This is a genomic window from Chromobacterium sp. FG22 (assembly GCF_057809415.1).
Map to the genome: position 1 here is coordinate 1 of NZ_JBMDJX010000010.1, position 183,350 is coordinate 183,350.

Consider the following 183,350-nt stretch of genomic DNA (forward strand, 5'->3'; position numbering starts at 1 on the left):
AACGGCAACGACCTGCTGGAAGGCGGGGCGGGCGACGACGGTCTGTTCGGCGAAGAAGGCAACGACACCTTGCGCGGCGGTGCAGGCAACGACACGCTGAATGGCGGCAACGGTGCTGACCTGCTGGAAGGCGGCGACGGCGACGACGTGATCTACGGCAATAATGATGGCGGTGGCTGGCGCGTAGAGGGTGACACCCTGCGTGGCGGCGCCGGCAACGACCAGTTGTTTGCCGGATGGAGAGGTTACGACAACGTGTTTGAAGGCGGCACCGGCAACGACACGCTGACCGGCAGCTATGCGCGCGACACCTATCTGTTCAATCTGGGCGATGGCCAGGACGTCATCATCGACAAGGCGGATGCACCGACGGTGAACGACGCCTACCGTGATGAGTTGGTGTTCGGTGTGGGCATCAAGGAAACCGACATCCAGGTGCTGCGCAGCGGCAACGATATGGTGTTCCGCCACATCAACGGCCAGGACAGCGTGACGGTGAAGGACTGGTTTGCCGATCGGGTGTACTGGATCGAGCAGATCACCTTCGCTTCCGGCGTGAAGTGGACGGCCGATCAGTTGATGAAGCAGGGCGTGCCGCTGGTCGGTTCCGAGTTGGGCGACACGCTGCGCGGCGGCAATGTCGATGACTGGATGCTGGGCAACGGCGGCAACGACTCGCTGTACGGCGGTAACGGCAACGACCTGCTGGAAGGCGGCGATGGTGACGACGGTTTGTTCGGCGAAGGGGGTAACGACACCCTGCGCGGCGGCGCCGGTAAGGACTCGCTGTACGGTGGTGATGGCGCCGACCTGCTGGAAGGAGGAGACGGTGATGATGTGATCATCGGTGGCAGCGGCGGCGGCTGGCGCGTTGAGGGTGACACCTTGCGCGGCGGCGCGGGCAACGATCAATTGACCGCGGCGTGGAACGGCTGGAACAACACGCTGGAAGGCGGCACCGGCAACGACACGCTGACCGGCAGCTATGCGCGCGACACCTATCTGTTCAATCTGGGCGATGGCCAGGACGTCATCATCGACAAGGCGGATGCACCGACGGTGAACGACGCCTACCGTGATGAGTTGGTGTTCGGTGTGGGCATCAAGGAAAGCGACATCCAGGTGCTGCGCAGCGGCAACGATATGGTGTTCCGCCACGTCAACGGCCAGGACAGCGTGACGGTGAAGGACTGGTTTGCCGATCGGGTGTACTGGATCGAACAGATCACCTTCGCTTCCGGCACGAAGTGGACCGCCGATCAGTTGATGAAGCAGGGGGTGCCCTTGTTGGGCACCGAGCTGGGCGATACCCTGCGCGGCGGCGCGCTTGACGATTGGCTGGTTGGCAACGGCGGCCATGACGCCTTGTACGGCGGCGAGGGCAACGATCTGTTGGTCGGCGGCCGCGGCAACGACGTGCTTGAGGGCGGCAACGGCAACGACACCTATCAGTTCGAGCGCGGCGATGGCCAGGACGGCATCACCGACACCGGCGGCCAGGATGTGTTGAAGTTCGGCCAGGGCGTCAATGCCGACCAGCTGTGGTTCAAGCGTCAGGGCGCCAGCCTGGAGGTCAGCGTGATCGGTACTGAGGACAAGGTGTCGATTAACAACTGGTTCGGCAATGCCGCGAACCAGATCGAGACCCTCCAGTCCGGCGACGGCAAGGCCCTGGCGGCCAGTCAGGTGCAGGCGCTGGTCAATGCGATGGCGGCCTTCAATCCGCCGGCCGCTGGCCAGGTCAACCTGCCGGACAACTATCAGGCGGCTTTGCAGCCGGTGTTGGCGTCCAGCTGGAAGTAAATCGCTGAGTGGTTCTCTGTAGACGGCCGGCCCCTAGGGGCCGGCTTTTTTCATACCTTCAGAATGGGCAGGGGGGCGAAGCGGCCGCCCAGCACATTGTGGGCGTCCTTGCCCCACCAGCTCTGGATGGCGGTGGCGTAGACCTGGCGGAAGTCGATGGCGCAAGGCAGGTTGCCGTCGTCGACGCCGGCCAATTGCGGGCTTTGCCCATACAGGCCGCCGCGCACGCGCCCGCCGGCGGCGAAATGGACGTTGGCGGTGCCGTGGTCGGTGCCGCGGTTGCCGTTTTCGCGCGGGCGGCGGCCGAATTCGGCGTAGCTGAGCACCAGGGTGTCGTCCCAGCGCCCCTGCTGTTGCAATTGCGTACGCAGCAGGGCGATGCCGTCGGCCAGCTCTCCCAGCAGCCGCGCCTGGGTGGGCGGCTGGTTGCCGTGGGTGTCGAAGCCGGTGAGCGTGATGCGGGCCACGGCGATGGATACGCCGCGGGACAGGGTGTCTGTCAGAGTCGCGACGGCCTGGGCGAAGGCTCCGGCCGGCCGGGGCGCGGCCATCGGCGAATCCGCCGCGGCCACGGGTTTGGCGGCTTGGCTCAGTTCGGCGGCGGCCTGGCGGATGTCGCCCTCCACCTTGAGAATGTGGCCCAGCGCGCCGCTGCCGGCATGGCCTTGGTCCGCGGCCAGTTTGGCCTGGCGCGCGAAGTCTTGCGGATTGCTCAGCACCACCGCGCGGGCGCCGCCGTCCAGCGGGCCCAGCGCCTGGCTGGACAACACCACGCCGTCGGCGGCGAATCCGCGCGGCGTCGGCTGCTCGCGGAACAATCGGGTCAACCAGCCCTCGCTCAGGTATTGCTGGCTATTGGATGCGGTTTCCCAAATCTCGATGGAACGGAAGTGGGACAGATTGGGATCGGGATAACCCACCCCTTGCAAGACCGCCAGCTCCTGCTGCTGCCATAGCGGGCGCAGGCCGGTCATGGCCGGATGCAGGCCCAGGCGTTCGTCCAGCGGCAGCACTTGGTCGCGGGGAATCGCGATGCCGGGGCGCAGCCGGTAATAGTCGGCGCTGGCGTAGGGCACCACGGTGTTGAGGCCGTCGTTGCCGCCCTTGAGTTCGATCAGCACCAACAGGCGTTGATAGCCGGCCGGCGCCAGCGCCCAGCTCAGATTGGGCAGCACGGACACCATCAGGCCGCCGGCCATGGCTTTGAGAAATTGTCGTCGCTGGAACATGGCTGGGTTTCCGTCAGTGAACTTGATAAACCGGGTCCAGCAGCAGCGGGGCGATGGCTTGCGCGCCGCTGTCGGATTCGGGCAGGGGATTGGCCGGCGGCAAGGCCAGCAAGAGCTTGGCGGCGTCCTGAGCGCTGCGGATTTGGTAGATGGCGCTCCATTCATCCGGCTGCAGCCTGATGGAACGCAGGCCGGCGGCCGCCAGCCGGTTGATGCGCGCCTCGCGTCCCTTCATTTCGTCCATGCCGCCGTCCGGCAGCGCAAAGGCGTTGCGCGCGGGCGCGGCGTCGCGGGCGATGCGGTCCAGGAACTGTTTGCGGCTGAGCAAGGTGGCGCTGTTGATCCAGGCCTCGCCGCCCGGCCAGCCTTTGACGTTGGGCGGCGCGAACACGTCCTGGCCCAACTGACGGTTGAGCCCGGCCAGCGCGCGCCAGTCCGGCGGGTTCAGGTCGAAGGTGACCAGGGTGCCTATGGTCAGCTCCAGCGGCGATTTCACCAACTGGCCCTGGCTGCTCCAGAACTGCGGGCTTAACAGCAGCGCGCGCAGCAAGGGCTTGATTTCGTAGCGGCTGTTGCGGAAGCCGGCGGCCAGCCGCTTGACGGCGGCCGGATCCGGCTTGGGCGAGACGAAGGCCTTCCACAGCTTGGCGGCGATGAACTCGGCGGTGGCCGGCTGTCGCAGCAGCAGGTCCAAGACATCGTCGCCGTTGAAGTCGCCCCGCTGGCCGAAGACGAGCTTGTCGCCGTCGTCGTGCAAGCGCGGACGGTTGACGAAGCGCTCGTCGCGATCCAGCCCCCAGCCGGTGAAGGCGCGCGCGGCTTCACGGATGTCCTGTTCGCTGTAATGGCCTTCGCCCAGGGTGAACAGCTCCATCACCTCGCGCGCGAAGTTCTCGTTCGGCTGGCCCTTGCGGTTATTGGCGGTGTCCAGATAGCGCATCATCGCCGGATCGCGGGCGACGGCGTGCAGCATGGCGCCGAAGTTGCCCAGCGCGTACTGGCGCAGCAAGACGTTTTGCCGATACATCAGTTGGGGCGAGCGCACCTTGTCCAGCGCGGAGACGAAGTGGTTGTGCCAGAACAGGGTCATTTTTTCGCTGAGCGGCGACGAGGTGTAGCGCATCTCGTTCAGCCACCAGCCGCGCAATTCCACCGCGTGCTCGGCGCGCAGCTTTTGCAGCGCCTTTTTCGCCTCTTCGTCTAAATTGGGCTGCCCCGGCCGCTCGAAGGCTTCGTCGACCCAGGACGGCGGCGGCGTGGCGGCGTTGGCCTGGCTATTGGCCAGCAGCCGATCCACCGCGGCTTCGCGGCTCAGCGGCGCGTACACGGCGATTTGCGCCGGGTTGGCGCCGAAGCCGGTGCGGGACAGCAAATGACGCGCGCCGGCGACGCCGATGCCGGCCTGGGCCAGCGCGGGCAGGCTGAGCGCGGCCAGCAGGAGCCCCAGCGCGGTTTTTGCGGTGAAGCGGATGGCCTCGGCCGCTCTAGTCGGCGGCTGGCCAAGGGTGGGCATGGGGTTCAAGCATGGTCTCCAAACGCGCCCGGAGCGGGCGTAAGCATGCATTCAGCTTAGAAGGCGCTTGTCATCGGCGTGTTAAGGCGCGGGCCCACTCTGTTAAGGATTGTTGGCTGCCAGCCGGCGGCCGCTGCGGTATACTGGCGCGCTGTCACCAGGGGTGCCCGCGGCGCGGGCTGAGAAAATACCCTGCAACCTGATCTGGGTCATGCCAGCGGAGGGAGCGTGATGCGCGGGCCAGGGCCCGCATTCCGCTTGCTCCGGACTATCGTGTACGGAGATATCCATGAAGCGCTTTTCCTCTTTGATAGCCGTTGCGCTGGCGGCGTCCAGCCTGGCCGCGTCGGCGGCCGAGCTGCGGGTGCTGTCGCACAGTTCTTTCACCGTGTCCAAGCCCTTGCTGGCCGAGTTCGAAAAGCAGAACGGCGCCAAGGTCTCCATCATCAAGGCCGGGGACGCCGGCGAGATGCTGAACAAGCTGATTCTGACCAAGGCCAATCCCATCGCCGACGTGGTGTTCGGCATCGACAACAGCCTGATCGGCAAGGCGCAGCAGGCCGGCGTGCTGGCTCCGGTGCCGGCGGCGCTGGCCCAGGGCGGCAAGGCCGCCTTGCCGGGCGCGGTGAGCATAGACTACGGCTACGTCACCCTCAATTACGACAAGGCCTGGTTCGCCCAGCGCCAGCTGGCGCTGCCCAAGACGCTGGAGGATTTGAGCAAGCCGGCCTACAAGAACCTGCTGGTGGTGCAAAATCCGGCCACGTCCAGCCCGGGCCTGGCTTTCATGTTGTCCACCATCGCCGCCATGGGCGAGGACAAGGCCTTCGCCTTCTGGGGCCGCTTGCGCGACAACGGGCTGAAGGTCAGCAAGGGTTGGAGCGAATCCTACTACACCGATTTCTCCAAGAACGGCGGCAGCCGTCCGCTGGTGGTCAGCTACGCGACCAGTCCGGCCGCCGAGGTGTTCTACAGCAAACAGAAACTGAACGACGCGCCCACCGGCAATCTGCCCTTGAAAGGCGGCGTGTTCCGCCAGGTGGAGGGCGCGGCCCTGGTCAAGGGCGGCAAGGAGGCGGCGCTGGGCGAGAAATTCATCGCCTTCCTGCGCTCCGAAGCGGTGCAGAAGGACGTGACCACCACCATGTGGATGTATCCGGTGATGGACAAGGTGAGCTTGGACCCGGTCTATCGTTTCGCGGAGCAGCCGGCCGCGCACGACACGCCGGACAGCAAGGCGATCGCCGAGCGCTCCCGCCAATGGGTGGCGCGCTGGACCCGAGTAGTGTTGAAGGGCGGGCAATGATTCCGGACATCGAAACGCCGCGGCTGTTGCTGCGCCATCTGGACCCGCAGACGCTGTGGCTGTGTCTGGCCGGTCAGCCGGAAACGGCGGCCGAGCTGCTGGGCGCGCCGCTGGCGGCGGAATGGTTGGACGAGCAGGACTTGATGAGCATGCGGCTGGACGACATCGAGCGCCAGCCCGACTACGCGCCCTGGTCGGTGCGCGCCTTGCTGCGCCGCGACGATCTGACGATGGTCGGCCACGTCAACTTCCACTCCTTGCCCGGCCATCCTTATCTGGGCGACTACGGCGACGTGGAATTGGGTTACACGATTTACCCGGCTTATCGCCGCCAGGGCTATGCCCGCGAAGCGGTGCTGGCGATGGGGGCCTGGGCGGCCCTGGCCGGCGCGCCGCGGCTGGTGCTGTCCATCGCGCCGGACAATCTGCCTTCGCAATGTTTGGCCGCGGATCTGGGCTTCGCCAAGGCGGGGCAAAGCGAGGATGAAGACGGGGTGGAGGATGTGTTGACCGCCCGCTGGCCGTTGAAGGGAACGCCGTTTTGATGTTGAGCCGTCGGAGCCGCCTGTTGCTGGCGGCGCCTCCTTTGCTGTTTTTGCTGGCGATGTCTATTTCGCCGTTGGCGCGGCTGTTGAAGGAGGGCGGCGAGCCGCTGTCCTTCGGTTTGCTGAGCGATTCCTATCTGCGCTGGCGCATGATGTGGTCGCTGCTGCAGGGTGCGGCGACCTGCGCGCTGGCCTTGCTGCTCGGCGTGCCGGCGGCGTGGGCGCTGGCTCGCTTCCGCTTCGCCGGGCGCGGCCTGGCGCTGCGCCTGCTGATGCTGCCCTTCGTGATGCCCACCCTGGTCGCCGGCGTCGGCGTGTTGGCGCTGTTCGGCCCTCAGGGTTTGAGCGGGCTGAACTTGCAGGATTCGCCCTGGCTGCTGCTGTACGGCAATCTGTTCTTCAATCTGCCGCTGGTGATCCGCGCGGCCGCCGATGGCTTCGCCCAGGTGCCGGCCAGCCGGCTGGCCGCGGCCCGCAGCCTGGGCGCCGGGCGTTGGCGCGCGTTCTGGCGCGTGGAATGGCCGGCGGCGCTGCCCTGGCTGTTGCCCAATCTATGCTTGGTCTTCCTCTACTGTTTCTCCGGCTTCGGCCTGGCGCTGTTGCTGGGCGGCCAGCGTTACGCCACGGTGGAAGTCGAGATTTACACGCTGGTGGCGTATGAGCTGAATCTGGCCGACGCCGGCGCGCTGGCCTTGCTGAGCCTGCTGGTGGCCGGCGGCGTCGCCGCGGTCTACGCCTGGCTGGAGGCGCGTTTGGGCGTGCCGGCGCGCTGTGAGCCGCTGCTCCCCGCGCCCGCGCGGACCTGGACGGACCGCGCCTGGCTGACGGCGGCCCTCGCCATTCTGTTGATCTTCGCCGGCTTGCCCTTGCTGGCGGTGCTGTGGAAAGCGCTGTCCGCGCTCGACGGCCTGGCCGGACTGTGGGACGAGGAATTGCGGCTGGCCTTGTTCAACTCGGCGCGTTTCACCTTGCTGACCGTATTGCTGTCCGGCCTGCTGGGCCTGTGCCACGCGCTGGCCGCCGGGCGCTGGCTGTGGTTGCGGGCCCTGGCCTTTCTGCCTTTCGTGGTGTCGCCGGTCTGCGTGGCGTTTGGCTTGCTGCTGCTCTATCCGAGCTGGAGCGCGGATTTGGCCATGCTGTTGGCAGCCTACGTCTTGCTGGCCTATCCCTTCGTCGCCAAAGCCGCCGGCGCGGCGCTGGACGGCATGCCGGAACATCTGGCGCAGGCGGCGCGCTCCCTGGGGGCCTCGCCCTGGCGGCTGTTCCGACGGGTGATCTGGCCCTTGTTGCAGCCGGCGCTGCGGCGCGGGCTGGCCTTCGCCGCCGCCACCGCGGTGGGGGAGTTCGCGGTGACCTTATTCCTGTCACGGCCGGAGTGGTTGACCCTGACCACCTTGATTTATCAGAAGCTGGGCCGGCCGGGCCAGGCCAACGCGGATGCGGCGATGCTGTTGTCCGGCCTGCTGATGGTGTTGGCGATGCTGGCTTTCGCCGTGATTGAAAGCGGCGCGGCCAGACCGGGGGAACCGGGAAAAGGAGACGGGCGTGCTTGAGCTCATAGGAATTGAAAAGCGCTTCGGCGCGCGGGTGGCGGTGGACGGCGTGTCGCTGGAGGTGGCCGCCGGGGAGACCCTGGCTCTGCTGGGACCGTCCGGCTGCGGCAAGAGCAGCTTGCTCAAAATCATCGCCGGCCTGCTGCCGCTGGACGGCGGCGCGGTTCGTTTCAACGGCGAGGACATCAGCCGGCTGCCGCCGGAGCGGCGCGGCTTCGCGCTGATGTTCCAGGATTTCGCCTTGTTTCCGCATCTGGACGTGCTTGGCAATGTGATGTTCGGTCTGATCGAACGGGGATCGTCCCGCGCCCAGGCCGCCGCCGCCGCCGCGGCGATGCTGGAGCGTTTGGGTCTGGGCGGTTATCAAGGGCGCAAGGTCTGGACCTTGTCCGGCGGCGAGCAACAGCGGGTGGCGCTGGCGCGTGCGATGGTGACCCGTCCGCGGCTCTTGCTGCTGGACGAGCCGTTCTCCAGCCTGGACGCGCATTTGCGCGGTCAGTTGCAAGGGGAGTTCGCGCAGTTGCTGGCGGAGTCCGGCATACCGGCCATTCTGGTCACGCACGACAGAGAGGAAGCGTTTGCGATGGCGAGCCGCGCCGCGGTGCTGCGCCAGGGGCGCATCGTGCAATGCGAGACGCCGCCGCAGCTGTTGGCCAGGCCGGCGAATGCGTGGCTGGCGCGCTTCATCGGCTATGAAAACGTGCTGGAGCACGCGGTGGTGCCGGGCCACGCGCTGCGGCTGGGGCCGCAGTACCCGCCGGCGCGCATCGAGTCGCTGACCTGGCTGGCGGACGGCGCCCGGGTGGAAGTGGCGGCGCAGGCGGGGCGGCTGAGCCTGAGCCTGTCCGCGCGGGAGGCGGCGAGCCTGGGCGCGGAACTGCGGCTTGGCGGCCAGTTTGGGTTGGGGGTGGACGCGTCCGCCCTGATTCCGTTCAGCGCAGGCTCTTGATGCGCTGTTCCATTTCCTCGAATTCCGGGCGTTCGCTGGAAAACAGCACTTTGCGGCCGAACTCGATGGCGCTGGGCGGCGGATAGCCCTGCATGCCGGCCAAGAGCACGGTCTTGATGCATTGCAATTCCTTGCTGTCCTCGTCCAGCTTCTGTTCCAGCAGCGCGCCCAGCGGCGACACCATGCCGTAGGACAGCAGGATGCCGAGGAAGGTGCCCACCAGCGCCGAGCCTATCATGCCGCCCAGCACCGCCGGCGGCGCGCCGACCGAGGCCATGGTGTTGACCACGCCCAGCACGGCGGCGACGATGCCGAAGGCCGGCAAGGCGTCGCCCAGGCGCTGGATGGCGGCGATAGGCGCCATGCCTTCCTGGTGGTGGGTTTCCAGTTCCACGTCCATCAGGCTCTCGATTTCGAAGGCGTTCAGATTGCCGCTGACCATGATGCGCAGATAGTCGCGGATGAAATTAAGCGCATGGTGGTCTTGAGCGATGGCCGGATACTTGCTGAAGACCGGGCTTTGTCCGGGGGCGTCGACATCGGCTTCCAGCGCCATCAGCCCTTCTTTGCGCGCCTTGGCCTGCAGTTCGTACAACAGGCACAGCAAGTCCAGCGCGCGGGCCTTGTTGTGGCGCGAGCCCTTGAGCGCGGCGGGCAGCGCGCGCGCCACCGCTTTCAGATTCTTGGTCTGGTTGGCGACGATGAAGGCGCCCAGCGCGCCGCCCAGAATCGCCATCATCTCGGTGGGCATCGCGGAGAGAATGGCGCCGATGGCGCCGCCGTGGATCAGAAAGGCGCCGAAGATCATGCCGATCACGACGAGGTAGCCGATGATTACATTCATATGTGGTAGTCCCAAGCAAAGTCAGACCGATGCCGGTCTGGCGCGTCGCCGCGGCGAACGCGGCGGGTCTGCGAGATAAAGAAGGCGGAAGGCCTGGGGCCGGCTCGAAGTCCGGCCGGTCGGTGTGGCGATGGCTGAGCGCGCAAGCGGCGCATGAGCATTTCGACGCGGCGTCAGCCGTGCAAGGCGCCGCGGCGCGCGGCCGGCTTTGAACCGGCTCTCAGACGCGAGGCGGCCGACGCGGCGGATTGGGCGGCGGCGGCGAGGGAAGGGCGGCGATGAAGTCGGGCCAGCCAGGCCTCGCCGCATGCGTCGCCATGGCCGGGCTCATGCCGGGCAGGGTCTGGCATTCTCCGCATCCGCCCAACTCGGCGGCGCAGTGGGCGTGGCCGCCGCTGGCCGCTTGCGCCGCGGCCGTGCCGTGGCCGAGGGCATAGGATGGACCGGCGCGGCCAAGGGCGCCGTCGGCGTGAACCGCGGCGTTGGCCAAGGGCAAGGCCTGCCAGAGCATGAACAGCAGCAGGGCCAGCCGGGTGATGGATTTGAATGCAGAAAGTCTCAATGCCCGTTTCCCATGAATCGCAGCGCAATCTAAATCAGGATCGGAGGGCTGGCAAGCCTAGATTCAGGCTTGAGCGCCAAGCGACGATATTTCCATGTTAATTAAATGGCATTTATCATGCCAATATCTTAATTGGAACTATTTATTAGTTTAAAAACTCTACCTTTGCTGCGTGCGCCGGGAAAAGGTCCGCGCGCATGCTTGACTCTAAGGTTGAATGGAAAATGATCAGTAGAAGACGAATTTTGGCTTGGAGCGGGGCCTTGCCCCTGCTGGCGCCGTTGGCGGCCAGCGTATTGAGTTCCGCTTGCGCCAGCGCTGCCGGGACGGCCAAAAGCTATCGGGTGGACGCCAGTCTGCAGTCCGAAAACCAGGATTCCAGAGTACGCAATCTGGTCTTCCATTACACTGCCGTGCCCAACGGCCTGGCGCTGGAAATGCTCACCCAGGGCCAGCACGGCGCCAGCGCGCACTACCTGGTGCCGGATGCCGCATTGCTGGGCATGTCCAACAAAGTGTACCAATTGGTGCCGGAGGAGCGCAGAGCCTGGCATGCCGGGCGCAGTTACTGGCAAGGGGACCGGCTGATCAACTCCAGCTCCATCGGCATCGAGATCGTGAACCTGGGCTATCCGTCTCCGGAAGAGGACGAACTGCCCTTGATGCGGCGGCAGTGGTTCGACTTCGATGAGGCGCAGGTCTCGGTGGTGGCGCAACTGGCGGCGGACATCATCGCGCGGCATCAGATTCCGCCGCACAAGGTGGTGGGGCATTCCGACGTGTCGCCGGGACGCAAGGTGGACCCGGGGCCGAAGTTCCCCTGGGAGCGTTTGTACCGCGACTACAATATCGGCGCCTGGCCGGAACGCGAGGCGGTCGAGTTCTACCTGCGCCGGGCGCCTTATCGCGGCGACGTGCGGGATCTGCAGAAACGCTTGCTGGATTACGGCTACGAGGCGCCGCAAACCGGCGTGCTGGACAAAGAGAGCCAGGACGTGGTGGCGGCCTTTCAGATGCATTTCCGGCCTGCGCGCTACGACGGCGCGCCGGATGCCGAGACTTCCGCGATCCTGGACGCCTTGCTGGAAAAATACTTCGACCGGCCGCGTCCGGGACGGACGCCGGGCTCGAAACCGGCCGCTGCGCCGAAGAAGGACAATGGAAAGGGCAGCGATACCTGGCCGCTGACGCCTTAGAACCTGTTCAAAGTCTGCTGCGCTTCAGCGATACGGCGTTAAAAACAAGCTCAAAATGCTCATGTACCACTTGTACATTCCGCTTTTTCGCTCGTTTTCGCCTTGTCTCGCCCTTGCTCGCGAGACATTGAACAGGCTCTTAGAACCTGTTCAATGTCTGCTGCGCTTCGTGAGGCGTGGCGCAGTGAGTACCGCTTCGGCCTGCTCATACGCCACGCCAACATTCCTCTTTCTCAGCCGTTTTCGTCTTGATCTCGCCCTTGTTCGCGGGGCATTGAACAGATGCTTATCAGGTTTCATCCTCGCCGGCGCTCAGGCCGGCGGAACCAAGGGACGGCTAGCCGTCCCTTTTTTGTCGCCGTCCGTCCGTCCGTCGGGCGGCCGGCCATGCCGGCCAAGGAGGGTGGGCGGCCGCGCTTAGTTTGTGCCATAACGATAATCAGACGGCGTCATTTAGAGTTATTAAGCACTTTCTGCATAAACAAGCATTTATTAGTAAGAAACACTTATTTCTAAAACAAAATAATTTGTAATAAAAACTATCAAATAGCCCTTTCAATTTAAATGCCACTTGTACTAGAATGCAATTGAACTGGTTGAGCTTATAAAAAAAGCCGAAACCTAAAAGTGATTGCTTACTAATTGCGGGATTTGGAAAGGAAGGTCGAAAATGAAACGTCTGCACGCACTTGGACTGGCAGCCCTGCTTTCCGCTCTTTCTACCGCAGCAATGGCCCAAGGCGGCCAAGTCCATTTCTACGGCGCCATCGTTGAAGGCGGCTGCAGCGCCCAAACTCACGAAGTGGCCAGCGCCGACGCGGCCCGCGCCAAGCCGGCTCTCGAACTCAATCAATGCGCCAGCCCGGCCAAGCTGACGCTGGATAGCGAAGCCGCCGCCCAGCAAGGCAAGATCGCCAGCCTGAACGTGCGCAAAGGCGAGAACCAGTTCAGCAGCCGCGATTTGCTGCGGAGCGCCACCGCCCGGGCCGGCGCGGTGAACCTAGTGGTCAATTACTTCTGATTGCAGTCCAAACCTGCTCAATAAATCAGCAAAAAACCCATTCAGCATTGACTGAGTGGGTTTTCTTTATTTGAAGTGTTGTTTTATTGCAAATATCGCTCAATCCTTAACAAACCCCTGAAATAAAACAAATATTCAAGATTGATTCATCAAATCGTTTAAAGTCGACGAGGCGTGTTTTTGCATAGATTTTAAAGAAAAAATTTAATATGAAACAAAAAAATCTACGCAATGGTTCCGCTTGATACTATGCGTCTGCGTTCCAGTACTGCAGGTCAGCACTGGCGGATGGTCCGCGACGCGGCATGCGAGGCTGCTGTGCGGTTTGAGAATGATTACCCTAGTCGGAGTCAAGAATGAAAAAATTTGTATTTGCTGGTTCCCTGATGGCTGTTGCCGCTTCTTCCATTTTCGCCGCCGCCGGCACCCTGGATGTTAAGGGCGAAATCGTTACCGCAGCTTGCGGCCTGGATTCCAAGAGCGTGAACCTGGAAGTGGGTCTGGGCAAAGTGCCGACCCATGTATTCAAGAAAGTGGGCGACCGTTCGGCTCCGACCCCGTTCCAAATGACCCTGACCGACTGCACCACCACCACGCTGAAGACCGTGGCTGTGATGTTCTCCGGCACCGCTGGCTCCAACAACGAACTGATGGCTCTGAAGAGCGGCGGCGCCAAAGGCGTGGGCGTTCGTCTGGTGAACACCAACAACGGCGACCAGATCAAGCTGAACCAGTACGGCACCGCCCTGAACCTGGTTGACGGCAACAACACCCTGAACTTCAGCGCTGCATACGAAGCCGACGGCGCCAAAGCCGGCGACGCCGTAACCGTGACCCCGGGTCAAGCGGATGCCTTCGCCGTATTCGATCTGCAGTACAAGTAATCCGCAGTTCGATTCAATAACGGAACCAAGCAAGGTTCCGGCTCCTGTTTCCTTGTGCCCTGAAGGTCTCATCGCTTAGGCGATGGTCTGGCCTGGTTTGTCCGCTGTCAGCAATGAGTAGTCTGCAAACCAGGGCATGAGGATAGTCATCTGCAAGCATTCCCCCAAGGCATACCCCTGCGCCTGACAAGCGGCGCGGCTTCGTCATTGCCTGACGGGACAGATTCAAGGCCGGCGCGCTTCGACGCGACGGTGTGTTTTGGGCCAGGCTGCCGCAGGCGGCGCGCACTTAAATCGGGATATCGGCAGGCATGAACAAGCATCGCATTTACATTGTGGCAGTGGCGCTGACGCTGGGCCCTTGCATTGCGCATGCGGTGGAGTTCAACGACGCCTTTTTGCAGCTGGACCCGAGCAGCAGCGTGAGCCTGGAGCAGTTCGAGCAGGCCGGTTATATCGTGCCGGGCCGCTATATCGCCGATGTGTATCTGAACCAGCGCTTTTTGCAGCAGCTGGAGCTGGATTTCCGCCCGGAAGGCGCGGATCAGACCGTGCGCCCGTGTTTGCCGCCGGATTTGATTCGCCAGCTGGGCCTGCGCTCCGGCATTGTCTGGCCGCAGAACGAGCAGTGCGTCGATTTGTCGGCGGTCAGCGCCGCAAAAGTACGCTACAGCAAGAGCAACGCGCGCCTGGACATCTCGGTGCCGCAGGCGGAACTGGCGTATCGCGATGAAGACTACGCGCCGCCGGAGACCTGGAACGACGGCGTGCCGGCCGCGATGCTGGATTACCGCGTATTCTATCAGCGCACCGACAACGGTCTTGGCGCCAGCAGCAGCAAGACCACCAGTTACGGCGTGGCCGGCGCCAACGCCGGCCCCTGGAGGCTGCGCTCCAATTACCAGTACGACGACAGCGCGACTAACCGCAGCCGTCTGAGCTGGAACAATACCCAGGTGTATCGCGATCTGCGCGGCATGCAGGCGCGTCTGACCCTGGGCGAAGTCTTCAAGACTTCCGAGATTTTCGACGCCTTCTCCATGCGCGGCGCCACGCTGAACAGCGACGACCGCATGATCCCGCAAAGCCTGCGCGGCTACGCGCCGCAGGTCAACGGCGTGGCCAAGACCAACGCCAAGGTGACCATCCGCAATCAAGGGCGGGTGCTGTACACCACCAATGTGCCGCCGGGCCCGTTTTCCATCCGCGATCTGAACAGCAGCACGCAAGGGCAGCTGGATGTGACCGTGGAGGAGGCGGACGGCAGCCAGCAGACCTTCACCGTCAATACCGCCTCGGTGCCCTTCCTGACGCGCAACGGTATGTGGCGTTACAAGGCGGCCATCGGCCAGGCGGATCAGAACGGCAGCGCGTCGCACCCGAACGTGGCCAGCGCCGAGGCGTCCTACGGCCTGACGCAGACCTTGTCGCTGTACAGCGGCTTCATCGCGTCCGCCGACTACCGTTCGCTGGCGATGGGCTTCGCCAAGGATCTCGGCAACTGGGGCGCTTTGTCCGCCGACGTGACCCAGGCCAACGCCCAATTGCGCGGCGGCCTGAATATGGCCGGCCGTTCTTACCGTTTCAACTACGCCAAGAAGTTTGAAAGCCTGGACGCGGACATCCGTCTGTTCGGCTACCGCTTCTCGGACCGCAACTTCCGTTCCTTCGGCCAATTCCTCAGCGATCTGGACGGCCAGAACTATATCAGCGACAAACAGCGGGTGGGCATGACCGCCAGCAAGACCTTTGGCCAGACCAATGTGTTTCTGTCGGCTGAAAAGTCCACTTATTGGAACGCCACCGCCACCCAGCGCGTGGATCTGTCGCTGAGCCGCGACGTCAATATCGGTTCCTTGCGCAACGTCAGCCTCAATCTGTCGGTGCAGAACCTGCGCGACCAGACCGGCAGCAGCAACCGCGTCTACCTGGGTTTGAGCATGCCGCTGGAGAACAACCGCCGCATCGGCTATGACGTGCAGGGCAGCGCCGGCAACACCAATCACACCGTCCGTTACTCGGACAGCAGCAACCCCAACCACAGCTACAACGTGGCGATGAGCGCGGACACCCGTTCCGGCAAGCCCTTGGTGTCCGGCGACTATCATTACACCGGCCGCGTCATGCAGGCCGACGTCTCGGCCAGCAAGCAGCAGGGCGGTTACAGCAGCCTGTCCGCGGGCTTGGGCAGCTCGCTGGTGCTGCACGCCGGGGGCCTGACCATGGGCAATAGCTACGGCGGCGAAACCCGCATGCTGGTGGACACCGACGGCGTGGCCGGCGTGCCGGTCTACGGCGTGTCGGCGCAGACCGACCGCAACGGCTACGCGATGCTGAGCAGCGTGGCGCCGTATTACAGCCAGGACGTGCGCCTGGACGACGACAATATGCCGGATTCGGTGGAGGCCAGTTCCGCGGTGCGCCGCGTGGTGTTGACCGAAGGCGCGGTGGGGCGCACCGAGTTCCCGGTCAAGGTCGGACGCAAGGCCTTGCTGACGGTGCGGCTGCCGGATGGCAAAATGCCGCCTTTGGGCGCCACCGTCAGCGACGTGGCCGGCAAGCGCGACGTCGGCATGGTGGGCGACGGCGGTCTGACCTTCGTCACCGGCTTGAGCCCGACGCCCAAGCTGGAAATCTCCTGGGGCAAGACGCGTTGCCGCGTGGACCCGCTGCCGGCCGATTACGAGCTGAGCCAGGGCAGTCGCGACATGGTGTGCGCGCCTCTCGCAGAATAAAGAATAAGGAATCGATATGAAAACGTTTCATCGCGCACTGGGGCTGGCGGGCGTGCTGGCCGCGCTGACCGCGCCGCTGGCGGCGCAGGCCAACATCCTGCTGGACCGCACCCGGATGATTTATCTGGAGCAGGACAAGAACGTCAGCATGGTGCTGAGCAACAAGAACCCGGAGCAACCTTATCTGGTTCAATCCTGGCTCAGCGACGGCGAGGGCAAGCGCCTGGCTTCCCCCTTCCTGGTGCTGCCGCCGCTGCAACGCATCGAGGCCGGCGAGAAGGGCGTGGTGCGCTTGAGCCGCATTCCCGACCCCAGCCTGCCGTCCGATCGGGAGTCGCTGTTTTATCTGAACGTGCAGGAAGTCCCGCCCAAGAGCGATAAGGACAATGTGCTGCAACTGGCGATCAAGTCGCGCATCAAGGTGTTCTACCGTCCCAAGGAAGCGCAATTGCCGCGCGGCGAAAACCCGGCCAACAAGCTGCAGCTGAGCTTTGACGCCGCCGCCGGCAAGCTGGTGTTCAAGAACCCCAGCCCCTATCACCTGACCCTGGTGGGCTTGGAACTGCCGGGCGACAAGAAGCCGCGCGATATGGACGGCCTGATGGTGCCGCCCAAGGGCGAGGCCCGTTTTGCGCTGAAGGCGCTGCCGGCCAGTCTGAAGCTGAGCAATATCAATGATTTCGGCGCTCAGGACACCTTTACCTTCGTTTGCGCGGACGGCCAGTGCCAGTACCGCGAAGACAAGAAATAATTCCGCAGGCGCACAGCGCAGGGAGAGCCCATGTTGAATCGTCGTTTGCCGCGTTTGCTATTGATGGCCGCGCTGGCCATGCTGCCGGCCTTGAGCCACGCTTTGGCGTGCAAGGAAGGGGGGCGCAATGGCAGCGTGATGATTACCGAGGACATAGGCTCCACGGTGGCGGTGCCCATCACCCTGCCAAGTGGCGAGATCATCTGGCACTCCTCGGTGCGCACGGTCAATGTCTCTTGCTACAAAGACCATAATGGCTTGCGGGAGGCGGAGGAGGTGTTCTTCTATCCTAACCCGCGCAAGGACAGTTCTCCGCAGGGGGTGCAGTTTGGCGTGATGTATAACGGGCGCCCCAATTTCGACCCCAATCTGCGGATTGCGACGGGTCAGGTCATTCCGAAGTGCCCGTCCAATATCGCATTGAATCAGTGCCCGACAACGGATTTTTCCTTGAGCTTCCAGGTGGTGATCGCCACCAAGACGCCGTATCCCGGCAATGGGAGCGTCGGCAAGTCGCAGTTTGAAGTCTTGCAGTTCGACGGGGTCGGCGGGATCAACGACATCAAGGGCAGCAATCTGGTTTACAAGGTGACCGGGCTGGACAAGATCCGTTTCATCCAGTGCGCGGTGAAGGTCAGCCTGAATCCGGCCAGCAATGCTTTGGACTTCGGCAAAATCGCCAAAACCGTCAAGGGGCTCAACCCGGCGGTGCCGCGCAGGGACTTTGCCCTGAAGCTTGAGAAAACCTGCGACGATCCGGTCAAGGTCAACGGCTATTTCCGCGGAATCAACGGCAAGGCGGATACCTATACCGCCACTTTGGTGAAAAAGAAGGACAACTCGGATAGCGGGCTTGGCTTGCAACTGTTTTACGGCGACGGACGTCAGCTGCGGCTGGAGCAGTCGGAGTTCCTGGCGGAGTTTTTCAAGGGCGACCGTCAGAAAACCGTGCCGATGTTCGCCACCATCGTCCCCACCAATATGGGCAAGGTGGAAGAAGGCCCGTTCCAGGGCACGGTCAATATCGATCTGGATTATATCTGAGCGGCTCGAGCCCTTTGGTATGAGGGCGGCGAGACGGCGAACTGAATTGGCGTAAGGAGTGGAGCAATGAAATTCAAGGCGATGGTGCTGGCTTTGGCGCTGGCGGCGCCGTTGGCGCAGGCGGCGGACGGCACCTTGAACGTTTTTGGCGAACTGGTGTTGAGCGCCTGCGGTCTGGATCCCAACTCGCAGAGCCTGGAAGTGGGCATGGGTCTGGTGTCCTCGCAGATGTTCCGCAAGATCGGCGACCGTTCCCGCCCGGTGTCCTTCGATATCCGGCTGACCGAGTGCTCCATCGACACCATGACCACGGTGGCGGTGCGTTTCAACGGAGAGGCCGACCGCGACAACGGCGAACTGATGGCGATCAACGGCAGCGCCGCCGGCGTGGGCATCCGCCTGATGGGACCGGGCGGCGGCGACATCGTGCTGGGCCAGTATTCGCCGCTGGTGGGCTTGACCAACGGCAGCAACACCCTGCGTTTCAACGCGATGTACGAATCCACCCGCGCGCCGGTGCCACAAGGGCAGGAGGGCGGCATCAAGCCGGGCTCGGCCAACGGCCTGGCTCAGTTCGACTTGCGCTATATGTAAGCGCATGCATGAAAACGGCCCTTCCGCCATATGGCGGAAGGGCCGTTTTCGTTTGGAGGCGGCGGACTCAGCCGGCCAGCCAGCTGCCGGGATGCGCCTCCAGCCAGGTTTTGATGCTCCTGGCGTCGTTGACGCGGGCGGCGCTGCCGCCGGCGGCCAGCAACACGATGATCAAGGGCTGGGAGCCCACGGTGGCCTGCAACACCATGCAGCGGCCGGCTTCCTGAATGTAGCCGGTTTTTTGCAGGGAAATCTCCCAGTCGCCTTCGCGCACCAGCGCGTTGCTGTTCTTGTATTGCAGCACGCGGCGGCTCACCGATTGAATCTGGTGCTTCTCCGTGGTGGTGAAGGCGCGGATCAGCGGATAGCCGTGCGCGGCGCGGACCATGCGGGCCAGGTCGGCGGCGGTGGAGGTGTTGCGCATGTCCAGACCGGTGGCGTCGTAAAAGATGGTCTCGCTCATGCCCAGGCTGCGGGCCTTGCGGTTCATGCGTTCCACGAAGGTGGCGCTGCCGCCCGGCAAGGCGGTGCGGGCCAGCGTGGCGGCGGCGCGGTTTTCCGACGACATCAGCGCCAGCAGCAGCATTTCCTTGCGGCTGAGGGTGGTGCCCACCGCCAGGCGCGAGGAGGTGTTTTTCACCCGGTCTATTTCGGCGTCGGATACCGTCACCTCCTGATCCAGCGAGGCGCCGGAATCCAGCAGCACCATGGCCGTCATCAATTTGGTGATGGAGGCGATGGGCATGCGTTGGTGGATGTTCTTTTGGTACAAGGGTTCGCCGGTGATGCCGTTGAGCACCAATACCGAATGCGAATTCAGCCGCGGAACGGATAGGTCGGCCATCTGCGAGGCCACCATCACGCTGGACGGCGCACCTGCCAGCACCGGCATGGCTAACGCCGCGGATACCAGCAGGCTTGCAATTTTCTTGATCATGCTTCACTCCAGGGAGAGCGGATATTAACGAATCGCGGACCGAAAAATAGGCTCGCGGCGTTTGCGCCGCAAGCCGTGTTTTATGCTCGGTCTAACTGTATTTTAAACAATGTTTTGACTGTGTATAGCCTGAATCGCAGCTTTTTTATATGCAGGCGCATCGGGGGTGTGAAGCGGGGGCGAACCGCGTAGAATCAGGCTATCTCCTCCGATGTCTCGACCCATGCTGCGCACCTATCCCAACAGTCCGTTCAAACTGCATCAACCATTCGAACCGGCCGGCGATCAGCCCGGCGCCATCGTCCAATTACTGGAAGGGCTGGGCGACGGCCTGTCCTACCAGACCTTGCTGGGGGTCACGGGTTCCGGCAAAACCTACACCATGGCCAACGTCATCGCCCAAAGCGGACGCCCGGCCATCATCATGGCGCACAACAAAACGCTGGCGGCGCAGCTCTACAGCGAGATGCGCGAGTTCTTTCCGGAAAACGCCGTCGAGTATTTCGTGTCCTACTACGACTACTATCAGCCGGAAGCCTATGTGCCCAGCCGCGATCTTTTCATCGAGAAAGATTCCAGCATCAACGAGCACATCGAGCAGATGCGCTTGTCGGCGACCAAGTCCATTCTGGAACGGCCGGACTGCATCATCGTCGCCACCGTCTCCGCCATTTACGGCATTGGCGACCCCTCCGACTACCATCAGATGATTCTGCATCTGAAGGAAGGGGAGACGCTGGCGCAGCGCGACATCATCAGCCGGCTGGCCACCATGCAGTACGATCGCAACGATATGGATTTCGGCCGCGGCACCTTCCGCGTGCGCGGCGATGTGATCGACATCTATCCGGCGGAAAGCAGCGACACCGCGCTGCGCGTCAGCATGTTCGACGACGAAGTGGAAACGCTGACCCTGTTCGATCCCCTGACCGGCACGACCAAGCAGCGGGTGGGGCGCTTCACGGTGTTTCCCTCCAGCCACTACGTGACGCCGCGCGACACCGTGCTGCGCGCCTGCGAGCACATCAAGGAAGAACTGCGCGCGCGCCTGGAGTGGTATCAGAAAGAGGGCAAGCTGGTGGAGGCTCAGCGCCTGGAGCAGCGCACCCGTTTTGACCTGGAAATGCTGTACGAGATGGGCTTTTGCAAAGGCATCGAAAACTATTCCCGACACTTCTCCGGCCGGGGCCCCGGCGATCCGCCGCCGACGCTGATCGATTACCTGCCCAAGAACGCCTTGATGTTCATCGACGAATCCCATGTCACCGTGCCCCAGGTGGGCGCCATGTACAAGGGCGACGCCGCGCGCAAGGCCAATCTGGTGGAGTACGGCTTCCGCCTGCCGTCTGCCACCGACAACCGGCCGTTGAAATTCCACGAATTCGAATTGCTGATGCCGCAAACCGTGTTCGTGTCCGCCACCCCGGCCAACTACGAGAAAGAACACGCCGGCCAGGTGGTGGAACAGGTGGTGCGTCCCACCGGCCTGGTGGACCCGGAGATGGAGGTACGGCCGGTAGCCACCCAGGTGGACGATCTCTTGTCCGAAATCCGTCTGCGCATGGAACGCGGCGAACGGGTGCTGGTGACCACGCTGACCAAGCGCATGGCCGAGCAACTGGCCGACTACTACACCGAGCACGGCATCAAGGTGCGCTATCTGCACAGCGACATCGATACTGTGGAACGGGTGGAAATCCTCCGAGATCTGCGCTTGGGCGTGTTCGACGTGCTGATCGGCATCAATCTGCTGCGCGAAGGCCTGGATATTCCGGAAGTCAGCCTGGTGGCCATCCTGGACGCGGACAAGGAAGGCTTCCTGCGTTCGGACCGTTCTCTGATCCAGACCATAGGCCGCGCCGCGCGCAACCTCAACGGCAGGGCCTTGCTTTACGCGGACCGCATCACCGATTCCATGAAGCGGGCGATGGACGAAACCGAGCGCCGCCGCGCCAAGCAGATGGCTTTCAACGCCGAGCACGGCATCGTGCCCAAGGGCGTGCAGAAGAAGATCAAGGACATCATCGACGGCGTTTACAGCGTGGAGGACGAACGCAAGAAGCTGGTGGACAAGGCCCGCGTGGCGATGTTGGACGAAAAGTCCCTGGCCAAGGAAATCAAGCGTCTGGAGAAGGAAATGATGGAGGCCGCGCGCAATCTGGAGTTCGAAAAGGCGGCCGGCCTGCGCGACCAGCTCAAGCATCTAAAAGAACAGGCCTGGATCAACGAGCTGTAAGAGCCTGTTCATAATCTGCTGCGCTGTGTGAAGCCTTGCACGACGAGTCGCGGGGTTTCCTGCCGACAGGCCCTGCCTTGTCCGATCTTGTCCGCGAGACGCCCCGCTCGATTCCGAGCGGGGCGTTGTCTTTTCAGCGCGCGTCCTCCGCGAGCCGGCGGCGGTAGCGCTGCGCCAAGGCCGCGCAGGCCATCAGCTGGATCTGATGGAACAGCATCAGCGGCAGCACGATGGAACCCAGCGCCGGCGCGGCGAACAACACCTTGGCCATGGGCACGCCGCTGGCCAGGCTTTTCTTGGAGCCGCAGAACACGATGGTGATCTGGTCCGCGCGAGAGAAGCCCAGCTTGCGGCTCAGCAAGAGGGTGATGGCCAGCAGCAGGCCCAGCAAGACCAGGTTGACCAGCAGCAGCGCGGCCAGCGCCTGCGGCGGCGTTTGTCGCCACAGACCGCTGATCACCGCGGCGCTGAAGGCGGTATAGACCACCAGCAGAATGGAGCCCTGATCGACATAGCGCAGCAAGCCCTTGTTGCGGTCCACCCAGCCGCCTATCCAGCGACGGGCGATCTGGCCGGCGATGAAGGGCAGCAGCAACTGCATCACGATGTCCAGAACCGGCCCCCAACCCTGGCCGACGCCGTGGTGCTTGACCACCAGCAGGCTGACCAGGAGCGGCGTGATGAAGATGCCCAGGATGTTGGAAGCGGTGGCGCTGCAAATGGCGGCCGGCACATTGCCTTGCGCCATGGAGGTGAAGGCGATGGACGATTGCACGGTGGAAGGCAGCATGCACAGATAGAGAACGCCGAGATAGAGTTCCGGCGTCAGCAGGGGCTGCAAGACGGGCCGCAAGGCCAGGCCGAGCGCGGGGAAGAGCAGGAAGGTGCAGCTCAGCACCACCAGGTGCAGCCGCCAATGCGCGGCGCCGGCCAGCACCGCCTCGCGCGACAATTTGGCGCCGTGCAGAAAGAACAACAACGCAATCGCCAGATTGGTGACGAGGTTGAAGACGGCGGCGACATCGCCGGAGCAGGGCAGCGCGGTGGCCAGCGCGACGGTGGCGAGCAGGGACAGCGTGAAGGCGTCGAGTAGTTTGGGCATGGGGCGATGCGGCGATGGCAAGGGATGCCGCTATTGAACCGCAGCTCAATTGAGAATACAAATGCATTTATCTGATCAATTGATGAGTAATTGATATGAATGTGACTTTGCGCCAACTGCGAGTGTTCCAGGCCGTGATCGAGCTGGGCGGCTTCAGCCGCGCCGGCGACGCGTTGGGCCTGACCCAGCCGGCGGTCAGCCGCGCGGTGCGGGAGCTGGAACAGGCTCTGGATCTGCGCTTGTTCGACCGCACCACGCGCGAGGTGGAGCCCACCGCCGCGGCTCGTCGTTTGCAGGGAAAGCTGACGCGGGTGCTGGAGGCGCTGCAGGACGCGCTGGGCGAAGCCCGGATGGAGGGCGCGCAGGCGCACGGCGTGGTGCGGGTGGCCAGCAGCCCCACCTTGTCGGCCAGCCTGATGCCTTTGTTGATCGCGCGGTGCCGGCAGCGCTATCCGCAGCTGAAGCTGGTGTTGCACGACCAGGTGCAGCGCCTGAACATAGACGCGGTCACGGGCGGACAGGTGGATTTCGGCCTGGTGGTGGAGCCCGACGCGGCAGCGGCGCTGGACAGCGAGCCCCTGCTGGAAGACGACTTCTGGCTGGTGTGCCGCAGCGACCACGCCTTGGCCGGCCAGGACGCGGCGCATTGGTCGCAACTGGACGGCCAGCCGCTGGTCTTGCTGGACCACAGCTCGGGCAGCCGCCGGCTGATAGACGACTTGCTGGCCCGGCACGGCCTGGCCTGCGAAGTGGCGCAGCAATTGGGGCACTCGCAGTCGGTGTTCCGCATGGTGGCGGCCGGCCTGGGCCTCAGCGTCGCGCCGGGACTGGCCATGCCGCCGCCCGCCGGCGGCGGCTTGAGCGTATTGCCCTTGCTGCCGGTGGAGAGGCGCCGCATCGTCTTGATCAAACGGCCCAACCGTTCCTTGTCGCCGCTGGCGCGGAAAGTGTGGCAGCTGGCGCTGGAAATGCGCGAGGAACTGGCCGCCGCGGCACGGCCGGCCGCCTGGGGTGGCTGAGCTCGCCGAGCCGCGCCGGCTGGAAAAGACGAAGGCGGCGGGCTATTTAGATACTACAGGGGCAAAAACGAGATCCGGACCGCCGCGCGGCCAAGCACAGCGCGGCGGGGCGCGGTCGCGGAAGCTCGCAGCCGGCGTCGATAGTGAAAACAGCCAGCACGAGATGGGCTAGATGGGGGAGACGATGCCGCAAATCTTGGTGGTTGACGACGAAGCCGTGTCCCGGCAATTCCTGACCGCGGTATTGCGGCAGCTGGGCATGGGCAAGATTTCCGAGGCGGTCGACGGCCTGGACGCGCTGATGCAGCTGGATGCCGGCGACCGGGCCTTTGATCTGATTTTTTGCGATCTGGACATGCCGCGCATGGACGGCGTCGAGTTCGTGCGTCATTTGGGCGAGAGGGCTTATTGCGGCAAATTGCTGATCACCAGCGGTTTCGACGAAAGAGTGCTGGACAGCGTGGCGGATCTGGCGCGAATGTACGCGCTGCGTTTGTGCGGCGTCTTGCCCAAGCCGGTGGATCCGGAGCAATTGCTGGCGATGCTGGCCGCGCCCGTCGCGCCCGGGGAGGCGGTGTGCCTGCCTTTGGAACGGATCAACAGCGAGGAACTGCGCCTGGGCATAGAGCGCGGCGAGGTGGTGCCGTTTTTTCAGCCGCAGGTGGATGTGGCCAGCGGCCGGGTGTTGAGCGTGGAAGTGCTGGCGCGCTGGCTGCATCCGCAGCTGGGCTTGCTCGGGCCGTTGCAGTTCATCGAACTGGCGGAACAAAGCGGCCTGATCACGCAGATGACCAAGCGTTTGTTCGCGGACGCGTCGCAAGCGCTCAAACGCCTGGACGGGCGGCAGCGTCTGGACATGTCGGTCAATCTTTCCATGCAATCCCTGAAGGACTCCAGTCTGGTGGCTGCTTTGGTTGCGATTGCGAACGAAGCCGATCTTGAGATGTCCCGGGTGACGTTCGAGGTCACGGAAAGCGGCGTGATGGCGGACCCGGCCTCGGCGCTGGAAATCATGACGCGCTTGCGTCTGAAAGGCGCCGGCCTGGCAATTGACGATTTCGGCACCGGCTTCGCCAGCATGGACCGGCTGGCGCGCATCCCGTTCACCGAATTGAAAATCGACAAGGGCTTCGTCATCGACGCCGCGAGCAACGCCACCAACCGCTCCATTTTCCTGGCCAGCGTGGAATTGGGCCGCCGGTTGGGCTTGAAAGTGGTGGCCGAGGGCGTGGCTTCCGAGGCCGAGTGGGGCTTGTGCCAGGCATTCGGCGTATCGGCGGCCCAAGGTTCCCTGATCTCCCCGCCGGTGGACGAGGCCTCCTTCGCCGAGTGGCTGGCGAATTGCGGCGGAGGCGTGCCGCAGTCGGCGCGGGATTGGGTATTCATTGCAGCGCACACCTAAGCGAGAAAACCATGAAACGACTTGGAATCCTGTTGTTGCTGCTCGGCCTGGCCGCCGCGGCGCCCTTAGCCGCGGCGGCCGACGCTTTGGCCAAGCCCGCCGGCAAGGCGGTGCTGGTGATCAGCGGCAACGTCGGCCAAAAAAACCAGGGCGACGTCGCCGCCTTCGACATGGCCATGCTGGCCAAACTGCCTCAGCGCAGTTTCAGCACCCACACGCCGTGGTATCCGGGCTTGACCCGCTTTTCGGGGCCCTTGCTGCGCGACGTGCTGGCCGCCGCCGGCGCCCACGGCAAACTGTTGAAAGCGGTGGCGCTGAACGACTACAAGACCGATATCCCCTTTGACGACGCCAGCCGCTTCGACGTGATCCTGGCGACCCAGATGAACGGCAAACCGATGCCGGTGCGGGAAAAAGGGCCCTTGTTCATCGTCTACCCCTACGATTCGCAAGAAGAGCTGCGTTCGGAGCTGTATTACAACCGTTCCGCCTGGCAACTCAAATCCCTGCAGGTGCATTGAGCGCGATGAAGACGCCGCAGCGAAGCTATTCCGCCTGGCGCAGCCTGATCTTGATCGGGGCGACGCTGGCCTGCGTGTTCGCCGGAGTGGCCTATATCCAGGTGCGGCAGGCGGACATGCTGAACACCGCGGCGCGCTACGAAGGCGACAATATCGTATGGGCCTACTTTCAGCTCGAAACCGAATCGATGCGGCTGCAGACGACGATAGAACATGTGCTGAACCATGAGCAGGACCGGGCCGAACTGCAGGAGCGCTACGACATCTTCGTCAGCCGCGTGGGCGTGGTCGACCACGGCCTGTATTCCAGCCTGCTGGACGGCACCCAGGAATACCAGCAGGCCCGGCCCAAACTGGACGCCTTCATCCGCAAGGCCGACGCCTATTTCGGCCGCCAATCCGGCGCGGAGCTGGAACTGGACGGCCTGCGGCGGCTGGACACCGAACTGGACTTGCTGAGCGGTCCGCTGCACGACCTGTCGCTGGTGGCCAACCAGCGCATGGCGGAACAGGTAGACGCGCGCAATAAAAGCATGCAGCAGCACATCGTGGTCAGCAATTGGCTGATGGCCTTCGAATGGGCGCTGATCCTGGGCTTCGCCACCATCGTGGTGCGGCAGCTGCGGCAACTGGAACGCCGGCGCCACGAACTGGAGGAACTGACCGACGTGCTGGAGCAGGCCCGGGTTCAGGCCGAGGCCGGCAGCATGGCGAAAAGCGTGTTTCTCGCCAATATGAGCCATGAAATCCGCACCCCGCTCAACGGCGTGCTGGGCATGCTCTCCTTGCTGGGGGATTGCAATCCCACGCCGGTGCAGGCCGATTACATCAAGACCGCCGAAGAATCCGCCCGCCACCTGATGGCCCTGTTGAACGACGTGCTGGACGCCAGCAAGCTGGAATCGGGCAAGCTCGATCTGCTGCCCACGGTGTGCAATCTGCGGCAACTGCTGCTGCAATGCGAAAGCCTGATGCGCGGACAAGCGGTGTCCAAAGGGCTGGCCATGCGCATGGCGCTGGATTTGAACGTGCCCGAATGGGTGTTGTGCGATCCCACCCGCTTGCGGCAGATCCTGCTCAATCTGCTTAGCAACGCGATCAAGTTCACCGAGATCGGCGCGGTGACCATACAGGCGGAGGCCGCGGAATCGGGCGCGGAAGCCGGCGCCGTGCTGCGGATCACGGTCCGGGACACAGGCATCGGCATGGACGACGCCACGCTGGCGCGCTTGTTCAAGCGTTTCTCCCAGGGCGACAGCTCCACCGTGCGTCAGTACGGCGGCAGCGGCCTGGGGCTGGAGATTTCCCAGAACCTGGCGCAGCTGATGGGTGGCGACATCACCGTGCACAGCGCGCTGGGCGCCGGCAGCGTCTTCGTGCTGTCGCTGCCTTTGCAGGCGATGAACGCGCCGGAGGGCCGGGCCAAGACGGGCTCGGAAGCGGACCCGGCGGGGCTGGAGCGTCAGCTGCGCGTCCTGGTGGTGGACGACAATCCGATCAACCGCAAATACATGCAGGCGATGCTGCAAAAGCAAGGGCATCTGGTCACCGTGATCCAGGACGGCGCGGAAGCCGTGGAGGCGGCCGCCCGGCAGCCCTTCGACTTGGTCTTGATGGACTTGCACATGCCTGCGATGGACGGCATCGAGGCGACCGGGCATTTGCGCGAGCGCGCGATGACGCCGGGGATGAAGATCGTCGCGCTGACGGCGGACGTCCTCGCGGAAACGCGGGACAAGGCTCTGGCCGGCGGCCTGGACGATTTCCTGGCCAAACCGCTGCATGTGACGGAGTTTCACGCCATGCTGGAGCGTCAGTTCGGCAATGGGCCGGCGCGGGAGCCGAACGCCGAGCCCACCTTGCTGCCGGCCTTGCTGGACGTGGCGATGATCGAAAAAATGACCGAAATGCTGACCCTGGAAAAATACCGGGAGCTGGTGGCGCAATTCTTCGCCGGCAAGGTGGGCCGGGTCGACGAGCTGCTGGCCGCCGCGCTGGCTGGTCAGAGAGATCAGGTGCGACGCCATTCGCACAATCTGAAGGGGGCCGCGCTGACCCTGGGCTTCAGCGCGCTGGGCGGATCCTGCGCCGGGCTGGAGCGCTTGGCGCTGGCGGCGGAGGAGGGCTTGGCCGACGAGGCGGAAAGAGTGGGCCTGCTATTCGACTCGACGCGCAGCGCCTGCATCGCGGCCGGCTATCTGGCCGGCATGGATTTGCCGGCGCTGCGTTAGCGGCGGGGGCGGAGGGAAAATAGCCGGCGCCTTTCTCGCGGGCGCGTAGCCGGCGGCGGAAGTGATAAGATCGGGGCGAGTGGGTGCCTGAATCCCATACTGAATAAAAATAGAGAGCCGAAGCCGTCCATGAGCCAAAACGATTGCTTGTCCATTTTATTTGTTTGCATGGGAAACATCTGCCGGTCGCCAACGGCGGAAGGGGTGATGCGCGCCAAGCTGAAGCGCGAGGGCCTGGAGGCGCGGATTGAAGTGGAGTCGGCGGGCACGCACGGCTACCATGTCGGCGAAGCGCCGGACCGGCGCACCTGTCAGGCGGCGCTGCGTCGCGGCTACGACCTGTCCGATTTGCGGGCAAGACAGGTGGAGGCGCGCGATTTCGAGCGTTTCGACTGGATTTTGGCCGCCGACCGGCAAAATTTGGCTTTGTTAAATACCCAATGTCCGCCATCCTATCGGGGCAAGCTGCATTTGCTGCTGGAGCCGCTGTCCGGCGCCGCCCGCGACGTGCCCGATCCCTATTACGGCGGCGCAGGCGGTTTCGACACCGTGCTGGATCTGGTGGAGGCGGCTTGCGACGCCTGGCTGGCCCGCATCGCGGACGCTGAAACGGAGCCGGCGCCATGAAGCCGTTTGACGCGGCGGCGCCGCGCGCGCGGGCTGTTTTTACAATAACCAGAGAAAGCCAAGGACGCGTATGGGGCAGCTGACGAGGGGAAACGCGGCCAAGAAGCCGCTGGACGTAGTGCCCAGCCACAACGCCGACATTATCTTGCCCAAGCAGGCCGGCAAAGTGCCCTTGGCCAGCCAGGCGGTGATCGTCATCGGCTCTTCCACCGGCGGTACGGAGGCGCTGCGCACCTTGCTGACCGCGCTGCCGGTCTCGATGCCGCCCATCCTGATTACCCAGCATATGCCGGAGATGTTCACCCATTCCTTCGCCACGCGGCTGAACACCTTGTGCAAGCTGACGGTGAAGGAAGCCGAGGACAATGAACGGCTGCAAAACGGCACCGTCTACATTGCGCCCGGCCACTCCCATCTGCTGATCAAGCCGGCGCCCACCATAGGCTACGCCATCGGCCTGCACGCCGGGCCGCCGGTCAACCGGCATCGCCCGTCCGTGGACGTGCTGTTCCGCTCCGCCGCCAATCTGGTGGGCAAGAACTGCATCGGCGTGATCCTGACCGGCATGGGGCGGGACGGTGCCAGTGGCATGCTGGAGCTCAAGCAGGCCGGCGCCTGGAACATCGCCCAGGACGAAGCCAGCTGCGTGGTGTTCGGCATGCCCAAGGAGGCCATTGCCATGGGCGGCGCGCACGAAGTGCTGGCCTTGGAAAGCATCGCCACGCGTTTGTCGGTGCTGGCCACGCAAAAGCAACAACAAGCCGGCGGCTCGGCTTAACCCTCTGATAGAACAAGAAGACATGAAGTATCTCCCTATTCTGGTGGTGGAAGACGACGCGGACCTGCGCGAAGCCATCGTCGACACCCTAAGCCTGGCCGGTTATCCCACCTTGGAGGCCGGCGACGGCGCCGCGGCCCTGGCCAAATTGAAAGAAGCCCCGGTGGGGCTGATCGTATCCGACGCCCAGATGGCGCCGATGGACGGCTACGCGTTGTTCGAGGAAGCGAAAAAACGCTATCCCGGCGTGCCCTTCATCCTGATGACCGCCTACGGCGTCATCGAAAGGGCGATTGAACTGCTGCGCGCGGGCGCCGCGCATTACCTGCTCAAGCCTTTCGAGCCGGCCAGCCTGATCGCCGAAGTGGAAAAGCATTTGCTGCGCATGCCCAGCGAGACGAGCGGCGAGGTGGTGGCCGAGTCAGCCGCGATGCGGCAGCTGTTCGCGCTGGCCGGCCGCGTGGCCGGCAGCGACGTCAGCGTGATGATCTCCGGCCCCAGCGGCGTGGGCAAGGAAGTGCTGGCGCGCTACATCCATCGGCACTCCAAGCGCTGCGAAGGGCCTTTCGTCGCGGTCAACTGCGCGGCGATCCCGGAAAACCTGCTGGAGTCCACCTTGTTCGGCCATGAGCGCGGCGCGTTCACCGGCGCGGCCCAGGCCTTGCCGGGCAAGTTCGAACAGGCGCAGGGCGGCACCATCCTGCTGGACGAAGTCACCGAGATGCCGTTGTCGCTGCAGGCCAAGCTGCTGCGCGTGCTGCAGGAGCGGGAAGTGGAGCGCGTCGGCGGCACGCGCACCCTGAAGCTGGACATCCGCGTGCTGGCCACGTCCAACCGCGATTTGCAGGCCGCGGTGGACGCGGGGCAATTTCGCGAGGACCTGTATTTCCGTTTGAACGTGTTCCCGATGCGCATTCCCGCGCTGGCCGAACGACGCGACGATATTCTGCCGCTGGCACGAATCATGCTTAAAAAGTACGCAGAGGCCGCCGGAAGAGGCAATCTGATCCTGTCCGAGGATGCGGAACGTCATTTGACGGCCTATAGTTGGGAGGGTAACATCCGCGAACTGGAGAATGTGGTGCAGCGGGCGGTGATTCTTGCCGCCGGGGCGGAAATTTTTGCCGCCGACCTGCTGCTGGATCACGACTCCGGCGCGGCTCAGGTTACCCGGACAGCGTCTGAAAAAGACTATTCCGTGTCGGATGAAACCGACATGAAAACGCTAGAGAAACGCCATATTCTGGAAACCTTGACCGCAGTGGGCGGCGTCAAGAAGCTGGCCGCGGAAAAACTGGGCATCAGCGAGCGCACCTTGCGCTATAAATTGCAGCGTTACCGTGATGAAGACGCAGCCGACGGATGTCAGGAGGTTCCAGATGGAAATGGCTTGGAGTAACCATGTCAGTGCCAAATATCGATCAACTGTTGGGCGAGCTGCGCACCGCCTCGGCCCTGGCCGCGGGCAAGCCCGCCGCTACGGCCCCGGAAGCGTCCCAGGTGGACTTCTCCGCTGTGCTAAAGTCCACCTTGGAGCAGGTGAATTCGGCGCAGCAGACTTCGCAGGAGATGCAGAAGCAATTTGAATTGGGTGACGAGGGGGTCAACCTGCAGGACGTGATGGTGTCGCTGCAGAAAGCCAGCCTGTCGTTCCAGACCATGGTTCAGGCGCGCAACAAGCTGGTCACCGCCTATCAGGAAATCATGAATACCCAAGTCTAGCGCTGCCGGACCCGACCAGCCGGCGGCGGTGGGCTCGAACCTAAAACCACTGTATGGCTGACCTGGCAGAAGAAAACGCTACGCCCGTTTGGCGAAGCCGCATGAATGAAGCGTCCGATCGCTTCAAAGCGCTTCCCAACAATAAAAAAGTCCTGTTCCTCGCGGCGGTAGCCGCCATTTTCGCTGTTATCGTGGGCGCGGTGGTGTTGAACCGCACGCCCAGCTATAAAGTCCTGTTCTCCAATATCTCCGACCGCGACGGCGGGCAGGTGGCCGCTTCGCTGCAGCAGATGAACGTGCCGTATCAGTTGGGCGAGGGCGGCACCATCTCCGTGCCCTCGGACAAGGTCTACGACGCGCGCCTGAAACTGGCGGCGCAAGGCCTGCCCAAGGCCGGCGGCGTCGGTTTCGAACTGATGGACAATCAGAAGTTCGGCATCAGCCAGTTCGCCGAGCAAGTCAATTACCAGCGCGCCATTGAGGGCGAGCTGGCGCGCACCATTGAAGCGGTGGGCTCGGTGGAGACCGCCCGCGTCCATATCGCCATTCCCAAGCAAAGCGTCTTCGTGCGAGAACAGCAGCAGCCCACCGCCTCGGTGATGCTGAGCCTGTTCCGCGGCCGCATGCTGGACGCCGGGCAGATCGCCGGCATTTTGCACTTGGTGTCCAGCTCGGTGCCCAATCTGCCGGTCAAGAACGTCACCATCGTCGATCAGGACGGCAATCTGCTGTCCAAACAGAACGGGCCGGACGAGAACTCGGGCCTGGATCAGCGCCAGCTGGGCTATGTGCGCCAGGTGGAAGAGGGCTACGTCAAGCGCATCGAAGATATCCTGGAGCCGATCTTCGGCAAGGGCAATTCTCGCGCCCAGGTCACCGCCAGCGTCGATTTCGCCGAGGTGGAGCAGACCTCGGAAACCTTCAAGCCCAATTCCAGCCCCAATCCGTCCTCCACCCGCAGCCAGCAGATCAGCGAAAAACTGAACAACGGCGCGGCGTTGCCGTCCGGCGTGCCGGGGGCTTTGTCCAATCAGCCGCCGTCGGCCGCCTCCGCTCCGATCACCTTGCCGCCGGGCGCCGCGCCGGGCACCGCCACGCTGTCCGGCCAGACCATGGGCGCGTCCGGCACGCTGCAACGCGACATCACCACCAATTACGAAGTCGACAAGACCATCCAGCACACCAAGATGCCGCAGGGCGGCGTCAAGCGCCTATCGGCCGCCGTGGTGGTCAATTACCGGCGCATGCCGGACAAGAACGGCGAAATGAAGCCGACGCCGCTGACCCCGCAGGAGGTTCAGCAGATCAATAATCTGGTCAAGGAGGCGATGGGCTTCAACACCCAGCGCGGCGACACCCTAAACGTGGTCAACGCCGCCTTCGCCGACGCCGAAGTGCCGGCGACGCTGCAGGAAAAAGTCACCGACTACGTGGCCAGCAACGGCTCCAGCCTGATCAAGTACGGCCTGCTGACCATCGCGGTGCTCTACCTGCTGTTCGGCGTGGTGCGGCCCATCATGCGCGATCTGGTCAAGCCGCCGGCGCCGGCCAAGGGCAGCGAAGAAGAGGCCGCGGCGCAGGCCGCCGCCGCGGGCGGCCGCCTGCTGGGCGTGGCCGGAGAAGAAGGCGAGGAGGGCGCGGCCGGTCACGCCGGCGGCGCCGCGGGCGGCGGCGATCCGCGCGAAGCGCAGATGCGGCAATACACCACCAATCTGGAAGCGGTGCGTGAAATGGTGAAATCCGATCCGCGCATGGCGGCCCAGATCATCAAGGAATGGATAAGCGCCGATGAGTGAGAACGGAGTGCGCAAAAGCGCGGTGTTGCTGTTTAGCCTGGGGCAGGCCGAGGCGGTGGAGGTGTTCAAATACCTCGGTCCCAAGGAGGTGCAGAAAATTTCGCTGGCGATGGCGGCGATCAATAATCTGAGCTACGAACAGATCGACGAGGTGGTCAGCGAGTTCAAGGGCGAGTGCGCGGCGCGCGCCAGCATCGGCGCGTCCGACGAATACCTGCGCAATGTGCTGATCGAGGCGCTGGGCCCGGACAAGGCGGCCAACCTGCTGGACAAGATCATGCAGGGCAACGACCACAGCGGCATCGAAAGCCTGAAGTGGATGGACCCTTCTTCCGCCGCGGACCTGATCCGCAACGAACACCCGCAGATCATCGCCACCATTCTGGTGCATCTGGAGCCGGATCTGTCCAGCTCCATTCTGTCCTTCTTCCCGGAGCGGATGCGCAACGAAGTGCTGATCCGGACCGCCACGCTGGAGGGCGTGCAGCCGCAGGCGCTGCGCGAACTGAACGACGTGCTGACCCAGCTCTTGTCCGGTTCCGACCGCATCAAGAAGAGCGCGGCCGGCGGCATTGGCCTGACCGCGGAAATCCTCAACTTCATGGGCTCCAACGTCGAGGCCGCCGCGCTAAACTACATCCGCGAGTACGACCCGGAACTGGCTCAGCGCATTCAGGACAAGATGTTCGTGTTCGAGAACATCCTGGAAATCGACGACCGTTCGATCCAGACCATTCTGCGCGAAGTGCAGTCCGATTCTCTGGTCATCGCGCTCAAAGGCACCAGCGCCGAGCTCAAGGACAAAATCTTCCGCAATATGTCGCAGCGGGCCGCGGAAATGCTGCGCGACGACCTGGAGTCCAAGGGGCCGGTCAAGCTGTCCGAAGTGGAGGCCGAGCAGAAGGAAATCCTCAAGGTGGTGCGCAAGCTCGCCGACGACGGCCAGATCGTGCTAGGCAGCAAGGGCGGTGATGAAGGTCTCGTCGAGTAATCCCATCATCCCCGGCGAGGAGCTGGAGGGCTGGAGCAGTTGGAGTCCCAACGCGCTGGACGGCCTGACCCAGAGACTGACGCCGGTGCAACTGATGGAGCTGGCGCAGCAGCGCCGCCGCCAGCAGGAGCAGGCGCAGGCGGAGTCCGCCGCCGAGCCGGCCCCGGCCGAGCCCGAAGCGGAAACCGGCGGGGCCGAAAACGAGCGCGCGGTCAGCGGTTATCCCACCGCGGCGGAGCTGGAAGCCATCCATCAGGAAGCCTGGCAATCCGGTCATGAGGCCGGGGAGGAAGCCGGCCGCGCCGCCGGTTATCAAGAAGGTTTGACCGCCGGGCGCGAGCAGGGTCTGGCCGAGGTGCGCGCCGAGCAGGAGGCCCGCTTCGCTGCGGCCTGGCAGCCGCTGCAAGCGCTGGCGGCAGGGCTGGCGCAAGATATTTCCCGTTTTGAAACCGAATTGTCGGCGGACTGGCTGGCGCTGGCGCTGGAGCTCGCCGGCCAGCTGAGCCATGGGCTGGCGCGGCAGAATCCTTTGTTGATTCAGGAGTTGCTGCGCGAGGCGCTGGAGGACTTGCCGGCCACGCTGGCTCAGGCGCGGCTGCGCTTGAACCCGGCGGATCTGGCCGTGGCGCGGGAGTTTCTGGCCCAGGAGACGCCGGAAACCCAGTGGCAATGGATAGAGGATCCGGAAGTGGAGCGCGGCGGCTGCGTGATAGACACCGCGGCGTTGCGGCTGGATCTGACCATGAACACCCGCATCGCCGCCATGCGCAAAGCCTTGGGAATGGACGATGAGCCCGCCGCTGATTGAGCGCCAGCGCGCCTGGCTGCGCGATTGCGCGGACAGCGCGCGCGCCGCCAAGCTGTGGCAGCCCTGCGGCAAGCTGGTCCGCGTCACCGGCATGGTGATGGAGGCGGTGGGCCTCAAGCTGCCGGTGGGCAGCGCCTGCCAGGTGGCCCTGGCGGATAAGCGCTTGGTGGAAGCCGAGGTGGTGGGCTTCTCCGGCGACAAAGTCTTTCTGATGCCGCTGAGCAATGTGCATGGCTTGCTGCCGGGCACGCCGGTGATGCCGCTGACGCCGCAGCACCCGCCGCAATTCGGCAAGACCCGGGCCCAGGCCGCCGGCGACGGCGCGTCCGGCCGCATGGTGCCGGTGGGGCTCAGTCTGTTGGGCCGGGTGCTGGACTCGCTGGGCCGGCCGCTGGACGGCAAGGGCGACATTCACCCCGACGCCTGGTTTCCCTTGCACAGCCAGCCGATGAACCCGCTGGACCGATCGCCGGTGCGCGATGTGCTGGATGTCGGCGTGCGCGCCATCAACGGTCTGTTGACGGTGGGGCGCGGCCAGCGTCTGGGCCTGTTCGCCGGCTCCGGCGTGGGCAAATCGGTGTTGCTGGGCATGATGGCGCGCTTCACCAAGGCCGACGTGGTGGTGGTGGGCCTGATCGGCGAACGCGGCCGCGAGGTCAAGGACTTCATCGAAAACATTCTCGGCGACGAGGGTATCGCCCGCTCGGTGGTGGTGGCCGCGCCGGCGGACATGCCGCCGCTGATGCGGCTGCACGGCGCTGCCTACGCCACCGCGCTGGCCGAGTATTTCCGCGCCCAGGGCCTGGACGTATTGCTGCTGATGGACTCGGTGACCCGTTACGCGATGGCGCAACGCGAGATCGCGCTGGCCATCGGCGAGCCGCCGGTGACCAAGGGCTATCCGCCGTCGGTGTTCGCGCGCCTGCCGCAATTGATCGAGCGCGCCGGCAACGCCGCCGAGGGCGGCGGCTCCATCACCGGCTTCTACACGGTGCTGTCCGAGGGCGACGATCAGCAGGATCCGATCGCGGACTCGGCGCGCGCCATTCTGGACGGCCACTTCGTGCTGTCGCGCGAACTGGCCGAATCCGGCCACTATCCGTCCATCGACATCGAGCAGTCCATCAGCCGGGTGATGGTGGACGTGGTGCCGCAGTCGCAGATGGCTTTGGCCCGGCAATTCAAGCAGCTGTATTCGCGCTATCAGCGCAACCGCGATCTGATCAGCGTCGGCGCCTATGTGCCCGGCTCGGATCCGGTGTTGGACGAGGCGATGCGGCGTCAGCTGCCCATGGTCGGTTTTCTGACCCAGCCTATGCATGAGTCGCAGGATTTTCCGTCCAGCTGCGAACAATTGCAGGGCGTGTTGTCCTGAGGCTGAGCCGTGGCGGAGAGCAAATACCTGTTGTTGATTCGCTTGGCCGAGGACAAGCAGAAGGCCGCCGCCGAACGCATGCGGCTGGCGCAAGGCCGTCTGGCGGACGCCCGTTCGCGTCAGGAGCAGCTGGACGCGTTTCGCGGCGAGTACCGGCAACGGCTGACCAGCCGCGGCGCTCAGGGCATCAGCGCTTTGCAGTATCAGGATTTCCAGCGTTTTCTCGCCCGTCTGGACGAGGCCATGGTGCAACAGCAGGGCGAGGTGGAGCGCTGCACCCAGCGTTTCTTGCTGGAGCGTCAGGCCTGGCAGCATGAATACAAAAAGCTCAAGGCCTATGAAAAACTGCTGCAGCGGGAGCAGGAGCGCGCCGCTGTGCGCGAGGCGCGGCTGCAGCAAAAGGCCAGCGACGAATTCGCCACCCGGCGTTTCTGGGACAGCACCCACGGTGAGGAGTAAGGTCTTGCTCAACGGCCGGCGCTTGGCACGCTAGTTGCTTTATTGTCTGCGTCTTACTTGTAGAGAGTCGGCCATGACGACACCTGTGAACGCAGCCGCGGCCAATCCGGTCGGCGGCAAAGCCAATATGCCGGGCGGCAATCTGGCCACTGCCGGCGATACCGGCGCCGGCGATCTGTTCGCCAGCCTGCTGGGTCTGCAGATGAGCGCCCTGGGTAGCTCCTTCCTGCCGGGCGCCAACGCCGATCCGCTGGCGGACGCAGGCCTGGACAAGGATAAGCCGGCCAAGGGCGAGGACGGCCAGGCGCAGGCGACGCCCTTGCCGGGCATGCCGCTGATGGCCGCCGCGCAGCAGCCCGCCCAGCAGCAGGCGATGACCGCGCCGCGGGCCAGCGGCGATTTGCCGACCGGCGCCAAGCCGGTGGATCTCAAGCCGGACGTCGCCGCGACCCTGCCTGCCGCTCTTGGCAAGACCCGCAACCTGCCCCTGCAGGCGCAGCAAAATTTGCCGGAAGACGGCAAGGTCCTGCCGCAGTTTTTGCCGCTCCAGGGGCATGAACAGCTGGCGGTCAAGCAAACGGCGCCCACGCCGGTGTTCACCGTGCAGCAGCCGGTGACCGATCCCAATTGGGCCAAGGCGATGAGCGAGCAGGTGATGGGCATGGTCAGCCTCAAGGCCGACAAGGCGCAGATCCAGCTGAATCCGCCGCAATTGGGGCCGATCGAGGTGACGCTGAAGATGAACGGCAACGACCAGGCCCAGGTATTGTTCGCCGCGGCGGTGCCAGCCACGCGCGAAGCGCTGGAAAACAATATGCACCGTCTGTCTTCCATGCTGGCCGCCGGCGGCATTCAGCTGACCGACGCGCAAGTGTCCAGCGGACAATCCGGACAGCAACAGCAGGCGTTTCAGCGCGGACAATCGCAGCGCGAGAACGAGAGCGCTGAGCCCGAGCCGATGGATGCATTGAGCAGCATCAAGGCCGCTCGAGGCATTCTCAGCATTTTCGCCTGATCATTTGTGATAATCTCCCCTGTTCAATTGGCATCTAAAATTAGAAAATATAGTGAAGAAATCGTTTAAGATTTCACTATGAACACCCAGTGAACAGGGCAGGTATATGGCAGAAGATAAAAAAGCGGAAAAAGCAGAGAAAAAAGCAGGGGGCGGCGGCAAATTGATGCTGATCGTCATTGTGTTGCTGGTTCTGGTGTTGGCCGCGGTGGGGGGCTTGGCCGCTTACATGTTCACTAATATGAATAAACCGGCGGCGGCCGGCGAACATGCCGAGCAGACCAAGGAAAAACCCAAGAAGAAAAAAGAAGGTCCGCCGATCTTTGAAAAGCTGGACACTTTCGTGGTGAATCTGGCCGGCAACGACGGCTCTTTGCTGCAAGTGGACATGCAGGCGGAGCTGGCCGACGAGGAAGCCAAAAAGAAATTCACCGATTACGCGCCCAAGATTCGCAGCGCGCTGATCCTGCTGCTGTCGTCCAAGTCCGCGGTCGAGCTGGCGACGCCGGACGGCAAGGTGCGGCTGAAAGCCCAGGTCAAGCAGATCATCAATGAGTCGATGGACGCCGGCGAGGAGCAGCCGGTGGAAAGCGTGCTCTTCACCTCCTTCATCATCCAGAAGCAGTAAGCGGCATGGGCGACGATATTCTTTCCCAGGAAGAGGTAGATGCCCTACTCAGGGGCGTCTCCGGGGAGGATGAGGATGACAGCGGCGGTGGGGACGCGCAGGGCGTCCGCGGCTACGATATCGGCCGGCAAGAGCGCATTGTGCGCGGCCGGATGCCGACGCTGGAAATCATCAACGAGCGTTTCGCGCGCAATCTGCGCATCGGGCTGTTCAACTTCATCCGCCGCAACGCGGAAATCTCGGTTGGGCCGGTGCGGGTGCAGAAGTACAGCGAGTTCATCCGCAACCTGGTGGTGCCCACCAACCTGAACCTGGTGCACGTCAAGCCTTTGCGCGGCACCGGCCTGCTGATTTTCGACCCGGATCTGGTCTTTCTGATCGTCGATAATCTGTTCGGCAGCGACGGGCGCTACCATGTGCGGGTGGAAGGCCGCGACTTCACCCCCACCGAGCAGCGCATCATCCGCCGTTTGCTGGACGTGGTGTTCGTCGAATGCCAGAAGGCCTGGGAGCCGGTGCACCCGATCGAGTTCGTCTACCTGCGCTCTGAAATGAACACCCAGTTCGCCAACATCGCCACGCCCACCGAGGTGGTGGTGGCGATGACCTTCCATATCGAACTGGGCGCCGGAGGCGGCGATTTCCATATCTGTCTGCCGTATTCGATGGTGGAGCCTATCCGCGACATGCTGTCCAGCACCATGCAGGCGGACCGCACCGAGGTGGACAACCGCTGGGTCAACCTGATGACGCATCAGGTGCAGGCGGCGGAAGTGGAGCTGGTGGCGACCTTGGGCCAGACCAAGGTGACCTTGGGTCAGATTCTGAATTTGAAGAACGGCGACGTGGTGATGTTGGAGATTCCGGAACGGGTGGAGGCCGATGTGTCGGGCATTCCGGTGTTCGAAGCCAGCTACGGCACCGTGCAGGGGCGCTATGCGCTGAAGGTGGAGCAAGTGTTGGCCGGCGCGAATGATTTTCACGAGCCTCTGGGGGATAAAGAGTAATGAGCGAAGAAGAATTGCAAGCCGCGCAGATGGAGGCCGAAGCCGCCGCCGCCGCGGCAGCCGCCGGCGGGGCCGGCGGCGAGGAAGAGATATCGATGGACGACTGGGCGGCCGCGATGGCCGAGCAGGAAGTGGTGGACGCGGCTCCCGAGGCGGTGCCGGCGCAGAACCTGTTCCAGGAGCTGGGCGCGAGCACGTCCGGCGCCGGCGTGCCGCAGAATCTGGACATGATTCTGGACATCCCGGTGCAATTGACCGTGGAACTGGGCCGCACCAAGATCGCCATCCGCAACCTGCTGCAATTGGCGCAGGGCTCGGTGGTGGAACTGGACGGCATGGCGGGCGAGCCGATGGACGTGCTGGTCAACGGCTGCCTGATCGCCCAGGGCGAGGTGGTGGTGGTCAACGACAAGTTCGGCATCCGGCTGACCGATATCATCACGCCCGCGGAGCGCATTCGCCGCCTGCAAAAATGACGAGGTCAGCCATGTTTGCGATGACGCGCCGTGCAGTGCAGGGCGCTTTTTATTTGGCGGCGTCCGGTCTGGCCGCCGCGGCCACCGCCGCGCCGCCGGCGGCCGCGCCGTCGCCGTTCATGAGTTTGCTGCAGGTCTTGTTCGGCCTGGCGGTGGTGCTGGGCGCCATTGTCGGCATGGCCTGGCTGTTCAAACGGCTGTCCGGCGGCATGCTGGGCGCGTCCAACCGCCTGAAGGTGGTGAGCGGCACCATGGTGGGGCCCAAGGAGCGCGTGGTGATCGTGGAGCTGGAGGGCGAGTGGCTGGTGTTGGGCGTGACGCCGCAGCAAGTCAATCTGCTGAGCAAGCTGCCGCGGCCGGAAGGCGCGGAAACCGAGGTCGCGCCGGCGGCGGAGCCGTTTGCGCGCTGGTTGAAGGCGGCGATGGACAAGAACCGCAAGGACAAGGCGGGGCCGCGATGAAGCGCTGTCTCCGATACGGCGTCTTGGCCTTGCTGGCGACGCCCTTGATCGCGGACGCGGCCGGCGGCCTGCCGATGATGAGCAGCACGCCGGCGGCCGGCGGCGGGCAGAATTACTCCCTCAGCCTGCAGATGTTGCTGTTCATGACCGGGCTGACCTTCATCCCGGCGATGATGCTGATGATGACGGCCTTTACCCGCATCATCATCGTGATGTCCTTGCTGCGCCAGGCGATGGGCACCATGCAGTCGCCGCCCAACCAGGTGATCGTCGGCTTGTCGCTGTTTCTGACCCTGTTCGTGATGGGACCGACCTTCGATCAGGTCTACGCCAAGGCCTGGGTGCCGTTCTCCGACGACAAGATCACGCTGCAACAGGCGGTGGACGAGGCCAGCAAGCCGATGAAGGCCTTCATGCTGCGCCAGACCCGGGAGAAGGATCTGGCCTTCTTCATCGAGATTTCCCAATCGGAAAAGCCGCAAACCAAGGCCGACGTGTCGATGAAGACCCTGGTGCCGGCCTATGTGATCAGCGAGCTGAAAACCGCGTTTCAGATCGGCTTCATGGTGTTCATTCCCTTCCTGATCATCGATCTGGTGGTGGCCAGCATCCTGATGGCCATGGGCATGATGATGGTGTCGCCGGTGACCATCTCGCTGCCGTTCAAGCTGATGCTGTTCGTGCTGGTGGACGGCTGGACCTTGCTGATGGGCTCGCTGGTGCAGAGCTTCTATACTGGCTGAGGCGGCATGATGGCTTGTGACTGGAAACGTCGCCGGGTTGGGCCCGGCGTTTTAGGCGAGGAGCGGGCGGCATGAGTCCGGAGCTGATCATCAATATCGTGCAGAACGCGCTGTACATCCTGATCATCGTCGCGGCGCCGGTGTTGCTGGTGTCGCTGCTGGTGGGCCTGCTGGTCAGCGTGCTGCAGGCGGCGACTCAGATCAACGAGATGACGCTGACCTTCATTCCCAAGCTGCTGGCGATGTTCCTGGTGCTGGTGCTGGCCGGGCCGTGGATGTTGAACACGCTGATCGAGTACACCACGCGGCTGTTCCAGAGCATTCCGCACGTGATCGGCTGATGCTGAGTATTTCCGACGCGCAGATCAACGCGCTGGTGGCCATGTTTGTCTGGCCGTTCGCGCGCATCGTCGGCCTGCTGCTGGTGGAGCCGGTGTTCGCCTATCGCGGCGTGCCGCGCCGTTTCAAGGCCGGCTTCGCGCTGATCCTCACCGTGATGCTGGCGCCCTTGCTGCCGCCGCTGCCCGCGGTGCCGCTGGTGTCGGCCGAGGGCATCGCCATCCTGTTGCAGCAGTTGTTGATCGGCCTGGCGATGGGCTTCGTCATGCGCATCGTGATTTCCGCGGTGGAAGTGGCCGGCTTCATCATGGGTTCGCAAACCGGCCTGGGTTTCGCCATGTTCTTCGACCCGATGCACTCGGCCCAGGTGCCGGTGGTGTCGCAGCTGCTGACCCTGTTCACCTTTCTATTGTTTCTGGCCTTCGACGGCCACCAGGTGGTGTTGTCCACCCTGGTGGAAAGCTACCGGGTGCTGCCGATAGGCATGAGCATGCCGGACCAGGGCATCAAGGCGCTGGCCCTGTGGGGCGGCCATCTGATCGAGTGGGGCGTCTGGCTGGCCATGCCGGTGATCGCGGCGCTGCTGATCACCAACCTGGCGATCGGGGTGATGACCCGCGCCGCGCCGCAGTTCAACATCTTCACTTTCGGTTTTCCGCTGACCCTGATGATAGGTTTCATCAGCATCTATCTGACTTTGCCGATGATGGTGCCGGTGCTGGAGCAGATGTACCAGGCCGGTTTCGAGATGATGCTGGCCATGCTCAAGGCCAAGTAGGCGGCCGCCATTCCTGTCCAGATTCAAGTTCTGCTAAAATAAGCGCCAATTTTGACTGAAAGGTCCGCAGTGGACCGGACAACAGACAGAGGCAACTATGGCAGGTCACAGTAAATGGGCTAACATCCAGCACCGCAAAGGTCGTCAGGATGCCAAACGTGGCAAGATCTTTACCCGCTTGATCAAGGAAATCACCGTTGCGGCCAAGATGGGCGGCGGGGACACCAATATGAACCCGCGCCTGCGCCTGGCGGTGGACAAGGCCAAGGCCGAGTCCATGCCCAAGGACAATATCGAGAACGCGATCAAGCGCGGCACCGGCCAGCTGGACGGCGTCGATTACGTGGAATGCCGCTACGAGGGCTACGGCATCGGTGGCGCGGCGGTGATGGTGGACTGTCTGACCGACAACAAGACCCGCACCGTGGCCGACGTGCGCCACGCTTTCTCCAAGTACGGCGGCAATATGGGCACCGACGGCTGCGTGTCCTTCCAGTTCAGCCATTGCGGCTATCTGGTGTTCGCGCCGGGCGTGGACGAGGACGCCTTGATGGAGGCCGCGCTGGAAAGCGGGGCGGAGGACGTGGTCGCCAATGACGACGGCTCCATCGAAGTGATCACCGGTCCGTACGAGTTCTCCGACGTTAAGGACGCGCTGGAAGCCAAGGGCTTCAAGGCGGAGATGGGCGAAGTGACGATGAAGCCGCAGAACGAGACCGAACTGTCCGGCGACGACGCCGCGCGCATGCAGAAGCTGCTGGACGCGCTGGAAGACCTGGACGATGTCCAGGACGTCTACACCTCCGCGGTGCTGGACGAGTAAGACGCGGACGCGGGGAGGCCACAGGCCCCGCGGCGGCAGGAAAAAGAAAGCTCCCCCAGGGGAGCTTTTTTTGCGTCCGGGCGGCGCGGCCCGTCTGTAGTTTTGCCGCTACATTGAAGCTCGCCCGGCGTCAAGCGCCGCCGAAGGGCTTGGCGCGGACTGTTGCATTTGCTGAACAGATTGAGTTTATCGCTTCCGGCGCGTGGGCGGCTCTGCTATAAAGCGTCAGCTGATTACGTTTTAGCAATTGGCGCCGCCGGGCTAGCCGCGGCGTCGTTTGATCACGATGAGGAAACTATGACCCGGGTCCTGGTGGTGGGCAGTGTCAATATGGATCTGGTGGTGGAAGCGGAGCGCTATCCACGGCTGGGTGAAACCTTGTTTGGCAAGCGCTTTGCGTCCTATCCGGGCGGCAAGGGCGCCAATCAGGCGGTGGCCGCCGCGCGGCTGGGCGCGCAGGTGAGCTTGTTGGGCTGCGTGGGCCGCGATATGTTCGGCTCCCAGCTCAAGGAGACCTTGCGGGCCGAGGGCGTGGACATCGGCCGCTTGCGCGAGGCGGACGTGGCCACCGGGCTGGCGACGATTACCCTGGCCGAAGGCGACAACGCCATCGTGGTGGTGCCCGGCGCCAACCATCAGTTGCTGCCGGAGCATCTGGATCAGGACGAACAAGCCTTCCGCGACGCCGACGTGGTGCTGGCGCAGATGGAGGTGCCGCTGGCCACGGTGGAGCGCGCGGCCGAGCTGGCGCAACGCCACGGCAAGCCCTTTTTGCTGAATCCGGCGCCGGCCCGGCCCTTGCCGTCCAGCCTGCTGGAACGGACCGCCTTGTTGACGCCGAACGAACACGAGCTGGCGCAGGCGCTGGACGAGCAGGGCGATTGGCAAACGCTGATGCGCAAACTGCCGGGACGGGTGGCGATGACGCGCGGCAAGGACGGCGCTTATTTCTGCCGCGCCGACGGCAGCCTGCATCATCAAGCCGGCTTCGTGGTGTCCGCGGTGGACACCACCGGCGCCGGCGACACCTTCAACGGCGCCTTGGCCGCGTTCTGGCCGCAGGGCCTCGAGGCGGCGATGGCCTTGGCCTGCGCCGCGGCCGCGCTGTCGGTGACGCGATCCGGCGCGCAGAGCGGCATGCCGACGCTGGCCGCGCTGCAACAGATGCTGAAGGAACAGGCATGAAGCGGCTGGGACATCTGAACCGCGACATCGCGCGGGTATTGGCCGGCATGGGCCACACCGATAGTCTGGTGATCGCCGATTGCGGCCTGCCGATTCCGCCCGGCGTCGAATGCATAGACCTGAGCCTGCGCCTGGGCGTGCCGGAGTTTCCCAGCGTGCTGGACTCCATCCTGGCGGACTTCAAGGCGGAGCGGGCCTTGTTCGCCTCCGAATGCCTGCAGCACAGCCCGGCGGTGGAAGTGCTGGCCAACGATATGGCCGCGCACGGCGTGGCGGTGGAATACGCGCCGCACGAGGAGTTCAAGCGCCGCTGCCGCGAGGCCAAGGCGGTGATCCGCACCGGCGAATGCACGCCGTACGCCAATGTGATCCTGTATTCCGGCGTGATCTTTTGAAGGGACGGGCGATGAAGGTAAGCATGCGCGGCATCAGCAAGGCCTTTGGCCCGGTCAAGGTGCTGGAGGCGGTGGATTTCACTGTGACGGGCGGCGAAGTGCATGCCTTGATGGGCGAGAACGGCGCCGGCAAATCCACCTTGATGAAGATTCTGTCCGGCGTCCATCAGGCCGACGCCGGAGAGATTCTGCTCAACGACCGGCCGGCGACGATACGCTCCACCACCGAGGCCGAAGCCCAGGGCATCGCCATCATCCATCAGGAACTGAATTTGATTCCGCAGCTGTCGGTGATGGAAAACCTGTTTCTGGGACGCGAGCGCGAGCATAGCCGCTTCGGCGTGATCCGGCGCGCCGGCATGCGGCGCGAGGCCCGCCAGATTTTGCAGCAGCTGGGCGCCGGCCAGATCGACCCGGAGGCGGAGGCCGGCAAGCTGTCCATCGGCCAGCAGCAGATGGTGGAAATCGCCAAGGCCATGTCCTTGAACGCCAAGGTGCTGATTATGGACGAGCCGACCGCGGCCTTGACCGAGCGCGAGATCGAAGCCTTGTTCGTCTTCATGGAGCAGCTCAAGCGGCGCGGCGTGGCGATTGTCTACGTGTCGCACCGGATGGAGGAAATCTTCCGCGTCTGCGACAAGATCAGCGTGCTGCGCGACGGCTGCTTCGTCGGCGAGCGTCAGATCGCCGCCACTGATTTCGACGAGGTGGTGAGGCTGATGGTGGGCCGCGAGATCGGCGACCGTTTTCCCAAGCGCGCGTCCGCGCCCGGCGCGGTGCGCCTGGAAGTGGAAGGACTGGCCGACGACGGCCGCATCCGGGACATCGGCTTCGAGGTCCGCGCCGGCGAGGTGCTGGGCGTGGCCGGTTTGATGGGGGCGGGCCGCAGCGAGATTCTCAATGTCTTGTTCGGCGTCCGGCCGCGTCGGCAGGGGCGGGTGAGGCTGGACGGCGCGGAGCTGGACATCCGCCGGCCCGGCGACGCCATCGCCGCCGGCATCGCCTACGTGACCGAAGACCGCAAGAGCCAGGGCCTGGTGCTGGGCATGTCGGTGCGGGAGAACGCCACCCTGGTGCATCTGCGCCGCCACGCGCGGCTGGGGGTGGTGAACCGCCGTTCCGAGAACGAGGAGGCGCGACGGCTGATCGAGCAATTGCGCATCCGCACCCGCGACGCGGAACTGGACGTCAAATCCTTGTCCGGCGGCAATCAGCAAAAAGTGGTGTTCGCCAAGTGGCTGGCGGAGCCGCCCAAGCTGTTGTTGCTGGACGAGCCGACGCGCGGCGTCGACGTGGGCGGCAAGGCCGAGATTTACCACATCATCAATCAACTGGCCGCCGCCGGCGCGGCCATCGTCATGGTGTCGTCCGAATTGCCGGAAGTGATGGCGATGAGCGACCGCATCCTGGTGATACACGAGGGGCGCCGGGCCGGGCTGTTCGAGGCCGGCGCGGCGACGCAGGAAGACATCATGGCCGCGGCGGCCGGCGCGACGGCGGACTGAGCGTCGCCGCGCATTGAATATTCAGGTCGCGCCCATCGGGCGCAAGCAAGGGAAACGGTAAGCAAGATGACCCCGCAACAAAAAGCAACGCTGCAAAAACTCGGGCCTTTCATCGCCCTGCTGGCGATCTGCGCCGGCTTGTCGGTGATGAGCGCCGACTTCCTGACCATGGGCAATCTGCTCAATGTGATGCGCCAGGTCTCCATCAACGCCTTGATCGCCTTCGGCATGACCCTGGTCATCCTGCTGGGCGGCATCGATCTGTCCGTGGGTTCCATCCTGGCCTTGTCGTCGGTGCTGACCGCGATGCTGCTGCAAGCCGGCGTCGATCCGCTGCTGGCCACGCTGTTGGGCATCCTGTCCGGCGCGCTGATGGGCTGCTGCAACGGTCTGGTGATCAGCAAGGGCAAGGTGGCGCCCTTCATCGCCACGCTGGCGTCGATGACCATTCTGCGCGGCCTGTCGCTGGTGGCGTCCAACGGCAGCCCGATCACCGGCTTCGGCAGCGATATGTTCTCCATGCTGGGCGGCGGCTATGTGGCCGGCGTGGTGCCGGTGCCGGTGGTGTGGATGTTGCTGATGTTCGCCGGCTTCTGGTTCATGCTGAAGAAAACCGTTTTCGGCCGCCATGTCTACGCCACCGGCGGCAACGAGGAGTCCGCGCGGCTGTCCGGCGTCAAGGTGGACCGGGTCAAGATCTGGGTCTACACCTTGTCCGGCGCGCTGTCGGCGATGGCCGGCGCGGTGCTGACCTCGCGGCTGAATTCGGCGCAGCCCACCGCCGGCGCCGGCTACGAGCTGGACGCCATCGCCGCGGTGGTGCTGGGCGGCACCAGCCTGACCGGCGGCCGCGGCTGGATCGTGGGCACGCTGATCGGCGCCTTGCTGATCGGGGTATTGAACAACGGCCTTAATCTGCTGGGCGTATCGTCCTTCTATCAGCAGGTGATCAAGGGCGTGGTGATTCTGCTGGCGGTGCTGTTGGACCGCAGCGGCAAGAAGTAAGCACGTTTTCACGATCTCGCGAGCGAGACGAGACGAAAAAGGCTGAGGGTGCGGCGCGCGCATCATGTCGCACCAGCATTCTGAAGCCGTTTTAAGGCCGTGTCGTCGATGCGTGACAGATCGTGAACAGGTTCAGAGCGCGGCCCGCCAGCGGCGGGACAACAGCGCAAGCGACCATAACACTAGGGGAGTTTCAATATGCAGCGCTTTCATCACACTAGGGGGAGTTCCGATATGCAACGCTTAATCAAGCCTTTGGTTTTCAGTGTCATCGCGGCCAGTCTGATCGCCTGCACCAAGCAGGGTCCGGCCGACGGCGCCTCGTCCGGCGCCAGCGCGCCGGCCGCGGCCGCCGGCCAGCCGGTGGTGGGCCTGGCGGTGTCCACGCTGAACAATCCGTTCTTCGTCTCGCTGCGCAAGGGCGCGGAAGACGAGGCGGCCAAGGAGGGTGTGCGCCTGATCACCGTGGACGCGCAGGACGATTCCGCCAAGCAGCAGGCCAGCGTGGAGGATCTGATCCAGAAGAAGGTGAGCGTGATCCTGATCAATCCCACCGACTCCTCCGCCGTCGCCAATGTGGTGAAGGAAGCGGTGAGCAAGGGCATCAAGGTGGTGTCGCTGGATCGCAGCGTCAACGGCGCCGAAGTCAGCGCCCACATCGCCTCCGACAATGTGGCCGGCGGCAAGATGGCGGCCGACTTCCTGCTGCAGAAGCTGGGCGGCAAGGGCCGGCTGGTGGAACTGGAAGGCATCCCCGGCTCCTCCGCCGCCCGCGAGCGCGGTCAGGGCTTCCACGCGGTGGCGGACGGCAAGGCCGACGTCAAGATCGTGGCCAAGCAGCCGGCCGATTTCGACCGCGCCAAGGGCTTGTCGGTGATGGAAAACATCCTGCAGGGCAATAAGGACGTGCAGGGCGTGTTCGCCCACAACGATGAAATGGCGCTGGGCGCCTTGAAGGCGATCCAGGCCGCCGGCCTGAAGAACGTCGTGGTGGTGGGCTTCGACGCCACCGCCGACGCGGTGGCCTCGGTCAAGGCCGGCGGCCTGGCCGCCACCGTGCAGCAACAGCCGGAACTGATCGGCCAGTACGGCGTGCAGACCGCCAAGAAGCTGATCGACGGCCAGCAGGTGGAGAAATTCATCCCGGTGCCCTTGAACCTGGTCAAGCAGTAAGCCTGAAGACCGGTCTCGCTCTGGCGATGAGGGCCGGCTTGAGGTAAGGTGGCCGGCAATCGGCGGCCCCGTCCCGCGCTTGCGCAGGCCGGGGCTGTTTTGCAATCGAGTCCGCGGCGGCATGGCGCCGCCGCATGAGGAATAGGCTGTCGATGAGCGGCTACAAGCGTTTGACCATAGACGACATCGCCGAACTGGCCGGCGTGTCGCGCACCACCGCCAGCATGGTGCTCAACGGCCATGCCGAGCGCTACCGCATTTCCCGGGCCACGGTGGAGCGGGTGGAGAAGGTGGCGCGCGAGCAGCATTTCAACCCGTCGCAGTCGGCGCGCTCCTTGCGCTCGCGGCGCAGCAACTCGGTGGGGCTGGTGATTCCCGACCTGACCAACTCCGCCCACGCGGCCTTGGCCCAGGCGATGGAGGAACTGTGCCGCCAGCGCGATTACCAGATGCTGCTGGTGACCAGCGACGAAGATCCGCGACGCGAGGCCGAGGTGATGGCGCATCTGGCGGCGCGGCAGGTGGACGCGATGATCGTGGTGCCGTGCACGCACGAGGCCAAGTCCTACCAGAAATGGGTGCGGCGGTTGCCGCTGGTCTTCGTCGACCGCCGGGTGGACGGCAGCGGCATCCCGTCGGTGGTGACCGACGGCTGCGCTAGCGTGGAGCGCCTGGTGGGCGACGCGCTGGAGCAGGGCGTGTCCGAAGTGGTGTTCTTCGGCGGCCAGCCCGAGCTGTCGCCCAGCCGCGACCGTCTGCAAGGGTATCGTCAGGCCTTGGCGCTTCACGGCGTTGAGGAAGGGCCGGGCTGGGTGTGCCATCGCGATTACCTGCGCCGTTCCGGTTTCGAACTGATGCAGCAATGGCGGCAACAGCATCAACGCCTGCCTCAGGCTTTGTTCACCGCCTCGGTGTCGCTGCTGGAGGGCGCGCTGGCCTTTCTCAATCAGCATTGCGGCCTGGCCAACGCGCCGTTGCGCCTGCTGACCTTCGACGATCACTCCTTGCTGGACTGCCTGCCGCTGCGCGTCGACGCCATCGTGCAGGACAGCCGCGAAATGGCGGCGCGCAGCCTGGACCTGGCCCTGGCTCTGCTGGAAGGGCGGACGCTGACCGAGCCGGAGGCCCTGGTGCCGGCCAGCCTGCACCGGCGCTGGCCGGATTAGGCTCTGTTGAACTCTGTTTTTCCCCGGCGGAAAAACAAAGCTCAACAGACCCTGGGGTTTGCTGCCGCTTCGCCAGCCGGCGTACAATAGCCGTTTCACGATTTTCGAGCCTGAGTCACCATGATCCGTACCCGTTTCGCTCCCAGTCCCACCGGTTATCTGCATATCGGCGGCGTGCGCACCGCGCTGTTTTCCTGGGCCTACGCCCGCAAGAACGACGGCGTGTTCGTACTGCGCATCGAGGACACCGATCTGGAGCGCTCGACGCCGGAGTCGGTGAAGGCGATTCTGGACGGCATGCACTGGGTGGGCCTGGATTACGACGAAGGTCCGTTCTACCAGACCCATCGCTTCGACCGTTACAAGGACGTGATCCGGCAATTGCTGGACTCCGGCCACGCCTACCTGTGCTATTGCAGCAAGGAAGAGCTGGAAGCGATGCGGACGGAGCAGGAAGCGCGCGGCGAGAAGCCGCGTTACGACCGCCGCTGGCGTCCGGAAGCCGGCAAAACCTTGCCGGCCGTCCCCGCGGACGTGACCCCGGTGGTGCGCTTCAAGACCCCGCTGGACGGCGTGGTGGCCTGGGACGACGCGGTCAAGGGCCGCATCGAGATCGCCAACCAGGAACTGGACGATCTGATCATCGCCCGTCCGGACGGCAGCCCGACCTATAACTTCTGCGTGGTGGTGGACGATTGGGACATGCAGATCACCCATGTGATCCGCGGCGACGACCACGTCAACAACACCCCGCGCCAGATCAATATCCTGAAGGCCTTGAACGCGCCGCTGCCGGTGTACGGCCATCTGCCCATGATCCTCAACGAGGACGGCCAGAAAATGTCCAAGCGCCGCGACGCGGTCAGCGTGGTGGACTACGCCGACAAGGGCATTCTGCCGGAAGCGCTGCTCAACTACCTGGCGCGCCTGGGCTGGGGCCACGGCGACGACGAGTTCTTCTCCATGGAGCAGTTCGTCGAGTGGTTCAGCCTGGAAGCGGTGAGCGCGTCCGCCAGCCGCTTCAACCATGAAAAATTCATGTGGCTGAACGCCCAGCACATCAAGAACGCGGACAACGGCCGCCTGGCCGGACTGATCGCGCCGCGCCTGGCCGCCGCCGGCGTCGAGCTGGCCGGCGGGCCCGCCATCGAGGAGGTGATCGCCCTGGTCAAGGAGCGGGTGCAGGACCTGAACGCGCTGGCGCTGGAAGTGGATTATTTCTATCGCAAGCGCGAGGCCGCCGCGGCCGACGTGGACAAGCATCTGTCCGGCGACAGCGTGGCGCGCATGGGCCGTTTCGCCGACAAGCTGGCGGCGCTGGACGCCTGGTCCGCGGAAGGCATCCACGAGCTGTTCAAGCCTTTCTGCGCGGAAGAGGGCATCAAGATGGGCCAGTTGGGCATGCCGCTGCGCGTGCTGGTGTGCGGCACCACGCAGACGCCGTCGGTGGACGCGGTGCTGGCCTTGATCGGCAAGGACGAAGTGCTGCGTCGCCTGCGCGGCTGAGCCGGCCGTCGCCGCTAAAAAACTGCCCCGCAAGCGTTGGCTTGCGGGGCGGTTTGTTTTAGGCGGCACGCCCATGCGGCGCAGGCGCGCGCCTCTTGCCAGGCCTTGAACAGATCCTCAGGCCAGCGCCGGCTCGGCGCAGACGCGCGCGCAAGTCTCAGGCGCGGGCTGGCTCATATAATGATCCAGCAACAGGCGCATGTAGCGGTGGCTTTGGCAGATGGCGTGGCGCAACTCGGCCACTTGCTGCGCGCTTGGATTTTCGCCCACCAGGGTGACGATGATTTCCAGCGCCTCCCAGGGGTGTTCGTCGTCGTAATGCGCGTGCAGCGCCAGCCATTTCATCGCTTTGGCGCGCTTTTCCTTGGGGAACTGCCGGGCGTAGTCCTCCTTGGAGCAGACGGCGGCGCACCATTCTCCGGTGGCGCCTTCGATGGCGTAATTGGTGGCCGCCATCGCCACCTCCAGCGATTCGCGCTCGCAGACCTGATGGCACCAGTGGCTGAGGCTCAGCGTTTCCAGCGCCTGGGGGTTGCGCAGCAGGCTGTCCGTGTCCACGCCGGACGCCGCGGCCCATTGCACCCAGTGGTCGGCGTGGTTCTGCTCCACCCGGATGTTGCGGATCAGGTAGCGGCGCGCCATATCATGGCCGCGATGCTGGCCGTAGCGCACTTTCAGCAGGTTTTTGGCCATGTATTGCGGAAACTGTTCGATTACCGGCCAGCCGCCGCGCAGAAAGGCCTGGTGGATGGCGGCGGGCAGCACGCCGTCGCGCATTTGCCGGAACAACTCGTGTTCCACCACCTGGCGTTTGAAGGCGTCGCAATGGCGTACCAGCTCCCGCGTCCATTCCGGATAGCTGTGGAGGTCCATCAGCGGGCCGCTCCTGACAAAACCGATCTCTTTACTCATGGTGTCCCCTTTCCTTAGAAGCAAAGCCGGGCCAAGCCGGCCAGACGCGGCGGCCTCCCGGCCGCCCAGATCCGGCCTGACAACCAGGCCGGTAGCCTATTGCTGTCGCATTCGGCGGTCTCCATGCGCGTGGCGGAAGCCGAAGGGCTCCGGCCGGCTCAGGTGGAAGCCCTGGGCGTAGTCCACGCCCAGCTTGCGCAGTTCGGCCACGATCTCGGGCGTGTCGACGAATTCGGCGATGGTGCGCTTGCCGGTGACGTGGCCGATGTGGTTGATCATTTCCACCATGGCGTGGTCTATCGGGTCCGTCGCCATCTCGCGGACGAAGCTGCCGTCGATTTTCAGGAAGTCCACCGGCAAATGCTTCAGGTAGGCGAAGGAGGACATGCCGGTGCCGAAATCGTCCAAGGAGAACAGACAGCCGATCCGGCGCAGCTCGTGGATCAGCCGTTGCGCGGCTTCCAGATTGGCGATGGCGTTGGTTTCGGTGATCTCGAAACAGATCAGCTCCGGCGGCACGCCGCTGCGCTGGAACTGCTGCTGCACGAAGGCGAGGAAGCCGTCGTCGCACAAGGTGGAGCCGGACAGATTGATCGCGCAATGCCGGATGTCCTGATTGCCGGCGCGGCGCAGCAAGGCCAGCTCCTGAAACACTTTTTCCACCACGATGCGGTCGATTTCGGTCATCAGGCCGTAGCGCTCCGCGATCGGCACGAACAAGCCGGGGGGCACCTGGCTGCCGTCGTCGGCGTTGAGGCGCAGCAGCACTTCGACATAGCGGCCGCGTTCCGGATGGGCGGCCAGCGGGACGATGTCCTGGGCGTAGAGGGTGAAGCTGTCGTCGCGCAGCGCCTGGCGCAGCCTTTGCACCCAGTCCATTTCGTGAAAGCGCGCCGACACTTCGGAATTGTGCGGGATGTGGAGCTGGATGCGGTTGCGGCCTTTTTCCTTGGCCATATAGCAGGCGATGTCGGCCGAACGCATCACCTCGGCCAGCGAGGTGTCGGCGTCGGACACGCAGACCAGGCCGATGCTGGCGCTGATGGAAAATTGGTTGCCTTCCCACTGGAAGCTGCATTCCATGATGGCCTGGCGCAGATTATTGGCCTTGGCGATGGCGGATTCCACCGAGCTGTTGCCGAGCAAGACGCCGAACTCGTCGCCGCCCAGCCGCGCCAGCGTGTCCGAGGCGCGCAGCCGCCGTGCCACCGAACGGCTGATCTGGCACAGCAGTTCATCGCCGGCGGCGTGGCCGTAGGTGTCGTTGATCAGCTTGAACTGGTCCAGATCGATGAACATCAGCGCCAGCGACGCCTCGGCCTGGCCCAGCTGCTTGATCGCCTTGATGGCGCGGGTTTCGAACTCCCGGCGGTTGAGCAGGCCGGTCAGCGCGTCGTGGCTGGCCTGCCAGGACAACTCGTTGATGTATTGCTGTTCCGCGGTATTGTCGTGCAGCACCAGCACGATGCCGTATTGCTCGCCGCGGCGGTCGCGTATCGGCGCGGCCACCAGGCTGACCTGCAGCGGAATCGCGTTGTGGCGCAGCATGTTCAGCTTGGGATAGGTGCGGCTGCTTTCGTCCAGCCGGCAGAGCTCGGCGAAGCTCAGCGTGCTGTCCTTGTCCTGCCCCTGTTTGATCAGGCTGAGCAATTCGTCGAAATGCAGGCCCAGGCTTTCCGTCTCCAGGTGGCTGAGCATGCGCTTGGCGCTGTGGTTCAGATAGATCACCGCGCCTTGCATATTGAGGGTGATCACCGCGTCGCCTATCGATTGCAGGGTGATCTCGGCGCGTTGCTGCTCAGCCTGCAAGGCGGCCTTGTAATTGTCCGAGGCCTGGATCAGCCGGCGGATCTGCAAAATGGTCAGCAGCACCAGCAGCAGGCCCACCAGCAGATTGACGCGCCAGACCGCCTGGCTCACCTCGCGCGAGGCGTTGCCCAGCACGCGGGAAAAGCCCTGGGCCGGCGCCTTGACCGCTTCGTTGATCTCGGCGATCTGCGAGGTGAGGGCGGCCTTGTCGTCCTGGCTCAAGGAGCCGTCGGCGTAACCTTGGCGCAATTGCTCGCCTATGGTCTGAATTTCCTGCAGGTAGTAATCGCCGATTTTCCAATAGCGGATGGCCTCGGCCAGATAGCTGACGTGGTGAAACCACAGATAGGCGCGGATGATGTTTTCGATGTCGTCGGGGTGGTTGCCGCCGTCCAGAAAGCCTTGGCGCGCGGTGTCCAGATCCGGTGGCTTGCGGTCCAGCGCCAGCCGCGCCCGGTGGTCGCCCAATTGGATGGAGATGGCCAGCCGATAACGTTGGAAGTCGTGGTCGGAGCCGGTTTGAGCGTAGCGGGTCAGGTGGTAGATGGAGTCCTTCTGCGCTTTAGACCACAGGCCTTCCCCCGCCACGTAGGCGCGGGCGGTGGACACCACGTAGAGGCTGAACGCGCTTAGCGCCACCTGCATGACGACAATGAGCAGGAAGGGCAGCACGACAAAGAGCAACTGTCGGTTGGCGGTATTCGACCTCATGGCGGTTCCGGCTGATGAATATGGTAACTATGCGGCTAATGGTCCCCATCAAGCGCCGCCGCCGACATCTCCGGCCCGAGCGGCGAGCCGGCGCCGCGCTTGAGTCCGGAGCCTGCCCGTCGCGGCGCGCCCGCCGACGGGCGGAAGTTCACCGGTCTATGTGCCGGTGTATGGCGTTTTTATCATCCCATTCGAAATTATTCAATGTTTTTGACAACTATATCGAATGTTTATTTTAGATGAGAAAGTTTGATAATAAATGAATAGCCTAATTTCCATGGGCTTGCTATTGGCTTGACCATGGCGGCGGCCGGCGCGCGCAAGGCGGGGCGGGGAGCGGTCGGCGCGCGTGCGCGCGCCGGTGGGAGGCGGCGGCGCGAGAGGGGGAAGAGGGCTGGTCCGCGGCCGCCGCGCCGGCTCTCTTATGAACGGGTTTTCAACGCCGTATCGCTGAAGCGCCGCGGACTTTGAAGCGCTTCTTACATGGAGGCGGCGTCGCGAGAGGCCTGGTCGTACAAGCTGGCCAGCATGCGCAGCAACTGGGCGTTGTCGCCGATATCGGCCTGTTGGCCGCCGTTGTCTATCAGCGCGTTGATCAGGCATTGCTCGCGGACGTCGCGGTAGCGCTGGCACAGTTCCACGCCGGCCTGGGTGGTGGCGAACAAAGCCTCCTTGCCCACCTTTTCGCTGCCGACATAGCCCATCTTCACCAGCTTCTTCAGCGCATAGGACACCACGTGCGTGTCTTCGATGTTCAATACGAAGCAGATGTCCGCCAGTTTCTTGCTGCGGCCGCGGTGGTTGACGTGATGCAGCAGCGACACCTCCATCGCGGTCATATCGGTTTCTCCCGCGGCCGCCATGCAGCGGATCATCCAGCGGTTGAAGGCGTTGTTGGCCACGATCAGCCCGAATTCGAACTCGGACAGTTCGGCGCAACGCTCCGAAACCAGATGCGATGAGGAGACGATATTGCGTTGAGCGTTCATGGACGGGCCTGGCGACGAGGTGGCTGGCCGGCCAGTATAGCAAAACGTCATTTGTGCTGGACATCGCCAATAAATACAAATAATTTATAGATGTTTTGTCTGCAAAATAATAAATTCGAGCGCCGCGAGGCGGACGGTTGCATATGGAGAATGGTTTGGCATCGAACCCAATGCGCTATTACTTGCTGGGCGAACGCGCCGCCGTGCTGGAGAGCGCGAAGCCGGCCGATCTGGCGTGTCAGCGCCGCATCTGGTGGCTGGCGCAGACGCTGACGGGCGCGGCCGGGCTGATCGACGTGGTGCCCGGCATGAATAATCTCACCTTGATTTTCGATCCGGACGCCGACGACGGCGAGGCCTGGCTGGAGCGCTTGCGCCGCGGCTGGGCGGCGGCGCAAGAGGCCGAGCCTCGCTTGCGGCGGGTGGACGTGCCGGTGCGCTACGGCGGCCGCCACGGTCCGGACCTGGCCGCGGTGGCGGCGCATGCGGGCTTGAGCGAGGAGGATGTCGCCGCCGCTCATGCCGCGGCCGACTACGTGGTGTACTTCCTCGGCTTTCAGCCCGGCTTCGCCTATATGGGCGGCTTGCCCGAGCGCCTGGCCACGCCGCGGCGCGCCGAGCCCCGGTTGGCGGTGCCGGCCGGCTCGGTGGGCATAGGCGGCGGCCAGACCGGCATCTATCCGGCGACCAGCCCCGGCGGCTGGCAGATCATCGGCCGCACTTCATTGAAATTATTCGATCCGCGGCGCGCGGAACCGTCCCTGCTGCTGCCGGGCGACAGCGTGCGCTTTGTGCCGCAGGAGGGCGGAGATGATTGAAATCACGCAGGCCGGCATTCAAAGCACGGTGCAGGACCTGGGCCGGCGCGGCTTGCGCCACCTCGGCGTGGCGCAAAGCGGCGCGCTGGACGCGCCGGCCTTGATCATGGCCAACCGCCTGCTGGGCAATGCCGCGGATGCGGCCGGCATCGAGGTGGCCCTGGGGCCGTTTGGCGTCCGCTTTCTGCGCGACGGCTGGTTCGCCTTGATGGGCGCGGATTTTGACGCGGAACTGGACGGCGAGCCGGTGTGGAGCGGCTGGCGTTATCCGGCGCGCGCGGGCCAGCGCCTGCTGCTGCGCGGCTGCCGCCACGGCATGCGCGCCTATCTCGCCCTGGCCGGCGGCATCGACGCGCCCCTGGCTTTGGGCGCGCGCGCCACCGATCTGCAGGCCGGTCTGGGCGGCTGGATGGGGCGGGCGCTGGAGGCGGGCGACCGCTTGCCGCTGGGGCCGGCGGCGGCGCTGTCTGGCCGGCTGGGACGGCGCAATCTTGCTTGGTCGCCGACGCTGCGCGCGCTGCCGGGCCCGGAGTGGCGGCAATTCGCCCGGGAGGCGCGGCAGGCCTTCAGCGAAGGCGAGTGGACGGTGAGCTCGCAGAGCAATCGCATGGGCTACCGCCTGCAGGGCGACGCGCTGGCGCGCGAGGCCGACGGGGACTTGCCGTCCCACGGCGTGCTGCCCGGCGTGGTGCAGGCGCCGCCGGGCGGCCAGCCCATCGTGTTGCTGGCGGACGCGCAGGCGACGGGCGGCTATCCGCGCATCGCCTGCGTGATCGAGGCGGATTTGTGGAAGCTGGCGCAGGCGCGGCCGGGTGCCAAGCTGCGTTTCGAGATGGTGGACGCGCAGCAGGCGGCGACGGCGCGCGCGCGTCTGCGCCGGTACTTGCAGGGACAGGACTGGAGTCAGGCATGCAGATCGATTTGAACGCCGATATCGGCGAGGGCTGCGGCGACGACGCGGCGATTATGGATCAGGTCAGTTCGGTGAACATCGCCTGCGGCTGGCACGCGGGCGACGCCGAACAGATGTGGCTGGCGGTGGAGGCGGCGGCGCGGCGAGGCGTGGCGCTGGGCGCCCATCCCGGCTTTCCCGACCGGGAACATTTCGGCCGCCGGACTATGCAGCGCGCGCCGGAGCGGGTGTACCAGGACGTGTTGTACCAGGTGGGCGCGCTGGCGGCCATGGCCAAGGCCGCCGGAACGCGGCTGCGTCACGTCAAGCCGCACGGCGCGCTGTACAACCAGGCGGCGCGCGATCCGGCGCTGGCCGACGCCGTCGCCCGCGCGGTGAGGGATTGGGATCCTGAGCTGAGGCTGGTCGGCCTGGCCGGCGGCGAGTCCGGCCGCGCGGCGCGGCGCCACGGTCTGCAGGCGGTGGAAGAGGTGTTCGCCGACCGCGCCTATCTGGCCGACGGCAGCTTGGCGCCGCGCGGAACGCCGGGCGCGGTGATCGAAGACGCGGAGCAGGCTTTGCGTCAGACGCTGGATCTGGTGCTGCGCGGTCGCGTGGCCTGCCTGGACGGCGGCGAGCTGGCGCTTCGCGCCGACAGCGTTTGCCTGCACGGAGACGGCGCGCACGCGCTGCACTTCGCGCGGCTGCTGCGCCAACGCTTGGAACAGGAGGGGGTAAACATCGTCGCCTTGTGAGCGTTAGCCGGAAACTAGAGCCGTCCGCAGGCGGCCATTTCCATCATACAAAGGAGAAACTGCATGGATCTTGCATCCTATCTGCCCCTGGTGGGCATTCCCGTCGTGGTGGCGGGCTTCGCTTTGCGCTTCAATCCGCTGCTGGTGGTCACCGCCGCCGGTCTGAGCACCGGCCTGGCGGTCGGCATGGACCTGGGGACGCTGCTGGAAACCTTCGGCGAGAAATTCCTCAATAGCCGTCAATTGGCCACCTTTATCCTGATCCTGCCGGTGATCGGCCTGCTGGAGCGCTACGGTTTGAAAGAGCGCGCGCAGCAATGGATAGCCGGCATCAAGAGCGCCACCACCGCGCGCATCCTGATGCTGTATTTCGTGGTGCGCGAGCTGACCGCGGCGCTGGGCCTGATCAATCTGGGCGGCCACGCCCAAACCGTGCGCCCCCTGCTGGCGCCGATGGCGGAAGGCGCCGCGGCCAATCAACTGGGGGAGCTGCCTCAGGCGCTGCGCGACCGCATCCGCGCCCATGCCGCCGCCTGCGACAATATCGCCGTATTTTTCGGCGAGGACATCTTCATCGCCTTTGGCGCGGTCTTGCTGATGGACGCCTTCCTCAAGGAAAACGGCATCGCCAATATCGAGCCGCTGCACATCGGCCTGTGGGCGATTCCCACCGCCATCAGCGCGCTGATCATCCATATGGCGCGCTTGGCGCGGCTTGACGCCAGTCTGCAAGGCGATATCGCCGCCTGGCGCGCGAAACAGGAGGCCGCGGCATGAATGCATGGTTCAGCATCAATGACGTTTATTATCTGATCGGCATCGTGGTGATGCTCCTGGTGGGCATGACGCTGCGCGACCGCGGCAACCCCAAGCGTTACACCACCGCGCTGTTCTGGTTCTTGTTCGGCGCCACCTTTTTGTTCGGGGACTTGATGACGGCCGTTTTGGGCAAGGCGATGACCTACCGCCTGGTGGGACTCGTTGTTGTCGCGCTGGCCCTATTGGCCGGCGCCGGCCTGCTGGCTCCGGGCAGTTATGGCCAAAGAAGCGATGGGCAGCGGCAGGACGCCGCCCAGCGCCTGGGCAACAAGATCTTCCTGCCCGCCTTGCTGATTCCCCTGCTGACCGTGACCTGCACCTTGGCGCTGAAGGGCGTGGGGGTAGGCGGTCTCGCCTTGCTGGATCAGAAGCATCTGACCCTGGCCGCCTTGGCGGTGGCCTGCGTTTGCGCGGTGCTGCTGGGCTGGAGGCTGACCGGCGGAACGCCGCTGCAGGCGGTGCGGGAATCGCGCCGTCTGGTGGACGCCATCGGCTGGGCCGCCATCCTGCCGCAGATGCTGGCGATGCTGGGCGGGGTGTTCGTCGCCGCCAAGACCGGCCAGGCGGTGCAGGAAGCGGTGAGCTTGTTCGTGGATCCGGGCAATCGTTTTCTGCTGGTGGCGATCTACTGTATCGGCATGGCCCTGTTCACCATGATCATGGGCAACGCCTTCGCGGCTTTCCCGGTGATGACCGCCGGCATCGCGCTGCCTTTTCTGATCGTCGGCCATCACGCCGACGCGGCGCCGCTGGTGGCGATAGGCATGTATTCCGGCTATTGCGGCACGCTGATGACGCCGATGGCGGCCAATTTCAATATCGTGCCGGCGGCCTTGCTGGAGCTGAAGGACCGATATCTGGTGATCAAGACCCAGATTCCCACCGCGCTGGCTTTGCTGGGCGTGAATATCCTATTGATGTATTTCATCGTGTTCCGTTGAGGAGACCGCATGAATCCGCAACAAGCATCCAAGCTGGCGGCGCTGCCGCTGGCCGGCCTGGTTCGGGAATATCCGAATCTGCTGAGCCATCTGCTGAATGGGCCGGAGGACGCGCGCGCGCCGCGCGATTTGCACCCGGTGTTCTACGGCTGCTACGACTGGCACTCCGCCGTGCACGGCTTCTGGCTGCTGGCGCGGCTGGCTCGCCGTTTCCCGGCCTTGCCGGAGCAGGCCGAGATCGCCGCCCTGTTCGCCGGCCATTTTACGCCGCAGGCTTTCCAGGCGGAGGCGGACTATTTCGCCGCGCCGGGCCGCGCCAGTTTCGAGCGGCCCTATGGCTGGGCCTGGCTGCTGGCCCTGGCGCAGGAGCTGGAGGCCTGGGATTTGCCGCAAGCCGGGTCATGGCGGGCGGCGATGCAGCCGTTATTGGCCTTGATCCGCCAGCGCTGGTTGAGGTTTCTGCCTTTGCAGGATTACCCGATCCGCGGCGGCGGGCACGCCAACACCGCCTTCGCCTTGCTGCTGAGCCTGGACTACGCCCGCGCCGCCGACGATGCCGAGCTGGCGCAGGCGCTGGAGGCGGCCGCCCGGCGTTACTTCCTGGCCGATGCGGACTATCCGACGCGGCTGGAACCGAGCGGCGACGACTTTCTGTCGCCCAGCCTGTGTCAGGCCTTGCTGCTTGGCCGGCTATTGTCGGCCGAGGCGTTCCGCGACTGGCTGCGCGCCTTCTCGCCGGATTTGCCGCGCAGCGCTGCCTTGCTGAGCCCGGTCCGGGTCAGCGACGGCTCGGACCCCAAGATCGGTCACCTCATCGGTCTGAATTTGAGCCGCGCCTGGTGTTTGCGCCAGTTGACGGCCGCCTTGCCGCCGGATGACGCTTGGAGGCCTCTGCTGAATCAAAGCGTGCGGGCGCATCTGGACGCCGGCCTGCCGCACGTGGTCAGCGGCCATTACACCGGCGAGCATTGGCTGGGGACTTTCGCCCTGCTGGCCTTGGAAGAGGGGGAGTGCGAATGAGCAAGACCATTTTGTTGACGGGCTTCGAACCGTTTGGCGGCGAGAGCGTGAACCCGTCGTGGGAGGCCGTGCGCCGGCTGGACGGCGAGACGCTGGCGGGCGCGGCGGTGGCGGCGCGGCGGCTGCCCTGCGTGTTCGGCGAGGCCTTGGCCGTGTTGCGCGAGGAGTTGGCCGCGCTGCGGCCGGCGCTGATCGTGGCGGTGGGGCAGGCGGGCGGGCGGCCCGAGCTTTCGCTCGAGCGGGTGGCGATCAATGTCGACGACGCCCGCATCGCGGACAACGCCGGGCGGCGGCCGATAGATAGGCCGGTGGTGCCGGGCGGGCCGGCCGCCTATTTCAGCACCTTGCCGATCAAGGCCCAGGCGGCGGCACTGCGCGCGGCGGGCATTCCGGCGGCGGTGTCGCAGAGCGCCGGCACCTTTGTCTGCAACCATGTGTTCTACGGCCTGATGCACGCCTTGGCCGGAACGCCCGCGCGCGGCGGCTTCATTCACATCCCGTATCTGCCGGAGCAGGCCGCCGCGCATCCCGGCGCGGCCAGCATGAGCTTGGAGACGATAGTCGCCGGCCTGAGGCTGGCCCTGGAAACGGCGTTGACGGCGACGACGGACATCGTGGAAACCGGCGGGGCGACGCATTAGCGCGGTGTAGGATCCACGGCGCGGCACGGCGGGTACGGTCTGCAAGCGTTCCCGCGCCGCCGCATGCCGCGCTCCCCGCCGCGAAGCCTGGCGGTGTGAACGGCTAAGCGCGTTCTTGGACGGCGTTCAGCTCTTGAGCGCGCGCAGCCACTGCCAGCTGGCGATGCCGGCGAGGGTGGCCAGCAGCGAACCGCAGACATGGACGGCGATGGCGGTCAGCGCCGGCAGCAGCCGCTGTTGCTGCAGCAGGGAGACGACTTCGGCGGAGAAGGTGGAGAAGGTGGTCAGGCCACCGCAGAAGCCGGTGATCACCAGCAGCCGCCATAGCGGCGACACGCCCGGCGCGCTGGCGAAGAAGGCGACGGCGAGGCCGATGATGTAGCCGCCGACCAGATTGGCGGCCAGGGTGCCCGGCGGCAGACTGGGCCACAGGCTGTTGAGCTTGACGCCCAGCGCCCAGCGCAGCAGCGCCCCCAGCGCGGCGCCGACGGAGATGGCGAGTATGGTTTTCCACATGGAGCGGGTCTGGCATAAAAGCAAAACCCTATTGTGCCGGCCAGACGCCGCCAAGTATAGGCCGGTTTGCCGGAGCGAGTTCAAAGCTTCGCGCGCCGGGGCGAGACAAGGCGAAACCGCCGAGAAGGCGGAACGCGCAAGGGGGAATGGACATTTCCGAAGCGGCTTTCAAGGCCTTTGCCCGGCTAGCCCGGTTACGCGCAGCAGACATTGAGCCGTTGATTTAAAGGATTTCGGCAATGCTGCGCGCCGCGCGCTTGGCGTCCAGAAAAATCAGGCCCAGCTTGGCCTCGCGCCGCGCGATCACGGTCAGCACCGCGTCAGGGCTGGCGTGGCTCATCAGGATGTAGCCGTGTTCTCCCTTGACCATCACCTGTTCCAGGCCGCCGCGCGCCAGTTCGCGCGCGGTGCGCTCGCCCAGGGACAGCATCGCCGCCGCCATCGCGCCGACCCGGTCCTCGTCCACCTCTTGCGGCAGCAGCGCCGCCATGGTCAGACCGTCGGCGGAAATGATGGCGGACGCTTCGATGTCGGCGGACGCGCCGTTGAGGTCGCTCAGAATGGATTTGAGCATTTGTTCACGCATGGGTTTCTCCTGGATTGTTCAATGCGCCGGCCGCCGCGCGGCCGGGGTTCAGGCGTAGCGGCGCACCAGCAGCTCCACCAGACCGACGAAGGCTTCGCTTTGCAGCCGCGGTTCGCCGCCTATGATCAGCGCGAAGGCCTGCTGCGCCACGTGCAAGGGGTAAAAGGCCAGCTGGCTGCGGCCGGCCGGATCCACCGAGGCCCAGGCGGCGCTGCCCAGGTTGAGGTGGTTCTTGAGCAGCAGGTGATGCCGGCGGCTCAAGGACATAAGGTCGCCGGCCAGCGCGGCGATTTCCTCGGCGGTTTCGTGGCGGAAGCCCGCGGTGGCGTAATAGAGGCCGTTGTCGTCGGCCAGCAGCGCCTGGCCGCTGCCGGACAGCGCCGCCAGCAGCTCCGGCAACTGGCTTTCCAGGTTGCCGGCGGCGGCCGGCCGCGGCTCGGCGGTGCCGTGGACGAATTCCAGCCGTTGCAAGCGGTAAAGGGTGGCCAGCGCTTGTTCCAGTTCGTCGTCGCACCATTCGCTGAGCAAGGGTTCGCTTAACGGCACCGCATGGCCCAGCCTCAGGATGTTGAGCAGCAGACGGCGGGTCAGGTCGGCCTCCGCGCCGGCGACGGCGTAAAAGGCGCCGGCCGGCGTGGCCATTGGATAAAGCGGCCCGCTCAGACGCAGTTCTTCGTTCATTGCGGTTCTCCCAGGCCAGGGTCTATCGAGTACAGCAGCGCCAGCAGCAGCTGTTTGATGTCTTCGCGGCGGCGGCAGTCCACTTCGAACACCGGCGCGCTCAGCCCGCGGGCGGCCAGGGCGTCGGCGTAGACGGCGGTGGCGGACAGCGGCGCGAGGTCGGTCTTGCTGACGCCCAGCGCCAGCGGCGCGCGACGCAGCAGCGGCTCGAAGGCGCGCAGGAAGAAGCCGAGGTCTTGCAGCGGATTGGCGCGGCTGTGGTCCAGCAGCAGGATCAGGCCGATGCTGCCGCGGCTGACGATGTCCCACATGAAGTCGAAACGCTCCTGGCCGGGAGTGCCGTAGAGGTGGATCTTGGTGTCGGCGTCCAGGCGCAACATGCCGTAGTCCAGCGCCACCGTGGTGTGGTCCTTGCGATGCAAGGTCATGTCGCTGGCCTTGGCGTCGGTGCGGATCGGGGCGATGTCGCTGATGGCGGCGATGGCGGTGGTTTTGCCCGCGCCCACCGGGCCCGCGAAGAGGATTTTGTTATCTGGGCTGCGCATGATGGAAGGTCGTGAGGCTCACAAACGGGTCACTTTTTGCAAGAGTCGGGACAGGAGGCCGGCGCGTTCGGGCGCGACGGCGTCGGGGCGCACCGGCGCGCTGGAGATCACTTTCAGGGGCGGCGCGTCGCTGTTCCAGTCCAGCAGGCCCAGCGCGTGGGCCGCGGAGAGGAAGGTGCAGGCGTGTTCGGGATCGACGCGCAGCAGCCGGATGATGATGCGCAGCGTGGCCGGTGTCTTGGTCAGCAGCGCGCTCAGTCGCGTCGCGTCCGGCAGCGCCGCCAGCCGGGTCAGGTTGGGCCACTGCCTCAGCCGCAGCGGAGTGTCCGCGCCGATGCCGGCCGGCAGCCGGCCCTGGCTGCTCCAGATCGCCAACTGCCACAGCAGCGCCGGCAGCGGCTGGGTGATGACGCCGGCGCTGGCGCCGGCGGCTTGAGCGTGCAGCGCGGGCGCGTCTTGCCGGCACAGCTCGCGCAATTGCTCCGCCGGCTGCAGGCATTGCGCTTGCGCGCGGTCCGGCCGCAGCCACAGCAGCGGCCGGCCCTCGGCCAGCAAGAGCGCCGGCCTAGGCTGGCGCGCCAGCCGCGTCGTCGCGCCGAGCAGGCCGCGCCGGGGGTCGAAGCGGGCGATGGAGATCGACGGCATGGACGGCGGCGGAGCCGGAGCGGCGACCGGTTCGGGCCGGGGCGCGGGCGCCGGGAGCGCTTCCGCTGCCCTTGCCGCGTCGGGCGCGCGCCGCAGCGCCGCTTGCAGTTGAGGAAACAGGGTCTCCACCCGCAGCGGCTTGGCCAGCGTCGGGACGGGCGCGCGCTCCGGCGGCGTCGCGGCGACGATCAGGGCCGGCAGCGCCGGATGACGCCGGCGGAATGTTTCCCAGGCCTGCCAGCCGACGGGGCTGTCGACATCGACGATGGCCAGGTCCGGCGCGCGTTCGTCGGACGGGGATTCGAGCAAGCGGTAGCGCAAGCTGTGGTGCAGGCGGAAGGCCATGCGCAGCAGGGCCAGCTTGCGATCGTCCATGCCGACGGCGAGCACGGCGATATCGGGGGCGGGAGGGGCGGCGCGCGGCATGGGCGTGCTCAGGCGGCCAGCATGCGCCGGCGGGCGGGGCCGGCGTCGGCGTCGAAACCGGCCAGCTGCGCGCTGACTTCCAGCGGCAGTTGGGCCACATGGCCGCGCAGTTGCCGCAATAGCCACTGGAAGCGCGCCCGGTCGTCCTGGCGGCGGTATAGCTGCAACAGGGGAGGATAGTTGGCGGCGTCCTCCGGCCGGCTCAGCACCGCTTGCTCCAAGGTCTGGATCGCCATGTCGACCTGGCCTTCGTTGAGGTAGGCGTCGGCCTCGCCGCGCGCGTCCAGATTCTCGGCCGCCTCCGTCTCGGTCCGCCGCGTCACCAGCGGCCGGCGCTGAGGCGCGGCGGCCGGAGGCGCGCCGCTGAAGCCGAAGCTGCGGCCGATGCGTTCCAGTTCCGGCCTGTCCGGGCGTCGCGCCAGCAGGTCCAGCGCCGGATGGGCGCCCAGCAGCCAGCCGGCGTGGATCAATTGTTCCTTGAGGCCGGCGCCGTGTTCGCCCAGCGCCAGATGGAAGCGCCATAGCGTCCGCGCATAGCGCGGCAGCTGGCGTTGCCGGTAATGCGCGTGCAGCAGGTCCAGCAAATGCGTCAGCGAGTGGGGGCGCAAGGTCAGCGTCTGTTCCAGCGCCGCCGTCGCCGCCGCGTATTCCTGCCAGCGCAGCCAGACTTTGGCCTGACGCTCGGCCGGCAGCAGCGCGGCGATGGCGTCCTTCTCCCGCTCATTCAGCGGAAACAGCGGGGCGCAGCCGTGCAGCAAGACTTGCGGCCGTCCGGCTACGGGAGGCGAGGGTTGAGACGGATGGGCGGTGAGGACGGCTGCCGTGGTTTCCTCGGCGTCTTCCGCCGCCAGTTCCGGCGCGTCGTCGCCCAGGCGCAGGCCGATGGCCTCCGGCCCCCAGCCCAGCCTTTGTTCCGCCAGCACGCGCAGGGCCAGCTGATTGCGCTCGACGCGCAGACCGGCTTCCACCGCTTGTTCCAGCGCTTCCCGTCCGATCAGCGCCAGATCGTGCTGTCGTTCCAGCATCGCGGCGTAGTCGTCCAGCGCGCCGGTCTTGAGGTAGAGGCCGGCCAGCCGCAGCAACTGCTTGGAGGAGTGCGGCGCCTGTCGGTCCACATAGTGGCGCAGGGCCTGCGCCGCCTGTTCCAGATAGCCGAACTCGATGAAGATGTCGACTTCGGCGAGCGAATCCAGCTCGTCCACCTGATAGGGCTGCTCGGCGTCGCCGGCGTCCGTTGGGTCCGGCTCGGCCAAGGAGATGTCCTCGTCCCGCGCTTGCGCGGCGCGGTCGCGGCGAGCCTGCCAGCGTAGCGCGGCCAGCAAGGCGAGCAGGCCCATGGCCAGCGCCAGGCCGACGACCAGATCGACGGGGTTCTGCGGCAGCCAGTCAGTCATGGCGCGGCGCCTCGCGCGACGGCGGCGTGAAATCGGCGGGGCCGATCAGATCGGTGCCGCATTCCAGGGTTTCGAACCAATCCAGAAAACGCTTCACCATGGGCTTGCCCTGGAAGGAGCCGCCGTGTTGCGGCACGATCCATTCGATGTCCAGCCGGCGGACCATGTCCACCCACAGCCGGCAGGCTTTGTTGTTGGACATATAGCGGCGATGGAAGGCGAGCATGTGGCTGTCGTGCAGGTGGGCGTCGAAGTCGCTGACCGGCAGGCCGGCCGCGTGGCCGTCCATCAAGGAGGCGCCGATGTCGCCGGAGAACAGGATCTTGCTGATCGGGTCGTAGATCTGAAAAAAGCCGACCGTGTGCAAGTAATGGGCCGGCACGATTTGCAGGTCCGCGCCGCCCAGCCGCATCCACATCCCGCGCGGCGGAATCGCCACCAGCCGCCCGGCGGTGGCGCCGCGCATGCAGAAGTGGGGCAGGAAGCGGGTCCATTCTTCGGCGATGATCACCTGGGCGTCGGTGATCAGCAGCCAGCCGCCCACCGAGGCGATGATGTCCGGGTCCTGATGCGAGGCGAAGATGTAGCGGGTGTGGGAGGGCAGGAAGTAATCGGCCAGTTCCGCGATCAGGTGCTTGTAAGTGAGGTTGCCGCCGGGGTCCAGCAGAATGCCCTCGCCTTGGTCGATGATGGCGAACTGATTGGATTGTATGCCTTCGCCCTGCACCAGTTCGGTGAAGGCGACGCATTTGTGATTGCCGTCGTCGTAAAGCACCAATGCCATGAACCGCCTCGTCTGCTTGGCCCGCCCGCGAATGGACGTGTTATGCCGTAAGAATGCGCAGATATTATGCAAGCGGTATGGTTGGGGTCTTGACCTGGGTCAAGCTCACCCGGAAGGAATATTTTTACGCGGCGGTGACAGCGTCGCCATAAAGATGTATTATTTTTACATCTTTAAGCCGACCGGCGCCGAGTCGGCGTTTTTTACCCACAATAAAATGTATTAAGCACACATCTTTAGGAGCCCGCCATGTTGAGTCCCGAAACCCGCGCCCTGGTCAAAGCCACCGTTCCTGTGTTGCAGCAACACGGGCTGAGCCTGACCAGTCATTTTTATCGCCGCATGTTCAGCCATAACCCGGAGCTGAAGAACATCTTCAACCAGGGGCATCAGCACTCCGGCCAGCAGCAACAGGCGCTGGCCATGGCGGTGCTGGCCTACGCCCAGCACATAGACGACCCGTCGCCGTTGGCGCCGGTGCTGACCCGGGTGGCGCACAAGCATGTCAGCCTGGGCATCCGCGCCGAGCATTACCCCATCGTCGGCAAGCATTTGCTGGCGTCCATCCAGGAAGTGCTGGGCGAGGCGGCGACGCCGGCGCTGATAGCGGCCTGGGCCGCCGCCTACGGCCAATTGGCGGACATCTTGATCGCGGAGGAGCGAGAACTGTACCGCGCCAGCGCCAACGCCGAAGGCGGCTGGGCCGGCTGGCGGCCGTTTCGCATCGCGCGCAAGGTGGCGGAGAGCGAGGAAATCACTTCCTTCTATCTGGCGCCGGCCGACGGCGGCGCGGTGCCTGGCTTCCGGCCCGGCCAGTATGTGTCGGTCAAATGCTTCGTCGAGGAATGGGGGCTGGTCCAGCCGCGTCAGTACAGCCTGTCCGACGCGCCCAACGACGAATATCTGCGCATTTCGGTCAAGCGCGAGGACGGCGGCGAGGGCAAGCCGGCGGGGCGAGTATCCAATCTGCTGCACGCGGAAAAACGGGAGGGCGACATTCTGGAGCTGAGCGCGCCGCAGGGTGATTTCTTCCTGCATGAAGAGCGCGACGGCCCGGTGGTGCTGATCAGCGCCGGCGTCGGTCAGACGCCGATGCTGTCCATGCTGCGGCATTTGCTGAGAACCGGCAGCCGTCGCGAAATCCGCTACCTGCACGCGGCTCGCCACGGCGGCGCGCACGCGATGCGCGATGGTTTGCGCCAGATGCAGGAACGCCACGCGCAGCTGCGCGCCCATGTCTGCTACGAGGCGCCGCGCGCGGAGGACGTGTTGGACCGGGACTATCAGCAGCAGGGACGCCTGCAACTGAGCCAGCTGCGCGAGATGACGCTGCTGCCGGACGCCGACTATTATCTGTGCGGCCCGGTGGGCTTCATGCTGGCGCAGCGCGCCAGCCTGCTGGACTTGGGCGTGGCGGCGGAACGAGTGCATTTCGAGGTGTTCGGCTCCAACGCCGTCGGCGGCTGAGCCGCGGCAAGGCCCGCGCTCTATTGAGCGGCGGGCTTTAGAACCTGTTCAATGTCCGCCGCGCGTCCGCGATAGGGTCGGAAAGGGCCTTGAAAACAGTTTTAGAATGCTGGTGTACCATGTGTACACTTCGCTTCTTCAGCCATTTTTGCCTTGTCTCGCGCTGACTCGCGAGGCTTTGAACAGGTTTTTAAGATCATGCAATTGACCCGTTTTACCGATCTCGGCCTGCGCGTGCTGATGTATCTGACCTGGCAGGAAGAGGGGCCGTTGGCCACCATTCCCGAAATCGCCGCCCGTTTCGAAGTGTCGCGCAACCATCTGGTCAAGGTCGTCCACTTCATGGCGCAGCAGGGCTGGCTGCAGACCAGCCGCGGCAAGGGCGGCGGCTTGGCGCTGGCGCGGGCGCCGGAGCGCTACCGCGTCGGCGAGGTGGTGCGCACGCTGGAAGGACTGTCGCAGTTGATAGATTGCGCGGACCCGCCGTGCGCGCTGCGGCCGGGCTGTAGGCTCAAGGGCGCGCTGGACGAGGCGCTGGCGGCGTTTTTCCGTACGCTGGACCAATACACCTTGCGCGATATGATGGCCGCGCCCACCGGCGAGGCCATCGTCCGGCTGCATCGGCAGCCCTTGCCCATCTCAAAATGATGTTGGCGTATTTTGTTGAGATTCACATGGATTATCATTTGTAATATTTTTTGTATCTTATTGTCGTGAACGCGGCGGGTACTTACACTGCCCGCCATGCGTTATCCCATCCTTCTCCCCGTCGTTTTATTGTTGGCCGGCTGCGACGCGGCCGAATTTTCAAAAATCAGCCAATCCGCGGAAGTCAAAACCCTGGCCAAGGCCGGAGCGGCCGTGGTGCGCCAACTGGAGCAGGCGACGCGGCCCGCGGCCGAGGCCGGCGCGCCGGGCCGGGTCCAGGCGGCGCAGCTGGTCAGCGGCGTCAAGCAAGTGGGGCACCGCGATTTTTCCAACGCCAAGAAAGTGCTGCCGCGGGTGTTCTCCGGCATGGAGCAGGACTTCTATTGCGGCTGCGATTACCGCGGCAAGGCGGTGGATTGGGCGTCCTGCGGCTATGTGCCGCGCAAGTCCGAAACCCGCGCCAGCCGCATTGAGTGGGAACACGTGGTGCCGGCCTGGAATCTGGGCCATCAGCGCCAATGCTGGCAGCAGGGCGGCCGCAAGAACTGCGCGTCCAGCGATCCGGTGTTCCGCATGGCGGAAGGCGATCTGAACAATCTGGTGCCGGCGGTGGGCGAGGTCAACGGCGACCGCGCCAACTTCGCCTACGGCGCGTGGAGCCGCAAGCCGGCGACCATGTACGGCCAATGCCAATCGGTGACGGATTTCGGCAACAAGCGTTTCCAGCCGCGCGAGGAAGTACGCGGCGCGGCGGCGCGCATCACCTTGTACATGCACGCGCGCTACCAGCTGCGCATGAGCCGTCAGGACCAGCAACTGATGTGCGCCTGGGCGCGCCAGTATCCGGTTAACGCCTGGGAGCGCCGCCGCGACGCGCGCATCGTTCAACTGCAGGGCGAGGGCAATTTCCTGGTGGCGGAGCCGCAGCGGCTGGCCGAGCTGTGCGGCGCTTGAGCGCGGCGGCCGGGCGGCCTTATTTGACCGCGCCGTCCATGCCGCGCATGAAATAGCGCTGGCAAAACAGGAAGACCAGCAGCACCGGCGCGATGGTCAGCACCGCGCCGGCGGCCACCATGCGCGTGGAGGTGGCGAAAGCGCCCTTCAGGTATTGCACCCCGACGGACAGCGGGTAGAGGTCCGGGTTCTTCAGCACCACGCTGGGCCAGACATAGCTGTTCCACGACCAGACCAGGGTGAAGATGGCCAGGGTGGCCAGATAAGGCCGGCTCAGCGGCAGGCAGACGCGCCAGAACAGCTGCCAGTCGTCGGCGCCGTCCATGCGCGCGGCGGCGATGATTTCTTCGGGAATCTCCTCGAAGGCGTGCTTCATCAGAAAAATGCCGAAGGCCCCGGCCAAGGCCGGCAGCGCCACGCCGACGCGGCTGTCGTCCAGGCCCAGCCAGGACAGCGTCACGTAATTGCTGAGCACATTGGTTTCGCTGGGCAGCAGCAGGGTGGCGATGATGGCGTAAAACACCCACTGCCGGCCGCGGAAGCGCAGCTGCGCCAGCGCGAAGCCGGCGCAGCTGGAAACCAGCAGGGTGCCGGCGGTGGTCAAGGCGGAAATCAGCGCCGAGTTCCATAAAAACCGCCCCATCGGAATCTGGGTCCAGACTTCGCGAAAGTGGGCCAGCGACAAGGGCTCGGGCAAGCGCGGCGGGAAGTCGAACACCTGCTCGCCGTCGCCCAGCGCGATCATCAAGGTCCACCAAAACGGATAGCAGGCGGCGCAGGCCAGCGCCAACAACAGCAGATAGTCCGGCAGGCGCCGCAGCGCGCGCGAACGGGTTTGCCGGGCGGGGCGGGCAAGCGGGCTTGAGACGGCGGTCATGGCGGGCGTCCTGAAACTAGCGGTGGGCCGGGCGCAGCAGGCGGAAGTTGAGGCCGGCCAGCAATAGGCAGATCACGGTCAAGAGCAGGCCGGCGGCGGCGCCGCGGCCGAAGTCCAGCTGATCGAAGCCTTGGTGGAACATGTAATACAGCACGGTATAGGTGGAGTTCAGCGGGCCGCCGCGGGTCATCACCAACACCTCCTCAAAGGCCTTCAGCGCGTCCAGCGTGGAAATCAGGCTGCAAAACAGAATGGTGGGCTTCAGCATGGGCAGGGTGATGCGCCAGAAACGCTGCCAGGCGTTGGCGCCGTCCAGCAAGGCCGCTTCCTGCATTTCCGCCGGGATCGCCTGCAGGCCGGCGAGGTAGAGCACCATGTAATAGCCGACGCCGCGCCAGAAGGTGACGAACATCACGGAAAACAGCGCGATGTCCTCGTCGCTGAGAAAGCCGATTTCCTGCTGCGCCGCCAGCAGACGCAGCCAGCGCAGCGCGCTGTTGAGCACGCCGTAATCGGCGTACATCCAGTTCCACATGATGCCGACCACGGCGACGGTGGTGATCACCGGCAGATAGACGGCGGCGCGAAACAGCTTGACGCCGCGCAGCGGCCGGTTGGCCAGCAGCGCCAGCGCGATGGCGGCCAATTGGATGACCGGCACCACCAGCAGATAGAGCAGGGAATTGCGCAGCGCGCGCCAGAACACCTCGTCCTGCAGCAAATAGTCGAAGTTCTCCAGCCCCGCCCACTGCGGCGGCGACAGCAGATCGTAGCGGGTGAAGGCCAGATAGCTGCCGAACAGCAGCGGCCAAAAGGTGAACGCCGCCATCAGCAGCAGGGCCGGTGCCAGGAACAGCCAGGCGTTGCGGGCGCTGGATTTCATCGCGGCGCGCTTACTTCAGCTGCCGGTTCCAGAAGGCGGCCGCCTCGTCCAGCGCCAGCTGGGCGTCCTTGCGGCCGGTGACCGCCGCTTCCACGCTGTCCACCAGTTTTTTCTTCAGATCCGCCAGCCGCGGCACGCCGCTCAGGCTGAAGGTGCGGATGTCCGGCGCGGCCTTGGCGCCCTGGGCGCGGGCGACGTCGACCAGGCTGCCGCCGGCCTGGGTGAAGTAAGGATCGCGCAGCGCGGCGCGGGTGGAGGGGAAGGTGGCGCCGGTGACTTTGGAAAACGCCAGTTGCTGCGCGTCGCTGGTCAGGAAGCGGGCGAACTTGATCGCTTCGGCCTGGGTGGGCGCCGGCAAGCCCTTGGACACCGCCCAGCCGAACTGATAGCCGCCCTGGACCACGCCGGTGGGTCCCAGCGGCGCCGGCTGCACCCGGCTGACCGCGAAAATGGCGCGGGCGTCGGTCTGAGTGCGCCGCACCGCCGTGGGCGCGGTCTCCATCATCGCCAGCCGGCCGCTGTTGTAGAGCTTGACGCTGGCCTGGTAGTTGTCGTCAGCGAACAGGTTCTCCTTGGCCAGCGCGCCGGCTTTGTAGGCGTCGGCGTACTGGCGCAGCAAGGTCGCGTGCGCCGGGCTGTTGAAGACCGCCTTGCCGTTTTGCAGCAAGGGCAGGCCGCGGCCCAGCATGATGCCGTCGATCTGGCCCAGTTGCGGCAGCAGGCCGGGCACGCCGGTCTTGGCGCGGATGGCCTTGGCCGCGGCCAGCTGCTGTTCCAGGCTGAGCAGCTGGCGCGCCGGGTCCAGGCCGGCTTTGCGGAACAATTCGCCGTTGAGCACCAGCACGTTGACGTTGTTGTACCAGGGATAGGCGTAGAGCTTGCCGGCCACGCTGAGGTCGGCCAGCGCATTGGGCAGATAGCCGGCCTTGTCCGCGGCCAGCGCGCCGTCCAGCGGCAAGAGCGCGCCTTTCTGCGCGTATTTGTACAGCCGCGGCACGTCGTGGTTGATCAGCGCCGGCGGCTTGCCGGCGGCGATGGCGGCGTTGAGCTTGGTTTCGAAGCCCTCGTTGAACACGTCCACCCAGCGCAATTCGACATTGGGATGCTGCGCCTCGTACTGCTGCTTCGCCGCGGCGAAGTAGGCGTCGAACTGAGGCTTGAGCGAGTCGGTCCAGTACTCGACCACGATCTTGTCGGCGCGGGCCGGGCCGGCCAGGGCCAGCAGGCCGGCGAGCAGCAGCGGGGAGAGGCGCATGGGATGTCCTTATGGAGTGAGGAGGGGGTCAGTCGGCCAGCAGGAGCAGCGCGCCGGCGCAGGCGTCGCCTTGCGGCGAACTGAGGCGGCCGGCGAATTCCGGCGGCAGCCAATCGCGCAGCGCCTGGCCCAGGCCGCCGCACAAGGCCGTCGGCAAACTCTCGTCCGGATCCAGCGCCTTGGCGATGGACCAGGCGTCGCGGCCGGCCTGGCGCAGCAATTCGGCGGCCAGAGAGTCGCGGCGGCCATTGGCCACCACCAGCGGCGCCAACTGCGCGAACAGCGTGGGCGTGGCGCGGCCGTTCCAGGCCATCATCGCCTGCCAGTCGCCGCCTACATGTTTCAGCACCGCCCGGGTCAGCGGCGTGGCGGCCAGGCGGCCGTCCAGCGCCATCTGCGCGTATTGCGCGGCGCGTTGGCCCAGCCAGGCGCCGCTGGCTTCGTCGCCGCTGGGATAACCCCAGCCGCCCGCCTCGCGATGACTGCCGTCCGGATACAGCGCTTCGCCTATGCTGCCGGTGCCCAGCGCCACGATCACGCCGGGCCGGCCACCGTGGGCGCCCAGCAAGGTGGTGTAGCCGTCGGTGGCCAGGCGCAGACGGGCGTAGCCGGGATCGGCGGCGCGGAAGGCGGCCGCCCAATCGGCGTTGTGCACGCCGGACAGGCCCAGGCCGATCGCGCATCGCGCCGGCGGCGCAGGCGGCAGGTCGGCTTGGGCGAAGGCGTGGGCGACGACTTCGTTCACGGCGTCCCAGGCTTGCGGCACGCCGCGCGACAGCGCGGAGGGGCCGCCTTCGGCGCGGGCGAGCAGGCGGCCGGCGGCGTCGCTCAGGCAGACGCGGGTGCCGCTGCCGCCGCCGTCAACGCCCAGGCGGTATTCAAAAGCTTCAGTCACGGTGCTGTCCTTGGTCAAATGCGGGCGCCCGGCGCAAATCCCCGCAACATCATGGGTTTGCATGGCCGGCGTCCGATGCCATTAGAATTTTTGAAAATTCAATCATTACGATGGCATTTCGTCAAGTTGATTTATTTAATTGCGGCGACTGGGGCGCCTGGCTGTCGCCGCCGCCGCAACAAGGCCGGCGGACGCGCTTGTCCGCCCGGGGCCGGCTCGCCATACTGCCGGCATGAAATCCATTCCTGCAGGCCAGGACCCGCGCACGGTGGCGGGGACCAATCTGGAGCACGCCCGCGCGCACAACCGTCGCGCGGTGATCGAGACCATACGCCTGAACGGGCAGCTGACCCGCGCCGAAATCGCCCGCCTGACCGCCTTGACGCCGCAGACGGTGTCCAATATCGCGGCGGAATTGCTGGACGGCGGCATGCTGTTGGCCGGAGAGCCGATGCGTGAGGGCGCGCGCGGCCAGCCGGCGATACCCTTGAGCATCAACCCGGACGGGGCCTACTCGCTGGGCATTCAGCTGGACACCCAGTCGCTGATCGCGGTGGCGGTGGACTTGGCCGGTCAATGCCGCGCTCGAGTGGAGGCGCCGGTGAGGCGGCCGGATCCGCAACTGGCCCTGCCCTTGATCGAAGAGGTGGTGGGCCGGCTGCGCGCCGAGTCGGGCATAGACTGGGGGCGGGTGCTGGGCCTGGGTCTGGTGATGCCGGGCCCTTTCGGCGTCGAGGGCATGAGTTCGGTCGGCCCCACCACCTTGCCGGGCTGGGAGGAGGTGGACGCGGCGGCGCAGCTGGAGCGCAGGCTGGATCTGCCTGTCCTGCTGGAAAAAGACGCCACCGCGGCCGCCATCGGCGAGCGGCTGTACGGCCGCGCCGCCGCGCTGCGCAACTTCGTTTATCTGTTCATCGGCGCCGGGCTGGGAGCGGGCTTGTTCCTGGACGGGCGCTTGTACGCGGGCGTTCGCCACAACGCCGGCGAGATCGGTCACATGATCGTGATGCCGGACGGACGGCCCTGCGATTGCGGCAACCATGGCTGCCTGGAGCGCTATGTGTCGCTGCGCGCGCTGTATGAAACGCTGGGCCTGGCCGACGACGCGGAGCTGGCGGCCCGCAGTCTGCAGCGGCCGACGCCGGAGATCTGCTACGGCATCGAGCGCTGGCTGGCCACCGCCGCGCCGCCGCTGCGCCAGGCGATCAATATCCTGGAAAGCCTGCTGGACATCGAGGCGGTGGTGATCGGCGGTTTTCTGCCGCCGGCCTTGCTGGAGCAGCTGGAGCAGCGGCTGCATCCGCTGCCGGTGTCTATCCGGCAAAGCTGCGGCCCGCGGGTGCTGCTGGGCGGAGCCGGCCGCGACACGGTGGCGCTGGGCGCGGCGGCCTTGCCGATCTTCGACGAGTTCAATCCGCAGTACGAGGTCTTGCTCAAAGCTTGAGAAGCGGTTGGCGATCCAGCGCGCCGGCGTCACGGCGGATCTTTTTATGTCATTGGCTTGACCTGGCCATCGCGGCGCGTAAATATTGCCCATCATTAAAGCAAAACGCTTTATTTAATTGAACGGGGGCCGCGCCATGAAGATTCTGCTGAACCACATCGGTTTCGAACCGCAAGCGTCCAAGCTGGCCTTGTTGCAGGCGCCGGCTCAGGCCGCGCCGACGGCGCTGGTCTTGCTGGATGCCGAGGGGCGCGCCGCGACCGAAATTCCTTTGCAGCCGCAGGGCATGGCGGAGGGATGGCCGGAGTGGCATTACTGGCAGGCGGATTTCAGCGGCTGGACGCGGCCGGGCCGTTATCGGCTGTGGCTGCGGGACAGCGCGCCGCCGGTGATCAGCCATGAGTTCGAGGTGGGGCCGGGCTGCTTGGGCGGGCAGATGTTGTCCGACCTATTGCATTATTTCAAGTCGCAGCGCTGCAGCGGCCTTTACGACCAGGCGGATCGCGCGGCGCCGGAGTGGGGCGGCGAAGCGAGGCGGGACGTGCGCGGCGGCTGGTTCGACGCCTCCGGCGACTGTTCCAAATACCTGTCGCACCTGTCTTACGCCAACTTCATGAATCCGCAGCAGACGCCCTTGCTGGCTTGGGCGCTGATGGCCGGCCGCGAGGCGCTGCCGCCGCAGCCGCGCTGGTTCGACGAGCGCATGGTGGACGAGGCGCTGCACGGCGCGGACTTTCTGTTGCGGATGCAGCATTCGTCGGGGTTTTTCTATATGACGGTGTTCGACGGCTGGAGCAAGGCGCCGGAACAGCGCGAACTGTGCGCCTATTCCACTCAGCGCGGGCTCAAGTCGGGGCGTTTTCAAGCCGGCTTCCGCCAGGGCGGCGGCCTGGCGATCGCCGCGCTGGCGCGCGCGGCGGAATTGCCGCGCGACGGCGAGTTCGGTCGCGGCGATTATCTGGCCGCGGCGCGGCGCGGCTTCGCCCATCTGCAGCAATACAATGCGCGCTATCTGGACGACGGCTGCGAAAACCTCATCGACGACTATTGCGCCCTGCTGGCCGCTTGCGAGCTGTACGCGGCCAGCGGCGAGCCGGTGTTCGCCGACGCCGCCGACCGCCGCGCGCGGCGGATGTTGGCGCGGCAGGACGAGGCGGGCCGCTTCTGGATGGACGCGGAGCGCCGGCGCAGTTTTTTCCACGGCGCCGACGCCGGTTTGCCCTATCTCGCCTTGTTGCGCTTCGTCGCGGTGTTGCCGGCTTCGCCGTTGGCGAGCGCCGCGCGGCAGGCGGTTCGGCGGGGGCTGGAGGCCGAAATGGCGCTGACGGCGGCGGCGGGCAATCCTTTCGCCTATCCGCGGCAATGGGTGGCCCGCGACGGCGAGGAGGGCGCGGCGCGCTTTTTCATGCCGCAAACCAATGAAAGCGCTTATTGGTGGCAGGGAGAGAACGCGCGGCTGGCGTCGGTGGCCGCCGCGAGCTGCGCCTTGGCGGAGAGGGAGGAGGGGGACGCTCGCGCGGCGATGCTGAAGTACGCGCAGGGCGCGCTGGACTGGATTCTGGGGCGCAATCCCTTCGACGTTTGCATGCTGCAGGGCTGGGGTCGTAATAATCCGCGCTATGAGCCGGGCTATTACAACGCCTGCGGCGGGGTGTGCAATGGGATCACCGCCGCGCCGGGCGCGGACGAGGGCATCGCCTTCCTGAGCCCGGAACAGACCGATATCAGCCAGTCCTGGCGCTGGACCGAGCAATGGCTGCCGCACGGGGCCTGGCTGTTTCTGGCCCTGGCCTTGCGTGGGAGGGCGGACGGCGCTTGAAATGCGAAACGCCATCGGCAAGCCGATGGCGTTCTGTTTCAGCGGCCCCCGCTGCCGGGGGCGTCTGAGATTTACTGCTGCTGGGTGCTGCGCGGACCGCGATTGCCCTGATAGCCGCCTTCGCGGCGTTGGCCTTGGTAGCCGCCTTCGCGACGATTGCCGTAGCCGCCGCGACCGCCGCCGCTGCCCGGACGGCGATCACCGTAGCCGCCTTTGCCGCTGGTGTTGCGACGCGGGCCTTTCGGCGGGCGACGGGTGGGTTCCATGCCTTCGATCACGCCTTCGGTGATCTGACGCTTCAGGTACTGCTCGATGCGGCGCACTTTGTGGAATTCCTTGGACTCCGCCAGGGTGATGGCGGTGCCGTCGCGACCGGCGCGGCCGGTGCGGCCGATGCGGTGCACGTAGTCTTCAGCCTGTTTCGGCAGGTCGAAGTTCACCACGTGGGTGATGGTGGGCACGTCGATGCCGCGTGCCGCCACGTCAGTGGCCACCAGAATCTTGATGCGGCCGCGACGCAGATCGTTCAGCGTACGGTTACGCCAGCTTTGCGGCATGTCGCCGTGCAGGCAGGCGGCGGAATAGCCCTGGTCGGACAGCTTGTCGGCCAGTTCTTCGGAGTAGGCTTTGGTGGCGGAGAAAATCACGCACTGGTCGAAGCCGGACTCTTTCAGGATGTGATCCAGCAGACGGTGTTTGTGGTTCAGGTCGTCAGCGTACAGCAGGTGCTCTTCGATGGTGCCGCCCGAGGTCTCGGTGCGGGCGATCTCGATGCGTTGCGGATCGCGGGTCATCTTCTCGGCCATGCGGCCCACGGTGCCGTCCAGCGTGGCGGAGAACAGCACGGTCTGGCGGGTTTCCGGAGTGGCTTTGACGATGGTCTCGATGTCTTCGATGAAGCCCATGTCCAGCATGCGGTCGGCTTCGTCCAGCACCAGCATTTCCAGGCGGGAGAAGTCGATGCGGCCGGAGCGCATGTGGTCCATCAGACGGCCGGGAGTGGCCACGATCAGGTCAACCGGACGCGATAGCGCGCGGGTCTGATAGCCGAAGGAGGAGCCGCCCACCAGACAGACGGTTTTCATCCAGCGCAGGTCCTTGCCGTATTCCAGCGCGTTCTTTTCCACTTGCTGGGCCAGTTCGCGGGTCGGGCACAACACCAGTACGCGCGGGCCCTGGCCTTTGCCGGTGGAGCGCTCGGACAGCTTGGTCAGCGCCGGCAGCAGGAAGGCTGCGGTCTTGCCGCTACCGGTTTGGGCGGAAACCAGCAGGTCGCGGCCGGCGATGGCTGCGGGCACGGCTTGAGCCTGTACTTCGGTAGGGGAAGAGTAACCAGCGGCTTCCAGCGCGCGCAGGATGGTCGGGGCAATGCCCAGGTCGGAAAAATGCATGATGTCCTTTCAAGCCGGAAACTGCCGGCGTCACTTGTAGCCAGGTTGGTGGCGGTCGGTTATACGGCGCCTTTAAGCCGTAAATCATCGGCACTAACCTGACAAGCGGCGAACAGCGGTCCAGTCTGATGCGACATTATAAGCGTGGACGAAGCCTGGAAATGGTCAGGGACGATGAAGCAATCTCACTCGGGCTGAGGCGTGGTTTGGAATGCCCGGTGGAAACACAAGAGGCCGGACTATACGGTAAATCAGGCGGGTTTACAACTGTTTTTTCAAAACATGCCGGCTAAGTATTTGATTGTTTGCCGCTTGCCGCGGCGATTTTGCAAAAAAACTGTCGGAATCCGCAAAGACGACCGACAGCCAGGCTTGGACCAAGCGACGTCCGCTTATGGAGATTTGCTGGCTTCTAACTACACTTCAACGATGACGGGCCACGCGTGAAACCTTCGTTGAGGGCTGACAATGAGTGGAAAAAACAGATTCGCAAGCACGGACCGGGCTCACTCCTGGTTGATGTCCTGCTCCCCTGGCGCGGCCTATGCCGTTTGCGTCGCCTTGGCCCTGGCCTTGACTCTGGGCCTGGCGCTGGCGCTGACGGCGTGGCGCTTGCAGTCGCTGGCCGGGGAAAAGGCCGAACTGGTCGCCGGCCAGCTCACTTGGCAATTGTCGCCGGCGTTCGCCGCCTTGACGCGATTGGACACGCTGCCGCCGCCGGAGCCGGATTGCCGCGCCCAGACCCAGGCCTTGGCGGAATTGGTCCAGCGCACTTCGCTGGTGCGCTTCGCCCAGGCGCGCGGCGCCGGAGGCCTGCTATGTGCATCGCGGCGCGGCGCGGTTGCGGAGGCGGACGGCGTGGAAGGCGGGGCGAGCCTGTTGCCGGCCGGCAGCGGGCAGTTGTTGCCTGGTTTGCGGCTGGCGCATACGGCCGGAGTGCTGGAGCTGGACGCCGGCCCGCTGGTCGCGCAATTGGCCCTGGCCGAGCGCGAAGGCGTGAAAGTGAGCCTGCTGGCCGGAGGGCGGGCCTTGGCCGCCAACGGCGAGGTCAGAGAGCAGGGCCCGGACGCGGGCGGCGAGGTGGTCTGGGTGCCGTCCGCGCCGGCGCGCATCGGCGTGTTGGCGGCGCCGCAATGGGGAGCGGCGCCCTTGCTGGTGCTGAAAACCCAGTGGCTGGCCTTGTTGCTGGCCGCGGCGCTGGGCTGCGGCATCGCCTGGGGCGCGCGCCGCGGTTCGGGCGGGCGCAAGGCGACGGGGTGGGAGATCTCCGAGGGCATTCGGCAAAAAGAGTTCTTCGCTCATTACCAGCCCATCGTCACCGCGGCCAGCGGCGAATGCGTCGGCGTGGAAGTGCTGGCGCGCTGGCGGCACCCGGTGCAGGGCAATGTGCGCTCCGAGCTATTCATCCAGACGGCGATCGAGGCCGGCTTGATCGTGTCGCTGACGCGCTACATGTTGCGGCGGGTGGCCGAGGAGTTGAAGCAGATCGTGCTGTCGCCCGGCTTTATGGTGGGGCTCAATATTTCCACCGAGCATCTGGCCTTGCCCGAATTGCTGGAGGATTGCCGGCCGCTGGTCAATCTATTGCGCGAGAAGCAGGCGCAACTGGTGCTGGAGGTGTCGGAGCGGGCGCCGCTGCAAGAGGCGTCCGGCGCGCAGAAGGTGATCAACGGTTTGCGGCAGATGGGGGTGAGGCTGGCGCTGGACGACTTTGGCGCCGGCTACGCCGACAAGACATATTTGAGCCGCTGGGGCTTTGATTATCTAAAGGTTGAAAAAGGCTATGTGTCCGCCTTGGGGCAGGATAGCCTGAAGGGCAATATTCTGGACGGCCTGCTCTTGTCCTCCAATGAAATGGGGGTGCAGGTGATTGTGAAAGGGGTGGAGACCCAGGGGCAGCAAAGCTATTTGAACGTGAAGGGCTTCGAGTATTTGCAGGGTTTTTACTTCGGCAAGCCGATGACCTTGAATCATTTCCGGCAGTGGCTGTATTCCGGCATCGCCGAAAGCCGTACCCGCCCCTCCGGCAAAAGGGAGGGCGGCGGCTGAAACCGGATCGCGGCTTGGGGCGACGGGGGCGCTTTGTTACAATGCGCCCTTTTTTGTTTCAGGAAAGGGGTAGGGAATGATGTATGCCGTGCAGCGTTATGCGGCCTCCCGTCCTTGGGCCAAGCGCGTCAGCCAGCTGTATGTTCAGGCTTTGCAGCCGTCCGCGGCGCGCAAGGACATGAAGGAAGTGATCAAGCGCGAACTGGAGCGCGCCGCCCAGGTGTTCGAAGTGGGGCAGCAGACCATTGTCGCCGAACTGGCTTTGGCAGAGTCCTGGGGCTGCTTCGCCCGCCATGGCCGCGTGATTTCCCATCTGGACGACGGCCTGGTGCAGGCCTTGGCCCACACCCGGCTGCCCTCGCAATTGCCGGATACGCTGAGCTTGCCGGCCGATGCCTTCTTTTTACATGTGCCGGGCGGCGGCGGGGCTTTCGTCTCGCATCAAGCGGAGCGCAGGGCCTTGCTGCTGACGCTGGTGGGCGAGGGCTTTTCTCGCGACGCCGCGCAATGGCTGCACGAGTCCGATGGGGTGGAGGCCTTGTTGGTCAGCTACCCGGGCGAACTGGCGCCGCAGATCGCGGCGGTGGCCGAGCGTTGGCAGGCCTTGTTGGCCGCGGTGCTCAACGGCCTGGCGATGATGACCCAGCCCAAACTGGAACGGGAGCAGGCCTGGCAGCCGGGCGCGCCGCAGCCATGGGTGGAGCAGGCCGGCGCGCCGGCTTGCGTCAAGACCCGGCAGCGCGGCCGCAGCCAATTGCTGAAAGCGGGTTTCAGCGAGGTGAGTTTCTGCCGTATTCCCGAGCTGGACGCCGCGCAGGCTTACGCGACCCAGGGTTACTGGCGGCGGCAGGCGTTTGGCGAAGCCAAGGCGAATTCGCGCCTGGTGTGGGTGGCGCCGAAATAAGAGCGGCGGCTTGGAGTCGGCTCTCAGTATTCCTGCAGCAGTTCGCGTATGGTGTCTCTGAGCTTGTTGGTGGAGAAGGGCTTGTCGCAGCAGGCCGAGACGCCGGCCGCCTCCACCTCGGCCAGCCGGTCGTGGTCGGTCTCGCTGGTGATCATCAGGATGGGCGTTCGCCCCTGAGCGCTGTTCTGACGGATGTGGCGCGCCAGCTCGCAGCCGTCCATGCCGGGCATGTGGTAGTCGACGATGATCAGCTGGAAGCTTTCGTTTTCCAGCAAGGGCAGCGCGTCGGCGCCGCTGGCGGCTTCGGTGAAGTGTTCGAAGCCCAGGCGCTCCAGCACGGCGCGCACATGGCGGCGCGAGGTCTGGCTGTCGTCGACGATCAACACCTGGACGTTGGCCAGATCCGTGTCCACCTCCATGGCCAGGCTCTCGGTATTGATGAAGTCCAGCGCGTTGGCCAGCACCTCGTCCAGTTGGCCGCTGGTGAAGGGCTTGGGCAGAATGCCCAGGCTGCCGGCCTGGCGGATGGGCTCCAGCCGTTCCGGATTGGTTTCGCTTGAGACCAGAATGAAGGGCATGCCGCTGAGATCGGCGCTTTCGCGCATCTGCTGCAGCAACTGCTGGCCGGTCATGTCGGGCAGATAGTAGGCGCTGATCACCAAGTCGGGGCGCGACTCGCGCGCGCGGTTGAGCAGCGCTTCGCCGTTGGGATGGATCTCCACTTTGGAGATGCCCATCTCGCCCAGCGCCTTGCTGATGATCTGCGCTTGCACATGCGACGGTTCCGCCAGCGAGATGATTAAATGTTGTACTTCCAGCATGCCTCTTCCCCCGCCTGTCTTCTCTATTTTCTCAAAGCCGCCCGCCAGCGCCGGCCAATGTCTGAGTGTCGGCGATTCCGGACGCGTCTTCAATGGTTCTTATGTTGGTTTGGCACGAATTGCGCGGTGCGGCAAGCAAAATCTGTCGCTTGGGCCGGAGGCGGCAAATCTTGCCGCTCATTGTTGCCGTTTGGGCCGTTGCGGCCGAGGGTTTGACGGATTGCCTAGAAAAATCAATGCGCTGGCGTGCCTGCATGGCTTGGCACGCTTCCTGCTTTAAGGTCGCCTCAAGGAGGCTGACATGCTAGACAAAATCGCCAAACATTTCGACTTTCAGCAGCGAGCGCTGAATTTGCGGGCCTATCGCACCGAGGTGCTGGCCAGCAATATCGCCAACGACGAAACCCCCAACTACAAAGCGGTGGATTTCGACTTCGGCAAGGCCTTGCAGGCGCAGACCGATGCGCAGGGTCGCTTGGCGATGAATCTGACCGATGCCCGCCACCTTGCCGGGGCCGGCGGCGCGGGCAACGGCGCCGCGCTGCAATACCGCGCGGCGGTGCAGCCCAGCGTGGACGGCAACACCGTGGACATGGATGTGGAGCGGGCGGCTTTCGCCGACAACGCGGTCCGCTTCCAGTCGACGCTGACTTTTCTGAACAAGCGGATCAGCGGCCTGAGTTCGGCGATCCAGGGCCAGGGAGGCAATAGCTGATGTCTTTGTCCAATGTGTTTTCCATTTCCGGTTCGGCGATGTCGGCGCAATCGATGCGCCTCAGCCTGGTGGCCAGCAATATCGCCAACGCGGAAAGCTCGACCAGCTCCACCGGCGAGCCCTACAAAGGGCGTCACGCGGTGTTCACCGCGATTCCGGTGACGGCGGCGCAGCCGCAGGTGGCCGGCGTGCGCGTGACCGCGGTGGTCGAAGACCAGACCCCGCCACGGCTCAAGTACGATCCGGGCAATCCGCTGGCCGACCAGCGCGGCTATGTGACGATGCCGAACGTGAATCCGGTGGAGGAGATGGCCGACATGATCGCCGCCTCCCGCGCCTATCAGAATAATGTCGAAATCATGAATACCGCCAAGACGCTGCAGCAAAAAGTGCTGCAGCTTGGCCAGTGAGGAGTTAGGCGATGGCTAGCGCAAATCCTTATGACGTGTTGAACAGTCAGACTCAGACCAATCCGAACAGCAGCGTCAACGGCAGCAAGAGCAATTCCGGCGTGGTGGGCTCCAGCGCCAGCGACATTCAGAACACCTTTCTGAAGCTGTTCGTGGCCCAGATGCGTTCCCAGGACCCGATGAATCCGATGGACAACAGCCAGATGACGGCCCAGATGGCGCAGATCAGCCAGGTGGGCGGCATTCAGCAGCTGAACCAGTCCATGCAGGCCTTGATCGGCGCGCAGGCGGCCTCCCAGTCGCTGATGGCGTCCAGCATGATAGGCAAAAAAGTGTTGGTGGCCGGCAGCAGCCTGCCCAAGCCGCCGGATGGCGGCGCCACCCCGGCCGGCGTCTTGCTGAACGGGCCGGCGCAAACGGTGAAAGTCAACGTCAAGGACGCCAACGGCAATGTGGTTCGCACCATGACCATCGACAAGCCGGTGGCCGGCGTCAATACCTTCAGCTGGGACGGCAAGAACGACAAGGGCGAAGTGGTTCCGGCCGGCAAGTACAGCTTTAGCGCCGACGTGACCCAGGCCAGCGCCAACGGCAGCACCACGGCTGTGGCCTACAACACGCAAACGGTGACCGCGGTGGCGTGGGATCAAGGCGTTCCCGAACTGGTGCTGCCGGACGGCAGCCGCGCCCAATTGGGCGATGTGGCGCAGATGACCGCCTGATTCCACTGACCTCATTCGACTTCAAGGACTGACATCATGGGCTTTCAACAAGGTTTGAGCGGCTTGAACGCCGCCTCCACCCAGCTGGACACCATCGGCAACAACGTGGCCAACGCCAACACCGTGGGTTTCAAGAGTTCGCGCACCGAGTTCGCCGACATGTACGGCAACACCTTGTACGGCATCGCCACCACCACGCCGGGCATCGGCGTCAAGGTGGCCGCGGTGACGCAGAACATGAGCAACGGCAACGTGACCACCACGGGCCGCAGCCTGGACCTGGCGATCAACAACGGCGGCTTCTTCACCGTGGCCCAGCCGGACGGCACCTTGTCCTACACCCGCAACGGCCAGTTCCAGATCAACAATCAGGGTTACGTGGTCAACAACGGCAATTTCCTGCAGGGCTGGCAGGCGGACGCGGCAGGCAACATCACCCAGGGGCCGGTCAGCAAAATACAGCTGAACTCCAACCTGGTGTCGCCGCAGGCCACCACCAAGGCTACCCTCGGCATCAATCTGGATTCTCGCAGCACGGTGCCGACCGTTGCGCCGCTGGATCCGACCAATTCGGCCTCCTACAACTGGTCCAACACCAATACGGTTTACGACTCGCTGGGCAACCCGCACCAGGTGACCATGTACTATGTCGCCGGCGCGCCCACCGCCGCCGGCCGGACCTGGACCGCAACCGCCTATGTGGACGGCAACCCGGCCAATAACACGCCGCCCAACAGCAATAATTTTTCGCTGACCTTCAACACCTCCGGCGTGCTGACCACGCCCGGACCGTTCAACATCAACTTCACCCCCAGCCCGCTCAACGGCTCGGCGGTGCCGCAGACCGTGGCCTTCAGCTTCACCGGCTCCACCCAGGTGGGGCAGAACTTCGGCGTGACCACGCCGCCGACCATAGACGGGTCCGCGCCCGGCAATCTGAAGGGCATCAATATTTCGTCCTCCGGCATCATCCAGGCGACGTTCACCAACGGCCAGACCAAGACTATAGGCCAGGTCGCTTTGGCCAACTTCATCAACCCGCAAGGCTTGCAGTCCAAGGGCAACAATCTGTGGGCGCAGACCTACGATTCCGGCATCGCCTCCTACAATGCGCCCGGCACCGGCAATACCGGCACCATCCAGGCCGGCGCGGTGGAGGATTCCAACGTCGACCTGACCGCGGAACTGGTCAATATGATCACCGCGCAGCGCTATTACCAGGCCAATGCGCAGACCATCAAGACCCAGGACACCCTGGTGCAGACCTTGCTGAACATCTGATGAGCTGAGCGCGCGCGATGGATAGAATGCTTTACCTGGCGATGAACGGCGCCAAGCACGTGATGTGGCAGCAGGCCACCACCGCCAACAATCTGGCCAATGTGCACACCAACGGCTTCAAGGCCGACGTGGTGGCCTTCCGCGCCTTGCCGGTGGTGGGCGAGGGCGCGCCGACGCGGACCTATGTGGTGGACAACACCGTGGGCCACGATCTGAGCCAGGGCAGCTTGATGCACACTGGCAACGTCAGCGACTTCGCCATCGGCTCCAAGGGTTTCTTCGCGGTGCAGGCGCCGGACGGCGCCGAGGCCTATACCCGCGACGGCGGCTATGTGCTGGACGCCACCGGCATGATGCGCACCCGCTCCGGCCTGCCCATCATGGGCGACGGCGGTCCCATCGTGGTGCCGACCGGCTCCCGCGTGCAATTGGGTCAGGACGGCTCCGTGGTGGCGATCCCGCTGTCCGGCGCGGTGCGCACGCCGCAACTGGTCGGGCAGATCAAGATGGTCAACCCGGGCCCCAAAGAAGTGTACAAGGGCGAGGACGGCCTGTTCCGCATTAACGGCGGCGGCAACGCGGCCGCCGACGCCAACGTCAAGCTGGTGCCGGAAATGCTGGAGGCCAGCAATGTCAACTCGGTGGAAAGCCTGGTGCAGATGATTTCCCACGCCCGCCAGTACGACCTCAACGTCCGCCTGATGCAAACCGCGCAACAAGGCGATCAGCAGGCGGCTCAACTGTTGTCCACCAACGGTTAAACCATAATATGAGATTGCGAGCCGCGGCGGCCCTGTAAGGGAACGCGGCTCTGGAGACGAGGTAAACAAGCCATGATGCGCGCACTGTATATCGCCAAGACCGGCATGGATTCCAGCCAGTTCCAACTGGACGTGGTGTCCAACAACCTGGCCAACGTCAATACCGTCGGCTTCAAGCGCAGCCGGGGCATTTTCGAGGACTTGTATTACCAGACCCTGCGCCAGCCCGGCGCGCAGCTGGCCAACGGCAACACCACGCCCACCGGCTTGCAGGTGGGCACCGGCTCGGCGGCGGTGGCCACCGCCCGCATCCACTCCCAGGGCAATACGACCCAGACCGGGCAGCCGCTGGACATGGCAATCTCCGGCGAGGGCTTCTTCCGCATTCAATTGCCGGACGGGACCACCTCCTATACCCGCAACGGCGAGTTCAAGCGCAACTCCAACGGCGACGTGGTGAATCCGGACGGTTATCCGCTGAACCCCAATATCAATATTCCCGGCACCGCCAACCAGATCACGGTGTCCTCCGCCGGCGTGGTGCAGTACTTCTTGCCCAATAATCCGGCGGCGCAAACCGCGGGCACCATACAGCTGACCACCTTCATCAACCCGCAGGGTCTGGAGAGCGTGGGCAATAACCTGTATCTGCAATCCGCGTCCTCCGGCGATCCGCAGGACGGCGATCCGCAGACCGATACCCGCGGCGCGGTGCGTTCCGGCTTCGTGGAAGCGTCCAACGTCAACGTCACCGAGGAACTGGTCAATATGATCACCGCGCAGCGCGCTTTCGAGATGAACTCGCGCGCGATCACCACCGCGGACCAGATGCTGCAGAAACTGAGCCAGCTGTAAGCAAGAACGGGCCGCCGGCTGAGGCGGCCGATTCGGATTTGAATTGACGAGGTGTTTGATGAAGGCGATGGCGATGGCGGCGATGTTGGCCGCACTATTGAGCGCTTGCGTGACCCAGGAGCCGCCGCTGGTGCAGCAGCCGACCAGCGCGCGTCCGCAACCGCAGCCGGTCAGCATGCCCAGCAACGGCTCGATTTTCCAGGCGGCCAGCTACCGGCCGCTGTTTCAGGACCGGATGCCCGCTTATGTCGGCGACACCCTGACTGTGAACATCCAGGAAAACTCGTCGACCTCGGCTTCCGAGCAGACCACCAATACCCGAACCTCGGGCCTGAACAGCAGCATCAACGCCGGCATCAAGATTCCCTTCCTGCCCAGCGGCGCCGCCGGCGGTTTGGCCGGCGCCAATTTCGGCGGCTCGGGTTCGGCCAACAATACCGGCAAGGGCGACAACAAGGTGGCCACCTCCTTCGTCAGCTCCATCACCGTCACGGTGCTGGAGGTGTTGCCCAACGGCAATCTATCGGTCAGCGGCGAGAAAGTCGTGAGGGTGAACAGCGACACCGAATCGATCCGCCTGTCCGGCGTGATCAATCCGCGCGATATCGGCGCGGACCGCAGCGTGTCTTCGCTCAAGGTGGCGGACGCCCGCATCGAGCAGCAGACCAAGGGGACGCACCGGCTGTACAATGAGCCGGGTTGGCTGGCCAAGTTTTTCATGAGTATATTGCCGATTTAACGGATTACCGGCCCGGGCGCGGCCATCTGGCGGGCGCGGCGGGCTGAAAGCGGGCGAAAATGAAGCGATTGATGTTAGCGATGCTGCTGGCGCTGGCCGTGTTTCCGGCCATGGCGGCGCAGCGTTTGAAGGATCTGACCAATGTCGGCGGGGTGCGTCCCAACCAGTTGATAGGCTACGGCCTGGTGGTGGGCCTGGACGGCAGCGGCGACAAGGTTACCTCCTCGCCCTTCACCGGCCAGGCGATGTCCAATATGCTGAATCAGCTGGGCGTGCAAGTGCCTCCGGGCACCAAGCTCGATCCCAAGAACATCGCCGCGGTCACGCTGACCGCGACCTTGCCGCCGTTCGCGCGGCAGGGGCAGGCGATAGACGTGACGGCCTCGTCTATCGGCGATGCCAAAAGCCTGCGCGGCGGCACCTTGCTGCTGTCTCCGCTGAAAGGCGCGGACGGGCAGATTTACGCGATGGCGCAGGGCAATGTGGTCGTCGGCGGCGCCGGCGCCTCGGCGGGCGGCAGCTCCGCCCAGATCAATCAGCTCAGCGTGGGCCGCATTCCGGCCGGCGCCACGGTGGAGCGCGAAGTGCCCACCGCGCTGGGGTCCGGCGAATTCGTCAATCTGGAACTGCGCGAGTCCGATTTCACCACCGCCAACCGCGTGGTGCAGGCGATCAACAAATCGTTCGGCCAGGGCACCGCGCGCGCGGTGGACGGCAGGCTGATCGAAGTGCGTGCGCCGTTCGATCCGGACCAGCGCGTGCAGTTTCTGTCCAAGATGGAAAATATTGCCGTCGACCCGGCAGATGTTTCCCCCACCGTCATCATCAACGCCCGCACCGGCTCCATCGTGATGAATCAGGCGGTGACCCTGGCGCCGTGCGCGGTGTCGCACGGCAACTTGACGGTGACCGTCAGCAACACGCCGCAAGTGAGCCAGCCCAACCCGCTGTCCGGCGGCAAGACCACGGTGACCAACCAGGCCGACATCAGCATCAACACCCCGGGCAGCAAGCTGATCAGCCTGCCCAACGGCGCCAATCTGTCGCGGGTGGTAGCGGCGTTGAACGCGCTGGGCGCCAACGCTCAGGATCTGATTTCCATCTTGCAGGCGATGAAATCCGCCGGCGCGTTGAAAGCGGATCTGCAGATTATCTGAGCGCCGCCAGGACGGCGAACAAAAAGACGGCCGCGCGGCCGTCTTTTTATTCCTGGCCCGAATCTTGCTATTAGCTGGATTCCAGGAGCGAGAAATGACGATTCAGTCCATCAATGCAGGCGCCGTGAGCGCCAACGATTTGCTAAACCGGCAGCTGGCCGTGGATCCGAACCAGCTGAACGAGCTGCGGGCGCAGGCGATCAAGGACCCCAAGGGCGCGGCGAGACAGGCTGCGTCGCAGTTCGAGGCCTTGTTGATGAGCACCTTGCTCAAGAGCATGCGCGAGACCAAGTTCGACCCGGAAGGCGAATCCAACGATTTGAGCACCTACCAAGGCCTGTACGATCAGCAACTGACCCAGGCTTTGAGCTCCAACGGCGGCCTGGGGCTGGGCGATATGTTGTATCGCCAGATCGCCAAGCAGTCGAACTTCGATCCGGACGACAAGAGCGCGCGCACGATTTACGCCGCTCCCGGCCCGCAATTGGCCGCGCGTCCGGCCGGCGGCGCCAAGGCCCTGCAGGCCTACCAGGAAGCGCAGCAGACCGCTGGCGCGGTGTTGAGCTTGACGGCTCCGGCGGCTCAGACCAAGGCCGAGGCGGCCGGCAAGGGCGGCAGCCGCGACTTCGCCGCCGAAATGCTGCCGCATGCCCGCACGGCCGCGGCCCAGCTGGGCGTGGCGCCGGAAGCCGTGGTCGCGCACGCGGCGCTGGAAAGCGGCTGGGGCAAGCGGGCGATCCGCCATCCGGACGGCAGCAACAGCCATAATCTGTTCGGCATCAAGGCCAGCGGCGATTGGCAGGGACGCACGGTCAGCGTGATGACCACCGAATACGAGGGCGGCGTCGCGCAGAAGCGGGTGGAGAAATTCCGCGCCTACGGTTCTTATTCCGAGGCCTTCAGCGACTACGCCCGTTTGTTGAAGGATTCGCCGCGCTACAAGAGCGCGCTGAACCAGGGGCAGAATATGTACGGCTTCGCGCATGCGCTGCAATCCGGCGGCTACGCCACCGATCCGCGCTACGCGCGCAAGCTGGTGGACGTGGCGGCGACTTTGGCGCAGCAAACCACGCGCAGTTAAGGACAAGGCAGCGGCGGCCGAGCTTGCACTTCAGGGTCAAGTTTTGGCGCGCCGGGCCGATAAGGCAAAGAGAGGTAAATCATGAGCTCCAATATTTTCTCGATCGGCGTGAGCGGACTGAATGCGGCTCAAACGGCTTTGTCGGTAACCGGCAACAACATCGCCAACGTCTCCACGCCGGGGTACAACGTTCAATACATCACCCAGGCCGGCCGCACGCCGCAATATCAGGGCTTCGGCTTCCTGGGGCAGGGCGTGGACGTCACCAATGTGCTGCGCACCTATGACAAATTCCTGTCCGGCCAGGTGCAGACCGCGCAGACCAACAGCAGCTATTACAGCACCCAGGTCAAGCAGCTGAATCAGATCAACAATCTGATGGCGTCGACCGACGTGTCCATTCTGCCCGCCTTGCAGGATTTCTTCGGCGCGATGCAGACGCTGTCGCAGCAGCCGGACGCCATTCCCAGCCGGCAGACCGTGCTCAATATGGCCCAGGCGCTGAGCACCAAGTTCGCTACCGTCGACGGCCAACTGCAGCAACTGCAGTCCGGCGCCAACGGCCAGATCAAGAGCACGGTGGACAGCATCAACTCGCTGGCCTCGCAGATCGCCAGCCTCAACACCGAAATCGCCGCCTTGACCGGCGGCAATCAGCTGAGCGCGCAGCCCAATACGCTGATGGACCAGCGCGATCAGGCCATGCTGGAATTGAACAAGCTGGTCAGCGCCAAGGCCGTGCCGCAGGCGGACGGCACTTACTCGGTATACGTCGGCAACGGCCAGACCCTGGTGACCGGCGGTCAGACCAATACCCTGGCCACCCAGCCGCTGCCCAGCGATCCCACCACCTTGCAATTGGTGTTCAACAATCCCAACGGTACGGTGACGGCGATTCCGAACAATCTGATGTCCGGCGGCCAACTGGGCGGTTTGCTGAACTTCCGCGACGGCCCTTTGTTGCAGGCCCGGCAACAGCTGGGCACGATGGCGATCAACTTTTCCGCTTCGATCAATTATCAGAACCAACTGGGCGTGGACAATACCGGCGCCGCCGGCCTGCCCATCTTCAACGATCTGAGCAGCTACGCCTCCAATCCGCAGAATGCGGCCAGCAATCTGCAAGTGCTGATGGGCGATCCCAATAAACTGGCCACCGCGTCCAATATGGTGTCCACCGGCGGCGCCGGCGGCAACGGCGTCACCATGAGCGGCGTGTGGGCCACCTTGCCGGGCGGTTACGCGGGCAGCATCAACAGTGTGCCGCCGGTCTTTCCGAGCACCGGCACGCATCCGTCCATCGGCATGACCGGGATGACCATCACCGCCGCGGGCACCCCGGCGACGATGACGGCCACCATCGCCGGCCCCAACGGCGGCGGACCTTACAATGTGGTGCCGGTGGGCGGCGGCGCCAGCAATAGTTTCAAACTGCAGACCACGGCGGTGCCGCCGGTGGACGTGGGCGTCAGCTTTCAGCTGTCCGGCGCGCCGATCAATGGCCAGACCTTTACCGTGGGGCCGGCCCCGGCAGGGACCAAGCCGCCGCCGGGCGACAACACCAATTTGCGCGAGTTGCTGGCGCAGCAGAACCTCAAGCTGATGGGCAATCAGTCTTACGGTTCGTATTATTCGACGTTGGTGGCCTCGGTGGGCAACCAGACCAATACCGCGCAATTGCAGTCCGCGGCCATGCAGAATACTTTGAAGCAGACCACGGAAAGCCTGTCCAATGTTTCCGGGGTGAGCCTGGATCAGGAGGCGGCCAATCTGATCAAGTATCAACAGTCCTATCAGGCGTGCAGCAAGGTGATACAGGTGGCGCAAACCACCTTCTCCAGCATTCTGAACCTGATGGGCTAAGGAGAGACCGATGCGTATCAGCTCCAACAACATCTATCAGTCCGGCCTGAACAATATGCAGAGCTTGCAGGCCAGCATCTACAAGCTCACCATGCAGATCGACAATCAGCAAAGGGTGGTGACGCCGGCCGACGATCCGGTGGCCGCGGCGCGCATTCTGCTGATCAGCCAGTCGCAGGGCCAGAACAGCCAGTACATCAACAACACTCAGGCAGTCAGTTCCTGGCTGTCGCTGTCGGAAACCGCGATCAAGAGTTCGTCGGACCTGATGGCCAGCATGAAGGGTTTGGCCATTTCCGCCGGCAGCGGCGCGCTGAGCCCAACCGAGCTGCAGGCGATCCAGAAGCAGTTGCAGGAAGGCATCACCGAGTTGACGACTTACGCCAACTCCACCGACGGCCGCGGCAATTATCTGTTCAGCGGCAACAAGACCGATACGCTGCCCTTCGCGGTCAGCTTGTCGGCGGTGCCGCCGGCTTCGTATCTGGGCGATACCGGCCAGCGCAGCGTGCAGATCAGCGCTTCGCAGCAGATGACGATTTCCGATCCGGGCAGCACGGTGTTCGGCACGCCCGGCGGCAGCGCCACCGCGGCCTTCGACGCTCTGATCCAACTGAATACTCTGTTGGGCCAGAATCCCAAGCCCGCCAACTTCGGTACCCAGCTGAACAGTGCGATCAATGCCATTGATGGGGCTCAGCAGCAGATGTCGCTGTCTTTGGCGTCCATCGGCGCCCGCGGCCAGCAGAACGATAATATGCAGAATGTCGGGGGCAGCCTGAAACTGCAATACGCCAGCAGCATCGGCGATTTGCAGGATCTGGACATGCCGCAGGCGATATCGGACTTCACCTTGGCGCAGACTTCGTTGAAGTACAGCCAGCTGACCTATAACAAGGTGACTCAGCTTTCGCTGTTCAACTATATCTCCTAATCCGGCGTGCGCCGGACAAGACAAAGGCCGCGTAAGCGGCCTTTGTCGTTGGCGCGGGCCGGGTTCAGCTGTAGACGTCCACCTGGCTGATGCGGCCGGCGCGGCCGTCTTCGGTCAGATAGACGCCGGAGCGACGAATATCGGCCTGGGACTGGTTGTCGGCGTTCTTGATGCTGAACGGGCTGTCCACGCTGGGCAGCAGGATGGCGCCGATGCCCAATTCCTTCAAGCCCATCAACTGGTCCTTGTCGCCGTCGCGGCCGGACCAGAGCTTCAATTGCGCGAACGCGGCGTCGCCGTCGTCCAGCACGCCGTCGCCGTTGCCGTCCAGCTTGGCCAGATCGGCGAAGCCGTTGCCCGATTGAGTGCCGAACAATTCCTTGCCGTCGTTGATCTTGCCGTCGCCGTTGCGGTCCAGGGCCAGCCAGCCGCCGTTGTTGATGAAGGGCAGCTGGCTTTGCTGGCCCTTGCTCTGCAGATCGAAGCTGACGCTGGCGCCGCTGAAGCTGCCGGCGTCGTTGCCCAGGCTGAGCATCAGCGGGTCGGTGGCCTTGCCGTTGCCAAACTGTATCGTGCTGCTGCTGTGGTATTCGAAGCTGCGGCTCATTTGCACGTCCAGCGCGAAATTGAACTCGCGTCCGTCCTGGGTCTTGATCGAACCCTTGGCCGAAAACGCCAGGCTTTCGCTTTCCTGGTAGTCGACGGTCTGTTTGAACTCGCCGCCGGCACGCGCTTGCTGCGACTGCGGGGCAGAGGACTGGCCGGATCGCGCGGGGCGCGAGTCGGCGGATGGCTCATCTTGGCCGTCGTCTCTTTGCAAAGTGCCGTCAACAACCTTGAACTTGACGCCCAGCACCTTTTCCAGAATGTCCTTGATCAGCCCCAGCATCGGCGTCATGCCATCGGCGAAGGCCTTGTCCTTGGCGCTGGCGTTGACGCCGTCGGAGCTTAGGCTGACGTCGGAGGAGGGTTTGGCCGGAGGGGAGGACGGGGGCAGCTGCACCCAGGTGCGGCTTTGTTGTTGAACGCTGAGACTTTGGCTGAAACTGTATTGGCTGCTCATCGACAGCGCCATGGACGCGACTCGCATTGCAGACTCCGGAACAGGAAGTGTAGGTGAACTGATATCGTCAATCCGGAGGGAAACTTGATGGCGTGGAAACACCTAGCCGGCGGGCCGGCCGGGCGATAGGCGCTTAATTGCGCGCGGGCTGGATGCTGAGGGTTTCGATATGGTCGATCTGCATGATTTCGCGCGACAGATCCACGACATTGATCAGGTCGCGGCGGTTTTGCGCGGAGACCAGAAAGCTCCACTCAGTGGCGTCCGGGCCGGCGTTCAGCGCGATGCTGTCCTCGTGCAGGCGCACGCCGAAGCGGAGCAGGCCGGCGCTGAGCGTCTGCACCGTCCATTGGTATTCCGGCTTGAAGCGGATGACGATGAACAGGCTGAAGCGGCGCGGCAAGCAGTTCTCCATCTGATTGATGGAGAGCATGCACAGCACGCACAGCAAGGTGATGGCGATGGCCGCGGCGTAGAAGCCTACGCCGACGAGGATGCCGATCACCGAGGACATCCAGATCGAGGCGGCCGAGGTCAGACCGCTGATGCTCAGCCCTTCCTTCATGATCATGCCGGCGCCGAGGAAACCGACGCCGGTCAGCACGCCCTGGGCCACACGGGTCATGTCGCCGTGGGTCATGTCGGGATAGAGGCCGCCGTACCAGTAGCCGGAGTAACCGACGATGCTGATGGCCGCGGCGGAGGCCATGGACACCAGGCCGTAGGTGCGCATGCCGGCGGCGCGGCCGTTGAACCAGCGCTCGTAACCCACCAGACAACCCAGCAACAGGCCGCCCAATAGGTTCAGCGTGATCAGCAGATTGACTTCCCACTTGGGGGTGGACCAGTACTGGCCGATCAGTTCGGAAAAGGATAGTGCCATGCGGGCTCCTGCGGCGCTTTGAAACGGCGAACGGACCGACGATAGCAAGTTGCGAGGCCGGCGGCTACTGGCTTGAGGGCGCGGCATGCTCAGGGGCGAGGAGGCGAGGCAAGGCGGCGATGTGATTTTTCACGTTCCGAGCGGACTTAAGTTTGTCAGTAGACGGCCGCCTTGTGATGGTGACGGCAGCAATGCCGGACCAACCAACCTGACTTCTGGAGCAAAAGCTATGCTGAGCCTGCACACCAATATCGCCGCACTGAACACCAAGTCCAACCTGACCGGCACCCAAACCGCGCTGTCCACCTCGATGACCCGTCTGGGCACCGGCTTCCGCATCAACTCCGCAATGGACGACGCCGCCGGCCTGCAGATCGCTACCCGTCTGGACGCGCAAAGCCGCGGTATGCAAGTGGCGATGAAAAACGCGCAGAACGGCATCTCCATGCTGCAAACCGCCGAAGGCGCGCTGAACGAAGTGTCCAACATCCTGCAGCGCATGAAGGACCTGTCCACCGAAGGCGCCAACGCCACCTCCACCAAAGCCGACAAGAGCGCGATGCAGTCCGAATTCGCCGAACTGGGCAAGGAACTGACCAACATCATGAAGAACACCTCCTTCGGCGGCGAGAAACTGCTGCAAGGCGGCAAGCTGACCGATGAGATGAAGTTCCAGATCGGCGCGTCGGCCGACGAATCCATGACGGTGAACATGAAGGATGGCATGACCGCGCTGAACAATGCGCTGGGCAGCGTTTCCAAGACCTTCTTCAAAGATGACACCGCTAGCACTGACTACGCCACCGCCGTCAAGACCGCTACCGATGCGATGCCGGCTCTGGTGACCGCGACCGACGCCGCCAAAGCCGCTTACGACGCCGCTCCGACCGATGGCACCAAGAAAACCGCTTACGAAACCGCGCTGAAGGCTCAGCAAGACGGCCAAGCCGCGCTGGACAAAGCCGCCAAGGGCGACGAAATCGGCAAAACCGACACCATCAACACCATCCAGGCCGCTCTGGATTCGGTAGGTTCGGTTCGCTCCTCCCTGGGCGCCAACGCCAACCGTCTGGACCACGTGAACAACAACCTGGCCAACGTGAACAACAACACCCTGGCCGCCAAAGGCCGCATCATGGACACCGACTACGCCAACGAAAGCGCCAGCATGACTTCCAAGCAAATGCTGATGCAAGCCGGCACTTCCATGCTGAAGCAAAGCGGCAGCATGAGCAGCCTGGCGATGTCCCTGCTGCAGTAATCGCGATTCAGCGTCGATCCGGCGCGAATCTGGAGCCAGCTGCGTACGCGGCTGGCTTTTTTGCGTCATGCGAGCGGGCTTTTGTGAAGGGGCAAGGCGATTTCAATCAGAGCGATCACGGCGGCGATCCCGGTTACGCCGAGCGCGCCGATCTCGAACGGCGCGCAGCCGGGCGCGGAACTGACGCCGGGCCGGCAGTGGGAAGCGGTGCTGAGCCGCACCGCGGACGGCCGTCCGTTGTTGAGCGGCGACGGCGTCCAGCTGGCCCTGCCGACATGGCCGCAAGGCCTGGCGGAGCTGACGCCGGGAACGGTGTTGAAAGTACTGGTGCTGGCCACGCAGCCGCGGCTGGAACTGTCGCTGTTGATGGAAAAGCCGGATGGCGACAGCGGCGGCGAAGCGCCGGCGCGGGCCTGGCAGCTGGAGCAGGCCGCGATGCCGAAGTTGGCGAGGCCTCAGCCGGCCGCCGCCGAATTGGCGCAGTCCTGGCGGCAGGCTTTGCTGGGACGCTTGACCCAGGCCGCGACCCAGTTCCAGCAGGCGGGCGGCAGCCATCTGCCGGGCGCCTTGTTGCAGCAGTTGCCGGAGCTGGCTCTGGCCGGCCTCAGGCAGGCCGCCGGCGAGCCGCCCTTGCCGCTGACTCTGCCGTTTTGGCTGTGGGGCGGTCCGGCGCTGACCTTGAGCGTAGAGGACGCGCTGGAGCGCGAGTCCGAGCCGGAACGGGACGAACTGGACCTGCTGCTGTGGCTGACGGCGCCGGGAATCGGCGCATTCTGCCTGCGCATCCGCCGCGTGGCGGCCGGGGTGGCGCTGGCCTTTGTGGCCGAGGCCGAGGTGTGCCGGGCTCTGCGTCGGCGCCTGCCGGAGATTGAGGCCGCGGCGGAGCGAGGCGGCGGCAGGCTCGCCGCTTGCTTGATCGGCGAACACATGCCGTGGAGCGGCTTGGCGATCAGCCGGCACGGCGCAACGGGTTTACAGGCGCAGCGTCTGTCGCCGCTGCTGTTTGCGGTGGCGGCGGAAGTGGCCGGCCAGTTGCTGGCGGGAGATGGCGCGCCGCTTTGAGCCGGCCGTGGTCTATAGTGGGTCCATGTTGCGCCTTCTCATACTGCTTCTGTGTCTGCTGAGCGTGGAGCCGGTCGCCGCCGATCCGGCGGCCAAGGGCGCCGGCGCGCCGCCAGCCCGGGATAATCCGGCGCGAGAGTGGACCGAGTGGGACGGCCCCGTCAGCGGGCCCGCGGCGCAGCCTGGCCGCAGCGTCTGGTTTTTGGCGTCGGACTTGCGCAACGGCGGCGTGGTCGGGGTCTACCGGGGCCTGGCCGAGGCGGGGCGTTTGCTGGGCTGGCGCGTGACGCTGCTGGATGGGCAGGGGCAGCGGAATTCCTTGCTCCAGTTTCTGGAGCGCGCGCAGCGGGAGCGGCCGGGCGCCGTGGCTTTGGGCGGTTTCGACGCCCAGGAATTCCTGCCGCAGATTCAAGGCCTGCACGCGCTGGGCGTGCCCGTGCTCGGCTGGCATGCCGGAGACAAGCCCGGCCCGGTGCCCGGACTGCTGTTCACCAATATTTCCACCAGCCCCTTGGCCGCGGCGCAAGCCGCCGCCGACTACATCGCGGCCAGCAGCCGCGGCCCGGTCGGCGTGGTGCTGTTCACCGACAGCCGTTTCGCTATCGCCACCGCCAAAACCCGGCAGGCGGTGCGGCAGCTGCAGACGTGCCGGCGCTGCAAGGTGCTGGCGGTGGAAGACATCTCGCTGGCTCAGGTCCAGCAGCTGTTGCCGGCGCGGGTGGCGGAACTGTATCGGCGCCACGGCAAGGCCTGGACCCACAGCATAGGCATCAACGATCTGTATTACGACTCCATCGGTTATCCGCTGGGCAAGCTGAACGCCTCCGTCGTCAATATTTCGCTGGGCGACGGCTCGCTGAGCGCGATGAGGCGGATTCGGGCGGGCCTGATGCAGGAGGCGACCATCGCCGAGCCTTTGCACTTGCATGGCTGGCAGATGGCCGATGAGCTGAACCGCACCTTTGCCCGCCAGCCGCCCAGCCTGTACGTTACCCAGCCGCATCTCTTGGTCAAACAGACGATACGCGACAGTTATCTGAGCATCGGCTACGATCCGGCCAACGGCTACCGCCGCGCCTACGCGGCCATCTGGTTCCCGCGGCATTGATTTGCCGCGCGACGCGTGCTTAACTGGCGCTCAATCCACGCATCGTCATCCCCATGATCTCCACGATTTCCACGCAGGCGCTGGTCCATTTGGTGTTGGGCGCCTTCTTGCTGCCGCCGCTGAACATGTTGTTGCTGATCTTGCTGGGACTGGGGCTGCGTCGCCGCTGGCGGCGCCTGGGCGCCGGCTTGCTGATCTTGGGCATGGCGGGCCTGTACGCCTTGAGCACGCCGATGATGGCGATGTGGCTGAACCGGGGCCTGGAACGCTATCCGGTGATAGGCGCGGAGCCGTTGAGCCGGGCGGAGGCCATCGTGGTCTTGTCCGGCGGCAAGAAGCCCGCGCCGGAATACGGCGGCATGGAACCGGGCGCGGACTCGCTGGCGCGGCTGCGTTACGCCGCGCGGCTGGCGCATCAAAGCGGCAAGCCGATACTGCTGACCGGCGGCGCGCCGATGGGCGGGGAAGCCGAAGGCGCGGTGATGGCGCGGGTCCTGCGCGAGGAATACGGCATCGTCCCCCGTTGGGTGGAGACGCGTTCCAACACCACGCTGGAAAACGCCCGCTACTCCGCCGAATTGCTGCGTGCGGCCGGAATCAAGCGGATTGCGCTGGTCAGCCAGGGCTGGCATTTGCGTCGAGCCTTGCCGTTTTTCCAGCGTCAGGGTTTGGAAGTCACCGCCGCGCCAACCGCCTTTATCCGCTACGACGGCGGCGGCGTCGCCTGGTATCTGCCTAGCGGCCGAGCGATGCAGGAGTGCCACGCCGCGTTGAGGGAATGGCTGGGCATGCTGTTTTACCGGATGAAGGGAGAGTAACCCATGCCGACGCAATCCGCCGCGCCCGCACGGCCAAGAGTCGATCATCGCTTCTGGCGCGACGCGGCCTTGCCGCAGTTCGAGGCGCGCTCAGTGGCGGACGGACGCCGCGTCTGTTACGCCAGGCACGCGCATGAGACGTTTTCCCTGGGCGTCATCACCGCCGGCGCCTGCGACTACTTCAACGGCAAGGTGCGCCGCAGCGAGCGGGGCGCCTTGGTGTTGATGAATCCGGGCGACATCCATGCCTGCAATCCGGTGGCGGGGCAGGCCTGGTCCTATCGCATGCTGTATGTGGATGTGGGCTGGCTGGGCGGCTTGCAGCAAAGGCTGGGTCAGGGCCAGGCCGGCGGCTTTCGTCCCTTTGGCGAGGCGGCGAGCCGGGACCCGCGGCTGTTCTCCGGCTTCAACGCCTTGTTCGATGTGCTGTGCGCGGAGGGGCGGGAGCTCTTGGAGAAAGACGCGGCGGCCACCGCCTTCTTCGACGGCGCGCACCGGGTATTGGGCTTGGCCGTCGAGCCGGCGGCGGAATCGAATCAGCGTTTGGCGCGCGCGGCGGAATATATCGCCGCGCATTGCGATCAAGCCTTGCGCTTGGAGGAGATCTGCGCGGCGGCGGACTTGTCGGCCTCCTATCTGATCCGCGCGTTCAAGCGGCGTTATGGCGTCACGCCTCATGGCTTTCTGCTGAATCAGCGGGTGCAGCTGGCGCGGCGGCTGATGCGCGGCGGCCTGCCCTTGGCGGAGGTGGCGCAGGCCGTCGGCTTCTCCGATCAAGCTCATCTGCATAAAATCTTCAAGCAGTACGTGGCCGCCACGCCGGGACAGTACCGCGCGGGCTCAGGTCAACAAGCCCAGCGCGCTTAGTCCCAGCAAGACCGCCATCGCTTGGTTGAAGCGGCGCAGCCGCCCAGCCGAGGCCAGTTTCTGTCCGAGCCAGGCGCCGGCCAGAACCCAGCAAGCTACCGAGGCGTAGCAAATCAGAAAGTAAAGCGCGGCGAAGCGCCATAAGGCCATTGCGTCTTGGCCCGAGGTGAACGCGGCGCAGCCCGCCAGCGCCGCGACCCAGGCCTTGGGGTTCAGCCATTGAATCGCCGCGCCCCGCCACCAGCCGGGTTGGACGCCGCTTTTGTCCCAGTCCAGCGTGCCGTCGCTGCGAGCCAATTGATACGCCATATAGAGCAAGAACGCCACGCCGGCCCATTGCAGCGCCTGCGTCAGCGCCGGCCATTGCCGCAGGGTCTGTTCCAGGCCCAGGCCGGTCAGCAACAGAAGCAGGGTGAAGCCGACGGTGGCGCCGCCGACATGGCGCATGCCGGCGCGCGCGCCATGCTGAGCGCCGCAACTGAGCGCGACGATATTGACCGGGCCGGGCGTGATGGAGGCGGCCAGCGCGAAGCCGGCCATGGCGAGAGTCTGATTCATGATGTGTCCTGAAGGGTGGGCGATGCGGACAAAGTAGCCGGGCGAGGGCGGGGCGTATTGTAGAAAATTGACCTGTCGGAGAGGTTTATCAAAAAATGCCTTTGACATGAATGGTTTAATGTAATACCAATTAAATACCAGCAAGGTCTGGGCTGACGTCCCGTTTGGCTCCCGTCTCCTGCGCGCGCCGACGCGGACGCTGCAATCCAAGGAGGAAGACGCATGTCGTTGAACTGGATAACCGTGATGCGGGCGTCCGCGTGCGCGCTGGCGGCGGGGCAGGCGTGGGCGATCTGCCCGGCATGGCAGGAGGGCGCCAGCTATCGGACCGGCGACACGGTCGCGTATGCCGCGGCCAACTACACCGCGCGGGTGGAGCATACCGCCCATGTCGGCGCCAACTGGAATCCTCCGGCGTCGCCGACTCTGTGGCTGGCGGGAGGCAGTTGCGCGGGGGCGCCGGAGCCAACGCCGGAGCCGACGCCGTCTCCCGCTCCTGGGCCATCCGCGCCGTTCGCCAAACATGCTTTGGTGGGCTATTGGCACAATTTCGCCAACCCCAGCGGCGACGCTTATCCGCTGAGCCAGGTCAGCGACGATTGGGACGTGATCGCGGTGGCCTTCGCCGACGACGCGGGCAACGGCAAGCTCAGCTTCGCGCTGGATCCCAAGGCAGGCTCCGAAGCTCAGTTCATCCAGGATGTTCGCGCCAAGCAGGCCAAGGGCAAGAAGGTGGTGCTGTCGCTGGGCGGGCAGAATGGCTCGGTCACGCTGAACACTCCGGCGCAAGCCCAGAATTTCGTCAATAGCCTCTACGCCATCATCGTCAAATTCGGTTTCGACGGCATCGATCTGGATCTGGAAAGCGGGGTGTCGCAAGGCGCGCCCATCATCGGCAATCTGATTGGCGCGGTGAAGCAGTTGAAGGCCAAGGTGGGGGCGGGTTTCTACCTGTCCATGGCGCCGGAGCACCCCTATGTCCAGGGCGGCTATGTCGCCTACGGCAGCATCTGGGGCGCTTATCTGCCCATCATCGACGCGTTGCGCGACGATTTGAGCGTGATCCATGTCCAGTACTACAACAACGGCGGGCTGAACACGCCTTATTCCAACGCCGCATTGGCTGAGGGCAGCGTGGACATGTTGGTGGGCGGCAGCAAGATGTTGATCGAGGGCTTCCCGCTGGCTTACGGCGCTTCGGGCAGCTTCAAGGGTTTGCGGCCGGATCAGGTGGCTTTCGGCGTGCCTTCCGGCCGCAGTTCCGCCAATTCCGGCTTTGTCAGCGCGGATACCGTGATCAAGTCGCTGGATTGCCTGATGGCCTTGAAAAATTGCGGCAGCGTCAAGCCGAGTCAGGCCTACCCGTCGTTTCGCGGCGTCATGAGCTGGTCGATCAACTGGGACCGCAAGGACGGCTTCCCGTTCTCGCGGCCGGTGGGGGCCTCGCTGCGCGGCCGCAACTGATGGACGTAAAAAAACCGGGGCGCGATTGCGCCTCGGTTTTGTACGGGTTCGAGCCGTGGCTTACAGCGCCGGCATCGCATAGCCTTCGATCTGAGCGGCGGTGACTAGCTGGCCCAGATAGGCCTGCATCGCCTTGTTGCCGGCCATGTCGTTCAGGTATTGCTGCAGGCGGTCCTTGATTTCCTCAAAGCTCACCTTGCCGCCCTCGTGGCGCTCTTGAACCTGGATGATGTGGTAGCCGAACTGGGTCTGCACCAGATCCGGCGCGAGCTGGCCGGCGGCGGTGTTGAATACCGCTTGTTCGAATTCCGGCACCATCTGGCCGCGGCCGAACTGGCCCAGGCTGCCGCCTTGCTGGCCGGACGGGCAGGTGGAGTGTTCGCGGGCCAGGTCGGCGAAGCGGGCCGGATTGGCCTTGATTTCTTCCAGCACGCCTTCCGCCTTGGCTTTGGCCAGGCTGCCGGCCAGGCCTTCGCCCAGCGGGAACAGAATGTGGCTGGCCACGGCGGACTCGCCGCTGCTGAAGCGCTCGGGGTATTGATTGTAGAAGGCCAGGCATGCGGCCTCGTCCACGGCGTCAACGTGCAGTTCCTGTTCCAGCAAGGCGCCGATGGCGGCGCCTTGGTCGGCGGTGTCGATGCCGAGGGACTTAGCTTTCTGCAACAGCAGTTCGCGCAGGACCAACTCCTGAACGGCGGCGTCGCGCGGGTTCGGCGCGTCAGCGTAGTGGGCTTGTTCCGCTTGCACCGTGTCTTCGGTGATTTCGATGCCGTTGACTCGAATGGTCATGGAGATTTCCTGTGATGGTAGATGAGGGATGCGCCCAAGGGCGGGAAATGTGCGATTTAAAAAGCGTTCGCCGCGCTTGTCAAGAAAGGCGGCGAGTCTTATCGAGGGGCGTTGGAATAAAGCGCGAAAATTTTAAGAATAATCTTATATTTGCCCGGTCGCTTAATCGCTAGTATACGAGCCATGCAGCTTCAGGGCTTGCATGAAAACCCGGTTGGCTGCTCATGCTTGTACGCCGCTTGCCGAGTCTTGATGTTCATGTGTACGTAGACGTCGTCCGTCTGTACTTCGTTCTGGTGAGCCAAGCTTTGGCTTGGACACTTGGTGAATTGAGATCCCCGTTTGGGCCGCCTCCGTGCGGCCTCTTTTTTTGCCCAGCCCTCAGAGCATAACACGAAAGCATGCCGGCTTGGCTCGCGCCGCCGGGAACGGAGCATAAAAAAAGAGCCCCGATCAGGGGGCTCTGAATTGCACCTTCGCTCAGGTGATCGTTGCGGTTGCCGGTGGGCGTGTATCCACAGCCGGCAGCGCTTCGATCGTATCGAACCGCCCTCGGGGGAGAGCCGATTCGATGGACGCAGTATGCGCCTGCCGGCACGGGCCAAATAGAGTGATTATTGGGGGCTTGTGTGACGGGCTGTGATGAAATCGGGGCGGGCTTAACATTTGCGCAATGAATTGGCGCACAGGTCTGGCTGAGGGAGGGCGAAGCATAAAAAAAGAGCCCCAGATGGGGCCCCAATTTGCACCTTCGCTCAGGAGACCAACGCGCCGGCCAGAAGGGGTAGGTAATTTCCAACAGAACCCGCGCGCTGATCATGCCAGATCAGGACTCTTGCGAGCCCTGGCTGCTGACGGAAACCAGTATGCCGATTTGTTTCGAGGCCGGATATTTGGATTTGTTGTGTTTTATGTGACGCTATGTGACCCGGACGGGATTGGCCGCTATCATGACGCAGTGCAAACAATCATGGCGCGCCGGCCGTGAACGGCGCGCCTATGGACGCCGCGCCGGCTCGTCTTTCAAGGGGAACAGCGTGGACAAGCATTACCCGGTTATCGATACCCGCAGCATCGTGATGCGTTGGGGCGATATGGACGCCGTCGGGCATCTGAACAATACGTACTATTTCCGTTATCTGGAGCAGATCCGCCTGGATTGGCTGGAAAGCCTGGGGCACGGCATCGACCCCTCAGGCTGCGGTCCGGTGCTGGCGGGCACCGCCTGCGTGTTCCGCAAGGAGATCACCTATCCGGCCACGCTCGACATTAGCATCGAACTGGAAAAACTGGGACGCAGCAGCTTGAAGCTGCGCCATCATTTTTATCGGCGCGACGATCCCGGCGTGGTGTACGCCAGCGGCGAGGTGACGCTGGTGTGGGTGGATTATCAGGCGGGCAAGTCGGTCGCCATCCCGGAGGACATTCGCGCGGCGGTGGAGACGGCGGCCAAGTCCGCCGCCTGAGACAACCAGGTTTTCCCGGCCCCCGTCGCCTTGGCGCGGCGGGGGCTTTTTCGCGCCCGGCTGCAGCCGGGTCAGCTTTGCCGCGGCACTTTGTTGCGCATCAGATCGCGCATCAGGAAACGGCTGGGGTGGGTGGCCTGCATCAGGCTGCGGGCAACCGGGGCCGGTTCGTCCTCCAGCAGGGCGGCGAGTATTTCGCCCGACAGCGGCGCGGTGATCATGCCGCGCGAACCATGGGCGGTGTTGACGTAGAGGCCGTCTATCCAGGGCGCGGCGGCGGTCAGCTTCAAGGAAGCGTCCTTGCTCAGCGGCAGATAGGCGTCGATCAGGCCTTGCGCGTGGGCGACCGGTCCGACGATGGGCAGATAGTCCGGGCTGGTGCAACGCAGCGCGGCGCGTCCGGCCAGGGCTTTGTCCAGTAGGCTTTCGCCGCCCAGGGCCTGGTACAGGCTGGGCGCGAGTCCCGCCAGCATCTGCAGGTTTTCCTGATGCTCGAACAGGTTGACGCCGAGATCTTCGGTGTTGAATTTGAAGGTGGCGCCCAGGCAGTGTTCGCCGAAGCGGGCCGGGGAGATATAGCCTTCGCCGCACAGCACGGTGCGCAGCGCCTCGCTGTGTTCGGTGGCGCGCGTCACGGTGACCTGGCCGCGAATCTTTTTCAAGGGCAGGTGCTGGGTGGCGTCGAAGGCGCCGGTTTCCGCCGCGCCGGCCAGAATGACCACGGAACCGATGGCCACCGAGCCTTCATCGCCGATGGCGACCCAGCTCTTGTCCAGCGGGTTGTAGTCCAGCTCCACGATAGTGCGGCTGGTGCGGACCTGGATATTGGGATGCTCCACCAGCTTGCGCACCAGGGCGGGCGGGTTGACCCAGCCGCCCTGTGGAAAGAACAGGCCGCCGTGCTGCAGCTCGACGCCGGCCAGCTCGCTGGCTTCCCGCGCGTCGACCGGGCGCAGGAAGTCTTCGCCGAAGCCGGCCGCGGCCAGCCCTTGCTGGCGTTCCGCCTCGGCCGCGTCGTAGGCCAGTTGCAAGACGCCGCAGCCGCGCCAGTGCGCGTCGTCTTCCGGCAGCTGGGTTTTCAGCGTGCGCAGGCTATAGCCGTAGCCGGACAGGATCAGGCGGGTCAGCGGGGTGAAGTGCGGGGATAGCTTGGTGTACAGCACGCCTTGCGGGTTGCCGGAGGCGCCGCGCGCGAGTTCGGGCAGGCGTTCCACCACGGTGACCTGCCAGCCGCGGCAGGCCAGGCTGTAGGCGCTGGCGGCGCCGGCGATGCCGCCGCCGATGACGATGGCGCTGCGTTCCCCGTGGCGCCGCGCCGGGCGGGCGAACCACGGAGGCGACCATTCGCCGTCGGGCAGGGTTTGCAGATGGCCGTGGCTCATTTCCCGCTTATGGCCGAAGCCGGCGGTCTTGCTGACGGCGAAGCCGGCCTCGCTCAAGCCGCGACGCACGAAACCGGCGCTGGTGAAGGTGGCGAAGGTGGCGCCGGGCGCGGAGAGCCGCGCCATGGTCTGGAACAGCTCCGCTTGCCACATGTCCGGGTTCTTGGACGGGGCGAAGCCGTCGAGGAACCAGGCGTCCACGCGAGCGTCCACCTCCGGCAGCACTTCCAGGACATCGCCGATCAGCAAGGTCAGCGTGACGCGCCCCTGGCTGAGCAGCAGGCGGTGCCAGCCCGGAGGCAGGGACTGGTATTGGGCCAGCAGCTGCTGCGCCAGGCCGGCGAGCTGGGGCCAGAGCGCCAGCGCCCGGGCCAGATCGCGCGGGGTCAGCGGAAACTTCTCCGCGCTGATGAAGTGCAGGCGCGTATCGGCCGGCGCGTATTGCAAAAAGCATTCCCACGCGCATAAAAAGTTCAGGCCGGTGCCGAAGCCGGTTTCGGCAATGGCGAAGTGGCCGCCGGCGGGCAGTTCGGCGAAGCGCTCGGCCAAACGGTTGTGCCGCAGGAAGACATGGCGGGTCTCGTCCAGGCCGGAAGCGCGGGAGAAGTAGACGTCGCCGAAGGCGAGGGAAACCGGTTGACCGTCGTGCCAGTCAAGTTGAGCGTGTGGGGTCATGCGCGCGGAGTCGGGGCGCGGCGCGGCGCCGCGGGTGAATTAGGATGTTCTGATGATACCGCAGTTTTGCGCCGCTGATGAGCGGCGCCGCGGCCCCTGTTCAGACTATCCGCGCCGCGGCCAGGTCCAGTTGCTCCGGAGCCAGGCTGTCCAGCCGCAAAGGCGCGGTCTTGGCCAGCTGCGGGTAATGCTTGCCCAGCGAGCGGTAGTAGAGCGGGTCGTAGTGCTTGGCCAGCAGCTCCGCCACCAGAGCGTCGAAGCGCCCGGCCCGGATCAACTGGTTCCAGGCGTCCAGCTGTTCGCCCGAGTGCAGCCCTTTCAAGAAGCCCAGTTGGCGGATCAAGGTTTCGGGGTCTCGCAGGTAGAAGTCGTAATCCTCCAGCAAAAAGCGCACGCGCTCCGCCAAAGGCACGTCGATCAGCAGGCAGTCGCCTTGGTGCATCTGGCGGTACAGCGCGTCGGGCAGGGTGACGAAGCCGACCTTTTTGCTTTCCGATTCGATGAAGACGGGGCGGCCGGGATCCAGGCTGCGGATCTGTTGCAGCAACAAGGTGTCGAACCATTTTTGCGGCGGCTGGGGCAAGTCCGGCAGACGGCCCAGCACCGAGCCGCGGTGATTGGCCAGCTGCTCCAGATCCAGTACCTGGTGGCCGGCGCGCGCCAGCGCCTGCAGCAAGCGGCTTTTGCCGGAGCCGGTGGGGCCGCAGATTACGCGCAGCTTGAGCTGGCCGGGCAGTTCCTCCAGCCATTGCAGCGCCTGGCGGCGATAGGCTTTGTAGCCGCCCTCCAGCTGATGCGCGGGCCAGCCTATCTGGGCGAAGATCAGGGCCATGGCGCCGGAACGCTGGCCGCCGCGCCAGCAGCAGATCAGCGGGCGCCAGGATTTGGGGCGATCGGCGAAGCGCTCTTCGATATGGCGGGCGATATTCTTGGCCGCCAGCGCGGCGCCGACCTTGCGCGCTTCGAATGGGGAAACCTGTTTATACAGCGTGCCGACGCGAATCCGCTCGTCGTTGTCCAGAACCGGGCAGTTAATGGCGCCGGGGATATGATCTTCGGCAAATTCCGCCGGAGATCGGACGTCGATGATCTCGTCAAACTGCCCAAGCTGTGATACGTTCGCGACCTTGAAAAGCATAAATATGGCGGAGTCCGCAAATGGCTGAAATCAAATTGACGCAATTGTCTCACGGCGGCGGCTGCGGCTGCAAAATTGCCCCGGCGGTGCTGGAGTCCATTTTGTCGACGGCCAAGGAAAAAATGGTTTTCCCCAATCTATTGGTGGGGGCGGAAACCAGCGACGACGCCGCGGTGTATCAGTTGAACGCCTCGCAAGCCATTGTGGCGACCACTGATTTTTTCATGCCCATCGTCGACGACGCCCGTGACTTTGGCCGCATCGCCGCCACCAACGCGCTGTCCGACATTTACGCGATGGGCGCGACGCCCATCATGGCCTTGGCCATTGTCGGCATGCCGGTGAAGGTGTTGCCGGTGGAAACCATCCGCGACATCCTTGCCGGCGGAGAGTCGGTATGCCACGCCGCGGGCATCCCGCTCGCCGGAGGCCATTCCATCGATTCCCCCGAGCCGATCTACGGTCTGGTGGCCTTGGGCGTGGTGCATCCGGACCAGCTCAAGCGCAATAGCGAGGCGCGCGACGGCGATGTGCTGATCCTGGGCAAGGGCCTGGGCGTGGGCGTGCTGGCGCAGGCGATGAAGAAAGGGGAACTGGATGATAAGGGCTACCAGGCCTTGATCGCTTCCACCACCAAATTGAATACCGTCGGAGCGGAACTGGCGGCCATGGACGGCGTGCACGCGCTGACCGACGTCACCGGTTTCGGCCTGTTGGGCCATGCGCTGGAGGTGTGCAAGGGCGCCAAGCTGGCGGCGCACATCGATATGGCCGCGGTGCCGGTGATCGAGGAGGCGCGCGCTTTCGCGGAGCAAGGCTGCGGTCCGGGCGCGATTGAGCGCAATCTGACCAGTTTCGGCGAGCACGTCGATTTTGGCGCGGGGCTGCCGGAGTGGCAGCTGCGGCTCTTGGCCGACCCGCAGACCAGCGGCGGTTTGCTGGCGGCGGTGGCGCCGGAGCAGGCCAACGAGGTGTTGGCGCGTTTCCAGCGCGCCGGTTTCGGCTATGCGGCCAAGATCGGCCGCCTGGCCGCGGGCGAGGCCCGCGTCATCGTCCGCTGAGCGGCGCGACGTGAAAGACGCGCGTCCGGAGCGCCTGCGGCTGGCCGCCCGCGACCGGCCCTTGACGGAGCTGGCGCGGCTGGCGCCCGGGCGGGTGGGCGGCGCGCGGCGCGCCAGCGCCGACGACGCCCAGATTCCTTGGTTCGACGGCAGTGTGGCGGCGGGTTTCCCATCGCCGGCCGACGACTATCTCGAGCGTTCGCTCAACCTCAACGATTTGTTGATCCAGCACCCGGACACCAGTTTCTTCGTGCGCGTCGCCGGCGACGCGATGGCCGGGGCCGGCATTTTCGACGGCGACTTGCTGATTGTCGATCGCATGCTGCCGCCGCGTCACAACGATGTGGTGGTAGCGGTGGCGGGCGAGGAATTCCTGGTGCGCCGGCTGCACCTGAGCCCTGATCGCGCCTGCTTGCGCGCCGCTCAGCCGGGCTACGCCGATTTACAGGCGGAGACCGATGTCGAGATCTGGGGCGTGGTCAGCTCGGTGGTGCGTTCGCTGCGCTGAGTTTGCCGGCGCGGCTTAGCGCCTATTTCAAAGTCTTGCGAGCTAGGGCGATACCAGGCGAAAACGGCTGAGCAAGCGTAATGCACATAGGGTCTATGAGCATTTCGACGGTGCTCTCAACGTCGTATCGCCGAAGCACGGCAGGCTTTGAACAGGTTCTTAAAAGGTCCAGCGCAGGCTGAAGGTGGTGACGGCAACCCGCGTCTTGTGCGGGGTGTAGTCCATCTTGGGCACATAGCCCACTTCCAGCGCCAGTTTGCGAGTGCCTATGCTGAGCATGGGGAAGGCGACCACCTGCTTGACGCCGGAGCCGTCCAGATAACCGACCAATAAGGTGGTGCCGGCGTAGAGCGGGCTGGATCCCAGCTGCCATTCCTTGCGCCAGCCGCCGGCGACGAACCAGGCCGTTTCGCGGAAGGAGTCGCGATAAGAGCCGACGCGGCCGATCCAACGGCCGTCCGCGTCGTTGCCCAGCGGCGCCCATTCCAGCCCGAGGCCGGGGTTTTCTCCGTTGAAATCGCAACGCTTGCCGCTGCATTGGCTGTGTATGGACGCGCCGTAGGCCAGCAGGGAAAGATCATTGTCGGCGTGGGCCAGGGAACAGGCGGTCAATAGCAGGCCGGCGGCCAGGAGTGGCTTCATGGTGATACCCCTTTAAGGAAGATAAGCGATTACGCAAGTCAGGCGGCTCGGGACTTGGGTGGGCGGCTCTTGTTGGGCCAGTCCGGTTCCGCTCTTGATTTAATGCATAGATTAAATTTTTTGCCAGCGCCATAAATAAAATGCGTCTGAGGGAAAATCGGGTTCAAGATCGACGATTGCGAGGCTTGAAAAGCAACTGGCCATGCCCAGATAGTGTTTATCAATCTTCCGAAGGAGCCACTCCATGCGATTCGACAAGCTGACGACCAAGTTCCAGCAGGCGCTGGGGGATGCCCAGAGCCTGGCCCTGTCTCAAGACCATGCTTACATCGAGCCGCAGCATCTGCTGTTGGCCATGCTGGACGACGCCGACGGCGGCATCGCCGGCCTGCTGGCGCGCGCCGGCGTCAACGTGCCCGGCCTGAAAGCCGGCTTGAACCAGGCTTTGCAGCGTCTGCCGCGGGTGCAGGGCAATGGCGGCGAGATCACCGTCTCGCGGGATTTGGCCAATCTGCTGAACCTGAGCGACAAGGCGGCGATGAAGCTGGGCGACGAATTCATCGCCAGCGAGCTGTTCCTGTCCGCGCTGAGCCAGGACAAGGGCGAGGCCGCGCGGTTGCTGAAAGAGCACGGCGGCCAGCCGGCGGCGATCCAGGCCGCGATCGACGCGGTGCGCGGCGGCGCAAGCGTGTCCAGCCAGGACGCGGAGAGCCAGCGCGAAGCCTTGAAGAAGTACACCCAGGACCTGACCGAGCGCGCGCGCCTGGGCAAGCTGGACCCGGTGATAGGCCGCGACGACGAGATCCGCCGCGCCATCCAGGTATTGCAGCGCCGTACCAAGAACAACCCGGTGTTGATCGGCGAGCCCGGCGTCGGCAAGACCGCCATCGTCGAGGGCCTGGCCCAGCGCATCGTCAACGGCGAAGTGCCGGAAAGCCTGAAGAACAAGCGCCTGCTGGTGTTGGATCTGGCGGCGCTGATCGCCGGCGCCAAGTTTCGCGGCGAATTCGAAGAGCGGCTGAAAGCGGTGTTGAACGATCTGGCCAAGGACGACGGCCAGACCCTGATCTTCATCGACGAGATCCACACCCTGGTGGGCGCGGGCAAGGCGGAGGGCGCGATGGACGCCGGCAATATGCTGAAGCCGGCGCTGGCGCGCGGGGAGCTGCATTGCATCGGCGCCACCACGCTGGACGAATACCGCCGTTACATCGAGAAGGACGCGGCGCTGGAGCGCCGCTTCCAGAAAGTGCTGGTCGGCGAACCCTCGGTGGAGGACACCATCGCCATCCTGCGCGGCTTGCAGGAAAAGTATGAAATCCACCATGGCGTGGACATCACCGACCCGGCCATCGTCGCCGCCGCCGAGTTGTCGCAGCGCTACATCACCGACCGCTTCTTGCCGGACAAGGCCATCGATTTGATCGACGAGGCCGCCAGCCGCATCAAGATGGAGCTGGATTCCAAGCCGGAAGAGATGGACAGGCTGGACCGCCGGCTGATCCAGCTGAAGATCGAGCGCGAGGCGGTGAACAAGGAAAGCGACGAGGCCTCGCAAAAGCGGCTGAAGCTGATCGAGGACGAGATCGCCGAGCTGTCGCGCGCCTATGCGGACCTGGACGAGATCTGGAAGGCGGAAAAAGCCGCGCAACAGGGCTCGCAGAGCATCAAGGAGGAAATCGAGCGCCTCAAGGTGGAGATGGAGGACCTGAAGCGCAAGGGCGATTGGCAGAAGCTGGCGGAACTGCAGTACGGCAAGCTGCCGCAGCTGGAGGCGCGGCTGCAGGACGCCGAGGCGGCCGGCGCCGGCGAGCAGGCCAGGCCCAACCGTTTGCTGCGCACCCAGGTGGGGGCGGAGGAGATCGCGGAAGTGGTCAGCCGCGCCACCGGCATTCCGGTGTCCAAGATGCTGGAAGGCGAACGCGACAAGCTGTTGCGCATGGAGGAGGTGCTGCATCAGCGCGTGGTGGGGCAGGACGAGGCGGTCAGCGCGGTGGCCGACGCCATCCGTCGCTCCCGTTCCGGCCTGGCCGATCCCAACAAGCCTTACGGCTCCTTCCTGTTCCTGGGGCCGACCGGCGTGGGCAAGACCGAGCTGTGCAAAACCTTGGCCGGCTTTATGTTCGACAGCGAAGATCACCTGATCCGCATCGACATGTCCGAGTATATGGAGAAGCATTCGGTGTCCCGCTTGATCGGCGCGCCGCCGGGCTATGTCGGTTACGAGGAGGGCGGCTATCTGACCGAGCAGGTGCGCCGCAAGCCGTATAGCGTGATCTTGCTGGACGAGGTGGAGAAAGCGCATCCGGACGTGTTCAACATCCTGCTGCAAGTGCTGGACGACGGCCGTCTGACCGACGGCCAGGGCCGCACCGTGGATTTCAAGAACACCGTGGTGGTGATGACGTCCAATATCGGCAGCCAGCAGATTCAGGCGATGGACAGCGACGATTACCAGGTGATCAAGCTGGCGGTGATGGCGGAGGTGAAAACCCAGTTCCGGCCGGAGTTCATCAACCGCATCGACGAGGTGGTGGTGTTCCACGGCCTGGGCGAGCAGCACATCAAGTCCATCGCCCGCATCCAGCTCAAGAGCCTGGAGCGCCGGCTGGCCAAGCTGGATCTGGACTTGCAGATCAGCGAGGAGGCGCTGGCCTTGCTGTCCGAAGCCGGCTTCGATCCGGTCTACGGCGCGCGGCCCTTGAAGCGGGCAATCCAGTCCGAACTGGAAAACCCGTTGGCCAAGGCCATCCTGGCCGGCGAATACCCGCCGAAATCCACCATCCTGGTGGAAGCGCGGGACGGCCATCTGAGCTTTGCCTGAACGCAGGCCCGCTCGTAAAAAAAGCCCGGGAATCCGGGCTTTTTCTTTGGGCGGCGCGCTCAGCCGCGATCGGGGTGGCGGAAGCAGGCTGACATGTGGTCGTTGACCACGCCGCAGGCCTGCAGATAGGCGTAAATCACCGTGCTGCCGACGAAGTTCATGCCGGCTTTTTTCAGCGCCTTGCTGATGCGGTCGGACAGCTCGGTGCTGGCGGGCACCCGCTCGTCGTCGCGGCGGCGCAGTATCGGCCGGCCGTCAACATGCGCCCACAGCCAGTCGGCGAAACTGCCGTGTTGCCGCTGCATCTGCAGAAACACCTTGGCGTTGCGGATGGCGCTCCGGATCTTCAGCCGGTTGCGCACGATGCCGGCGTCCTGCATCAGGCGCTCAACGTCGCCGTCGTCCATCGCCGCCACCTTGACCGGGTCGAAGCCGTGAAAAGCGCGGCGGTAGCCGTCGCGCTTGCGCAGGATGGTGATCCAGGACAGGCCGGCCTGCGCGCCTTCCAGAATCAGCATCTCGAACAGCTTGCGGTCGTCGCGCTCGGGACATCCCCATTCCTCGTCGTGATAGGCGACGTAGAGCGGATCGTCGCCGCACCAGGCGCAGCGGGCCGGGGCCGGCATCAGCGGTTATGCAGCAGGATGTCGCACTGCAGCCCCACTTTTTGCAGGCCGGTGCGGCTTTGCAGATTGATCACCAGAGGATTGCGGATGTTCGCCTTCATCGTGGACAGCGCCGGGTGCTGTTCATCGGCCTGATTGCTCAGCATCAGCAGAATGGCCACATCCTGCGGCCGCTGCAATTGCAGCTCGGCCACTTCGGCGTCGTCCAGCTCTATCTCATAGCGGATGTCCAGCGCTTCCGGAGTGGTGATGCTGAAGATGACGCCGGCGTCGTCAAGCGATTGCAGCCAGAACACCTGCGGCTGGGCCTGGGTGGCGTTGTGGAACAGCTTGAAGCGGGTGCAGTTTTCCAGCGCGGGAATGCCGCGCGGGAAGGTGATGACGGTGCTCTCGTCGATATCGACTTGGCCGAGCTGGCTGGACTGGAACCGCATGGCGTGCCTCCTGGCGTGACAATGCTCTCATTATGCATGGCGACGACGGCAATTGCACAAGCGGAACGCCGCCGCGCGCGAAGATTGCAAGCCGTGGTTGTGGCCGAGGGCTTATCGGCCTATATCAATATTACTCGAATGTCGTATCTAAATTGGGTTGCGGACAGCCGGCAGGGCGCCCGCGCGCGATGCTAAGGGGAGATCCCATGAGCTTGCCCGCCAAGCGGTTTCTGATTCTTGAAGACCAGCTGGTGCTGCGGAAACTGATTTCCCGCCAGGCCAGTTTCTTTAGTCGCTACGAAGTGGCCATCGACGAGTTCAGCGACCCGGCCGAGGCGCTGCGCAGCATCGGGGAGAACCACTACGACCTGATCGTCACCGATATCGGCATGCCGGGCATGAACGGCATCGACTTCATCAAGCACGTGGCCTTGCTCGGCTACCGGGCGGCCTTGCTGATCATTTCCGGCTATGACGGCAAAACCCTGAACACCATCAGCGAGATGGCTTGCAGCCTGGGCATAGGCAGCACCCGCTTCCTGTCCAAGCCGTACTCGGCGGAGTCCTTTCTCACCGCGCTCAATAGCGTGTTCAACGATCTGGAGCGCGCCTACCAGGTGCAGCAGCTGGACGTGGAGGGCTTTTTCGCCGACGTCTGCTCCGGCGAATTCAAGCTGGAGATCGAACCCATCCTGGGCCTGCCCGGCCATCGACTCGCCGGCTTCGACGTGACGGCCCTGATTCGGCCGCAGGGGCGGGTGGAGTGGGGCGCCGGTCTTTTCAATGTGCTGGCGCGCCGCAAGGGGGTTTCCGCCCTGGTGCTGGAAGAGCTGGTGGCCCGCATCGCCAGCCTGTTGGCCAGCCTGCGCCAGCAAGGCCTGGGCGAGGAGTGCGGCGTCAACGTGCGCATAGACAAAGCCTGTCTGGAGAGCGAGAACCTATTCGACCACTGCCATGCCCAGTTGCAGCAGCGCGGCGTGCCGCCGCGCTTGCTGGGTTTCGAGCTGGCCGAGGGGCTGGGGCAGCAATCGCCGGCCCAGGCTTTCGAGAACGTCGCCAAGATCAAGTATCTGGGCTTCCGGCTGATCGCCGATCATTTCGGCAGCGGTTCGCTGACCCAGAGCAATATGCTCAAGCTGCCGTTCGACCATGTGAACATCCCCATCGAATCCCTGCAATGGATACGCGCCATGCTGGGCGCGGACCCGCAGGCGCTGCGTTTCTTGCGCATCTACGGCTTGCCGCCGGGAGCCATCACCGCCAGCGGGGTGGACGAGGAGGAGGATGTGACGCTGGCGCAGGAGATGGGCTGCCCCTGCGTGCAAGGCGCTTATATGGCCTTGCCGGTGCGTGAAAACGAATTGAGCGACTATTTGCGGCGGAGTCAGGAAACCGCGGCGGCGGAAGGGGGCGCGGGATGAGTATCGCGGCGGTGGACTTCTCGCGGATGCGGATATTGGTCGTGGACGACCAGACTCTGGTGCGCTCCTTGATCAGTCAGGCTTTGCAGACCATGGGCATGCGCTCGGACGCCATCTTCCAGACCGCGGACGGCACCGCGTCGATGCGCTTGCTGGATATCCGCATGGTGGACCTGGTGCTGTGCGATGTGCAGATGGCGCCGATGAACGGCATGGATCTGCTCAAGGAACTGCGCTGCGGCCACACCATGAATCCTTCCAATCTGCCCTTTGTGTTCCTGTCCGGCCATGCGGACCGCAGCAATGTGGTGCTGGCCAGCCAGTTGCACGCAGACGGCTTCGTGGTCAAGCCGCCGAAGCCGGCCGATGTGGAGAAGGCCATCGTGGCGGCGATGCAGCGCAAGCGGCCGGAGATCGATCCGTTCAGCTACTACGGCGTGTCCACCGGCACCGAATACGACCGCAAGGTTTTCGGCCGGCTGTTCGACGCTCCGGCGCTGCCCGAAGCGCCGCCTGGCATGGCGGTCAGCCTGCTCACGGTGAAGGCGGGCGCGGTGCTGGCTCAGGACCTGCACAGCAAGCACGGCCATTTGCTGCTGCCGCGCGGCGCGGCCATCTCCGCCAACCAGATCACGGTGCTGCGCGATTTCAGCGACCGCTACGGTGTTTTGCGGCTCTTCGTCGAGGAGGTTTCCGAGACGGAGGCCGAGTCGTCACGTGAGCTCTGAGCGGCCGTCGATGAAGTTTTCCAGGCCGCGTCAGGAGCACATCAAATCCATCCGCCGCGCGGTGATCCTGATCGTCTTATTGCTGGGCGTGCTGCAGACCGGGGCCATTTTGCGTCTGTTGGACGAGTCCTGGGACTCCTATCGCAGGGCCCGGCACGTGGCCGAGCTCAATCGAGACATCTCGGCCTTGTATCAGGCGGTCAGCGCGGAAAACCTGGAGAGCAGCAAGCTGCGGCTGCTGCTGACGGCAAAATCGCCGCCTACGCCGCAACAACAGGAAGAACTGAAGCAGCTAGCCCGCGACACCGACGCCAAGTTCGTGGTGGCTCTGGCGTCGGTTCCCGTCATGACCGGGGCGGACGCCTCCAGCCAGGGGCGGCTGCGTAATCTGGCCCACGATTTCAAGGTGCTGCGCGATGAAACCACAAAGATATTGAGCCAGCCGGATTTTCAAAACGAATCGCTGAGCAATCTGCTCTACCTGGCCACCGCGCGGATGCGCAACGAGGCTGGCGGCATCCTGGCCGCGGACATGGCGCAGCTGGCCAGTCAGGGCGACCCCACGCTCAACAGCCTGATGATGATCAAGCAGAGCCTGTGGCAGCTGGGCGGGCAATTGCGCGGCAATGCGGTGGCGCTGATCATGCGCGAGCAGCTGGGGCACCGGATGAACCGCGACATCGAGGACGATCTGGCCTTCCGGCTCAGCTCCGCCATGGTCATGGTGGAGCAGCTGCGCCCGGTGATCCTGGGCGTGCACGACGACGCCTTGAAAGCGGCGTTCACCAATCTGACCACCTTGACGCTGAAGCTGCAACTGGTCGTCAAACTGCAATACGAACAGATAGACGGCGTTCAGTCTTTCCGTCAGGTCACGAATTTCCGCGTCAACTTGCTGGAACTGGATGAGGAGCTGCGGCGCACCTTCGGCATGGTGGAGCGGATGACGGCCGAGCGCATTGACGAAAGCCGGCGCACTTATCTGCTGCGCATGGTGCGCGACGGCTTGTTCGGCGTGCTGGCGCTGAGCCTGGTGCTGGTGTTGCTGTACTACATGGTGCGCCGCGTATTGCGGCCGCTGTCCGCGCTGAAGCATATGCTGGACGCCTCCGGCGACGCGGTGTTGATCGTCAATCGCAACGGTCGGATCGAAATCGCCAACGCCGGGGCCGGCAAGATGTTCGGCTATCCGCAAGCGGCCTTGCACGGCATGTCGGCCTATAGCTTGCTGGAGGTGCCGGGCGGCGCCGCGCATCTGACCCAGGCCTTGAACGATCAGGAAACCGTGGCCTTGGCCGGAGAAGGCTTGCCCGCCAACGGCGAACGCTTCTACGTGGCGATCTCGCTCAGCCAGTTCAGCAATAGCCGAGACCACGGCTGGCGCATGCTGACGGTGCGCAACGAGCAACAAAGACGGCAGGCCGAAACCTCGCTGGAGCGCAGCGTGGAACTGTTGTCGGCGATTTCGGTGGTGGAGGGCATGCTGCTGGCGCGGGAGCCGCGCGACAAGGTGTTCGAGGAGTTGCACCGCGTGTTCTGCCATCACACAGGCGCCCGCGAATGCCTGTTGGTGGCCTGGTCGCCGCTGGACGAATGCGGGCAATCCCTGCGTTTGCAGGCCGGCAGCTGGCCGCCGGAATTGCCGTCGCTGCAGGAGGTCACCCACGCGGCGGCTCCGCTCAGCCAATTGTTCCAGCTGCTGAGCGAGCGCTCCACCTGGATTTCCCTGCCGGTGATGCTGGGCGGCGATGTCGCCGCGGCGGTGTGCATGCAGCAGCCGGACGTGTTCCGTCTGGGCGTGGGCATGCAGCCGCTGATCGGCGCCTACGCCAATATCCTGGGCTTTTACGATGAGGAAGCGCGGCGCAAGGTGTCGGAGGCGCAGTTGCGCACCGTGTTGCAGGAAGAGGAGGCGGTGTTCGCCTCGTCTCCGGTGGGTTTGCTGCGCCTGAACGAGCAATTGCAGATTTCCCGCTCCAACCAGACGGCGGAGATGATTTTCGACGTCGGCGATTACGGCCTGGTGGGCATGCATTTGATGGAGCTGATGGCGTCGGATCAAGGCTGGATAGAGTTGACCGAGCACTTGCAGCAAATGCGTCAGGGCACCCGCATCCACTGCGAACTGGAATGTCTGACCGGCGCGGGCCTCCCGATCTGGGTCCTGTTCGAAGGCCAGATGGTGGCGACGGAAACGGTGGAGGGCGTGATGATCCTGGCTTGCCTGGACATCACGGAACGCAAGATGGCCGAATTCGAACTGCGCATGGCGCGGGACCAGGCCAATGCCGCCAACCGCGCCAAGAGCGCCTTCCTCGCCACCATGAGCCACGAAATCCGTACGCCGATGAACGGGGTGCTGGGCATGTTGGAACTGTTGAACATGACCCGGCTGGACGGCGAGCAGCGGGACGCGGTGGCGACGATACACGATTCCGCGCACACGCTGCTGCGGCTGATCGACGACATCCTGGATTTCTCCAAGATCGAGGCCGACAAGCTGGAGATCGTCACCGCGCCGACGGCGACGCGGCCGTTTCTGGAGAGCATCCGCAGCCTGTATCAGGAAAACGCTTATAAAAAGGGGCTGGATTTCCAGTTGGAAGTGGATGAGCAACTGGCGCCGACGCTGGTGCTGGACCCCTTGCGCGTCCGGCAGATTTTGCAGAACTTCATCAGCAACGCGATCAAGTTCACCGCTCAGGGCGGCGTGACCATACGCGTCAAGGTGCTCAGCACCATGGCCAATTACCAGTCGCTCAGCTTCGAGGTGGAGGACAGCGGCATCGGCATGTCCGAGGACAGCTTGTCCAGGCTGTTCCAGCCCTTCACCCAGGCGGACTCCGACACCACCCGGCGGTTTGGCGGCACCGGCCTGGGCCTGGCCATCTGCCGGCGGCTGGCCGGCTTGATGGGCGGTCATGTGGAACTGGAGAGCGAGCTGGGCCAGGGCAGTTGCGCGCGTTTGCTGCTGGAGGCGGAGTGGTCGGAACAAGTGGTGGCCCCGGTCAGCCTGCCCCAGGTCCACGTGCCGGCGGAGACGCCGCGCGAAGAGGAGGTCGAAACCGCGGCGCCGTCGCCGGAGCGGAGCGCGCTGCCCATCTTGTTCGCCGAGGACAATCCCACCAACCGCAAGCTCACCCTCAAGCAGCTGGAAAAGCTGGGTTATGCGGCGGAATGGGCCGAGGACGGCGAGCAGGCTTTCGCCAAATGGCAGTCCGGCCGCTACTCGATGATCCTGACCGATTGCCATATGCCGGGCATAGACGGTTATCAGCTGGCGCGGCTGGTGCGCGCGCGCGAACAGGAGGAAGCGGAAGGAAGCCGTATTCCCATCGTCGCCTGCACCGCCAACGCCGCCAAGGAGGAGCTGGACAAGACCCGGGAAGCCGGCATGGACGATTTTCTGACCAAGCCGCTGTCGATTGCGGAGCTGTCCGCCGCGCTGCAAAAGTGGACGACGGCGGAGGCCGGGGCAAAAACGGCGGCGCCGCCCGCCGAGGCCGAACCTGAGGGCGGGCCGAAAGACGGGCCGGTGGACCGCTCCGTGCTGCAGGTGTACAGCAACGGCGAGCTGCAAGTGGAGTTGGAAATCCTGCGCGACTTCCAGCAAGGCAACGCCGAGGACGTGGCCGAACTGCGCAGCGCCATCGCGGAAGGCTCCAGCGACCGCGTCAGCTTCGCCGCCCACCGGGTCAAGGGCGCCAGCCGCATGGTGGGCATCAAGGCCTTGGGCGAGGCGGCCGAAGCGGTGGAAAAGGCCGGCAAGGCCCAGGCGATGGAGCAAGTGGCGGCCTTGATGCCGGCTTTCGACGCCGCGCTGGCCGAGTTCGAATCCTGGCTGGCCAGGCAGAATGAAACCAATCCGGCCTGAGATACGGTTCAAAGTCCGCAGCGCGCCGACGACGCGGCGGGGGCGCCGGGCATTGAAATGCCCATGCGCCGTATGAGCGAAACCGCTTGCTTTGTCGCAGGCCGCTAGACTTTGAACAGGTTCTGAGGCGAGGCGAGATCGGCTAAAATACCCGGCCATGAGCGAGTCGACATCTCTTTACCCGCAGTTGGAAGCGGCGCTGCTGTGCGACGACGTCGAGCGCAAGATGACGCTGGCGACGGCGGTCTTGCACGGCTGGCGTTTAGACGCGTTGCCGCGCCGCGCGGACGCGCCGCCGGCCTATCCTTTGCCGGAGGCCGGACGGCCGCCGCTGCCGGAACTGGTCCATCCGTCCAAGGTGCCCAAGCGCAGCCTGTCCTCCCGGCAGGGGCACGCCGCGCTGCTCCACGCCATCGCCCATATCGAATTCAACGCGGTCAACCTGGCGCTGGACGCCGCCTGGCGTTTCCGCGAGATGCCGGACGCCTTCGTCAGCGACTGGTTGCAAGTCGCCGCGGAAGAAGCGCGCCACTTCTCCCTCCTGCTGCGGCGTCTGCGGGAGCTGGGCCACGACTACGGCGATTTCCCCGCTCACAACGGCCTGTGGGCGATGAGTTGCAAGACCGATTACGATCCGCTGGCGCGGATGGCCCTGGTGCCCAGGGTGCTGGAGGCGCGCGGCCTGGACGTGACGCCGGGCATTCAGCGGCGGCTGGCCGGCATTGGCGATCACGCGAGCGTGGCGGTGCTGGACACCATCCTGCGCGAGGAAGTGGGGCATGTGCGCATCGGCAACGCCTGGTTCGGCCGGCTGTGCCGGCAGCGGGGGCTGGAGCCGGAGGCCTGTTTTCAGGAACTGCTGCGGCGCCACGATGTCCAGCTTTACCGCGGGGCCTATAATCTGGCCGCCCGCGAGCGGGCGGGGTTTTCAGCCAAGGAGCTGGAAGCGCTGCGCGCCTTGTGCGAAGACGACACAGCTCCAGCCGGCTAGAATGCCGGCGGCCTCACCTGGAACGATGAAACATGCTATTGAATTTGTTTAAGAAGATGCAAAGGCAGCGGCGCTTCGCCATGACGGTGCTGCTGCTCAGCACCTTGGCCTTTGCGCTCAGCTCGGCGCTGTGGCGCGGCCTGGACGGCGGCCCCGGCCCCTTGCTGGCCATTCTGTGTCCGCTGGCGATGCTGCTGGCCCTGATCTGCCAGTTCAGCGCTTTGTTGGCATTGGCGAAAAGACCTTAAACCGGAAAAGGATTTTTAAAACAGCGGCTTAAAGTGTTGCTTGCGGACGGCGCGCGGACTTGACTGCCACCGGCAGGCCGCGCATAATCGCCCCCGTATCGATAAGGGTCAGGGCTCCACATTGGGTGGAGCCTTTGCTTTTTGGAATTTTCGGAGAAACCGAGTCATGGACCATCAGGCATTCCTGCGCCAATTGGAAACCAACGCGCTGCCTGCATCCGACTTCAACCACCGCGCGCACCTGTACGCCGCCTGGGCCTACCGCCGCCAATATCCGGCGCCGGAAGCCGCCGCCCGCTGCGCGCGCGCGCTGTCCCGTTTCGCCATGGTGAACGGCGCGGCGATGAAGTACCACCACACCCTGACCATGGCCATCCTGGTGATTCTGTACAGCCGGATGGCCAGCCAGCCGCAGTTGCTGGACGATTGGGAGGCGTTCGCCAGCCACTGCCCGGACATGCTGGCCGACCCCCGCGCCGTGATTCTGCAACACTATTCTTCAGAGCGCCTGGACGACGATTCGGCGCGCAAAGGCTTTGTCGAGCCGGACCGCGAGCCGCTGCCGATGTCCTGTCTGCTGCACTGAGCCCACCGCTCAACGAACCCACAGAATAAACAATGAAAGCACCAGAACTTCTGTTGCCGGCCGGCACGCTGGACAAGATGCGCGCCGCCTACGACTTCGGCGCCGACGCCGTCTACGCCGGCCAGCCGCGCTACAGCCTGCGCGCCCGCAACAACGACTTCAAGCTGGAAGAGCTGAAGCAGGGCATAGACGAAGCCCACGCGCGCGGCAAACTGTTCTTCGTCGCCAGCAACCTCTTGCCGCACAACAGCAAGATCAAGACCTATATGGCCGATATGGAGCCGGTGATCGCGATGAAGCCGGACGCGCTGATCATGGCCGATCCCGGCCTGATCATGATGGTGCGCGAAAAATGGCCGGAAGTGCCCATCCATTTGTCGGTGCAGGCCAATACCGTCAATTACATGGGCGTCAAGTTCTGGCAGAAGCTGGGCGTGTCGCGCATCATTCTGTCGCGCGAACTGAGCCTGGACGAGATCGCCGAAATCCGCCAGCAATGCCCGGACATCGAGCTGGAAGTCTTCGTGCACGGCGCGCTGTGCATCGCTTACTCCGGCCGCTGCCTGCTGTCCGGCTACTTCAATCACCGCGATCCGAACCAGGGCACCTGTACCAACGCCTGCCGCTGGGATTACAAGGTGCACGACACTCAGGGCGACGACGCCGGCGATGTGCAGACCATCCAGTTCGACTTCAACAAGGCGCTGGAAGAGGCCAATCAGAGTTTCGCCTCCTGCGGCGGCGCCGAGCGCCATCCGCTGGCGGATAAGACCTATCTGATCGAAGAAGGCAGCCGTCCCGGCGAGCTGATGCCCATCATCGAAGACGAGCACGGCACCTACATCATGAACTCCAAGGACCTGCGCGCGGTGGAGCAGGTGGAGAAGCTGGCCAAAATCGGCGTGGATTCGCTGAAGATCGAGGGCCGCACCAAGAGCTTGTACTACGTGGCGCGCGCGGCTCAGGTCTACCGCAAGGCGATCGACGACGCCGTGGCCGGCCGCCCGTTCGACCTCGGCCTGCTGGCCGAGCTGGACGGCCTCGCCAACCGCGGCTACACCCCGGGCTTCCTGGAGCGTCACCAGACCCAGGAATACCAGAACTACCTCACCGGTCATTCCAAGGCCAAGCAGAGCCAGTACGTCGGCGACGTGCTGTCGGTGGACGCCGACGGCTGGGCGCTGATCGAGGTGAAGAACCGCTTCGCGGTGGGCGATCGCATCGAAGTGATCCACCCCAGCGGCAATCAGATCATCGAGCTGGCGCAGATGACGCGCAAGGACCTGCCGGTGGAAGTGGCGGCCGGCAACGGCATGCAGGTCAAGATCCCCGGCATGCATGGCAAGGAAAAGGCCTTGCTGGCGCGGTTGTTCTGAAGCGCGTCGACGCGGATTTTCGCCTAAGCGGGCGGCCATTGCGGCCGCCCGTTTTTCATGGCCGCCAGCTTGGGAAACGGGCTGTTGAATGTTGAACATAGTTAACGTGACGAGCACAGTCTGTGGTAATCGTGTTTATTTTTTTGCGCGGCAGCATCGATAAAAGTTGCGCAGCTCTAAAAACATGGTTAAAAAGTAATGGCGTTACAGATAGATGTGTGAATTTTATTAAACACACGCTGGACGCGGAGAGATGAGAAAGAAGAGGAGACGATGGAGGCCGGCCGCAGCCTGTTGGGGGCGGCGCCAGCCGGTTTTCCGCACAGGTTTCCCTTGTCCGCGCGCCGTCGTTTCGACGGCGCGCGGGCCATAATGACCCTTGGCACCTTGTCGCTTGGAGCAGGCGCGTGGAAGTTGTCCGCGATCTCGGGAGCGCTCGCGAGCCGCGCGCCTCATTCCGATGCGCGGCGGCTTGCGGGCCGGCTCTTACAAATCGTAGCGAACGGACAGCTGGAATCTCGCGCGATGCAGTGTAAGTTGGCAATGCGGCGCGTGTCGTCGGCAGTCGCCGGCAACGGCGTTTCGGCGCGCAGGCATCGCCTTGGGCCTTGGGTGGCTTCCGCCGCCAAGGGAGAGGAAGCGGCGTCATGGCCCGGCAACGGGCGAGGAGGGCGGCGCTGAACTTGTCGTCGGTCAGGCCGCGCCTACGCCGGCTGCGGTCGTTCCATTGAGGAAACCTGTCATGAAGAAGCTGGTTCGCAATCTGTGTTGTTCGCTGCTGCTGCTCCCCGCGATGGGCGCGCAGGCGGAAGACAAGGCGCTGAACGTGTACAACTGGTCGGACTACATCGCCAAGTCCACCATCCCCGGGTTTGAAAAACAGAGCGGCATCAAGGTCAAGTACGACGTTTACGACAGCGACGACACCTTGCAGGCCAAGATGCTGACCGGGCGCGCCGGTTACGACGTCGTGGCGCCCACGTCCAACTTCATGGCCAAGCAGATCGAGGCCGGCATCTATCAGAAGCTGGACAAATCCAAGCTGCCCAATCTGGCCAATCTGGACAAGGCCTTGATGGCCAAGATCGTCGACGCGGACCCGGGCAACGCCCACGGCGTGCCCTGGGCCTACGGCACCGACGGCCTGGGCTATAACCTGAACAAGGTCAAGGCGGCGCTGGGCAAGGATACGCCGCTGGACAGCTGGGACATCCTGTTCGATCCCAAATACGTGTCCAAGCTGAAAGGCTGCGGCGTGTCGGTGCTGGACCAGGCCAACGACGTGTTCGCCGTCGCCTTGCACCATCTGGGCAAGGACCCGAACAGCAAGAACCCCGCCGACTACCAGGCCGCCTTCGCCGCGCTGAAGAAAATCCGGCCCTACATCACCCAGTTCAACTCCTCGGGCTACATCAACGACCTGGCCAACGGCGACATCTGCCTGGCGCTGGGCTTCTCCGGCGACATCAACATCGCCAAGCACCGCGCCCGCGAGGCCAAGCGGCCTTACCAGCTGGCTTATGTGATCCCCAAGAGCGGCGCGCCGCTCTGGTTCGACGTGATGGTGGTGCCCAAGGACGCGCCGCATCCGGAGGCGGCGCACAAATGGATCAATTACATCCAGTCGCCGGAAGTCAACGCCGCGATCACCAATGAAGTGTTCTATCCCACCGCCAACGCCGCCGCTCGCAAATTCGTGAAGCCGGAAATCGCCAACGATCCGGCGGTGTATCCGCCGGAGGCGGTGGTGAAGACGCTGTTCCTGCTCAAGCCCTTGCCGGCGGACATCATGCGCCTGCAAAACCGGCTGTGGACACAGCTTAAGACCGGTCATTGACCACAAGACCGGACCTGACGAACCCATGCCGATCCGCCACCCCGGGCCCGCGCCGCGCGGCCCGCGGGCGGCCGCGTCCGGCGCAGCGTGGAGAATAGTCCCGGGCCATCCAGCCGTCGGCTGTGGGTGGCCTGGAGCCGGCTTTCCGGCCTAGCGAGCAGCGGGCCGGACCGGACTCCGAGGAGAGATCAAGAGGAAGCCGCCCAGCCACCGCCCGCGTCAGACGGGAGGGGCCGCCGGCAAAACAAGCAATGCAAGCCAAGCCGGAACGCGCCGGCCACGTGGTGCTGACATGAAAAGTTTAAAATTAAAACAATGGTTGCCCAGCGGACGGACCACCGTCATCGGCATCCCGTTCATCTTCCTGTTCGTGTTTTTCCTGCTGCCCTTCCTGCTGGTGGTGGGCATCAGTTTCTCGCAGCAGCAACTGGGCATCCCGCCCTACACCCCGCTCACCAAGCTGGAAGACGACGTCTTCTCCATCGCGCTGAACATCAGCCACTACAAGTTCATGTTGAGCGACGACTTGTACTTCGCCACCTATATCAGTTCGGTGAAGATGGCCTTCGTCTCCACGCTGCTCTGTCTGTTGATCGGCTATCCGATGGCTTATTACATCGCCCGGGCTTCAGACCGCGCGCGCGACACCCTGATGATGCTGGTGATTCTGCCGTTCTGGACCTCTTACCTGATCCGGGTTTACGCCTGGATCGGCATTTTGAAGAACGACGGCTTTCTTAATCAGTTCCTGTTGTGGCTGGGGGTGATCGACACGCCGCTGCGGCTGTATCACACCAATTGGGCGGTGTATATCGGCATGGTGTTCTCCTACCTGCCGTTCATGATCATGCCCTTGTACGCCCATCTGGTGAAAATGGACCTGCGCTTGCTGGAGGCGGCCTACGATCTGGGCGCCAAGCCGTGGAAGGCCTTTGTCCAGGTGACCTTGCCGCTGTCCAAGAACGGCATCATCGCCGGCAGCCTGCTGGTGTTCATTCCGGCGGTGGGCGAGTACGTGATTCCGGAGCTGCTGGGCGGTTCCGACACGCTGATGATAGGCCGCGTGATGTGGGATGAGTTCTTCAACAATATGGACTGGCCGATGGCGGCGACGGTGACTTGCGCGATGGTGCTGCTGTTGCTGGTGCCGATGGCGCTGTTCCAGCACTACCAGGTCAAGAATATGGAGGCCGCGAAATGATCAAGCCGAACAAGCCGCTGTCCTTCCTGGTGCTGGGCCTGGGCTACGCCTTTCTCTATCTGCCCATCGCGCTGCTGATTCTGTTCTCTTTCAACGAATCCAAGCTGGTGACGGTGTGGTCCGGGTTCTCCACCAAGTGGTACGCCGCGCTGCTGGAGGACGAGGAGTTGATCAACGCGGCCTGGCTCAGCGTCAAGATCGCCCTGATGACCGCCACCGCCTCGGTGGTGATCGGCACCTGGGCCGGTTTCGTGCTGGCGCGTTTTGGCCGCTTCCGCATGTTTCCCTTGTTCGCCGGCATGGTCAACGCGCCGCTGGTGATTCCGGAAGTGATCCAGGGCATCTCGTTGTTGCTGCTCTTCGTCGCCATGGAGCAGGCTTTTGGCTGGCCGGAGGGCCGAGGGGTGTTCACCATCTGGATCGGTCATGTGATGTTGTGCGTGTCCTATGTCGCCATCGTGGTGCAGTCGCGGGTGAGGGAGCTTAATCTGTCGCTGGAAGAGGCGGCGATGGACCTGGGGGCGCGGCCTTTGAAGGTGTTCTTCGTGATCACGCTGCCGCTGATCTCCCAGGCGCTGATTTCCGGCTGGCTGCTGTCGTTCACGCTGTCGCTGGACGATCTGGTGCTGACCGCCTTCCTGTCCGGCCCCGGCTCCACCACCTTGCCCATGGTGATCTTCTCGCGGGTGAGGCTGGGCTTGAACCCGGAAATGAACGCGCTGGCCACCTTGTTCATTCTCTTCGTCTCCGTCGGCGTCATCGCCGCCAACTTCTATATGCGCGCGGCGGAACGCAAGCGCGAGCGCGAAATGAAGCTGGCCTTCGCCCAAGGCTGACCGCGGGGGAGGCGGGCCGGCGCCGTCGGCGAGACGGCGGCGCCGGCCGTCTTTTGTTTTCCTCTTTCATCGGCGACAATGCCGGAATTCTTTCGGTATGGTGACGTCATGTCGCGATTGAAGTCCTGGCTGCAAGACCGCTGGCCGTTGCCCGTCTACCGGCCGGACCCGCGGCAGCCGCATCATCAGGCGGACGGCTACCGCAATCTGTTTCCGTTTCGGCAACCAAGCCTGGCCGACGTGCTGCGCTGGGAGTGGCAGCGCAGCCGCATGCCGGCGGTGAAGCACAGGCTGGAGCGCATCCCGCGCCAGGCGCCGGAGCTGGCCGCGCTGAACGCCAACCGGGACCGGCCGTCGCTGACCTGGGTCGCCCACGCCACCAGCTTCATCCAGCTGTGCGGCAAGAACATTCTGATCGACCCGATCTGGTCGCAACGCGCTTCTCCGCTTCAGTGGGCGGGGCCGGCGCGGCAGTCGCCGCCGCCGATGGCTTTGCGGGAGCTGCCGGCCATCGATCTGGTGCTGATCACCCACAACCATTACGATCATCTCGATTTCAACACCGTGCGCAGTCTGGCGCGCCAGCCGGCCGGCTGCCCGCAGTTCGCCGCGCCGCTGGGCGTGGGCGCGACCCTGCGGCGCGCCGGTGTGCCGGCGTCGCGGATTCAGGAGTTGGACTGGTGGCAGCGTTGCCGTCTGGGCGGCGTGGAGGCGGAACTGACGCCGGCTCATCATTGGAGCAAGCGCTGGATGATGGGCGATGAAAACCGCGCGCTGTGGGGCGGCTTTGCCGTGCGCGGCGACGGGCTTCAGTTCTGGTATCCGGGCGACACCGGTTATCAGGAGTCCTTGTTCCGGCTGATCGGCGAGCGCATCGGCGCCGCGGATCTTGCCTTGCTGCCGATAGGCGCTTACGAGCCGCGCTGGTTTCTCCATCCTCAGCATGTGAATCCGGAAGAGGCGGTGCGCATTCTGCTGGACACCGGCGCGCGCGCCGCCTGGGCGGTGCATTGGGGCAGCTTCATTCTGACCGACGAGCCGCTGGACCAACCACAGGACGATCTCGCCGCAGCGCTAGCGCAATGGAATATCCCCGCATCGAGGTTCCAACTGCCGGCCATGGGCGAAACCCGCTGGTTTTAAGCCCTATCTTGGCAGGAAATCCCAAACGCCGCCGCTTGAGGCTTATTTTACCGACGCGGCTTGGTTGCAAGCATTGCCCCTGATGGCAAGCGGGAATACAATCAACAAGTAGTTTTTTTCAGAAGCGAAGACTAATTTTCGTTTTCGCGGCAATTCTTGGGGCTCTAATGACTATTCTTCAACTCATCAATCAACGGGTGCAGGCCGCTCTGGCGGCAGCCGGCGCGCCGGACGCGCCCGCCGTGGTGCAGCCGGCGTCCAAGCCGGAATTCGGCGACTATCAGGCCAACGGCGTCATGAGCGCCGCCAAACTGCTGAAAACCAACCCGCGCGAACTGGCCCAGAAAGTGGTCGCCGCGCTGGATCTTGCCGGCATCGCCGACAAGGTGGAAATCGCCGGCCCGGGTTTCATCAATATTCATCTAGCCCCTGAATATCTTGCCCGACGAAGCGAAGCCGCCCTGAAAGACGACAAGCTTGGCATCAGCCGCGTTGCGCCGCAGCGCGTGATGGTGGAGTACTCCTCGCCCAACCTGGCCAAGGAAATGCACGTTGGCCATCTGCGTTCCAGCATCATCGGCGACGCGCTGGCCCGGGTGATGGAGTTTGTCGGCCACGACGTGGTGCGCGCCAACCACGTGGGCGACTGGGGCACCCAGTTCGGCATGCTGACCGCCTACCTGGTGGAAACCAGCCACGCCGGTGACGCCGAATTGCAGCTGTCCGACCTGGAAACCTTCTACCGCAACGCTAAAGTGCGTTTCGACGAAAGCGAAGACTTCGCCAACCGCGCCCGCGACTACGTGGTCAAGCTGCAAGGCGGCGACCAGGACGTGCTGAAGCTGTGGGAGCAGTTCGTCGACGTGTCGCTGAAGCATTGCGAGGCGGTGTACCAGAAGCTCAACGTCGGCCTCAAGCGCGAGCACGTGCGCGGCGAGTCCTCGTACAACGACGACCTGCCGGTCATCGTCGACGAATTGCGCGCGGCCAGCCTGCTGAGCGAGGACGACGGCGCCCAAGTGGTGTTCCTGGAAGAGTTCCGCACCCAGGAAGACAAGCCCATGGGCGTGATCATCCAGAAAAAGGACGGCGGCTATCTGTACACCACCACCGATCTGGGCGCGGTGCGTTATCGCCATAAGACCCTGAACCTGGACCGCGTCATCTACGTGGTGGACGCGCGCCAGAGCCAGCATTTCGCCCAGATGTTCTCCATCTGCCGCAAGGCCGGCTTCGCGCCGGAGAGCATGAAGCTGGAGCATGTCGGCTTCGGCGTGATGATGGGCGACGACGGCAAGCCGTTCAAGACCCGTTCCGGCGGCACCGTCAAGCTGATCGAGCTGTTGCAGGAAGCGGAAGAGCGCGCCTTCGCGCTGGTGACGGAGAAGAACCCGGATCTGTCGGAAGCGGAGCGCCGCGACATCGCCGCCGCCGTGGGCATCGGCGCGGTCAAGTACGCCGATCTGTCCAAGAACCGCATGAGCGACTACATCTTCAACTGGGACACCATGCTGGCCTTCGAGGGCAATACCGCGCCCTATCTGCAATACGCCTACACTCGCGTGCAGAGCGTGTTCCGCAAGGCCGACGGCTACGACGCCAACGCCGCCATCGTCATCACCGAGCCGGCGGAGAAGCATTTGGCCGCCGCGCTGGCTCAGTTCGAAGACACTTTGCAGGCGGTGGTGGACGGTTGCTATCCGCACTACCTGTCCCAGTATCTGTACAACATCGCCACGCTGTTCTCGCGCTTCTACGAGGCTTGCCCCATTCTCAAGAGCGAGGGTGAAGTCCGCGCCAGCCGTCTGCAGCTGGCCGCTTTGACCGGCAAGACGCTGAAAACCGGTCTGGATCTGTTGGGCATCAAGGTGTTGGCCTCGATGTAAACCGGTCTTCCCGCTTCAAGCATGCCGCCCGCGCTTTGCGCCGGCGGCATTTTTCATGCGCGTCGGGCGTTCAGCGCGCCGGGGGCGGTTTGTCGGTGCCGGCTTCCGCGTTTGCGTCCGCCGCCGGCTCAGCCTCTTTGGCGCGCGTCGCGTCGCTGAGCATATCCAGCACCTTGGACAGGCCCGCCGGCAGGGGCGGGGTTGAGGTTTCAGGTTTGATCTGATATTTGGGCGGCGGCATTTGCTCTTTCATCTTCACATCCTTGGCGTTGGGGGTGGCGGGCGCGGTCAGCGCCGGGCGGAATCTCTTTGTCATGATTCGGCCGGGCCGATGGCTCACTTTTAATGCGATCCGTCCGTGGTGTCCAGCGCAACCTGGTTGCGGCCGTTGGCCTTGGCGCGGTACAGGGCCTGATCGGCGCGTTTGACCACCGTTTCAGGCTGGGCGTCGGCGGGCCGGGCCATGGCCAGGCCGATGCTGAGGGTGACCTTGCCGGCGTCCGGCGCCGGCGAGTGTTCGACGGCGGCGCGGATTTTTTCGGCCAGCACCGCGGCGCCTTTGTCGTCGGTGTCGGGCAGCAGCAGCAGGAACTCTTCGCCGCCGTAGCGGGCGGTGAAGTCCGTGAGGCGGGCGGTGGCTTGCAGGAGTCGGGCGATGTGGCATAGCACGCGGTCGCCGGCGTCGTGTCCAAAATGATCGTTGACGCGCTTGAAGTGGTCGACGTCCAGCAACAACACCGAGTAGGGCGCGCCGCTGCGTCCGTAGCGCAGATGCTCTTCCCTGAGCTGTTCGTTGCAGGCCATGCGGTTGTTCAGTCCGGTGAGCGCGTCGCTGCGCGCCTGCTGCGCCAATCGCGTGGCGGTGCGCACCAGCTCGTGGTTGACCTCGCGCAGGGACTCGGTGCGCTCCTCCACGAGCTGCTCCAGCTTGGCGTTGATGTCGGTCAGCTCCTGTTTGCGGGCCAGCAGGGCGGTGGCCATGCTTCGCATCGCCTGCGACAGCTGGCGCAGTTCCTGGGCGCCGCTGGGCAGCGTCCAATCTGCGTGTTCGTCTCCCTGGCCAATGCGCCGGGCGATGCCGGCCAATTGTTCCAGCGGTGTGCTGAACAGGGCGGCCAGCCGATAAACGGCGACCATCAGCAGCAAGGTGGCGACCAGGCCCAGCAGGATCAGGCTGGCGCGCAACTGGTTCAAGGCCGCCAAGGCCTGCCCTTGCGGCTGTCGGACGACCACGCGCCAGTCCAGCCCAGCCTCGCGCACCCAGGCCTCGCTATACAGGTAATTCTTGCCGTCGGGCCAGACGCCGAGCTGAAAATCCCGGCTGGAAGGCAGGGGCGCGGGCGGGCGCTCCTTGCCTATCGCCTCGAAGGGCGACAGCGTATTGTCGCGCTTGTCGATGATGAAGACTTGCTGAGATGTCTTGGCGGGCAGGCGTTCCCGTATCGTTTCCTCCACCCAGGCCCAGAGCGCGTGCGTGGCCAGCACCCCGCGCAATTTGCCGGCGGGGTCGTAAATCGGCGAGGCGAAGTCGACGAAGCGCAGCGGCTCTCCATGGTTCGCGGCGGAGGGCATGAGCTTGGCCAAGAGCACGGCCTGGTGTACGTCGCCGACAAAGGGAGCCTGGCGGCCGTGGATAAACCAGGGGCGCTTGGCCGCGCTTTGGCCCTGCAGCATGCCGCTGGTGGCGGAAACGATGTTGCCGTCCGGGTCGGTGATGCCAATCCAGGCGTAGTAGCGGTAGGCCCGCTTGGTGCGTTCCAGGCTTTGGCGCAGGTCGTCGCCGTCCAGCGGCGCGCGGACGTAGGCGGGCGTCTGCGCCAGCAGCAAGACTTCGCGATGGCGTTCCTGCAGATTGGTGGAGATGGCCTTGGCGATGTTGTCGGCCAGCGCATGCATGGCCACGCCCTGGTTCTGCACGATGCGGCTGCTCAGCACTTGATCCAGGAAGAGCGCGGCCAGCAGCGCCGAGGCGAGAAACAGCCCGCCGAACAGCGCGGTCAGCCGTAGCCGGAAACTGTCCGGCAAATTGGGCAACAGGCGAGGCATGGTCGCTTTGCGGAGATGGGGATGACTGGATTATAGATGGGCGGCGGGGCGGGGGCCGCCTTGCGGAGGCTGAGGCGACAAAAAACCCCGAAAGCCTTGAGCTATCGGGGTTTCCGAGTCTTCATGACGGGTCATGAAGCGGTGTGGTGGTGGAGGCGGCGGGAATCGAACCCGCGTCCGAAAGTCCTCTACAGTGAGTTCTACATACTTAGTCGTGTCATTTGGATTTAACCGCTGCCACGCCGACGGACAGGCTGGACTTTGGCGAGTTACCTATTGTTTCGCACTATGCCAAGTAACCCGACATAGCACTAGCAGATGTAAAGTGACACTACAGGGTTTTGACGCCCCCGGCCCATCTGCGAACCGTTGTAGTGTCTAGCTAGCCCTTAGGCTGCCAGAGCGTAAGTTTCGTCGTTTGCGACTAAATAAACTCAGTGTTTTACGGGGTGACTGAAATCCCGGTATGCCCTCATCTGCTTCGCAACCCTCGTCGAAACCAGGTCGCCCCCAGATAAGAATCCAGATTATATAGACAATGCGCGGCCAAGGCTAGTTCCGCGGCGTTTTTCGTACGAATTCAAGCGCCGTCGGGGGCCGGAGCAGGGCGCGGCGTTGGCGAAAGACGACGATTGTCATAGGGTTCCGCTTGAAACAGATTCTGGATTTCCCTTGCAAGCGTCGCCGCGCGGAAAGGGAGAAATCAGACTTTCGGGAATCAAGACCGTGGTCTAGATTGATAGATTTATCGATGCGCCTTTGAGCGGGGCGTCCCGGATTTTCTCTTTCCGCTTTTCTGGGACGTGCCGGGTCTTCCGGGAAATTTCAGCTTTTAAGCGTTGTTCCTTCAAGCGTCGAATTCGGCCAGGGCCATTTCAAATTAATGGGCTTTTTACGCGTCAATATTTGCAACTTCAGTTGGATTGACTATGTTGACTTCATGACTGGCCGCAAATGCGTACTTCTCAGCGAGGAGGAAATATGATGGATAAAGAGGCGCTCAGGCAGGAAGCCATGAGATGGCGAAACTGGTTTAGCAAAGGTCAGCGGCTTTGGAGCTTCGCCCATCATACGGCCATTTTCGGATCGATTCTCTGCAGCGTGGTGGTGGGCGGCTTGCTGCAGGTGCAAGGGCATGACCTGAAGGGTTATTCCACGGTGTTGACCTCGATCGCCGCGGCCTTGTCCAGCCTGGCCGCCGCGGGCGGCTTCGAGCGCAAGTGGAAAAGCAACCGCATGAGCCGCAGCCGGGTGGACGGTTTGCTGATCGATATTGAAGCGGGCTCGTACAGCATGTCGGAATTGGCTTGCCAATTGAAGGAAATCATTTCCAAGCATGATCTGGACGTGACTAAAAGAGACAGTATGGAGCCCTTGCTGGTGGAGCATAAAACCAGCAGCACCGTTAAATCTCTGCTTTCCTAAACGGCGTCCCCGCAAATGAAAAAGCGCTGAGGGCGGCCATGGCGCTTTGATTGGAATGTAAAAACAGCCTTCGCCGTTTATCCGGCGCGGGCTGTTTTTTATTGCTGTTGCGGAATACGGCGCGGTCTTGGCGCGGCGCTCGGTTGGGAGGGGGGTCTTAGTCGGTATAGCGCAGGGCGATGGCGCGGAAGGTTTCCGTCATGCTCAGGAAGGCGGCGACGATGTCCGGGTCGAAATGCTTGCCGCTGCCTTCGCGGATGATGGCGACCGCCTGCTCATGGGGGAAGGGGGGCTTGTAGACGCGGCGGGATATCAGGGCGTCGTAGACGTCCGCCACCGCCATCAGCCGGGCGGACACCGGAATGTCGTCGCCGGTCAGGCCCTGGGGGTAGCCGCTGCCGTCCCATTTCTCCTGATGACTGTAGGCGATCTCCTTGGCGTGGCGCAGAAAGCTGCTGGGAGAGTCCAGCAGCCGCTCCGCCGCGGCGATGGTGTCGCGTCCCAGCGTGGTGTGGGTTTTCATGATTTCGAACTCTTCCGGCGTCAGCTTGCCCGGTTTGAGCAGGATGTCGTCCGGAATGCCCACCTTGCCGATATCGTGCAAGGGCGCGGATTTGAACAGTTCCTGGATGGTCTCCTCTTCCAGCACGGCCTGGAAGCGCGGGTGATTGCGCAATTGGGTGCACAGGGCGAGCACGTAGTTCTGCGTCCGGCGCAGATGGTTGCCGGTTTCATGGTCGCGGGTTTCCGCCAGCGAGGCCAGCGCCAGGATGGTGACGTCCTGAACCACTTGCACTTCGTGGATGCGGCGTTCCACTTCGGTTTGCAGGAAGGCGGCCTTGTCTTCCAGAAAGTCGGCGGCGGCCTTGAGCCTCAGATGGGTTTTGACCCGGGCCAGCACGATGGGCGGCGAGATGGGCTTGATGATGTAATCCACCGCGCCGGCGTCGAAGCCGGCCTGTTCGTTCTCGTTCTCGCCCATCGCGGTCAGAAAGATCACCGGGATGCGCGCGGTGCGCGGGTTGGCCTTGACCTGGCGGCAAGTCTCGAAGCCGCCGATGCCGGGCATCATCACATCCAAGAGCAGCAGGTCCGGCAGCGCGTCGCCTTCCAGCAGTTCCAGCGCGCGCTCGCCGCTGTTGGCGATTTGGGTCCGATAATGGTCTTTCAGCAAGCCATACAGCAAGGTGAGGTTTTCCGGGGTGTCGTCCACGATCAGAACGGTCTGACGCGGGGCCGTCGGGGCGGAGTCCGTCATCTTATGTCCTCCGGCAAGGGGATGCGCTGGGCGGCCGCGGCGTGGCGCAGCAGAGTCAGCGCGTTGACGAAATCGAAGTGGTTCAGCGCTTTTTCGAAGTCGGCGAATTCATCGGGACCGAACAGGGCGCGCAGCGCCGGCGTCTGTTGCAGGAACAGTTCCAGCGCGTCGCCGTCGCTGGCGGCCAGCAGGGCGGCCAGTTGTTGCAGCAGCGCCGGGCCGGCCGGCGCGTCCGCCGTCGGCGCGCCGGCGCCGGATAAGCGGTCTTCCGCTTCCAGACCGGCGTGCAGCGCCGTCATCACCTGTTCCAGCGCCTGTTCCAGCGGCGCCAGATGAATGGCGCCGCGCGCGCGCAAATCCCGCTCCAGCACGGTGGCCGCCTCCTGCAACTGCACGCAGCCCACATTGCCGCTGACGCCTTTGAGCGTGTGCACGGTGCGTTCGGCCTGGACGTAGTCGCCGATTTCCAGCGCCGCGGACAGCCGCGCGGCGGCGTCCGCTTCCTCGGCGATGAATTGGCGCAGCAGGTGCAGATACAGCTCGCGCTTGCCGGCCACGCGTTTCAAGCCGGCCTGTTGATCCAGGCCGGGGATGTCCGGCAGCGCCAGCGCGGACGAGGAGGCGCGGTGGATCTCCGCGCCCGGGGGGATCGGCTTCACCCAGCGCAGCAGGGTCTGGAACATCGTATGCGGGTCTATCGGCTTGGCGATGTAGTCGTCCATGCCGGCGCTCATGCAGTCCTCCCGTTCCTCAGACAGCGCGTCGGCCGTCATCGCCAGCACCGGCAAGGAGGCGAACTGGGGATCGGCCTTGATCTGCCGGGTGGCCGAGATGCCGTCCAGCACCGGCATCTGCACATCCATCAATACCGCGTCGAAGCCTTGCGGCCCCATCGCGGCCAGACGCGCCAGCGCTTCGCCGCCGTGATTGGCCAAGGTCACCAGCGCGCCCGCGTCGCCCAGCAGTTCCACGGCGATCTGCTGATTCACCAGATTGTCTTCCACCAAGAGCAGGCGCACGCCGTCCAGCCGCGGCAATTCCTCGGTCAGCGCCACCAGGCCGTGATCCCGCTGCGGTCCGAACATCGCCAGCACCACGTCGTAGAGCGAGGACAGGCTGACGGGCTTGATCAGGACCGCGTCGCAGCCGCTCAGCTCGCCCTGGGCGCGCACGTCGTCGCGGCCGAAGGCGGTGGCCAGCACCACCTTGATGCTGCGGCTGATGCTGCGAATCTGGGAGATGGTTTCCACCCCGTTCATGCCCGGCATCATCCAGTCCACGAAGACCGCGTCGAAAGGCCGGTCCAGATTGGCCTGGGCGATCGCCGCCACCGCCTCCGGCCCGGAGGCGCAGGCGTGGGCGTAGAAGCCCAGCGAGCGCAGCTGGTCGGACAGGATGTCCCGCGCCGAGGCGTTGTCGTCCACCACCAGCACGCGCAGGCCCTTGATCTCTCCGGGCAGGCCCTGGCGGCGGGTGTCCACGGCGGAGGAGACGCCCAGCCAGGCGTTGAACATGAACAGACTGCCCCAGCCGGGGGCGGATTCCACCCGGATGGAGCCGCCCATCAGCTCCACCAGCCGCTTGGCGATGGTCAGGCCCAGGCCGGTGCCGCCAAAACGGCGGGTGGTGGAGCCGTCCGCCTGGCTGAACGGCTGGAACAGCCGCGCCGCCTGTTCCTCGCTCATGCCGATGCCGGTGTCGTGCACGCAGAAACGCAGCTGGACCTTGTCGCCCACTTGTTCCAGCCGGCTGATGATGATGGCCACTTGGCCCTTTTCCGTGAACTTGATCGCGTTATTGCTCAAATTGATCAGCACCTGGCTGAGCCGCAGGGCGTCGCCCACCAGCCCCTTGGGCACGTCCGACCCCACTTCGAACAGCAATTCCAGCGATTTGTCCGTCGCCTTTTGCGCCACCAGCGAGGACACCGCCTCCAGCACATCGTCCAGCCAGAACGGTTCGGCCTCCATTTCCAGCTTGCCGGCCTCCACCTTGGAGAAGTCCAGGATGTCGTTGATGATGCCCAGCAGGGAGGTGCCGGCGTTGTGGATTTTGTTGACGTAGTCGCGCTGTTGCCCGCTCAGCTTGGTTTTAAGCGCCAGATAGGACATGCCGATGATGGCGTTCATCGGGGTGCGGATTTCATGGCTCATATTGGCCAGGAACATCGATTTGGCCTGGGTGGCGTCTTCCGCCTGCTGCTTGGCCACGCGCAATTGCCCGGCGGTGTCCGCCAGCCGTGCGTAAAGCAGGCCGTTTTCCAGCAGCAGGATGATCAGCACGAAGCTGGCGGACAAGAGGCCGTAGCCGCGGCCGGCGTAAAAGCCCAGGTCGAAGCGGCTGGCGTTGAGCATGGCGGACAGGGCGATGTCGCACAGCCAGGCCGTCATCACCACCGCCAGCCAGACATCCAGCAAGGTGCGCGTCCAGCGCCGCAGCAAGAGCAGCAGCGCCAGCGCGCTGAAGCCCCAAACCGCGGACACCACGCCGAACATGATGGGGGTGTAGCGGCTGCCTTGCATGATGGGGGGAAACCAGGGGTGGCCCAGCGTGGCCAGCGCCGTCAGCGCCGCCATCAGCGCCAGCGAGCCGGCGACGCAGCCCAGCACCGCCGGCAGCGCGCTGGCGAAGCGCTTGGGGCCGTCGTTGCGCTGGGCGAGCAGCGCGTAGGCCAGCACCATCAGCGGAAAGCCGCCGTGCCAGAACATATACATCCAGGCCGTGGTCTGCGGCCCGGCGCCCAGCAGGCCGCCCGGCGCGAACACGCCGGGGAAGGTCAGCGAATGCGCCATCGCCATCAGCGCGGTGAACAAATAGCCCGTCGCCAAGGCCAGCAGGGCGCGAGCGCGCAAGATCGCGTACTGGCCGAACAACAGCGCCGCGGTGACCAGATCGCAGACCGCCATCGCCGCCTGATAGGCGGGAATGAAGGCGGGCACCTTGGGCAGGGGCAGCTTGGCGAAGGGCAGCGCGCAGACGAAGACCAGCATGGATACCACGATGGCGGCCAGGGCCAGCCGGCGCTGCGCGTGGCTGGGCGGCAGCGTGGACAGAAACTCGAAGGCGTCGTTGCCGGAGGCGGGAGTTTGCTGCATGCGCCAAAGCTCCATTGATCAACGGATTTGGTGTTTATGAATTAATCATATTTTGCTGTTTTATAGCATATGCACTCGTAAGCAGGGAGTGGAATGTCCATTGCGTATCCACGCATGCCGGAGACGCCGCGGGGACCGGCGGGCATGGGGGCGCGCCGCCGGATCGGCGCTGTCGCGGAGCGCGGACTTTGACCGGCGGGCTCAGGGCGCCAGCGGCGCCACGCCGGCGTAGACCTTGCGCAGCGCGGCGCGGACGTCGTCCAGCCGCTGCTCGCCCTTGGGCGTTTTGGCGGTTTGCATGCAGAGCCGTTTGGGCGCGCCGTCCACGGTCAGCGCGTCGCAACCGGCGCGGCCGGCCGCCGCCATCGCGTCGCTGTCGCCGTAAAGCAGCCGGCCGTCCACCAGCACCGCGGCCACGTCGCGCAGTCTGGCGTCCAGCAGCGCCTGGCCGGGGGCGGCGGCGCGGCTGGACAGGATGACGACGTCGGCTTTCAGGCCGGCGCGCAGTTCGCCGATGTAGTCGTCCAGGGCCAGCGCCCGCGCCGGGTGGCGGGTGATCATGGCCACCCAGTCCCGTTCCCGGATCGCGCTTTGGAATTGCCGGCGGTTGATGCTTTCCGCCACGCGCAGTTCGTCGAACAGATTGTCGCTGCCGGTGGGGTTCCAATCCACGCCCAGCGAGACCGGCACGCCGTGGCGCAAGGCGAGGTCGACGCGGGTGGTGCGGCCGTACAGGGCCAGATTGCTTTGCGGGGACCAGATCAGCTTGCTGCCCGCCGCGCCCATCTGGCGGAACTCCTCGTCGCCGAAGGCGGTGCCGTGGATGACGGCGGTGCCGGGGGCGAGCAGGCCCTTGGCCTTGAGCGTGGAGAATTCCGCCAGCGCGTCGGCGTCCACGCCTTCGGCGACGTGGATCAGGAAGGCGTCGGTCGCGTTCCAGTCGATCTTGGGCGCGCCGCCGACGTCCAGGATGAAGGTGCGGACGTGGGCGGAAGAGACCGGCAGGCCGGACTGGGGGTTCTCCGCATTGCGGATCAGCCCTTGCAGGCAGCGGCCGGCGGGCGAGCCCTGTATGGTGGTGACGCCGCTGATCAGCGCCTTGGCCTCGCCGTATTTCACCATTTCGCAGATCAGGCCGCTTTTCTTCAATTGATCGTAGGGGCGTTTGAAGGTTTTGTAGGCGGCGGCGCGCTGCCATTGCCCGCGGTTCTGGTAGAGCTTGGGCGGCGTCCACTTGGGCAGCGCGTTGTAGGCCACGTGGTTGTGGGCGTCGATGAAGCCGGGAAAGACGTAGCCCTCGCTCACGTCCAGCACGGTGGCGCCGGGGGGCTCGGCGCAGTCCGCGCCGGCGCAGACGATGCGGTCGCCGGCCAGCACCAGCCGGCCGTCGCTCTCTTGTTCCGCCAGCACCAGGCGGCCGCGTATCACCAAGTGTTCGTCGTCGCCCGGCGTCACCGTCACCCCGGCGTGGGCCGGCAACAGCACGGCGGCGCACAGCAGCCATCCCAAGCTTTTCATTTGCTTCTCCCGCCGGTTCAGCCCTGGTCCGCCTGCGCCGTCCACAGAATGGAGGCGTTGGCGGCCGGGGTTTTCAGTTTGGCCTGGCCCTTGATCACCCGCGTGGCCATATCGCCCTGGCCCAGCCAGGCCGGCATGCCGAAGGGCAGGTCCGCGGCGGGAATCCGCGCCAGATCCTGCTCGCGAAAGCCCGTCAGCTCATAGGGCGTGGGGTCCGGCGCAAGGCCGGGGTCCGGGTTCAGCAAGGGCGCCAGCGCGGCCAGGGTCTGGTTCCAGGATTTGAGCAGCGCGCCGGGCGAGCGCGCGGTGGGGTGCTGCGGCTGGAACAGCCGCTGCGCGGCCTTGAAGGACGCCGCGCCGGGCCAGTCGTCCAGCACCTTGGCCGCCGCCTTGCCAAAGCCGATCACCGCTTGCAGGCCGGGTTGCTTGAGCTGGTCCAGCAATTGATTGCGCCAGGCGCGCACCGCGGCCTGGTCCATGAAGCCGGCCATCTCGGCGTCGAACTGGCCGTAAATGCTGTACAGGCTGGCGTTGACGATCACGTAGGAACGGTCCAGGCCCAGCTTGCGCAAAAAGCCCTGCACCCGCTGGCCGGCGGTGCCGACCATGGCGCGGCGCGTCAGATTTTCATCGGCGGACGGGTCCTGTCCCACGATCAGCACCTTGGCGCTGCCGTCCAGGCGGCCGCGGTAGTAGACGGGGCCCCATTCCAGGCGGAATTTGGCCGGGAGAGCCTGATAGCTTGCCAGCGGAGCGTGCTCGAACAGCGAGGAGAAAGGCGGGGGCGGCCCGGGGTCCCAGAGCATGTGCTTTCCTTTGAACCTGTTGGCGGAGCCCGTTGACTGCGGGCCGGCTCGGAGGGCCGCGCGGCGGGGTGTTTGAGGTATATGCGATCAAGCGCGCGAATGAAATACGTAAAACCCGCTAGCAGGACATCCTGGCGTCATCTTGCCGCGGCAAGATCGGCGTTTTGACTGTCTTGATCAACACCGGAGAACGCCATGGATCGCCGCCGTTTTTTGAAAACCTCGCTTGCCGGAGGCGGCCTGTTGCTGGCAGGGCCGGCGCTGGCCGCGCCGGCCGTCGTCACCTCGGACCGTTTGCGCCCGCTGATGAATTCCGGCATCCAGATCGGCGACGCGGGCGCGGACCGCGCCATTGTCTGGGCGCGCTCCGATCGGACCGCGCGCCTGGTGGTGGAGTGGGACCGCAGCGAGCGCTTCGCCAGCCCGCGCCAGGTGCGGGGCCCCTGGGCGACCGAGGCCGGCGACTTCACCGCGCGTGTGGATCTGAGCGGCCTGCCGGCCGGCGAGCGGCTGTATGTGAGAGCGCGTTTTGAAGACGCGGTCCATCCGCGGGCCTGGTCCGAGCCGGTGACAGGGAGCTTTCGCACTGTGGCGGAAACGGCGCGCGATCTGCGCTTCGTCTGGTCCGGCGACACCGCCGGCCAGGGCTACGGCATCAATCCGGACTGGGGCGGCATGCGCATCTACGAAACCATGCGCCGGCAGCGGCCGGATTTCTTCGTGCATTGCGGCGACACCATTTACGCAGATGGCCCGATGGCGGCCGAGACGGCGGTGGAGGGCGGCAAGATCTGGCGCAATCTGCTGACGCCGGAAGTGAGCAAGGTGGCGGAGACGCTGGACGAATACCGCGGCCGCTACCGCTACAACCTGATGGACGCCAATGTGAGGCGCTTTGCCGCCGAGGTGCCGCAGATCTGGCAATGGGACGACCACGAGGTGGTCAACAATTGGTCCGACGGCAAGGACTTGTCCGCCGACCCGCGTTACCGCGAGAAAAACATAGGCGTGTTGCAGGCGCGCGCCACCCGCGCCTTTCTGGAGTACGCGCCGCTGCGGCTTCACGGCAACGGCGAGGACGAGCGGGTCTACCGCCATCTGCCGCAAGGGCCGTTGCTGGATGTCTTCGTGCTGGACATGCGCAGCTATCGCGACGCCAACGGCGCCAATCTGCAGCGGGAGGGCGAGCTGGGCGCGAACTTCATGGGCCGGGCGCAGCTGCAATGGCTGTTGGAAGGCTTGCAGGCTTCCAAGGGCGTCTGGAAGGCGGTGATGGCGGACATGCCGCTGGGCCTGCAGGTGGCCGACGGCAAGAACGCGGACGGCAGCGCGCGCTGGGAGGCGATGGCCAACGGCGACCACGGCCGGCCGCTGGGGCGCGAACTGGAGCTGGCCTGGCTGCTGGGCGAGATCAAGCGCCGCGATATCCGCAACGTGGTGTGGTTCACCGCCGACGTGCATTACACCGCCGCCCATCATTACCATCCGGAACGCGCCGCCTTCGCGGACTTCAATCCGTTCTGGGAGTTCGTCTCCGGTCCGTTGAACGCCGGCACCTTCGGCCCCAATCCGCTGGACATGACTTTCGGCCCCAAGGTGGTGTACCAGAAGGCGCCGGAGACGCAGAACCTGTCGCCGCTGGCCGGCATGCAGTTCTTCGGCCAGGTGGACATAGACGCCCGCAGCCGCGCGATGACGGTGAGGCTGAAGGACGTGGCCGGCCAGACCTTGTTCACTCAGGAACTGGCGCCGGCCTAGTTGCGACGCCCATCGCGCGCTTGACGCTATTTCCCGGGATTCAATAGAATACATACGTATGTATTCAATGAGCCGGGAGGCATCGTGAGCAAACCCAGATCCATCGATCGCAATCAGGTGTTGGACGCGGCGGAAGAGATCATAGAACGCAAGGGGGCGGCCGCCCTCACCATAGACGCCGTGGCCAAGGCCGTGGGCATCAGCAAGGGCGGGGTCCAGTCCTGTTTCGGCGCCAAGCGCAATCTGGTCAACGCCATGTTGGAGCGCTGGGGCAAGCACTACGACGCGTGTTTCGAGAAAACCGCGGGTGTCGCCGCCGAACAGCTGTCCAGCGTCGAGCAAGTCAAAACCCATGTCCGCATCACCGCGACGGAAGAGGCCTTGATCGCCCGCGCCGCCTGCCATCTGAGCGCCATGCTGGAGTCCAAGGATCAGAAAGACTGGGTGCGGGCCTGGCATGCCGAGCGCTTGGGCAAGCTGGACGTGGCCACCGAGGAGGGCCGCCGCGCGCGCGTGGCCTATCTGGCGGTGGAAGGAGCGTTCATGCTGCGCTACTTCGGCCTGGCCGAGATGAGCGAGCAGGAGTGGCGGGACGCGTTCCAAGATATCGAGCGATTGGCGGAGCGCTGAAGACGTTCTTGGCGCGCTCATTATCAAGTGGGCCGCCGCAAGGTTTTTCCGTTCTTGCCCGAGGGTGCGTAAACAGGCTCCGGGCGTGTGCCGCGACGGCTGAACGGGCTTTGATGATTGAGTCGGGGAAGGGGCGTTAAAGATGCTTAGCTGGGTGTTGTTGCTGTTTGCCAGCGGTTTGGAAGTACTGTGGGCCGCGGGTTTGAAGCGCTCGGAAAGCGCATTGGAATGGTTGGCGACCATTGTCTGCATCATCGGCAGTTTCTCCTTGCTGGTGCTGGCGACCAAGAGAATGGGCGCGTCGACCGCCTATGTGTTTTTCGTGATCTTCGGAACCGTAGGCGCTTATCTGTTGGATGTGGCCTTGTTCGGCAAGCCGTTCAGTCCGGTGGCGATGCTGGCGATTGTGGTGATCCTGTTTTCGGTGGTGCAACTCAAGCAAGTGAAAGACTGAAATGGACTGGCTTTATCTGTTGGCGGCGGGCGTGCTGGAAATTCTGGTGGTGGTGGGGATCCGGGACATCGCGCTGAAGCGGTATGTCAGGGGCTGCGCGCTGTATGCGACGGGCTTGAGCAGCTCTTTGTTTCTTCTCTACTGGGCGATGAAAACCATAGACATGTCGATTGCTTACGCCGCTTATACCGGGATTGGCGTGGTGGGCACGGTGGTGACCGGCATCCTGTTCTGGGGCGATAAAAAGAGCAATAAAAAGCTTGCCTATCTGTCGCTGCTGGTCGCGTCCATCGTTGTGCTCAAGACCGCCGGCTAGCGACGACGGCCGCGCGGGATCATGGTTGAGCGGCGGGCGCGAGTCCGCCGTCCAGCCGCGCCAGGATGCGGTAGGCGGCGCTCACTCGCTCGGCCAGCGGATAGGACTTGTTGGCCAAGAGCACGATGCCCAGTCGTTTTTCCGGGATATAGGCGGCGTAAGCCGAAAAGCCGTTGGTGGACCCGGTCTTGTTGATGAAGGCCCGCGTTTGCGGCGGCAGCGGCGGATCCAGGCGCTGCGCCGGCATGCCCTGATAGATGTAGGCGGGGGCATTGCCGCTCAGCAGCCGCGGCAGGTCCACCGGATACGGGTATTGTTCCCAGATCAGGCCTTGGGTCAGCACCCCGGCGCGGTAGTAGCCGATATGGGTGTCCTCGAGAGCGGCCCGCAGCTTGGGCGCCATGGGCAGCAGGCCCATATTGGCGTTGAGGAAGCGCGCCAGGTCGGCGGCGCTGGACCTGACGCCGTAGGCCTCGTCCGCCAGCAGGGCCGGAGTCAGCCGCGCGGGCCTGTCGTTCTTGTCGTAGCCCTGGGCGTAGTCGCGCATTCTCTGGGCGGGAACGTTGACGAAGCTGCTGTCCATGCCCAGCTTGGCGAAGATCCTGCCTTCCACCGCCGCCGCGTAGGGCATGCGCATGCTGGCGGCGGCGATCTGGCCCAGGACGCCGATGCCGATATTGGAATAGACCCGCTGCCCGCCCGCCGGCTGCCTGGGGCGCCAGCGCCGCATGAATCGCCGCAATGTGCCGGCGTTGTCGACGTCGTCCGGCACGAACAAGGGCAGGCCTGAGGTCTGAGTGCCCAGGTTCAGCAGCGTGACCCGTTCCAGGCCGCCGCCGGCCAGCGCCGGCAGGTGCTGGGTCACGGGGTCGGCCAGTGAGAGCCGGCCTTCGGCCTGGGCATAGCTGGCTAGCGCGGCGGTGAAGGTTTTGCTGAGCGAGCCGATCTCGAACAGCGTGGCGCGCGTTACCGGCCTATGGTCGGCCTTGGAGGCGAGGCCGTAGTTGTAAACCTGAACGCCGCTGTCGACGGCGAGGCCCACCGCCATGCCGGGGATGCCGTGCTTGCGCATCAGCGCCGGGATTTCCGCGTCGACGGCGGCTTGGGGCGAAGGCGCGGCGGCCAGGGCGTGGGCGGATAGCGCGGCGCAGGCCAGCAGCAGGACGCGGCGATTCATTGCGGGCATGACGATGCCTCCTTGTCGATGAGGATGTGGGAAAAGAAGGAGCGGCGCGAGTTATGGCGTCTGCGCGTCGCCAGGGCCGTTTGGCGTCTGTTCAAGGCCCCGCGAGCGAGGCGAGGCCTTGCGTCCGATCAAGCCGCATGCGCCTGGGCGATAGGGGGATTTCGAAACGGCGTCTGCCGCATCGGGCACCGCGACGCGCGGCGAATCGCAAGCGGCTTTCTTAGGAGCGGTTCAGCGCCAGCAGCAACTGGTTCACGCCGTCGCTCATCGCCTGGTAGCGGGTCTGCTTGCCGCGGGTCAGCGCCACCCATACCGCGGTCCCCCGCTGGGGATCGATGGCGACGTAGCTGAAAAAGCCGCCGCCGCCGGCGGTTTTTTGCAGGAAGGGCCGGGTGTCCGGCTGTTCGTGCATCGCCACCCAGCCCAGGCCCAGCGCATCGGCCTTGCCGGGCACGTCCATGCCGGCGAGGCTGCGCAATTCGGCGCGCTGATAGCGCATCTGGAAGGTTTGCTGGTACAGGCGCTTGCGCTGCTCGTTTTGCGGCCGCACCAGGTCCTGCAGCCAGCGTTGCATGTCGGCGGCGGTGGAATAGACGCCGCCGCTGCCTATGGCCGCGCTGGTGTTGACGCAGGGACTGGCCTCCACGCCGCGCAGCAGGCGCGCGCATTGGGCGGGGCTGGGGCTGAAGGTGGTGTCGCGCATGGCCAGCGGCCCGGTGACGGTGTCGCGCAGCAGCGCCGGATAGGGCTTGCCGGCGGCGACGGCCAGCGCGTCGGCCAGGTAGTCGTAAGCCAGATTGGAGTATTGCGCGCTCTGACCCGGCGCGAAGCGGGCCTTGGTCTTGGCCAGCCAGCGCCAGCGCTGCTGCTGATTGGGCCAGACGAAAACCGGCGTGTCGCGCGGCTTGACGCCCGGCAGTTCGCGCGGGAAGCCGCTGGTGTGGGTGGCCAGGTGGAGCAGGGTGATGGGCTGGCCGGCCAGGGCCTTGGACTGAGCGCTTCCCGCCGGCGCGAACTTCCGCAGCGGATCGTCCAGCTTGAGCCGTTGGTCCAGGACCATGGCCGCCAGCACTTCGCTGGTCATCAGCTTGCTGAGGCTGGCGATGCGCAGCAGCGAATTGGCGTCCGGCGTCTGGCGGCTGCCCGGGCGGGTTTCTCCGTAAAAGCGTTGCAGGCCGCCTTGTTTGTCGACGACCACCATCACCATGCCCACCGCCTGGCTATCCTTGAAAATCCGCTCGGCGTGCTGGTTCAGTTGGGCGATGGGCATGGCGGCCTGGCTCAAGGCCGGCAGGGCGGCCAGGGCCAGGCTGATGAATCCCTTTGTTCTCATTGATCTTGCTTTCCCTTGGATGAGGCGGCGCGCCGGCGGCGCCGTCAGATGGCGTGCATTTTAGGGGGGAGGCGGTGGACGGCATAGCGCGCAATATGTAACGACTGTAACCAGAGCCGCCGACCCAGTCCGAAAGTACAGGCACGCCCGGTTTTCAAGATGCTATTACTGGCTAGTCGAAGTCCCTATCGCCGCCATTATCGGCCCCGCCTCGTCCGCGCCAAGGCGCCCGCCCCTGATTGACGACTTAGTGGCTGTTTGTTCGCCCGCGCCGCCGCGCGGGGGAGGAGAGATCCATGCGCAATCACGCAATCATCACCTCAAGCCAGGGGTAGAACCGCTGGCAAAACCCGCTTGAACGCGCCAGCCCGCGCGCCGCGCCGGCGCCATGCCGTTTGCGCGGGTTTTGTCAGCTGCTGTTGCCGTAGGGAGGTCGCCGGCCTTGGGCCCGCGCCTGGGCAGCTGACTCACTTTGGAGGAAAGCGTCATGCCATCAGTCAATCAGTTCGCCTATGTGCCCAACACCAGCACGTATAAGTTCGCCTATGGCGGCTCCATTCCCAATATGTCGATCGCCAATATGCCCAGCGACACCAATTGGGCGCGCTGGACCATGCTCAACGACGGCGAGTATTACCGGATGTATTTCTTCAAGGGCAGCAGCGCGGACACCTTGTACCAGGCCGCGTTCAATCCGGCCACGTCCAAGTACGAGTTCGGCTTCCACTCCATCCCGGAGTTGAAGATCACCGGCGCGCCGCCGGACGCGGACGCCAGCAGCGTGTCCATGCTCTACGACAGCAGCACCAGCACCTATCGCTTGTATTTGCGGCGTCTGGGCGCGCCCACGGTGCTGTACCAGTTCGGTTTCAACCGCTCCACCAACCACTATGAGTACGGCTACAACTCCATTCCCACCCTGAACGTCACCGGCGCGCCGGGAGACACCGACTTCCACCGCTGGTCGATGTTGTTCGACGGCAGCACTTACCGCTTGTACGCCTTCAAGGTGGGCAGCGTGGACACCTTCTACCAGTTCGGCTACAACCCGCAGACCCAGGCCTACCAATACGGTCACGATTCCATTCCCATCCTGACCCTGGTGGGCACGCCGGCCAACAGCAATCTGACCAGCATGTCGATGTTGTTCGGCCAGGGCGATTACCGCTTCTACTTCCAGACCTTGTAAGCGCGCGGCGGGCAAGGGCGGCGGACGGCCGGAACGGCGGTCCGCCGGCGGCTTCAGTCCCGCAAATCCACGATGGGCGGCGTCTTGCTGGTGACGGGGTCCAGCCGCCATCGCGCCCGCGCGGCCAAGCCGAGCGCGAAGGCGCCGTCATCCGGCGCCAGGCCCAGCAAAGCCGCCAGGCGCGCGCGCAAGGCCGCTTCCGGGCCGGCGTCCAGATGTTCGGCCAAGAGCAGGGTCAGCCGCTCGCGGCCGGCCGGGTCGCGGTCCAGCTGGATCTGGAAAGCGTGCTCCGCGCCGGCCAGTTGCGCGAAATCGTCCAACTCGTACGTGGTTTCATTGAGGCGGAAGGACCGGCCGTCGCGGCCGCGCAATTCCAGCCAGCGTTCGCCGTCGCACTCCACCCAGCGGCCGATATCGCCCAAGCAGTAACGGAACACCGGGAAGCGCCGCCGCCAGGCGTTGCTGACCGCGATGCGGCCGTAACCGGCGGCGTCCGGCCGCAGAATCTCCGCCGCCACCCGAGGCAGCACCCGGAACAGGCCGGGGCGGCGGCTGGCGTCGCTCCAGGCCCAGATGCCGGTTTCCGCGCCGCCGTACAGCGACCAGACCTGGGCCGCGCCCAGCGCGGCGCGCAGCCGCGCCAGCGTGGACGCGTGCAGGGTTTCGCCGGCGTACAGCAGCTGCGGAATCTCCAGCCGCTCGCCGGCGGCTGCCAGATGGGCGGCGAACAAGGCCAGCCGCGACGGGGTGCCCAGTACGTGGCTGGGGCGGAATCGCCGCGCCGCGGCCAGGATGTCGGCGTCGGCGGCGTGGGCGCTCATCGGCAGCGTGGTGGCCTGACAACGTTCCAGCACATCGTCGACGATGGCCGCGGTGCGGTAGAGATTGGCGTAGCCGAACAGGTTCAAGGCGATGCTGGCGGGACCGAATACCCCGTCGGCGCGCAGCCGGTCCGCCAGCGCCTGCCGCTGGGCCAGGTTTTCCGCAATGTCCACCGGGAAGATCAGCGCCGCCCGGGTGCTGCCGCCGGAGCGCACTAGATAGAGGCCGGACGCTTCCCGCTCCGGCGAAAACGCCTCCAGCGCGGCTTGCAGCGTCGCCTTCTCCAGCGGCGGCGCGTCTTCGGCGCAAGCCACGCCGCGGTAAAGCGTGCGATAGAAGGGGTGGGCGCGGGCCAGTTCGAAGCACTCGCGCAGCAAGGCCTGCTGGCGGGCCGGCGCGGGCGGCTGGGCGGGCGGCGCCTTCATGCCGGCAGCCTGGCCGCGTCCATCGGCGTCAGTCCCAGCTGGATCAGCAGCGGACGGTGGCGGCTCAGGAAGGCGCGCCGCTGCGCCGCGTCCGGCAGCGCTTCTTGCGCGTAGTCCAGCCAGCGCTGCGCCAGCATGCGCGCCAGGCGCAATTCGTCCGCGTCCTGGCTGCCCGCGTAGCGCAGCACCGTGGGCGGGGTGGCCAGCAGCCGCCAGTCCCGGCACGGCCGGTGCGACAGGCTGTCCGCCAGAATGCGGAAGCGGATCAGCGGCGCGGACAGCAGGCCGGCGCGTCCGCCGTGCGCGACGATCTCTTTCAGCACCCGATACCAGAAATCGATGCCCTCGTTCAGCCGCGCGCCGGCCACATAGCGCTGCGTCAGCAGCCATTGCCGCCGCGCGGCCACATTGCTGGCCCGGCCCATGAAGAAGTCCGGGTGGCCGGCGGTGCGCAGCGGGCGGGGCAGCAGGAAGGCTTCGTCTTCCAAAGGCTCCAGTTCGGCGCGCAAGGCGTCCAGCTGCGGGAAGCGTTCCTCAGGCGGCGCGCTGTCGTAGCCCAGCACCGCCAGGTCCAGCCGGTGCTCGTTCATTTTCTGCTCCAGCAAGCGCAGGCAGTCCGGCCGGTAGCAGTCGTCGGCGTCCAGGAAGCTCACCAGCTCGCCGCCGGCCCGCGCCAGGCCGGCGTTGCGCGCCGCGCCGGGGCCGCTGTTGCGCGGCAGCCGCAGCAGCACGCTGCGGGTACGGCTCAAATCCTGGGCGTGGTGGCGCAAGGCCTGCTCCGCCGCCTCCGCGCCGTCGTCGGTGCTGGCGTCGTCGACGATGATGATCTCGTGCGGCGCCTTTTCCTGCGCCGCCAGCGAGGCGATGGTCTCGCCGATGTAGGCGCGTTTGTTGTACAGCGGAATAATGACGGAATGCCGCATGAAGCCCCCTGTGCGCGAAACCGGTTCAGGCCGTCGCGGCGGCGGAGTACAGCTTGCCGCGGCGCTGGTGCAGATTGATGATCAACTCGTCCGAGCCGCGAAACACGCCGGGGCCGTAGCTTTCCGCGTCGCGGCACAGCTGCATGCCCACCAGCCGGATGCGCTGCCGGCTTTCCGGGTCCACGAACTCGCTTTGCTCGATATAGTCCTGGAACATGTATTGCGGCCATTGCCCCAGCACCAGTTCGCGCCAGGCGGTTTCGCCGCAGGCTGAGCGCACCAGCGAGCCCAGGCCGCGGCCGCCGCTGCTGGGTTTGGCGATGAAGTCGCCGGCGCGCGCCAGCAGGGCCTCGGCCTCGTCCCGCGAGGCCGGCGCGAAGGAGGGGATCAGAAAGGGGCGCAAGGCCGCGTAATCGTCGGCGTCCAGGCAGTCCCGCATGATGTCCTCGCGATTCAGGACCGCCAGCACCCGCTTGTCGTGCACCAGGATCAGCGTGCGGATGTCGTTGAAATACGCGCCGCCGTCCAGCAACTGGTCCAGCACCCGGTCCGGCAGCAGCGGCAGCTCGCTGCGATCCATTTCCAGTATGCAGCGGTTCACCGTCCGGCCGTCCAGCCGCAGCTTGCCGTCGCGGACGCTGAGCGCCTCCGGCCGGGCGGACAGAAAGTGGACGCCGTCGCGGCGCAGTGTTTCCGCCAGCAGGAAAATCTCGGTGCCGGGTTCGCGGGCGTGCGTCAGCGCCACCACGCAGCCGGGCGGATGCCATTGACGCAAGGTTTGCAAGAAGGCGTCGTCTCCGGCCGGCTGACCCAGCCAGCGGCTGATCATCCAGCCGTTCATCGGGTAGCGCGCACCCACCTCGCAAATGCGCGGCTGGCCATGGCGGTCGTAGATGAAGTCCGGACGGTAGAAGCCCACGCGGTAAGGCCGGCCGTGCGCGCGCCGCAGCAGCGCTTCCATGGCCTTGGGCAGCTGATAGAGCGCCCGGATGCGCGGATCCAGAAAGTAGCGGCCGACAATGGCGCGGAAGGCGGCGTCCAGCAGCGCGCTCAGGCGCCGCAGGCTGCTCAGATAGTCGGCGGACACCTCCACGCGGGCGCGCGCCAACTGTTCCGGGGCGAACAGGGGCGGCGCGCCCGGCGGCCAGGGCGGCGGCGCGGCGGCCTGGTCCGCCAGCCGCAAAAGCGGAGGCCGCGGCCGGCTCACAGCGCCTCCGCGGCGGCGTCCCGCGGCACCGTCGCCAGCACCGCCGCCTTTTGCTCCAGATAGGCGCCGACGATGCCGTCCAGGCTGTAGCGCTCCAGGTCCAGCGCCATGGCCCGCGCGTAGTGGTTTAGGGCGTTCATGGCGTGGAAGAAGTGGTTTTTCTCAGTGGGGCCGCAGTGCACGCTGATCCAGCCCAGCGTGCGGGTGGCGTCTCGCTCGGCGAAGCCCAGCGTCCGGGTCAGCCAGCGGCGGAACAGCGGCAGGATGAATTCCACTTCGCCATGGGTGTAGATCTCATGCGTCAGCGTGGTCAGCAGCGCGACGGCCAGGTCCGGATCGCGCAGCGACTGATGATCCTTCCAGCTTTTGAAGGCCTTGGCGCTGGGGTGGAGATAGGCATGGGACAGCCACTGGTCATCTCCGACAATGCCCGTGGCCATGTTGTAGTACATCTGCGCGTGCAGCACCTTGTGCGTGACCGCCAAATCCTCGTCCACGATGCGGTTCAAACAGACCATGGCGGCGAACAAGGCCTCGCGGTCCGCCACCGGCTGGCCGGTGTGGACCAGCAGCGTCAGCCGGTTGCTGATGCCGGCCACCGTCATCGCGCTATTGTTGGTCTGGCTCCAGCTCTGGAAAAAGCGCCGCAGCGTTTCCGGGCTTTGCCGCCGCGCGGTCAGGCGCGCAAAGCCGGATTCGATCGCGTCGAAGTGGCTGCCGTGCCGTTCAAAGGCTTGCAGCAGCTCGCGCTTGAGGTGGGACGCGGGCAAATCCCGCAATACCGGCATGATGATCTGGCTGAGACGGTGCATGAACGGAACCCTTGCTTGCATTGAGCGCCGCGGCGGCCCGGGCGGAGCGGCCGCCGGCCCGGTTTCTTTTACGCTTGCGCAGACATCAATATGGTTTAAGGATCAGACTGCCGATATAGGTACTACCACCATATTGAAAATCCGCATGAATGATCTAGGAGCCAGTTCAAGGTCCGTCGCGCTTCGGCGACGCGGTGTTAAACACGTTTCTCTCTGTGCTTGCCGTCTAGGCTCGCTCTTGCTCGCGAGCCTTTGAGCAGGTCTTAAGAGCCATGCTCAAACGGCGCTTGTCGCGCGGCCATGTCTTAGTCATGATTTGCTTTTGTTTTTCATGCAAGAGAGAGCGTTCCGATGGAAACCCGAGTGACGACCGTCAAGCAGACGAAGTTGATCGAGTGCAGCGCCGGGGTGGCGAGCCTGGACCAGGCGCTGGATTTGGTGGCCTTGTGCGCGGAGCACGACGCGCCGCGCGTGCTGCTGGCGGAAGAGGCCTTGCCGCCGGCTTTTTTCGATTTGAGCAGCCGCTTCGCCGGCGAGTTCGTTCAGAAGCTGGTCAACTATCGTCTTGCCGTGGCCGGGGTGTTCGTCGACGGCGCCGCCTACGGCGAACGTTTTGGCGAATACCTGAGCGAAGCGCGCCGTGGCCGGCAGTTTCGCGTGTTCGACGATAGAAAGGCGGCTCTGGCCTGGCTGGCGGCGCAGCATTGAGCGCGTAGCGGCTCGGACAGCGTGAAGGCGGGGAAAGGACGCGGAGCAGCCCCTTGCGGGGCTGCTTGCGAGCGGAAGAGCGCGATCAGACCGCGTCTTTGCCGATGCTCACCTGGAAGGAACCGGAGTTGTTGCCGTAGGTGCTGGGCACATCATTGTAGTACAGCGTGATCTGGCCTTGCGCGTTGGCCGGCGCTTTCCAGCGGAACAGGCCGGTGTTCACCGGGATGAAGCCGCCGGCGCCGATCTTCATCACCAGCGCGCCGCAGTAGGCGTCGCCGCAGATCAGGCCCTGATTGGGGTGGCTCTTGTCGCCCTGAGGGCCCCAGTTGGGCTGCGGGCCGTAGCCTGCCCAGCCCGACGCGACAATGGTGATCACATCGCCGGGATTGTAAGTGATGGTGGTGGGTTCCCCGTTGGGATTGTTCGCAGCGACAGTACCGGTCCAAGCCATGGTGAATCTCCAAAATGAAAGTGAGAGAAAGCAGATTCGACGTCGCGCCGACAGCGCGAGGAATATGCTTATTTCATTAAAGTTGGCGATGGGGGTTTTAGCCGCTGATCTTTCGGCGAGGTCGGCGTGGGGAACTTTGGATAGCTTGCCGGCGCTCAGCGGCCTTTATCCAGCTTGCAGGCCAGGCCGGTGCCGGCGAAGCCGCCGTAGAGCTTCATTTCATCCGGCAGCTTGCGCGTGATGAAAAAGCTGTCCGGCAGCCCCAGGCCGGCCTTGTCGCGCGGCCAGGTCAGCAGCCCGCGTTCGTCCATATAGCCCTGAAAACGCTGTTCGCCGCGAATCAGCTCCACCGTCTGGCTCTGGCGGCTGAAGTGGAAGCGGGTGGCGTCGGCGCAGTGGTAGCTGGCCTGCATCGCCTGCGGCTTGCAGCCGGCCAGCAGAACGAGCAGGGCCGGCGTCAGGCTGGCGAAAAGGAAACGGGCGGGGACGGACATGGGCGGCGTTCGGGCTGAGGACGGAAGGCCGCCAATATAACAAGAGCGGCCGGCGGCGGCTAGCCGCGCTCCGGGCGGGGCTGGTTCATCGGCACGGCAACTGTTAACATGCCGATCGAATTTTAGGCCGCCTGTCTTGATGGCGGCCGCAAGGAGACCGATATGTTCCCGCGAAAACCGATGCTGTTTGTCCTTGGCGCGCTGACGCCGTTTGCCGCCATGGCGGCGGATATTTATATCGGCATGCTGAGCGCGCAGGAGGGGAGCTTGCGGCTGACCCGCTGCAGCATCGGCAAACCTATCTATCAGTTGCTGAGCCAGGAAGGCCGGCCCTTGGCGGAATGGCCGGGCCTGTCGCCGCAGGCGCTGGAAGAACAGGCCAAAACCTCGGCCCGGATCCTGGGCGAATTCACGGAGCGGGACGGCAAGCCGGCCTTGCAAGTGGAGCGCATCGACGCGATCCGTTCCGGCGAGTCCTGTCATCTGGAGGATTGGCTGGACGAGCCGGTCAAAGCCGGGCCCGGACCGCAATGAAGCTGAGCAAGGGCAAGGCGGCGCTGACGCTGCTCGCGCTGCTGAGCGGCGCCTACTGGGCGGCCACGCATCTGAACAGCAACTGGGGCCGCGCGGTGGGCGAGCCTGTGGACGCCTTCAACGGCGTCGCCGTGTATTACAACGGCGGCGTGCAGCATGTGGAAGGGCGCAATCTGGCGTCGGACGGCTACAATCTGGGCCTGCGCTATCAGTGCGTGGAGTTCGTCAAACGCTATTACTATCAGCGTTTTGGCCACAAGATGCCGCAAGACAAGGGCCATGCCCGGGATTTCTTCCAGTCCCGTCTGGACAACGGCGCGCTCAATCCCGAGCGCGGCCTGCTGCAATACCGCAACGGCGGCGGCGACGCGCCGCGGGCGGAAGACCTGATCGTGTTCGCGCCCTGGGTGTTCAACCGTTACGGCCACGTCGCCATCGTCAGTCGGATCGGGCCGGATTTCATCGAGATCATCCAGCAGAACCCCGGCCCGTTCGGCGAGGCCCGCGAGCGACTGCCCTTGCTCATGGAGCAGGGCGTCCCGCGGGTGGACCATCCGCGGGCGCTGGGTTGGCTGCGCCGCGCGCCGCAGGCTTCGGCGCCGGCGGGGGAAGGCCTGGAGCCGGCGGGCGAGGCCTGAGAGCCTGTTCAAGGTCCGCTGCGCTTCAGCGGGATTTAGACAAGGCGCTCACCGTGGGGCGTCTTCACGATGCGCGGCGGATCGTGAACCGGGCCGGGCGCGCCTACTTCATCTTCCAGCTGGTGGCTTTCAGCACCGCGGCGTCGGCGTCTTTCAGATCGGTCTCGCCCTGGCTCAGCAGGCCGCTCCATTGTTTGACGCGATTCTTGCCATTGGGCGGCTGGTTGTATTCATTCGTGTCCACCACTTTGCTGCGCTCGGCGTGGAAACGGTTCATGAAGGTTTTTTCGTCGCCGCTGCCGCCGGAACGGGACAGCAGTCCCTGCAGCGTGTCGGAACCGCCGCTGGCGCCCTGGTTCAGCGCGGTGTCCACGAAGGAGCCTATCGTCAGCGCGCTGCCGAAACCGCGCTGGCGCGCCTGTTGCACGCTGTATTGGATGTAGACCTTGTAAAAGGTCTGCCACATCGCTTCGCGCCAGGCGGCGTTGTTTTGCAGCGCGGCTATCTTGCCGCAGAACACCTTCTCGCTGTCGCTGATCTTGAGCACCGGCCCTTGCATGCCGCCGCGCACCCCGGCGCGCGCCAGTCCGCCGGCAATAGAGGGATTGCCGGCGCCGCTGGCGGCGTCGAACTCCTTGAACAGCGTCGGGCCGTCCGGCCCCTGATCGCGCGGGCCGCCGGTGGTGGCGCCGAAAATGCCGATGGTGAAGCCGCGCTCGTCGTCGATGTCCTCGCAATAGCCGTAAAACTTGGGCCAATCCAGCGAGTCTTGCTCCGGCTTGTTCACCAACTTCATGATGTTGTTCCACTGCTCGCCGTCCAGCCCGGTGTTGGCTTTCAGGAATTTCAGCGTGCTGGGGGAGAAGTTGGCGTCCGGATTGGCCGCTTTGGCCTTGCCGGGCAGCGCGCAGCGCGCGCCGGCGGTCCAGGGCTGGCCGATTTCCGCCGCGCCGCTGCTGGCGTCCGGCGTGTTGCCCTGGGTCCAGTAAACGGCGGTGAAGTTGACGCCGTGATGGCTGGCCACGCTGCCGGCCGGATAGGGCGTGGCGGCCTTCCACGGCGCGGCGCAGACCGCCAGCCGCGCCGCCAGTCTAGGAGCGCTGCCGGCGGGGGAGGCTTGCGCCCAGGATGCGCCGGCGCAGGCCAGCCAGCCGGCGCCGGCCAGGGCCAGCATCGAAAGTGTGCGTTTCAAAACGTTCTCCGGTAGACAGAGGTAGGGCGGCGCGAGCCGGGAAAACGCACAAAATGCCATACGGATTTTATTGGCGAAAGAGGGGGGGACTGGCAAATGGAACGGGCGGCGCGGATGCGCGCAAGTAGATGGGCCTCCTATCGGCGTTTCAGCGTTGGAAGAGGGAAGTAGCGCCGCGCGCAGCAAGCGCATTCTATGCGGATTGGCGCGCGGAAAATTCAGGCGATGAGGTTTGGAGCGGGCGCTACTCCAGCCGCATCACATCGCTGCCCTTGTCCAGCGCAGGGTAGGCCAGCGCCAGGTAGTCTTGCGCAAAGCCGGCCAGGGCCTCGGCGGACGGCAGCGCGTATTCCCCGCTATTGGGATCGAAAAACCGGAATGTCCGCGCGGCATGATCCACCCTGGCCGCCAAGGCGTGGCCGACGCCTTGGGCGGGGTGGATGCCGATGTTGTACAGGCCGTCGCGCTCCAGCGCGATCTTGAAGCCCGGACTTTCGCTGTGGCCGCGAGGGCTCAAGCCATAGACGGCGAAATAGTCGGCGATGGCGTCTACGCTTCGCCACACATAGCTGTTGACCGCCAGTTCCATCACCTCGTCCCGTCCGCCCTCGGTTTCGATGTCGCGGAAAAAGGCCTCGGCCTCGTTTGGCCAGCTGCGCTGGCTGGCCAACCATTTGACGACCAGCGGGAAGCAAACGCCTTGTTCGCCTATCGTCGACCCCTGGATGAACGCGGTTTGCCGGAAGGCGCGCGCCTGCTCGCCGCCATGCGCCCGCGCGCATTGGGTCCAGGCGTCCTCCGATGCGCGCGCCAGCGCGGCGAGCAGGCTTTTGACCTTGCCGGGCTTGGGCGCGGAGCTGAGATCGACCTTGCCCAGTTTTCTTTCCGCGACGGCGATCTGTTTCGGCCGGCCGCAGGCCCGGATGCCGGACAATAATTCGGCGTAGCTTGCCGGCGGACGCTCGAAAGCCACGCCCACCATCTTGAAGCGGCGCAGCAGCGCCGGCGGCATGGCTTGCGGGAGCGGGGCGTCCGCCTTGGCCTCTGGCTGGGCGAGGCGTTGTTTGGCCCGCGTCACCACGCAGGCGCTGCGCAGCAGGCCCAGTTCTTCTCGAATCACGCGGACTCGCTGTTGCATCAGGCTGCGCAGCAGCAGGCAGGAGCTCCTGTCTCCAGCCGGCGGCGGAGCGTTGCGGGGCGCGACGACGGGCGGGCTCAGGCGCAATAAAGCGGACAGCTTGAGCGGGCCGGAGCCGACGACGGCTCCCCGGGCGCGGAGAAAGTCCCTGGCGCGCCGGGTTTGTTCCGGGTGCAGCAGATAGCTGCGGCCGGTGTACAGCACCAGCATGCCGTCTTTGCGCATGCCGACGCGGCTGTGTTCCTTGTGGTCTTGCAGGCGTGACAGGTCGTACTGCTGCGCCCGCAGTTGGATGGCGGTTGGAATGGTGCTCATGGCGGTTTTCCCGGCGAGGTGCTGATTTGGAGCGGCGGCGTCTCGGCGCGCCGTCCGAAGGGGACGGCGACGGACGCGCTGGGGAGCGAACCCAGGTTTGCCGCATGGTTATTTTATTGGGGCGCAGTGTGAAGGCAGAGCGGCGGGGAAGACTTTCAGAAAACGATTCCGGCCACGGGCCGATGGACGGTTGGCTCAAGTGTAAGAAAACGCCCTTGATCCGCGACCCATTTACCAGCCTTGGCCCTGTGCGGCGCCGATTCGCCTTGCCGTGTTTCGGCTCCGCGCGCTTGACTCAGAGCGCGCCCGGCCATTCACAAGGAAAAACCAGGGCTGTTATCATGCCCGCCGCCGCTGCATTGCGCGTATCGATTGGAAAAATATTGGGAATCAGAATGTTGAAAGTCATTGCCTGCGTTTTTATCTTGTTGTCCTCCATGGCCAGCGCCTCCAGCTGGGATTTCACTTACTTCAACCCCAGCGAGGGCGGCTTGTTGATCGATACCGACAGCATTGCGCAATCGCCGCACGGCACCGTCAAGTTCTGGACGCTGTGCGCGCCCAGATTCGAGGCGGACAAGCCGATGACGGCTTACGCCTACAGCCAGTCCCTGTACGAGATCCATTGCCGGCAGCGCCTGATCATGATGCCGATGACGGTGGCTTTCGATGTGAACGGCGAATCGCGGGAAACCGAGTTCGAGCACGCCAAGATGGAGGACATCCAGCCGGACACGCAGGAGGATTTTCTGTGGACCTATATCTGCAAGCCGGAAAAGCGGCCGGACATGGCGGTGGCGATGCGGCAGGGCATTCAGGGCTTCTTGCGGGAGCAGAGGCGTTACGCCAGCGAGCATCTGGCGTTTCATCGGGATAAGAGCCGCTGATCGCGGCGGCCCGGAACGCGGCCGCCTACGGCAAGCGCCCTGCCTCGGCAGGGCTTTTTTGCGCGCCTTGACCGGCGGCGTGATCGTTTTAAGCAAGCTTGCGGGCTTGCGCTTGGGCATGCTGCGGCACATTGAAAACCCATTGACCGCGCCGCGGATCGCGCACAGGAGCTTACGCCATGCCGATGACTTGCAAACTCGTACCCGGAAAACTGCTGGTTCCCAGGGACTGCGTCCGGCGCGAGGAGGCGCGCTTGGCGGAGGCGTCCAGGCTGATCATGCGGCTGCGGCAATTGCGGCACGAGCCTTCCACGCTGTCGCGCTCGGACTCCGTCGCCTCGCTTGGCTTCGACAAGAAGGCGCTGTTCGCGCTGGCGCTGAAAAACCAGGCGGTGCAGGCCAAGACGCCGGCCGCGGCCGCCGGGGAGGGCAAGAGCCTGGGGCATATCCAGCGCCTGGTGGTGATAGGCGACAGCCTGTCGGACTCCGAAGGCCGCATGCTCAGCAAAACCCTGGGGGTGATGCCGTCCTCGCGCCAGTACTACGAAGGGCGTTTCACCAATGGCTTCGCCTGGCCGGACTTCCTGGCGTCCAGGGCTTTTCTGGGCAAGCCGGTGGTCAATTACGCCGAGGGCGGCGCGGTGGCCGGCAAGTACTCCAAGTGGAACCCGGCCTTCATGTTCATCTCCCATATGGAGCGCCAGATCAATAAGCACCACTTCCAGCCGGGCGATATGGCGGTGCTGGCCCTGGGGTCCAACGACTACATGACTTTCGGCAAGACCGACGTGGACAAGGTGATCCGCACCTACGAGCGGCAGATCGACAAGCTGGTGGCCAAGGGGGTCAAGGACATCCTGGTGGCCGGCGCGCCGGATCTGTCCAAAACCGTGAACGCGCGCAAACAGCCGCCGGCGGAGGCCGAAAAGCTGCACGACTTGTCTCAGCGGCATAACCGGCAGCTGAGCCAGGCGGTGGAGGCGTTGCAAGCCCGCTACCGCGACGCCGGGGTGACCCTCCGTTTCTTCGATATCGGCGCCAAGCTGGATTACCTGATGGAGCTGGCGGAAACAGTGGATTACGACACCCTGCACAATAAGCACGAGGGCTATATCGACCTGCCGCGCGTGCTCGGCTTCGCCGGCGACGCGCGGCCGCTGGACAGCTCGCATCGCCACCTGTTCCACGACGAGGTGCACCCCAGCCAGGAGGTGCACCAGATCCTGGCCGCGCACATGACGGACTTCATCCGCGAGCAGTACGGGCGGCCGGCCGACGCGTCTTAGAGCCTGCTCAAAGTCTCGCGAGCAAGGGCGAGACAAGGCGAAAACGAGCGAAAAAGCGGAATGCACACGTGGTACATGAGCATTTTGAGCTCGTACTCACCGTGCAAGCCTTCACGACGCGCAGCAGACTTTGAACAGGCTCTTAGCCGCTGGCCAGCCGCGCCAGGTAGCGCAGGCCGCCGATGCCGGGAAGGAAGCAATACGCGCCGCCGCGGGTGGTGATCATCCGCGAGAAGCCTTGCAACACGGTGTTGTTCTTGCCCGATCGGCCGGGCGCGGCCAGGGTGAAGCTGCTGTCCGCGGCGTCGTTGACGCCGAGGAAGACGTCTTCTCCGCTGATGTTGAACACCGCGTTGCCGGCGTCCGGATTGCCCGGTTCCGTGGCGGATTTGACGAAGTCGCTGAGCAGGTTCCACTGGCTGCTGAGAAATTCGAACTGATTGCTCAGGCTGGCGTTGATGAAGTAGCCGATCAGGCCGCGGGCCGCGGCCGAGGGGTGTTCGGGGTCGTAGGCCGGGCCGTAGGGCATGGCCCGGCGCACGATGCGGTGGTGGGCGCTGTCGGTGCCCACCACCGCGCCGTTGCGCGGATTGTTGCGGCGGATGTGGGAGCCTATCGGACATTTCAGGCCCAGGGTGTCGTCTTGGGACGGCTGGGCATTGACGTAGTTGAAGTCGTTCAATTGACTGGTCGGCAGCGTGGCGCCGGCCTCGTCCGGCCGCAGCGTCAGCGGGTTGCCGTTGCGCCAGCGTCCGCATACCTTGGCCGCCAGCAGTTCGGGATCGATGCCGGCCTTGGCCGCGTATTCGCTCAGGAACGCGTCGAAAGCGGCCACGTCCTGTTCCAGGATGCGGAAAGCGGCATAGCTGCTGTTGCGGCTGAGTTCGGGCGGTTGCACCGAGTACACGCCGTTGCCCTCGTTGGTGTAGCCGAGCAGGAATTCCCCGGTGGCGATGACGGCCTGATCGTCCGGCTCCGGGCGCTTGCGCGGCGGCGCGCCGGCGATGGTGGGCTGGGCGATGCTGTCGCGGTAACCGAAGTGCACCTGATTGTCAGGCAGCGCCTGGGCGTCATGGGCGGATAGTTCGCTGACGGCGCCGGCGAAGGCCTGACGCAGCCGCGCGCTGAGGCTTTCCAGCAGCGCCGGGTCTTTGGCCACCCACAAGCTGAGCACGATGTGCACCTGCTCGCCATTGGCCAGGCCGCCTATCCATTTTTCAGGCGCGCTGGCGCCGATGTCGCCAACGAGGCTGGCGGTGTCGCCATCGGTGGCGCCGCGCTGGAAGGTCGATTCGAAACTGGCCAGCTGCTCGGCGCCGACGCCCAGCATGCGCAGCCCGGGACAGGTGAAGCCTATGTTCAGGAAGCTGTTCGGTTTTTGCAGCCAGCGCTTGGCGCTGGTGATGCTCGGCAGGCCGTCCCGGCCCTCCACCAGTTTCAGGATCAGCTCGCCGGCGGCGGCCTTGTCGCTAACGCTCAGAATGAAATGCCGGGCCAGGTCCACGCGGTAGCCGCGCAGAATCGTGCCTTGGATGTCGTCGTACGGGAGGTCGGGGCTGTTCATGGCATGCCTTTCAGCAATGGGACGGGTGTAAGAGGCTGTTCAAAGTCCGTTGCGCTTCGTGAAACGCTGCTCGGCGAGTACCCGCTCAAGCCGCTCATGTACCACGCGTACATTCCGCTTTTTCGCTCGTTTTCGCCTTGACTCGCGCTTGCTCGCGAGACTTTGAACAGGCTCTAAGGCGCAAGCGGGCGGGCCGCCTGCGCCTGGCGGGCGCGCTTCAGTCCAGCGCGGCGAGTATGGTCTGCACCGTGTACGGATAGGCCTGGTACAAGCCGTTGTCGTCCTTGCCGCCGCCGCCGTTGTTGGGAATATGCTGGGACGCGTCGTTCTGGGCGATGAAGGCCTGAAAGGCCGCCACATTATTGGCCACCGGGGTCAGCGCCTTGCCTCCCACCACGAATTGCAGCAGCGCGTCGAAGACGGTGCCCACCTGGGCGACGAAGTCGTTGATGTAGGCGTTGAAGCTGCCGTCGTATTCGGTGATCACCGCGATCACGTAGTTGTCGCTGCTTTTGCCGGTGGGCTGCAGATTGGCGGCGGAGCGGTCCAAGAGCAAGGTGCGCGCGTAATGGACGGTGCCGATCGAAGTCAGCGCTTGATGCAGGGTGGGTTCGTATTCCGCCAGAGTGGCGGCGATGGCTTCCAGGCTGGTGCCGGGAATGACCGGCATCAACAGGGTGAGCGGGCTGGCCATGGGGCTTCTCCCTAAGGGGTTTGGGAATTGAAGCCTAGCAGCGCGACCTTGACTGTCAATGCGATTTTATTCGTTTTGCAAATCAATAGCCGTGGCTTAGGTATTCGTACTAAGGGCTTGCCCGAGGGCCGCGCCCGGCGGGGGCGGGCGCGGCCGAACGCTCACTTGCGGTTGGTCAGGGACACGCCCGCCGCCGCCAGCGCGCCGCCCGCCAGCATGGACGCCAGAATGGGTTCGCCCAGCAGCCCCGCGGACAGCAGCACGCCGAAGGCGGGCACCAGATTGGTGAACACGGCGGCGCGCGAGGGGCCGATCTCCCGGATGCCCTGGTAATACCAGATGAAGCCCACCACGGTGCCTATGGCCCCCAGATAGAGCATGGACAGCCAGATCCGCCAGCCGAAGGAGGCCCAGGGAACGGAGCCGATCTCGCCGGCCGCGCCCAGGGACAGGAAGGCCAGGCCCCACAGCGTGGCGTAGGTGGTGGCCGCGATCGGGCTCAGGGTTTCCATCGCCTTGCGCGAGCCCAGCGTATAGGCCGCCCAGCTCAGCACCGCCAGGCTCATCAGGGCTTCGCCGGCGCCGAAGGACTGGCTGAAATCGTGGACCGTGCCGACGAGATCGCCGCGGGTGATGACCACCATGGCGCCCAGCAAGGCCACGGCGATGCCGGCCCAGCGGCGCAGGCCCAGACGCTCGCGGAAAATCAGGCTGGCGGCCAGCGCGGTCATGATGGGATTGAGGCTGACGAACAAGGCGGTGCGGCCGGCGGGAATGCGCGCCAGCGCGCCGAAGAAACAGGCGTTGTAGAGAAAAATGCCGGTAAAGCCCAGAAACGCGGTGACGGCGATCTGCGAGCGGTTCAGCCGCGGCAGCCCGCCTTCCAGCCGGCAAGCCACCAGCACCAGCAGCAGGGCGGCCACCAGGAAGCGGCCGAAGGCGGCGGTCATCAGCGGCATGGATTGCGCCAGCACTCTGCCGGCGATGAAGGTGCCGCCCCAGAACAGCGCGGTCAGCGCCAGTTTCAGAGACAGGGCCGGCCTGAGCGCGGTTTGCGCGCGGGCGGGCTGCGCCGCGACGGCGAGGGTGCTTGAGTGATTCATGGTGGGCGCCGGGCGCACCGCCCGGCCTCCTGATGCTATGTGGGTGCGTATATACTATTGATTGTTTGAATTCATGGAAAAATGAGCATTTGCTCATGGGTGAACGAGACGGTCATGACCTTTACGCAGCTGGAAATCTTTGCGCTGGTGGCGGAGCTGGGCGGTTTCACCGCGGCGGCGGACAAACTGGGCATCAGCCAATCCGCGGTGTCGCACGCGATCAGGCAATTGGAGAAGGAATGGGGGCTGACCCTGCTGACGCGCGGCCAGGCCGGCATCGAGGCCACCGAGGCCGGCAACAGCCTGCTGCTGCGCGTGCGCGAACTCTTGGGCGTGGCCGAGGCGATCCGTCAGGAGGCGTCGGCGGCGCGCGGCCTGAACCGCGGCGTGCTGCGCATCGGCTCCTTCGGCACCACCTCCTCGTTGCTGCTGTTGCCGCGCATCCTTGAGCAGTTCCGCGCCAGCTATCCGGAAATCGACGTGTTCGTGGAAGAGGGCGAGGACGACGAAGTGGCGCAATGGGTCAGCGAGCGCCGGGTGGACGTGGGCTTCGTGGTGCTGCCGGACGATCGTTTCGACACTTTGCCGCTGGTGGAGGACCAGTTCGTGGCCTTGATTCCGGCCGGCCATCCGCTGGCCGGCCAGCCGGCGGCGCGGCTGGCGGATTTGTGCGACATGCCCTTCATCATGACGCTGGCGGGCAATACCGCGCTGATTGAGAGATTGTTTGAAACCGCCGGCCTGCGGCCCATGGTCAAGCACCGCTACGCCCAGATTCTCACCATCGTCAAAATGGTGGAGAACGGCGCCGGGGTGTCCATCGTCGCCGATCTCGCGGTGCCGGCGCCCTTGCTGGCCTTATGCCCCGGCGTGGTGAAAAAGCCGCTGGCGCCCATGGTGAGGCGCGCGGTGGGCCTGGCGGTGCCCAGCCGGAAGCACGTCAGCCCGGCGGTGGCGGCTTTTCTCCACACCTGCAAAACCATGGCCAAGAGCCTGCGCGACGGTTCGCTGGGCGGTTTGTGAGCGGACGCGATGCGGACAGTCCACAAGCCTGTTCAAAGCCTCGCGGGCCAGGGCGAGACAAGGCGAAAGCCGCTGAGAAAGCGGAATGCGCAGGCGGCGCATGAGCATGTTTAAGCGGCGCCCGCCGCGCCACGCGTCGCGAAGCGCGGCAGGCTGTGAACCGATTCTTAGGCCCGCGGCAGGTCAAACCGGGTTTGGCAGCGGCTCTCTATCAGCTGGCCGGCGCGCAGCACCGTGAGCTCGTCGAAAGGCCGGCCAATCAGCTGTACGCCGAACGGCAGCCCGACCCGGTCCAGGCCGGCCGGCACCGTCAGCGCCGGCAGGCCCAGCACATTGGCGGGCGTGCTCAGCCGTATATAGGCGGAGACCACGCTCTCCTCGACGCCGTCCGGCCAGACGAAACTGTCCTGGCCGTGCAGCGGCGCGGTGTGCGGCACGGTGGGGACCAAGAGCAGGTCGATGCCGGCGAAGAGCCGGCGCCAGGCGGCTTGTAGCGCGATCCGAGCGGCCTGGGCCTGGGCGTGTTCATTCTGCGGCACCAGCATGCAGGCTTCCAGCAGCGTCCTCACCTCGTCGCCGTACAGCTGCGGCGCGCGGCGCAGCGCGTCCCGGTGATAGGCGGCGGCTTCCGGCGCTATCAGGCCCCATTGGATGGGCAGGATGAAATCGGTCAGCGGGATCTCGACCTCCACCAGCGTCGCGCCGGCGGCGGCGAGTTCGGCCTGCTGGTCCTGGAGCGCGGCCTGGATGTCCGGCGCGATATGCTCGCAGAAATAATTGCCGGCCACGCCGACGCGCAGCCCCTCCACCCCCTGGCCCAGGCCCTGGCGGTAGCTGTCGGCCGATGGCGGCCGTCGCGTCGCGATGGCGTCCAATAAGGCCGCGGCGTCCGCCACGGTGCGGGTGATGGGGCCGACATGGTCCAGCGAGCCGGACAGCGGCACCACGCCTTGGCGGGACACCAGTTCGTAAGTGGGCTTCAGGCCCACCAGCCCGCACAAGGCGGCCGGCACCCGGATGGAGCCGCCGGTGTCGGTGCCCAGCGCCGCCAGCGCGCCGCCATAAGCCACCGCGGCGGCGGAACCGCCGCTGGAGCCGCCGGGGGAACGCTCCGGCGCCCAGGGATTGTTGGTTTGCGGCGTGGTCAGGCCAAAGGCGAATTCATGGGTATGGGTCTTGCCGGTCAAGATCATGCCCGCCTGTTTGAGCCGGGCGGCCACCTCGCTGTCGGCGGCGGCGAGGTGATGCCGGCGCACTTGCGAACTGGCGGTGGTGGGCAGGCCGGCCGCGTCTATCAGGTCTTTCAGCGCGTAGGGGATGCCGTGCAAGACGCCGCGGTATTTCTTGCGGCGGATTTCCTGCTCGGCCCGCCGCGCGGCGTCCATGGCCTGATCCGCGGCGAGCGTGACATAGGCGGACAGCTGGTCTTCTTTCTCTTGCGCCCGCTCCAGCACCGAGCGGGTCAGCTCCACCGGCGACAACTGGCCGTCCGCTATCTGCCGGGCCGCGTCCACAATGCTCAATTGATAGGCTTGCACGGCGTTTACCTCCAGTCCGGGTCGAAGGGGGGCGCTGAGCGCGCGTCGGCCGGACTCAGCCGGTCCAGCTTGGCGATTTCCGCGCGGATGAAGGCCAGGGTGGCGGCGACGGCCTCCAGGCGATCGGGGGCGAGCTTGAGGCCGGCGGCCTGGGCCAGGGCGGCGACGGCCTCCGGGGCGAGGGTGGGAAGGGCCATGAGGAGCTCCTGGGTTGGGGGCCTGTGCAAGGCCTGGCGCAAGGCATTGAGATTAAGGATTAGAGCAGCTTGTCGTCGGCGTTTCAAAGCCGCGTGGACGGGGACGCCCCACGGAGGCGGCGGATCGTTAAGCGGCGCCTCTAGAGGAAGGTCCAGCCGAAGCCGCCGTCCCGGCGCGTCACCCGGCCGGCGGAGCTGTCGGCGAAGTGGGCGCTGAACACCAGAGCGCGGCGCTCGGCGGCGAAGTCCAGCAGCCAGCGCCGGGATGCCCGCGCCGCGTCCTGCTCCCGGCAGAACACCGAATTCCATTCCGGCCGGTACACCTGCATCGGCGTATGCATCACATCGCCGCAGAACAGCGCCGTCTCGCCGCGCGAACTCAGCGAAATCGACATATGGCCGGCGCAATGGCCGGGCGTGGGGTGGAAGCGGAAACCGTCCTGGTAGTCGCCGCCGTCCAGGCCGATCACGCGCGCCTGACCGGAGGCGATCACCGGCGCCACGCTGTCGTCGAACACCATGCGCCGGCTGTCCGCTTCCGGCGTGGCGAAGAAATCCAGATCGCCTTGCGGCAAAGCATAGAGGGCCTTGGGAAAGGTGGGCGTCCACTGGCCGTTGATCCGCCGCGTGTTCCAGCCCACATGGTCCGCGTGCAAATGGGTCAGCAACACGTGGTCGACGTCCGCGGGCTGGATGCCCGCGCGGGCCAGGCGTTCCAGAAAGGGCGTTTGCAGCCGGTGGAACAGCGGGTTGAACGCGCGTTCCTTGTCATTGCCGACGCCGGTGTCGATCAGGAAAACCTGGCCGGCCCATTCCACCGCCCAGCTGTGCACGCTCAGGGTGAGGCGCGCGCCGTCGGCGTCCAGCAGACCGCGCAAGCCCGGCTCTTGCGCCAGCAGCGTCTCGTTCCAATCGCGGTAGAGGAAGGACGGGGCCAGGCCGTGCAGCAGGGTGTCCGTCACGCGGGTGATCTTGGCGTCGCCAAGTTGATAAGTGGGGCTGATGGTGTCCATTTGGGTCTCTGCGGCTAGGGTGCGCGCCGGCGCGGCCGGCGGCTTGACCGTCACTATCGCGGAAATTATCCATGCTTTCCAATGCCGAATTATTAATTCGTGATAACTTAAAGGCATAGCCAAGCCGAAAGACCCCGCATGGAATTGCGCCATCTTCGTTACTTCATCGCCGTGGCCGAGCACCAAAGTGTGCGCCTGGCCTCCGAGCATCTGCACATCACCCAGCCGGCGGTGTCGCGGCAGATCCAGGACCTGGAACAAGAGCTGGGCCTGCCGCTGTTTGAGCGTTCGCCGCGCGGCCTCAAGCTGACCGCGGCCGGCGCAAGCTATTTGCGCGAGGTGCGCAAAGCGATGGCCGCGCTGGACGACGCGGCCGAGAGCGCGCGGCGCGTGGCCGCCGGCCTTTTGGGCCGGCTGCGGCTGGGCTGCGTGGAGAACGCCGGTTGGGACGGCCTGGTGCCCCAGGCCTTCAGCCGCTTCCAGGCGGAGGCGCCGGAGGTGGCGCTGGAGCTGAGCGTGCTGAACACGCCACAGCAATTGAGCGCGCTGGAGGAGGGCGCGCTGGACGGCGGCTTCATCTACCAATACGAAGACTTGCCGGAAAGCCTGGCCGGCCTGCCCTTGCTGGAGCACGACGTGGTGCTGGCGCTGCCGCGCTGCTGGGACACCGGCCACGACGAGAGCCGCCCCATCGCGCTGCGCAGCCTGGCGGACCGGCCCTTCGTCACCATGCCGCGCGAGGCCTATCCCGGCTATTACGACCGCCTGATCAGCGCTTGCCGGCAACTGGGCGTGCGTCTTAGGGTGGCGCAGGAGGCCGGCACCGAAACGGCGATCTTGTCGCTGGTCTGCGCCGGCATCGGCGCCGCCATCGTCAACTCCGCCAATCTGGGCCGGCCGCCGGCCCAGGCGCGCTTCTTCCGGCTGCGGGATTTGTCCTTGCCGATGCCGCTGAGCTTCGTCAGCCGCAAGGACGCGGCCAACCCGGCGCTGAAGCGCTTTCTGGCCGCGCTGCCGGGCGCTTGAGGCCGCCGGCTCAGCGTTGCGCCGCCCAGCGTCGATAGCGGCGGGCGCGGCAGGCGGCGGCCAGCTGCTGCTGGATCAGCGCCCGCAGCGGCGACACCTGGGGCTTGGGCGTCTTGCCCTGGCTGAGCCGGCGCAGCTGAAACTTCACCGCGGCCATATTGGCGAGCGCCGCCAGCGGCTTGTTGCGCCAGGCGATGGGCGGCAGCGCCGGAGCGGTGTCCTTGCCCTGGCGCCAGTCGCTGGGCAGCATGGGGTCCAGGGCCAGCGCGGTGGCGATGCCCGCCATGGCCACGCCGCTGGCCACCACCTGTTCGGCCACCGGCCGGCGGCGGATGCCGCCGGTGACCATCACCGGCATGGCGGCCACGGTTTGGAGCGCTTGGGCGAACGTCAGGAAATAGGCCTCGCGGGCCAGGGTGCGTCCGTCGCGGGCCTCGCCCTGCATTGCCGGCGCTTCGTAACTGCCGCCGGAAAGTTCGACCAGATCCACCGCCAGCTCATTGAGCCAGAGCACCACCTGGCGGGCGTCGTCGGCGCTGAAGCCGCCGCGCTGGAAATCGGCGGAATTGAGCTTGACCGCCACGGCGAAGCCCGGGGACACCTCCGCGCGCACCGCTTTGACGATCTCCAGCAGCAGGCGGGCCCGGTTTTCCAGCGGGCCGCCCCAGGCGTCCGTTCTTTGGTTGGACAGCGGGGACAGGAACTGGCTGAGCAGATAGCCGTGGGCCGCGTGGATTTCCACGCCGTCGAAACCGGCCTGCTCGGCGAGGCCCGCGCTGCGGGCGAAGCGCCGTATCACATCGGCGATCCCTTGCGGCGTCATCGCCTGCGGCAGGGCGAAATGCCTGGACATCTTGCCCAGGTCCAGCGGCACCGCGGACGGCGCCCAGGTGGCCTGGCCCAGATTGGCCGGCATCTGACGGCCGGGGTGGTTGATCTGCAACCAGAACTGCGCGCCGCGGGAGCGGCCGATCCGGGCCCAGCGCCGGAAGCGCTCCATCTGGCGCTCGTCCTCCAGCACCACGCCGCCCGGCCCGGTCATCGCGCGGCCGTCCACCATCACGTTGCCGCTGATCAGCAGGCCGGCGCCGCCGTCCGCCCAGGCCTGGTAGAGCCTCATCAAGGCATCGGACGGGGCCTGGTCCGCGTCCGCCATGTTTTCTTCCATCGCCGCCTTGGCGATGCGGTTGGGCAGGCTGGAACCGTTGGGAAGGGTCAAGGGGCTGAATAGGGTCATGAGCGCGCGCTCCGGGTTTGATCTTGGCTCAACCATAGGTTTAAAGTTAACTTTAATGTCAAGCCCCGATCGAGAACGCGGATGAAAATTGGAGAATTGGCGAAGCGCTGCGGCATGACCGCCTCCCGCATTCGCTTTTACGAAGCCAGCGGCCTGATCCGGGCGGTGGCGCGCGGGGCCAACGGCTACCGCGATTACGGCCCGGAAGCGCTGTGGGTATTGGACATCATCGCCAGCGCCCAGAGCGCCGGCTTTTCCCTGGACGAGATTCGCCGTCTGCTGCCGACGGAGCCTAAGGCCTGGCAGCATGAGGACCTGCTGGCGGGGCTCATGCGCAAAGTGGCCGAGATCGAACGCTTGCAGCAGCGGCTGGAGCAGAACAAGGCTCAGTTGCGGCGGGTGATCGCCAGCATGGAGAACGGGCCGGAAGGGTTGGCCTGCGACGAGCGGGCCCAATGGGTGTTGAACCGCCTGCGCGACGAGGACGGCGCGGCGGGCGGAGCGCCGGGAAGCGGGCAAGGCCCGCTCCCGGAAAAGTCGTAAACGGGCGCTTAGGCTCAGGTGAAATGCCTTGACCCTCAAGCGGACTTGAAGCTTAAGGTGGCGCAGGCCCGCCGCCGGAAACGGCCGACGCAAACCATGTTCAAACCCCAGCGGCGCTTTGATGAGGAGAAGCCGTCATGAGCAAGCGCATTCTGCATGTGGTGAGCAATGTCGCTCACTACGCCGATCCGTCCGAAGCCACCGGTTTGTGGCTGTCTGAATTGAGCCACGCTTACGAGGTGTTCGCCGCGCAAGGCTGGGAGCAGCAGTTGATCAGCCCGTTGGGCGGCGCCTCTCCCTTGGAGCCGCGCTCGCTGAAATGGCCGAACGCCGACGCCTCGGCGCGGGCCTGGCTGGCCAGCGCCGATAAGCGGGCCTTGCTGGCGGATACCGCCAAGCCGGAAGACATCGCCCCGGCGGCGTTCGACGCGATCTATTTCACCGGCGGCCACGCGGTGATGTGGGATTTTCCGGAGCACGCCGGCCTGCAGCGGCTCGCCCGCGAGATCTACGAGCAGGGCGGCGTCGTTTCCTCGGTGTGTCACGGTTATTGCGGCCTGCTGAATATCCGCTTGTCCGACGGCGCGCTGTTGGTGGCCGGCCGTCGGCTGACCGGCTTTTCCTGGCGGGAGGAAGTGTTGGCCGGCGTGGCCGGCAAAGTGCCCTACAACGCCGAGGAGGAAATGAGGCGGCGCGGCGCCCGCTATGAAAAAGCCTGGCTGCCGTTCATGCCCAAGGTGGTGGTGGACGGCCGGCTGGTGACCGGGCAAAACCCGCAGTCGGCCAAGGCCACCGCCAAGCGAGTGGCCGCCTTGCTGTCGCGCTGAGGCCGGGAGCGCCGGCCTCGCGCGGCCGCGTCAAGCGCCTAGGCCGGCCAGCTCCCCGACGGCGACGCCCAGCGCTTCTTCGAAAGCCTGGAACAGCGCGTCCGCCGCGGCCTCGCCGCAATAAGCGGGATCGCCGCTCAGCCGGAATTCGGCGATGTCCGAGCCCTCGTCCAGATGGACGGCGATATTGACGGGGTAGTGGAAGCGATCCACGCCGTCCCAGTCCCGCAAATCCGCCGTTTTCGAATCCCGCGCCCGGAAATTCGTGAAGTTGAAGGTGTAAAGAAACTCCCGGCCGGGGCTGCGCGCATCGAAAATCGCGCTGAGCGGGTAGAGCGCGTATTTCTCCTGCAGCAGCAGGCGCTGGTGGATGGCCTCAGCCGTTTCCAGCGGGCACGCCAAGGCCTGAAACGACAGCGGCTGCAAATTCCAGAACAGGCCCACCGCGTCCAGCGGATCGCTCAGTTCCGGCACCCGGCCGTTGACCACCATTCCGATCAAGACCTGGGGGTCCCGGGTCGCGCGCGCGATCGCTTGCCCGGCGGCGGCCAAATACAAGGATCGCGTCTGGATGCGCCGCGCGCGCGCGCAGTGGCCGACGCGGGCCACCAGCCGGGGCGCGATGCGTTTTTTGTGCTCCGTCATTCCGGCCGGCGGCGTTCTCCGTCGCTCAAGCGTCTGCGCGCCGGCAAACGGCGCTCGCCGCCAGTATTCAATCGCCGCCGGGTCCAGGGCCATGCGCTGCTGGAGGGCGACGTATTCGGAAAACACGTCCGCGCGCGCCGGCGGCGCGACGGCGTCATGGCGCTGATAGCGCTGGAATACCGCGTCGAAAAAGCGTTGCTGCCCCCAGCCGTCGTCTATCGCGTGGTGGATGCTCAGGAAAACGACGCAGCGGCTGTCCTCGGTTTGGAAGAAGCGCAGCCGCGCCGTTTCGCTTGCCGCCTCGAAGGGCGCGAATGGCGCGTGGAGATCGGCGCGCGCGTACTCGGCAATCCGCGCCCGCTGCCGGGCAGGGGCGTCGCGCCGGAGGTCGACGGCGTCCAGGCGCACCCGTTCCCTGCCCGCGTCGGTGCGGAGAATCGCGTCGCCGTCGCGGACGAAGAGCGTGCGGAAGACGGGATGCCGGGAAAACTCCAAGCGGAAGGCCTCCATGAGCCGCCCGATGTCGAGCGCCGCGTCCACGCAGTCAAACCACTGCTGCACATGATAGACGCCCAGCCCTGCCGGGGCCGCCTGATAGTGCTCCAGCATCAGGCGCTGCATGTCGGACGCGGCGTTCGCGCGTTTCGCCTGCGTCGGCGGCAAGCCGGTTTCGCCCCGCAGGCTGCGGTCGTTCAGGTCCCGGACATTGGGCGAGTGAAACACGTCTTCCACCGTGGCGGCCCAGCCGGCGCGATTGAGCGCCATGATCAGTTCCACGGCGCGGATGGAGTCCCCGCCCAAGGCGAAGAAATCATCGTTAGGACCAAGACGTTCCACGCCGAGCACCCGGCGCCAGATCGCCGTCATGTCGGCTTCGTCGGCCGAGGCCGGCGCGTCCGGCGGGCGTTCGTCGCTCAGGGCCCGCGCCATGTGCGGCAAACGGCTGCGATCGATCTTGCCGTGAGCGGTCAGCGGCAGGCTGTCGATGCAATGAAAGTGGTGCGGCATCATGAAGCCGGGCAGCTTTTCCGCCAGCGCCTGGCGGAGTTCCCGCAAGCTCATCGGCGCGGACGCAAAGCGGAGATAGGCCGACACCAGATCTCGCCCATCCTCGGACGAGGCCTGGACCACCGCGTTGGCGACGCCGTCCAGCTCGCAGAGCGCGGATTCGATCTCGGCCAGCGAAACCCGGAAACCGCGGATCTTCAGGTAGCCGCCCTTGCGTGATTCGTAAACCAGCTCGCCGTGCGGATCGATCTTCGCCAGATCCTGGGTTTTGTACATCCGCTGGCCTTCGCGGCCGGGGAAGGGGCAGGGAATGAAGGCCTCGGCGGTCAGGCCGGGCCGGCCGTGATAGCCGCGCGCCAGTCCCGGACCGGCGACATACAGCTCGCCGACCTCGCCGGGCGTCACCGGCTGCAAGTCCTCGTCGAGCAGGAACAGCGACAAGTCGGGCAAGGCCGAGCCGATGCCGGCGGACTTCCTATGCTTCGTCTCGTCGGCGTCGACCACGTGCAAGGTGACGTGCACGGTGGTCTCGGTGATGCCGTACATATTGACCAGCACCGGGCCCTCGTCGCCCATGGTCTTGAACCAGGGCTTGAGCTGGGTCAGGTCCAGCCGCTCGCCGCCAAACACCACGAAGGCCAGCGATTCCAGGGCCTCGCGCTGTTCCGGATGTTCGCTCAGATACAGGGCCAGCTGATAGAAGAAGGACGGTGTCTGATTGAGCACCGTCGCGCCATGCCGCCGCAAATACGCCAGCAGCGCGGAAGGGTCTCGAATGGTGGCCAGGTCCGGGACCAGCAGGGCGCCGCCATGCAAGAGCGCGCCGAAGATTTCCCAGACCGAAAAATCGAAGGCGTAGGAGTGCAGCAAGGGCCAGACGTCCTCCGGCCCGAAGTCGTAATAAGGCTGGGACTCGGCAAACAGCCGCAGCACATTGCGGTGGGTGATCAGGCTGCCTTTGGGGCCTCCGGTCGAGCCCGAGGTATAGATGACGTAAGCCAGGTTGTCGCGATTCGGCGTGCCGCCGCCCACGGGCGTCTCGTCGCGCGATGGCGCAAAAGCGTCCAGATCAAGCTGCGGGATGTCCTTGGCGGACGCGGCGGCGGCCAGCCGTTCCCGCGATGCCGCATCCACGACGATGAGCTTGGGCTGGGCGTCGCCGACGAGGTAGTCCAGCCGCTCCGCCGGATACTCCGGGTCCAGCGGCAGGTAGGCGCCGCCGGCTTTCAGGATGGCCAGCATGGCGACGATCAGATCGGATGATCTGCGCACGGACAAGCCCACCAGGGTTTCGGCGGTCACGCCCATGGCGCGGAGGCGGCGGGCCAGGGCGTCCGCCCGCTGATCCAGTTGCCGGTAGCTGAGCGAAGCCGCCGCGCATTGCACGGCGATGCGGTCGGGAAAGCGCTGGACTGAGCGGGAGAAGGCCTCGGCAAGCGTTTGGCAGGCGCTGAGTTCTGTTGGATGAGTCATTGGTTTTGCATGTCCTGCCGGCTAGAGCGCTTTGCGCCCTCCGGCGGTTGGTCAGTTGTCGGCGCTTGACATGGGCTCACGTCGCGTCCGCCGCCAAGCCGGCGTTCCCGGCGCCGGCCGGCTTGGGTTTTCTCAGCAGCTTGGGCGTGGCGCGCGGCACCTCCCCGGCGGCCGTCGCGCCGGCGGCCTGCCGCAGCGGCGCGTCGAAGCCCCGCACGCACTGGGACAGCAAGGCCGATAGTTCCGCGCCCATGGCTTCAATCGACGCCGGGTCGAACATATCGGTCGCGTACTCGATGCGGACGCAACTGCGCGCCAGATTGAAGCCGAAGGCCAGGTCGAACTTGGCGATCGGGTTGCTGCCCGGCAGCAAGGCCACGGTCAGGCCGTCCTGCGTCCAGCCGTCGAAGTCTTGATCGACGGTGACCACCGCCTGGAAGACCGGGTGTTGGCCGGGAACGCGCTCCAGGCCAAGCCGATCGACGAGGGAGGAGAACGGCACCCGGTAGCCGGCGTAGCTCGCCTGGGCGGTTTGGCGCACTTTTTCAATGATGTTGCGCGGGGTGTCGGCGGTCTCTATCCGCACCGGCATGGCGAGCAAATTGACGAAATTGCCTATGGTGTCCTCGATCGCGCCGTCGCCGCGTCCGCCATGGGGGAAGCCCAGGCAGACGTCGGCCTGATTGCCGCGCGCGGACAGATAGGCGGCGAGCAGGGCGGCGACGGCCATGAACGGCGAGGCGCCAAGCTGGGCGGCGCGCTGGATGTGCTCGCCCAGCAGCGCCTGGGGCAAGGCGCATTCCAGGAAGGCCCCGGCGTAGTCGCGTCGCAGCGGGCGCGGGCGGTCCGGCCTGAGATTGAGCGGGGCCGCGGTTCCCGCCAGGCGGTCTAGCCAGCGGCTCAGCGCCTTCTGGTAGTCGCGGCTGCGCTGCCAGGCCCGCTCCTCGGCGGCGGCCTCTCTCACCGTCATCGCGGGCCCCACGGCGGGCAAGGCGCCGCCTCGCAGCAGGGTACGCAGATCGCGCAGCCATATCTGCGCGGAATGGCCGTCAAACGCCATGTGGTGAAACACCATCAGCAACACCCAGTGATCGCGGTCGCGGCGCGCCAGGCAAAAGCGGAAGAGCCGGCCGGCGGCGAGGTCGAAGGGGGTCGAGCTGACATCCCGTTCCAGGCTGGCGAAGCCGGCGTCGCGGCGGTCCGGCGGCAGTTGGCTGAGATCCGCGGTTTCGAGTACGCGGGAGGGCGGCGCGCCGACGTCCTGCCGCAGGCCGGCCGGGGTTTCCACAAAGCGCGCGCGCAGGGCTTCATGGCGTTTCAGCAGCTGTTCCAGCGCCGCCTCCAGGCGGGCGGGGTCCAGCTGGCCGCGCATCTCCAGATGCAGCGGGACATTGTACAAGGCGTGGTCCGGGGCCAGTTTCTCAAAGAAATACAGGCTTTGCTGATTGCTGGACAGCTGGCCCAGCCGGTCGTCGGCCTGGGGCCGCGCCAACGCCGCGAGCGCGCCGGTGTCCCGCTCTTGTCCGCGGCTGGCGAGTTCTTGCTCATCAGCCGTCGGCAAGGCATCCGGCCGGCGGGCGGGATCGGCCAGGCATTGCGCGGCGAAGCGGACCAGCCCGTTCAAGAGCCGCTGGGCGGCCGAGGCTTCGAACAAGGCGTCGGCGTACTCTAGCGTCAGCCAGAGGCCGTCGTCGCGTTCGTCCAGCACAAAGCTCAAGTCGCGCTTCGCGCGTCCGGCATGCGCCGCCTGCTCGGTCAGCCGCAGGCCGGCGAGACGCCAGAGCGGGCGCTTTCGCACCCGCGCGGCGACTTGAAACCCTGGCGGCTCCAAGGCGGCGGAGGGTTCAAACGCCATGTTCCGGTTCTCCGCGCCCTGCGCGGCCTGCGTGCGGACCTGGTCCAGCATCTCCCGCAGGGTGGGCTTGGCGTCCAGGCGCAAGCGCAGCGGGAGCGGGGTTTCGAACAGGCCGATGATGTCATTGGCTTCCGCGTGGCGTCGCCCCGGGACGGACGCGTCGATGAGGATTTCATCCCGGCCGCTTTCCGCGCCCAGGAAAAGACCGAGCAAGGATGAGAAAACGACCAGCAAGGCGTCTCCCGTTTCCTGTTGAAGCCGGCGCAATTGTTGTTCCTGCTCAGAGGGGAGCTTGAGCGCCCATTGAGCGCCGTCCGTCGATATCGTGGCCGGCAACGGACCGTCCGCGCCCAATCGTGAAGGCCGGGGCGCGCCGGCGCGCCATGGTTCGCGCTGCCAATGGGCGAAGTCCGCGTAATCGAGCGCATTGGGCGCGAGCTCGACGTCGCCGCCGTTCAAGGCGGCGGCATAAGCCGTGTCCAGGTCTGTAGCCAGGATGCCGGCCGACCAGGCGTCAAAAACAGCCTGATGGAACACCATGACCAGGCTCGCCTCATCATCCGCCGGCTGAAAGAGAGCAAAGCGAAATAAAGGCCCCGTCGCCAGATCGAAGGGGCGGTCGATGACTTCCCGGACGGCCGCGGCCAGGCCGGCGCCGTCCCCGCTCGCCGGCTCCAGGCGCGTCGGCTGGAGCAGGGGGCCGGGCCAGGCGTGCCGCGTCGAGCAAAGCAGCTCGTCGCCGTCGAAGGCCATCGTCGTGCGCAAGGCCTCGTGTTTGGCCACGACCGCGGCCAGGGCCGTCTCCAATGCCGCGGCGTCCAGCGCGCCGCTTATCCGCAGCACGACGGGAAACGAGCATGAGGCGGCGTCCGGCGTCAGCGGATCCAGGTGGAACAGTCGTTCCTGTTGCAAGGACGCAAGCCAGCCGTAGCCGGCATCGAGTGAAAATTTCATAAGCGAATACCTTGGGTCGGCAATCAGTCGACAAGAGCAAGCCTTTATTCAGCCCCGCGCCCCAAGCCGGCGACGGCGTCCTGGAAGCTTTTACGGCGCGCAGCAGACATTGAACAGGCTCAGCAGCTGAAGCTGCTGCAGCCGTACAGCCGTTCCGCGCTCAGGCCCGCGGCGCGGCAGCGCTCGAGGAACTTGTTCGACTCGACGATCTGTTTGCTGTCGGCCGAATACTCCAGGCCGGTGACGAAGCGCATCCAGGGTTCTTGCCCCATCGCGTAGACGTAGATCTTCTTACAGTCGAACTCCTCGACGATGCTCCAGGCGTGCTCGCAGTCGGAACCGGACAAGGTGCGGGATTCGTCGTCGCGCCGGCTGAGCGGGCTGCCGGTGTACGGACCGTACAGCCAGCTGAGCGGCGCGCCGTCGCACTCCATGCCGATGAACAGCGTGTCCGCCTTGCCCAGACGCTCCACGATGCGGCGGTAGAGCGCGCGGTCCTTGCAGTCCGAGTCCGCCAGGAACAGGAAGCGGCGGTTTTTCAGCCGCAGGAACATGCCGTGCTTGCTTTCGATGTCCAGGTCGGCGTGCTCGCCGTAAAACGGCAGGCTGACGATTTCGCCGTCGTCGAAGCGCACGCTTTCCATCGGCTCGAGTTCGGACACGTTGCGGAAGCCGAGCGCGCGCAGCGTGAGCTTCATCGATGGATCGGCCAGGCTGCGGCTGTTGTGGCGCGGCACCAGGAGGCGGCCGATGCGGCCGCGCAATTGCAGCAGCAGTTCCGGGCTGAAGTGGTCCTGATGGTTGTGGGTGATGAACACGTAGTCGATATGGTCGGGCAGATCGTCGAAGGTCAGCCGCTGCGGTTCTCCGTCCCGGTCCCAGGTGACGAAGGGGTCGATCAGGACCGAGGTGGACGCCGTTTGCAACAAGACGCAGGCGTGGCCGAAGTAACGGATGCGGACATCGCCGCCGTGATACTCGGGCTGGTCGCGCCGCGGCGCTTCGGTGTCGAAGAAGCCGCGGAAGCGGGCTTCCTGTTCCGCCGGCACCTTCAGCGCCTGCTTCAGCTCCGCGTAAGGGACGGCGCGTATCCGGCTGGCGGCGAGCGCTTCGTGATGGGGGGCGGCGAAGGGCAGCGGGAGCACCAGCCTGGCGTCGCCGTCCAGCCGGGGCGTGTTCAGAAAGAAATGGCGCTGTTCGTCGCGTTCGGTGCTGAAAGCCAGCGCCTGCCGGTCCGCGTCCGCGGCGGCGGGGTAGCTCAGCAAGGAGTCCAGCACGCGGAGGCCGGGGTGATGGTTGAGGTCGTAGCTGACTTCGACCAGGCCGGCCAGCGTGGGCGGCAACTCGGCGTAGACCGCGTCCAGGCTGTGGCCGCTGGCGGTTTGCTGCAGCTGGCGATTGAGCTTTTGCAGGTCTTCGGCGAAGCGGAGCAGCGGCGCCGCGTCCTTCAGCGTGTCCTGCAGCAGGCGGCGCACCGCGGGCAGATCGCTGGCCGGCAGTTCCAGGAAGGGGCCGCCCAGCATCTGGGGGTTCTTGGAGGCGGCGATGTGCACATTGGGGTTGGCGATGAAGGAGCGCAGCAGCGGAATCTGGCGGAAGGCCAGATTGATCGCCTGCTGAACCGGGGACACCAGATGACTCCAGGCGTACCAGCGGTGGAACAGCGGTTCCAGTTTGACGCCGCTTTTCAGGTAGACGGCCGTGTCGGGATGGGGAGTGTTCATGCTTGCTCCAATGTCGTGGAAGAGGGAGGAAAAGGGCGCGAAGCCGGCGTGCCGGACGGGGCCGTCGCCTCGCTGAGTCCTGCCTGCGACGCGGCGTAGTCCGCGTAGTCGGCGTATGGCCGCGGCAGCGGCGTCCAATCGGGGGCGCCGCCGTCGGCGCGGGCGGCGTAAGCCTGGGCCAGCTCCCGCAGCAGCGGCGCGATCGGCGCGCCGGCGCCGCTGTCTGCGGCCTGGCGCAGCGCGGCGGGCAAGGCCAGGCCGTTGGCGGCCTTGATCGTCGCCCCTGTTTCGGCCGGCGCGTTCAGGGTGGCGTGACGGCGGCCCAGCTCGCGCAAGGCCTGGCGCAAGGCCGGCAGCTCCAGCTCGCCGTCGCAGCGCAGCGAGACCGGCGCGCCGTCTTGCCGGCGGACGGTCAGCCAGAACGAGCGGCCGCCGGCCGCCGACGAGGATTCGTCCGGGCGGCCAAACGCCGGGCGCCGCGCCAATTCGGCGACGCTGGGGGCGAGGAAGAGCTGTTCCATCGACAGCTTGACGCCCAGCTTGCCGCGGATGAGGGCGGCCAGCCGCATCGCCAGCAGCGAGTCGCCGCCCAATTCGAAGAAGCCGGCGTCCAGATCCACGGCCGGCAGCCGCAGCGTCTCCGCGAACAAGGCCGCCAGCGTCTGTTCAAGCGGCGTGGCCGGCAAGCGTTGCGGCGCGGCCGCGAAGACCGGCGCCGGCAGCGCGCCGCGGTCCAGCTTGCCGTGGGCGTTCAAAGGCAGCGCGGGCAAGACCGTCACCGCGGCGGGCACCATGTAGTCGGGCAGGCCGGCGGCCAGCCCGGCGCGCAGCCGCGCGCCGTCCAGGCTGGCGCCGGCGCGCGGGACGGCGTAGGCGACCAGGCGCTTGCGGCCGTCGTCGTCGACAGGCAAGACCACGGCCTGGGCCACGCCGGTTTGCGAGCGCAGCGCGGCCTCGATCTCGCCCGGCTCGATGCGATAGCCGCGCAGCTTGATCTGCTGATCGAGCCGGCCCAGGAATTCCAGCTGGCCGTCCGCCAGGCGGCGCGCCTTGTCGCCGCTGCGGTAGAGCCGGCTGCCGGGCGCGCCGAAGGGATTGGCGACGAAACGCTCGGCGCTGAGCGCGGGGCGGTTAAGATAGCCGCGCGCCAGACCGGCGCCGGCCACGTACAGCTCGCCGGCGACGCCGACGGGCACCGGCTGCAAGGCCTCGTCCAGCAGATAGACCTGGCTGTTGAGCACCGGCCGGCCTATGGGCGGCGCGCCGTCGGTCAGGCGGTCGCTCAGGGTGGCGCAGATGGTGGATTCGGTGGGGCCGTAGGCGTTGATCATCCGGCGGCCGCGCGCCCATTTGGCCACCACCTCGGCGGGGCAGGCGTCGGCGCCGACCAGCAAGGCGCCGGGCAGCAGATCCGGCGCCGGTTCCAGCATGGCCAGCAGCGCCGGCGGCAGCAGCGCGTGGCTGACGCGCGCGGCGCGCAGCGTGCCCGGCAGGCTGTCGGCGTCCAGCTGCCTGGCGTTGGCGGGCACCAGGCAGGCGCCGCCGGCGAAGGCCATCAGCATTTCCAGCACCGAGGCGTCAAAGCCCGGCGAGGAGAATTGCAGCACGCGCGCGGACGCGTCCAGCGCGCAGCGCTCCTTCAGGTCTTGCGCCAGGCTGGCCAGTCCGGCGTGGGCGACCGAGACGCCTTTGGGCCGGCCGGTGGAGCCGGAGGTGTAGATCACGTAGGCCAGATCGTCCGCCGTCAGCGGGCGCAGCCTTTCTTGCTGGCCGATGTCGCCGTCCGCGAAGCTATCGTCGGCCTCCGGCGCCATCACCGGCCCGGCGGTTTGCGGCAGGCGGGCGGCGGAGCCGGCGTCGCTCAGCACCAGGGCCGGGCGGGCGTCGTCCAGCATCAGCGCCAGCCGCTCCGCCGGGTAGTTGAGGTCCAGCGGCAGATAGGCGGCGCCGGCTTTCAGCGCCGCCAGTTGCGCGACGAGCAGCGCCGCCGATTTGGGCAGCGCCACCGCCACCAGCCGGCCGGGTCCGACGCCCGCGGCGATCAGCCGCCGGCCCAGCCGGTTGGCCCGGCGGTTGAGCTCGGCGTAGCTCAAGGTTTCACCGTCGCAGTCCAGCGCCGGCGCGTCCGGCGCGCGGCGGACTTGCCGCTCGAACAGCTCGCACAGCGGCAGCGGCGCGATGTCGCGGGCGCTGGCCTGGCCATCCAGCAGCAGGCGGCGCTCATCCTCGTCCAGCAGGTCCAGACGGCGCACCGGGCCGTCGGGGTCGCCGGCCAGCTGCGCGAGCACGGCGGCGTAGCAGCGGGCGTAGCGCCGCAACGCGTCGGCGTCGTGGGCGTCGCGGTGGGCGGTCAGGCTGCCGGCGATGCGCGCGCCGTCGGGGCGGAAATTGATTTGCAGCGCGAAGCTGTTGTCCATCGCGCTGTCCTGCTGACGCCAGTCGGCCAGCGCTTCCAGCGCCTGGAAATGCGTGTAATTGAAAATGGCCTCGCCGGCGTCGCGCAGGCCGGCGTCGCGCAGCATGGTGGCCAGCGGATAACGCCGGTGCGGCAGCAGCGCCCGTTCCGCGTCAATCACGCGGCTTATCAGCCGGGTCCAGGGTTCGCGCCGGATCTCCATGCGCAGCGGCACCGAGTTCAGGAACAGGCCCACCATATGCTCCGCGTCCGCGGTTTCCGGCCGGCCGTTGGTGACCAGCGCGGTGCAGGCGCCGCTTTTGCCGGTCAGCATGGCCAGCGCCGCCAGGTGGGCGGCCAGCAGCACCGATTTCAGCGGCGCGTTCAAGCGGCGCGCCAGCGCGGTCAGCGCCGTCGAAACCGGCTCGTCTATGGCGATGTCGGCGTGGATCTGCAGCGGGCCGTCGGCCGCCAAGGCGGCGTTCTCCTCCCGCGCGAGCAGCGCGGCGGCGGCTTCGTAGCCGCGCAGCTGTTCCCGCCAGAAATCCCGGCTGGCCGGCGAGGCCATCGCCTGGCGCTCCAGCGCGATGTAGTCGCGGTAGCGGCTGGCCAGCGCGGGCGGCCGGCAGGGCTGGCCGGCCAGCTCGGCCTGGTAGAGCTGGGCGAGTTCGACGATGAAGACGGAGTCGCTCCAGCCGTCGAGGATGGCGTGGTGGATGCGCAGCGTCAGATGGAAGCGCCGTTCGCCCAGCCGGTGGGCGTGGGCGTGCAGCAGCGGCGCGGCCCCGGGATCGAAAGCTTGTTTGGACCAGGCGGCGATGAAGGCCGTAAGGGTTTCTTGCTGCGCGGCGGGCGGCAGCTGTCCGAGATCGCTCTCTCCCAGCGGAATGGCGGCCGTCGCCAATACCAGTTGCAAGGGTTCGAGATAGCCGTCCAGCGCGAAGCGGGTGCGCAGCAGCTCGTGCCGCCGGCACAGCGCGTCCAGCGCGCGGCGCAGCGCGGCGGCGTCATAAGGCAGGGACACCGCCAGCCCGACGATGTTGTGGTACAGCGTCGAGCCGTCGCGGAAGGCGCTGTGGAACAGCATGCCCTGTTGCAATTGGCTGAGCGGGTAGGCGTCCACCGCGTTCGGCGGCAGCCGCCGGCGGTCGGCGGGGTCCAGCAGGGAAAAGGGTTCGGCCGGCGCGGCGGCGGCCGCCGCCTGTTCGGCATGGGCGGCCAGCAGCGCCACGCTGTGGTGTTCGAACAGGCTGGCCAGTTCGAAGGAGACGCCGGCTTTGAGCGCCAGGCCCTTCAGCCGCAGCGCCAGCAGCGAATCGCCGCCGAGGTTGAAGAAGCTGTCGTCCAGGCCGACGCGCTCCAAGCCCAGGGTTTGGGCGAAGGCCTCGGCCAGCAGCTTTTCTTTCTCGGTGACCGGCTCGCGGTGCTCGGCCAGGGCGAGTTCCGGCGCCGGCAGGGCGCGGCGGTCCAGCTTGCCGTTGGGCGTCAGCGGCAGCGCGTCCAGCGTCACCCAGGCGGCGGGCACCATGTAGTCGGGCAGGCGGGCGGCCAGCGCGTCGCGCCAGCGCGCGACGTCAACTTCGATGCCGGCGGCAGGCACCGCGTAGGCGACCAGCCGGCGCTGCCCGGGCGCGTCCTCGCGGATCAGCGCCACGGCCTGGGCGACGCCGGGCTGGTCCAGCAGCGCGGCTTCGATCTCGCCCAGTTCGATGCGCAGTCCGCGCAGCTTGACCTGGTGGTCGAGGCGGCCCAGGTAGTCCAGCGCGCCGTCCTCGCGGCGGACGACGCGGTCGCCGGTGCGGTACAGCCGCTGGCCGGCGGCGAAGGGGTGGGCGACGAAACGCTCGGCAGTCAGAGCCGGACGGCGCAGATAGCCGCGGGCCAGGCCGACGCCGCCCAGGTACAGTTCGCCGGGAATGCCGGGCGGCAAGGGCCGCAGCATGGCGTCGAGCACGAAGAGCTGGGTGTTCCAGATCGGGTGGCCGATGGGCACCGAGCGGCTGTCGCGCACCGGATCGCAAGTCCAGGCGGTGACGTCGACGGCGGCCTCGGTGGGGCCGTAGAGATTATGCAGCGGGCAGGGCAGCGTCTGGGCGGCGCGGGCCAGCAGCGGCGCGGGCAAGGCTTCGCCGCTGCACAGCACGCGGCGCAGGCTGGCGCAGCCGGCGCTGGTGGGCTCCTGCAGGAAAGCGTCCAGCATGGAGGGGACGAAATGCAGGGTGGTGACGCCGCGGCGGCGGATCAGCTCGGCCAGATAGACGGGGTCGCGATGGCCGTCGGGCCGGGCCAGCAGCAGCGAGGCGCCGGCGATCAGCGGCCAGAAGAACTCCCAGACCGAGACGTCGAAGCTGGACGGGGTTTTTTGCAGCACCACGTCGTCGTCGGCCAGCGGGTAGGCGTGCTGCATCCACAGCAGGCGGTTGACGATGGCGCGGTGGCTGTTGACGGCGCCCTTGGGGCGGCCGGTGGAGCCGGAGGTGTAGATGACGTAGGCCGGATGCCTGTCGTCGCCGGGGAGCTCCAGCGGCGCATCGGACAGGGTCTCGAGCACATCGTCGATCTGGTCCAGGCATAAGGCGTGTTCGACCGGCAGGCCGGCCAGCAGCTCGGAGCGGGACAGGACCACGGCGGGCTGGGCGTCGGCCAGCATGAAGGCGATGCGTTCGGGCGGGTAGTCGAGATCGAGCGGCAGATAAGCGCCGCCGGCCTTGAGCACGGCGAGCAGGGCCACGACCAGATCGATGGAGCGGGGCAGCGCGACGGCGACCAGGGTTTCCGGGCCGACGCCGTCGGCGCGCAGTCGGCGGGCGAGGCGGTTGGCGCGTTGGTGCAACTGGCGGTAGCTGAGGGCGGCCTCGTCGAAGCGCAGCGCCTCGGCGTCGGGGCTGAGTTCCGCCTGGCGTTCCAGCAACTGGGTCAGGGTGGCGGCGGGCAGCGCGGCGTCGGTGCGGTTCCAGGCGGCGAGCGCGTCTTGCTGGGCCGGCGTGGCCGGCTGGATGCGGGCGAGCGGCAGCTCGGGCTGTTCGGCGATCAGGCGCAGCAGCTCCAGCAACTGCCGGGCGATGCCGTCGACGGCGTCGGCGGAGAAGAGGTCGGGCCGGTAGCCGAAGCGCAGCTCGAGCTCGGGTCCGGGGACGGCGCACAGGCTGAGCGGGTAGTGGGAGGTGTCGGCGCCGTCGCCGCCGAGCGGAATCAAGGCCAGGCCGTCGGCCACCTCGCCGTCGGCCGCGCCGGGCAGCGCCGGATAGCTTTCGAAAACCAGCAGGGTGTCGAACAGCTCCGTTCTTCCCGCCGCCTGCTGGATCTCGGCGAGGCTGAGGTGCTGATGCTCGATCAGCGTGGCCTGCTGGGCCTGCAGGCGTTGCAGCAGGGCGGTCAGGGTTTCCTCGGGCCGCAGCCTCAGGCGCAGCGGGACGGTGTTGATCAGCAGGCCGACCATGCGCTCGACGCCGGGCAGCTCCGGCGGGCGTCCGGAAACGGTGACGCCGAAAACGACGTCGTCGGCGGCGGAGAGGCGGGCGAGCAGAATGGCCCAGGCCGCTTGCAGCAGGGTGTTGAGGGTGACGCCCAGTTGGCGGGCCCGCGCCTGCAGCGGGGCGGTTTCGGTTTGCCGGGACAGGATCAGCTGGCGTTCCCCCGCGGCGGCGGCGCCCAGTTTGGCCGGCTCGTCCAGCGCGTCCAGGCTGGCGGCCCAGGCGCGGGCGGCGGCGGCCTTGTCCTGCTGTTGCAGCCAGGCCAGATAATCGCGGTAGGGCGCGGCCGGCGGCAGCGCGGCCGATTCTCCCTGGCGGTAGAGCGCGAACAGCTCGTCCATCAGGATGGGCATGGACCAGCCGTCGAACAGCAGGTGGTGGAAGCTCCACAGCAGTTGATGGCGTTCCGCGTCCAGCTTGACCAGGATGAAGCGCAGCAGCGGCGGCTTGCCCGGATCGAAGCGGCGGCGCAGATCCGCCTCCAGCAGCGCGTCCAGCGCAGCGGCGTCCCGGCCGGACAGATCTTCCTCGCGCCAATCCAGCTCGAACTCGCGGGGCACCACCTGACGCGGCTGCGCCAGCCCCTTGTAGACGAAGGCGGCGCGCAGATTGGGATGGCGTTGCAGCAGCGCCTCCGCCGCGCGCCTGAGCCGGCCGGCGTCCAGGACGCCGCGCAGCTCGAAGCGGTTGCGGACATGATAGGCGTCCACCTCGCGTTCGTCGTACAGCGCGTGAAACAGCAATCCTTGCTGCAATGGCGACAGCGGCAGGATTTCGGCGATCTTCGACATCGTGAACCTCGCAATGGGCGGCCGCCGTCGGCGGCCCCCCGGAAAGTATTTGGAACAGGCTCTTAGAGCCTGTTCAAAGTCTCGCGAGCAAGGGCGAGACAAGGCGAAAACGAGC

General features: G+C 65.3%; 162 protein-coding genes, 1 other RNA gene and 1 riboswitch. Of the genes, 104 read left to right on the forward strand and 59 right to left on the reverse strand.

Going from position 1 to position 183,350, the window contains the following annotated elements:
* The coding region (locus ACODSD_RS11595; protein WP_488877438.1) for a calcium-binding protein at positions 1-1,803 on the forward strand (1,803 nt) is incomplete at its 5' end.
* 50 nt (positions 1,804-1,853) lie between these two features.
* Here the strand turns inward: ACODSD_RS11595 and ACODSD_RS11600 are convergent.
* Together ACODSD_RS11600 and ACODSD_RS11605 are read right to left on the reverse strand one after the other, a co-directional pair.
* Entirely contained in the window at positions 1,854-3,032 is a 1,179-nt protein-coding gene (locus ACODSD_RS11600; protein WP_486635387.1) for a DUF1501 domain-containing protein, read from the reverse strand.
* 13 nt (positions 3,033-3,045) lie between these two features.
* Positions 3,046-4,545, reverse strand: a complete 1,500-nt coding sequence (locus ACODSD_RS11605; RefSeq protein WP_488877499.1) for a DUF1800 domain-containing protein — start codon at positions 4,543-4,545, stop codon at positions 3,046-3,048.
* A 149-nt stretch (positions 4,546-4,694) separates the two neighbouring features.
* Positions 4,695-4,789: riboswitch (TPP riboswitch) on the forward strand.
* A gap of 45 nt (positions 4,790-4,834) precedes the next feature.
* Here ACODSD_RS11605 and ACODSD_RS11610 point away from each other — a divergent pair.
* The 4 genes from ACODSD_RS11610 to ACODSD_RS11625 are packed head-to-tail and all read left to right on the forward strand — an operon-like array spanning position 4,835 to position 8,898.
* On the forward strand, positions 4,835-5,851 hold the full coding sequence (locus ACODSD_RS11610) for a thiamine ABC transporter substrate-binding protein (protein WP_253314456.1): 1,017 nt from the start codon (positions 4,835-4,837) through the stop codon (positions 5,849-5,851).
* A complete protein-coding gene (locus ACODSD_RS11615) occupies positions 5,848-6,396 on the forward strand; it encodes a GNAT family N-acetyltransferase (protein ID WP_107799684.1) in 549 nt (182 codons plus the stop codon). Before ACODSD_RS11610 ends, ACODSD_RS11615 begins: the two co-directional genes overlap by 4 nt.
* On the forward strand, positions 6,396-7,949 hold the full coding sequence (locus tag ACODSD_RS11620; RefSeq protein ID WP_488877439.1) for an ABC transporter permease: 1,554 nt from the start codon (positions 6,396-6,398) through the stop codon (positions 7,947-7,949). Before ACODSD_RS11615 ends, ACODSD_RS11620 begins: the two co-directional genes overlap by 1 nt.
* Positions 7,942-8,898: an ABC transporter ATP-binding protein gene (locus ACODSD_RS11625; RefSeq protein ID WP_488877440.1), complete on the forward strand. Its 957-nt coding sequence runs from the start codon at positions 7,942-7,944 to the stop codon at positions 8,896-8,898. The genes ACODSD_RS11620 and ACODSD_RS11625 overlap by 8 nt, the downstream gene beginning before the upstream one ends.
* Here ACODSD_RS11625 and motA read toward each other — a convergent pair.
* Entirely contained in the window at positions 8,882-9,742 is an 861-nt protein-coding gene (motA, locus tag ACODSD_RS11630; RefSeq protein WP_107799681.1) for a flagellar motor stator protein MotA, read from the reverse strand. The two genes, ACODSD_RS11625 and motA, sit on opposite strands and share 17 nt — an antisense overlap.
* Before the next feature lie 220 nt (positions 9,743-9,962).
* Positions 9,963-10,304 carry a hypothetical protein gene (locus tag ACODSD_RS11635; protein ID WP_474453745.1) on the reverse strand — a complete coding sequence of 114 codons (342 nt, stop codon included), beginning with the start codon at positions 10,302-10,304 and terminating at the stop codon, positions 9,963-9,965.
* 263 nt (positions 10,305-10,567) lie between these two features.
* Between ACODSD_RS11635 and ACODSD_RS11640 the strand changes: the two genes are divergently transcribed.
* The 7 genes from ACODSD_RS11640 to ACODSD_RS11670 all read left to right on the forward strand — a co-directional run bounded on the left by ACODSD_RS11640 (position 10,568) and on the right by ACODSD_RS11670 (position 18,529).
* Positions 10,568-11,500 (forward strand): N-acetylmuramoyl-L-alanine amidase, encoded by a 933-nt coding sequence (locus ACODSD_RS11640; RefSeq protein WP_488877441.1) that lies wholly within the window; start codon positions 10,568-10,570, stop codon positions 11,498-11,500.
* A 670-nt stretch (positions 11,501-12,170) separates the two neighbouring features.
* A complete protein-coding gene (locus ACODSD_RS11645) occupies positions 12,171-12,521 on the forward strand; it encodes a hypothetical protein (protein ID WP_146176655.1) in 351 nt (116 codons plus the stop codon).
* A 356-nt stretch (positions 12,522-12,877) separates the two neighbouring features.
* Entirely contained in the window at positions 12,878-13,405 is a 528-nt protein-coding gene (locus ACODSD_RS11650) for a fimbrial protein (protein ID WP_107799677.1), read from the forward strand.
* A 311-nt stretch (positions 13,406-13,716) separates the two neighbouring features.
* A complete protein-coding gene (locus tag ACODSD_RS11655; protein WP_227107850.1) occupies positions 13,717-16,140 on the forward strand; it encodes a fimbria/pilus outer membrane usher protein in 2,424 nt (807 codons plus the stop codon).
* Positions 16,141-16,156: 16 nt separating this feature from the next.
* Entirely contained in the window at positions 16,157-16,891 is a 735-nt protein-coding gene (locus tag ACODSD_RS11660) for a fimbrial biogenesis chaperone (protein WP_227107851.1), read from the forward strand.
* 30 nt (positions 16,892-16,921) lie between these two features.
* The gene (locus ACODSD_RS11665) at positions 16,922-17,935 is read left to right on the forward strand and encodes a fimbrial protein (RefSeq protein ID WP_082158901.1); all 1,014 of its coding nucleotides are present in this window, start codon (positions 16,922-16,924) and stop codon (positions 17,933-17,935) included.
* Between the two features lie 66 nt (positions 17,936-18,001).
* A complete protein-coding gene (locus ACODSD_RS11670) occupies positions 18,002-18,529 on the forward strand; it encodes a fimbrial protein (RefSeq protein WP_081550751.1) in 528 nt (175 codons plus the stop codon).
* Positions 18,530-18,596: 67 nt separating this feature from the next.
* On the opposite strand, the gene ACODSD_RS11675 is transcribed toward ACODSD_RS11670, so the two are convergent.
* Positions 18,597-19,466: a serine hydrolase gene (locus ACODSD_RS11675; protein WP_107799674.1), complete on the reverse strand. Its 870-nt coding sequence runs from the start codon at positions 19,464-19,466 to the stop codon at positions 18,597-18,599.
* Between the two features lie 223 nt (positions 19,467-19,689).
* Here ACODSD_RS11675 and uvrB point away from each other — a divergent pair, with 223 nt between their 5' ends.
* The gene (gene uvrB / locus ACODSD_RS11680) at positions 19,690-21,702 is read left to right on the forward strand and encodes an excinuclease ABC subunit UvrB (RefSeq protein WP_227108576.1); all 2,013 of its coding nucleotides are present in this window, start codon (positions 19,690-19,692) and stop codon (positions 21,700-21,702) included.
* Between the two features lie 133 nt (positions 21,703-21,835).
* Here the strand turns inward: uvrB and ACODSD_RS11685 are convergent, their stop codons facing one another.
* Complete coding sequence (locus ACODSD_RS11685) at positions 21,836-22,804, reverse strand: bile acid:sodium symporter family protein (RefSeq protein WP_488877442.1); 969 nt, start codon at positions 22,802-22,804, stop codon at positions 21,836-21,838.
* A 95-nt stretch (positions 22,805-22,899) separates the two neighbouring features.
* On the opposite strand from ACODSD_RS11685, the gene ACODSD_RS11690 reads away from it, so the two are divergent.
* From ACODSD_RS11690 to gltX, 29 genes are all read left to right on the forward strand, one after another.
* Positions 22,900-23,823, forward strand: a complete 924-nt coding sequence (locus tag ACODSD_RS11690) for a LysR family transcriptional regulator (RefSeq protein ID WP_107799671.1) — start codon at positions 22,900-22,902, stop codon at positions 23,821-23,823.
* 184 nt (positions 23,824-24,007) lie between these two features.
* Positions 24,008-25,225: an EAL domain-containing response regulator gene (locus ACODSD_RS11695; protein ID WP_253314449.1), complete on the forward strand. Its 1,218-nt coding sequence runs from the start codon at positions 24,008-24,010 to the stop codon at positions 25,223-25,225.
* Between the two features lie 11 nt (positions 25,226-25,236).
* Positions 25,237-25,746, forward strand: a complete 510-nt coding sequence (locus ACODSD_RS11700) for a putative pterin-binding protein (protein ID WP_474453737.1) — start codon at positions 25,237-25,239, stop codon at positions 25,744-25,746.
* Between the two features lie 5 nt (positions 25,747-25,751).
* Positions 25,752-27,977, forward strand: coding sequence for an ATP-binding protein (locus tag ACODSD_RS11705; RefSeq protein WP_227108577.1), 2,226 nt, complete (start codon positions 25,752-25,754; stop codon positions 27,975-27,977).
* A gap of 129 nt (positions 27,978-28,106) precedes the next feature.
* Positions 28,107-28,604: a low molecular weight protein-tyrosine-phosphatase gene (locus tag ACODSD_RS11710; RefSeq protein ID WP_488877443.1), complete on the forward strand. Its 498-nt coding sequence runs from the start codon at positions 28,107-28,109 to the stop codon at positions 28,602-28,604.
* A 70-nt stretch (positions 28,605-28,674) separates the two neighbouring features.
* A complete protein-coding gene (locus ACODSD_RS11715) occupies positions 28,675-29,382 on the forward strand; it encodes a chemotaxis protein CheB (protein WP_107799667.1) in 708 nt (235 codons plus the stop codon).
* Positions 29,383-29,404: 22 nt separating this feature from the next.
* A complete protein-coding gene (locus ACODSD_RS11720; RefSeq protein ID WP_107799666.1) occupies positions 29,405-30,781 on the forward strand; it encodes a sigma-54-dependent transcriptional regulator in 1,377 nt (458 codons plus the stop codon).
* A gap of 2 nt (positions 30,782-30,783) precedes the next feature.
* Entirely contained in the window at positions 30,784-31,104 is a 321-nt protein-coding gene (gene fliE, locus ACODSD_RS11725; protein WP_019099998.1) for a flagellar hook-basal body complex protein FliE, read from the forward strand.
* 101 nt (positions 31,105-31,205) lie between these two features.
* On the forward strand, positions 31,206-32,900 hold the full coding sequence (fliF, locus tag ACODSD_RS11730) for a flagellar basal-body MS-ring/collar protein FliF (protein ID WP_227107856.1): 1,695 nt from the start codon (positions 31,206-31,208) through the stop codon (positions 32,898-32,900).
* Complete coding sequence (fliG, locus tag ACODSD_RS11735) at positions 32,893-33,891, forward strand: flagellar motor switch protein FliG (RefSeq protein WP_048413990.1); 999 nt, start codon at positions 32,893-32,895, stop codon at positions 33,889-33,891. Before fliF ends, fliG begins: the two co-directional genes overlap by 8 nt.
* Complete coding sequence (locus tag ACODSD_RS11740; protein ID WP_107799664.1) at positions 33,872-34,699, forward strand: flagellar assembly protein FliH; 828 nt, start codon at positions 33,872-33,874, stop codon at positions 34,697-34,699. The genes fliG and ACODSD_RS11740 overlap by 20 nt, the downstream gene beginning before the upstream one ends.
* Complete coding sequence (fliI, locus tag ACODSD_RS11745; RefSeq protein ID WP_227107860.1) at positions 34,680-36,074, forward strand: flagellar protein export ATPase FliI; 1,395 nt, start codon at positions 34,680-34,682, stop codon at positions 36,072-36,074. Before ACODSD_RS11740 ends, fliI begins: the two co-directional genes overlap by 20 nt.
* A gap of 9 nt (positions 36,075-36,083) precedes the next feature.
* A complete protein-coding gene (gene fliJ / locus ACODSD_RS11750) occupies positions 36,084-36,533 on the forward strand; it encodes a flagellar export protein FliJ (protein ID WP_107799662.1) in 450 nt (149 codons plus the stop codon).
* 73 nt (positions 36,534-36,606) lie between these two features.
* Complete coding sequence (locus tag ACODSD_RS11755) at positions 36,607-37,548, forward strand: flagellar hook-length control protein FliK (RefSeq protein WP_488877444.1); 942 nt, start codon at positions 36,607-36,609, stop codon at positions 37,546-37,548.
* A 166-nt stretch (positions 37,549-37,714) separates the two neighbouring features.
* On the forward strand, positions 37,715-38,176 hold the full coding sequence (locus tag ACODSD_RS11760; RefSeq protein ID WP_227107866.1) for a flagellar basal body-associated FliL family protein: 462 nt from the start codon (positions 37,715-37,717) through the stop codon (positions 38,174-38,176).
* A 5-nt stretch (positions 38,177-38,181) separates the two neighbouring features.
* Positions 38,182-39,183 (forward strand): flagellar motor switch protein FliM, encoded by a 1,002-nt coding sequence (gene fliM, locus ACODSD_RS11765; protein WP_048413985.1) that lies wholly within the window; start codon positions 38,182-38,184, stop codon positions 39,181-39,183.
* Positions 39,184-39,278: 95 nt separating this feature from the next.
* Entirely contained in the window at positions 39,279-39,659 is a 381-nt protein-coding gene (gene fliN / locus ACODSD_RS11770) for a flagellar motor switch protein FliN (RefSeq protein ID WP_197083027.1), read from the forward strand.
* Between the two features lie 11 nt (positions 39,660-39,670).
* Complete coding sequence (gene fliO, locus ACODSD_RS11775; protein WP_488877445.1) at positions 39,671-40,120, forward strand: flagellar biosynthetic protein FliO; 450 nt, start codon at positions 39,671-39,673, stop codon at positions 40,118-40,120.
* Positions 40,117-40,863 carry a flagellar type III secretion system pore protein FliP gene (fliP, locus tag ACODSD_RS11780; protein ID WP_488877446.1) on the forward strand — a complete coding sequence of 249 codons (747 nt, stop codon included), beginning with the start codon at positions 40,117-40,119 and terminating at the stop codon, positions 40,861-40,863. The genes fliO and fliP overlap by 4 nt, the downstream gene beginning before the upstream one ends.
* Positions 40,864-40,934: 71 nt before the next feature.
* A complete protein-coding gene (gene fliQ / locus ACODSD_RS11785) occupies positions 40,935-41,204 on the forward strand; it encodes a flagellar biosynthesis protein FliQ (RefSeq protein WP_019099986.1) in 270 nt (89 codons plus the stop codon).
* The gene (gene fliR / locus ACODSD_RS11790; RefSeq protein WP_107799657.1) at positions 41,204-41,980 is read left to right on the forward strand and encodes a flagellar biosynthetic protein FliR; all 777 of its coding nucleotides are present in this window, start codon (positions 41,204-41,206) and stop codon (positions 41,978-41,980) included. Before fliQ ends, fliR begins: the two co-directional genes overlap by 1 nt.
* 97 nt (positions 41,981-42,077) lie before the next feature.
* Positions 42,078-42,803: a YebC/PmpR family DNA-binding transcriptional regulator gene (locus ACODSD_RS11795; protein WP_107799656.1), complete on the forward strand. Its 726-nt coding sequence runs from the start codon at positions 42,078-42,080 to the stop codon at positions 42,801-42,803.
* 297 nt (positions 42,804-43,100) lie between these two features.
* Positions 43,101-43,988 (forward strand): ribokinase, encoded by an 888-nt coding sequence (locus ACODSD_RS11800; RefSeq protein ID WP_107799655.1) that lies wholly within the window; start codon positions 43,101-43,103, stop codon positions 43,986-43,988.
* Positions 43,985-44,383 carry a D-ribose pyranase gene (gene rbsD, locus ACODSD_RS11805; protein ID WP_107799654.1) on the forward strand — a complete coding sequence of 133 codons (399 nt, stop codon included), beginning with the start codon at positions 43,985-43,987 and terminating at the stop codon, positions 44,381-44,383. The genes ACODSD_RS11800 and rbsD overlap by 4 nt, the downstream gene beginning before the upstream one ends.
* 11 nt (positions 44,384-44,394) lie before the next feature.
* Positions 44,395-45,888, forward strand: a complete 1,494-nt coding sequence (locus ACODSD_RS11810) for a sugar ABC transporter ATP-binding protein (RefSeq protein ID WP_488877447.1) — start codon at positions 44,395-44,397, stop codon at positions 45,886-45,888.
* A gap of 66 nt (positions 45,889-45,954) precedes the next feature.
* Positions 45,955-46,893 (forward strand): ABC transporter permease, encoded by a 939-nt coding sequence (locus ACODSD_RS11815; protein ID WP_019099980.1) that lies wholly within the window; start codon positions 45,955-45,957, stop codon positions 46,891-46,893.
* A gap of 234 nt (positions 46,894-47,127) precedes the next feature.
* Complete coding sequence (gene rbsB / locus ACODSD_RS11820) at positions 47,128-48,066, forward strand: ribose ABC transporter substrate-binding protein RbsB (protein WP_488877448.1); 939 nt, start codon at positions 47,128-47,130, stop codon at positions 48,064-48,066.
* A gap of 134 nt (positions 48,067-48,200) precedes the next feature.
* Positions 48,201-49,232, forward strand: a complete 1,032-nt coding sequence (locus ACODSD_RS11825; protein ID WP_488877449.1) for a substrate-binding domain-containing protein — start codon at positions 48,201-48,203, stop codon at positions 49,230-49,232.
* A gap of 120 nt (positions 49,233-49,352) precedes the next feature.
* The gene (gene gltX, locus ACODSD_RS11830; RefSeq protein ID WP_488877450.1) at positions 49,353-50,738 is read left to right on the forward strand and encodes a glutamate--tRNA ligase; all 1,386 of its coding nucleotides are present in this window, start codon (positions 49,353-49,355) and stop codon (positions 50,736-50,738) included.
* A gap of 117 nt (positions 50,739-50,855) precedes the next feature.
* On the opposite strand, the gene ACODSD_RS11835 is transcribed toward gltX, so the two are convergent.
* The 3 genes from ACODSD_RS11835 to ACODSD_RS11845 form a co-directional block, all read right to left on the reverse strand.
* Positions 50,856-51,650: an iron-containing redox enzyme family protein gene (locus ACODSD_RS11835; protein WP_227107878.1), complete on the reverse strand. Its 795-nt coding sequence runs from the start codon at positions 51,648-51,650 to the stop codon at positions 50,856-50,858.
* Positions 51,651-51,746: 96 nt separating this feature from the next.
* The gene (locus ACODSD_RS11840) at positions 51,747-54,170 is read right to left on the reverse strand and encodes a putative bifunctional diguanylate cyclase/phosphodiesterase (protein ID WP_107799649.1); all 2,424 of its coding nucleotides are present in this window, start codon (positions 54,168-54,170) and stop codon (positions 51,747-51,749) included.
* Positions 54,171-54,649: 479 nt separating this feature from the next.
* Entirely contained in the window at positions 54,650-55,159 is a 510-nt protein-coding gene (locus ACODSD_RS11845; RefSeq protein WP_081546777.1) for a winged helix DNA-binding protein, read from the reverse strand.
* Positions 55,160-55,314: 155 nt separating this feature from the next.
* On the opposite strand from ACODSD_RS11845, the gene pxpB reads away from it, so the two are divergent.
* The 7 genes from pxpB (at position 55,315) to pcp (ending at position 61,045) form a co-directional block, all read left to right on the forward strand.
* Positions 55,315-55,977 carry a 5-oxoprolinase subunit PxpB gene (pxpB, locus tag ACODSD_RS11850; RefSeq protein ID WP_227107880.1) on the forward strand — a complete coding sequence of 221 codons (663 nt, stop codon included), beginning with the start codon at positions 55,315-55,317 and terminating at the stop codon, positions 55,975-55,977.
* Positions 55,970-56,902, forward strand: coding sequence for a 5-oxoprolinase subunit C family protein (locus ACODSD_RS11855; protein WP_486635372.1), 933 nt, complete (start codon positions 55,970-55,972; stop codon positions 56,900-56,902). The genes pxpB and ACODSD_RS11855 overlap by 8 nt, the downstream gene beginning before the upstream one ends.
* Positions 56,887-57,624, forward strand: coding sequence for a 5-oxoprolinase subunit PxpA (gene pxpA, locus ACODSD_RS11860; RefSeq protein ID WP_253314439.1), 738 nt, complete (start codon positions 56,887-56,889; stop codon positions 57,622-57,624). The genes ACODSD_RS11855 and pxpA overlap by 16 nt, the downstream gene beginning before the upstream one ends.
* A 63-nt stretch (positions 57,625-57,687) precedes the next feature.
* Positions 57,688-58,401 (forward strand): DUF969 domain-containing protein, encoded by a 714-nt coding sequence (locus tag ACODSD_RS11865; RefSeq protein WP_107799645.1) that lies wholly within the window; start codon positions 57,688-57,690, stop codon positions 58,399-58,401.
* Positions 58,398-59,384 (forward strand): DUF979 domain-containing protein, encoded by a 987-nt coding sequence (locus ACODSD_RS11870; RefSeq protein ID WP_486635371.1) that lies wholly within the window; start codon positions 58,398-58,400, stop codon positions 59,382-59,384. Before ACODSD_RS11865 ends, ACODSD_RS11870 begins: the two co-directional genes overlap by 4 nt.
* A gap of 9 nt (positions 59,385-59,393) precedes the next feature.
* On the forward strand, positions 59,394-60,404 hold the full coding sequence (locus ACODSD_RS11875) for a DUF2891 domain-containing protein (protein WP_488877451.1): 1,011 nt from the start codon (positions 59,394-59,396) through the stop codon (positions 60,402-60,404).
* Positions 60,401-61,045, forward strand: a complete 645-nt coding sequence (gene pcp / locus ACODSD_RS11880) for a pyroglutamyl-peptidase I (protein ID WP_227107885.1) — start codon at positions 60,401-60,403, stop codon at positions 61,043-61,045. Before ACODSD_RS11875 ends, pcp begins: the two co-directional genes overlap by 4 nt.
* A gap of 126 nt (positions 61,046-61,171) precedes the next feature.
* Here pcp and crcB read toward each other — a convergent pair whose 3' ends face one another.
* From crcB to ACODSD_RS11915, 7 genes are all read right to left on the reverse strand, one after another.
* A complete protein-coding gene (gene crcB, locus ACODSD_RS11885; RefSeq protein ID WP_227107886.1) occupies positions 61,172-61,561 on the reverse strand; it encodes a fluoride efflux transporter CrcB in 390 nt (129 codons plus the stop codon).
* A 223-nt stretch (positions 61,562-61,784) separates the two neighbouring features.
* Entirely contained in the window at positions 61,785-62,147 is a 363-nt protein-coding gene (locus tag ACODSD_RS11890) for a roadblock/LC7 domain-containing protein (protein WP_048410238.1), read from the reverse strand.
* Between the two features lie 48 nt (positions 62,148-62,195).
* Positions 62,196-62,828, reverse strand: coding sequence for a peptidase M23 (locus ACODSD_RS11895; RefSeq protein ID WP_227107887.1), 633 nt, complete (start codon positions 62,826-62,828; stop codon positions 62,196-62,198).
* Positions 62,825-63,373: a GTP-binding protein gene (locus ACODSD_RS11900; protein ID WP_107799639.1), complete on the reverse strand. Its 549-nt coding sequence runs from the start codon at positions 63,371-63,373 to the stop codon at positions 62,825-62,827. The genes ACODSD_RS11895 and ACODSD_RS11900 overlap by 4 nt, the downstream gene beginning before the upstream one ends.
* An 18-nt stretch (positions 63,374-63,391) precedes the next feature.
* On the reverse strand, positions 63,392-64,444 hold the full coding sequence (locus tag ACODSD_RS11905) for a hypothetical protein (protein WP_488877452.1): 1,053 nt from the start codon (positions 64,442-64,444) through the stop codon (positions 63,392-63,394).
* A gap of 8 nt (positions 64,445-64,452) precedes the next feature.
* Positions 64,453-65,838: a type IV pilus assembly protein FimV gene (locus ACODSD_RS11910; protein WP_488877453.1), complete on the reverse strand. Its 1,386-nt coding sequence runs from the start codon at positions 65,836-65,838 to the stop codon at positions 64,453-64,455.
* On the reverse strand, positions 65,831-66,622 hold the full coding sequence (locus tag ACODSD_RS11915) for an oxygen-binding di-iron domain-containing protein (RefSeq protein WP_488877454.1): 792 nt from the start codon (positions 66,620-66,622) through the stop codon (positions 65,831-65,833). The genes ACODSD_RS11910 and ACODSD_RS11915 overlap by 8 nt, the downstream gene beginning before the upstream one ends.
* A gap of 249 nt (positions 66,623-66,871) precedes the next feature.
* Here ACODSD_RS11915 and hmpA point away from each other — a divergent pair, with 249 nt between their 5' ends.
* The 3 genes from hmpA to ACODSD_RS11930 all read left to right on the forward strand — a co-directional run bounded on the left by hmpA (position 66,872) and on the right by ACODSD_RS11930 (position 69,691).
* Positions 66,872-68,089: an NO-inducible flavohemoprotein gene (gene hmpA, locus ACODSD_RS11920; protein WP_488877455.1), complete on the forward strand. Its 1,218-nt coding sequence runs from the start codon at positions 66,872-66,874 to the stop codon at positions 68,087-68,089.
* A gap of 198 nt (positions 68,090-68,287) precedes the next feature.
* Positions 68,288-68,737, forward strand: coding sequence for an Rrf2 family transcriptional regulator (locus ACODSD_RS11925; protein ID WP_488877456.1), 450 nt, complete (start codon positions 68,288-68,290; stop codon positions 68,735-68,737).
* Positions 68,738-68,833: 96 nt separating this feature from the next.
* Positions 68,834-69,691: an endonuclease gene (locus ACODSD_RS11930; RefSeq protein WP_107799633.1), complete on the forward strand. Its 858-nt coding sequence runs from the start codon at positions 68,834-68,836 to the stop codon at positions 69,689-69,691.
* 19 nt (positions 69,692-69,710) lie between these two features.
* Here the strand turns inward: ACODSD_RS11930 and ACODSD_RS11935 are convergent, their stop codons facing one another.
* From ACODSD_RS11935 to ACODSD_RS11950, 4 genes are read right to left on the reverse strand one after another with little or no spacing between them, the layout of a single operon-like run.
* The gene (locus tag ACODSD_RS11935; protein ID WP_488877457.1) at positions 69,711-70,568 is read right to left on the reverse strand and encodes a carbohydrate ABC transporter permease; all 858 of its coding nucleotides are present in this window, start codon (positions 70,566-70,568) and stop codon (positions 69,711-69,713) included.
* Positions 70,569-70,584: 16 nt separating this feature from the next.
* The gene (locus ACODSD_RS11940) at positions 70,585-71,451 is read right to left on the reverse strand and encodes a carbohydrate ABC transporter permease (RefSeq protein ID WP_227107899.1); all 867 of its coding nucleotides are present in this window, start codon (positions 71,449-71,451) and stop codon (positions 70,585-70,587) included.
* A 10-nt stretch (positions 71,452-71,461) separates the two neighbouring features.
* Complete coding sequence (locus tag ACODSD_RS11945) at positions 71,462-72,706, reverse strand: ABC transporter substrate-binding protein (protein WP_488877458.1); 1,245 nt, start codon at positions 72,704-72,706, stop codon at positions 71,462-71,464.
* A gap of 28 nt (positions 72,707-72,734) precedes the next feature.
* Positions 72,735-73,601: a glucosamine kinase nucleotide-binding domain-containing protein gene (locus ACODSD_RS11950; RefSeq protein WP_488877459.1), complete on the reverse strand. Its 867-nt coding sequence runs from the start codon at positions 73,599-73,601 to the stop codon at positions 72,735-72,737.
* 232 nt (positions 73,602-73,833) lie between these two features.
* On the opposite strand from ACODSD_RS11950, the gene ACODSD_RS11955 reads away from it, so the two are divergent.
* Positions 73,834-75,045 carry an ROK family transcriptional regulator gene (locus tag ACODSD_RS11955; protein ID WP_227107905.1) on the forward strand — a complete coding sequence of 404 codons (1,212 nt, stop codon included), beginning with the start codon at positions 73,834-73,836 and terminating at the stop codon, positions 75,043-75,045.
* A gap of 136 nt (positions 75,046-75,181) precedes the next feature.
* Entirely contained in the window at positions 75,182-76,864 is a 1,683-nt protein-coding gene (locus tag ACODSD_RS11960) for a glycoside hydrolase family 9 protein (RefSeq protein WP_488877460.1), read from the forward strand.
* A gap of 71 nt (positions 76,865-76,935) precedes the next feature.
* Here the strand turns inward: ACODSD_RS11960 and ACODSD_RS11965 are convergent, their stop codons facing one another.
* A complete protein-coding gene (locus ACODSD_RS11965; protein ID WP_107799626.1) occupies positions 76,936-78,255 on the reverse strand; it encodes a DEAD/DEAH box helicase in 1,320 nt (439 codons plus the stop codon).
* A gap of 519 nt (positions 78,256-78,774) precedes the next feature.
* Between ACODSD_RS11965 and ACODSD_RS11970 the strand changes: the two genes are divergently transcribed.
* Positions 78,775-80,304 (forward strand): EAL domain-containing protein, encoded by a 1,530-nt coding sequence (locus tag ACODSD_RS11970; protein WP_488877461.1) that lies wholly within the window; start codon positions 78,775-78,777, stop codon positions 80,302-80,304.
* Positions 80,305-80,380: 76 nt separating this feature from the next.
* Positions 80,381-81,208: an AcrVA2 family anti-CRISPR protein gene (locus ACODSD_RS11975; protein WP_107799624.1), complete on the forward strand. Its 828-nt coding sequence runs from the start codon at positions 80,381-80,383 to the stop codon at positions 81,206-81,208.
* A gap of 23 nt (positions 81,209-81,231) precedes the next feature.
* Here ACODSD_RS11975 and ACODSD_RS11980 read toward each other — a convergent pair whose 3' ends face one another.
* Positions 81,232-82,029, reverse strand: coding sequence for a response regulator (locus ACODSD_RS11980; protein ID WP_107799623.1), 798 nt, complete (start codon positions 82,027-82,029; stop codon positions 81,232-81,234).
* 301 nt (positions 82,030-82,330) lie between these two features.
* On the opposite strand from ACODSD_RS11980, the gene flgB reads away from it, so the two are divergent.
* The 11 genes from flgB to flgL all read left to right on the forward strand — a co-directional run bounded on the left by flgB (position 82,331) and on the right by flgL (position 92,547).
* Positions 82,331-82,744, forward strand: coding sequence for a flagellar basal body rod protein FlgB (gene flgB, locus ACODSD_RS11985; protein ID WP_019102825.1), 414 nt, complete (start codon positions 82,331-82,333; stop codon positions 82,742-82,744).
* On the forward strand, positions 82,744-83,154 hold the full coding sequence (gene flgC / locus ACODSD_RS11990) for a flagellar basal body rod protein FlgC (RefSeq protein WP_019102824.1): 411 nt from the start codon (positions 82,744-82,746) through the stop codon (positions 83,152-83,154). The genes flgB and flgC overlap by 1 nt, the downstream gene beginning before the upstream one ends.
* 11 nt (positions 83,155-83,165) lie before the next feature.
* On the forward strand, positions 83,166-83,876 hold the full coding sequence (locus tag ACODSD_RS11995; protein WP_488877462.1) for a flagellar hook assembly protein FlgD: 711 nt from the start codon (positions 83,166-83,168) through the stop codon (positions 83,874-83,876).
* Positions 83,877-83,912: 36 nt separating this feature from the next.
* A complete protein-coding gene (gene flgE / locus ACODSD_RS12000; RefSeq protein ID WP_235088229.1) occupies positions 83,913-85,157 on the forward strand; it encodes a flagellar hook protein FlgE in 1,245 nt (414 codons plus the stop codon).
* Positions 85,158-85,174: 17 nt separating this feature from the next.
* Positions 85,175-85,918, forward strand: coding sequence for a flagellar basal body rod protein FlgF (locus ACODSD_RS12005; RefSeq protein WP_107799621.1), 744 nt, complete (start codon positions 85,175-85,177; stop codon positions 85,916-85,918).
* 72 nt (positions 85,919-85,990) lie between these two features.
* Complete coding sequence (gene flgG, locus ACODSD_RS12010) at positions 85,991-86,773, forward strand: flagellar basal-body rod protein FlgG (protein WP_253314873.1); 783 nt, start codon at positions 85,991-85,993, stop codon at positions 86,771-86,773.
* A 58-nt stretch (positions 86,774-86,831) separates the two neighbouring features.
* Complete coding sequence (locus ACODSD_RS12015; RefSeq protein WP_107799619.1) at positions 86,832-87,512, forward strand: flagellar basal body L-ring protein FlgH; 681 nt, start codon at positions 86,832-86,834, stop codon at positions 87,510-87,512.
* Between the two features lie 80 nt (positions 87,513-87,592).
* The gene (locus tag ACODSD_RS12020; protein WP_370445216.1) at positions 87,593-88,669 is read left to right on the forward strand and encodes a flagellar basal body P-ring protein FlgI; all 1,077 of its coding nucleotides are present in this window, start codon (positions 87,593-87,595) and stop codon (positions 88,667-88,669) included.
* Between the two features lie 94 nt (positions 88,670-88,763).
* A complete protein-coding gene (gene flgJ / locus ACODSD_RS12025) occupies positions 88,764-89,750 on the forward strand; it encodes a flagellar assembly peptidoglycan hydrolase FlgJ (RefSeq protein WP_107799617.1) in 987 nt (328 codons plus the stop codon).
* 81 nt (positions 89,751-89,831) lie between these two features.
* Positions 89,832-91,613 (forward strand): flagellar hook-associated protein FlgK, encoded by a 1,782-nt coding sequence (flgK, locus tag ACODSD_RS12030; protein WP_488877463.1) that lies wholly within the window; start codon positions 89,832-89,834, stop codon positions 91,611-91,613.
* A gap of 10 nt (positions 91,614-91,623) precedes the next feature.
* Complete coding sequence (flgL, locus tag ACODSD_RS12035; protein WP_107799615.1) at positions 91,624-92,547, forward strand: flagellar hook-associated protein FlgL; 924 nt, start codon at positions 91,624-91,626, stop codon at positions 92,545-92,547.
* A 64-nt stretch (positions 92,548-92,611) separates the two neighbouring features.
* Here the strand turns inward: flgL and ACODSD_RS12040 are convergent, their stop codons facing one another.
* Together ACODSD_RS12040 and ACODSD_RS12045 are read right to left on the reverse strand one after the other, a co-directional pair.
* Positions 92,612-93,637, reverse strand: coding sequence for a hypothetical protein (locus ACODSD_RS12040; RefSeq protein ID WP_146176652.1), 1,026 nt, complete (start codon positions 93,635-93,637; stop codon positions 92,612-92,614).
* Positions 93,638-93,743: 106 nt separating this feature from the next.
* Entirely contained in the window at positions 93,744-94,493 is a 750-nt protein-coding gene (locus ACODSD_RS12045) for an MgtC/SapB family protein (protein WP_488877464.1), read from the reverse strand.
* Positions 94,494-94,722: 229 nt separating this feature from the next.
* Between ACODSD_RS12045 and ACODSD_RS12050 the strand changes: the two genes are divergently transcribed.
* From ACODSD_RS12050 to ACODSD_RS12070, 5 genes are all read left to right on the forward strand, one after another.
* Entirely contained in the window at positions 94,723-95,754 is a 1,032-nt protein-coding gene (locus ACODSD_RS12050; RefSeq protein WP_107799612.1) for a flagellin N-terminal helical domain-containing protein, read from the forward strand.
* A 207-nt stretch (positions 95,755-95,961) separates the two neighbouring features.
* Positions 95,962-96,816: a hypothetical protein gene (locus ACODSD_RS12055; protein ID WP_488877465.1), complete on the forward strand. Its 855-nt coding sequence runs from the start codon at positions 95,962-95,964 to the stop codon at positions 96,814-96,816.
* Between the two features lie 25 nt (positions 96,817-96,841).
* Positions 96,842-97,924: a type 1 periplasmic-binding domain-containing protein gene (locus tag ACODSD_RS12060; RefSeq protein WP_488877466.1), complete on the forward strand. Its 1,083-nt coding sequence runs from the start codon at positions 96,842-96,844 to the stop codon at positions 97,922-97,924.
* A 53-nt stretch (positions 97,925-97,977) separates the two neighbouring features.
* Positions 97,978-98,742: a YdcF family protein gene (locus tag ACODSD_RS12065; protein WP_486635360.1), complete on the forward strand. Its 765-nt coding sequence runs from the start codon at positions 97,978-97,980 to the stop codon at positions 98,740-98,742.
* 3 nt (positions 98,743-98,745) lie between these two features.
* Positions 98,746-99,609: an AraC family transcriptional regulator gene (locus tag ACODSD_RS12070; RefSeq protein WP_488877467.1), complete on the forward strand. Its 864-nt coding sequence runs from the start codon at positions 98,746-98,748 to the stop codon at positions 99,607-99,609.
* Here ACODSD_RS12070 and ACODSD_RS12075 read toward each other — a convergent pair.
* The gene (locus ACODSD_RS12075) at positions 99,583-100,167 is read right to left on the reverse strand and encodes a LysE family translocator (protein WP_488877468.1); all 585 of its coding nucleotides are present in this window, start codon (positions 100,165-100,167) and stop codon (positions 99,583-99,585) included. The two genes, ACODSD_RS12070 and ACODSD_RS12075, sit on opposite strands and share 27 nt — an antisense overlap.
* Before the next feature lie 222 nt (positions 100,168-100,389).
* Between ACODSD_RS12075 and ACODSD_RS12080 the strand changes: the two genes are divergently transcribed.
* Entirely contained in the window at positions 100,390-101,631 is a 1,242-nt protein-coding gene (locus ACODSD_RS12080) for a chitinase (protein ID WP_488877469.1), read from the forward strand.
* Between the two features lie 60 nt (positions 101,632-101,691).
* Here ACODSD_RS12080 and ACODSD_RS12085 read toward each other — a convergent pair whose 3' ends face one another.
* Positions 101,692-102,420 (reverse strand): peptidylprolyl isomerase, encoded by a 729-nt coding sequence (locus tag ACODSD_RS12085; RefSeq protein ID WP_488877470.1) that lies wholly within the window; start codon positions 102,418-102,420, stop codon positions 101,692-101,694.
* A 1,037-nt stretch (positions 102,421-103,457) separates the two neighbouring features.
* Here ACODSD_RS12085 and ACODSD_RS12090 point away from each other — a divergent pair.
* Complete coding sequence (locus ACODSD_RS12090; RefSeq protein ID WP_107801826.1) at positions 103,458-103,886, forward strand: acyl-CoA thioesterase; 429 nt, start codon at positions 103,458-103,460, stop codon at positions 103,884-103,886.
* A gap of 71 nt (positions 103,887-103,957) precedes the next feature.
* On the opposite strand, the gene mnmC is transcribed toward ACODSD_RS12090, so the two are convergent.
* The gene (mnmC, locus tag ACODSD_RS12095; RefSeq protein WP_227107926.1) at positions 103,958-105,943 is read right to left on the reverse strand and encodes a bifunctional tRNA (5-methylaminomethyl-2-thiouridine)(34)-methyltransferase MnmC2/FAD-dependent 5-carboxymethylaminomethyl-2-thiouridine(34) oxidoreductase MnmC1; all 1,986 of its coding nucleotides are present in this window, start codon (positions 105,941-105,943) and stop codon (positions 103,958-103,960) included.
* A gap of 100 nt (positions 105,944-106,043) precedes the next feature.
* Entirely contained in the window at positions 106,044-107,081 is a 1,038-nt protein-coding gene (gene mnmH, locus ACODSD_RS12100) for a tRNA 2-selenouridine(34) synthase MnmH (protein WP_488877471.1), read from the reverse strand.
* 20 nt (positions 107,082-107,101) lie between these two features.
* On the opposite strand from mnmH, the gene selD reads away from it, so the two are divergent.
* Both selD and ACODSD_RS12110 read left to right on the forward strand, forming a co-directional pair.
* Positions 107,102-108,142: a selenide, water dikinase SelD gene (selD, locus tag ACODSD_RS12105; protein WP_488877472.1), complete on the forward strand. Its 1,041-nt coding sequence runs from the start codon at positions 107,102-107,104 to the stop codon at positions 108,140-108,142.
* 10 nt (positions 108,143-108,152) lie between these two features.
* On the forward strand, positions 108,153-108,650 hold the full coding sequence (locus ACODSD_RS12110; protein WP_235088254.1) for a LexA family protein: 498 nt from the start codon (positions 108,153-108,155) through the stop codon (positions 108,648-108,650).
* 159 nt (positions 108,651-108,809) lie between these two features.
* Here the strand turns inward: ACODSD_RS12110 and ACODSD_RS12115 are convergent, their stop codons facing one another.
* On the reverse strand, positions 108,810-109,292 hold the full coding sequence (locus tag ACODSD_RS12115; RefSeq protein WP_107799600.1) for a hypothetical protein: 483 nt from the start codon (positions 109,290-109,292) through the stop codon (positions 108,810-108,812).
* Positions 109,293-109,536: 244 nt separating this feature from the next.
* Between ACODSD_RS12115 and clpB the strand changes: the two genes are divergently transcribed.
* Positions 109,537-112,116: an ATP-dependent chaperone ClpB gene (clpB, locus tag ACODSD_RS12120; protein WP_107799599.1), complete on the forward strand. Its 2,580-nt coding sequence runs from the start codon at positions 109,537-109,539 to the stop codon at positions 112,114-112,116.
* 59 nt (positions 112,117-112,175) lie between these two features.
* On the opposite strand, the gene ACODSD_RS12125 is transcribed toward clpB, so the two are convergent.
* Both ACODSD_RS12125 and fliW read right to left on the reverse strand, forming a co-directional pair.
* On the reverse strand, positions 112,176-112,742 hold the full coding sequence (locus ACODSD_RS12125; protein ID WP_107799598.1) for a DNA-3-methyladenine glycosylase I: 567 nt from the start codon (positions 112,740-112,742) through the stop codon (positions 112,176-112,178).
* The gene (gene fliW / locus ACODSD_RS12130; protein WP_107799597.1) at positions 112,742-113,176 is read right to left on the reverse strand and encodes a flagellar assembly protein FliW; all 435 of its coding nucleotides are present in this window, start codon (positions 113,174-113,176) and stop codon (positions 112,742-112,744) included. Before fliW ends, ACODSD_RS12125 begins: the two co-directional genes overlap by 1 nt.
* A gap of 206 nt (positions 113,177-113,382) precedes the next feature.
* Between fliW and ACODSD_RS12135 the strand changes: the two genes are divergently transcribed.
* From ACODSD_RS12135 to argS, 12 genes are all read left to right on the forward strand, one after another.
* Entirely contained in the window at positions 113,383-114,597 is a 1,215-nt protein-coding gene (locus ACODSD_RS12135; protein ID WP_158274294.1) for an EAL domain-containing response regulator, read from the forward strand.
* Positions 114,594-115,325: a response regulator gene (locus ACODSD_RS12140; protein ID WP_107799595.1), complete on the forward strand. Its 732-nt coding sequence runs from the start codon at positions 114,594-114,596 to the stop codon at positions 115,323-115,325. The genes ACODSD_RS12135 and ACODSD_RS12140 overlap by 4 nt, the downstream gene beginning before the upstream one ends.
* Before the next feature lie 10 nt (positions 115,326-115,335).
* The gene (locus ACODSD_RS12145; RefSeq protein WP_488877473.1) at positions 115,336-119,199 is read left to right on the forward strand and encodes an ATP-binding protein; all 3,864 of its coding nucleotides are present in this window, start codon (positions 115,336-115,338) and stop codon (positions 119,197-119,199) included.
* Between the two features lie 157 nt (positions 119,200-119,356).
* Positions 119,357-120,190 carry a ferritin-like domain-containing protein gene (locus tag ACODSD_RS12150; RefSeq protein ID WP_488877474.1) on the forward strand — a complete coding sequence of 278 codons (834 nt, stop codon included), beginning with the start codon at positions 119,357-119,359 and terminating at the stop codon, positions 120,188-120,190.
* A gap of 32 nt (positions 120,191-120,222) precedes the next feature.
* Complete coding sequence (locus tag ACODSD_RS12155; RefSeq protein WP_227107940.1) at positions 120,223-120,438, forward strand: hypothetical protein; 216 nt, start codon at positions 120,223-120,225, stop codon at positions 120,436-120,438.
* A gap of 166 nt (positions 120,439-120,604) precedes the next feature.
* Positions 120,605-121,024, forward strand: a complete 420-nt coding sequence (locus ACODSD_RS12160) for a hypothetical protein (protein WP_107799591.1) — start codon at positions 120,605-120,607, stop codon at positions 121,022-121,024.
* Positions 121,025-121,056: 32 nt separating this feature from the next.
* Positions 121,057-122,400 (forward strand): prephenate-dependent tRNA uridine(34) hydroxylase TrhP, encoded by a 1,344-nt coding sequence (trhP, locus tag ACODSD_RS12165; RefSeq protein ID WP_488877475.1) that lies wholly within the window; start codon positions 121,057-121,059, stop codon positions 122,398-122,400.
* A 742-nt stretch (positions 122,401-123,142) separates the two neighbouring features.
* On the forward strand, positions 123,143-124,237 hold the full coding sequence (locus ACODSD_RS12170) for a polyamine ABC transporter substrate-binding protein (protein WP_107799589.1): 1,095 nt from the start codon (positions 123,143-123,145) through the stop codon (positions 124,235-124,237).
* Positions 124,238-124,529: 292 nt separating this feature from the next.
* Positions 124,530-125,438, forward strand: coding sequence for an ABC transporter permease subunit (locus ACODSD_RS12175; RefSeq protein ID WP_107799588.1), 909 nt, complete (start codon positions 124,530-124,532; stop codon positions 125,436-125,438).
* Positions 125,435-126,274, forward strand: a complete 840-nt coding sequence (locus ACODSD_RS12180) for an ABC transporter permease subunit (protein WP_107799587.1) — start codon at positions 125,435-125,437, stop codon at positions 126,272-126,274. Before ACODSD_RS12175 ends, ACODSD_RS12180 begins: the two co-directional genes overlap by 4 nt.
* 108 nt (positions 126,275-126,382) lie before the next feature.
* A complete protein-coding gene (locus ACODSD_RS12185) occupies positions 126,383-127,417 on the forward strand; it encodes an MBL fold metallo-hydrolase (protein ID WP_488877476.1) in 1,035 nt (344 codons plus the stop codon).
* A 167-nt stretch (positions 127,418-127,584) separates the two neighbouring features.
* Entirely contained in the window at positions 127,585-129,303 is a 1,719-nt protein-coding gene (gene argS, locus ACODSD_RS12190) for an arginine--tRNA ligase (RefSeq protein ID WP_235088265.1), read from the forward strand.
* A 70-nt stretch (positions 129,304-129,373) separates the two neighbouring features.
* On the opposite strand, the gene ACODSD_RS12195 is transcribed toward argS, so the two are convergent.
* From ACODSD_RS12195 to ssrA, 3 genes are all read right to left on the reverse strand, one after another.
* Positions 129,374-129,619: a hypothetical protein gene (locus tag ACODSD_RS12195; protein ID WP_488877477.1), complete on the reverse strand. Its 246-nt coding sequence runs from the start codon at positions 129,617-129,619 to the stop codon at positions 129,374-129,376.
* Positions 129,620-129,645: 26 nt separating this feature from the next.
* On the reverse strand, positions 129,646-131,349 hold the full coding sequence (locus tag ACODSD_RS12200) for a sensor domain-containing diguanylate cyclase (protein ID WP_488877478.1): 1,704 nt from the start codon (positions 131,347-131,349) through the stop codon (positions 129,646-129,648).
* Positions 131,350-131,496: 147 nt separating this feature from the next.
* Positions 131,497-131,861, reverse strand: a transfer-messenger RNA (tmRNA) gene (gene ssrA, locus ACODSD_RS12205).
* 472 nt (positions 131,862-132,333) lie between these two features.
* Here ssrA and ACODSD_RS12210 point away from each other — a divergent pair.
* Positions 132,334-132,774 (forward strand): hypothetical protein, encoded by a 441-nt coding sequence (locus ACODSD_RS12210; RefSeq protein WP_107799582.1) that lies wholly within the window; start codon positions 132,334-132,336, stop codon positions 132,772-132,774.
* Positions 132,775-132,931: 157 nt separating this feature from the next.
* Here ACODSD_RS12210 and ACODSD_RS12215 read toward each other — a convergent pair whose 3' ends face one another.
* From ACODSD_RS12215 to ACODSD_RS12230, 4 genes are all read right to left on the reverse strand, one after another.
* Positions 132,932-134,032, reverse strand: a complete 1,101-nt coding sequence (locus ACODSD_RS12215; RefSeq protein ID WP_486635351.1) for an HD domain-containing phosphohydrolase — start codon at positions 134,030-134,032, stop codon at positions 132,932-132,934.
* Entirely contained in the window at positions 134,029-137,127 is a 3,099-nt protein-coding gene (locus ACODSD_RS12220) for a response regulator (protein WP_488877479.1), read from the reverse strand. Before ACODSD_RS12220 ends, ACODSD_RS12215 begins: the two co-directional genes overlap by 4 nt.
* A gap of 201 nt (positions 137,128-137,328) precedes the next feature.
* Positions 137,329-138,645 carry an amidohydrolase family protein gene (locus ACODSD_RS12225; RefSeq protein WP_253314916.1) on the reverse strand — a complete coding sequence of 439 codons (1,317 nt, stop codon included), beginning with the start codon at positions 138,643-138,645 and terminating at the stop codon, positions 137,329-137,331.
* Positions 138,646-138,662: 17 nt separating this feature from the next.
* Positions 138,663-139,451 (reverse strand): uracil-DNA glycosylase family protein, encoded by a 789-nt coding sequence (locus ACODSD_RS12230; RefSeq protein ID WP_107799578.1) that lies wholly within the window; start codon positions 139,449-139,451, stop codon positions 138,663-138,665.
* 195 nt (positions 139,452-139,646) lie between these two features.
* On the opposite strand from ACODSD_RS12230, the gene ACODSD_RS12235 reads away from it, so the two are divergent.
* The 4 genes from ACODSD_RS12235 to ACODSD_RS12250 all read left to right on the forward strand — a co-directional run bounded on the left by ACODSD_RS12235 (position 139,647) and on the right by ACODSD_RS12250 (position 142,609).
* A complete protein-coding gene (locus ACODSD_RS12235; RefSeq protein ID WP_488877480.1) occupies positions 139,647-141,209 on the forward strand; it encodes an alkaline phosphatase D family protein in 1,563 nt (520 codons plus the stop codon).
* 84 nt (positions 141,210-141,293) lie between these two features.
* A complete protein-coding gene (locus ACODSD_RS12240) occupies positions 141,294-141,839 on the forward strand; it encodes a TetR/AcrR family transcriptional regulator (protein ID WP_227103543.1) in 546 nt (181 codons plus the stop codon).
* 142 nt (positions 141,840-141,981) lie between these two features.
* Entirely contained in the window at positions 141,982-142,293 is a 312-nt protein-coding gene (locus ACODSD_RS12245; protein ID WP_488877481.1) for a DMT family transporter, read from the forward strand.
* 1 nt (position 142,294) lies between these two features.
* Positions 142,295-142,609, forward strand: coding sequence for a DMT family transporter (locus ACODSD_RS12250; RefSeq protein ID WP_107799574.1), 315 nt, complete (start codon positions 142,295-142,297; stop codon positions 142,607-142,609).
* Between the two features lie 19 nt (positions 142,610-142,628).
* Here ACODSD_RS12250 and blaCHC read toward each other — a convergent pair whose 3' ends face one another.
* Both blaCHC and ampH read right to left on the reverse strand, forming a co-directional pair.
* Positions 142,629-143,795 carry a CHC family extended-spectrum class C beta-lactamase gene (gene blaCHC / locus ACODSD_RS12255; protein ID WP_488877482.1) on the reverse strand — a complete coding sequence of 389 codons (1,167 nt, stop codon included), beginning with the start codon at positions 143,793-143,795 and terminating at the stop codon, positions 142,629-142,631.
* A gap of 220 nt (positions 143,796-144,015) precedes the next feature.
* Positions 144,016-145,128, reverse strand: coding sequence for a D-alanyl-D-alanine-carboxypeptidase/endopeptidase AmpH (gene ampH / locus ACODSD_RS12260; RefSeq protein ID WP_227103538.1), 1,113 nt, complete (start codon positions 145,126-145,128; stop codon positions 144,016-144,018).
* A 487-nt stretch (positions 145,129-145,615) separates the two neighbouring features.
* Between ampH and ACODSD_RS12265 the strand changes: the two genes are divergently transcribed.
* On the forward strand, positions 145,616-146,317 hold the full coding sequence (locus tag ACODSD_RS12265; RefSeq protein WP_107799571.1) for a hypothetical protein: 702 nt from the start codon (positions 145,616-145,618) through the stop codon (positions 146,315-146,317).
* 53 nt (positions 146,318-146,370) lie between these two features.
* Here the strand turns inward: ACODSD_RS12265 and ACODSD_RS12270 are convergent, their stop codons facing one another.
* Genes ACODSD_RS12270 through ACODSD_RS12285 form a run of 4 tightly spaced genes read right to left on the reverse strand, consistent with a single transcriptional unit; the run spans position 146,371 to position 150,506 of the window.
* On the reverse strand, positions 146,371-147,564 hold the full coding sequence (locus tag ACODSD_RS12270) for a hypothetical protein (RefSeq protein WP_488877483.1): 1,194 nt from the start codon (positions 147,562-147,564) through the stop codon (positions 146,371-146,373).
* Entirely contained in the window at positions 147,561-148,487 is a 927-nt protein-coding gene (locus ACODSD_RS12275) for a glycosyltransferase family 2 protein (protein ID WP_227103534.1), read from the reverse strand. The genes ACODSD_RS12270 and ACODSD_RS12275 overlap by 4 nt, the downstream gene beginning before the upstream one ends.
* Before the next feature lie 25 nt (positions 148,488-148,512).
* Entirely contained in the window at positions 148,513-149,694 is a 1,182-nt protein-coding gene (locus ACODSD_RS12280; protein ID WP_146176648.1) for a hypothetical protein, read from the reverse strand.
* The gene (locus ACODSD_RS12285) at positions 149,691-150,506 is read right to left on the reverse strand and encodes a hypothetical protein (RefSeq protein WP_488877484.1); all 816 of its coding nucleotides are present in this window, start codon (positions 150,504-150,506) and stop codon (positions 149,691-149,693) included. Before ACODSD_RS12285 ends, ACODSD_RS12280 begins: the two co-directional genes overlap by 4 nt.
* A gap of 363 nt (positions 150,507-150,869) precedes the next feature.
* Between ACODSD_RS12285 and ACODSD_RS12290 the strand changes: the two genes are divergently transcribed.
* A complete protein-coding gene (locus ACODSD_RS12290; RefSeq protein ID WP_488877485.1) occupies positions 150,870-151,214 on the forward strand; it encodes a DUF4180 domain-containing protein in 345 nt (114 codons plus the stop codon).
* An 85-nt stretch (positions 151,215-151,299) separates the two neighbouring features.
* On the opposite strand, the gene ACODSD_RS12295 is transcribed toward ACODSD_RS12290, so the two are convergent.
* Together ACODSD_RS12295 and ACODSD_RS12300 are read right to left on the reverse strand one after the other, a co-directional pair.
* A complete protein-coding gene (locus tag ACODSD_RS12295; protein ID WP_107799565.1) occupies positions 151,300-151,668 on the reverse strand; it encodes a LecA/PA-IL family lectin in 369 nt (122 codons plus the stop codon).
* Between the two features lie 155 nt (positions 151,669-151,823).
* On the reverse strand, positions 151,824-152,162 hold the full coding sequence (locus ACODSD_RS12300; protein ID WP_488877486.1) for a hypothetical protein: 339 nt from the start codon (positions 152,160-152,162) through the stop codon (positions 151,824-151,826).
* A gap of 162 nt (positions 152,163-152,324) precedes the next feature.
* On the opposite strand from ACODSD_RS12300, the gene ACODSD_RS12305 reads away from it, so the two are divergent.
* Both ACODSD_RS12305 and ACODSD_RS12310 read left to right on the forward strand, forming a co-directional pair.
* Positions 152,325-152,696, forward strand: coding sequence for a hypothetical protein (locus ACODSD_RS12305; protein WP_235088306.1), 372 nt, complete (start codon positions 152,325-152,327; stop codon positions 152,694-152,696).
* Positions 152,693-153,334, forward strand: coding sequence for a CHAP domain-containing protein (locus ACODSD_RS12310; RefSeq protein ID WP_488877487.1), 642 nt, complete (start codon positions 152,693-152,695; stop codon positions 153,332-153,334). The genes ACODSD_RS12305 and ACODSD_RS12310 overlap by 4 nt, the downstream gene beginning before the upstream one ends.
* 103 nt (positions 153,335-153,437) lie before the next feature.
* Here the strand turns inward: ACODSD_RS12310 and ACODSD_RS12315 are convergent, their stop codons facing one another.
* Together ACODSD_RS12315 and ACODSD_RS12320 are read right to left on the reverse strand one after the other, a co-directional pair.
* The gene (locus tag ACODSD_RS12315) at positions 153,438-154,526 is read right to left on the reverse strand and encodes a chitosanase (RefSeq protein ID WP_227103522.1); all 1,089 of its coding nucleotides are present in this window, start codon (positions 154,524-154,526) and stop codon (positions 153,438-153,440) included.
* Positions 154,527-154,770: 244 nt separating this feature from the next.
* A complete protein-coding gene (locus ACODSD_RS12320) occupies positions 154,771-155,979 on the reverse strand; it encodes a hypothetical protein (protein ID WP_488877488.1) in 1,209 nt (402 codons plus the stop codon).
* A gap of 395 nt (positions 155,980-156,374) precedes the next feature.
* Here ACODSD_RS12320 and ACODSD_RS12325 point away from each other — a divergent pair, with 395 nt between their 5' ends.
* Both ACODSD_RS12325 and ACODSD_RS12330 read left to right on the forward strand, forming a co-directional pair.
* Entirely contained in the window at positions 156,375-156,866 is a 492-nt protein-coding gene (locus tag ACODSD_RS12325) for a surface-adhesin E family protein (protein ID WP_227103517.1), read from the forward strand.
* Between the two features lie 179 nt (positions 156,867-157,045).
* A complete protein-coding gene (locus ACODSD_RS12330) occupies positions 157,046-158,152 on the forward strand; it encodes an SGNH/GDSL hydrolase family protein (protein WP_488877489.1) in 1,107 nt (368 codons plus the stop codon).
* A gap of 142 nt (positions 158,153-158,294) precedes the next feature.
* Here ACODSD_RS12330 and ACODSD_RS12335 read toward each other — a convergent pair whose 3' ends face one another.
* The 3 genes from ACODSD_RS12335 to ACODSD_RS12345 form a co-directional block, all read right to left on the reverse strand.
* Entirely contained in the window at positions 158,295-159,716 is a 1,422-nt protein-coding gene (locus ACODSD_RS12335) for a Dyp-type peroxidase (protein WP_488877490.1), read from the reverse strand.
* Between the two features lie 217 nt (positions 159,717-159,933).
* Entirely contained in the window at positions 159,934-160,410 is a 477-nt protein-coding gene (locus ACODSD_RS12340) for a hypothetical protein (protein ID WP_227103511.1), read from the reverse strand.
* A 161-nt stretch (positions 160,411-160,571) separates the two neighbouring features.
* Positions 160,572-161,513: a DMT family transporter gene (locus ACODSD_RS12345; RefSeq protein WP_107799555.1), complete on the reverse strand. Its 942-nt coding sequence runs from the start codon at positions 161,511-161,513 to the stop codon at positions 160,572-160,574.
* 114 nt (positions 161,514-161,627) lie between these two features.
* Between ACODSD_RS12345 and ACODSD_RS12350 the strand changes: the two genes are divergently transcribed.
* Positions 161,628-162,536, forward strand: a complete 909-nt coding sequence (locus ACODSD_RS12350; protein WP_227103509.1) for a LysR family transcriptional regulator — start codon at positions 161,628-161,630, stop codon at positions 162,534-162,536.
* Positions 162,537-162,703: 167 nt separating this feature from the next.
* Here the strand turns inward: ACODSD_RS12350 and ACODSD_RS12355 are convergent, their stop codons facing one another.
* The 3 genes from ACODSD_RS12355 to ACODSD_RS12365 all read right to left on the reverse strand — a co-directional run bounded on the left by ACODSD_RS12355 (position 162,704) and on the right by ACODSD_RS12365 (position 165,284).
* A complete protein-coding gene (locus tag ACODSD_RS12355) occupies positions 162,704-164,074 on the reverse strand; it encodes an amidase (RefSeq protein WP_488877491.1) in 1,371 nt (456 codons plus the stop codon).
* Between the two features lie 5 nt (positions 164,075-164,079).
* Positions 164,080-164,271 carry a hypothetical protein gene (locus ACODSD_RS12360; RefSeq protein WP_227103504.1) on the reverse strand — a complete coding sequence of 64 codons (192 nt, stop codon included), beginning with the start codon at positions 164,269-164,271 and terminating at the stop codon, positions 164,080-164,082.
* A gap of 140 nt (positions 164,272-164,411) precedes the next feature.
* Positions 164,412-165,284, reverse strand: coding sequence for an MBL fold metallo-hydrolase (locus ACODSD_RS12365; protein ID WP_488877492.1), 873 nt, complete (start codon positions 165,282-165,284; stop codon positions 164,412-164,414).
* Positions 165,285-165,422: 138 nt separating this feature from the next.
* Here ACODSD_RS12365 and ACODSD_RS12370 point away from each other — a divergent pair, with 138 nt between their 5' ends.
* A complete protein-coding gene (locus ACODSD_RS12370) occupies positions 165,423-166,310 on the forward strand; it encodes a LysR family transcriptional regulator (protein ID WP_253315286.1) in 888 nt (295 codons plus the stop codon).
* 10 nt (positions 166,311-166,320) lie between these two features.
* Here the strand turns inward: ACODSD_RS12370 and ACODSD_RS12375 are convergent, their stop codons facing one another.
* Entirely contained in the window at positions 166,321-167,547 is a 1,227-nt protein-coding gene (locus tag ACODSD_RS12375) for an NADH:flavin oxidoreductase/NADH oxidase family protein (protein ID WP_488877493.1), read from the reverse strand.
* 81 nt (positions 167,548-167,628) lie between these two features.
* On the opposite strand from ACODSD_RS12375, the gene ACODSD_RS12380 reads away from it, so the two are divergent.
* Positions 167,629-168,090, forward strand: coding sequence for a MerR family transcriptional regulator (locus ACODSD_RS12380; protein WP_488877494.1), 462 nt, complete (start codon positions 167,629-167,631; stop codon positions 168,088-168,090).
* A gap of 137 nt (positions 168,091-168,227) precedes the next feature.
* Complete coding sequence (locus tag ACODSD_RS12385) at positions 168,228-168,917, forward strand: type 1 glutamine amidotransferase domain-containing protein (RefSeq protein WP_107799548.1); 690 nt, start codon at positions 168,228-168,230, stop codon at positions 168,915-168,917.
* Positions 168,918-168,947: 30 nt separating this feature from the next.
* Here the strand turns inward: ACODSD_RS12385 and ACODSD_RS12390 are convergent, their stop codons facing one another.
* The 4 genes from ACODSD_RS12390 to ACODSD_RS12405 all read right to left on the reverse strand — a co-directional run bounded on the left by ACODSD_RS12390 (position 168,948) and on the right by ACODSD_RS12405 (position 183,235).
* A complete protein-coding gene (locus ACODSD_RS12390) occupies positions 168,948-172,043 on the reverse strand; it encodes an amino acid adenylation domain-containing protein (RefSeq protein ID WP_488877495.1) in 3,096 nt (1,031 codons plus the stop codon).
* A gap of 76 nt (positions 172,044-172,119) precedes the next feature.
* Positions 172,120-174,852: a condensation domain-containing protein gene (locus ACODSD_RS12395; RefSeq protein WP_488877496.1), complete on the reverse strand. Its 2,733-nt coding sequence runs from the start codon at positions 174,850-174,852 to the stop codon at positions 172,120-172,122.
* 119 nt (positions 174,853-174,971) lie between these two features.
* Positions 174,972-176,576, reverse strand: coding sequence for an MBL fold metallo-hydrolase (locus ACODSD_RS12400; protein ID WP_488877497.1), 1,605 nt, complete (start codon positions 176,574-176,576; stop codon positions 174,972-174,974).
* Complete coding sequence (locus ACODSD_RS12405; protein ID WP_488877498.1) at positions 176,573-183,235, reverse strand: amino acid adenylation domain-containing protein; 6,663 nt, start codon at positions 183,233-183,235, stop codon at positions 176,573-176,575. The genes ACODSD_RS12400 and ACODSD_RS12405 overlap by 4 nt, the downstream gene beginning before the upstream one ends.
* Between the last annotated feature and the right edge of the window lie 115 nt (positions 183,236-183,350).

What these genes read in the sequence shown, in the direction of transcription:
- ACODSD_RS11600 (WP_486635387.1), bottom strand. Translation starts at nt 3,032, where the DNA reads ATGTTCCAGCGACGACAATTTCTCAAAGCCATGGCCGGCGGCCTGATG.
- ACODSD_RS11605 (WP_488877499.1), bottom strand. Translation starts at nt 4,545, where the DNA reads ATGCCCACCCTTGGCCAGCCGCCGACTAGAGCGGCCGAGGCCATCCGC.
- ACODSD_RS11610 (WP_253314456.1), top strand. Translation starts at nt 4,835, where the DNA reads ATGAAGCGCTTTTCCTCTTTGATAGCCGTTGCGCTGGCGGCGTCCAGC.
- ACODSD_RS11615 (WP_107799684.1), top strand. Translation starts at nt 5,848, where the DNA reads ATGATTCCGGACATCGAAACGCCGCGGCTGTTGCTGCGCCATCTGGAC.
- ACODSD_RS11620 (WP_488877439.1), top strand. Translation starts at nt 6,396, where the DNA reads ATGTTGAGCCGTCGGAGCCGCCTGTTGCTGGCGGCGCCTCCTTTGCTG.
- motA (WP_107799681.1), bottom strand. Translation starts at nt 9,742, where the DNA reads ATGAATGTAATCATCGGCTACCTCGTCGTGATCGGCATGATCTTCGGC.
- ACODSD_RS11645 (WP_146176655.1), top strand. Translation starts at nt 12,171, where the DNA reads ATGAAACGTCTGCACGCACTTGGACTGGCAGCCCTGCTTTCCGCTCTT.
- ACODSD_RS11650 (WP_107799677.1), top strand. Translation starts at nt 12,878, where the DNA reads ATGAAAAAATTTGTATTTGCTGGTTCCCTGATGGCTGTTGCCGCTTCT.
- ACODSD_RS11655 (WP_227107850.1), top strand. Translation starts at nt 13,717, where the DNA reads ATGAACAAGCATCGCATTTACATTGTGGCAGTGGCGCTGACGCTGGGC.
- ACODSD_RS11660 (WP_227107851.1), top strand. Translation starts at nt 16,157, where the DNA reads ATGAAAACGTTTCATCGCGCACTGGGGCTGGCGGGCGTGCTGGCCGCG.
- ACODSD_RS11665 (WP_082158901.1), top strand. Translation starts at nt 16,922, where the DNA reads ATGTTGAATCGTCGTTTGCCGCGTTTGCTATTGATGGCCGCGCTGGCC.
- ACODSD_RS11670 (WP_081550751.1), top strand. Translation starts at nt 18,002, where the DNA reads ATGAAATTCAAGGCGATGGTGCTGGCTTTGGCGCTGGCGGCGCCGTTG.
- ACODSD_RS11675 (WP_107799674.1), bottom strand. Translation starts at nt 19,466, where the DNA reads ATGATCAAGAAAATTGCAAGCCTGCTGGTATCCGCGGCGTTAGCCATG.
- uvrB (WP_227108576.1), top strand. Translation starts at nt 19,690, where the DNA reads ATGCTGCGCACCTATCCCAACAGTCCGTTCAAACTGCATCAACCATTC.
- ACODSD_RS11685 (WP_488877442.1), bottom strand. Translation starts at nt 22,804, where the DNA reads ATGCCCAAACTACTCGACGCCTTCACGCTGTCCCTGCTCGCCACCGTC.
- ACODSD_RS11690 (WP_107799671.1), top strand. Translation starts at nt 22,900, where the DNA reads ATGAATGTGACTTTGCGCCAACTGCGAGTGTTCCAGGCCGTGATCGAG.
- ACODSD_RS11695 (WP_253314449.1), top strand. Translation starts at nt 24,008, where the DNA reads ATGCCGCAAATCTTGGTGGTTGACGACGAAGCCGTGTCCCGGCAATTC.
- ACODSD_RS11700 (WP_474453737.1), top strand. Translation starts at nt 25,237, where the DNA reads ATGAAACGACTTGGAATCCTGTTGTTGCTGCTCGGCCTGGCCGCCGCG.
- ACODSD_RS11705 (WP_227108577.1), top strand. Translation starts at nt 25,752, where the DNA reads ATGAAGACGCCGCAGCGAAGCTATTCCGCCTGGCGCAGCCTGATCTTG.
- ACODSD_RS11710 (WP_488877443.1), top strand. Translation starts at nt 28,107, where the DNA reads ATGAGCCAAAACGATTGCTTGTCCATTTTATTTGTTTGCATGGGAAAC.
- ACODSD_RS11715 (WP_107799667.1), top strand. Translation starts at nt 28,675, where the DNA reads ATGGGGCAGCTGACGAGGGGAAACGCGGCCAAGAAGCCGCTGGACGTA.
- ACODSD_RS11720 (WP_107799666.1), top strand. Translation starts at nt 29,405, where the DNA reads ATGAAGTATCTCCCTATTCTGGTGGTGGAAGACGACGCGGACCTGCGC.
- fliE (WP_019099998.1), top strand. Translation starts at nt 30,784, where the DNA reads ATGTCAGTGCCAAATATCGATCAACTGTTGGGCGAGCTGCGCACCGCC.
- fliF (WP_227107856.1), top strand. Translation starts at nt 31,206, where the DNA reads ATGAATGAAGCGTCCGATCGCTTCAAAGCGCTTCCCAACAATAAAAAA.
- fliG (WP_048413990.1), top strand. Translation starts at nt 32,893, where the DNA reads ATGAGTGAGAACGGAGTGCGCAAAAGCGCGGTGTTGCTGTTTAGCCTG.
- ACODSD_RS11740 (WP_107799664.1), top strand. Translation starts at nt 33,872, where the DNA reads ATGAAGGTCTCGTCGAGTAATCCCATCATCCCCGGCGAGGAGCTGGAG.
- fliI (WP_227107860.1), top strand. Translation starts at nt 34,680, where the DNA reads ATGAGCCCGCCGCTGATTGAGCGCCAGCGCGCCTGGCTGCGCGATTGC.
- ACODSD_RS11755 (WP_488877444.1), top strand. Translation starts at nt 36,607, where the DNA reads ATGACGACACCTGTGAACGCAGCCGCGGCCAATCCGGTCGGCGGCAAA.
- ACODSD_RS11760 (WP_227107866.1), top strand. Translation starts at nt 37,715, where the DNA reads ATGCTGATCGTCATTGTGTTGCTGGTTCTGGTGTTGGCCGCGGTGGGG.
- fliM (WP_048413985.1), top strand. Translation starts at nt 38,182, where the DNA reads ATGGGCGACGATATTCTTTCCCAGGAAGAGGTAGATGCCCTACTCAGG.
- fliN (WP_197083027.1), top strand. Translation starts at nt 39,279, where the DNA reads ATGGACGACTGGGCGGCCGCGATGGCCGAGCAGGAAGTGGTGGACGCG.
- fliO (WP_488877445.1), top strand. Translation starts at nt 39,671, where the DNA reads ATGTTTGCGATGACGCGCCGTGCAGTGCAGGGCGCTTTTTATTTGGCG.
- fliP (WP_488877446.1), top strand. Translation starts at nt 40,117, where the DNA reads ATGAAGCGCTGTCTCCGATACGGCGTCTTGGCCTTGCTGGCGACGCCC.
- fliQ (WP_019099986.1), top strand. Translation starts at nt 40,935, where the DNA reads ATGAGTCCGGAGCTGATCATCAATATCGTGCAGAACGCGCTGTACATC.
- fliR (WP_107799657.1), top strand. Translation starts at nt 41,204, where the DNA reads ATGCTGAGTATTTCCGACGCGCAGATCAACGCGCTGGTGGCCATGTTT.
- ACODSD_RS11795 (WP_107799656.1), top strand. Translation starts at nt 42,078, where the DNA reads ATGGCAGGTCACAGTAAATGGGCTAACATCCAGCACCGCAAAGGTCGT.
- ACODSD_RS11800 (WP_107799655.1), top strand. Translation starts at nt 43,101, where the DNA reads ATGACCCGGGTCCTGGTGGTGGGCAGTGTCAATATGGATCTGGTGGTG.
- rbsD (WP_107799654.1), top strand. Translation starts at nt 43,985, where the DNA reads ATGAAGCGGCTGGGACATCTGAACCGCGACATCGCGCGGGTATTGGCC.
- ACODSD_RS11810 (WP_488877447.1), top strand. Translation starts at nt 44,395, where the DNA reads ATGAAGGTAAGCATGCGCGGCATCAGCAAGGCCTTTGGCCCGGTCAAG.
- ACODSD_RS11815 (WP_019099980.1), top strand. Translation starts at nt 45,955, where the DNA reads ATGACCCCGCAACAAAAAGCAACGCTGCAAAAACTCGGGCCTTTCATC.
- rbsB (WP_488877448.1), top strand. Translation starts at nt 47,128, where the DNA reads ATGCAACGCTTAATCAAGCCTTTGGTTTTCAGTGTCATCGCGGCCAGT.
- ACODSD_RS11825 (WP_488877449.1), top strand. Translation starts at nt 48,201, where the DNA reads ATGAGGAATAGGCTGTCGATGAGCGGCTACAAGCGTTTGACCATAGAC.
- gltX (WP_488877450.1), top strand. Translation starts at nt 49,353, where the DNA reads ATGATCCGTACCCGTTTCGCTCCCAGTCCCACCGGTTATCTGCATATC.
- ACODSD_RS11835 (WP_227107878.1), bottom strand. Translation starts at nt 51,650, where the DNA reads ATGAGTAAAGAGATCGGTTTTGTCAGGAGCGGCCCGCTGATGGACCTC.
- ACODSD_RS11840 (WP_107799649.1), bottom strand. Translation starts at nt 54,170, where the DNA reads ATGAGGTCGAATACCGCCAACCGACAGTTGCTCTTTGTCGTGCTGCCC.
- ACODSD_RS11845 (WP_081546777.1), bottom strand. Translation starts at nt 55,159, where the DNA reads ATGAACGCTCAACGCAATATCGTCTCCTCATCGCATCTGGTTTCGGAG.
- ACODSD_RS11855 (WP_486635372.1), top strand. Translation starts at nt 55,970, where the DNA reads ATGATTGAAATCACGCAGGCCGGCATTCAAAGCACGGTGCAGGACCTG.
- pxpA (WP_253314439.1), top strand. Translation starts at nt 56,887, where the DNA reads ATGCAGATCGATTTGAACGCCGATATCGGCGAGGGCTGCGGCGACGAC.
- ACODSD_RS11865 (WP_107799645.1), top strand. Translation starts at nt 57,688, where the DNA reads ATGGATCTTGCATCCTATCTGCCCCTGGTGGGCATTCCCGTCGTGGTG.
- ACODSD_RS11870 (WP_486635371.1), top strand. Translation starts at nt 58,398, where the DNA reads ATGAATGCATGGTTCAGCATCAATGACGTTTATTATCTGATCGGCATC.
- ACODSD_RS11875 (WP_488877451.1), top strand. Translation starts at nt 59,394, where the DNA reads ATGAATCCGCAACAAGCATCCAAGCTGGCGGCGCTGCCGCTGGCCGGC.
- pcp (WP_227107885.1), top strand. Translation starts at nt 60,401, where the DNA reads ATGAGCAAGACCATTTTGTTGACGGGCTTCGAACCGTTTGGCGGCGAG.
- crcB (WP_227107886.1), bottom strand. Translation starts at nt 61,561, where the DNA reads ATGTGGAAAACCATACTCGCCATCTCCGTCGGCGCCGCGCTGGGGGCG.
- ACODSD_RS11890 (WP_048410238.1), bottom strand. Translation starts at nt 62,147, where the DNA reads ATGCGTGAACAAATGCTCAAATCCATTCTGAGCGACCTCAACGGCGCG.
- ACODSD_RS11895 (WP_227107887.1), bottom strand. Translation starts at nt 62,828, where the DNA reads ATGAACGAAGAACTGCGTCTGAGCGGGCCGCTTTATCCAATGGCCACG.
- ACODSD_RS11900 (WP_107799639.1), bottom strand. Translation starts at nt 63,373, where the DNA reads ATGCGCAGCCCAGATAACAAAATCCTCTTCGCGGGCCCGGTGGGCGCG.
- ACODSD_RS11905 (WP_488877452.1), bottom strand. Translation starts at nt 64,444, where the DNA reads ATGCCGCGCGCCGCCCCTCCCGCCCCCGATATCGCCGTGCTCGCCGTC.
- ACODSD_RS11910 (WP_488877453.1), bottom strand. Translation starts at nt 65,838, where the DNA reads ATGACTGACTGGCTGCCGCAGAACCCCGTCGATCTGGTCGTCGGCCTG.
- ACODSD_RS11915 (WP_488877454.1), bottom strand. Translation starts at nt 66,622, where the DNA reads ATGGCATTGGTGCTTTACGACGACGGCAATCACAAATGCGTCGCCTTC.
- hmpA (WP_488877455.1), top strand. Translation starts at nt 66,872, where the DNA reads ATGTTGAGTCCCGAAACCCGCGCCCTGGTCAAAGCCACCGTTCCTGTG.
- ACODSD_RS11925 (WP_488877456.1), top strand. Translation starts at nt 68,288, where the DNA reads ATGCAATTGACCCGTTTTACCGATCTCGGCCTGCGCGTGCTGATGTAT.
- ACODSD_RS11930 (WP_107799633.1), top strand. Translation starts at nt 68,834, where the DNA reads ATGCGTTATCCCATCCTTCTCCCCGTCGTTTTATTGTTGGCCGGCTGC.
- ACODSD_RS11935 (WP_488877457.1), bottom strand. Translation starts at nt 70,568, where the DNA reads ATGACCGCCGTCTCAAGCCCGCTTGCCCGCCCCGCCCGGCAAACCCGT.
- ACODSD_RS11940 (WP_227107899.1), bottom strand. Translation starts at nt 71,451, where the DNA reads ATGAAATCCAGCGCCCGCAACGCCTGGCTGTTCCTGGCACCGGCCCTG.
- ACODSD_RS11945 (WP_488877458.1), bottom strand. Translation starts at nt 72,706, where the DNA reads ATGCGCCTCTCCCCGCTGCTGCTCGCCGGCCTGCTGGCCCTGGCCGGC.
- ACODSD_RS11955 (WP_227107905.1), top strand. Translation starts at nt 73,834, where the DNA reads ATGAAATCCATTCCTGCAGGCCAGGACCCGCGCACGGTGGCGGGGACC.
- ACODSD_RS11960 (WP_488877460.1), top strand. Translation starts at nt 75,182, where the DNA reads ATGAAGATTCTGCTGAACCACATCGGTTTCGAACCGCAAGCGTCCAAG.
- ACODSD_RS11965 (WP_107799626.1), bottom strand. Translation starts at nt 78,255, where the DNA reads ATGCATTTTTCCGACCTGGGCATTGCCCCGACCATCCTGCGCGCGCTG.
- ACODSD_RS11970 (WP_488877461.1), top strand. Translation starts at nt 78,775, where the DNA reads ATGTCCTGCTCCCCTGGCGCGGCCTATGCCGTTTGCGTCGCCTTGGCC.
- ACODSD_RS11975 (WP_107799624.1), top strand. Translation starts at nt 80,381, where the DNA reads ATGATGTATGCCGTGCAGCGTTATGCGGCCTCCCGTCCTTGGGCCAAG.
- ACODSD_RS11980 (WP_107799623.1), bottom strand. Translation starts at nt 82,029, where the DNA reads ATGCTGGAAGTACAACATTTAATCATCTCGCTGGCGGAACCGTCGCAT.
- flgB (WP_019102825.1), top strand. Translation starts at nt 82,331, where the DNA reads ATGCTAGACAAAATCGCCAAACATTTCGACTTTCAGCAGCGAGCGCTG.
- flgC (WP_019102824.1), top strand. Translation starts at nt 82,744, where the DNA reads ATGTCTTTGTCCAATGTGTTTTCCATTTCCGGTTCGGCGATGTCGGCG.
- ACODSD_RS11995 (WP_488877462.1), top strand. Translation starts at nt 83,166, where the DNA reads ATGGCTAGCGCAAATCCTTATGACGTGTTGAACAGTCAGACTCAGACC.
- flgE (WP_235088229.1), top strand. Translation starts at nt 83,913, where the DNA reads ATGGGCTTTCAACAAGGTTTGAGCGGCTTGAACGCCGCCTCCACCCAG.
- ACODSD_RS12005 (WP_107799621.1), top strand. Translation starts at nt 85,175, where the DNA reads ATGGATAGAATGCTTTACCTGGCGATGAACGGCGCCAAGCACGTGATG.
- flgG (WP_253314873.1), top strand. Translation starts at nt 85,991, where the DNA reads ATGATGCGCGCACTGTATATCGCCAAGACCGGCATGGATTCCAGCCAG.
- ACODSD_RS12015 (WP_107799619.1), top strand. Translation starts at nt 86,832, where the DNA reads ATGAAGGCGATGGCGATGGCGGCGATGTTGGCCGCACTATTGAGCGCT.
- ACODSD_RS12020 (WP_370445216.1), top strand. Translation starts at nt 87,593, where the DNA reads ATGCTGCTGGCGCTGGCCGTGTTTCCGGCCATGGCGGCGCAGCGTTTG.
- flgJ (WP_107799617.1), top strand. Translation starts at nt 88,764, where the DNA reads ATGACGATTCAGTCCATCAATGCAGGCGCCGTGAGCGCCAACGATTTG.
- flgK (WP_488877463.1), top strand. Translation starts at nt 89,832, where the DNA reads ATGAGCTCCAATATTTTCTCGATCGGCGTGAGCGGACTGAATGCGGCT.
- flgL (WP_107799615.1), top strand. Translation starts at nt 91,624, where the DNA reads ATGCGTATCAGCTCCAACAACATCTATCAGTCCGGCCTGAACAATATG.
- ACODSD_RS12040 (WP_146176652.1), bottom strand. Translation starts at nt 93,637, where the DNA reads ATGCGAGTCGCGTCCATGGCGCTGTCGATGAGCAGCCAATACAGTTTC.
- ACODSD_RS12045 (WP_488877464.1), bottom strand. Translation starts at nt 94,493, where the DNA reads ATGGCACTATCCTTTTCCGAACTGATCGGCCAGTACTGGTCCACCCCC.
- ACODSD_RS12050 (WP_107799612.1), top strand. Translation starts at nt 94,723, where the DNA reads ATGCTGAGCCTGCACACCAATATCGCCGCACTGAACACCAAGTCCAAC.
- ACODSD_RS12060 (WP_488877466.1), top strand. Translation starts at nt 96,842, where the DNA reads ATGTTGCGCCTTCTCATACTGCTTCTGTGTCTGCTGAGCGTGGAGCCG.
- ACODSD_RS12065 (WP_486635360.1), top strand. Translation starts at nt 97,978, where the DNA reads ATGATCTCCACGATTTCCACGCAGGCGCTGGTCCATTTGGTGTTGGGC.
- ACODSD_RS12070 (WP_488877467.1), top strand. Translation starts at nt 98,746, where the DNA reads ATGCCGACGCAATCCGCCGCGCCCGCACGGCCAAGAGTCGATCATCGC.
- ACODSD_RS12075 (WP_488877468.1), bottom strand. Translation starts at nt 100,167, where the DNA reads ATGAATCAGACTCTCGCCATGGCCGGCTTCGCGCTGGCCGCCTCCATC.
- ACODSD_RS12080 (WP_488877469.1), top strand. Translation starts at nt 100,390, where the DNA reads ATGTCGTTGAACTGGATAACCGTGATGCGGGCGTCCGCGTGCGCGCTG.
- ACODSD_RS12085 (WP_488877470.1), bottom strand. Translation starts at nt 102,420, where the DNA reads ATGACCATTCGAGTCAACGGCATCGAAATCACCGAAGACACGGTGCAA.
- mnmC (WP_227107926.1), bottom strand. Translation starts at nt 105,943, where the DNA reads ATGACCCCACACGCTCAACTTGACTGGCACGACGGTCAACCGGTTTCC.
- mnmH (WP_488877471.1), bottom strand. Translation starts at nt 107,081, where the DNA reads ATGCTTTTCAAGGTCGCGAACGTATCACAGCTTGGGCAGTTTGACGAG.
- selD (WP_488877472.1), top strand. Translation starts at nt 107,102, where the DNA reads ATGGCTGAAATCAAATTGACGCAATTGTCTCACGGCGGCGGCTGCGGC.
- ACODSD_RS12115 (WP_107799600.1), bottom strand. Translation starts at nt 109,292, where the DNA reads ATGAAGCCACTCCTGGCCGCCGGCCTGCTATTGACCGCCTGTTCCCTG.
- clpB (WP_107799599.1), top strand. Translation starts at nt 109,537, where the DNA reads ATGCGATTCGACAAGCTGACGACCAAGTTCCAGCAGGCGCTGGGGGAT.
- ACODSD_RS12125 (WP_107799598.1), bottom strand. Translation starts at nt 112,742, where the DNA reads ATGCCGGCCCCGGCCCGCTGCGCCTGGTGCGGCGACGATCCGCTCTAC.
- fliW (WP_107799597.1), bottom strand. Translation starts at nt 113,176, where the DNA reads ATGCGGTTCCAGTCCAGCCAGCTCGGCCAAGTCGATATCGACGAGAGC.
- ACODSD_RS12135 (WP_158274294.1), top strand. Translation starts at nt 113,383, where the DNA reads ATGAGCTTGCCCGCCAAGCGGTTTCTGATTCTTGAAGACCAGCTGGTG.
- ACODSD_RS12140 (WP_107799595.1), top strand. Translation starts at nt 114,594, where the DNA reads ATGAGTATCGCGGCGGTGGACTTCTCGCGGATGCGGATATTGGTCGTG.
- ACODSD_RS12145 (WP_488877473.1), top strand. Translation starts at nt 115,336, where the DNA reads ATGAAGTTTTCCAGGCCGCGTCAGGAGCACATCAAATCCATCCGCCGC.
- ACODSD_RS12150 (WP_488877474.1), top strand. Translation starts at nt 119,357, where the DNA reads ATGAGCGAGTCGACATCTCTTTACCCGCAGTTGGAAGCGGCGCTGCTG.
- ACODSD_RS12155 (WP_227107940.1), top strand. Translation starts at nt 120,223, where the DNA reads ATGCTATTGAATTTGTTTAAGAAGATGCAAAGGCAGCGGCGCTTCGCC.
- ACODSD_RS12160 (WP_107799591.1), top strand. Translation starts at nt 120,605, where the DNA reads ATGGACCATCAGGCATTCCTGCGCCAATTGGAAACCAACGCGCTGCCT.
- trhP (WP_488877475.1), top strand. Translation starts at nt 121,057, where the DNA reads ATGAAAGCACCAGAACTTCTGTTGCCGGCCGGCACGCTGGACAAGATG.
- ACODSD_RS12170 (WP_107799589.1), top strand. Translation starts at nt 123,143, where the DNA reads ATGAAGAAGCTGGTTCGCAATCTGTGTTGTTCGCTGCTGCTGCTCCCC.
- ACODSD_RS12175 (WP_107799588.1), top strand. Translation starts at nt 124,530, where the DNA reads ATGAAAAGTTTAAAATTAAAACAATGGTTGCCCAGCGGACGGACCACC.
- ACODSD_RS12180 (WP_107799587.1), top strand. Translation starts at nt 125,435, where the DNA reads ATGATCAAGCCGAACAAGCCGCTGTCCTTCCTGGTGCTGGGCCTGGGC.
- ACODSD_RS12185 (WP_488877476.1), top strand. Translation starts at nt 126,383, where the DNA reads ATGTCGCGATTGAAGTCCTGGCTGCAAGACCGCTGGCCGTTGCCCGTC.
- argS (WP_235088265.1), top strand. Translation starts at nt 127,585, where the DNA reads ATGACTATTCTTCAACTCATCAATCAACGGGTGCAGGCCGCTCTGGCG.
- ACODSD_RS12195 (WP_488877477.1), bottom strand. Translation starts at nt 129,619, where the DNA reads ATGACAAAGAGATTCCGCCCGGCGCTGACCGCGCCCGCCACCCCCAAC.
- ACODSD_RS12200 (WP_488877478.1), bottom strand. Translation starts at nt 131,349, where the DNA reads ATGCCTCGCCTGTTGCCCAATTTGCCGGACAGTTTCCGGCTACGGCTG.
- ACODSD_RS12210 (WP_107799582.1), top strand. Translation starts at nt 132,334, where the DNA reads ATGGATAAAGAGGCGCTCAGGCAGGAAGCCATGAGATGGCGAAACTGG.
- ACODSD_RS12215 (WP_486635351.1), bottom strand. Translation starts at nt 134,032, where the DNA reads ATGACGGACTCCGCCCCGACGGCCCCGCGTCAGACCGTTCTGATCGTG.
- ACODSD_RS12220 (WP_488877479.1), bottom strand. Translation starts at nt 137,127, where the DNA reads ATGCAGCAAACTCCCGCCTCCGGCAACGACGCCTTCGAGTTTCTGTCC.
- ACODSD_RS12225 (WP_253314916.1), bottom strand. Translation starts at nt 138,645, where the DNA reads ATGAAAAGCTTGGGATGGCTGCTGTGCGCCGCCGTGCTGTTGCCGGCC.
- ACODSD_RS12230 (WP_107799578.1), bottom strand. Translation starts at nt 139,451, where the DNA reads ATGCTCTGGGACCCCGGGCCGCCCCCGCCTTTCTCCTCGCTGTTCGAG.
- ACODSD_RS12235 (WP_488877480.1), top strand. Translation starts at nt 139,647, where the DNA reads ATGGATCGCCGCCGTTTTTTGAAAACCTCGCTTGCCGGAGGCGGCCTG.
- ACODSD_RS12245 (WP_488877481.1), top strand. Translation starts at nt 141,982, where the DNA reads ATGCTTAGCTGGGTGTTGTTGCTGTTTGCCAGCGGTTTGGAAGTACTG.
- ACODSD_RS12250 (WP_107799574.1), top strand. Translation starts at nt 142,295, where the DNA reads ATGGACTGGCTTTATCTGTTGGCGGCGGGCGTGCTGGAAATTCTGGTG.
- blaCHC (WP_488877482.1), bottom strand. Translation starts at nt 143,795, where the DNA reads ATGCCCGCAATGAATCGCCGCGTCCTGCTGCTGGCCTGCGCCGCGCTA.
- ampH (WP_227103538.1), bottom strand. Translation starts at nt 145,128, where the DNA reads ATGAGAACAAAGGGATTCATCAGCCTGGCCCTGGCCGCCCTGCCGGCC.
- ACODSD_RS12265 (WP_107799571.1), top strand. Translation starts at nt 145,616, where the DNA reads ATGCCATCAGTCAATCAGTTCGCCTATGTGCCCAACACCAGCACGTAT.
- ACODSD_RS12270 (WP_488877483.1), bottom strand. Translation starts at nt 147,564, where the DNA reads ATGAAGGCGCCGCCCGCCCAGCCGCCCGCGCCGGCCCGCCAGCAGGCC.
- ACODSD_RS12275 (WP_227103534.1), bottom strand. Translation starts at nt 148,487, where the DNA reads ATGCGGCATTCCGTCATTATTCCGCTGTACAACAAACGCGCCTACATC.
- ACODSD_RS12285 (WP_488877484.1), bottom strand. Translation starts at nt 150,506, where the DNA reads ATGCACCGTCTCAGCCAGATCATCATGCCGGTATTGCGGGATTTGCCC.
- ACODSD_RS12295 (WP_107799565.1), bottom strand. Translation starts at nt 151,668, where the DNA reads ATGGCTTGGACCGGTACTGTCGCTGCGAACAATCCCAACGGGGAACCC.
- ACODSD_RS12300 (WP_488877486.1), bottom strand. Translation starts at nt 152,162, where the DNA reads ATGTCCGTCCCCGCCCGTTTCCTTTTCGCCAGCCTGACGCCGGCCCTG.
- ACODSD_RS12305 (WP_235088306.1), top strand. Translation starts at nt 152,325, where the DNA reads ATGTTCCCGCGAAAACCGATGCTGTTTGTCCTTGGCGCGCTGACGCCG.
- ACODSD_RS12310 (WP_488877487.1), top strand. Translation starts at nt 152,693, where the DNA reads ATGAAGCTGAGCAAGGGCAAGGCGGCGCTGACGCTGCTCGCGCTGCTG.
- ACODSD_RS12320 (WP_488877488.1), bottom strand. Translation starts at nt 155,979, where the DNA reads ATGAGCACCATTCCAACCGCCATCCAACTGCGGGCGCAGCAGTACGAC.
- ACODSD_RS12325 (WP_227103517.1), top strand. Translation starts at nt 156,375, where the DNA reads ATGTTGAAAGTCATTGCCTGCGTTTTTATCTTGTTGTCCTCCATGGCC.
- ACODSD_RS12330 (WP_488877489.1), top strand. Translation starts at nt 157,046, where the DNA reads ATGCCGATGACTTGCAAACTCGTACCCGGAAAACTGCTGGTTCCCAGG.
- ACODSD_RS12335 (WP_488877490.1), bottom strand. Translation starts at nt 159,716, where the DNA reads ATGAACAGCCCCGACCTCCCGTACGACGACATCCAAGGCACGATTCTG.
- ACODSD_RS12340 (WP_227103511.1), bottom strand. Translation starts at nt 160,410, where the DNA reads ATGGCCAGCCCGCTCACCCTGTTGATGCCGGTCATTCCCGGCACCAGC.
- ACODSD_RS12345 (WP_107799555.1), bottom strand. Translation starts at nt 161,513, where the DNA reads ATGAATCACTCAAGCACCCTCGCCGTCGCGGCGCAGCCCGCCCGCGCG.
- ACODSD_RS12350 (WP_227103509.1), top strand. Translation starts at nt 161,628, where the DNA reads ATGACCTTTACGCAGCTGGAAATCTTTGCGCTGGTGGCGGAGCTGGGC.
- ACODSD_RS12360 (WP_227103504.1), bottom strand. Translation starts at nt 164,271, where the DNA reads ATGGCCCTTCCCACCCTCGCCCCGGAGGCCGTCGCCGCCCTGGCCCAG.
- ACODSD_RS12365 (WP_488877492.1), bottom strand. Translation starts at nt 165,284, where the DNA reads ATGGACACCATCAGCCCCACTTATCAACTTGGCGACGCCAAGATCACC.
- ACODSD_RS12370 (WP_253315286.1), top strand. Translation starts at nt 165,423, where the DNA reads ATGGAATTGCGCCATCTTCGTTACTTCATCGCCGTGGCCGAGCACCAA.
- ACODSD_RS12375 (WP_488877493.1), bottom strand. Translation starts at nt 167,547, where the DNA reads ATGACCCTATTCAGCCCCTTGACCCTTCCCAACGGTTCCAGCCTGCCC.
- ACODSD_RS12380 (WP_488877494.1), top strand. Translation starts at nt 167,629, where the DNA reads ATGAAAATTGGAGAATTGGCGAAGCGCTGCGGCATGACCGCCTCCCGC.
- ACODSD_RS12385 (WP_107799548.1), top strand. Translation starts at nt 168,228, where the DNA reads ATGAGCAAGCGCATTCTGCATGTGGTGAGCAATGTCGCTCACTACGCC.
- ACODSD_RS12390 (WP_488877495.1), bottom strand. Translation starts at nt 172,043, where the DNA reads ATGACTCATCCAACAGAACTCAGCGCCTGCCAAACGCTTGCCGAGGCC.
- ACODSD_RS12395 (WP_488877496.1), bottom strand. Translation starts at nt 174,852, where the DNA reads ATGAAATTTTCACTCGATGCCGGCTACGGCTGGCTTGCGTCCTTGCAA.
- ACODSD_RS12400 (WP_488877497.1), bottom strand. Translation starts at nt 176,576, where the DNA reads ATGAACACTCCCCATCCCGACACGGCCGTCTACCTGAAAAGCGGCGTC.
- ACODSD_RS12405 (WP_488877498.1), bottom strand. Translation starts at nt 183,235, where the DNA reads ATGTCGAAGATCGCCGAAATCCTGCCGCTGTCGCCATTGCAGCAAGGA.